The 230,686-nt window shown below is 70.8% G+C and carries 204 protein-coding genes, 8 tRNA genes and 2 pseudogenes (2 of these 214 running past the window's edge); 145 read left to right on the top strand and 69 right to left on the bottom strand.

Translation table 11 applies throughout. From position 1 onward, the window contains the following. The 4 genes from D1369_RS32760 to D1369_RS32775 all read right to left on the bottom strand — a co-directional run. On the bottom strand, nt 1-182 hold the 5' end (the start) of the coding sequence (locus tag D1369_RS32760) for a YchJ family metal-binding protein (protein ID WP_007380906.1). It extends 211 nt beyond the left edge of the window; 182 of the gene's 393 nt are visible here — the first part of the coding sequence; its start codon is at nt 180-182; its stop codon lies off the left edge, out of view. Beyond that, nucleotides 179-1,555, bottom strand: coding sequence for a M1 family metallopeptidase (locus tag D1369_RS32765; protein ID WP_037903154.1), 1,377 nt, complete (start codon nt 1,553-1,555; stop codon nt 179-181). The genes D1369_RS32760 and D1369_RS32765 overlap by 4 nt, the downstream gene beginning before the upstream one ends. A 77-nt stretch (nt 1,556-1,632) precedes the next feature. After that, nucleotides 1,633-5,499 (bottom strand): Pls/PosA family non-ribosomal peptide synthetase, encoded by a 3,867-nt coding sequence (locus tag D1369_RS32770; RefSeq protein ID WP_007380904.1) that lies wholly within the window; start codon nt 5,497-5,499, stop codon nt 1,633-1,635. A gap of 286 nt (nt 5,500-5,785) precedes the next feature. Beyond that, a tRNA-Leu gene (locus D1369_RS32775) sits at nt 5,786-5,873 on the bottom strand. Between the two features lie 197 nt (nt 5,874-6,070). Between D1369_RS32775 and D1369_RS32780 the strand changes: the two genes are divergently transcribed. From D1369_RS32780 to D1369_RS32790, 3 genes are all read left to right on the top strand, one after another. Further along, complete coding sequence (locus tag D1369_RS32780; RefSeq protein WP_007380903.1) at nt 6,071-7,396, top strand: M20/M25/M40 family metallo-hydrolase; 1,326 nt, start codon at nt 6,071-6,073, stop codon at nt 7,394-7,396. A gap of 166 nt (nt 7,397-7,562) precedes the next feature. After that, the gene (gene chpH / locus D1369_RS32785) at nt 7,563-7,796 is read left to right on the top strand and encodes a chaplin ChpH (protein ID WP_007380902.1); all 234 of its coding nucleotides are present in this window, start codon (nt 7,563-7,565) and stop codon (nt 7,794-7,796) included. 149 nt (nt 7,797-7,945) lie between these two features. Continuing rightward, nucleotides 7,946-8,770: a chaplin family protein gene (locus D1369_RS32790; protein ID WP_118082764.1), complete on the top strand. Its 825-nt coding sequence runs from the start codon at nt 7,946-7,948 to the stop codon at nt 8,768-8,770. Nucleotides 8,771-8,831: 61 nt separating this feature from the next. On the opposite strand, the gene D1369_RS32795 is transcribed toward D1369_RS32790, so the two are convergent. Then, complete coding sequence (locus D1369_RS32795; protein ID WP_007380901.1) at nt 8,832-9,020, bottom strand: DUF5703 family protein; 189 nt, start codon at nt 9,018-9,020, stop codon at nt 8,832-8,834. A 47-nt stretch (nt 9,021-9,067) separates the two neighbouring features. Here D1369_RS32795 and D1369_RS32800 point away from each other — a divergent pair, with 47 nt between their 5' ends. After that, complete coding sequence (locus D1369_RS32800; RefSeq protein WP_037899404.1) at nt 9,068-9,748, top strand: hypothetical protein; 681 nt, start codon at nt 9,068-9,070, stop codon at nt 9,746-9,748. 60 nt (nt 9,749-9,808) lie between these two features. Here the strand turns inward: D1369_RS32800 and D1369_RS32805 are convergent, their stop codons facing one another. After that, nucleotides 9,809-12,088, bottom strand: a complete 2,280-nt coding sequence (locus D1369_RS32805; RefSeq protein WP_118082765.1) for a helix-hairpin-helix domain-containing protein — start codon at nt 12,086-12,088, stop codon at nt 9,809-9,811. Beyond that, nucleotides 12,085-13,068: an aldo/keto reductase gene (locus D1369_RS32810; RefSeq protein WP_007380898.1), complete on the bottom strand. Its 984-nt coding sequence runs from the start codon at nt 13,066-13,068 to the stop codon at nt 12,085-12,087. Before D1369_RS32810 ends, D1369_RS32805 begins: the two co-directional genes overlap by 4 nt. A 174-nt stretch (nt 13,069-13,242) precedes the next feature. On the opposite strand from D1369_RS32810, the gene D1369_RS32815 reads away from it, so the two are divergent. Next, the gene (locus D1369_RS32815; RefSeq protein WP_007380897.1) at nt 13,243-14,298 is read left to right on the top strand and encodes an LLM class F420-dependent oxidoreductase; all 1,056 of its coding nucleotides are present in this window, start codon (nt 13,243-13,245) and stop codon (nt 14,296-14,298) included. Nucleotides 14,299-14,635: 337 nt separating this feature from the next. Next, nucleotides 14,636-15,424 (top strand): ferritin-like domain-containing protein, encoded by a 789-nt coding sequence (locus D1369_RS32820; RefSeq protein WP_007380896.1) that lies wholly within the window; start codon nt 14,636-14,638, stop codon nt 15,422-15,424. A 7-nt stretch (nt 15,425-15,431) separates the two neighbouring features. On the opposite strand, the gene corA is transcribed toward D1369_RS32820, so the two are convergent. Then, a complete protein-coding gene (gene corA / locus D1369_RS32825; protein ID WP_007380895.1) occupies nt 15,432-16,427 on the bottom strand; it encodes a magnesium/cobalt transporter CorA in 996 nt (331 codons plus the stop codon). Between the two features lie 62 nt (nt 16,428-16,489). On the opposite strand from corA, the gene D1369_RS32830 reads away from it, so the two are divergent. The 5 genes from D1369_RS32830 (at nt 16,490) to D1369_RS32850 (ending at nt 21,169) form a co-directional block, all read left to right on the top strand. Continuing rightward, complete coding sequence (locus D1369_RS32830) at nt 16,490-17,176, top strand: histidine phosphatase family protein (protein ID WP_037899402.1); 687 nt, start codon at nt 16,490-16,492, stop codon at nt 17,174-17,176. 104 nt (nt 17,177-17,280) lie between these two features. Continuing rightward, nucleotides 17,281-17,871 carry a DUF3090 domain-containing protein gene (locus D1369_RS32835; RefSeq protein WP_007380893.1) on the top strand — a complete coding sequence of 197 codons (591 nt, stop codon included), beginning with the start codon at nt 17,281-17,283 and terminating at the stop codon, nt 17,869-17,871. Beyond that, nucleotides 17,835-18,647, top strand: a complete 813-nt coding sequence (locus D1369_RS32840) for an SCO1664 family protein (RefSeq protein ID WP_202476948.1) — start codon at nt 17,835-17,837, stop codon at nt 18,645-18,647. The genes D1369_RS32835 and D1369_RS32840 overlap by 37 nt, the downstream gene beginning before the upstream one ends. A gap of 125 nt (nt 18,648-18,772) precedes the next feature. Further along, the gene (gene mshC, locus D1369_RS32845; protein ID WP_007380891.1) at nt 18,773-20,002 is read left to right on the top strand and encodes a cysteine--1-D-myo-inosityl 2-amino-2-deoxy-alpha-D-glucopyranoside ligase; all 1,230 of its coding nucleotides are present in this window, start codon (nt 18,773-18,775) and stop codon (nt 20,000-20,002) included. A gap of 228 nt (nt 20,003-20,230) precedes the next feature. After that, complete coding sequence (locus tag D1369_RS32850; protein ID WP_007380890.1) at nt 20,231-21,169, top strand: hypothetical protein; 939 nt, start codon at nt 20,231-20,233, stop codon at nt 21,167-21,169. A gap of 41 nt (nt 21,170-21,210) precedes the next feature. Here the strand turns inward: D1369_RS32850 and D1369_RS32855 are convergent, their stop codons facing one another. Beyond that, nucleotides 21,211-22,239, bottom strand: coding sequence for a PAC2 family protein (locus tag D1369_RS32855; protein ID WP_007380889.1), 1,029 nt, complete (start codon nt 22,237-22,239; stop codon nt 21,211-21,213). 164 nt (nt 22,240-22,403) lie between these two features. Beyond that, a complete protein-coding gene (locus D1369_RS32860; protein WP_007380888.1) occupies nt 22,404-23,075 on the bottom strand; it encodes a FadR/GntR family transcriptional regulator in 672 nt (223 codons plus the stop codon). A 172-nt stretch (nt 23,076-23,247) separates the two neighbouring features. Here D1369_RS32860 and mtnA point away from each other — a divergent pair, with 172 nt between their 5' ends. Continuing rightward, nucleotides 23,248-24,279: an S-methyl-5-thioribose-1-phosphate isomerase gene (gene mtnA / locus D1369_RS32865; protein WP_007380887.1), complete on the top strand. Its 1,032-nt coding sequence runs from the start codon at nt 23,248-23,250 to the stop codon at nt 24,277-24,279. Nucleotides 24,280-24,347: 68 nt separating this feature from the next. Here the strand turns inward: mtnA and mtnB are convergent, their stop codons facing one another. The 3 genes from mtnB to D1369_RS32880 are packed head-to-tail and all read right to left on the bottom strand — an operon-like array spanning nt 24,348 to nt 26,268. Then, nucleotides 24,348-24,956 carry a methylthioribulose 1-phosphate dehydratase gene (gene mtnB, locus D1369_RS32870; protein ID WP_007380886.1) on the bottom strand — a complete coding sequence of 203 codons (609 nt, stop codon included), beginning with the start codon at nt 24,954-24,956 and terminating at the stop codon, nt 24,348-24,350. Then, nucleotides 24,953-25,672: an acireductone synthase gene (gene mtnC, locus D1369_RS32875; protein ID WP_007380885.1), complete on the bottom strand. Its 720-nt coding sequence runs from the start codon at nt 25,670-25,672 to the stop codon at nt 24,953-24,955. The genes mtnB and mtnC overlap by 4 nt, the downstream gene beginning before the upstream one ends. Beyond that, the gene (locus D1369_RS32880) at nt 25,669-26,268 is read right to left on the bottom strand and encodes a cupin domain-containing protein (RefSeq protein ID WP_007380884.1); all 600 of its coding nucleotides are present in this window, start codon (nt 26,266-26,268) and stop codon (nt 25,669-25,671) included. Before D1369_RS32880 ends, mtnC begins: the two co-directional genes overlap by 4 nt. Nucleotides 26,269-26,788: 520 nt before the next feature. Between D1369_RS32880 and D1369_RS32885 the strand changes: the two genes are divergently transcribed. From D1369_RS32885 to mtnK, 4 genes are read left to right on the top strand one after another with little or no spacing between them, the layout of a single operon-like run. Then, nucleotides 26,789-27,886, top strand: a complete 1,098-nt coding sequence (locus D1369_RS32885; RefSeq protein WP_007380883.1) for a substrate-binding domain-containing protein — start codon at nt 26,789-26,791, stop codon at nt 27,884-27,886. Continuing rightward, complete coding sequence (locus D1369_RS32890) at nt 27,873-29,408, top strand: sugar ABC transporter ATP-binding protein (RefSeq protein WP_007380882.1); 1,536 nt, start codon at nt 27,873-27,875, stop codon at nt 29,406-29,408. Before D1369_RS32885 ends, D1369_RS32890 begins: the two co-directional genes overlap by 14 nt. Before the next feature lie 25 nt (nt 29,409-29,433). Then, entirely contained in the window at nt 29,434-30,480 is a 1,047-nt protein-coding gene (locus D1369_RS32895) for an ABC transporter permease (RefSeq protein WP_007380881.1), read from the top strand. An 11-nt stretch (nt 30,481-30,491) separates the two neighbouring features. Then, nucleotides 30,492-31,664: an S-methyl-5-thioribose kinase gene (gene mtnK / locus D1369_RS32900; RefSeq protein ID WP_007380880.1), complete on the top strand. Its 1,173-nt coding sequence runs from the start codon at nt 30,492-30,494 to the stop codon at nt 31,662-31,664. Here mtnK and D1369_RS32905 read toward each other — a convergent pair. The 5 genes from D1369_RS32905 to D1369_RS32925 form a co-directional block, all read right to left on the bottom strand. Then, nucleotides 31,636-32,151: a hypothetical protein gene (locus D1369_RS32905; protein ID WP_007380879.1), complete on the bottom strand. Its 516-nt coding sequence runs from the start codon at nt 32,149-32,151 to the stop codon at nt 31,636-31,638. The two genes, mtnK and D1369_RS32905, sit on opposite strands and share 29 nt — an antisense overlap. A 103-nt stretch (nt 32,152-32,254) precedes the next feature. After that, nucleotides 32,255-33,871: a glycerol-3-phosphate dehydrogenase/oxidase gene (locus D1369_RS32910; protein WP_007380878.1), complete on the bottom strand. Its 1,617-nt coding sequence runs from the start codon at nt 33,869-33,871 to the stop codon at nt 32,255-32,257. Between the two features lie 41 nt (nt 33,872-33,912). Further along, the gene (glpK, locus tag D1369_RS32915) at nt 33,913-35,454 is read right to left on the bottom strand and encodes a glycerol kinase GlpK (protein ID WP_007380877.1); all 1,542 of its coding nucleotides are present in this window, start codon (nt 35,452-35,454) and stop codon (nt 33,913-33,915) included. An 82-nt stretch (nt 35,455-35,536) separates the two neighbouring features. After that, nucleotides 35,537-36,337, bottom strand: coding sequence for an MIP/aquaporin family protein (locus D1369_RS32920; RefSeq protein ID WP_007380876.1), 801 nt, complete (start codon nt 36,335-36,337; stop codon nt 35,537-35,539). Between the two features lie 320 nt (nt 36,338-36,657). Beyond that, nucleotides 36,658-37,431, bottom strand: a complete 774-nt coding sequence (locus D1369_RS32925; protein ID WP_118082766.1) for an IclR family transcriptional regulator — start codon at nt 37,429-37,431, stop codon at nt 36,658-36,660. 284 nt (nt 37,432-37,715) lie between these two features. Between D1369_RS32925 and metH the strand changes: the two genes are divergently transcribed. The 4 genes from metH (at nt 37,716) to D1369_RS32945 (ending at nt 45,799) form a co-directional block, all read left to right on the top strand. Beyond that, on the top strand, nt 37,716-41,237 hold the full coding sequence (metH, locus tag D1369_RS32930; RefSeq protein WP_007380875.1) for a methionine synthase: 3,522 nt from the start codon (nt 37,716-37,718) through the stop codon (nt 41,235-41,237). 129 nt (nt 41,238-41,366) lie between these two features. Beyond that, nucleotides 41,367-42,065 (top strand): HAD family phosphatase, encoded by a 699-nt coding sequence (locus D1369_RS32935; protein WP_007380874.1) that lies wholly within the window; start codon nt 41,367-41,369, stop codon nt 42,063-42,065. Between the two features lie 435 nt (nt 42,066-42,500). Beyond that, on the top strand, nt 42,501-44,105 hold the full coding sequence (locus D1369_RS32940; RefSeq protein WP_007380873.1) for an ABC transporter substrate-binding protein: 1,605 nt from the start codon (nt 42,501-42,503) through the stop codon (nt 44,103-44,105). 113 nt (nt 44,106-44,218) lie between these two features. Continuing rightward, nucleotides 44,219-45,799 carry an ABC transporter substrate-binding protein gene (locus tag D1369_RS32945; RefSeq protein ID WP_007380872.1) on the top strand — a complete coding sequence of 527 codons (1,581 nt, stop codon included), beginning with the start codon at nt 44,219-44,221 and terminating at the stop codon, nt 45,797-45,799. Between the two features lie 111 nt (nt 45,800-45,910). On the opposite strand, the gene D1369_RS32950 is transcribed toward D1369_RS32945, so the two are convergent. Together D1369_RS32950 and D1369_RS32955 are read right to left on the bottom strand one after the other, a co-directional pair. Beyond that, nucleotides 45,911-46,582, bottom strand: coding sequence for a response regulator transcription factor (locus tag D1369_RS32950; protein WP_007380871.1), 672 nt, complete (start codon nt 46,580-46,582; stop codon nt 45,911-45,913). A gap of 14 nt (nt 46,583-46,596) precedes the next feature. Continuing rightward, entirely contained in the window at nt 46,597-47,481 is an 885-nt protein-coding gene (locus D1369_RS32955) for a RecB family exonuclease (RefSeq protein ID WP_050789868.1), read from the bottom strand. A 921-nt stretch (nt 47,482-48,402) separates the two neighbouring features. On the opposite strand from D1369_RS32955, the gene D1369_RS32960 reads away from it, so the two are divergent. The 3 genes from D1369_RS32960 (at nt 48,403) to D1369_RS32970 (ending at nt 51,710) form a co-directional block, all read left to right on the top strand. Further along, nucleotides 48,403-49,974 carry a site-2 protease family protein gene (locus D1369_RS32960; protein WP_037899401.1) on the top strand — a complete coding sequence of 524 codons (1,572 nt, stop codon included), beginning with the start codon at nt 48,403-48,405 and terminating at the stop codon, nt 49,972-49,974. 38 nt (nt 49,975-50,012) lie between these two features. Then, complete coding sequence (locus D1369_RS32965; protein WP_007380868.1) at nt 50,013-50,915, top strand: tRNA (adenine-N1)-methyltransferase; 903 nt, start codon at nt 50,013-50,015, stop codon at nt 50,913-50,915. 216 nt (nt 50,916-51,131) lie between these two features. Further along, nucleotides 51,132-51,710: a hypothetical protein gene (locus tag D1369_RS32970; RefSeq protein WP_118082767.1), complete on the top strand. Its 579-nt coding sequence runs from the start codon at nt 51,132-51,134 to the stop codon at nt 51,708-51,710. A gap of 57 nt (nt 51,711-51,767) precedes the next feature. Here the strand turns inward: D1369_RS32970 and D1369_RS32975 are convergent, their stop codons facing one another. Continuing rightward, a complete protein-coding gene (locus tag D1369_RS32975) occupies nt 51,768-52,073 on the bottom strand; it encodes a ferredoxin (protein WP_007380866.1) in 306 nt (101 codons plus the stop codon). Between the two features lie 244 nt (nt 52,074-52,317). On the opposite strand from D1369_RS32975, the gene arc reads away from it, so the two are divergent. From arc to prcA, 6 genes are all read left to right on the top strand, one after another. Further along, entirely contained in the window at nt 52,318-54,084 is a 1,767-nt protein-coding gene (gene arc / locus D1369_RS32985) for a proteasome ATPase (RefSeq protein WP_007380865.1), read from the top strand. A gap of 245 nt (nt 54,085-54,329) precedes the next feature. After that, on the top strand, nt 54,330-55,841 hold the full coding sequence (gene dop, locus D1369_RS32990) for a depupylase/deamidase Dop (RefSeq protein WP_202476947.1): 1,512 nt from the start codon (nt 54,330-54,332) through the stop codon (nt 55,839-55,841). Between the two features lie 155 nt (nt 55,842-55,996). Then, a complete protein-coding gene (locus D1369_RS32995; protein WP_007380863.1) occupies nt 55,997-56,215 on the top strand; it encodes a ubiquitin-like protein Pup in 219 nt (72 codons plus the stop codon). Between the two features lie 68 nt (nt 56,216-56,283). Further along, complete coding sequence (locus tag D1369_RS33000) at nt 56,284-56,841, top strand: endonuclease VII domain-containing protein (protein WP_342364916.1); 558 nt, start codon at nt 56,284-56,286, stop codon at nt 56,839-56,841. After that, a complete protein-coding gene (gene prcB, locus D1369_RS33005) occupies nt 56,793-57,638 on the top strand; it encodes a proteasome subunit beta (protein WP_007380861.1) in 846 nt (281 codons plus the stop codon). The genes D1369_RS33000 and prcB overlap by 49 nt, the downstream gene beginning before the upstream one ends. 60 nt (nt 57,639-57,698) lie before the next feature. Then, nucleotides 57,699-58,454 carry a proteasome subunit alpha gene (prcA, locus tag D1369_RS33010; RefSeq protein ID WP_007380860.1) on the top strand — a complete coding sequence of 252 codons (756 nt, stop codon included), beginning with the start codon at nt 57,699-57,701 and terminating at the stop codon, nt 58,452-58,454. Nucleotides 58,455-58,524: 70 nt separating this feature from the next. Here prcA and D1369_RS33015 read toward each other — a convergent pair whose 3' ends face one another. Further along, nucleotides 58,525-59,541 (bottom strand): LacI family DNA-binding transcriptional regulator, encoded by a 1,017-nt coding sequence (locus D1369_RS33015; RefSeq protein ID WP_037899399.1) that lies wholly within the window; start codon nt 59,539-59,541, stop codon nt 58,525-58,527. 88 nt (nt 59,542-59,629) lie between these two features. On the opposite strand from D1369_RS33015, the gene D1369_RS33020 reads away from it, so the two are divergent. The 12 genes from D1369_RS33020 (at nt 59,630) to D1369_RS33075 (ending at nt 71,961) form a co-directional block, all read left to right on the top strand. Continuing rightward, a complete protein-coding gene (locus D1369_RS33020) occupies nt 59,630-60,889 on the top strand; it encodes an MFS transporter (RefSeq protein ID WP_007380858.1) in 1,260 nt (419 codons plus the stop codon). Between the two features lie 9 nt (nt 60,890-60,898). Then, on the top strand, nt 60,899-62,260 hold the full coding sequence (gene pafA / locus D1369_RS33025; RefSeq protein WP_007380857.1) for a Pup--protein ligase: 1,362 nt from the start codon (nt 60,899-60,901) through the stop codon (nt 62,258-62,260). A gap of 127 nt (nt 62,261-62,387) precedes the next feature. Beyond that, nucleotides 62,388-63,392, top strand: coding sequence for an FKBP-type peptidyl-prolyl cis-trans isomerase (locus tag D1369_RS33030; RefSeq protein ID WP_007380856.1), 1,005 nt, complete (start codon nt 62,388-62,390; stop codon nt 63,390-63,392). Between the two features lie 89 nt (nt 63,393-63,481). Further along, nucleotides 63,482-63,853 carry an FKBP-type peptidyl-prolyl cis-trans isomerase gene (locus tag D1369_RS33035; RefSeq protein WP_007380855.1) on the top strand — a complete coding sequence of 124 codons (372 nt, stop codon included), beginning with the start codon at nt 63,482-63,484 and terminating at the stop codon, nt 63,851-63,853. Between the two features lie 188 nt (nt 63,854-64,041). After that, nucleotides 64,042-64,995 carry a WYL domain-containing protein gene (locus D1369_RS33040; RefSeq protein WP_007380854.1) on the top strand — a complete coding sequence of 318 codons (954 nt, stop codon included), beginning with the start codon at nt 64,042-64,044 and terminating at the stop codon, nt 64,993-64,995. Between the two features lie 19 nt (nt 64,996-65,014). Next, complete coding sequence (locus D1369_RS33045) at nt 65,015-66,091, top strand: WYL domain-containing protein (RefSeq protein WP_007380853.1); 1,077 nt, start codon at nt 65,015-65,017, stop codon at nt 66,089-66,091. Further along, a complete protein-coding gene (locus D1369_RS33050) occupies nt 66,088-66,378 on the top strand; it encodes a hypothetical protein (RefSeq protein WP_007380852.1) in 291 nt (96 codons plus the stop codon). The genes D1369_RS33045 and D1369_RS33050 overlap by 4 nt, the downstream gene beginning before the upstream one ends. Nucleotides 66,379-66,397: 19 nt before the next feature. Next, nucleotides 66,398-66,592 carry a hypothetical protein gene (locus tag D1369_RS33055; RefSeq protein ID WP_007380851.1) on the top strand — a complete coding sequence of 65 codons (195 nt, stop codon included), beginning with the start codon at nt 66,398-66,400 and terminating at the stop codon, nt 66,590-66,592. 258 nt (nt 66,593-66,850) lie between these two features. After that, a complete protein-coding gene (gene tatA / locus D1369_RS33060) occupies nt 66,851-67,138 on the top strand; it encodes a Sec-independent protein translocase subunit TatA (protein WP_007380850.1) in 288 nt (95 codons plus the stop codon). 48 nt (nt 67,139-67,186) lie between these two features. Continuing rightward, a complete protein-coding gene (gene tatC / locus D1369_RS33065; protein WP_007380849.1) occupies nt 67,187-68,137 on the top strand; it encodes a twin-arginine translocase subunit TatC in 951 nt (316 codons plus the stop codon). Nucleotides 68,138-68,168: 31 nt separating this feature from the next. Beyond that, complete coding sequence (locus tag D1369_RS33070) at nt 68,169-69,059, top strand: diacylglycerol kinase (RefSeq protein WP_118082769.1); 891 nt, start codon at nt 68,169-68,171, stop codon at nt 69,057-69,059. Nucleotides 69,060-69,099: 40 nt separating this feature from the next. Next, complete coding sequence (locus D1369_RS33075) at nt 69,100-71,961, top strand: DEAD/DEAH box helicase (protein WP_037899395.1); 2,862 nt, start codon at nt 69,100-69,102, stop codon at nt 71,959-71,961. Nucleotides 71,962-72,025: 64 nt separating this feature from the next. On the opposite strand, the gene atzF is transcribed toward D1369_RS33075, so the two are convergent. From atzF to D1369_RS33095, 4 genes are read right to left on the bottom strand one after another with little or no spacing between them, the layout of a single operon-like run. Then, complete coding sequence (atzF, locus tag D1369_RS33080; protein WP_118082770.1) at nt 72,026-73,687, bottom strand: allophanate hydrolase; 1,662 nt, start codon at nt 73,685-73,687, stop codon at nt 72,026-72,028. Nucleotides 73,688-73,734: 47 nt separating this feature from the next. Further along, entirely contained in the window at nt 73,735-77,241 is a 3,507-nt protein-coding gene (locus D1369_RS33085; protein ID WP_118082771.1) for a 5-oxoprolinase/urea amidolyase family protein, read from the bottom strand. Continuing rightward, nucleotides 77,238-77,846 carry an urea amidolyase associated protein UAAP2 gene (locus D1369_RS33090; protein ID WP_037899389.1) on the bottom strand — a complete coding sequence of 203 codons (609 nt, stop codon included), beginning with the start codon at nt 77,844-77,846 and terminating at the stop codon, nt 77,238-77,240. Before D1369_RS33090 ends, D1369_RS33085 begins: the two co-directional genes overlap by 4 nt. Further along, a complete protein-coding gene (locus D1369_RS33095) occupies nt 77,843-78,667 on the bottom strand; it encodes an urea amidolyase associated protein UAAP1 (protein WP_118082772.1) in 825 nt (274 codons plus the stop codon). The genes D1369_RS33090 and D1369_RS33095 overlap by 4 nt, the downstream gene beginning before the upstream one ends. A gap of 355 nt (nt 78,668-79,022) precedes the next feature. Between D1369_RS33095 and D1369_RS44125 the strand changes: the two are divergent. From D1369_RS44125 to D1369_RS33130, 7 genes and pseudogenes are all read left to right on the top strand, one after another. Beyond that, nucleotides 79,023-79,214: pseudogene (locus D1369_RS44125) on the top strand (heavy metal translocating P-type ATPase); the annotation flags it as partial. Nucleotides 79,215-79,282: 68 nt separating this feature from the next. Continuing rightward, nucleotides 79,283-79,948: a TetR/AcrR family transcriptional regulator gene (locus D1369_RS33105; RefSeq protein WP_118082773.1), complete on the top strand. Its 666-nt coding sequence runs from the start codon at nt 79,283-79,285 to the stop codon at nt 79,946-79,948. A 249-nt stretch (nt 79,949-80,197) separates the two neighbouring features. Next, nucleotides 80,198-81,787, top strand: coding sequence for an ATP-binding protein (locus D1369_RS33110; protein WP_202476944.1), 1,590 nt, complete (start codon nt 80,198-80,200; stop codon nt 81,785-81,787). After that, nucleotides 81,784-82,191, top strand: a complete 408-nt coding sequence (locus D1369_RS33115; RefSeq protein WP_007380839.1) for a roadblock/LC7 domain-containing protein — start codon at nt 81,784-81,786, stop codon at nt 82,189-82,191. The genes D1369_RS33110 and D1369_RS33115 overlap by 4 nt, the downstream gene beginning before the upstream one ends. After that, nucleotides 82,188-82,604 carry a DUF742 domain-containing protein gene (locus D1369_RS33120; protein WP_007380838.1) on the top strand — a complete coding sequence of 139 codons (417 nt, stop codon included), beginning with the start codon at nt 82,188-82,190 and terminating at the stop codon, nt 82,602-82,604. The genes D1369_RS33115 and D1369_RS33120 overlap by 4 nt, the downstream gene beginning before the upstream one ends. Next, nucleotides 82,585-83,205: an ATP/GTP-binding protein gene (locus D1369_RS33125; RefSeq protein ID WP_007380837.1), complete on the top strand. Its 621-nt coding sequence runs from the start codon at nt 82,585-82,587 to the stop codon at nt 83,203-83,205. The genes D1369_RS33120 and D1369_RS33125 overlap by 20 nt, the downstream gene beginning before the upstream one ends. 73 nt (nt 83,206-83,278) lie before the next feature. Further along, nucleotides 83,279-84,736 (top strand): cytochrome P450, encoded by a 1,458-nt coding sequence (locus tag D1369_RS33130; RefSeq protein ID WP_007380836.1) that lies wholly within the window; start codon nt 83,279-83,281, stop codon nt 84,734-84,736. 16 nt (nt 84,737-84,752) lie between these two features. Here D1369_RS33130 and D1369_RS33135 read toward each other — a convergent pair whose 3' ends face one another. Together D1369_RS33135 and D1369_RS33140 are read right to left on the bottom strand one after the other, a co-directional pair. Further along, a complete protein-coding gene (locus tag D1369_RS33135; protein WP_082319549.1) occupies nt 84,753-85,697 on the bottom strand; it encodes an RluA family pseudouridine synthase in 945 nt (314 codons plus the stop codon). Between the two features lie 63 nt (nt 85,698-85,760). Beyond that, nucleotides 85,761-87,038 (bottom strand): hypothetical protein, encoded by a 1,278-nt coding sequence (locus D1369_RS33140; protein WP_237557610.1) that lies wholly within the window; start codon nt 87,036-87,038, stop codon nt 85,761-85,763. Nucleotides 87,039-88,364: 1,326 nt separating this feature from the next. On the opposite strand from D1369_RS33140, the gene D1369_RS33145 reads away from it, so the two are divergent. Then, nucleotides 88,365-88,946, top strand: a complete 582-nt coding sequence (locus tag D1369_RS33145) for a GNAT family N-acetyltransferase (protein ID WP_037903146.1) — start codon at nt 88,365-88,367, stop codon at nt 88,944-88,946. 103 nt (nt 88,947-89,049) lie between these two features. Here D1369_RS33145 and D1369_RS33150 read toward each other — a convergent pair whose 3' ends face one another. Next, on the bottom strand, nt 89,050-90,582 hold the full coding sequence (locus D1369_RS33150; protein WP_007380832.1) for an amino acid permease: 1,533 nt from the start codon (nt 90,580-90,582) through the stop codon (nt 89,050-89,052). Nucleotides 90,583-90,794: 212 nt separating this feature from the next. On the opposite strand from D1369_RS33150, the gene D1369_RS33155 reads away from it, so the two are divergent. The 3 genes from D1369_RS33155 to D1369_RS33165 all read left to right on the top strand — a co-directional run bounded on the left by D1369_RS33155 (nt 90,795) and on the right by D1369_RS33165 (nt 93,439). Further along, entirely contained in the window at nt 90,795-91,493 is a 699-nt protein-coding gene (locus D1369_RS33155) for a PadR family transcriptional regulator (RefSeq protein ID WP_007380831.1), read from the top strand. Nucleotides 91,494-91,676: 183 nt separating this feature from the next. Next, a complete protein-coding gene (locus D1369_RS33160; RefSeq protein ID WP_118082774.1) occupies nt 91,677-92,666 on the top strand; it encodes an ATP-binding cassette domain-containing protein in 990 nt (329 codons plus the stop codon). After that, on the top strand, nt 92,663-93,439 hold the full coding sequence (locus D1369_RS33165; RefSeq protein WP_007380829.1) for an ABC transporter permease: 777 nt from the start codon (nt 92,663-92,665) through the stop codon (nt 93,437-93,439). The genes D1369_RS33160 and D1369_RS33165 overlap by 4 nt, the downstream gene beginning before the upstream one ends. Nucleotides 93,440-93,504: 65 nt before the next feature. On the opposite strand, the gene D1369_RS33170 is transcribed toward D1369_RS33165, so the two are convergent. After that, nucleotides 93,505-94,350, bottom strand: a complete 846-nt coding sequence (locus tag D1369_RS33170) for a siderophore-interacting protein (RefSeq protein WP_007380828.1) — start codon at nt 94,348-94,350, stop codon at nt 93,505-93,507. Nucleotides 94,351-94,443: 93 nt separating this feature from the next. Then, a complete protein-coding gene (locus D1369_RS33175; protein WP_082319371.1) occupies nt 94,444-95,388 on the bottom strand; it encodes a 5'-3' exonuclease in 945 nt (314 codons plus the stop codon). Nucleotides 95,389-95,568: 180 nt separating this feature from the next. Here D1369_RS33175 and D1369_RS33180 point away from each other — a divergent pair, with 180 nt between their 5' ends. The 4 genes from D1369_RS33180 (at nt 95,569) to D1369_RS33195 (ending at nt 100,802) form a co-directional block, all read left to right on the top strand. After that, on the top strand, nt 95,569-96,618 hold the full coding sequence (locus tag D1369_RS33180) for a betaine/proline/choline family ABC transporter ATP-binding protein (protein WP_007380826.1): 1,050 nt from the start codon (nt 95,569-95,571) through the stop codon (nt 96,616-96,618). Further along, nucleotides 96,611-99,226, top strand: a complete 2,616-nt coding sequence (locus D1369_RS33185; protein ID WP_007380825.1) for an ABC transporter permease/substrate binding protein — start codon at nt 96,611-96,613, stop codon at nt 99,224-99,226. The genes D1369_RS33180 and D1369_RS33185 overlap by 8 nt, the downstream gene beginning before the upstream one ends. A gap of 293 nt (nt 99,227-99,519) precedes the next feature. After that, entirely contained in the window at nt 99,520-100,089 is a 570-nt protein-coding gene (locus D1369_RS33190; protein ID WP_007380824.1) for an XRE family transcriptional regulator, read from the top strand. Beyond that, nucleotides 100,086-100,802 (top strand): helical backbone metal receptor, encoded by a 717-nt coding sequence (locus D1369_RS33195; protein ID WP_007380823.1) that lies wholly within the window; start codon nt 100,086-100,088, stop codon nt 100,800-100,802. Before D1369_RS33190 ends, D1369_RS33195 begins: the two co-directional genes overlap by 4 nt. On the opposite strand, the gene D1369_RS33200 is transcribed toward D1369_RS33195, so the two are convergent. Further along, complete coding sequence (locus D1369_RS33200; RefSeq protein WP_037899380.1) at nt 100,714-101,838, bottom strand: TDT family transporter; 1,125 nt, start codon at nt 101,836-101,838, stop codon at nt 100,714-100,716. The two genes, D1369_RS33195 and D1369_RS33200, sit on opposite strands and share 89 nt — an antisense overlap. A 70-nt stretch (nt 101,839-101,908) precedes the next feature. Between D1369_RS33200 and D1369_RS33205 the strand changes: the two genes are divergently transcribed. Together D1369_RS33205 and D1369_RS33210 are read left to right on the top strand one after the other, a co-directional pair. Then, nucleotides 101,909-102,835, top strand: coding sequence for a LysR family transcriptional regulator (locus tag D1369_RS33205; RefSeq protein WP_007380821.1), 927 nt, complete (start codon nt 101,909-101,911; stop codon nt 102,833-102,835). Nucleotides 102,836-102,943: 108 nt separating this feature from the next. Continuing rightward, a complete protein-coding gene (locus D1369_RS33210; protein ID WP_007380820.1) occupies nt 102,944-103,903 on the top strand; it encodes a phosphotransferase in 960 nt (319 codons plus the stop codon). Here D1369_RS33210 and D1369_RS33215 read toward each other — a convergent pair. Beyond that, nucleotides 103,881-104,573 (bottom strand): gamma-glutamyl-gamma-aminobutyrate hydrolase family protein, encoded by a 693-nt coding sequence (locus D1369_RS33215; protein ID WP_037899378.1) that lies wholly within the window; start codon nt 104,571-104,573, stop codon nt 103,881-103,883. The two genes, D1369_RS33210 and D1369_RS33215, sit on opposite strands and share 23 nt — an antisense overlap. Before the next feature lie 67 nt (nt 104,574-104,640). Then, a complete protein-coding gene (locus D1369_RS33220) occupies nt 104,641-105,378 on the bottom strand; it encodes an FCD domain-containing protein (RefSeq protein ID WP_007380818.1) in 738 nt (245 codons plus the stop codon). 95 nt (nt 105,379-105,473) lie between these two features. Between D1369_RS33220 and D1369_RS33225 the strand changes: the two genes are divergently transcribed. From D1369_RS33225 to D1369_RS33240, 4 genes are read left to right on the top strand one after another with little or no spacing between them, the layout of a single operon-like run. Beyond that, nucleotides 105,474-106,832 (top strand): glutamine synthetase family protein, encoded by a 1,359-nt coding sequence (locus D1369_RS33225; protein ID WP_007380817.1) that lies wholly within the window; start codon nt 105,474-105,476, stop codon nt 106,830-106,832. Between the two features lie 59 nt (nt 106,833-106,891). Continuing rightward, on the top strand, nt 106,892-108,265 hold the full coding sequence (locus tag D1369_RS33230) for an aldehyde dehydrogenase family protein (RefSeq protein ID WP_118082775.1): 1,374 nt from the start codon (nt 106,892-106,894) through the stop codon (nt 108,263-108,265). Further along, entirely contained in the window at nt 108,262-109,053 is a 792-nt protein-coding gene (locus D1369_RS33235) for a 3-oxoacyl-ACP reductase (RefSeq protein ID WP_007380816.1), read from the top strand. The genes D1369_RS33230 and D1369_RS33235 overlap by 4 nt, the downstream gene beginning before the upstream one ends. 21 nt (nt 109,054-109,074) lie before the next feature. After that, complete coding sequence (locus D1369_RS33240) at nt 109,075-109,833, top strand: DUF2510 domain-containing protein (protein WP_118082776.1); 759 nt, start codon at nt 109,075-109,077, stop codon at nt 109,831-109,833. A gap of 1 nt (nt 109,834) precedes the next feature. Here the strand turns inward: D1369_RS33240 and D1369_RS33245 are convergent, their stop codons facing one another. Then, a complete protein-coding gene (locus D1369_RS33245) occupies nt 109,835-111,037 on the bottom strand; it encodes an amino acid deaminase/aldolase (protein ID WP_118082777.1) in 1,203 nt (400 codons plus the stop codon). Between the two features lie 271 nt (nt 111,038-111,308). Between D1369_RS33245 and D1369_RS44130 the strand changes: the two genes are divergently transcribed. After that, nucleotides 111,309-113,573, top strand: a complete 2,265-nt coding sequence (locus D1369_RS44130; protein WP_240436112.1) for a hypothetical protein — start codon at nt 111,309-111,311, stop codon at nt 113,571-113,573. Beyond that, a complete protein-coding gene (gene mycP, locus D1369_RS33260) occupies nt 113,570-114,754 on the top strand; it encodes a type VII secretion-associated serine protease mycosin (protein ID WP_118082780.1) in 1,185 nt (394 codons plus the stop codon). Before D1369_RS44130 ends, mycP begins: the two co-directional genes overlap by 4 nt. Nucleotides 114,755-114,769: 15 nt before the next feature. Here the strand turns inward: mycP and D1369_RS33265 are convergent, their stop codons facing one another. Next, entirely contained in the window at nt 114,770-115,825 is a 1,056-nt protein-coding gene (locus tag D1369_RS33265; RefSeq protein WP_118082781.1) for a serine hydrolase, read from the bottom strand. A gap of 150 nt (nt 115,826-115,975) precedes the next feature. On the opposite strand from D1369_RS33265, the gene D1369_RS33270 reads away from it, so the two are divergent. Continuing rightward, nucleotides 115,976-116,707 (top strand): SseB family protein, encoded by a 732-nt coding sequence (locus D1369_RS33270; protein WP_118083161.1) that lies wholly within the window; start codon nt 115,976-115,978, stop codon nt 116,705-116,707. A 1-nt stretch (nt 116,708) separates the two neighbouring features. On the opposite strand, the gene D1369_RS33275 is transcribed toward D1369_RS33270, so the two are convergent. After that, nucleotides 116,709-117,083, bottom strand: coding sequence for a DUF1844 domain-containing protein (locus D1369_RS33275; RefSeq protein ID WP_007380810.1), 375 nt, complete (start codon nt 117,081-117,083; stop codon nt 116,709-116,711). Nucleotides 117,084-117,453: 370 nt separating this feature from the next. On the opposite strand from D1369_RS33275, the gene infC reads away from it, so the two are divergent. The 10 genes from infC to D1369_RS33330 all read left to right on the top strand — a co-directional run bounded on the left by infC (nt 117,454) and on the right by D1369_RS33330 (nt 128,245). Then, on the top strand, nt 117,454-118,131 hold the full coding sequence (gene infC, locus D1369_RS33285; protein WP_086023193.1) for a translation initiation factor IF-3: 678 nt from the start codon (nt 117,454-117,456) through the stop codon (nt 118,129-118,131). 109 nt (nt 118,132-118,240) lie between these two features. After that, nucleotides 118,241-118,435 carry a 50S ribosomal protein L35 gene (gene rpmI / locus D1369_RS33290; protein WP_003977225.1) on the top strand — a complete coding sequence of 65 codons (195 nt, stop codon included), beginning with the start codon at nt 118,241-118,243 and terminating at the stop codon, nt 118,433-118,435. Between the two features lie 101 nt (nt 118,436-118,536). Further along, nucleotides 118,537-118,920, top strand: a complete 384-nt coding sequence (gene rplT / locus D1369_RS33295) for a 50S ribosomal protein L20 (protein ID WP_007380809.1) — start codon at nt 118,537-118,539, stop codon at nt 118,918-118,920. Nucleotides 118,921-119,076: 156 nt separating this feature from the next. Continuing rightward, complete coding sequence (locus tag D1369_RS33300) at nt 119,077-119,922, top strand: RNA methyltransferase (RefSeq protein ID WP_037899363.1); 846 nt, start codon at nt 119,077-119,079, stop codon at nt 119,920-119,922. Nucleotides 119,923-119,971: 49 nt separating this feature from the next. Then, the gene (locus D1369_RS33305; protein WP_007380807.1) at nt 119,972-121,090 is read left to right on the top strand and encodes an ATP-binding protein; all 1,119 of its coding nucleotides are present in this window, start codon (nt 119,972-119,974) and stop codon (nt 121,088-121,090) included. A 140-nt stretch (nt 121,091-121,230) separates the two neighbouring features. Further along, the gene (gene pheS, locus D1369_RS33310) at nt 121,231-122,352 is read left to right on the top strand and encodes a phenylalanine--tRNA ligase subunit alpha (RefSeq protein ID WP_007380806.1); all 1,122 of its coding nucleotides are present in this window, start codon (nt 121,231-121,233) and stop codon (nt 122,350-122,352) included. Next, on the top strand, nt 122,352-124,850 hold the full coding sequence (gene pheT, locus D1369_RS33315) for a phenylalanine--tRNA ligase subunit beta (protein ID WP_118082782.1): 2,499 nt from the start codon (nt 122,352-122,354) through the stop codon (nt 124,848-124,850). The genes pheS and pheT overlap by 1 nt, the downstream gene beginning before the upstream one ends. 172 nt (nt 124,851-125,022) lie before the next feature. Next, the gene (locus tag D1369_RS33320; protein WP_037899362.1) at nt 125,023-126,069 is read left to right on the top strand and encodes a PP2C family protein-serine/threonine phosphatase; all 1,047 of its coding nucleotides are present in this window, start codon (nt 125,023-125,025) and stop codon (nt 126,067-126,069) included. A 220-nt stretch (nt 126,070-126,289) separates the two neighbouring features. Then, nucleotides 126,290-127,630, top strand: coding sequence for a hypothetical protein (locus D1369_RS33325; protein ID WP_007380803.1), 1,341 nt, complete (start codon nt 126,290-126,292; stop codon nt 127,628-127,630). 75 nt (nt 127,631-127,705) lie between these two features. Further along, nucleotides 127,706-128,245 carry an NUDIX hydrolase gene (locus D1369_RS33330; protein WP_007380802.1) on the top strand — a complete coding sequence of 180 codons (540 nt, stop codon included), beginning with the start codon at nt 127,706-127,708 and terminating at the stop codon, nt 128,243-128,245. Between the two features lie 57 nt (nt 128,246-128,302). Here the strand turns inward: D1369_RS33330 and D1369_RS33335 are convergent, their stop codons facing one another. Both D1369_RS33335 and D1369_RS33340 read right to left on the bottom strand, forming a co-directional pair. Next, nucleotides 128,303-128,560: a hypothetical protein gene (locus tag D1369_RS33335; RefSeq protein ID WP_037899360.1), complete on the bottom strand. Its 258-nt coding sequence runs from the start codon at nt 128,558-128,560 to the stop codon at nt 128,303-128,305. 209 nt (nt 128,561-128,769) lie between these two features. After that, nucleotides 128,770-129,645 (bottom strand): 3-hydroxybutyryl-CoA dehydrogenase, encoded by an 876-nt coding sequence (locus tag D1369_RS33340; protein WP_037903139.1) that lies wholly within the window; start codon nt 129,643-129,645, stop codon nt 128,770-128,772. 181 nt (nt 129,646-129,826) lie between these two features. Between D1369_RS33340 and D1369_RS33345 the strand changes: the two genes are divergently transcribed. Then, nucleotides 129,827-131,089 carry a family 10 glycosylhydrolase gene (locus D1369_RS33345; protein WP_037899357.1) on the top strand — a complete coding sequence of 421 codons (1,263 nt, stop codon included), beginning with the start codon at nt 129,827-129,829 and terminating at the stop codon, nt 131,087-131,089. Here D1369_RS33345 and D1369_RS33350 read toward each other — a convergent pair. Continuing rightward, a complete protein-coding gene (locus D1369_RS33350; RefSeq protein ID WP_007380798.1) occupies nt 131,058-131,258 on the bottom strand; it encodes a DUF1918 domain-containing protein in 201 nt (66 codons plus the stop codon). The genes D1369_RS33345 and D1369_RS33350 overlap by 32 nt on opposite strands. 91 nt (nt 131,259-131,349) lie before the next feature. Next, complete coding sequence (locus D1369_RS33355; protein WP_037899355.1) at nt 131,350-132,261, bottom strand: DMT family transporter; 912 nt, start codon at nt 132,259-132,261, stop codon at nt 131,350-131,352. Between D1369_RS33355 and D1369_RS33360 the strand changes: the two genes are divergently transcribed. The 5 genes and pseudogenes from D1369_RS33360 to D1369_RS33380 all read left to right on the top strand — a co-directional run bounded on the left by D1369_RS33360 (nt 132,260) and on the right by D1369_RS33380 (nt 136,753). Further along, on the top strand, nt 132,260-133,723 hold the full coding sequence (locus D1369_RS33360; protein ID WP_118082783.1) for a PLP-dependent aminotransferase family protein: 1,464 nt from the start codon (nt 132,260-132,262) through the stop codon (nt 133,721-133,723). The genes D1369_RS33355 and D1369_RS33360 overlap by 2 nt on opposite strands. A gap of 18 nt (nt 133,724-133,741) precedes the next feature. Continuing rightward, nucleotides 133,742-134,185, top strand: a complete 444-nt coding sequence (locus D1369_RS33365) for a GNAT family N-acetyltransferase (RefSeq protein ID WP_007380795.1) — start codon at nt 133,742-133,744, stop codon at nt 134,183-134,185. Nucleotides 134,186-134,258: 73 nt separating this feature from the next. After that, nucleotides 134,259-134,852 (top strand): histidine phosphatase family protein, encoded by a 594-nt coding sequence (locus D1369_RS33370; protein ID WP_007380794.1) that lies wholly within the window; start codon nt 134,259-134,261, stop codon nt 134,850-134,852. A 25-nt stretch (nt 134,853-134,877) separates the two neighbouring features. Further along, nucleotides 134,878-134,983: pseudogene (locus D1369_RS43470) on the top strand (IS5/IS1182 family transposase); the annotation flags it as partial. Nucleotides 134,984-135,328: 345 nt separating this feature from the next. Next, complete coding sequence (locus D1369_RS33380; protein WP_007380792.1) at nt 135,329-136,753, top strand: non-reducing end alpha-L-arabinofuranosidase family hydrolase; 1,425 nt, start codon at nt 135,329-135,331, stop codon at nt 136,751-136,753. 287 nt (nt 136,754-137,040) lie between these two features. On the opposite strand, the gene D1369_RS33385 is transcribed toward D1369_RS33380, so the two are convergent. Next, nucleotides 137,041-137,589 carry a DUF6314 family protein gene (locus D1369_RS33385; protein WP_240436113.1) on the bottom strand — a complete coding sequence of 183 codons (549 nt, stop codon included), beginning with the start codon at nt 137,587-137,589 and terminating at the stop codon, nt 137,041-137,043. Between the two features lie 148 nt (nt 137,590-137,737). On the opposite strand from D1369_RS33385, the gene D1369_RS33390 reads away from it, so the two are divergent. Then, nucleotides 137,738-140,215, top strand: a complete 2,478-nt coding sequence (locus tag D1369_RS33390; RefSeq protein WP_007380790.1) for an alpha-L-arabinofuranosidase C-terminal domain-containing protein — start codon at nt 137,738-137,740, stop codon at nt 140,213-140,215. On the opposite strand, the gene D1369_RS33395 is transcribed toward D1369_RS33390, so the two are convergent. Beyond that, nucleotides 140,202-140,639 (bottom strand): carboxymuconolactone decarboxylase family protein, encoded by a 438-nt coding sequence (locus tag D1369_RS33395; protein ID WP_007380789.1) that lies wholly within the window; start codon nt 140,637-140,639, stop codon nt 140,202-140,204. The genes D1369_RS33390 and D1369_RS33395 overlap by 14 nt on opposite strands. A 240-nt stretch (nt 140,640-140,879) precedes the next feature. Between D1369_RS33395 and D1369_RS33400 the strand changes: the two genes are divergently transcribed. The 6 genes from D1369_RS33400 (at nt 140,880) to D1369_RS33425 (ending at nt 148,301) form a co-directional block, all read left to right on the top strand. After that, nucleotides 140,880-143,405, top strand: a complete 2,526-nt coding sequence (locus D1369_RS33400) for a YfhO family protein (RefSeq protein ID WP_050789867.1) — start codon at nt 140,880-140,882, stop codon at nt 143,403-143,405. Nucleotides 143,406-143,470: 65 nt separating this feature from the next. Further along, on the top strand, nt 143,471-144,499 hold the full coding sequence (argC, locus tag D1369_RS33405) for an N-acetyl-gamma-glutamyl-phosphate reductase (protein ID WP_007380787.1): 1,029 nt from the start codon (nt 143,471-143,473) through the stop codon (nt 144,497-144,499). Beyond that, a complete protein-coding gene (argJ, locus tag D1369_RS33410) occupies nt 144,496-145,647 on the top strand; it encodes a bifunctional glutamate N-acetyltransferase/amino-acid acetyltransferase ArgJ (RefSeq protein WP_007380786.1) in 1,152 nt (383 codons plus the stop codon). Before argC ends, argJ begins: the two co-directional genes overlap by 4 nt. Continuing rightward, nucleotides 145,644-146,552: an acetylglutamate kinase gene (gene argB, locus D1369_RS33415; RefSeq protein ID WP_007380785.1), complete on the top strand. Its 909-nt coding sequence runs from the start codon at nt 145,644-145,646 to the stop codon at nt 146,550-146,552. The genes argJ and argB overlap by 4 nt, the downstream gene beginning before the upstream one ends. Then, nucleotides 146,549-147,736 (top strand): acetylornithine transaminase, encoded by a 1,188-nt coding sequence (locus tag D1369_RS33420; protein ID WP_007380784.1) that lies wholly within the window; start codon nt 146,549-146,551, stop codon nt 147,734-147,736. The genes argB and D1369_RS33420 overlap by 4 nt, the downstream gene beginning before the upstream one ends. 19 nt (nt 147,737-147,755) lie before the next feature. Then, nucleotides 147,756-148,301, top strand: coding sequence for an arginine repressor (locus D1369_RS33425; RefSeq protein ID WP_007380783.1), 546 nt, complete (start codon nt 147,756-147,758; stop codon nt 148,299-148,301). Nucleotides 148,302-148,391: 90 nt separating this feature from the next. On the opposite strand, the gene D1369_RS33430 is transcribed toward D1369_RS33425, so the two are convergent. From D1369_RS33430 to D1369_RS33450, 5 genes are all read right to left on the bottom strand, one after another. After that, complete coding sequence (locus D1369_RS33430; RefSeq protein ID WP_037899347.1) at nt 148,392-149,192, bottom strand: FAD:protein FMN transferase; 801 nt, start codon at nt 149,190-149,192, stop codon at nt 148,392-148,394. Continuing rightward, nucleotides 149,185-149,973: an FMN-binding protein gene (locus D1369_RS33435; RefSeq protein WP_050789681.1), complete on the bottom strand. Its 789-nt coding sequence runs from the start codon at nt 149,971-149,973 to the stop codon at nt 149,185-149,187. Before D1369_RS33435 ends, D1369_RS33430 begins: the two co-directional genes overlap by 8 nt. A 28-nt stretch (nt 149,974-150,001) precedes the next feature. Next, nucleotides 150,002-151,384: a ferredoxin reductase family protein gene (locus D1369_RS33440; protein ID WP_037899345.1), complete on the bottom strand. Its 1,383-nt coding sequence runs from the start codon at nt 151,382-151,384 to the stop codon at nt 150,002-150,004. A 77-nt stretch (nt 151,385-151,461) separates the two neighbouring features. Next, nucleotides 151,462-151,890 (bottom strand): FMN-binding protein, encoded by a 429-nt coding sequence (locus D1369_RS33445; protein WP_007380779.1) that lies wholly within the window; start codon nt 151,888-151,890, stop codon nt 151,462-151,464. 10 nt (nt 151,891-151,900) lie between these two features. Beyond that, the gene (locus D1369_RS33450; RefSeq protein WP_007380778.1) at nt 151,901-153,253 is read right to left on the bottom strand and encodes a ferric reductase-like transmembrane domain-containing protein; all 1,353 of its coding nucleotides are present in this window, start codon (nt 153,251-153,253) and stop codon (nt 151,901-151,903) included. A gap of 150 nt (nt 153,254-153,403) precedes the next feature. Here D1369_RS33450 and D1369_RS33455 point away from each other — a divergent pair, with 150 nt between their 5' ends. Together D1369_RS33455 and D1369_RS33460 are read left to right on the top strand one after the other, a co-directional pair. Then, nucleotides 153,404-154,144 carry a response regulator transcription factor gene (locus D1369_RS33455; RefSeq protein WP_007380777.1) on the top strand — a complete coding sequence of 247 codons (741 nt, stop codon included), beginning with the start codon at nt 153,404-153,406 and terminating at the stop codon, nt 154,142-154,144. Next, entirely contained in the window at nt 154,141-155,583 is a 1,443-nt protein-coding gene (locus D1369_RS33460; protein WP_118082784.1) for a HAMP domain-containing sensor histidine kinase, read from the top strand. The genes D1369_RS33455 and D1369_RS33460 overlap by 4 nt, the downstream gene beginning before the upstream one ends. Here D1369_RS33460 and D1369_RS33465 read toward each other — a convergent pair whose 3' ends face one another. Further along, a complete protein-coding gene (locus D1369_RS33465; RefSeq protein ID WP_007380774.1) occupies nt 155,584-156,171 on the bottom strand; it encodes a pyridoxamine 5'-phosphate oxidase family protein in 588 nt (195 codons plus the stop codon). Between the two features lie 152 nt (nt 156,172-156,323). Beyond that, entirely contained in the window at nt 156,324-157,226 is a 903-nt protein-coding gene (locus D1369_RS33470; RefSeq protein ID WP_007380773.1) for a hypothetical protein, read from the bottom strand. Nucleotides 157,227-157,423: 197 nt separating this feature from the next. On the opposite strand from D1369_RS33470, the gene argH reads away from it, so the two are divergent. From argH to D1369_RS33490, 4 genes are all read left to right on the top strand, one after another. Then, a complete protein-coding gene (gene argH / locus D1369_RS33475; protein ID WP_007380772.1) occupies nt 157,424-158,848 on the top strand; it encodes an argininosuccinate lyase in 1,425 nt (474 codons plus the stop codon). Nucleotides 158,849-158,978: 130 nt separating this feature from the next. Further along, nucleotides 158,979-159,950: an aldo/keto reductase gene (locus D1369_RS33480; RefSeq protein WP_037899342.1), complete on the top strand. Its 972-nt coding sequence runs from the start codon at nt 158,979-158,981 to the stop codon at nt 159,948-159,950. 81 nt (nt 159,951-160,031) lie between these two features. Then, nucleotides 160,032-160,595: a TetR/AcrR family transcriptional regulator gene (locus D1369_RS33485; protein ID WP_007380770.1), complete on the top strand. Its 564-nt coding sequence runs from the start codon at nt 160,032-160,034 to the stop codon at nt 160,593-160,595. Beyond that, nucleotides 160,592-162,115, top strand: coding sequence for an MFS transporter (locus D1369_RS33490; RefSeq protein WP_007380769.1), 1,524 nt, complete (start codon nt 160,592-160,594; stop codon nt 162,113-162,115). The genes D1369_RS33485 and D1369_RS33490 overlap by 4 nt, the downstream gene beginning before the upstream one ends. 55 nt (nt 162,116-162,170) lie before the next feature. Here D1369_RS33490 and D1369_RS33495 read toward each other — a convergent pair whose 3' ends face one another. Continuing rightward, on the bottom strand, nt 162,171-162,842 hold the full coding sequence (locus D1369_RS33495) for a lysophospholipid acyltransferase family protein (protein ID WP_037899339.1): 672 nt from the start codon (nt 162,840-162,842) through the stop codon (nt 162,171-162,173). Between the two features lie 371 nt (nt 162,843-163,213). On the opposite strand from D1369_RS33495, the gene D1369_RS33500 reads away from it, so the two are divergent. The 3 genes from D1369_RS33500 to D1369_RS33510 all read left to right on the top strand — a co-directional run bounded on the left by D1369_RS33500 (nt 163,214) and on the right by D1369_RS33510 (nt 165,506). After that, nucleotides 163,214-164,380 (top strand): glycerophosphodiester phosphodiesterase, encoded by a 1,167-nt coding sequence (locus tag D1369_RS33500; protein ID WP_007380767.1) that lies wholly within the window; start codon nt 163,214-163,216, stop codon nt 164,378-164,380. A 76-nt stretch (nt 164,381-164,456) separates the two neighbouring features. After that, nucleotides 164,457-164,963: a sigma-70 family RNA polymerase sigma factor gene (locus D1369_RS33505; RefSeq protein ID WP_007380766.1), complete on the top strand. Its 507-nt coding sequence runs from the start codon at nt 164,457-164,459 to the stop codon at nt 164,961-164,963. Between the two features lie 45 nt (nt 164,964-165,008). Beyond that, nucleotides 165,009-165,506, top strand: a complete 498-nt coding sequence (locus D1369_RS33510) for a GNAT family N-acetyltransferase (protein ID WP_007380765.1) — start codon at nt 165,009-165,011, stop codon at nt 165,504-165,506. Between the two features lie 68 nt (nt 165,507-165,574). Here D1369_RS33510 and D1369_RS33515 read toward each other — a convergent pair whose 3' ends face one another. Together D1369_RS33515 and D1369_RS33520 are read right to left on the bottom strand one after the other, a co-directional pair. Further along, nucleotides 165,575-166,009 (bottom strand): hypothetical protein, encoded by a 435-nt coding sequence (locus D1369_RS33515; protein ID WP_007380764.1) that lies wholly within the window; start codon nt 166,007-166,009, stop codon nt 165,575-165,577. Beyond that, entirely contained in the window at nt 165,990-166,349 is a 360-nt protein-coding gene (locus D1369_RS33520) for a hypothetical protein (protein ID WP_007380763.1), read from the bottom strand. The genes D1369_RS33515 and D1369_RS33520 overlap by 20 nt, the downstream gene beginning before the upstream one ends. Nucleotides 166,350-166,418: 69 nt before the next feature. Between D1369_RS33520 and D1369_RS33525 the strand changes: the two genes are divergently transcribed. The 9 genes from D1369_RS33525 to D1369_RS33565 all read left to right on the top strand — a co-directional run bounded on the left by D1369_RS33525 (nt 166,419) and on the right by D1369_RS33565 (nt 178,668). Then, nucleotides 166,419-167,108, top strand: a complete 690-nt coding sequence (locus D1369_RS33525) for an HAD family hydrolase (RefSeq protein WP_007380762.1) — start codon at nt 166,419-166,421, stop codon at nt 167,106-167,108. Between the two features lie 321 nt (nt 167,109-167,429). Then, nucleotides 167,430-168,461 carry an ATP-binding cassette domain-containing protein gene (locus D1369_RS33530; RefSeq protein ID WP_037899336.1) on the top strand — a complete coding sequence of 344 codons (1,032 nt, stop codon included), beginning with the start codon at nt 167,430-167,432 and terminating at the stop codon, nt 168,459-168,461. Next, entirely contained in the window at nt 168,458-169,183 is a 726-nt protein-coding gene (locus tag D1369_RS33535; RefSeq protein ID WP_007380760.1) for a methionine ABC transporter permease, read from the top strand. The genes D1369_RS33530 and D1369_RS33535 overlap by 4 nt, the downstream gene beginning before the upstream one ends. A 65-nt stretch (nt 169,184-169,248) precedes the next feature. Then, the gene (locus D1369_RS33540; protein ID WP_007380759.1) at nt 169,249-170,079 is read left to right on the top strand and encodes a MetQ/NlpA family ABC transporter substrate-binding protein; all 831 of its coding nucleotides are present in this window, start codon (nt 169,249-169,251) and stop codon (nt 170,077-170,079) included. A gap of 154 nt (nt 170,080-170,233) precedes the next feature. Then, on the top strand, nt 170,234-170,872 hold the full coding sequence (locus D1369_RS33545) for a GNAT family N-acetyltransferase (RefSeq protein WP_037899332.1): 639 nt from the start codon (nt 170,234-170,236) through the stop codon (nt 170,870-170,872). Between the two features lie 118 nt (nt 170,873-170,990). Next, complete coding sequence (gene cbiE, locus D1369_RS33550) at nt 170,991-172,202, top strand: precorrin-6y C5,15-methyltransferase (decarboxylating) subunit CbiE (RefSeq protein ID WP_118082785.1); 1,212 nt, start codon at nt 170,991-170,993, stop codon at nt 172,200-172,202. A gap of 379 nt (nt 172,203-172,581) precedes the next feature. After that, entirely contained in the window at nt 172,582-176,403 is a 3,822-nt protein-coding gene (gene cobT, locus D1369_RS33555; RefSeq protein ID WP_118082786.1) for a nicotinate-nucleotide--dimethylbenzimidazole phosphoribosyltransferase, read from the top strand. A 140-nt stretch (nt 176,404-176,543) separates the two neighbouring features. Further along, nucleotides 176,544-177,785, top strand: coding sequence for a uroporphyrinogen-III C-methyltransferase (cobA, locus tag D1369_RS33560; RefSeq protein ID WP_118082787.1), 1,242 nt, complete (start codon nt 176,544-176,546; stop codon nt 177,783-177,785). A gap of 64 nt (nt 177,786-177,849) precedes the next feature. Then, on the top strand, nt 177,850-178,668 hold the full coding sequence (locus D1369_RS33565) for an RNA methyltransferase (protein WP_118082788.1): 819 nt from the start codon (nt 177,850-177,852) through the stop codon (nt 178,666-178,668). 52 nt (nt 178,669-178,720) lie between these two features. Here the strand turns inward: D1369_RS33565 and D1369_RS33570 are convergent, their stop codons facing one another. Then, complete coding sequence (locus D1369_RS33570) at nt 178,721-180,142, bottom strand: serine/threonine-protein kinase (protein ID WP_205574542.1); 1,422 nt, start codon at nt 180,140-180,142, stop codon at nt 178,721-178,723. A 196-nt stretch (nt 180,143-180,338) separates the two neighbouring features. Here D1369_RS33570 and D1369_RS33575 point away from each other — a divergent pair, with 196 nt between their 5' ends. The 4 genes from D1369_RS33575 to D1369_RS33590 all read left to right on the top strand — a co-directional run bounded on the left by D1369_RS33575 (nt 180,339) and on the right by D1369_RS33590 (nt 182,952). Further along, entirely contained in the window at nt 180,339-180,614 is a 276-nt protein-coding gene (locus D1369_RS33575) for a hypothetical protein (protein WP_007380750.1), read from the top strand. Nucleotides 180,615-180,810: 196 nt separating this feature from the next. Further along, a complete protein-coding gene (locus D1369_RS33580; RefSeq protein WP_007380749.1) occupies nt 180,811-180,993 on the top strand; it encodes a hypothetical protein in 183 nt (60 codons plus the stop codon). Between the two features lie 628 nt (nt 180,994-181,621). Then, nucleotides 181,622-182,560 carry an aminoglycoside phosphotransferase family protein gene (locus tag D1369_RS33585; protein ID WP_037899329.1) on the top strand — a complete coding sequence of 313 codons (939 nt, stop codon included), beginning with the start codon at nt 181,622-181,624 and terminating at the stop codon, nt 182,558-182,560. Nucleotides 182,561-182,640: 80 nt separating this feature from the next. Continuing rightward, nucleotides 182,641-182,952 (top strand): zf-TFIIB domain-containing protein, encoded by a 312-nt coding sequence (locus D1369_RS33590; RefSeq protein ID WP_037899326.1) that lies wholly within the window; start codon nt 182,641-182,643, stop codon nt 182,950-182,952. Between the two features lie 48 nt (nt 182,953-183,000). Here the strand turns inward: D1369_RS33590 and D1369_RS33595 are convergent. The 5 genes from D1369_RS33595 to D1369_RS33615 all read right to left on the bottom strand — a co-directional run bounded on the left by D1369_RS33595 (nt 183,001) and on the right by D1369_RS33615 (nt 183,454). Beyond that, a tRNA-Val gene (locus D1369_RS33595) sits at nt 183,001-183,072 on the bottom strand. 32 nt (nt 183,073-183,104) lie between these two features. Then, nucleotides 183,105-183,176, bottom strand: a tRNA-Val gene (locus tag D1369_RS33600). A gap of 19 nt (nt 183,177-183,195) precedes the next feature. Beyond that, a tRNA-Val gene (locus D1369_RS33605) sits at nt 183,196-183,267 on the bottom strand. Nucleotide 183,268: 1 nt separating this feature from the next. Then, nucleotides 183,269-183,342: transfer RNA gene (locus D1369_RS33610), tRNA-Cys, on the bottom strand. A gap of 39 nt (nt 183,343-183,381) precedes the next feature. Next, nucleotides 183,382-183,454, bottom strand: a tRNA-Gly gene (locus tag D1369_RS33615). Between the two features lie 178 nt (nt 183,455-183,632). On the opposite strand from D1369_RS33615, the gene D1369_RS33620 reads away from it, so the two are divergent. From D1369_RS33620 to D1369_RS33630, 3 genes are read left to right on the top strand one after another with little or no spacing between them, the layout of a single operon-like run. Beyond that, the gene (locus D1369_RS33620; protein ID WP_118082790.1) at nt 183,633-184,676 is read left to right on the top strand and encodes a chorismate-binding protein; all 1,044 of its coding nucleotides are present in this window, start codon (nt 183,633-183,635) and stop codon (nt 184,674-184,676) included. Next, nucleotides 184,673-185,494: an aminodeoxychorismate lyase gene (locus D1369_RS33625; RefSeq protein ID WP_007380747.1), complete on the top strand. Its 822-nt coding sequence runs from the start codon at nt 184,673-184,675 to the stop codon at nt 185,492-185,494. Before D1369_RS33620 ends, D1369_RS33625 begins: the two co-directional genes overlap by 4 nt. A gap of 50 nt (nt 185,495-185,544) precedes the next feature. Beyond that, nucleotides 185,545-186,372 carry a GNAT family N-acetyltransferase gene (locus D1369_RS33630; RefSeq protein ID WP_007380746.1) on the top strand — a complete coding sequence of 276 codons (828 nt, stop codon included), beginning with the start codon at nt 185,545-185,547 and terminating at the stop codon, nt 186,370-186,372. A 37-nt stretch (nt 186,373-186,409) separates the two neighbouring features. Here the strand turns inward: D1369_RS33630 and D1369_RS33635 are convergent, their stop codons facing one another. Then, complete coding sequence (locus D1369_RS33635; RefSeq protein ID WP_037899324.1) at nt 186,410-186,931, bottom strand: DsbA family protein; 522 nt, start codon at nt 186,929-186,931, stop codon at nt 186,410-186,412. Between the two features lie 223 nt (nt 186,932-187,154). On the opposite strand from D1369_RS33635, the gene D1369_RS33640 reads away from it, so the two are divergent. Together D1369_RS33640 and D1369_RS43175 are read left to right on the top strand one after the other, a co-directional pair. Then, the gene (locus D1369_RS33640; protein ID WP_007380744.1) at nt 187,155-187,604 is read left to right on the top strand and encodes a hypothetical protein; all 450 of its coding nucleotides are present in this window, start codon (nt 187,155-187,157) and stop codon (nt 187,602-187,604) included. 156 nt (nt 187,605-187,760) lie between these two features. Beyond that, nucleotides 187,761-187,913, top strand: coding sequence for a hypothetical protein (locus tag D1369_RS43175; RefSeq protein WP_020117509.1), 153 nt, complete (start codon nt 187,761-187,763; stop codon nt 187,911-187,913). Nucleotides 187,914-187,974: 61 nt separating this feature from the next. Here the strand turns inward: D1369_RS43175 and D1369_RS33645 are convergent, their stop codons facing one another. Continuing rightward, entirely contained in the window at nt 187,975-188,535 is a 561-nt protein-coding gene (locus D1369_RS33645) for a CGNR zinc finger domain-containing protein (RefSeq protein ID WP_007380743.1), read from the bottom strand. A gap of 209 nt (nt 188,536-188,744) precedes the next feature. Further along, on the bottom strand, nt 188,745-189,158 hold the full coding sequence (locus D1369_RS33650; RefSeq protein WP_004002642.1) for an SsgA family sporulation/cell division regulator: 414 nt from the start codon (nt 189,156-189,158) through the stop codon (nt 188,745-188,747). Nucleotides 189,159-189,349: 191 nt separating this feature from the next. Here D1369_RS33650 and D1369_RS33655 point away from each other — a divergent pair, with 191 nt between their 5' ends. The 7 genes from D1369_RS33655 (at nt 189,350) to D1369_RS33685 (ending at nt 196,901) form a co-directional block, all read left to right on the top strand. Continuing rightward, complete coding sequence (locus D1369_RS33655; RefSeq protein WP_007380742.1) at nt 189,350-189,811, top strand: TIGR02611 family protein; 462 nt, start codon at nt 189,350-189,352, stop codon at nt 189,809-189,811. 76 nt (nt 189,812-189,887) lie between these two features. Continuing rightward, nucleotides 189,888-189,959, top strand: a tRNA-Val gene (locus D1369_RS33660). Between the two features lie 377 nt (nt 189,960-190,336). Next, on the top strand, nt 190,337-191,626 hold the full coding sequence (locus tag D1369_RS33665; RefSeq protein WP_007380741.1) for an extracellular solute-binding protein: 1,290 nt from the start codon (nt 190,337-190,339) through the stop codon (nt 191,624-191,626). Between the two features lie 14 nt (nt 191,627-191,640). Continuing rightward, on the top strand, nt 191,641-192,597 hold the full coding sequence (locus tag D1369_RS33670) for a sugar ABC transporter permease (protein ID WP_037899320.1): 957 nt from the start codon (nt 191,641-191,643) through the stop codon (nt 192,595-192,597). Then, entirely contained in the window at nt 192,594-193,466 is an 873-nt protein-coding gene (locus D1369_RS33675; protein ID WP_037899317.1) for a carbohydrate ABC transporter permease, read from the top strand. The genes D1369_RS33670 and D1369_RS33675 overlap by 4 nt, the downstream gene beginning before the upstream one ends. 10 nt (nt 193,467-193,476) lie before the next feature. Then, on the top strand, nt 193,477-194,070 hold the full coding sequence (locus D1369_RS33680) for a hypothetical protein (RefSeq protein WP_007380738.1): 594 nt from the start codon (nt 193,477-193,479) through the stop codon (nt 194,068-194,070). Nucleotides 194,071-194,165: 95 nt separating this feature from the next. Beyond that, entirely contained in the window at nt 194,166-196,901 is a 2,736-nt protein-coding gene (locus tag D1369_RS33685; protein WP_118082791.1) for a Tat pathway signal sequence domain protein, read from the top strand. A gap of 74 nt (nt 196,902-196,975) precedes the next feature. On the opposite strand, the gene D1369_RS33690 is transcribed toward D1369_RS33685, so the two are convergent. Then, nucleotides 196,976-199,360 (bottom strand): hypothetical protein, encoded by a 2,385-nt coding sequence (locus D1369_RS33690; protein ID WP_205574498.1) that lies wholly within the window; start codon nt 199,358-199,360, stop codon nt 196,976-196,978. A gap of 84 nt (nt 199,361-199,444) precedes the next feature. Between D1369_RS33690 and D1369_RS33695 the strand changes: the two genes are divergently transcribed. Beyond that, complete coding sequence (locus D1369_RS33695; protein WP_007380734.1) at nt 199,445-199,891, top strand: SRPBCC family protein; 447 nt, start codon at nt 199,445-199,447, stop codon at nt 199,889-199,891. Between the two features lie 39 nt (nt 199,892-199,930). Further along, a tRNA-Val gene (locus D1369_RS33700) sits at nt 199,931-200,002 on the top strand. A 43-nt stretch (nt 200,003-200,045) separates the two neighbouring features. Here D1369_RS33700 and D1369_RS33705 read toward each other — a convergent pair. Continuing rightward, a complete protein-coding gene (locus tag D1369_RS33705) occupies nt 200,046-200,771 on the bottom strand; it encodes a 3'-5' exonuclease (RefSeq protein WP_007380733.1) in 726 nt (241 codons plus the stop codon). Nucleotides 200,772-200,963: 192 nt separating this feature from the next. Here D1369_RS33705 and D1369_RS33710 point away from each other — a divergent pair, with 192 nt between their 5' ends. The 3 genes from D1369_RS33710 to thrS all read left to right on the top strand — a co-directional run bounded on the left by D1369_RS33710 (nt 200,964) and on the right by thrS (nt 204,844). Beyond that, nucleotides 200,964-201,530 (top strand): DUF4365 domain-containing protein, encoded by a 567-nt coding sequence (locus D1369_RS33710; protein ID WP_007380732.1) that lies wholly within the window; start codon nt 200,964-200,966, stop codon nt 201,528-201,530. Continuing rightward, the gene (locus D1369_RS33715; protein WP_007380731.1) at nt 201,527-202,777 is read left to right on the top strand and encodes a hypothetical protein; all 1,251 of its coding nucleotides are present in this window, start codon (nt 201,527-201,529) and stop codon (nt 202,775-202,777) included. Before D1369_RS33710 ends, D1369_RS33715 begins: the two co-directional genes overlap by 4 nt. 90 nt (nt 202,778-202,867) lie before the next feature. Beyond that, the gene (gene thrS / locus D1369_RS33720) at nt 202,868-204,844 is read left to right on the top strand and encodes a threonine--tRNA ligase (protein WP_007380730.1); all 1,977 of its coding nucleotides are present in this window, start codon (nt 202,868-202,870) and stop codon (nt 204,842-204,844) included. 28 nt (nt 204,845-204,872) lie between these two features. On the opposite strand, the gene D1369_RS33725 is transcribed toward thrS, so the two are convergent. After that, a complete protein-coding gene (locus tag D1369_RS33725; RefSeq protein WP_050789866.1) occupies nt 204,873-205,484 on the bottom strand; it encodes a potassium channel family protein in 612 nt (203 codons plus the stop codon). 910 nt (nt 205,485-206,394) lie between these two features. On the opposite strand from D1369_RS33725, the gene D1369_RS33730 reads away from it, so the two are divergent. Next, entirely contained in the window at nt 206,395-206,943 is a 549-nt protein-coding gene (locus D1369_RS33730; protein ID WP_237557608.1) for an HIT domain-containing protein, read from the top strand. A 44-nt stretch (nt 206,944-206,987) separates the two neighbouring features. Here the strand turns inward: D1369_RS33730 and D1369_RS33735 are convergent, their stop codons facing one another. Both D1369_RS33735 and D1369_RS33740 read right to left on the bottom strand, forming a co-directional pair. Then, entirely contained in the window at nt 206,988-208,652 is a 1,665-nt protein-coding gene (locus tag D1369_RS33735; RefSeq protein WP_007380727.1) for a hypothetical protein, read from the bottom strand. Nucleotides 208,653-208,858: 206 nt separating this feature from the next. Then, entirely contained in the window at nt 208,859-211,057 is a 2,199-nt protein-coding gene (locus D1369_RS33740) for an elongation factor G-like protein EF-G2 (RefSeq protein ID WP_007380726.1), read from the bottom strand. 215 nt (nt 211,058-211,272) lie between these two features. Here D1369_RS33740 and pgsA point away from each other — a divergent pair, with 215 nt between their 5' ends. The 15 genes from pgsA to D1369_RS33820 all read left to right on the top strand — a co-directional run bounded on the left by pgsA (nt 211,273) and on the right by D1369_RS33820 (nt 227,156). Beyond that, complete coding sequence (gene pgsA / locus D1369_RS33745; RefSeq protein WP_037899314.1) at nt 211,273-212,067, top strand: phosphatidylinositol phosphate synthase; 795 nt, start codon at nt 211,273-211,275, stop codon at nt 212,065-212,067. Further along, nucleotides 212,064-212,981, top strand: coding sequence for a phosphatidylinositol mannoside acyltransferase (locus tag D1369_RS33750; RefSeq protein WP_007380724.1), 918 nt, complete (start codon nt 212,064-212,066; stop codon nt 212,979-212,981). The genes pgsA and D1369_RS33750 overlap by 4 nt, the downstream gene beginning before the upstream one ends. Then, the gene (locus tag D1369_RS33755; protein ID WP_007380723.1) at nt 212,978-214,147 is read left to right on the top strand and encodes a glycosyltransferase family 4 protein; all 1,170 of its coding nucleotides are present in this window, start codon (nt 212,978-212,980) and stop codon (nt 214,145-214,147) included. The genes D1369_RS33750 and D1369_RS33755 overlap by 4 nt, the downstream gene beginning before the upstream one ends. 619 nt (nt 214,148-214,766) lie before the next feature. Continuing rightward, the gene (locus D1369_RS33760; RefSeq protein ID WP_037903126.1) at nt 214,767-215,309 is read left to right on the top strand and encodes a membrane protein; all 543 of its coding nucleotides are present in this window, start codon (nt 214,767-214,769) and stop codon (nt 215,307-215,309) included. 168 nt (nt 215,310-215,477) lie between these two features. Further along, nucleotides 215,478-216,383: a pyridoxal 5'-phosphate synthase lyase subunit PdxS gene (gene pdxS / locus D1369_RS33765; protein WP_007380720.1), complete on the top strand. Its 906-nt coding sequence runs from the start codon at nt 215,478-215,480 to the stop codon at nt 216,381-216,383. Nucleotides 216,384-216,389: 6 nt separating this feature from the next. Continuing rightward, a complete protein-coding gene (gene pdxT / locus D1369_RS33770) occupies nt 216,390-216,995 on the top strand; it encodes a pyridoxal 5'-phosphate synthase glutaminase subunit PdxT (RefSeq protein WP_007380719.1) in 606 nt (201 codons plus the stop codon). Between the two features lie 49 nt (nt 216,996-217,044). Then, nucleotides 217,045-217,797 carry a YebC/PmpR family DNA-binding transcriptional regulator gene (locus D1369_RS33775; protein ID WP_007380718.1) on the top strand — a complete coding sequence of 251 codons (753 nt, stop codon included), beginning with the start codon at nt 217,045-217,047 and terminating at the stop codon, nt 217,795-217,797. Nucleotides 217,798-217,911: 114 nt separating this feature from the next. Further along, entirely contained in the window at nt 217,912-218,451 is a 540-nt protein-coding gene (gene ruvC, locus D1369_RS33780) for a crossover junction endodeoxyribonuclease RuvC (protein WP_007380717.1), read from the top strand. Next, entirely contained in the window at nt 218,448-219,053 is a 606-nt protein-coding gene (gene ruvA / locus D1369_RS33785; protein ID WP_007380716.1) for a Holliday junction branch migration protein RuvA, read from the top strand. The genes ruvC and ruvA overlap by 4 nt, the downstream gene beginning before the upstream one ends. Before the next feature lie 10 nt (nt 219,054-219,063). Then, a complete protein-coding gene (gene ruvB, locus D1369_RS33790) occupies nt 219,064-220,134 on the top strand; it encodes a Holliday junction branch migration DNA helicase RuvB (RefSeq protein WP_007380715.1) in 1,071 nt (356 codons plus the stop codon). A 173-nt stretch (nt 220,135-220,307) separates the two neighbouring features. Next, complete coding sequence (yajC, locus tag D1369_RS33795) at nt 220,308-220,835, top strand: preprotein translocase subunit YajC (protein ID WP_007380714.1); 528 nt, start codon at nt 220,308-220,310, stop codon at nt 220,833-220,835. A 131-nt stretch (nt 220,836-220,966) separates the two neighbouring features. Continuing rightward, nucleotides 220,967-222,721 (top strand): protein translocase subunit SecD, encoded by a 1,755-nt coding sequence (gene secD, locus D1369_RS33800; protein WP_007380713.1) that lies wholly within the window; start codon nt 220,967-220,969, stop codon nt 222,719-222,721. A gap of 2 nt (nt 222,722-222,723) precedes the next feature. Beyond that, the gene (gene secF, locus D1369_RS33805) at nt 222,724-223,836 is read left to right on the top strand and encodes a protein translocase subunit SecF (RefSeq protein ID WP_007380712.1); all 1,113 of its coding nucleotides are present in this window, start codon (nt 222,724-222,726) and stop codon (nt 223,834-223,836) included. Then, entirely contained in the window at nt 223,833-224,381 is a 549-nt protein-coding gene (locus D1369_RS33810) for an adenine phosphoribosyltransferase (RefSeq protein WP_007380711.1), read from the top strand. The genes secF and D1369_RS33810 overlap by 4 nt, the downstream gene beginning before the upstream one ends. A 237-nt stretch (nt 224,382-224,618) precedes the next feature. After that, a complete protein-coding gene (locus tag D1369_RS33820) occupies nt 224,619-227,156 on the top strand; it encodes a bifunctional (p)ppGpp synthetase/guanosine-3',5'-bis(diphosphate) 3'-pyrophosphohydrolase (RefSeq protein WP_118082793.1) in 2,538 nt (845 codons plus the stop codon). Nucleotides 227,157-227,208: 52 nt separating this feature from the next. Here the strand turns inward: D1369_RS33820 and D1369_RS33825 are convergent, their stop codons facing one another. Both D1369_RS33825 and D1369_RS33830 read right to left on the bottom strand, forming a co-directional pair. Next, nucleotides 227,209-228,438 (bottom strand): DUF349 domain-containing protein, encoded by a 1,230-nt coding sequence (locus tag D1369_RS33825; protein ID WP_007380709.1) that lies wholly within the window; start codon nt 228,436-228,438, stop codon nt 227,209-227,211. Between the two features lie 135 nt (nt 228,439-228,573). Then, entirely contained in the window at nt 228,574-229,392 is an 819-nt protein-coding gene (locus D1369_RS33830; RefSeq protein WP_007380708.1) for a peptidylprolyl isomerase, read from the bottom strand. 180 nt (nt 229,393-229,572) lie between these two features. Here D1369_RS33830 and D1369_RS33835 point away from each other — a divergent pair, with 180 nt between their 5' ends. Together D1369_RS33835 and hisS are read left to right on the top strand one after the other, a co-directional pair. Continuing rightward, a complete protein-coding gene (locus D1369_RS33835) occupies nt 229,573-230,280 on the top strand; it encodes an MBL fold metallo-hydrolase (protein WP_007380707.1) in 708 nt (235 codons plus the stop codon). A gap of 11 nt (nt 230,281-230,291) precedes the next feature. Continuing rightward, nucleotides 230,292-230,686, top strand: the 5' end (the start) of a protein-coding gene (hisS, locus tag D1369_RS33840) for a histidine--tRNA ligase (RefSeq protein WP_007380706.1). 868 nt of this gene lie beyond the right edge of the window; the window shows 395 of its 1,263 coding nt (coding positions 1-395); it begins with the start codon at nt 230,292-230,294; its stop codon lies beyond the right edge, outside the window.

Below are 230,686 nucleotides of genomic sequence, written 5' to 3' on the forward strand. Positions count from 1 at the left end.
TGCCAGGTGCGCAGCAGGTAGTCCCGCTCCAGCCTCACGAAGGCGGCGTAGCGCGACCGCATGAGCGCTTCGGCGGTGGGCGCCGCCGAGGCACCCCGGTGGAAGCGGCCGCAGCAGTCGTCGTAGGGCTGCTGAAGACCGCAGGGGCAGCCGGGCCGTTGCCGTGCGGCACGCCGGGTCACGGCTGCACCGTGCCGGTGTTGGTCGGCGGGTGCGTCGGCCGCGCCGGGATCGCCGTCGGCAGCGCAGGCAGCGCCGCTCCGTACACCCACGCGTCGAACAGCCCGTTCAGCGGCTCGTCCGCGAACCGGTTGACGTGGGCCGTGAACGTCGAGGTGGTCACGGCCCCGCCCCGGTGCAGCCCGGCCCAGCCGCGCAGCATCCGGAAGAACGCCTCGTCGCCCATGGCGCAGCGCAGCGCGTGCACGGTGAGCCCGCCGCGTTCGTAGAGCCGGTCGTCGAACATCGACTTGCGGCCCGGGTCGGCCAGCCGCAGGTCCTGGGGGAGCGAGGACAGCAACCGGTGTGCGGCGGCGGCCAGTTGCTGGGCCGTACGACCCCCCGAGCGCTCCGACCACAGCCACTCGGCGTACTTGGCGAACCCCTCGTTCAGCCAGATGTGCCGCCAGTCCGCTATGGACACGCTGTTGCCGAACCACTGGTGCGCCAGCTCGTGCGCCACCAGCCGCTCCCAACCCCGGGCGCCGTCCACGTGGTTGGCACCGAACAGCGACAACCCCTGGGCCTCCACGGGCACATCGAGCTCCTCCTCCGTGACGACGACCGCGTACTCGTCGAACGGATACGGCCCGAACAGCTCCTGGAACAGCTCCATCATCTGCGGCTGCCGCGCGAAGTCCCGGGAGAACTCCGGCAGTAGATGCGCCGGGATGTGCCCGTGCTGCGGCACCCCGCCAGGACCCGGGTCGCCGAGCAGCACCGTCTGGTACTTGCCGATCGACAGCCCGACGAGATAGCTGGAGGTGGGCGCGGCCTGCTCGTACACCCAGGTCGTCGTGGACGCCTTGGTCGTACGGGTCAGCAGCCGCCCGCCCGCCACCACCGCGTACGCGGAGGGGGTGGTGATCGAGATCTGGTACGACGCCTTGTCCGCGGGCCGGTCGTTGCACGGATACCAGGACGGCGCCCCGATGGGCTGGCTCGCCACCAGCGCCCCGTCCTCCAGTTCCTCCCAGCCGAGCCCGCCCCACGGGCTGTGCACCGGCTTGGGATTGCCCGACCAGTGCACCTCGACCGTGAACGCGGCCCCGGACCGCACCGACTTCGCGGGCCGGACCCTGAGCTTCCCGCCCCGGTGCGTGTAATGCGCCGGCCGGCCGTCCACCCGCACCCGGCCGATCTTGAAGTCGGACAGGTTGAGCATGAACTCGGCGAGCGGTGAACGCCCCGCTATGGCGTTGATCCGGGCACTCCCGGCCAGCCGGTTCGGGGCGGGGCGGTAGTCCAGCGCGAGCTCGTAGCGGTGCACCCGGTACCGGGCGTCACCGTGGTCCGGGAAGTACGGGTCCGAACCCGCCGCCTGCTGAACTGCCACTGCCGCTTCCGCTCCCTGCGCCGCGCTGCCACTCGGATCCGCCGGTACACCGCCCATCGACTCCGAGTGGCCCGCGTTCAGGGCCGCCATGCCTCGATCGGGTTGCCGAGCCAGCGGGTGTCGTCCGGGACGGACTCCGCGGCCATGACGAGCGACGCGGGGCCCAGCGTGGTGCGGGCCCCGATCGTGCTGCCGGGCAGCACGATCCCGCCAGGGCCCAGCGTGGCGCCCTCACGGAGCACCACAGTATCCGTCCGCAAGATCCGGTCGTGGAAGAGGTGGGTCTGGAGCACACAGCCGCGGTTCACGGTCGCCGCGTCCCCCAGCGTCACCAGGTCGGTCTCCGGCAGCCAGTAGCTCTCCACCCAGACGCCTCTGCCGATCTTCGCGCCGAGCCCGCGCAGCCACGCCGTCATCACCGGCGTACCGGGCACGGCACCCGCCAGCCACGGCACCGCCAGCACCTCGACGAAGGTATCCGCGAGCTCGTTGCGCCACACGAAGCCGCTCCACAGCGGGTGCTCCCCACTGCGGTGCCGCCCCACGAGCGCCCACTTGGCGGCCATCGACACCAGCCCGGCCACCGAACCGGCCGCGAGCAGCACGACCCCGGCCAGCGGCCAGGCCCACGGCCCCAGCACGCTCAGGGCGGCGATCGTCAGCACGACCAGCCCGGCCGAGCAGAACACGGGCACGATCCGGCACAGCTCCACAAGACCGCGCGCCCACAGCAGCCCCGCCGAGGGCTCGTACGTCCGGCTCTGGTCGTTGTCGGCCGCGCTGCGCGGCAGCTTCACCGGCGGCAGCCCCAGGTACGACGTGTCCTTCTTCGCCTTCTTCGGCGTCGCCGACAGCACCCCGACAAGACCGCCGTCCGGCACGGTCCGCCCCGGCGCGGTCATCCCCGAGTTCCCGAGGAACGCCCGCCGCCCGATCTCGGCGCGCCCGATCCTGACCCAGCCGCCACCCAGCTCGTAGGGCGCGGTCAGCGTGTCGTCGGCGAGGAACGCGCCCTCACCGACCGTCGTCAGGCTCGGCAGCGCCAGCACCGTCGACACCTCGGCGCCCCGCCCGATCCGCATCCCGAGCAGCCGCAGCCACACCGGCGTGACCAGCCCGGCGTACAACGGGAACAGCGTCTCGCGCGAGCGGTCCATCAGCTGCGTGACGGTCCACGCCTGCCACCCGACCCGGCTGTGCGTCGGATACGTCCCCTCGCGCAGCCCCAGGCTCAGCAGCCGTACGGCGACCAGGAGCAGCAGCGCGTAGGCCAGCCCGAAGGCGAGCGTGGCCGGGACGAGGGCGAGGAAGGCACCCTGCAGGGGCGCGAACGCGGCGAGGAACGGCCGGGCGGCCAGGAAGGCCGCGCCGCCCGCCAGCACCGGGAGCGTGCTCATGGAGAAGCCGGTCAGGCCGTACATCACCCGCCAGTACGTCCCCCGCGCCGGCCGCTCCTTGGGCCAGTTCCGCTTGGCCTTGCCGAGCTTGACCGCGGGCGCGCCCGCCCAGCGCTGACCGGTCGGGATCTGCCCGGTGACCGCCGAACCCGGCGCCACCTCGGCCCGCTTGCCGACCCGGGCGCCCGGGAACAGGATGCTGCGCGTGCCGACGACGGCGTGTCCGCCCACCTTGACCTGGCCGATCTCCAGCCGGTCGCCGTCCAGCCACCAGCCGGACAGGTCCACCTCGGACTCCACGGCGGCGCCCCGGCCCAGCTTGAGCATGCCGGTGACCGGCGGCAGCGAGTGCAGATCCACGTCCGGACCGATCTTGGCGCCGAGCGCACGCGCGTACCGCTCCAGCCAGGAGCCGGTCAGCGAGGTCGCCCCGGTGAACTCGGCGAGCCGTTCGGCGGTCCACAGCCGCAGGTGGACGCTGCCACCGCGCTGGTAGCGGCCTGGTTGGACGCCTCGCAGCAGCAGCCGAGCCCCGCCCGCGGCGATCGCGAGGCGTCCGGGCGGGCTGTACAGCAGCAGGGCACCGGCTCCGACCAGCCACCAGGAGGCGGACGGCAGCCAGCCGTAGGAAGGCAGGAGGTTCCCGATGGCAGCCAGCGGCACCAGCCAGCGCAGCCCCATCAGCGTGAACAGGGGGACCAGGACGAGGAGTTGGATCACCTGAGCCCTGACCGGCACCGGCGCGATGACCCGCGCCGCCCCGTCGTCCTGCGCGGACTTCTCCAGGTGCCGGGCCAGCTTGCGCAGCGTGGGCTGCTGGTAGATGTCGAGGACGGCCGCGCTCGGGTAGCGGGTGCGCAGCCGGGTGGTCAACTGGGCGGCGGCCAGGCTGCTGCCGCCGATCGCGAAGAAGTCGTCGCGAGCACTGGAGACCGGGATGCCGAGGACTTCCGCCCACTGCTCGGCGAGCCAGGCCTCGGTGCCGTACAACTCCTCCGCGGGGCCGCCGGTTTCGAGCCCCTCCAGCGGCCACGGCAGCGCGTTGCGGTCCACCTTGCCGGAGGTCCGCGTCGGCAGGTCGTCGACGGGGGCGAGCAACGGCACCAGCGCGGCGGGCAGTTCGGCCCGCAGCCTGTCCACGGCCGCCGCATGGTCCCAGCCGTCCTGTGTGACCACGTACCCGACGAGGAGCTGGTTGCCACTGCGGGCCGTGCGCACGGCGGCGGCCGCTCCCGCGACCCCCGGCAACGCCTGGAGTGCCGCGTCGACCTCACCGAGCTCGATCCGCCGGCCACCGAGCTTGATCTGCTCGTCGGCCCGCCCGAGGAAGACCAGCCCCTCGGGTTCCGCCTTCACGAGGTCACCGCTGCGGTACGCCCGCTCCCAGCCCAGCGACTTCAGCGGCGCGTACTTCTCCGCGTCCTTCTCGGCGTCCAGGTACCGGGCGAGTCCGACCCCGCCGATCACCAGCTGTCCGCTCGCGCCCATCGGCACGGGATCCCCGGCCTCGTCGACGACGGCCAGCTCCCAGCCGTTCAGCGGCAGCCCGATCCGGATCGGCTCCTCGCCGCTCATCAGCGACGCACAGGCCACCACGGTCGCCTCGGTGGGCCCGTAGGTGTTCCACACCTCACGCCCCTCCGTCACCAACCGCTGCGCCAGCTCGGGCGGACAGGCCTCACCGCCGAAGATCAGCAGCCGTACGTCGTTGAGGGTCTCGGGCTCCCACAGCGCGGCCAGCGTCGGCACCGTGGAGACCACGGTGATCTCCTGCTCGACCAGCCACGGCCCGAGATCGGCCCCGCTGCGGACCTGCGAACGCGGCACCGGCACCAGACAGGCCCCGTACCGCCACGCCAGCCACATCTCCTCGCAGGACGCGTCGAAGGCGACCGACAGCCCCGCCATGACCCTGTCACCGGGGCCGATGGGGTCCTCGGTGAGGAACAGCGCGGCCTCGGCGTCCACGAACGCGGCGGCGCTGCGGTGCGAGACCGCCACGCCCTTGGGCTTGCCGGTCGAGCCGGAGGTGAAGATGATCCACGCGTCGTGCTCGATGCCGGGCCGGGCGGCGGGGACCTCGGCACGCCCGTTGACGGTCAGCTCGTGCCCGGCGCCGAGCACGGCCCGCACCTCGGCCTCCCCGAACACCAGCTCGGCCCGCTCATCGGGGTCCTCGGCGTCGACGGGAACGTAGGCGGCACCGGCGGCGAGCACGGCGAGGATCGCGACGTAGAGGTCATTGGTACCGGACGGCACCCGGACGCCCACCCGGTCGCCGAGCCCGACCCCGGCCTCGGCGAGCCGCAGCCGCAGCCGCTCGACCTCGACGGCCAGGGCACGGTAGGTGAGCCGGGCCGTCCCGTCGTCCAGGGCGAGCTCGTCGGGGTAGGACCGCACGGACGCGTCGAACACGTCGACGAGGGTGCGCGGGGAGGCCGCGGGACCCCCGGAGAAACGGGCGGTGTCACCGAACTGCGCGCGGATCTCTGCGCTGAACTCTTCGTTGAGCAGGCCGAGAGCGCTGCTCTCGTCTATGGCTGCCATCGGTCCTCGCGTCTCGATCCCGGGCCTCCGGGGCGCTGGCGGGCCCGCAGGTCTGCCTGGGGTTGTCCGGCTCCAGCTCGTAACAAGCCGGAAATTTTAGTACGACGCTAGGTTCGAACCATCGGGACAGCGACTCGGCAAGGCCGTTCGGGGGGGCGCAGTCGAGCTGCCGCACGCCTGTGACCTGGTGATCTTTACAGTGAGCGAGAGATGCCCCACATACGGCGAAGAAGGAGTCCTGCACGACAAATCCCCCCAGCCGCCAGAGCGGCCGAGGGGATTCGGCTGGTGTCCGAGGGGGGACTTGAACCCCCACGCCCGATAAAGGGCACTAGCACCTCAAGCTAGCGCGTCTGCCATTCCGCCACCCGGACAAGGTGTCTGTCGTGCGGGGTTTCCCTCGCGGCGACGAAGGAAACATTACCAGGCTTTCGAGAGGGCCCGATCACCCCCCGTCCCCTCCCGGGGCACGCGTGAACGGCGTGTGACGGGCCGGGCCCGGCTTTGGGGCCGACCGGGTCGCGGAGAGAGGATGAGGGCAACCACCAGCAGTGACAGCGGGAGGAACAGCGTGAGCGATACGGACACGGCCAGGGGCGTCACCGGCGAGGACGAGGTCGTGGACCTCTGCCGCGAGCTGATCCGGTTCGACACCAGCAACTACGGCGACCACTCCGGCCCGGGCGAGCGCAAGGCGGCCGAGTGGGTCGCGGAGAAGCTCGCCGAGGTGGGGCTCGACCCGCAGATCTTCGAGTCGCACCCGGGCCGCGCCTCCACGGTGGCCCGGATCGCGGGCGAGGATCCGTCCCGGCCCGCCCTGCTGATCCACGGCCACCTCGACGTCGTACCGGCCAACGCGCAGGACTGGACCCACGACCCGTTCTCCGGCGAGGTCGCCGACGGGTGCGTGTGGGGGCGGGGCGCGGTCGACATGAAGGACATGGACGCGATGACCCTGGCGGTCGTCCGCGACCGGCTGCGCAGCGGCCGCAGGCCGCCCCGGGACATCGTCCTCGCGTTCCTCGCCGACGAGGAGGCGGGCGGAAAGTTCGGCGCCCGGCACCTCGTCGACCACCACCCCGACCTCTTCGAGGGCGTCACCGAGGCGATCAGCGAGGTGGGCGGCTTCTCCTTCACGGTGAACGAGCAGCGCCGGCTCTACCTGATCCAGACCGCCGAGAAGGGCATGCACTGGATGAAGCTGACCGTGGCCGGCACCGCCGGGCACGGCTCGATGATCCACCGGGACAACGCGATCACCGAACTGTCGGAGGCGGTCGCGCGGCTCGGCCGGCACAAGTTCCCGGTGCGGGTCACCAAGACCACCCGGGCCTTCCTCGACGAGCTCGGCGACGCGCTCGGCACCGAGCTGGACCCGGAGGACATGGAGGGCACGCTCGCCCGGCTCGGCGGCATCGCCAAGCTCATCGGCGCGACCCTCAGCAACACCGCCAACCCCACCCAGCTCGGCGCCGGCTACAAGGTCAACGTCATCCCGGGCGAGGCGACCGCGCACGTCGACGGGCGCTTCCTGCCCGGCTTCGAGGAGGAGTTCCTCGCCGACCTCGACAAGATCCTCGGCCCCAAGGTCAGGCGCGAGGACGTGCACTCCGACAAGGCCGTCGAGACCACCTTCGACGGTGCGCTCGTGGACGCCATGCAGTCCGCGCTGGTCGCCGAGGACCCGGCCGCCAAGGCGATCCCCTACATGCTCTCCGGCGGCACCGACGCCAAGTCCTTCGACGAGCTCGGCATCCGGGGCTTCGGTTTCGCGCCGCTCAAGCTGCCCCCGGAGCTGGACTTCGCCGGAATGTTCCACGGTGTCGACGAGCGCGTGCCCGTGGACGGGCTGAAGTTCGGCGTGCGCGTTCTCGACCGGTTCATCGACGCGAGCTGACGTGAGCTGATGTGAGCTGACGCATGTTGACGTGGTTATTCGGCCGGGCGTGCGAAATTGGCCGGGAAGAGTGAATGTGCTCATAAGCTCGTATCCCCATTACTCCCTCCTCGTTACAGGTGATGCGGTCCGCTACTTGGGGTCGCATTGCCAACAAGGAGGAACAATGATCAAGAAGGTCGTCGCCGCTGCGGCTGCCACTGGTGGCCTGGTTCTCGCGGGCGCGGGCCTTGCCGTCGCCGATGCGGGTGCGCAGGGTGCCGCTGTGGGCTCCCCGGGTGTGCTGTCCGGCAATGTCGTGCAGGTTCCCGTTCACGTCCCGGTGAACGTCTGCGGCAACACGGTCTCCGTGATCGGCCTGCTGAACCCCGCCTTCGGCAACACGTGCATCAACAAGTGACGTTGTGCCTCGCCCTTAGTTAACAGGGATGAGCCCGTCGGCCCCGGAGTGCAAGCCATGCACTCCGGGGCCGACCGGCCTTTTCGAAAAGAAACAGAACCGCGATACGGCGGAATTTCGAGACAAGGTCGAAAGCAGGGATTAGGTACATGCGACAAGTCACCCGCAAGGGCCTGATGACAGTGGCGGCCGCGACCGGCGTGATCGCCGCCGCGGGCGGAGCCGCCCACGCCGACGCGGGCGCGAGCGGATCAAGCGCGAACTCTCCCGGCGTGCTGTCGGGCAACACCGTGTCGGTGCCGGTGCACGTACCGGTGAACGCGTGCGGCAACACCGTGGACGTCGTCGGGGTCCTCAACCCCGCGATGGGCAACAGCTGCGCCAACAAGGGCGGCGGCAGCGGGGCGCCCGGCGGATACGGCGGCGGCCACAGGGGGCACGGCGGCGGTCACGGGGGCCACGGCGGTCACGGGGGTGCAGGAGGCTCCGGTTCCGGAGGCTCGCACGCCGGCGGTCACACCGGTGGCTCACCCGGCGTGGGCTCGGGCAACCACGTCGAGGCGCCGATCGACGTCCCGGTGAACGCCTGCGGCAACAGCGTCGACGTCATCGGCATCGGCAACCCCGCCATGGGCAACGACTGTGCCGGCGGCTCCGGCGGCGGGCAGCACACCCCGCCCGGATCGCCGGAACAGCCCGGCACCCCGGCGCAGCCCGGCACTCCGGGCCACCCCGGTGACCCGGTGGAGCCCGGCCACCCCGGCCACCCCGGCTCCCCGGCCACCCCGCGCGGAGCGCACGCGGGACCCGGCGGCGGCAACCACCCCGGCACCCAGACGGTCACCCAGCCGCTGGGCAGCGCGCAGCTCGCACAGACCGGCAGCGACCTGCCGATCGGGCTGGCCGTCCCGGTGGGCGCCGGGGCGCTCCTGGCGGGCGCGGTGCTCTACCGCAAGGCGAGGGCCTCGGCCTAGGGCACACCAGGTGAAACGGAGCGGGCCCCGCCACGGCGGGGCCCGCTCCGTTCGTGCTGTCTCACCACGTGGCACGCACCTGGCGGATGATCCGCCGGCGCAACCGCACCCTGCGGCTGCCGTCGCGCATGAGACTCAGTCGGTCCAACTCCCAGTGTCCGTACTCGGCATGGTCCGTCAGCAGACGTGTGGCGTCCTTGCGGGAGACCCCCCGCGGTACGTACACGTCGACAAATTCGTATTCCGGCATCGCATCTATTGTGCGGGCCGGGGCCCGCTACGGATAGCGTCTGCACTATGTCTGATGCTGTGCAGCCCACCGCTGCCGAGGTACGTGCCGCCGCCGAGGCGGTCAAGACCGCGCTCGACCGCCACCTGGCCGCGGTCGAACGGAGGTCGGGGGAGGACGACCCCGCCGTATACGAGGCCTTCAACGAACTGGCCGCGGCCGCCGAGGTGTACGACGAGCTGCTCTACGACCGTTATGACGAGGTCACCCCCTTCGAGATCCCCGGCGCGGAGGACGCCCCGCCCTACACGGGCCCCGAGGAGCCGAACGCGCTGAGCGTGCTGATCCGCCGTGACTACGCCGTGGTGGAGCCGCAGCGGTTGCTGGCGCAGGCCCAGCGGGTCGAGGCGGCCGACGAGGGGCTCGGCACGGAGGCCTCCGGCACGGTGCACGGTGCGCTGGAAGTGCTGTTCGGCGAGTTCGAGCCCGACGAGATCGCCTCCCGGCACAAGGAGTTCGGTCTTGAGGAGGGCGACTCCACGCTGTGGGTGACCGCGGCGGACGAACCGGCCGAGCCGGGGGAGTGGCTGGAGACGCCGTTCGAGCAGGTCGACGTCGAGCGGGTGGTGTGCCGGTTCGATGTCAGCGCGGTGTTCGACGACGATGACGACGACCTGGACGACGCCGACACCGACGAGGCCGACGTCGAGGGCGAGGATCTGGAACCGCTGGACGTCGATCGCCGCTGAGGCGCGGGAACGCGGCCCCGGAGAACATTTCTCCGGGGCCGCGCTCCTTTTTCGGGCGGCTCAGCCGGACGTCGGCGTCTGTGCCCCGAGGAGGACGGGCAGCCGGGTCGTCCGGGGCTTGGCCGGGATCTCGGCGACCGCCCTCGGCAGGGCCTGTTCCACGCCGTGGACCACGGACAGGTGGCGCTCCGCCCTGCCGAACGCCGTGTAGACCCAGGGCCGGCTGAGGGCCTGCGCCGCGTCCCCGGGCAGCACCACCACGGCCGCGGGCCAGCGGCCGCCCACCGCCTGGTGCGCGGTCAGGGCCCAGCCGTGCCGCACGGACTGTTCCACCCGCTCCTTCGGCACGACCACGGGCTCACCGGAGCAGGTCAGGTGCAGGCCGTCCGCGTCGGCCTTCACCACCTGGCCCGGGAGCGTACGGCCCGGTGCGGGGGAGTAGGCGACGCGGTCACCGGGGTCGAATCCGCCGAACCGGCCGGGGCCGGGGTTGAGACGCTCCTTCAGGGCCGCGTTGAGCGCGCGGGTGCCGACGGCGCCGCCGTGGCCCGGGGTGATCACCTGGGTCTCCTCGGCGGGGACCCCGATCGCCCGCGGCACCGAGTCCGCGACCAGCTGCACGGTCCGGTGCACGGCCTCGCCCGCGTCCCGCACCGGCACGATCACGACCTCCTTGCCGGGGGCCTCGACCTGGTTCAGCTCACCGATGCCGATCCCGGAGACCAGCTCGCCCAGGGGGCCGGGGTCCGGCCTGCGCGAGGCGACCTGCGGACAGATCCGCGCGGCGAGCAGATCGGCGAACACCCGCCCGGGCCCCGCCGACCACAGCACCGCCGGGTCCCCGCCCAGCACCAGCCGCGCCCCGTCCGGCAAGGACTCCACGAGCAGCGCGGCCGTCTCGACGTCCAGCTGAGGCGCGTCGAGCACGACGAGCAGGTCGAGATCGAACGCTCCGTCGGCATCCCGACCGGGCCCCTCGGCGCCGGAGAGGAGTCCGGCGACGGTGGCGACCTGCCGGTCGGGGGCGTGGGGGCCGGGTGCGTGGGTGGCGGCTTCGTCGAGCAGGGCGCCGAAGCGGTCGCGGCCCAGTGGGCTGTGCGTGGCCGCCCACGCCCGCAGCCCCAGCCCGCGCGCCGCCATCAGCAGCGCCGCCGGTTCCGTCAGGGAGGCCTCGCCGCCGGTGTGCAGGACCAGGCCGCCCGCCGCGGCCGCGCGAATCAGCTCGGCGGCCGAGCCCTCGGCCGACCCCGCGGCGCGCTCCCAGTCCGCGGCCGAACCGTCCTCCTTGGGCACGGAGTTGATCAGCCGGGCCAGTCCGTCGGCGAGGCTTTCCTCCGCGAGGGCGTACCGCTCGAGGCCGACCAGGATCCGGACCGGCCGCTCCGCCCCCTCCTCGTCGTCCTCCGGCTCCGGTGCCGCCGGGTCGAGGGCGTCCTGGAAGACCAGGGCCTCGGCCTCGGCGATCGTGCTCTGCACGGCCGCGTCGGCGTCCGGCACGCCCCGCTGGGCCAGCGCGGTCACAAGGGCCGGCATCTCCAGCACCGTGTGCCCGGCCAGCGCCGCCTGCTCCAGGAGCCAGACGGTGACCGCCCGCCCCCGCCGCTCGTCGTCCGGCGCGCACTCGGCGCCGAGCAGCGCCCGCGCGAACCCGTCGGCCTGCTCGGGCCGTACGCCCGTGACCCGCAGCAACTGCCACGGATCCGCCCGCAGCTGGTCGTCGGCTCCTTCGCCGAGGACCGCGGCCACCTGTGCCGCGAGAGCCTCCGGCGCCCCGCCCTCGGCCAGCACACGCCGTACGGCCTCCACGGCCCCCGGCGCGGGTGCGCCGACCGAACCGCCGGCGCCGAGCGCCTCCGCCGACACCGGCCGGGGCCGCACCGGCTCCTGGGCGGGGCGACGCGGTGGCTCGGGCTCGCTGAAGACGGCGGCCACGGGCTTCGCCCCGCTCTCCACCGCCCGTACGGCGGCCAGCAGATCGGCCGCCTTCCCGCTGAGCTTGGCCCCGCTCGCGACGGGCCCCTGCTTCTCGGCCTTCCGCCGGGCGATCCGCTCCCGCTCGATCCGCTGCGCCGCCAACTCGGCCTCGGCCTCGGACAACCGCGCCTTCTCCACGCTGTCCGCGTCGACGCCGGTGGAGTCACCGTCCTCGCCCGCGTCGGCCCCCGGTTCCTCGCTCACGCTTTCACCAGCGCCGCCCCCGGCCGACTCCGCCGTGCCCGCTTCACCGCCCCCCGCGCCGTCCGCCTCCTGCACCGGCGCTTCCTCCGTGCCCTCCGGCTCCGGTGCGGCGCCCCGCGTCCCCGGCTCGGTCTCCTCCGTGGGCTCCGGCTCCGTGCTCACAGCGTGCTCCAGTCGTGATCGGGATAGCGGTGCACGGGCGCCGACACATCGTCGAGCGCCCGGCAGATCTCGTCAGGAAGACTAAGGGCCTCCACTGACAATGCCGCCGTGAGCTGCTGCGCGTTGCGCGCGCCGACGATCGGCGCGGTCACTCCGGGCCGGTCACGGACCCATGCGAGGGCCACCTGGAGCGGCGTCACCGCGAGTCCGTCGGCCGCCGTGGTCACCGCCTCCACGATCTGGCTCGCGGTCTCGTCGAGGTACGGCGCGACGAACGGCGCCAGATGCTCCGAGGCACCCCGCGAGTCGGCCGGGGTGGAGTTGCGGTACTTGCCCGTCAGCACACCACGGCCCAGCGGCGAGGAGGGCAGCAGCCCGATGCCCAGATCGAGCGCGGCCGGCAGCACCTCGCGCTCCACCCCGCGCTGCAGCAGCGAGTACTCCAGCTGGGTGGCGGCCAGCCGGGTCCGCGTCCCGGGCGCAGCCAGCTGCCAGGTCCCCGCCTTGGCCAGCTGCCAGCCGCAGAAGTTGGAGACCCCGGCATAGCGGGCGCGACCGCTGCTGACGGCCATGTCGAGGGCCTGGAGCGTCTCCTCCAACGGGGTGCAGGGGTCGTAGGAGTGGATGTGCCACACGTCGACGTAGTCCGTGCCGAGCCGGGCCAGGGAGTCGTCCAGCGCGGAGAGCAGATGGCCGCGCGAGCCGTCGACGCGGACGTCCGGGTCGGGCACGCTGCCCGCCTTCGTGGAGATGACCAGGTCCCGGCGCGGGACCAGGCCTTCTATCAGGCGCCCGAGCAGATATTCGGCCTCCCCGTCGCCGTACACGTCCGCCGTGTCGACCAGCGTGCCGCCCGCCTCCCAGAAGGTTTTCAGGAGGTCCGCAGCGTCGTGCTCGTCGGTGTCCCTGCCCCAGGTGAGGGTGCCGAGTCCGATGCGGGACACGCGCAGGCCGGTACGGCCGAGATGCCTCTGCTCCATGAACGCCGAGATTACTGGCCAGAACCTGTCGCGTGGGGGCCTGTGGACAACGGATTCAGACAGGTGCGCGGTCATCGCCCCCAGGTCACGGCACCGACCGCGGCCTGCCCCGGACCGCCCGGCCGCGCTATGGTCTGCGACAAGGACGTTACTGATCGGTAAGGGGAATCGGCCATGCAGCTCGGGATCAACCTCGGCTACTGGGGCGCCGGAATGGACGCGGACAATCTCGCCGTCGCCCAGGAGGCCGACCGGCTCGGATACGCCGTCTGCTGGGCCGCCGAGGCTTACGGCTCGGACGCGGCCACCGTGCTCACCTGGGTCGCCGCCCAGACCGAGCGCATCGACGTCGGCTCGGCCATCTTCCAGATCCCGGCCCGCCAGCCGGCGATGACCGCGATGACCGCCGCCACCCTCGACTCGCTCTCCCGCGGCCGTTTCCGCCTCGGCCTCGGCGTCTCTGGCCCGCAGGTCTCCGAGGGCTGGTACGGCGTCAAGTTCGACAAGCCGCTGGCACGCACGCGTGAGTACGTCGAGATCGTCCGCAAGGCCATGTCGCGCGAGCGCCTCTCCTACGAAGGCCAGCACTGGACACTGCCCCTGCCCGGCGGCCCCGGCAAGCCGATCAAGCTGACCGTGCACCCGGAGCGCGAGCACATCCCCCTGTACATCGCCGCGATCGGCCCGAAGAACCTGGAGCAGACCGGCGAGATCGCCGACGGCGCTCTCTTGATCTTCCCCTCCGCCGAGCACCTGGAGGACACCGCGATCCGGCATCTGCGTGCCGGGCGCGAGAAGGCGGGCAAGACCCTCGACGGGTTCGACATCGCCCCGACCCTCCCGCTCGCCCTCGGCGAGGACAAGGACGTCACCACGCTCGCCGACACCTTCCGCCCCTACACCGCGCTGTACGTGGGCGGTATGGGCAGCCGCAAGCAGAACTTCTACAACCAGCTCGCCCAGCGCATGGGCTTCGAGGCGGCGGCCGCCGAGATCCAGGACAAGTACCTGGCCGGCGACAAGGACGGCGCCGCGGCGGCGATCCCGCACGACCTGATCGACAAGACGACACTGCTCGGCTCCGTGGACCGCATCGCGGACCGCATGAAGGAGTACGCGGCGGCCGGCGTCACCACCCTGACCCTGGCCCCCGCCGGCTTCACCCTCGACGAGCGCCTCGCGTCGCTCCGCGCCGGTACCGAGGCCCTGGAGCGGGCGGGTCTCGCCTAGACCTGCTCCCCCGACCTGCCCTGCGGACCGGCTCCGTGGACCGCTGCACCTCGCTTGCGCGGCCACGGAGCCGGTCCGGAACGCGCGATCACAGCCAGGGCCGTACCCCGTTCGACCGCCGGAGGCTTCCGCGGCCGTGGTGGGGGCTCGGGGGTCTTCCCCGCCACGGCCGTCACGTGATTCAACGCGCCCACGCCCGCGCGGTTACGCCCCCTGGTGACCCAGGGCATCCCCCTTTTGGCGGAGTCGTCCGACACAGCTGTTGCAGCACCCCTCCCGCCGCATTTGACTCGTTCTTTGCGGATTGCCGCGGAGTCCCGCAGAGAGGTGCCCCACGATGCTTTCGGCCAAGAGCCTGTTCCAGGAGATCCTCGACCACGACGAGTCCTTCCGGCTGTTCTGTTCCATCGCGGCCAGCGGGGAGTCGCAGGGCGGCTGGGAGAACGCCCGCATCGCCGCTCTGGTGCCGCCGGACGAACGCGAACTCGCCCCCAGGATCGCCCGGCACGGCGCCGACGAGGACAAGCACGGGCGGATCTTCAACGCCCTCATCAAGAAGCGCGGTCTCGCACCCGTCCCGGTGCCGCCGGAGACGGACTACACGATGCTCCTGGAGAAGCACGGCATCGGCCTCGCCCACGAGAAGCTCAACAGCGACGAGCCGCTGACCGTGCACGACATCGTCACCTACCTCGCCCACAGCCGGGTCACCGAACAGCGGGCCTCCGAGCAGATGGAACTGCTGCGCAAGCACTTCGCCGACCACCCCGACATCGGCCGGGCAGTACGGATGATCTCCGGCGACGAGGACAACCACCTCGCCTACTGCCACGAGGAACTGCTGCGCCTCGCCCGCGCAGGCCACGGCCGTGCCATCCAGCACACGCTCAGGCAGTGCGCGCTGGCCGAGATCCGCGTCTACCGGGACGTCAGCCTCGCGGTGATGGCCCACATGGGACGCATCCTCGGCTGGTCCCGGGCCAAGTCCGCCGTCCTCGCCGCGGGCATCCACGGCGTCTACGCCTACGAACGCGCCGCGGGCTGGCGCCGCATGGTCTCCCTGAAGCAGCCGGAGCGCCGCGACGCCCTCGGCGGGCCCGCCACCTCAGCCCCCGAGTTCGCCTGAGCGCCCGCTACAGCCACCCCCGGCGCTTGAACGTCCGGTACAGCAGCACTTCCAGCACGGCCATCAGCACGATCACCGCCGGATACGCCCACACCCAGTGCAGCTCCGGCATGTGGTCGAAGTTCATGCCGTAGATCCCCGCGATCATCGTGGGGATCGCCGCCATGGCCGCCCACGCGGAGATCTTCCGCATGTCGTCGTTCTGCCGAACGCTCATCTGCGCGAGATGCGCCGACAGCACGTCCGACACCAGCCGGTCAAGGCCCTCCACCGACTCGTTCACGCGCGCGAGGTGGTCGTTGACGTCCCGGAAGAAGGGCCGTGCCTTGTCGTTCACGAACGGCACCGTCCCGCCGTACGCCCCGACGCCCGCGAGCCGGGTCAGCGGCATCGTGAGCGGGACGGTGGCCCGGCGGAACTCCAGGACCTGCCGCTTGAAGGTGTAGATCCGCGACGCGGTGCCCCGCGAACCGCCGCCGTCCGGCGAGAACACCTCCGCCTCCAGCTCCTCCAGGTCGGTCCCCAGCTCCGTCGCCACCTCCAGGTAGTGGTCCACGACGGCGTCGGCCACCGCGTACAGCACCGCGGTGGGCCCCTTGCCGAGCAGCTTCGGTTCGTGCTCCAGGCGCTCCCGCACGGCCTTCAGCGGCGAGCCCACGCCATGACGGACCGTCACCACGAAGGCGTCGCCGAGGAAGAGCATGACCTCGCCGGCGGACACCGTGTCGCTGTCCGCCTCGTACACCACCGGCTTGAGGACCACGAACAGCGAGTCGTCGTACACCTCCAGCTTGGGCCGCTGATGCGCCTTGAGGGCGTCCTCCACCGCCAGCGGATGCAGTCCGAACTCCTTCGTGACCAGCTCGAACTCGTTCTCCGACGGCTCGTGCAGCCCGATCCAGACGAACCCGCCCGCCCGCCGCGCCTGATCCAGCGCGTCCGACAGGTCCTCGGGCCCCTCCGACCGGTGTCCCTCCCGGTAGATGGCACAGTCAACGATCACGGAGCGTGTTCTCCCCTCGCTCGAAGGACGCCGCGGTCCGGCGTACGCCTACCCTGGGCCGCATGCCCACGTTGATCCTTGTCAGGCACGGACGATCCACCGCGAACACCGAGGGGCTGCTCGCCGGGTGGACGCCCGGGGTCGCCCTGGACGAGCGCGGCTCCGCGCAGGCCGCCTCGCTGCCCGGACGGCTCGAAGGGGTACCGATCTCCGAGATCGTCGCCAGTCCCCTCCAGCGCTGCCAGGAGACGATCCAGCCGCTGCTCGACGCCCGGCCCGGTCTCCGGGCGCACAGCGAGGAGCGCATCGGGGAGTGCCACTACGGCGACTGGTCCGGGCGCAAGCTCGCCGAGCTCGGTGACGAGCCGCTCATGGAGGTCGTCCAGGCGCATCCGTCGGCGGCCGCGTTCCCCGGCGGCGAGTCCATGCGGGCGATGCAGACGCGCGCGGCGGAGGCCGTACGCGAGTGGAACGCGCGCGTGGAGCGCGACCACGGAGCCGACGCCGTCTATCTGATGTGCTCGCACGGCGACATCATCAAGTCGCTCGTCGCCGACGCACTCGGACTTCATCTCGACCTCTTCCAGAGGATCTCTGTTGAACCGTGTTCCATCACCGTCATCCGTTACACACGGCTGCGGCCGTTTCTTGTCCGCCTCGGCGACACCGGCGACTTCGCCTCCCTGGTGCCGCGCGAGGAGGCCGCGGGCGGTGACGCCCCGGTGGGGGGTGGTGCGGGCGCACCGTGATCGTCGGGCGCAGTAGGGTGAAGCGGTTCACACAAGCGCGTTGACGCACGGACGATCCCGTCGTTCCCGTCGTTCCCGTACTCACGAATCCATGGAGACAGGACGTGTCCCGTCAGGTGTTCCTCTATGACCCGCCGGACCGCTTCGTGGCCGGCACGGTCGGACTGCCCGGGCGCCGTACGTTCTTCCTCCAGGCCACGGCCGGCCCCAGAGTGACCAGCGTGGCCCTGGAGAAGACGCAGGTGGCCGCCCTCGCCGAGCGGATGGACGAACTCCTCGACGAGGTCGTGCGCCGCAGCGGCGGCAGCGCTCCCGTGCCGGCCGTGCCGCCCACCGAGATCGCCGACACCGCGCCCCTCGACACCCCCGTCGAGGAGGAGTTCCGGGTCGGCACCATGGCCCTCGCCTGGGACGGCGAGGAGCAGCGCATGATCGTCGAGGCGCAGGCCCTCGTGGAGCTGGAGGCCGAATCCGAGGAGGACCTCGCCGAGGCCGAGGAGAGGCTCCTCCAGGACGAGGAGAACGGGCCCCCGATGCTGCGGGTCCGCCTCACCGGCGCGCAGGCCAGGGCCTTCGCCAAGCGCGCCCTCGACGTCGTCAACGCGGGGCGGCCGCCGTGCCCGCTGTGCAGCCTCCCGCTCGACCCGGAAGGACACGTATGTCCGCGCCAGAACGGATACCGCCGCGGAGCGTGACCACGGCAGAGGTGCTCGCCCGGGGCGAGCTGACGGTACGCGGGCAGATCCGGGACGCCTCCAACGCGGTGCTGCACTGCTCCGTCTCGTACGAGGGCCAGGAGGTCCTCTGCGTCTACAAGCCGGTCCGCGGCGAGCGCCCCCTGTGGGACTTCCCGGACGGCACCCTCGCCCAGCGCGAGGTCGCCGCGTACGAGGTGTCCGAGGCGACCGGCTGGGGCCTGGTGCCGCCCACCGTGCTGCGCGACGGGCCCTTCGGCGAGGGCATGTGCCAGCTGTGGATCGAGGGGGTGCCCGGCAGCGAACTCCTCGCCCTGGTCGACGGCGAGGAGCCCGAGCCGGGCTGGAAGGCCATCGGCTTCGCCGAGGTCGGCGAGGGGAAGACCGCGCTGCTGGTGCACGCGGACGACGAGCGGCTGCGCAGGCTGGCCGTCCTCGACGCGGTGATCAACAACGCGGACCGCAAGGGCGGCCATCTGCTGCCCGCCGAGGGCGGCCGGCTCTACGGCATCGACCACGGTGTGACCTTCAACGTCGAGAACAAGCTGCGGACCCTGCTGTGGGGCTGGGCGGGCGAGCCGCTGACGGGAGAGGCGGTCGACGTTCTGAAAGGCCTCAAGGAGGCCCTGTCGGGCGAGCTGGCCGCCCGGCTGGCCGCTCTGATCATCCCCGCCGAACTCGACGCCACACGCGCGCGTATCGACGCGCTGCTGGACTCCGGGAAGCATCCCGAGCCGAGCGGCGAGTGGCCGGCCATTCCCTGGCCGCCCGTCTAGCAGGCCACCGCACCCAGGCCCGCGGCGCACACTGCACACCGGGCCGTACCGCGCAAGAAGGCCTTACCGGCCATCCGGCCCGGTCCGGTTCGTATACGGAACATCCGTCCGGTTAGGCTCATGACATGCATGCCTGGCCCGCTTCCGAGGTCCCCGCCCTGCCTGGTCAGGGCCGCGACCTGAGGATCCACGACACCGCGACCGGTGGTCTGGTCTCCCTCGACCCCGGTCCTGTCGCCCGTCTCTACGTCTGCGGTATCACGCCGTACGACGCCACCCACATGGGGCACGCGGCGACCTACAACGCGTTCGACCTCGTGCAGCGCGTGTGGCTCGACACCAAGCGCCAGGTTCACTACGTCCAGAACGTCACCGACATCGACGACCCGCTCCTGGAGCGCGCCGAGCGGGACAGCATCGACTGGGCCGCCCTCGCCGAGAAGGAGACGGTCCTCTTCCGCGAGGACATGACCGCCCTCAGGATGCTGCCGCCGCGGCACTACATCGGTGCGGTCGAGGCGATACCCGGGATCGTGCCGCTCGTCGAGCGGCTGCGGGACGCCGGTGCCGCCTACGAGCTCGAAGGCGACACCTACTTCTCCGTCGAGTCCGACCCGAACTTCGGCAAGGTCTCGAACCTCGACGCGGCCGCCATGCGGCTGCTGTCCGCCGAGCGCGGCGGCGACCCGGACCGTCCGGGCAAGAAGAACCCCCTCGACCCGATGCTGTGGATGGCCGCCCGCGAGGGCGAGCCCAGCTGGGACGGCGCCTCCCTCGGCCGGGGACGCCCCGGCTGGCACATCGAGTGCGTGGCCATCGCCCTGGACCACCTCGGCATGACCTTCGACGTCCAGGGCGGCGGCTCCGACCTCGCCTTCCCGCACCACGAGATGGGCGCCTCGCACGCCCAGGTGCTCACCGGCGAGTTCCCCATGGCCAAGGCCTACGTCCACGCCGGCATGGTCGCCCTCGACGGCGAGAAGATGTCGAAGTCCAAGGGCAACCTGGTCTTCGTGTCGCAGCTGCGCCGCGAGGGCGTCGACCCCGCCGCCATCCGGCTGGCGCTGCTCGCCCACCACTACCGGGCCGACTGGGAGTGGACCGACCAGGTCCTCCAGGACGCCGTGGACCGGCTGGGCCGCTGGCGTGCCGCCGTCTCCCGGCCCGACGGGCCCTCCGCCGAAGAGCTCGTCGAGGAGATCCGCGAGGCCCTCGCGAACGACCTCGACGCGCCCACCGCGCTGACCGCCGTCGACCGGTGGGCCGCCCTCCAGGAAGAGCAGGGCGGCACCGACATGGGCGCCCCCGGAGTCGTGACCCGCGCGGTGGACGCACTGCTCGGCGTGGCTCTCTAGGAGGCCGAACGGAAGGGGCGTTTTCTCCCTGCGGAGGGAAGCGCCCCTTCCTGCTGCTCGGGCGGGTCAGCGGAAGTTGAATCGGGCATCGGACGCAATCCATCCGGAAACTGATGTCACGTCACAATCCGGCCGGAGCCTGTGGGGGCCGCTGTCATGTGATGGGGTGGGAGCGTTGCTTGACCGTTCGGCCGGCCCCGCGTCGGCCCCCTTGCGGAAGGACGCACCGTGGCACCCGCAGACCGTTCCTTCGCACGTCGCACACTCCTGACCACGACCGCAGCGCTCACCGGAGCGTCCCTGCTCGGCGGCACCGCGCACGCGACCGAAACCCGGCACGCCGCGTGGCCCGCGCAGTTCCCCCTGCCCGACGGCTTCCAGCCCGAGGGCATCACCATCGGCTCCGAGCCGTACGCCTGGTTCGGCTCGCTCGCGAACGGCGACATCTACCGGGCGAGCCTGGCCACCGGCCGCGGCGGGATCGTTGCGAAGGGCACCGGCCGCCCGACGGTGGGCCTGAAGATCGACCGGCACGGCCGCAGACTCTTCCTCGCCGGCGGTGACAGCGCCGAGATCCGGACCGTCGACGTCCGCTCCGGTGAGACCGAGCAGGTGTACGCCACCGGCGGCACCTTCGTGAACGACGTGGTCCTCACCCCGGGCGCCGCCTGGTTCACCGACTCCTTCAAGCCGGTGCTCTACAAGCTGGCCAAGGGCGCGGTGACGACCGTACCCCTGACCGGGGACTGGCAGCAGGGGCCCGACTTCACGGCCAACGGCATCGAGCGCACCCCCGACGGCCGAGCCCTGCTCGTGGTCAACGGCTTCGCGAACGGCGGCGGCCTCATGCGGGTCGACCCGCGCACCGGCACCGCCCGGGCCGTCGACCTCGGCACGGCGAAGCTCCCCAACGGCGACGGCCTGTTGCTGCTCGGCCGGACCCTCTACGCCGTCCAGCAGCAGCAGAACGCGATCGACGTGTTCCGGCTGAACGACTCCGGCACCCGGGGCACCGCGATCACCCGCATCACCGACCCGCGCTTCCGCATCCCGACGACGGTCGCCGCCTGGGGCAGGCGCCTGTACCTGCCCAACGCGCGGTTCGACGTGGAGCCCACGCCCACCACCGATTACGACGCGGTGGCGGTGAACCGGATCCAGAGCTGAAAGACCGGAGAGGGCGGTGCGTGTGCACCGCCCTCATCCGCTCAGTCCTCCGGCGACGAGTCCTCGTCGTCCGTCTCCGGTTCCCGGTCGGGTGCCCGTTCCGGTTCCGTCTCCGCCTCCGGCTTCGGCGGCTTGGGAGGCTTCGTACGGCCGCCGGGGCTGTCCCGCAGATAGGTTGAACTGTCGCTGCCGTCCGCGGTCGCGTGTCCGCCCGGCTGACCCGGCTGGCCGCCGTCCCGGCGCCGCAGATACCGCTCGAACTCCCGGGCGATCGCCTCGCCCGAGGCCTCCGGCAGCTCCGCGGTGTCCCGGGCCTCCTCCAGCGTCTGGACGTACTCGGCGACCTCGCTGTCCTCGGCGGCCAGTTGGTCCACGCCCACCTGCCAGGCGCGCGCGTCCTCCGCAAGCTCGCCCAGCGGGATCCGTACGTCGATCAGGTCCTCCAGCCGGTTCAGGAGGGCCAGCGTCGCCTTCGGGTTCGGCGGCTGCGACACATAGTGCGGAACGGCCGCCCACAGTGACACCGCGGGCACGCCCGCGTGGGCGCAGGCCTCCTGGAGGATGCCGACGATCCCCGTGGGACCCTCGTACTTGGTCTCCTCCAGGTCCATCCGCTGGGCCAGGTCCGCATCGGACGTGGTCCCGCTGATCGGAACCGGACGGGTGTGCGGGGTGTCACCGAGCAGCGCGCCGAGGATCACCACCAGCTCCACGCCCAGTTCGTGGGCGAAGCCCAGCAGTTCGTTGCAGAACGAGCGCCACCGCATCGACGGTTCGATACCTCGGACAAGTACGAGATCGCGCGGCTTGTCACCGCCGACGCGGACCACCGACAACCTTGTCGTCGGCCACGTGATCTTTCGCACTCCGCCGTCCAGCCACACCGTCGGGCGGTTCACCTGGAAGTCGTAGTAGTCCTCGGCGTCGAGTGCCGCGAACACCTCGCCCTTCCACTCCCTGTCCAGATGCGCGACCGCGGTGGAGGCGGCGTCGCCGGCGTCGTTCCAGCCCTCGAACGCGGCCACCATGACCGGGTCGATCAGCTCGGGAACCCCCTCGAGCTCGATCACCCAGCGCCTCCTTCCGACGTGCCCTCGCTTAACGCACCAACCTTACGGCGTCCGGCGGGGGCGCTCGCAGCCCCCTTGCACGGGGGAGTGAACGATCACTGCCCCGTTCGCCACCCGGGAACACCCCCTGTTCCGGTGCCGCTCGGAGGCTTCACACAGGCTTCTCACAGCGTGGAGCGCAACCACTGCTCCACGCTCGCGATGTGGACCGTCGCCCAGGAGCGGGCCGCCTCGGCGTCCCGGTCCCGCAGGGCCGCCAGGATCGCGCGGTGTTCGTGCAGGGTGCGGCTGACCGCGTCCTCCTGGGTCAGTCCGCGCCAGATCCGGGCCCGGGTGGTGGGACCCGACAGGCCGTCGAGGAGGGAGCAGAGCACGGAGTTGCCGGAGCTCTGCACGATCCCGCGGTGGAAGTCGAGATCGCAGGCGACCAGTTCCTCCACCGACGGGCTGCCGCCGAGCTTTTCCAACTGGGCGCTCAACGCGTCCAGTTGCTGCTCGCTGATCCGGGAGGCGGCCATCGCGGTGGCGGCCGGCTCCAGGATGCGGCGCACCGCCAGGAACTCCAGGACCGTGTCGTCGCGGTGGAAGTCCACGACGAAGCTCATCGCCTCCAGCAGGAGTTGCGGGTCCAGGCTGGTCACGTACGTGCCGTCGCCCTGTCGTACGTCCAGGATGCGGATCAGAGACAGCGCCCGCACGGCCTCGCGCAGCGAGTTGCGGGACAGCCCCAGTTCGGAGGCGAGTTCGCTCTCCTTGGGGAGCCGGTCGCCGGGGCGCAGGGCGCCGGAGACGATCATTCCCTTGATCTTCTCGATCGCCTCGTCGGTGACAGCCATGTCCGGCCTCCTTCTCGCCCTGCGGTGGGCTGAGACGTCGGATGTCTCAGGTCATTATGGACGCTGCTCAGCGTCCTGCCGTCTCGGGTATACGTTCGAATATCTCGCACTGTGGTATGTGCGGCTCATGTACGGTGAGCGAGACCCACCAGAACATCAGGAGTGCCCCGAAATGCCCCAGGAACTGCGCGCTGTCGAGTGGACGGGATCCGGTCTCGCGCTGATAGACCAGACGTTGCTCCCGCACCGCACCGAGACGGTGGTCGTCCGCGATGTGGACACGCTGGTCGGCGCGATCCAGCGCCTCGTCGTGCGCGGCGCTCCGGCCATCGGGGCGGCCGGAGCCTACGGCGTCGCGATCGCGCTGCTCCAGGGCGAGCGGGAGGACTGGAAGCAGGGACGGCTCCGCGAGGCCGTCGGCCGCATCCGGCAGGCCCGTCCCACGGCCGTCAACCTCATGGTCTGCGTCGACCGGGTCGCCGCCCGCCTGCCCGAGGGCCTCGACGCGGTCCTCGAGGAGGCTGCCGCGGTCCAGCGTGAGGACGTCGAGGGCAACCGGGCGATGGGCGCCTTCGGCGCCGACTGGCTGCTGGAGAAGGTGAGCCCGGGCCGCCCCTTGCGGATCCTCACGCACTGCAACACGGGCGCGCTGGCCACGGCCGGGTGGGGTACGGCCCTCGGTGTCATCCGCGAACTCCACGCGCGCGGCCGCCTGGAGGTCGTCTACGCCGACGAGACGCGCCCCCTGCTGCAGGGATCCCGGCTGACCGCCTGGGAGTTGGTCCAGGAGGGCATCCCGCACTATGTCCAGGCGGACGGGGCCGCCGCCGGCACCATCCTGCGCGGCGAGGTCGACGCGGCGATCGTCGGAGCCGACCGCATCGCGGCGAACGGGGACACGGCGAACAAGGTGGGCACCGTCGGCGTCGCCCTCGCCTGCGCCGACGCGGGCATCCCCTTCCTGGTGGCGGCACCGACCACGACGGTCGACCTCGCCACGAAGACGGGTGACGACATCCACATCGAACTCCGCGACGAGGCCGAGGTGCTGGAGTGGGCCGGGGTACGGACCGCTCCGGCAAGCTCGCGGGGCCACAATCCGGCGTTCGACGTGACCCCGGGACGACTGGTGACGGGCCTGGTGACCGAGCGGGGCGTGCTGGAGGTCTCGGCGGGCGAACTCCCCGGCGACCGGCTGCAGTAGACGCTCGGACACGAGAGGGGGACCCTCGCCCCTGGCATTCCCCGCCCCGGGCATCCCCTGTCGCCGTCTCAGCGGCCCGCGAGCTCCAACTCCAGCAGCCACTCGACCACTTCGGTGTGATGCCGGGCCTGGCGCGGATCGGCGCCCCACACGTACAGCCCGTGCCCGGCCACGACCACCGCCGGCATCCGCGGGTTCCGCGCCTCCTCCAGGCGGTCCCCGAGCACCTTCATGTCCTGGCTGTTGGCGATGACCGGCAGGGTCACCTCGACGTCGTGCGCGGGCTGCCCGACACCCTTCAGCATCTCCAGATCGCTGAAGACGATCCCGCCCGGCTTCCGCTTCCCCATGGCCACCGAGGCGACGGTGTGCACGTGGACCACGGCACCGGCCCCGGTGAGCGCCGCCACGCGCGCGTGCAGCTCGGCCTCCGCGGACGGCTTCCCGCCCTGTACGGCCGCCCCCTGTCCGTCCACCAGCACCACGTCCGCGGGCGTCAGTTCGCCCTTGTCGTGGCCGCTGGCGGTGACGGCGAGCCGCAGCGGCTCCCGCGAGAGCACCACGGACAGGTTGCCGGAGGTCCCCCGCATCCAGCCGAAGGAGGCGAAACGGGCGGACTCGGCGGCGAGCACGGCCCCCGCCTCTTCCAGGTCGAGTGCGCTGATGTCGGCGGTCATGTGGTGCTCCTGGAGACGGTGATCTCGTCGAACGTCCCCGCCTGCGCGTGGTCGCCGACGCCTTGCTCGAAGTAGGGCTCCCCGGGCCGCCGGATCCCGACGGTGTGCCAGCCCGCGGCACGGGCGGCGTCCAGTTCGCCGGGCCGGTCGGAGAGGAACAGCAGACGGTCCGGCGCGATGCCGGCCGCCGAGGCGATCCGGTGATACGACTCCGCCTCCTGCTTGGGCCCGGCGTTCTCGGTGTCGTAGAGCCCGGAGAGCAGCGAAGTGAGGTCGCCCTGCGGGCTGTTGGTGAACCACGCCCGCTGCGCGGCGACCGACCCGGACGAGTACACGTAGAGCCGTACGCCCGCCGAGTGCCAGGCGCGCAACTCCGGTACGACGTCGTCGTAGAAGTGCGAGACGAGGTCGCCCCGGGCGAAGCCCTCGGACCAGATGACGCCCTGGAGGGTCTTCAGCGGGGTCGCCTTGCGGTCCTCGTCGAGCCAGGTGTGCAGGGCCTTCTCGACGCGTGCGGCGTCGGCGTCCGGTTCGCCGATCTCCGCGCGCACCTGGGCCACCGCCCGCGCCACCTCCGGGTCCCCGGACCGCTCGGTCAGCAGCGCGGCGAACCGTGAGCGCGAGTACGGGTACAGCACGTCGACGACGAACCCCGTGGCGCTCGTGGTGCCCTCGATGTCGAGCACCACGGCGTCGACGTCGTAGTGCGACGTCATGCGGCGGCCCGGTCGGCCTCGTAGCCCGCCGCGATGGTGTCGTAGTCCGGGAAGCGGGCGGCGATCGTGGAGCCGGTGAAGGTGCCGATCCAGCCGTCCTCCTCGTGGAAGAAGCGGATCGCGGTGAAGGACGGGTTGGTCCCCATGTCGAACCAGTGGGTGGTGCCCCTGGGCACGCCGAGCAGGTCGCCCTTCTCGCAGAAGACCGCGTGCACCTCGCCGTTCACGTGCAGGTAGAAGATCCCGGAGCCGGAGACGAAGAAGCGGACCTCGTCATCGTCGTCGTGGGTGTGCTCCTGCAGGAACTTCTCGCGGGCCGCCTTGGCCTTCGCCGGGAACTCCGGGTCGTCGCTGGGGTGCAGACCGAGGACGTCGACCGTCGTGAAGCCCTCCTCGGCGTTCAGCTTGTCGATCTCGGGGCCGTAGGCGGCGAACACGGTCTCGCTGTCGGCGTCGAACGGGACGTCCTCGCGCACCGGCCACTGCTCGTAGCGCACCCCGAGCGGCTTGAGGGCCTCGGCGATCTCGGCGGGGTCCGAGGTGCGGCGGACCAGGGTCTCGGGGCCGGACTCGGACCAGGTGGTCAGCAGCGTCATGGGGACAACTCCAGGGCTCTGGAAGGAAAGTCCGGATACCGGGACAGGCACCGGACGGGCGGGGGAGGAAAGGGGGCGGCGAAGGGTGACCGGCAGCGGTCGGTCAGCCGCGACACAGCGCGCTGCAACAGCGGCGCATGCAGGGCATGTGCATCGCTTTCGCGCCAGGTGTCGTCATGGGGGCCTCACTGTGCCGGGTCGGGTGCCGGTCCTGTGATGGTAACTCCGGCCGTGACCAGGGCCGGGTGTGACGTAGTCGTTGTCTCACTTGATGAGAAAGCGGTTCCATATCTTTGACGTCTGGCTGAAAACGTTCCCATGATCTGCGTATGAAGACGCTGCTGCTCGTGCGGCGGCTGTACGTGGACTTGCTCCGGTCGACCACAGCCAGCTGTCGCTGACCCCTTCCGGAGCCCCGGCCTGCCTGCCCCCCTTCCGTGCGGTGGCGCATTCCTTTCTTCCTGCTCCGGGCCAAGCACCCCCTTCATCCCTTCGCGCCACCCCGTACCTGGAGCCCCTCATGTCCCGTATCCGTCTTCCCCTCGCCGCGCTCTCCCTCGCGTCCGTCTCCGCCCTCGTGCTCTCGGGCTGCTCGCAGTCCACGGACGCGTCCAAGAACACCGGCGACGCCGCCGCCTCCGCCTCGGCCGCCACCGGCAAGAAGCCCGCCCCCTTCAGCGCGGGCGCGGTCAAGGTGGCCCTGGTCCGGCAGAGCGGCGCCGGCGACTACTTCGAGCAGTGGGGCAACGGCGCCAAGGCCCAGGCCAAGGCCCTCGGTATCGACCTGACGGTCTACGACGCCCAGGCCGATAATGCCAAGCAGGCCACCGACCTCTCCTCCGCGATCAACTCCGGCGCCAAGGCGATCATCATCGATCACGGCTTCCCGGCGACGATCCAGCCGGAGATCGACAAGGCGGTGAAGAAGGGCATCAAGGTCGTGGTCTACGACGTGGAGACCTCCACGAAGGGAGTGGTCAGCACCGAGCAGGACGACGCCAGCATGGCCCAGGCCGTCCTCGACGTGATGGCCAAGGATCTCGGCAAGAACGCCGAGGTCGGCTACGTCAACGTCGCCGGCTACGCGGCCCTCGACAAGCGGAACACCGTCTGGGCGAAGGAGGTCGCCGCCCAGGGCTGGAAGCAGCAGTTCAAGGTCGGCAAGGTCACCGACTCCACGGCCACCGACAACGTCCCCCTGGTCTCCGCCGCGCTCACCCAGCACGCGGGGGTGAGCGGCGTCTTCGCCCCCTATGACGAACTCGCCAAGGGCACCGTCCTCGCCGTCCAGAACAAGAAGCTCCAGGACAAGGTGAAGGTCTTCGGCGCGGACGTCTCCAACGCCGACATCCAGCAGATGACCGCCGCCGACAGCCCGTGGGTGGCCACGGCCGGCACCGACCCGTCCGCCGTCGGCGCGGCCGTCGTCCGTACGACCGCCCTGGAGCTGGCCGGTCAGCTGAACAAGACCTCGGTGGAGTTCCCGGCCGTCGCCATCACCCAGGACTTCCTGCGCGCGAAGAAGATCGAGAACATGGACCAGCTGCGTCAGGCGCTGCCCGCACTGAACCTGTCGCAGGTGTCGACCGCGGACTGGATCGCGAATGTCGCCCACTGAGACGCCTGCGGTCGGTCTCACCGACGTCAGCATGGCCTTCGGCGGCAAGACCGTGCTCGCCTCGGTCACCCTCGACATCGCCCCGGGCAGCGTGGTCGCGCTGCTCGGCGCGAACGGGGCCGGCAAGTCCACGCTGATCAAGATCCTGTCGGGCGTGCACACCGACCACGGGGGAGAGGTGCGGGTCGCCGGGGAGCCCGCCGCTCTCCAGTCCCCGCTCGCCGCCCGCCAGTTGGGCGTCCAGACCGTGCACCAGCGCATCGGCGAGGGCATCGTGCCGGGGCTCTCGGTCGCGGAGAACCTGGTCTTCGAGGAGCTGGCGCAGGCACGCGGCAACCCGTTCCTGAACGGGCGCCGGGTACTGGCGCGCGCCCGGGAGATCCAGGCCGGCCTCGATCTCGGCTGGAGTGATGCCCTGCTCCGGCGGGATGTCATCGAACTCGGCATCTCCGACCGCCAGTTGCTGATCCTCGCCCGCGCCCTGGCCACCCGCCCCCGGCTGCTCATCCTCGACGAACCGACCTCGGCCCTGTCCGCCGCCGAGGCCGAACGCCTCTTCGCGCTCGTCGAGAGGATGCGCGACGACGGCATCGCGGTCCTCTACGTCTCCCACCGCCTCGGCGAGATCGACGCGCTCGCCGACCGCCTGGTCGTCCTGCGAGACGGCCGTCTCACCGAGGACCAGGCCAAGCCCTTCGACTGGGACGCGGCCCTGCGCGCGATGCTGCAACAACGGCCGGCCCGGCAGGCGCGGGAGGCGACCACGGCACGACCGGTCCGGGAAGGCGCCGAAGGCGAGGTCGCCCTCTCGCTGCGGGGCGTGCGGCTCTTCGAGGGCCGCGATCCCCTCGACCTCGACCTGCGCACCGGCGAAGTCACCGGCATCGTGGGCCTGTTGGGTGCCGGCAAGACCGAGCTGGCCCGCGGCCTGTTCGGCGCCGAGCCCTTCACCACCGGTTCCGTCGCACTGGACGGCAGGCCGTACCGGCCCAAGCGGCCCTCCGACGCGATCCGGGCCGGCGTCCACCTGGTCCCGGAGGACCGGCATGCCGACGCGCTCGTCCCCGGCTGGTCGCTGGCCCGGAACGTCTCGCTGCCGTTCCTGAGATCGCTGTCCCGGACGGGACTGATGAACACGGCCAAGGAGGACGCCCTCGGCCGCGACACCATCGAGAACCTCGGTGTCGTCGCCCGCGACGAACACAGCACCGTGGAGGAGCTGTCCGGCGGCAACCAGCAGAAGGTCGTCGTCGGCCGCTGGCTCGCCGAGACACCCCGCGTCCTCATTCTGGACGAGCCGTTCCGAGGCGTGGACATCGGCGCCCGCCGTGACATCGGCCGCCGCGCCCGGTCCCTCGCCGCCGAGGGCGCCGCCGTGCTCGTCCTGTCCGCCGACGTCGACGAAATCCTGGAGATCGCCGACCGGGTCGTCGTGCTCGCCGCCGGTGAGATCCACCTCGACGCCTACGGCGAGGACGCGGAACGCGACCGTGTCATCCAGACCATCTCGGCGTCCGTGTGACCCCGGCTCCCTGAGGAACTACGCCATGACCACCACCCAGAGCACGGAAGTCCCCACGAAGGCGGCGCTCCCGCCCGCCACCAGCACCGCCGTACGGGTCCAGAACGCCGTCATCAAGTACGGCTTCATCTTCGTCACGGTCGCGCTGTTCCTGTACTTCGCGCTGAGCGAGGGCTCCTTCCGCGAGTCGGCGACCCTCCTCGACACCCTCCGCTACGTCTCCGTCGCCGCGATCCTCGGCCTCGGCGTCACCCTCACCATGGCCGTCGGCGGGATGGACATGTCCGTCGGCGCGGTCGCGGGCCTCGGCGTCTCGGTCGCCGCCCAGACGATGGTCGTCTTCAACCAGGTCGGCACGGTCGCGATCATCGCGGTGCTCGCGGCGGGCGCCCTCGCGGGCCTGCTCAACGCGCTGCTGATCGTCGTACTGAAGATCCCCGACATGCTCGCCACCCTCGGCACCATGTTCGTGATCCAGGGCAGCAAGCTCATCCTGGTCGACGGGCAGTCCATCACCCCCGGCATGACGATGGACGACGGCTCGACCGCGCCCGGCAGGTTCACCGCGGGCTTCCTGAAGATCGACCGCGGGACGGTCCTCGGCATCCCGATCTCGGTGCTCGTCTTCGGCGGCCTGACCATCGCCGCCTGGGTCTTCCTCGCCCGCACCCGCTGGGGCCGGGTGCTCTACGCGATCGGCGCCAACCCCGAGGCCTCCCGCCTGGCCGGCATCCGGGTGGGCGCGTACCGGGCCCTCGCCTACGTCCTCTCCGGCGTCCTCGCCTCGATCGGCGGGTTGATCCTGGCGTCGCGCATCGGCCAGGGCGATGTCTCCGCCGGTACCTCGCAGCTTCTGGAGGCGGTGGCCGTGGCGCTGGTCGGCACGTCCGTCCTCGGCCGGGGCCGCCCCAACGTCTGGGGCACGGCCCTCGGCGCGGTGCTCATCGGCATCATCACCACCGGCCTGACCATCAAGGGACTGCCCTACTACACCCAGGACGTGGTCGAGGGCGCGGTCCTCATCCTCGCCCTGGTCTTCAGCTTCACCTTGTCCAAGCGCCGCACCGCATAGGGGAGTTCACGATGGGTTACCGCATCCTGGAGACCGGCGACATCCCGGCGTACCTGCGTGAGCGCGGCCACTGGGAGGACCTGGACGACATCGCCGTACGGGAGGTCTCCGACGGCAACGTCAACCGGGTCTTCCTCGCCTCCGACGCCGCCGGGACCCGCAGCGTAGCCCTCAAGCAGGCGCTGCCCTGGGTGCGGGTCGCGGGTCCCTCCTGGCCGCTGAGCCCCGACCGGGCGAACGCCGAGGCCCGCGCCTACGAGCAGCTCGCCAAGGTCGCCCCCGACGAGATCCCGGCGATCCACGGCTACGACCCCGAGAACTACGCCCTCGTCATGGAGGACCTCTCCGACCTGGAGGTCCTGCGCACGGTCCTCAACGCGGGCGCCTCCTACGGCCCCCACACCTCGTCGCAGATCGGCCGCCTGGTGGCCCGACTCGCCTTCTCCACCAGCGACTTCGGCATGCCGTCCGCCGAGCGCAAGGCGCTGATCGCGGCCTCGGTCAACCCGGAGCTCTGCAAGATCACCGAGGACGTGGTCCTCTCCGAGCCGTACATCGAGCACGAGCACAACCACTGGCACGAGGGAGTGGCCGACCTGGCGGCGCAGTTCCGCGCCGACGTGCGGCTGCGCACCGAGGTCGCCGACCTCCGCCACGTCTTCATGACCAGCGCCCAGTCCCTTCTCCACGGCGACCTCCACTCGGGCAGCGTCATGGTCGGCACCCGCGAAGGCGCCCCGGTCGTCCGCGTTTTCGACCCCGAGTTCTCCTTCGTGGGCCCGATCGGCTTCGACCTCGGCCTGTACTGGGCCAACGCCCTGGTCTCGGAGGAACGAGCGCGCACCTTGGGCCGCTTGACGGACCACGCCGACCAACTCCGCCTGTCCTGGGAGGCGTTCGAGTCGGAGTTCCGTGCCCTGTGGCCCACGAGGGTCGACACCTTCTTCGACGACGCCTACCTGGACCGCTTCCTGCGCAAGGTCTGGACGGAATCCCTGGGCTTCGCGGGCACGGAGATCATCCGCAGAATCATCGGCTACGCCCACCTGACGGACCTGACCACACTCGAGGACCCGGTGGAGGCATCCCGCAGGGCCTTGCTGATCGGCCGTGAACTGATCGTGCGCCGCGCGGAGTTGGCGACGCCGGACGACGTCAGGGCAGTAGTCGCGACGGACAGATGACGATGGTGCTGACCGTCCCGTTGCCCCACAGGGTGGTGTTCATCAGCAGCCGGCCGTCGAGGCTCATCACGGTGAACTCCGGGACGAACCTTCGGCCCATGTAGAACCGCATCCACAGGGGCAGCGGACCGTCGTCACCACCGCCCAGTTCCCACTCGTCGAGAAGCCGCACGCGGGCCCACGCCCACTCGCTGTCGACGTCCTCGGGGTCCGAGTAGTCGACGCCGAGCAGGAACTCGCGACCGTCGTCGAGGAGTCCGTACTCGACGGCCATGTCATGCCAGCCGGCCCGCACCTTGGCCGGCAGATCCGGATCGTCGATGTCCACCGGCGCAGAGTCGATCCGTCCGTGCTCGCGCAGACAGCTCGCCGCTCCCCGGTCGGGCGGCGTCGGGACGGGCGGGACCTCGTCGTCGGCCAGGCGGCGCAGGAAGCGGAAGCCCCCGGGGGCGAGCAGGGCGGCCATCTCGGCGTCGGTGATCGTCACAGCCGTACCGTAGACAGGGCACGGACCCGCGTGCCCGCCCTTTTCCCGGCACGCGACCGGGGCGGCCCCTCGGTGAGGAGCCGCCCCGGTCCTGGCGTACGGGCTACTTCTTGTCGAGCAGGTCCTGGACCTTCGCGCGGACCTCGTCCGTGGCCAGGCCCCGGATCGTCAGCGTCGTCCGGCGGCGCAGCACGTCGTCCGGCGTCTCGGCCCACTCGTGGTCCCGGGCGTACACGACCTGCGCCCAGATCTCCGGGGCGTCGGGGTGGACCCGCTCGCCCAGCTCCGGGTTCTCGTTGGCCAGGCGCGCGATGTCGAAGGCGAGCGAGCCGTAGTGGGTCGCCAGGTGCTTCGCCGTGTCGGCGGCCATGCGCGGACCCGGTGCCGGGTTGTCCACCAGCAGGCGGTGTGCGACCGCGCGCGGGTTGGCGACACCGGGAAGCGGGAGCCTCTTCGGCAGGGCGGAGATCGGCTCGAAGTCGTCACCGAGCGGGGCGCCCGGCAGCGCCTCCAGCTTCTGCATGACCGTACGGCCGATGTGCCGGAAGGTCGTCCACTTGCCGCCCGCGACCGACAGCATGCCGCCACGGCCCTCCGTCACCACGGTCTCGCGCTTGGCCTTGGCCGTGTCACCGGGACCGCCCGGCAGCACCCGCAGACCCGCGAAGGAGTACGTGATCAGGTCCCTGGAGAGCTGCTGGTCACGGACGGAGAACGCGGCCTCGTCGAGTATCTGGGCCGTGTCCTTCTCCGTGACCGCGACGTCCGCCGGGTCGCCCTCGAATTCCTCGTCCGTGGTGCCGAGCAGGAGCATGTCCTCCCAGGGCAGCGCGAAGGTGATCCGGTACTTGTCGATCGGGGTGGCCAGCGCGGCCTTCCACGGCGAGGTCCGCTTCAGGACGAGGTGGGCGCCCTTGGACAGGCGGATGGACGGCGCCGCGTTCGGGTCCTCCATCTTGCGCAGGTGGTCGACCCACGGCCCGGTCGCGTTCAGCACGAGCCGGGCGTTCACGCCGAACTCGTCGCCGGACTGCCGGTCGCGCAGGTCCGCGCCGGTCACCCGGCCCCTGGTGAACCGGAGCCCGGTCACCTCGGCGTGGTTCAGCACGACCGCGCCCGCCTCGACGGCCGCGCGGACCGTCATCAGCGCCATGCGCGCGTCGTTCATCTGGTCGTCGCCGTACACGGCCACGGCCTTGAGGTTCTCGGTCCGCAGCTCGGGCACGTCCTGCGCCGCCCTGGAGGGGGACAGGAGGTGTCCGACGCCGTCACCGAACGCCGAGAGCGCGGAGTAGGCGAAGACGCCCGCCCCGAGCTTCGCGGCGCCGTGCGGCCCGCCCTTGTACACGGGGAGGTAGAAGGTGAGCGGGTTCGCCAGGTGGGGGGCCACCTGGCGGGAGACCGCACGGCGCTCGAAGTGGTTCTCCGCCACCAGCCTCACCGCGCCGGTCTGCAGATAGCGCAGACCGCCGTGGAGCAGCTTGGAGGAGGCGGAGGAGGTGGCGCCGGCGAAGTCGCCGGCGTCGACCAGTGCCACCCTGAGGCCGGACTGCGCGGCGTGCCAGGCGGTGGAGATGCCCAGGATGCCGCCGCCGATCACGAGGAGGTCGTACGACGCCTTGGAGAGCTGCTCCCGGGTCTCGGCGCGGCTCGGGTGGGAGCCGGAGGCCGGGTGCGTACCGAGGGCAGGCACGGACTGCAGGGTGGACTGACTGGTCATGTGGGGTTCTTACTCCTCGTCAGAGCTGTTGAGGGTGGTGCTCAGCTCTCGTCGTCCTCGAGCCAGCCCATGGTCCGCTCGACGGCCTTGAGCCAGCTCTTGTACTCACGGTCGCGCTTCTCCGCGGCCATGTTGGGGGTCCACTCGGCGGCCCGGCGCCAGTTGGCGCGCAGGTCGTCGGTGCTGGTCCAGAAGCCGACGGCGAGACCGGCGGCGTAGGCGGCACCGAGGCAGGTGGTCTCGGCGACCATCGGACGCACCACGGGGGCGTCGAGGAAGTCCGAGAGCGTCTGCATCAGCAGGTTGTTGGAGGTCATGCCGCCGTCGACCTTGAGGGCCGCGAGTTCGACGCCGGAGTCCTTGGTCATGGCGTCGCTGATCTCACGGGTCTGCCAGGCGGTGGCCTCCAGGACGGCGCGCGCGATGTGCGCCTTGGTGACGTACCGGGTGAGGCCGGCGATCACACCGCGGGCGTCCGGGCGCCAGTAGGGGGCGAAGAGTCCGGAGAAGGCGGGCACGAAGTACGCGCCGCCGTTGTCCTCGACCGAGAGCGCGAGCGTCTCGATCTCGGCGGCGGTGGAGATCAGGCCCATCTGGTCGCGCATCCACTGCACCAGCGAACCGGTGACGGCGATCGAGCCCTCCAGGGCGTAGACCGGCGCCTCGTCGCCGATGCGGTAGCCGACGGTCGTCAGCAGCCCCGAGTACGAGTTGATGATCTTGTCACCGGTGTTCATCAGCATGAACGTGCCGGTGCCGTACGTCGACTTGGCCTCGCCCTCGGCGAAACAGGTCTGGCCGAACAGGGCCGCCTGCTGGTCGCCGAGCGCCGAGGCGACCGGGATGCCGCCGAGCAGGTCGCCCAGCTTGCCGCCGCTGACCTCGCCGTAGACCTCGGCGGAGGAGCGGATCTCCGGGAGCATCGACAGCGGCACGCCGATGGACTCGGCGATCTTCTCGTCCCACTCCAGCGTGCGGAGGTTCATCAGCATGGTGCGGGAGGCGTTGGTGACGTCGGTGTAGTGCTTGCCGCCGTCGACACCACCGGTCAGGTTCCAGATGACCCAGCTGTCCATGGTGCCGAAGAGGATGTCGCCGCGCTCGGCGCGCTCGCGCAGGCCCTCGACGTTGTCGAGCAGCCAGCGGGCCTTCGGGCCGGCGAAGTAGGAGGCGAGCGGCAGGCCCGTCTCGCGGCGGAAGCGGTCCTGGCCGACGTTGCGACCGAGCTCCCGGCACAGCGCGTCGGTGCGGGTGTCCTGCCAGACGATGGCGTTGTGGACGGGCTCACCGGTGTTCTTGTCCCACAGCAGCGTGGTCTCGCGCTGGTTGGTGATGCCGATGGCCTTGATGTCGTCGCGGGTGATGCCGGCCTTCTGGACGGCTCCGGCGACGACTTCCTGGACGTTGGTCCAGATCTCGGTGGCGTTGTGCTCGACCCAGCCCGGCTTCGGGAAGATCTGCTCGTGCTCCTTCTGGTCGACGGAGACGATACGTCCGTCCCGGTCGAAGACGATGCAGCGGCTGGAGGTGGTGCCCTGGTCGATGGCGGCGATGAAGGGGCCGGCGGTGTGGGCGTCGGTCACTGTGTGCTCCTGGGGTTCCGTGAGTGAGGGACGGTCTACGACTGCTCTACGACTGCTTTGCTGTACGACCGCTTGAGATGTTCTAAGCGAAAGCGATGTTGTAGATGCCTGCGGCGATCGCCGCGCCGATCAGCGGACCGGCGATCGGGACCCAGGCGTAGGCCCAGTCGGAGCCACCCTTGTTGGGCAGGGGCAGGAGGGCGTGCACGATGCGCGGACCGAGGTCACGGGCCGGGTTGATCGCGTAGCCGGTCGGGCCACCGAGGGACAGACCGATCGAGACCACCACGAACGCGGTGATCAGGGCGCCCAGGGTGCCCAGGCCCTTGCCGTCGCCGTTGAGACCCTGCGTCAGGACGGCCAGCACGAGCACGATCGTGCCGATGACCTCCGTGGCGACGTTCTGCCAGGCGACCCGGACCTCGGGGCCGGTGGAGAAGATGCCGAGCACCGGGCCCGCGCCCTTCTCCTGTGCCTCGACGGCCTTGGCGGTCGTGGCCTGCGCGCCCGGAGCGCCGACGATCTCCTTGTCGGTCAGGTGCGCGTGGAACTGGCCGTAGTAGGCCACCCAGACCAGCGCCGCACCGATCATGGCGCCGAGCAGCTGCCCGCCCCAGTAGATCGGGACGTCGCTCCAGGAGATGCCGTCCTTCTTGAGCGCGAGCGCCAGGGTCACGGCCGGGTTGAGGTGGGCGCCCGAGAGCGGCGCCGAGGTGTAGACAGCCGTCAGAACGGCGAAACCCCACCCGAAGGTGATGGCGAGCCAGCCGGCGTTGCGGGCCTTGGAGGCCTTCAGCGTGACGGCGGCGCACACGCCACCGCCGAGCAGGATGAGTATGGCGGTACCGATGGTCTCGCCGATGAAGATGTCGGAGCTGGACACCCGCGACTCCTTTGTCCTTCGTCCAGGGGACCGAACCCCGGGTCCCTCCGGAGGTTCGAGCTGCTCTCGGGGTGAGAGCGATGCCGGCCCTTGGCGTTGTCACACTCTAGCGCGTATTGCCGGTAGGTGTTCGACAATGCCGACCGATGGACGGGAGTCTTGCTCCGGGGTTACGCGCACGTCAAGAGTTCTGTTGTCGAAAACACGATCGTTATTGACGGCCGTGAGTCAACGATCTTGTTCCGCCGATTTATGCCGTTGTGTCTGGGTACGACGAAGGGCCGGCACGTCACCGACGTACCAGCCCTGACCTGCGGTCCTCAGAACCGCCCGGCGCCCAGGTCCCGCGAGACCGCGCGGGCGCAGTCCCGCACCGCCGCGATCAGCTCGGGGCGCAGCGCGCCGTCCTCGTCGGGCCGGCACAGCCGCTCCACGGCGCCCGTGATGCCGACCGCGCCGACCGGCATCCGCCGCCGGTCGTGGATGGGCGCCGCGATGGACGCCACGCCCTCCCAGGTCTCCTCGACGTCCGCCGCGTACCCACGCGCGCGTGTGACGTCCAGGAGCTGCTCGAAGTCCTCCAGGTCGCACACGGTCCGTTCGGTGAACGCCTTGCGGTCGCTCTCCAGCGCCTCGCTGTGCGCGACCGGGTCGTACGCCGAGAGCACCTTGCCGAGCGCCGTGCAGTGCAGGGGCTGCATGGCCCCGATCTCCAGCACCTGCCGGCTGTCGTCGGGCCGGAAGACGTGGTGCACGATCAGCACGCCCTGCTGGTGCAGCACACCCAGATGGACGCTCTCGCCGCTGGAACGGGCCAGGTCGTCGGTCCACACGAGCGCACGCGCGCGCAACTCGTGCACGTCCAGGTAGGTGGTCCCCAGGCGCAGCAGCTCGGCGCCCAGCTGGTACCGCCCGGAGGCCTCGTCCTGCTCCACGAACCCCTCCGCCTGGAGGGTGCGCAGGATGCCGTGCGCGGTGCCCTTGGCCAGGTCCAGGGACGAGGCGATGTCCGACAGGCCGAGTCTCCGCTCGCCGCCCGCGAGGAGCCGCAGCATCGCGGCCGCCCGTTCGAGCGACTGGATGTTCCGTGCCATCGCCGTGCTGCCTCCGTCCCCTTCGACTGCCGAGTGTTACGGCGTCGCTGCCGCTGTTCGGCAATGCCGAACACTACCGGTCCATGCCGATCTCCCGCTAATGGTCGGTCGAGATCTGTTGCGTCACTGGTATCCCGCCGGTGACCTGCCCGCCACCTTCGTCCGTCCCGTGGACGTGCCGACCATCCTCGCGACGACCCGGCTACCCTGGCGTGGTGCGCCCGGCGTCGGACGACGCGCGGGCGCCTGAAGCCGACAGCCGTCGCAACTGAGGGAGCCCCTTCATGGCCTCGTCGCCACCGACCCCTTCCGCCGACAGCCGGACCCGTGTGTCCGCGCTCCGCGAGGCGCTCGCCACCAGAGTGGTGGTCGCCGACGGAGCGATGGGCACCATGCTGCAGGCGCAGGACCCCACCCTCGAGGACTTCGAGAACCTCGAAGGCTGCAACGAGATCCTCAACGTGACGCGCCCGGACATCGTCCGTTCCGTCCACGACGCGTACTTCGCGGTGGGCGTCGACTGCGTCGAGACCAACACCTTCGGGTCCAACCACACGGCGGCGTCGGAGTACGACATCGCCGACCGCGTGCACGAACTGTCCGAGGCGGGCGCCCGGATCGCCCGTGAGGCGGCCGACGATCACACCGCCCGCGACGGCCGCCCGCGCTGGGTCCTGGGCTCCGTAGGCCCCGGCACCAAGCTGCCCACCCTCGGCCACATCGACTACGCCACGATCCGCGACGGCTACCAGGCCAACGTCGAGGGACTGCTCGCGGGCGGCGCCGACGCCCTGATCGTCGAGACCACGCAGGACCTCCTCCAGACGAAGGCCTCCGTACTGGGCGCCCGCCGCGCGCTGGAGGCCACCGGCGCGGATGTGCCGCTGGTCGTCTCGATGGCGTTCGAGACCACCGGCACCATGCTGCTCGGCTCCGAGATCGGCGCCGCGCTGACCGCGCTGGAGCCGCTCGGCATCGACATGATCGGCCTGAACTGCTCGACCGGCCCCGCCGAGATGAGCGAGCACCTGCGCTACCTCGCCCGGCACTCCCGCATCCCGCTGCTGTGCATGCCGAACGCGGGCCTGCCGATCCTCACCAAGGACGGCGCGCACTTCCCGCTCGACCCCGAGGGCCTGGCCGACGCCCAGGAGAACTTCGTCCGCGACTACGGCCTCTCCCTGATCGGCGGCTGCTGCGGCACCACCCCCGAGCACCTGCGCCAGGTCGTCGAGCGGGTCCGCGAGCTCACCCCCGCCGAGCGCAACCCGCAGCCCGAGCCCGGCGCCGCCTCCCTGTACCAGACGGTCCCCTTCCGCCAGGACACCTCCTACCTGGCGATCGGTGAGCGCACCAACGCCAACGGCTCGAAGAAGTTCCGCGAGGCCATGCTGGAGGCCCGCTGGGACGACTGTGTGGAGATGGCCCGCGAGCAGATCCGCGAGGGCGCCCACATGCTGGACCTCTGCGTGGACTACGTGGGCCGTGACGGCGTGGCGGACATGAAGGAACTCGCCGGCCGCTTCGCCACCGCCTCCACCCTGCCGATCGTCCTGGACTCCACCGAGGTCCCCGTCATCCAGGCCGGTCTGGAGAAGCTCGGCGGGCGCGCGGTCATCAACTCCGTCAACTACGAGGACGGCGACGGCCCCGAGTCCCGCTTCGCGAAGGTCACCAAGCTTGCCCAGGAGCACGGCGCCGCGCTGATCGCGCTGACCATCGACGAGGAGGGTCAGGCCCGCACCCCGGAGAAGAAGGTCGAGATCGCCGAACGGCTCATCGACGACCTGACCGGCAACTGGGGCATCCACGAGTCGGACATCCTCATCGACACCCTGACCTTCACCATCTGCACCGGTCAGGAGGAGTCCCGCAAGGACGGCGTCGCCACCATCGAGGCGATCCGCGAACTCAAGCGCCGCCACCCGGACGTCCAGACCACGCTGGGCCTGTCCAACATCTCCTTCGGCCTCAACCCGGCCGCCCGCGTCCTGCTCAACTCGGTCTTCCTCGACGAGTGCACCAAGGCGGGCCTGGACTCGGCGATCGTGCACGCGTCGAAGATCCTGCCCATCGCCCGCTTCACCGAGGAGGAGGTCCAGACCGCCCTGGACCTCATCTACGACCGCCGCGCCGAGGGCTACGACCCCCTCCAGAAGCTGATGGCCCTGTTCGAGGGCGCCACCACCAAGTCCCTGAAGGCGGGCCGGGCCGAGGAACTGGCCGCCCTGCCGCTGGACGAGCGCCTCAAGCGCCGCATCATCGACGGCGAGAAGAACGGCCTGGAGGCCGACCTCGACGAGGCCCTGACGGACCGCCCCGCCCTCGACATCGTCAACGACACCCTCCTGGACGGCATGAAGGTCGTCGGCGAACTCTTCGGCTCCGGCCAGATGCAGCTGCCGTTCGTCCTCCAGTCCGCCGAGGTCATGAAGACCGCCGTCGCCTACCTCGAACCGCACATGGAGAAGGTCGAGGGCGACGAGGCCGGCAAGGGCACCATCGTGCTCGCCACCGTCCGCGGCGACGTCCACGACATCGGCAAGAACCTCGTCGACATCATCCTGTCCAACAACGGCTACAACGTGGTCAACCTCGGCATCAAGCAGCCCGTCTCCGCGATCCTGGACGCCGCCGCCGAGCACCGCGCCGACGTCATCGGCATGTCCGGCCTCCTGGTCAAGTCCACGGTGATCATGAAGGAGAACCTGGAGGAGCTCAACCAGCGCGGCCTCGCCGCCGACTTCCCGGTCATCCTGGGCGGAGCCGCGCTGACGCGGGCGTACGTCGAACAGGACCTGCACGAGATCTACGAGGGCGAAGTCCGCTACGCCCGCGACGCGTTCGAGGGACTGCGCCTCATGGACGCCCTCATCGGCGTCAAGCGGGGCGTGCCCGGCGCCAAGCTGCCCGAGCTCAAGCAGCGCCGGGTGCGCGCCAGCGCCGTACAGGTGGAGGAGGAGCGGCCCGAAGAGGGGCATGTCCGCTCCGACGTGGCCACCGACAACCCGGTGCCCACCCCGCCGTTCTGGGACACCCGCGTCATCAAGGGCATCCAGCTCAAGGAGTACGCCTCCTGGCTCGACGAGGGCGCCCTCTTCAAGGGCCAGTGGGGGCTCAAGCAGGCCCGCACCGGCGAGGGACCCACGTACGAGGAGCTCGTCGAGACCGAGGGCAGGCCCCGGCTGCGCGGACTGCTGGACCGGCTCCAGACCGAGAACCTCCTCGAAGCCGCCGTCGTCTACGGCTACTTCCCCTGCGTGTCCAAGGACGACGACCTGATCATCCTGGACGAGCAGGGCAACGAGCGCACCCGCTTCACCTTCCCGCGCCAGCGCCGCGGCCGCCGGCTCTGCCTCGCCGACTTCTTCCGCCCCGAGGAGTCGGGGGAGACCGACGTGGTCGGCCTCCAGGTCGTCACCGTCGGCTCCCGGATCGGCGAGCAGACCGCCAAGCTCTTCGAGGCCAACGCCTACCGCGACTACCTCGAACTGCACGGCCTGTCCGTCCAGTTGGCCGAGGCGCTCGCCGAGTACTGGCACGCGCGCGTGCGTTCCGAGCTCGGCTTCGCCGGCGAGGACCCGGCCGACGTCGAGGACATGTTCGCCCTGAAGTACCGGGGCGCCCGCTTCTCCCTCGGCTACGGCGCCTGCCCGAACCTGGAGGACCGCGCCAAGATCGCCGACCTGCTCCGGCCCGAGCGCATCGGCGTCCAGCTGAGCGAGGAGTTCCAGCTCCACCCCGAGCAGTCCACGGACGCGATCGTCATCCACCACCCGGAGGCGAAGTACTTCAACGCCCGCTGAGACGGCCGAGCCCGGCTCGTTCCGGTTCGGCGAGCACACTGATCGGATAAGTCGTACACTGGTCGGTCCACCGCAGGCCGGTTCCCTTCGTGGGAACCGGCCTGCTCGTCCCCCCAAGGAGGTACGTGGATGACCAGTACGGTCCCCGCGCCGATCACCCGTACGGCAGACGGCTCCGCCCTCCAGGCCGTCCTCCTCGACATGGACGGCACCCTGGTGGACACCGAGGGCTTCTGGTGGGACGTCGAGGTGGAGGTCTTCGCCCGCCTCGGCCACACCCTCGACGACTCCTGGCGCCATGTCGTGGTCGGCGGCCCCATGACCCGCAGCGCCGGTTTCCTGATCGAGGCCACCGGCGCCGACATCACCCTCCCCGAGCTCAGCGTCCTGCTCAACCAGGGCTTCGAGGAACGGATCGGCCACGCCCTGCCCCTGATGCCCGGCGCCACCCGCCTGCTGGCCGAGCTGTCCGCGCACCGGATCCCCACCGCCCTGGTCTCCGCCTCGCACCGGCGCATCATCGACCGGGTCCTCGACGCCCTCGGCCACCGGCACTTCGCCCTCACGGTCGCCGGCGACGAGGTGCCGCGCACCAAGCCGCACCCGGACCCGTATCTGTTCGCCGCCGCCGGTCTCGACGCGGACCCCGCCCGATGCGCGGTCGTCGAGGACACCGCGACCGGTGTCGCCGCAGCCGAGGCGGCCGGCTGCCAGGTCGTGGCCGTGCCCTCCGTGGCACCCATCCCCCCGGCCCCCGGACGCACGGTCGTCGGGTCGCTCGAAGACGTCGACCTGACATTTCTGCGGAGCTTGATCGCTCTTCGATGACGGAAATGCCTCGGCTGTTCACCCAGCGTGCAGCGCGGATAGCGGGGTAATTCCCCAGGGCCCTGTCGCAAGAATTCGAAGCGCGCCGGACGGCCGAATTCCGACCTGTCGGCGCCCCCCTTACGGGTGTGAGGTTCTTCACTCGACAGGCTCTCGACAGGTGCCCCGGGCTGTGCCGAACGCCCCGCTTCGAGGGGCGCGGACGCGCCCATGTGTCCCGATTGATGAAACCCTGCACCAATCCTTCCCCCGGCGGGCCTTCGGTGCGTCCACACCCGGTTTCGCTGTGTGATGGAAGCCCAACTCCCGTGACTGCGAACCCTCCTGCAGGTGCGGACTAATCTCCTGGTGAGAACATCGCCCTAACCCCGTGATCGGCCGCACCACCCCTGCATGCCGGGTACACGGACTGAACAGCTGTGGAGAAACTCGAGCATGAACCGCAAGACTTTGGTGCTGCCGGCCGTCATTGGTCTGCTCGCGCCGGTGCTCGCCGCCTGCGGCGGTTCCGACAGCGGCAGCGGCGGGGGCGACGCGATCGGGGTCGGCACCACGGACCGGTTCACCGCGACGAAGGACGCTCCGGCGCCCCTCGACCCGGCCTTCGCCTACGACGTCGGCACCTGGAACGTCCTGCGCCAGACCGTGCAGACCCTGATGATCCAGCCCAAGGGCGACGGCGACCCCGTGCCCGAGGCGGCCCAGTCCTGCGGCTTCAGCGACAGCGGCAACGAACGCTATGTCTGCACCCTGCGCGACGGCCTGAAGTTCGCCAACGGCGACGCCGTCACCGCGGCCGACGTGAAGTACTCCATCGACCGCGCCCGCGCCATCAAGGCCGACTCCGGCGTCTTCGCCCTGCTCTCCACCATCGACACCGTCGAGACCAAGGGCGACCGCGAGGTCATCTTCCACCTCAAGACCGCCGACGCCACCTTCCCGTACAAGCTGTCGACCCCGGTCGCCGGCATCGTCAACCCCGACGACTACGCGAAGAACAAGCTCCGCGACGGCTTCGACGTCGACGGCTCCGGCCCGTACACCATGAAGGCCGACGTCAAGAACAACGTGCTCGTCAACGCCGTGTTCACCAAGAACCCCAACTACAAGGGGGCGTTGACGGTGAACAACGACAAGGTCGAACTGCGCTCCTACGAGGACGCCGACGACATGGGCACCGCCCTCGAAAAGGGCGACATCGACCTCATCACCCGCACCCTGTCGCCCCAGCAGATCCAGAAGATGTCCAACGAGTCCGGCGGGAACGTCGACCTCGTCGAGATGGCCGGCCTGGAGATCCGCTACCTCGCCTTCAACACCAACGCGCCGACCGTGAAGTCCCGTGCCGTGCGCCAGGCGATGGCCCAGCTCATCAACCGCAGCGAACTCGTCTCCAAGGTCTACGGCACCCAGGCCGAGCCGCTGTTCTCGCTGGTCCCGGCCACCATCACCGGCCACTCCAACTCCTTCTTCAACCGGTACGGCGACCCGAGCGTCACCAAGGCCAAGGCCCTGCTGGCCCAGGCCGACATCACCACTCCGGTGAAGCTGACCCTCCACTACACGACCGACCACTACGGGCCGGGCACCAAGGAGGAGTTCGAGGACCTGCAGAGGCAGCTCAACGCCAGCGGGCTCTTCGACGTCACCATCAAGGGCGAACTCTGGGACACCTTCCGCCCGGCCGAGCAGAAGGGCAAGTACGACGTCTACGGCATGGGCTGGTTCCCGGACTTCCCCGACGCGGACAACTACCTCGCCCCCTTCCTCGACAAGGACAACTTCCTCGGCTCGCCCTACAGCAACGGCCAGATCCGCAACACCCTGATCCCGGACTCCCGTCGCGAGGCCGACCGTCTCGCCGCGTCCGGAAGCCTCACCGAGATCCAGGACATCGTCGCCAAGGACGTCCCGGTGCTGCCGCTGTGGCAGGGCAAGCAGTACGTCGCCGCGCGCGACGACGTCACGGGCACCGCCTACGCGCTCAACTCCTCCTCGACGCTGCAGCTGTGGGAACTCGGCAAGGGCGTGAGCGGCTGACCGGCCGTTCGACACAGGCGTGAGCGGCTGACCACCGGCCCACGCCTCCTTCGCCCCGGGTCCAGGCGGACGGGCCCGGGATTCCACAAGAACCGACGACAAGGCACTCGCTCGTGAACAAGCGCATCCAGTGGCAGGTCCTGCCGATCATGGCGGGGCTGGCCTCCGGTCTGCTGACCGGCTGCGGCACGGAGTCGGGGGACTCCGGGTCCGGCGGCTCCTCCGTGGTCATGGGGATGTCCGACGACGTCCTCGCCACCGACCCGGCCTCCGGCTACGACCCCGGCTCCTGGCTGTTGTTCAACAACGTCTTCCAGTCGCTGCTCAGCTTCCCCAAGGGCGGCACGGAACCGGAGCCGGACGCAGCGAAGAGCTGCGAGTTCACCGACACCAGGACCCGGGTGTACGAGTGCACGCTCAAGGACGGCCTCAAGTTCAGCAACGGTGACCCGCTCACCTCCGAGGACGTCAAGTTCTCCTTCGACCGCACTCTGAAGATCAACGACGACGCCGGCCCCGCGATCATGTTCCCGATGCTCGACAAGGTCGAGACCCCGGACGAGAAGACCGTCGTCTTCCGGCTGAACACGCCCGACGCGACCTTCCCCAGCAAGATCGCCTCCGGTGCCGGCTCCATCGTCGACCACACGCAGTACGACGCCGACGGCCTCCGCGAGGACGGCAAGGCGTTCGGCTCCGGCCCCTACCAGCTGGACTCGTTCGACGACGACCAGGCCGTCTTCTCCGTCAACGAGAACTACAAGGGCACCGCCGAGCCCCAGAACTCCGGCGTCACCCTGAAGTTCTTCCACGGCGACCAGGCCGCCCTGAAGACCGCCCTCACCGACGACAAGGTCGACCTCGCCTACCGCGGTCTGAGCGCGGGCGACATCGCCGACATCGAGAAGGCCTCACCCGACTCCGGTGTCGAGGTCGTCGAGGGCACCAGCGCCGAGGTCCAGCACCTCGTCTTCAACATGAACGACCCGGTCACGGGCCGGCTCGGCGTCCGCAAGGCGATGGCCTACCTGCTCGACCGCGAGGCCCTCATCCACGACGTCTACCAGGGCACCGCGACCCCGCTCTACTCGATCATCCCGGCCGGTATCGCGGGCCACAACACGGCCTTCTTCGACACCTACGGCGCCCAGCCCTCCCGGTCCAAGGCCGCCGCCGCCCTCGCCGACGAGGGCATCACCGGCAAGGTGAAGCTGACCCTGTGGTCGACCCCGTCGCGCTACGGCCCGGCCACCGACCAGGAACTCAAGACGATCGCCCGGCAGCTCAACGCCAGCGGCCTGTTCGACGCCGACGTGAAGTCCGTGGCCTACGACCAGTACGAGAAGGACATCGCCGCCGGCAAGTACGGCGTGTACGTCAAGGGCTGGGTACCGGACTACCCGGACGCCGACAACTTCACGGCCCCCTTCTTCGGCAAGGGCAACGTGCTGGAGAACAACTACAACAACAACAAGATCACCGGCTCGCTCATCCCCGAGACCGCCGCCCAGCCCGACCGCGCCGCGACGGACGAACACTTCGGCACGCTCCAGGACCTCGTCGCCAAGGACGTCCCCGTCCTGCCGGTCTGGCAGGCCAAGCAGTACGCCGTCGTCCGGGACGACGTCTACGGCCTCGAGTACTGCCTCGACGCCTCCACGGTGTTCCGCTTCTGGGAGCTCAGCAAGGCCTGATCCGACGGGCCGACAGCAAGCGCTGTTCCGGCGGCCGCACGCACGAAGAGGGCGCCCCCCGTCAGGTGGGGGACGCCCTCTTCGCTCTCGTACCGCTGCTGCCGCGCCCGGCTACTGCGCGCCGGGACGCACCAGACCGCTCTCGTACGCGTACACCGCGGCCTGCACCCGGTCCCGCAGCCCGAGCTTGGTCAGCACATGACCGACATGCGTCTTCACGGTGGTCTCGCTGACGAACAGATCCGCGGCGATCTCCGCGTTCGACAGTCCGCGCGCCACCAGCTTCAGCACCTCGACCTCGCGGTCGGTCAGCGTGTGCAGAGTGTCCGGCACCGGCTCGTCACCGGACGGCAGGTGCGTGGCGTACTTGTCGAGCAGCCGGCGGGTGATGCTCGGCGCGAGCATCGCCTCGCCCGCGGCCACCACCCGGATCGCCTGCACGAGCTCGTTGGCCGGGGCGTCCTTGAGCAGGAACCCGCTGGCCCCCGCCCGCAGCGCCTCCACCACGTACTCGTCGAGGTCGAAGGTGGTCAGCACCAGCACCTTGGCCGGACCGTCCCGCCCGGGACCGGTGATCTGCCGGGTCGCCTCGACACCGTCCATCCGCGGCATACGGATGTCCATCAGGACCACGTCGGGCTGCAGCGCCCGCACCTGATCGATGGCCTGAAGGCCGTCTCCGGCCTCGCCCACCACCGCGAGATCCTGCTCGGCCTCCAGAATCATCCGGAACCCGGTACGCAGCAGCGGCTGGTCGTCGACCAGTAGGACGCGGATGGCCACGTGAGTCTCCTTCGCTAGTCCGGCCCCATTCTGCCCTGCTCACCGATCGCGGACGTCACCGGTAGTGGGTAGGGCGGGGGAGTGCCGCCGAACTCCGGGCAGTGCTCCTGGTGGTCGCACCAGCCGCACAGCTTCGTCGGACGCGGCCGCCAGTCGCCCGACTGCGTGGCCTGCCGGATCGCCTCCCACAGCGCCAGCAGCTTGCGCTCGACACGCTCCAGGTCGGCGAGGACCGGGTCGTACGTCAGGACGTCGCCGCTGCCGAGATAGACGAGCTGGAGCCGGCGCGGGATCACGTTCTTCAGCCGCCACACCACCAGGGCGTAGAACTTCATCTGGAACAGCGCGCCCTCGGCGTACTCCGGCCGGGGCGCCTTGCCGGTCTTGTAGTCGACGATCCGCACCTCGCCGGTCGGCGCCACGTCGACCCGGTCGATGATTCCGCGCAGCCGCAGCCCCGAGTCCAGCTCCGCCTCCACGAACAGCTCCCGCTCGGCGGGCTCCAGGCGCGTCGGGTCCTCCAGCGTGAACCACCGCTCGACGAGTCGCTCCGCCTCTCCGAGCCACTGCGCGAGCCGCTCGCCGTCCGGATCGTCGGCGAACAGCTCCACCACCTCCGGCCGGCTCTCCCGCAGCCGGTCCCACTGACCGGGGATCAGCGACTTGGCCACGGGCGCGGTCCGCTCCCCGGCCGGCGCGTCGAACAGCCGCTCCAGCACCGAGTGCACCAGCGTCCCCCGGGTCGCCGCCGCGCTCGGCTTCTCCGGCAGCCGGTCGATCACCCGGAACCGGTACAACAGCGGGCACTGCATGAAGTCATTGGCACGGGAGGGGGACAGGGAGGCGGGCGCGACGGCCGCCGCCACGGAGGGCCCGGACACCGATCCGCCCCCAGGCATCCCCGCCACCTCGTCCGCGATCGCCACAGGAGCGGTCTCGGATCCGGCCGGGTCCGGTGTCTCCACCATGGCGCGCTGTGCCGCGACCGCCGCTTCGACCGTCTCCGGGTCCGCGTCGGCGGGGGACCCGCCGGGATGACCGGCTACGCCCATCGGCGGTGTGGTCCTGGGGTTGGCCGGGTCCGGCGCCTTCACCGTCGCGGACCCCGCCGCCGTTTCCGGGCCCGCCTCGCCCGGGTTCCCTCCCTGCTCACCGACCGTGATCGCAGTCGGGGTGGTTCCTGGTTCGGCCGGATCCGGCGCGTCACTGGTCGCGGACTGCGCTGCGACCGGCGCCTGCCCTGCTCCCGGGTCCTCGTGGGCCGTGCCCGCGCCGCGCTGACCCGCTGTGACTGCCGTCGGGGTGGTTGCGTCCGCCGCGTCCCCCGTCCCGGGCTGCGCCGCGACAGCCGTCGCCGGGGCTCCGTCGGCCGTGCCCGCGTGACCGTCCGCGATTGTCGTCGGGGCGCTGCCGGGTCCGGTCGGAGTCGGTGCGTCGCCCGTCGTGGGTCGTGCCGCGACCGCCGCTTCGGCCGCTGCCGGGTCCTCGTCCTCCGGGTCCGCGCCCTGCTGACCATCTGCGACCGTCGTCGGCGCGGTCCCGGGCCCGGTCGCCTCCGCCGCCCCGGCCTGCGCGGCGGTCACCGCCTCCGCCGCCCCCGCGTCGTCGGCGGCGGCCTCGGTCACGCCCTCCGTGCTCGTCTCCATGACCACAGACCATACGGCCCGCCACTGACAGTGACCCATTCGCGGCTGTGACCGCCGTGGTCCCTGAGGAAACACGGGGGGTGCCGGGGCGGAACGCGCAGCGACCGCCGCATACCATCGACCCGAGACCTTCCGCACGGCAGGCGCGGAAGACGCTTCGAACGAGGGGACATCGTGGACGAGAGCGGCGGGAGCGGGCAGCCGCGGTCCGGCACGGACCGGCCGACCAAGCCCCACGCAGGGCCCACGGCCCAGACCACCGACCCCACGATCCCCGACCCGCACGAGGACGGGAACCCGGCCGCCGCCCCGTCCACCGACGGCGCCACCGACTCCGTACGACAGCCGGCCGCGGACGACAACGCGGCCCAGGACCCGTCGACCTCCGACAACACCCCCGCACCCGCCGAGACCCCGGCCCCCGGGAGCGAGACCGGTACCGGAGAGGTCGAGCCTCCGCCCGCCCCCGAGGCCGACACCGGCGAGCGCGCCGGCCTGCCCCGACCCGAAGAGCCCCGCGAACCCCACACCGCCGACGAACACCGCACCCTCGCCCACTCCGGCGCCCCCAAGAACCCGCCGCCCCAGTCCCCCCAGCCGCGCGGCGGGCTTCTGATGGGCCGTCCCTTCGGCGTGCCCGTCTACGTCGCCCCGAGCTGGTTCCTCGTCGCCGCCCTCATCACCTGGGTGTTCGGCGGCCAACTGGACCGCGTGCTCCCGGAACTCGGCGCCGCCCGCTACCTCGTCTCCCTCTTCTTCGCGGTCGCCTTCTACGCCTCGGTCCTCGTCCACGAGCTGGCCCACACCGTCGCGGCCCTGCGCTTCAAGCTCCCCGTCCGCCGCATCCAGCTCCAGTTCTTCGGCGGCGTCTCCGAGATCGAGAAGGAAGCCGAGACCCCCGGCCGGGAGTTCGTGCTGGCCTTCGTCGGCCCGCTGCTCTCCCTGATCCTCGCCGGCCTCTTCTACGTCGCCATGCAGCCCGTAGAACCCGGCACGGTTCCCGGCGTCCTGCTCGCCGGCCTGATGGTCTCCAACCTCATCGTGGCCGCCTTCAACCTCCTGCCCGGCCTCCCCCTCGACGGCGGCCGCATGCTCCGCGCCGTCGTCTGGAAGATCACCGGCAAGCCCATGAGCGGTACCATCGCCGCCGCCTGGGTCGGCCGCGCCCTCGCCGTCTGCGTCCTCATCGGCCTCCCGCTGCTCACCCAGACCGGAGCCCTCGGTTCCTCCGCCGAGGACAACGTCGGCATGGACACCGTGATGGACGCCCTGCTCGCCGCGATCCTCGCCGCGATCATCTGGACCGGCGCCGGCAACAGCCTGCGCATGGCCCGCCTGCGCGAACACCTCCCCGACCTGCGCGCCCGCACCCTCACCCGCCGCGCGGTCCCCGTCGAGACCGACACCCCCCTCTCGGAGGCCCTGCGCCGCGCCAACGACGCCGGCGCCCGCGCCCTGGTCGTCGTCGACGCCGAGGGCACCCCGCTCTCCCTCGTCCGCGAGGCCGCCATCGTCGGCGTACCGGAACACCGCCGCCCCTGGGTCGCCGTCAGCGGCCTCGCCCAGGACATCACCGACGGCATGCGCGTCTCCGCCGAGCTCGCGGGGGAGGACCTGCTGGACACCCTCCGCGCGACCCCCGCCACCGAATACCTCGTCGTCGAGGAGACCGGCGAGATCTACGGCGTCCTGTCCGCGGCCGACGTGGAGCGCGCCTTCGTGAAGGCCATGGCCAGACCGTCCTAGTGGTCGGCGGCCCCTCCGCGGACCGGTAGGCTGTTCACATGTCCGAACCGACCGGTGCCGCCCGCAGGCGCGGGCCCTTCAAGGTCGGGGACCAGGTTCAGCTGACCGACCCCAAGGGCCGCCACTACACGTTCACGCTCGAAGAGGGAAAGAACTTCCACACCCACAAGGGTTCCTTCCCGCACGACGAGCTGATCGGCGCACCCGAGGGCAGCGTTGTCCGCACCACCGGTAACGTCGCCTACCTCGCGCTGCGCCCCCTGCTCCCCGACTACGTCCTGTCCATGCCCCGCGGCGCCGCCGTGGTCTACCCCAAGGACGCGGGGCAGATCCTCGCCTTCGCCGACATCTTCCCCGGCGCCCGCGTCGTGGAGGCCGGGGTCGGCTCCGGCTCGCTCAGCAGCTTCCTGCTGCGTGCCATCGGCGACCAGGGCATGCTGCACAGCTACGAGCGCCGCGAGGACTTCGCCGAGATCGCCCAGCAGAACGTGGAGCGCTACTTCGGCGGCCCGCACCCCGCCTGGCAGCTCACCGTCGGCGACCTCCAGGACAACCTGTCCGACACCGACGTGGACCGCGTCATCCTCGACATGCTCGCCCCCTGGGAGTGCCTGGAGGCCGTCTCCAAGGCACTCGTGCCCGGTGGCATCCTGTGCTGCTACGTCGCCACCACCACCCAGCTCGCCCGGACCGTGGAGTCCATCCGCGAGATCGGCTCCTTCAACGAGCCGACGTCCTGGGAGACGATGATCCGCAACTGGCACGTGGAAGGCCTGGCCGTCCGCCCGGACCACCGCATGATCGGCCACACCGGCTTCCTGCTCACCGCCCGTCGCCTCGCCGACGGCGTCGAGCCGCCCATGCGCCGCCGCCGCCCCGCCAAGGGCGCCTACGGCGAGGACTACACCGGCCCCAACGCCGACGGAGGCACCGGCCGCTGAGCCGGCCCCGTGCCGCAATCAACGAACAGGCGTCGGGGTGGAGTTCCCGCAGACCAGAGGAACTCCACCCCGACGCCTTCGTGTTGAGGGAACGGCAGAAAACGCCCCCAGGGCAACCAGGACAAGTACCCACCCCGCCGTTCCCCCCCACCTGTGACGTGTGGCACCATGCTGGCCACCCCCCCACCGGCACAGCCCTCACAGGAGACGCTCCGAGTGCAGCAATCCGCCGTCCCGGAACTGGCACACACGCACACCCGCCCGATCCACTGGGTCGCCACCGCCACCGCCGTCGCGGGGGTCGTGGCCCTCTCCTCGATCCTGCAACCCAACGCCGCGACGGCAGCCCAGGCAGCCGGCCCCGAGGGCAGACCCGCCCCGGTGGCCACGACGGCGCCCGACCCCGCGGCCGTCCACTTCCCGATCGACTGCGGCCCGGTCAAGGCGAAGGTGCAGAAGCGGGTCTCCGGAGACCTCGACGGCGACGGACGGCCGGAAACAGTCGTCGTGGTGCACTGCGACGCCCCCATGGGCACCCCGCCTGACGCCGTCTACGTCATCACACACGCGAAGGGCACCGGTGAACCCCGTGTCGTCGCCACCCTGCTGAGCCCGAAGACCCGCAACACCGTCACCGACTTCACGCTGAGCGACGGCGCCGTCCTCGCGACCCTGCTCGGCTACTCCACGTCCGACGTCCCCAGTTGCTGTCCGGACGTGAAGGACAAGGCGAAGTGGCAGTGGAAGGACGGCGCGTTCGTCCGTTCGACCCCCGCGGGCACGCACACCGTCTGACCCAGGCGCTCACATCTGTGAGAAATCAGACAGTGGTCACGCAGGGTGGCTTTCCGGTCACTCTGCGTCCGGTCCGTAGATCTCGACCCTGTCCGAAACTCGCCGTACGTGGATGCAGTCGCCCGGACACTCCTTCGCGGAGTCGACCACATCGGTGAGAAGCGGCAGCGGTACGGGCGTTGTGGCGCCCTTGTCCTGCAGAAGCTCGTCGTCCGAGCCCTTCACGTAGGCCAGGCCGTCGATGTCCAGCTCGAACACCTCCGGCGCGTACTGGGCACAGATGCCGTCACCGGTACAGAGGTCCTGATCGATCCAGACCTCCAGGGTCTCGCCGCCGGCCCCGACCTCCTGCTGCACTCTCATCTCTCCTGCCGTTTATGCGTCGAACCGAACGGGAATCCGGCCAGCTCTGACGGGTGTTGAACACTTCGACCCTACCTCCGGCAGCTTTCCAATCTTGTTCGGTGGGTATTCCCCTGGCGTGAGGGAGAGCGCAAGGGTGAAGATCGGACACACCTCGACAGTCTTTGTGATCTAGGGGTTTCAATCGACACCCACCCAGGTAGGGTCTGGAAGCGTCCAGCTCCCCTTGGAGGAGGTGAGGACCGTGGCAGCCCACGACGACGACATGAACCGCGGCATCCGCCCGGGACGAGGGTCCGACGACCCGTCCGGGCAGATTGCCTACCTTGAGCAGGAGATCGCCGTCCTGCGACGCAAGCTCGCCGACTCTCCGCGACACACGAGGATTCTCGAAGAGCGGATCGTCGAGCTGCAGACCAACCTGGCCGGCGTGTCCGCCCAGAACGAGCGACTCGCCAACACGCTCCGTGAGGCCCGCGACCAGATCGTGGCCCTCAAGGAGGAGGTCGACCGGCTCGCACAGCCGCCGGCCGGCTTCGGCGTCTTCCTCGAAGCGAACGAGGACGGCACCGCCGACATCTTCACCGGCGGCCGCAAACTGCGGGTGAACGTCAGCCCCAGCGTCGAACTCGAAGAGCTCCGGCGCGGCCAGGAAGTGATGCTCAACGAAGCCCTCAACGTGGTCGAGGCCATGGAGTTCGAGAGCGTCGGCGACATCGTCACCCTCAAGGAGGTCCTTGAGGACGGCGAGCGCGCCCTCGTGCAGGGGCACACCGACGAGGAACGGGTGGTACGGCTCGCCGAGCCGCTGCTGGACATCACCATCCGCCCCGGCGACGCCCTGCTTCTCGAACCCCGATCCGGCTACGTCTACGAGGTCGTCCCCAAGAGCGAGGTCGAGGAACTCGTCCTCGAAGAGGTCCCCGACATCGGCTACGAGCAGATCGGCGGACTCGGAGGCCAGATCGAGGCCATCCGGGACGCCGTAGAGCTCCCCTACCTTTACCCGGACCTGTTCAAGGAGCACGAACTGCGCCCGCCCAAGGGCGTCCTGCTCTACGGGCCCCCCGGATGCGGCAAGACGCTCATCGCCAAGGCCGTCGCCAACTCGCTGGCCAAGAAGGTCGCCGAGGTCACCGGCCAGGCCACCGGCAAGAGCTTCTTCCTCAACATCAAGGGCCCCGAGCTCCTCAACAAGTACGTCGGCGAGACCGAGCGGCAGATCCGCCTCGTCTTCCAGCGTGCCCGTGAGAAGGCCAGCGAGGGCACCCCCGTCATCGTCTTCTTCGACGAGATGGAATCCCTCTTCCGCACCCGCGGCTCCGGCGTCAGCTCCGACGTCGAGAACACCATCGTCCCGCAGCTCCTCGCCGAGATCGACGGCGTCGAAGGCCTGCAGAACGTGGTCGTCATCGGTGCCTCCAACCGCGAGGACATGATCGACCCCGCCATCCTGCGCCCCGGCCGCCTCGACGTGAAGATCAAGATCGAGCGGCCGGACGCCGAAGCCGCCAAGGACATCTTCGGCAAGTACCTCACCGAGCGCCTCCCGCTGCACTCCGACGACCTCGGAGAGCACGGCGGCAGCCGGTCCACCACTGTCCAGAGCATGATCCAGACGGCCGTGGAACACATGTACGCCGAATCCGAGGAAAACCGCTTCCTGGAGGTCACCTACGCCAACGGGGACAAGGAAGTCCTCTACTTCAAGGACTTCAACTCCGGCGCCATGATCGAGAACATCGTCGGCCGCGCCAAGAAGATGGCGATCAAGGACTTCCTCGACCACAACTCCAAGGGCCTTCGGGTCTCCCACCTCCTCCAGGCCTGCGTGGACGAGTTCAAGGAGAACGAGGACCTGCCCAACACCACCAACCCGGACGACTGGGCCCGCATCTCCGGAAAGAAGGGCGAGCGGATCGTCTACATCCGCACCCTCATCACCGGAAAGCAGGGCGCCGACACCGGACGCTCCATCGACACGGTGGCGAACACCGGTCAGTACCTGTAAAGACAGGGCGGCTGCGGGTGCCCTCACCGGGGTACCCGCAGCCGACTGTTTTTCAGGCAACCAACCGGATCAAAGGCGAGCAAGGCAATGACGCAAATGATCTCCCCACCAGCGCAGAGCCGTTCTAGGCTCTTCGGTACCGCCGAGTCGCGCAGTGCGGGGACGGGCACCGCACACGCACCGGAGCGCCAGCGGTACTTGAGCGCCGCCCCCGACCGAGGGCGCCGCCGGGCAAGGAGGGCCGCATGACCGTACGGCGAGTAATGGGCATCGAGACGGAGTACGGGATCTCCGTCCCCGGCCACCCCAACGCCAATGCCATGCTCACCTCATCCCAGATCGTCAACGCCTACGCGGCGGCGATGCACCGGGCCCGCCGGGCCCGCTGGGACTTCGAGGAGGAGAACCCGCTGCGGGACGCGCGGGGCTTCGACCTCGCCCGCGAAGCCGCCGACTCCAGCCAGCTCACCGACGAGGACATCGGCCTCGCCAACGTCATCCTCACCAACGGCGCACGGCTCTACGTCGACCACGCACACCCCGAATACAGCTCCCCCGAGGTCACCAACCCCCGCGACGCCGTCCTCTGGGACAAGGCCGGCGAACGCATCATGGCCGAAGCCGCCGAACGGGCCGCCCAGCTCCCCGGCGCCCAGCCCATCCACCTCTACAAGAACAACACCGACAACAAAGGCGCCTCGTACGGCACGCACGAGAACTACCTGATGAAGCGGGAAACCCCCTTCTCGGACATCGTGCGCCACCTCACGCCCTTCTTCGTCTCCCGCCAGGTCGTCACCGGCGCCGGCCGCGTCGGCATCGGCCAGGACGGCCACGAACACGGCTTCCAGCTCAGCCAGCGCGCCGACTACTTCGAGGTCGAGGTCGGCCTGGAGACCACCCTCAAACGCCCCATCATCAACACCCGCGACGAGCCCCACGCCGACGCCGAGAAGTACCGCCGCCTCCACGTGATCATCGGCGACGCCAACCTCTCGGAGATCTCGACCTACCTCAAGCTCGGCACCACGGCGCTGGTCCTGTCGATGATCGAGGACGGCTTCATCGCCGTCGACCTCGCCGTCGACCAGCCGGTCCGCACACTCCACCAGGTCTCCCACGACCCGACGCTCCAGCGCCTGGTCACCCTCCGCAGCGGCCGCACACTCACCGCGGTCCAGCTCCAGATGGAGTACTACGAGCTCGCCCGCAAGTACGTCGAAGAACGCTTCGGCGCCGACGCGGACGACCAGACCAAGGACGTCCTCTCCCGCTGGGAGGACACCCTCAATCGCCTGGAACACGACCCCATGAGCCTCGCCGGCGAGCTCGACTGGGTCGCCAAGCGGGAACTCATGGAGGGCTACCGGCGCCGCGACGACCTCGACTGGGACGCCGCCAAGCTGCACCTCCTCGACCTCCAGTACGCCGACGTACGGGCCGACAAGGGCCTCTACAACCGTCTCGCGGCCCGCGGCCGCATCAAGCGCCTCCTCGACGAGAACGAGGTCGAGCGAGCCCGCACCAAGCCCCCGGAGGACACCCGCGCGTACTTCCGCGGCCGCTGCCTGGAGCAGTACGCCGACGACGTCGCCGCTGCCTCCTGGGACTCGGTGATCTTCGACCTCCCGGGCCGGGACTCGCTCCAGCGGGTTCCAACCCTCGAACCGCTTCGCGGAACGCGAAATCACGTCAAGGAGCTCCTGGACCGCTGCCGCACGGCAGAAGACCTGGTCAGGGTGTTGTCGGGCAACTGAACGGATACCCGGGCCGGGTCGCCCCGCAGGGTGGAAAACCCGGCCAGAGGGAATCATCGAGATGGCCCCCGTACGTTGTAGAAACTGCGGGGCCGATGTCAGACCCTGCTTGTAGGGTCTGATCAAGAACGTCGAACCGAGCGGGGTGAGGGGTTATGGCGACCAAGGACACCGGCGGCGGACAGCAGAAGGCCACACGCAACACCGAGGAGGTCGAGGAGCAGACCGCGGAGACGCAGGGTTCCGAGGACCTCAAGGAGCGCCAGGAGAAGCTGAGCGACGACGTGGATTCCGTCCTGGACGAGATTGACGATGTCCTAGAGGAGAACGCCGAGGACTTCGTTCGAAGCTTCGTTCAGAAGGGCGGCGAGTAGCCTTCGAATTGAAGGCGTCGGGGGATGCGCGAGCTGGCAATCGAAGATGACGCGAGACGCTGTTCGCGGTGCAAGCAGCACAGCCGCGAGCAGCGTTCGCGAAGAACAAGTCGATGCGTGATGGCCTGCAGGCCTACTGCCGGGAGTGCGCGGCCGCGTACCACCAGCAGAGGCAGGTGGCCAAGGGGTGCAACGTCCGGCCCAGAGTAGAGGTGCCCGAAGGGCACAAGTACTGCCGCACCTGTGGCGAGATCAAGCCGCACAGCGAGTGGCAGCGGAACCGTAGCGCCTCGGACGGTCTGGCGACGCTCTGCAAGTCGTGCAAAGCGGTGAAAGGTCGTGCGGGACACCTGAAGCGTCACTACGGCCTCACGGAAGCCGAGCGTGACGAGATGGTCGCCTCTCAGATGGGGCTCTGCGTGATCTGTCTGAAGGCTCCGGCCGTGCATGTGGATCATTGCCACAAGACGGGTAGGGTCCGAGGCGTACTGTGCTTCAACTGCAATTCGGCCATCGGCAAGTTGGGAGACGATCCCGACGCCGTCCGTCGGGCCGCCGCTTACCTGGAAGGAATCGCGTGGAAGCCAACACTCGTAGCACCGGGCGTCTACCAGCTGCCTTCCTGACGCCTGGGTCGTCGTCCTTCATGGACTTCCTGTCCGAGCACCAGCCGGAGATGCTGCCGGGCAACCGGCAACTGCCGCCCATGCAGGGTGTGATCGAGGCGCCGCACGGCACCACGATCGTGGCGGTGACCTTCCCCGGTGGTGTCGTGCTCGCCGGTGACCGTCGCGCCACGATGGGCAACGTCATCGCCCAGCGGGACATCGAGAAGGTGTTCCCGGCCGACGAGTACTCGGCCGTCGGGATCGCCGGCACCGCCGGTCTCGCCGTGGAGATGGTGAAGCTGTTCCAGCTGGAGCTGGAGCACTTCGAGAAGGTCGAGGGCGCCCAGCTGTCGCTGGAGGGCAAGGCGAACCGGCTGTCCACCATGATCCGTTCCAACCTCGGCATGGCGATGCAGGGGCTGGCCGTGGTGCCGCTGTTCGCGGGGTACGACGTGGACCGGGAGAGGGGGCGGATCTTCTCCTACGACGTCACCGGCGGCCGTTCCGAGGAGCACAACTTCGCCGCGACCGGCTCGGGCTCGGTCTTCGCGCGCGGTGCCATGAAGAAGCTCTACCGTGGCGACCTGACCGAGGAGCAGGCCACCACGCTCGTGGTGCAGGCCCTGTACGACGCGGCTGACGACGACTCGGCGACCGGTGGTCCCGATGTCGCCCGCCGGATCTACCCGATCGTCACCGTGATCACCGAGGACGGCTTCCGTCGGCTCACCGACGACGAGTCCTCCGAGATCGCCCGTTCGATTCTCGAGCGGCGCCTTGAGCAGCCCGACGGCCCGCGGGCCGCGCTGCTGTAGGCGGTTCTCGTCTTGTTCAAGGTGATCGCAGTGACTTCCACAGAAAGGGACGGATAACCGGTGTCGACGCCGTTCTATGTCTCCCCCCAGCAGGCGATGGCCGACCGGGCGGAGTACGCCCGCAAGGGCATCGCCCGTGGTCGCAGCCTGGTCGTGCTGCAGTATGCCGACGGCATCGTGTTCGTCGGCGAGAATCCGTCCCGCGCGCTGCACAAGTTCAGCGAGATCTACGACCGGATCGGCTTCGCTGCCGCCGGCAAGTACAACGAGTACGAGAACCTGCGGATCGGCGGCGTGCGCTACGCCGACATGCGTGGTTACACCTACGACCGTGCCGACGTGACCGCCCGCGGTCTCGCCAACGTGTACGCCCAGACGCTGGGCACCATCTTCTCCTCGGCCGGTGAGAAGCCGTACGAGGTGGAGCTGGTCGTGGCCGAGGTCGGTGAGACGCCGGACGGGGACCAGATCTACCGGCTGCCGCACGACGGTTCCATCGTGGACGAGCACGGCTCGGTCGCGGTGGGCGGCAACGCCGAGACGATCAGCAGCTATCTGGATCAGCGTCATCAGGACGGTATGAGCCTGGCGGAGGCGCTGAAGCTGGCCGTGCAGGCGTTGTCCCGTGACACGAACGGCAGTGAGCGGGAGATCCCGGCGGAGCGGCTGGAGGTCGCGGTGCTGGACCGTACGCGTCCGCAGCAGCGCAAGTTCAAGCGCATCGTGGGGCGTCAGCTCGGTCGGTTGCTGGAGGCCGGCGGTGCGTCCACCGAGGCGGAGAGCTCGGACGAGGCGGAGGGCTCCGAGGAGGAGTAGCCCTCTCCGTTCCGCTTGACCGTTTCCCTTTCTGTGCCCCGGCCGATCACCAGGCCGGGGCACAGGGCGTTCATGAGGTGCTGGGCGGGGCCGTGGAGCCTCGTACGACCAGTTCGACGGGGATGTCGCCGGCCTGCGGTGTGCGGCCCTCCAGGACGGCCAGGAGGGCTTGCATGCCGCGTTCGCCGAACAGTTCGGCGTCCAGTCGTACGGTCGTCAGCTCGGGGTCCAGGGCGGTGGCGAGGGCGAGGTCGTCCAGGCCGGTGACGGAGATGTCGTCCGGGATGCGCAGGCCGAGTCGTCGTACGGCCTTGTAGGCGCCTGCGGCGAGCTTGTCGTCGTCGCAGACGAGGGCGGTGGGGCGGGGGCCGGGGGCGGCGAGGGCGGTTTCGGCGGCGGTCAGGGCGCCGTCGATCGAGATGGGCGCGTGGGCGGTGCGGACGGAGGTGCCGGGGACCGCGGCCAGCCGTGCGGCCAGTTCACGCGCGCGTACCTCGAAGGTCCAGGAGGGCACGTCGGCGGCGAGGTGCAGGAAGCGGCGGTGGCCGAGACCCAGGAGGTGGGCGGCGACCTGGCGGACGCCGTCGGCGATGTCCAGGTTGACGGTGGCGGCGCCGAGGCTGCCCGAGGGGTCGCTGTCGAGCATGACCAGGGGGAGCTGGTCGCCGCGGATGGCGGTGAGGGCGTCGGCGGCCATGGAGGAGGCGATGACACCGTCGAGGGCTGCCTGGGCGGAGGCGAAGGGGTCGCGGGCGGGGCCGATGCCCTCGGGGGAGGGGTACAGGACGACGCCGAAGCCGTGGTCGGCGGCGACGCGCGCGGCGCCGGTGTAGACGCCGGCGAAGAACTCGGTGGTGAGGGCGGGGACGACGAGGAGGACGGTGCGGGTGTGGCCGAGGCGGAGGTTGCGGGCGGCGAGGTTGGGCCGGTAGCCGAGGTCGCGGGCGGCTTCCCGGACCCGTTCGGCGGTGGCTTCGGAGACCCGGCCGCGCCATTTGTCGCCGAGGACGAGGGAGACGGCGGCCTGGGACACGCCGGCCGCCTGTGCGACGTCGCGGCTGGTCGGTCGCGTGCTGCTGCGTGCCACCGTGGGTCCGCTCCTTCGTCTGGACGTCCGAACAGCGCACATGGTACGTATGGGAGCCGAAGTTATACGTATTACTTGGAGGCGGGACATGGCCGCGGGATACCTGGAGATCCTCAGGGCGAGGCATGCGGCGCGCCTGCTGACGGGGACGCTGGTGGGCCGGCTGCCCAACGCCACCGCGGCGATCGCGATCGTGCTGTTCGTCCGGGCGCAGGGCGGTACGTACAGCCTCGCGGGGGCTCTGGCGGCCGTCTACGGGGTCGCCAACGCCGTGGGGCAGCCGGTGCTCGGGCGCCTCGTCGACCTGCACGGCCAGCCTCGTGTGCAGCTCCCGTCCGCCGTGCTGTCGGCCCTCGCGATGGCTGTGTTCGCCTTCAACGGCACCGAGCCGCTGCCGCTCGCCTACGCGGCTGTGGCGGCCGCGGGGCTCTTCACGCCGCCGCTGGAGGGCGGCCTGCGCGCGCTGTGGCCGAGCGTGCTGCGCCGCGAGGACCAGGTGCACACGGCGTACGCCATGGACGCGGTGGCGCAGGAAGTCATGTTCACCGTGGGGCCGTTGCTGGTGACGCTGTGCGTGTCGCTCTGGTCGGCGCAGGCGGCGCTGGTGGTGCTGAACGTCATCGGGGTCCTCGGGGCGCTCTCGGTCGTCGTGTCGCCGCCCTCGCGCGCGTGGCGTTCAGGGCCGCGTGAGGCGCACTGGCTCGGTGCGCTGCGCTCGCCGGGACTCCTGGCGCTGCTCGGCGCGTTCCTGTTCGTCGGGATCGCGCTCGGGTCCATCACGGTCGCCTCCGTGCCGTACGCGGACGAGCACGGCGGGGACGCGGTGTACGGCTGGCTGATGGCCGGGATCGGTCTCGGGGCCCTGGTGGGCGGCACGGTGTACGGGGCGCGGCAGTGGGCCGGTGAGCCCGCGCGGCGACTGCAGGTCCTGGTGGGCTTTCTGGCGGTGTGTTACCTGCCGCTGACGCTGATGCCGGGCGCGGTCGCCATGACGCTGCTGATGGTTCTCGCGGGTGTGTTCCTGGCGCCCGTGATCGCCTGCGCCTTCGTGCTGGTCGACCGGCACGCGCCGGCCGGGACGGTGACCGAGGCCTTCTCCTGGATCGTGACGACGTTCACGGTGGGCGCCTCGGTCGGAACGGGGCTCGCGGGCCCGGTCGTCGAGGGTGGAGGGGCCCTGTGGGGCTTCGCCGTACCGGGTGTCGCGGGAGGTGTGTCCCTGGTGGTCCTGCTGGCCACCGGGCGGGTCCTCGCAGCTCCCGCCGGACGGGCGGTGGTTGCGGCTTCATCGGAAAATGATCCAAACCGTGCGGCCGAACCCCGTTTCAGCTCGGGGGATCGGGCGTAATGTTCAGTCATGGACCGCCGCATTTTCGGGCTGGAGAACGAGTACGGCGTCACGTGTACGTTCAGGGGACAGCGACGCCTGTCTCCCGACGAGGTGGCGCGGTACCTCTTCCGCCGTGTCGTGTCATGGGGCCGCAGCAGCAATGTCTTTCTGCGAAACGGCGCACGCCTCTATCTCGACGTGGGCTCACATCCGGAATACGCGACACCCGAATGTGACAACGTGACCGAACTGGTCACCCACGACAAAGCGGGCGAGCGCATTCTCGAAGGACTCCTGGTGGACGCCGAACGACGCCTGCACGAGGAAGGAATCGCGGGCGACGTCTACCTCTTCAAGAACAACACGGACTCGGCCGGCAACTCCTACGGCTGCCACGAGAACTATCTCGTCGCCCGCCACGGGGAGTTCTCCCGGCTCGCGGACATTCTCATTCCGTTCCTCGTCACCAGGCAGCTTCTCTGCGGTGCCGGCAAGGTGCTGCAGACCCCGCGGGGCGCGGTGTACTGCGTCAGTCAGCGAGCCGAGCACATCTGGGAGGGCGTCTCCTCGGCGACGACCCGTTCCCGGCCGATCATCAACACCCGGGACGAACCGCACGCCGACGCCGAGCGCTACCGCCGCCTGCACGTCATCGTGGGCGACTCGAACATGTCCGAGACGACCATGCTGCTGAAGGTCGGCGCGACCGACCTGGTGCTGCGCATGATCGAGGCGGGCACCGTGATGCGTGACCTGACCCTGGAGAACCCGATCCGGGCGATCCGCGAGGTCAGCCACGACATCACCGGCCGGCGCAAGGTGCGTCTGGCCAGCGGTCGCGAGGCCTCCGCGCTGGAGGTGCAGCGCGAGTACTACGACAAGGCCGTGGACTTCGTCGAGCGGCGCGGGATCCGCACCGGCACCGTCGACCAGGTCCTGGAGCTGTGGGGCCGCACGCTGGACGCGATCGAGGCGGAGGACCTCGACCGGATCGGCACCGAGATCGACTGGGTCATGAAGTACAAGCTCATCGAGCGGTACCGGGCCAAGCACAACATGACCATGTCCCACCCGCGGGTCGCGCAGATAGACCTCGCGTATCACGACATTCACCGCCGTCGTGGGCTCTACTACCTTCTGGAGAGGAAGGGTCAAGCCGCCCGTATCTGCAACGACTTGAAGATCTTCGAGGGCAAGTCCGTTCCGCCGCAGACCACTCGGGCGCGGCTGCGCGGTGACTTCATCCGCAGGGCCCAGGAACAGCGCCGGGACTTCACCGTCGACTGGGTCCATCTCAAGCTCAACGACCAGGCACAGCGCACGGTGTTGTGCAAGGACCCGTTCCGATCGGTCGACGACCGGGTCGAGAAACTGATCGCCGGAATGTGAGCAAAGCGTTCCGGATCAGCGCCGGAACGCAACACGGGCGCCGTACGTTTCCCGTACGGCGCCCTTCTCACGCCGTAGAGTTGCGCGCACGCCATCAACAAGATCGACCGATTACGAGGCTTTCACCGTGCGCCGACGCTCCCTTCTCATCGCCGTTCCCGCAGGACTGGCCACACTCGCCGCATGCGGTGACGACAAGTCCGACTCGAGCAAGGCGAGCGACAGCGCGTCACCCTCGCCGTCGTCCTCGGCCTCCCCGGCGCCGCCGCCGAAGATCGTCGCCGGTCCGCTGCCGGCGGTCACGGCGGGCACGAAGTTCGGTGAGAAGCCGACGGTCGCCAAGGGCAGCGGCGACCCTTCGAAGGATCTCGCGGTCAAGACGCTCATCGCGGGCGGCGGCACCACCATCGCCGAGGGCGACTACATCCAGGCCCACTACCTGGGGCAGATCTGGAACACGGCCAAGGTCTTCGACAACTCCTACGACCGTAAGACGGCGCTGGTCATCCAGCTCGCGCAGAACAGCATCATCGACGGCTGGCGGTACGCCCTGACGGGCAAGAAGGCCGGCAGCCGCGTCCAGTTCTCCGTCCCGCCCACCTGGGGGTACGGCAAGCAGGGCAATGCGCAGGCGGGCATCAAGGGCACCGACACGCTGGTCTTCGTCGTCGATGTGCAGGACACGTTCAACGCGAAGAGCTCCGCCAAGGGCAAGACCGTCGCGCAGGGCGACGCCAAGCTGCCCAAGGTCGGCACCAACACCGACGGCAAGGCCCCCTCCATCGAGATCCCCAAGGCGGACGCGCCCACCAAGCTGGTGTCGGAGTACGTCATCGAGGGCGACGGCGACGAGGTCGCGGCCGACAGCACGCTGCTCGTGCAGTACAAGGGCGTGGTGTGGGACTCCGGCAAGGAGTTCGACTCGACGTACAGCCGCAAGCAGCTGGCGTCGTTCTCGCTCCAGCAGGTCGTCAAGGGCTGGGCGCAGGGCCTGACCGGCAAGAAGGTCGGCAGCCGGGTGCTGATCTCCATCCCGCCGAAGCTGGGCTACGGCGACAACCCGCCGGCCGGCAGCGGTATCGAGAAGGACTCCACGCTGGTCTTCACCGTGGACATCCTCGCGAAGATGTGACGCACGGGGGGACATGCGCGCGGGTCTCCGTGACCGGGATGTAAGACTGGACCCTGTTGCCTTTCCGTGAACAAGCAGGAGCGAGTGACGTGAGCATCGACAAGCCCGAGATCGACTTCCCTGAGGGCGCGCCCCCGGCGGACCTGGAGATCAAGGACATCTGGGAGGGCGACGGCGAGGTTGCGCAGGCCGGCCAGACCGTCACCGTCCACTACGTGGGCGTCTCCTTCAGCACCGGCGAGGAGTTCGACGCCAGCTGGAACCGTGGCCAGCCGTTCCGCTTCCCGCTGGGTGGCGGCCGGGTCATCAAGGGCTGGGACCAGGGCGTGCAGGGCATGAAGGTCGGCGGCCGTCGCCAGCTGACCATCCCGGCCCACCTCGCCTACGGCAACCAGAGCCCGACTCCGGCGATCAAGCCCGGTGAGACCCTGATCTTCGTGGTCGACCTCCTCGGCGTCTGATCGTCGTACCGGTGTCACCGGAGCAGCCGTAAAAGATCGCGTCGCGGCCGGATCGCCGTACGACATCCGACCGGACCTGATCGACCAGGGCCCATGCCTGTCCGGGCATGGGCCCTCGGCTTTTGCCTTGCTCCTTCGGGGCGGTACGGTCAACGTCCGTAAGCACCATAGGGAGGCGAAGGGCGTCGATGGCCATTGCCAAGGCCGAGCGGCTGATGAACCTGGCGCTGTGTCTGCTCGGGACGCGACGGCCGCTGAGCAAGCGTGAGCTCAGGGAGTCCATCGAGGCCTACCTGGAAGCCAATTCCGACGACTCCTTCAACCGGATGTTCGAGCGCGACAAGGACGATCTGCGCGAACTCGGGCTCGTGATCGAGACCGTGGAGAACCTCGACGGCGAAGTCGGCTATCTCGCCCGCCGGGACAGCAACCGGCTGCCGCCCATCACGCTCGACGCCGAGGAGGCCGCCGCCCTGGGCCTGGCCGCCAAGGTGTGGCAGCAGGCCCGGCTCGCCGGCGCGGCCAGCGGCGCGCTGCAGAAACTGCGCGCGGCGGGGCTGCCCGAGGACGTCGACCCGTACGAGGCGCACGGCGCCCTGGAGCCGCGCATCCCGGTGCACGAGGCCTCCTTCGAGCCGCTGATGCTCGCCTGCCGCGACCGCCGTCCGGTCGTCTTCGACTACCGCAAGGCCACCGCCGCCCGCCCCGAGCCGCGCCATGTCGAGCCGTGGGCGCTGGAGTGCTGGCGCGGCCACTGGTACCTGGCCGGATTCGACCGGGACCGGGGCGCCGAGCGGGTGTTCCGGCTCTCCCGGATCACTGGCAAGGTGCGCTCGCGCGGCACCCGGTTCACGGCCCCGGTCCCCGATGTCGTCACCGTCCGCGAGACCGTGGCCAGCTGGGCGGGGGAGACCGCGGACCGCAGCGCCCGGATCCGGCTGCGCACCGACGCCGGGTACCCCTTGCGGGCGAAGGCCACCTCGGTGCGGGAACTGGGCGACGGCTGGGACGAGTTGGAGATTCCGTACGGCCACGGCCTGGACGCCTGGCTGGTGGAGTTCGGTCCCGACGTGGTGGTCCTGGAGCCCGCCGAGTTGCGGGCCGACGTGGTGGACCGGCTGCGTGCCGTGGCCAAGGGCTGAGGGGGAGCGGAAGAGAACTGTGGCAGGCAAACCGGTCAGGCCCACGAACGCCATCGACCAGACCCGGCGGATGCTCTCGCTGGTGACCTATCTGAAGGAGCGCCCCGGAGCACGGGTCGAGGACGTGGCCCGCGCCTTCGGGATCACCGAGGACGAGCTGGTCTCCGACCTCGATGTGCTGCCCATGTGCGGCACCAGCTTCCGCGGCGGCGATCTGCTCGACATCGACACCGACGGCGAGCGGATCTGGTGGCACAACCCCGCCGCCCTCGGCGAGGAGACGGCCGAGCCGCTCCGGCTCGCCGCCGACGAGGCGACCGCGCTGCTGGTGGCCGCCCGCGCGGTCTCCACGCTGCCCGGCCTCAGGGAGAGCGACCGGCAGGCGCTGCTGCGAGCCACCGCCAAGGTGGAGACCGCGGCCGGTGAGACGGCAGGTGCCAGCGCCCGGCTCTCGGTGACCTTCGAGTCGGAGGGCGGTGTCTTCGCGGACGTCGACCGGGCCATCTCCGAGCGCCGGAGGCTGTGGATCCGCTACTACTCGCCCGCCCGTGACGAGCTCACCGAGCGTGAGATCGACCCGATCCGCCTGGTCAGCGTCGGCCACACCTATGTCGAGGCCTGGTGCCGCCGCTCCGAGGCGCGGCGCACCTTCCGGCTCGACCGGGTCGCCGAGATCAAGATCCTCGACGAGCCGTCCGCGCCGCCCGAGGTCGAGCTCAGGGACCTGTCGGAGGGGCTGGTGCAGCCCGCGGCCGAGGACCCCGAGGTGGTCGTCGAGGTCGGTCCCGGCGGCCGGTGGGTAGCCGAGTACTACCCGCACGACAGTGCGGATGAGCTTTCCGACGGCGGGCTGCGTATTACCCTCCGCACCCCCGACCCGGCATCGCTGCGCAGGCTGGCCCTCCGGCTCGGCCGCGACGGCCGCATCGTCTCGCCGCGCGGCCTCGCCGACAGCGCCCGCGAGGCGGCCCGCGAGGCACTGGCGGCCTACGACGGGGTCGAGGCGCAGGGCGCGCAGACGGCGGACGCGGGGCGCGACGGTCAGTACGACGGGCAGGGCGACGGTCAGCAGGACAGGCAGGAGCAGGGGCTTTGAGCGAGTCGGCGACGTCCGGTGCGGGTATCTCGGTGGCTGCCGCCTTCGCGGGAATGAGAAGCGCGGCTCCGGTGACCTTCAAGGCCGGCTGCCCGGATTGCCGGGAGCGGTTCGAGCTGGCCGCCAGCGCTTTCCGCCTCGCCATCGGCGCGACCAGCCGCACCACCTTCTACTCCTTCACCTGCCCCGGGTGTGGCGCGGCCGTCCGCAAGCCCGCCGGCGAGCGGATCGTGGAGCTGCTGACCGGCGGCGGGGTGCGGACGCTGCGGCTGCACTCCACCCTCTAGACCCTCTAGGCTCGGTGTCATGTTCTGGCCGATGTTCGCGGTAGCTGTGGGTTTCGTGGGTCTCGCCGTACTCGGTGTGCTCGCCGTCCGGGTCTTCCTGGAGGCCCAGCGTCTCGGGCGCCAGGTCGCGGACTCCGCGCAGCGCATCAACAGGGCCGCGGAGGATCTGGAGCGCGCGGCGGTCAGTACGGCCCGTTCTGTCGACTCACTGTGAGTACGGCTGAGAGTTGGGTGTGAGTCGAGCGGCGCATGCGTTTTGGGACACTTCGCCCTGTCACCCTGGCGGGGTCGGCAGGTACGCTGCTGGTCGCGGTCCGGATAACGAGGCTCGGCCGCGAACCGGGAGTACGCACGGGGATTGCCAGGCGTTCACCCCTGAGCGTTACGATCGCTGTCAGCACGACTGATCGGACACATGTCCGACCGGTCGGACAGCACCCCACAAGCCGCCTCGGTGAGAAGGTAAAGACTTATGTTCGGAAGGCTCGGCGCCCCCGAGATCATTCTCATCCTCGTCGTCATCATCCTGCTGTTCGGCGCGAAGAAGCTTCCCGACATGGCGCGCTCGCTCGGCAAGTCCGCTCGCATCCTCAAGAGCGAGGCCAAGGCGATGAAGGAAGAGGGCAGCGGCACGGCGACCCCGGCCGGCCCGCCCAACACCGACGAGCAGAACCCGGCTCAGCGCACCATCCAGGCCGCCCCCGGCGACGTGACGAGCTCGCGCCCGGTCACCGAGCCGACGGACACGACCAAGCGCTGACGCGGGGCCGGTGATCACCGGCCCGCCCGCACGAGATGGGAACGTGGGTTGCTCAAGTCTGCCCGCAAAGAGGAGAGGGATCCCGAGGGGCGGATGCCTCTCGCGGATCACCTTCGTGAGCTCCGCAACCGGCTCGCGAAGGCGATGCTGGCCATCGTCATCGTCACGGTCGTCGCCGCCTTCTTCTACAACGACATCATCAACTTGATCACCAAGCCGATCCTCGACTCGGTCGGCTGTGACAAGTCCTTCGCGGAGCTGGCCAAGTCGACGCAGTCGACCAAGCCGTGCGCCGAGATCACGATCAACGGCCTCCTGGCGCCCTTCACGCTGGCCCTGAAGGTGTCGCTGATGGCCGGCGTCGTCGCGGCCTCGCCGGTCTGGCTCTACCAGCTGTGGGCCTTCGTCGCCCCCGGCCTGCACCGCCACGAGAAGAAGTACGCGTACGCGTTCGTCGGCACGGGCGCTCCGCTCTTCCTCATCGGAGCCTACTTCGCCTACACGGTCCTGCCGACCACGGCGCAGGTGCTGATCGGCTTCACCCCGGGCGGCACCTCCAACCTGCTGCCGCTGGACGACCTGCTCGACCTCGTCCTGCGCATGGTGCTGGTCTTCGGCCTCTCCTTCGAGCTGCCCCTGCTGCTGGTCTTCCTCAACCTCACCGGGTTGATCACCGGCAAGCGGATGCTCGGCTGGTGGCGCGGCATGATCATGGCCATCACCGTGTTCGCGGCCGTCGCCACACCGAGCACCGACCCGCTCACCATGCTGGCGCTCGCCGCCCCGATCTGGGTCCTGTACTTCGCGGCGACCGCCTTCTCCCTGCTCAACGACCGGCGCAGGCGCCGTCGCGAGGCCGAGGGACCCGACGACGACGAGGCCTCCGACCTGGACCTCACCCCTGAGGACATCGGCGAGGTCGAGACCGTCTCCGCCAGCCGGGCGCTGCCCGAGCAGTCGGCCACGGACCGGGTCAACGGTTATGACGACGTGACCTGACGACCGGGAAGCGGCTCGTAAGGTCACTTCCGTGACCAGCGAGATCACCCTCTTCGTCAACCCCACCGCGGGCCGCGGCCGGGGCGCCCACGCGGCGCAGCCGGCCGCTTCCGCGTTGCGGGCCGCGGGCTTCGCCGTGCGGACCGTACTGGGCGTGGACGCCGCCGACGCCCTCGCACGCGCGCGTGCCGCCGTCGCCGGCGGCACCGGCGCTCTGATCGCGGTCGGCGGCGACGGCATGGCCAACCTCGCCCTCCAGGCCGTGGCCGGCACCCGTACCCCCTTCGGCCTGGTCGCCGCCGGCACCGGTAACGACTTCGCCCGCGCTCTCGGGCTGCCGGTGCGGGACCCCGCCGCCGCGGGCCGGCTCATCGCCGAGGCCCTCAAGGAGGGCCGCGTCCACGACACCGACCTGGGGCAGGCCGGTGACCACTGGTTCGGCACCGTCCTCGCCTCCGGCTTCGACTCCCGCGTCAACGACCGCGGCAACCGGATGAGATGGCCCACCGGCCGCCTCAAGTACGACCTCGCGATGCTCGCCGAACTGGCCGCCTTCCGGCCCCTCCGGTACCGGATCACGCTCGACGAGGGCCGGGTCCACGAGGTCGAGGCGACCCTGGTGGCCGTCGGCAACGGATCGTCGTACGGCGGCGGCATGCGCATCTGCCCGGGCGCGGACCTCACCGACGGGCTGTTCGACATCACCGTGGTCGGCGACTGCAGCCGTACGACCCTGCTGCGGGTGTTCCCGCGCGTGTACCGGGGTACCCACGTCGACCATCCCAAGGTCACCGTGCTGAAGGCGGCGAAGGTCGAGATCACCGCCGAGGGTGTCACGGGGTACGCGGACGGCGAGCCGCTCGGGCCCCTGCCGCTGAGCGCGCGCTGTGTCCGCGGGGCGGTGCCCGTGGTGGGCCCTTGAACTGCGTGAAGGGCAGGTTTCGCGCACTCCGATCCGGATAATGATCGTCCTGTTGTCAGTGGTGCCGGGTACGCTCGAAAGCACGATGACAGAGGACCTCTCACCGGCCGAGCGGTACGCGGCAGCCCGCCTGCGGGCAGCCGAGCAGGCCACCGCGCTCGCGGACTTCCGCGAGATGTACGACTTCGGTCTCGACCCCTTCCAGATCGAGGCCTGCAAGGCTCTCGAGGCCGGCAAGGGCGTGCTGGTGGCCGCCCCCACCGGCTCCGGCAAGACGATCGTCGGCGAGTTCGCCGTCCACCTCGCCCTCCAGCAGGGCAAGAAGTGCTTCTACACGACCCCCATCAAGGCGCTGTCCAACCAGAAGTACGCGGACCTGAGCCGCCGTTACGGCGCGGACAAGGTCGGCCTGCTCACCGGCGACAACAGCGTCAACTCCGACGCCCCCGTGGTCGTGATGACCACCGAGGTGCTGCGCAACATGCTGTATGCGGGCTCGCAGACCCTCCTCGGCCTCGGATACGTGGTCATGGACGAGGTGCACTACCTCTCCGACCGCTTCCGGGGCGCCGTATGGGAAGAGGTGATCATCCACCTCCCCGAGTCGGTGACCCTGGTGTCGCTCTCGGCCACCGTGTCCAACGCCGAGGAGTTCGGCGACTGGCTCGACACCGTCCGCGGCGACACCCAGGTGATCGTCTCCGAGCACCGGCCCGTGCCGCTGTTCCAGCACGTGCTCGCCGGGCGACGGATGTACGACCTGTTCGAGGAGGGCGAGGGCAACAAGAAGGCCGTCAACCCCGATCTCGCGCGGCTGGCCCGGATGGAGGCCCAGCGGCCGTCGTACCAGGACCGCAGGCGCGGCCGGGCGATGCGCGAGGCCGACCGGGAGCGCGAGCGGCGGCAGCGGTCGAAGGTGTGGACGCCGAGCCGGCCCGAGGTCATCGAGCGCCTCGACGCCGAGGGCCTGCTGCCCGCCATCACGTTCATCTTCAGCCGCGCCGCGTGCGAGGCGGCCGTACAGCAGTGCCTGTACGCCGGTCTGCGGCTCAACGACGACGAGGCGCGGGGCCGGGTGCGCGCCCTCGTCGAGGAGCGCACCGCGTCCATCCCGCACGAGGACCTGCACGTCCTCGGGTACTACGAGTGGCTGGAAGGCCTGGAGCGCGGTATCGCCGCCCACCACGCGGGCATGCTGCCGACGTTCAAGGAGGTCGTCGAGGAGCTGTTCGTACGCGGCCTGGTCAAGGCGGTGTTCGCGACCGAGACGCTCGCGCTGGGCATCAACATGCCCGCGCGCTCGGTGGTGCTGGAGAAGCTCGTCAAGTGGAACGGCGAACAGCACGCCGACATCACGCCCGGCGAGTACACCCAGCTGACGGGGCGTGCGGGCCGGCGCGGCATCGACGTCGAGGGCCACGCGGTGGTGCTGTGGCAGCGCGGGAGCAGCCCCGAGCACCTGGCGGGACTGGCCGGCACGCGCACGTACCCGCTGCGCTCCAGCTTCAAGCCGTCGTACAACATGGCGGTCAATCTCGTGGAGCAGTTCGGGCGGCACCGCTCGCGCGAGCTCCTGGAGACGTCGTTCGCGCAGTTCCAGGCCGACAAGTCGGTCGTCGGCATCTCCCGGCAGGTGCAGCGCAACGAGGAGGGGCTGGACGGCTACAAGGCCTCTATGACCTGCCACCTCGGCGACTTCGAGGAGTACGCACAGCTGCGCCGCGAGCTCAAGGACCGGGAGACGGAGCTGGCCCGGCAGGGCGTCTCCCAGCGGCGGGCCGAGGCGGCCGTGGCCCTGGAGAAGCTCAAGCCGGGCGACGTCATCCACGTGCCGACGGGCAAGTACGCGGGCCTCGCACTGGTACTCGACCCGGGCCTGCCCGCCGGGCGGTCCAACGGCCACCGGGGCTTCGAGCACCACGACGGCCCCCGGCCCCTGGTGCTGACCGCCGAGCGGCAGGTCAAGCGGCTCGCCTCGATGGACTTCCCCGTGCCGGTCGAGGCGCTGGAGCGGATGCGGATCCCCAAGTCCTTCAACCCCCGCTCGCCGCAGTCCCGTCGGGACCTGGCCTCCGCGCTGCGCACCAAGGCCGGGCACATTCCGCCGGAGCGGGCCCGCAAGAAGCGGGCGCAGGCGGCCGACGACCGTGAGATCGCGCGGCTGCGGACGGCGATCCGGGCGCATCCCTGCCACGGGTGCAACGACCGCGAGGACCACGCCCGTTGGGCCGAGCGCTATCACCGGCTGCTGCGCGACACCTCGCAGCTGGAGCGGCGCATCGAAGGGCGCACGAACACCATCGCGCGGACCTTCGACCGGATCGTGGCCCTGCTCACCGAGCTGGACTACCTGCGCGCCGACGAGGTCACCGAGCACGGCAAGCGGCTGGCCCGGTTGTACGGCGAGCTCGATCTGCTGGCCAGCGAGTGCCTGCGGGAAGGCGTCTGGGAGGGGCTCGGCCCCGCCGAACTGGCCGCGTGCGTGTCGGCGTTGGTGTACGAGTCCCGCGTGGGCGACGACGCCATGGCGCCCAAAGTGCCGTCCGGCAAGGCCAAGGCCGCGCTCGGCGAGATGGTGCGGATCTGGGGACGGCTGGACGCCCTCGAGGAGGACTTCCGCATCAACCAGACCGAGGGAGTGGGCCAGCGTGAGCCCGACCTCGGGTTCGCCTGGGCTGCCTACATGTGGGCTTCCGGCAAGGGGCTGGACGAGGTGCTGCGGGAGGCGGAGATGCCGGCCGGGGACTTCGTGCGGTGGTGCAAGCAGGTGATCGACGTGCTGGGGCAGATCTCGGCGGCGGCACCGGTTTCCGGGGGCGAGGGGTCCACCGTCGCGAAGAACGCGCGGAAGGCCGTTGATCTGTTGCTGCGGGGGGTTGTGGCCTACTCGTCGGTGGGGTGACGGGTTCGGGGGCGGGTGCGGGTGCGGGTGCGTGGGGAGCTGGTCGCGCAGTTCCCCGCGCCCCTTAAAAACCTTGGCTCGGCCTGTGCTGCAGAAAGCCGCGCCATCCTCCGTATGACGTGACGTCCTCAGCGTCCTCCAGTGCGCTTGGTTCGCACAGGAAGCCGGGGATCCTGGTGCCGTCCGTCAGTTCTACGCTTCCCAAGGCCATGGGGCGGGGGAGTGTCGCCAGGAGGCGACCCAGGCCCTCCGCCGGGAGGCGCCAGACCTCTGCTTCGATCGCGGCGCCACCCTCGCCCACGTGGACCAGGCCCGGCTTCGGCGGGACCGTCCGCAGGGCGTGCAGGCGGTACACCGGGGCCGTGGTCGTCGTACGGTCGTAGCGGGCGCCCAGGGACAGCAGTTGGGGGTTGAGCGGCTGGCCCGTCAGGTGCGCGCCGACCACCGCGAGCCGGGTCTCCGGCTGGAGCAGGCGCGCGATGCTCGCCAGGCGCTCGTCGGTGTGCGCCGGGCCGATCAGCATCACGCCGAACGGGAGACCGTTCACCTCGCCCGCCGGAACGGCTGCCGCGGCCAGGTCGAAGAGGTTCGTGGAGTTGGTGAAGCGGCCCAGGCGGGCGTTGGCGCCGAGGGGGTCGGCGGCGACCTCGGCGAGGGTGGGGTGACCGGGGGTGGTGGGCAGGAGAAGGGCGTCCGCGTCGGCCAGCTCGGCCAGGGCCCGGGTGCGGAGCGTGGCCAGGCGGTCCAGGTCGGCGTAGAGCTGGTGGGCCGGGAGGTCGCGGGCCCCGGTGATGATGGCGGCGACCGTGGGGTCGAGGGAGTCGTCGTGTGCCGCTGCCGCCTTGTCGACGAAGGCACCCACCGCCGTGTAGCGCTCGGCCACGAACGCGCCCTCGTAGAGCATCGCCGCCGCCTCCGTGAAGGGCGCGAGGTCGAGCTCGCGTACCGACGCGCCGGCCGTGATCAGCTGCTCCACCGCCTGTTCGTACGCCTCGGCCCAGCCCTCGTCCAGTTCGCCGAGCTGCTCGCGCGGCGGGACCGCGATGCGCCAGGGGCCGGGCCGGCGTCCGGGGAGGGCCGGGGCGGTGCCGGTCGTCATGTGGGACAGCGCCTGTTCGGCCTCCGGGAGGGTGCGGGCGAAGACCGTCACGCAGTCGATCGAGGCGCAGGCCGGGACGACCCCGGCCGTGGGGACCAGGCCGCGGGTGGGCTTGAGCCCGACGATGCCGTTGAAGGCGGCCGGGACCCGGCACGAGCCCGCCGTGTCGGTGCCGAGCGCGAAGTCGACGATGCCCAGCGCCACGGCGACCGCCGAACCGGAGCTGGAACCGCCGCTCACCCTCGCCGGGTCGTACGCGTTGCGGACCGCGCCGTACGGAGAGCGGGTGCCGACCAGGCCCGTCGCGAACTGGTCCAGGTTCGTGGTGCCGAGCACGATCGCGCCCGCCGCGCGGAGCCGGGCGACCACCGGGGCATCGGCGCCGGGACGGTAGGCGTACGACGGGCAGCCCGCGGTGGTGGGCAGGCCGGCCACGTCGATGTTGCCCTTGACGGCGAACAGGCGGCCCGCGAGGGGGAGTCGCTCGCCTCGCGCGAGCCGTTCGTCGATCGCCCGGGCCTCCTCCTCGACCTCCTCCCGCGGACGCAGATCGATCCAGATCTCCGGGCGGTCCACGGCCTCGACGCGGTCGTGGGCGGCACGGACCCGGGTGACGGTGCTGGACATGGCGCGCTCCTCTTTCACTGTGCGGGCTCTGCGGCCTGTGCGGGCGTTCACTGTGCGGGCGGGGCCAGGACGAGCAGTGCCGTCCCCGCCTCCACCTGGTCGCCCGGCCTGGCCAGGATCTCCGCGACCACGCCGGCCGCCGGCGCGTGCACCCTGGACTCCATCTTCATCGCCTCCAGGGCCAGGAGCGGCTGCCCGGCCGCCACCTCGTCACCCGGCTCGACGTTCAACTGCCATACGGACGCGGCGAATTCGGCCTCGATCAGACGGCCGCCCGGGGGGACCGCGATGTCGACGGGGGCGACGGCCGGCGTGGCCGCCGACTCGGCCCGCGCGAACTCGCCCGCCGCCTCCCACGCATCCCGCTCCGCGGAGAAGGCCGCCTGCTGGCGCTCCCTGAACTCCGCTATGGGCTCGGCGTGTTCGGTGAGGAAGGCCTGGTACTCGGCGAGCGAGAAGGTGCCCTCCTCGATGCGGGGCACGAAGCGGCCGGACGTGATGTCGGCGCGCAGCTCCAGCAGCTCGTCCGCCTCCACCGGATACCACTTGATGCGGTCGAAGAAGCGCAGCAGCCAGGGCGAGCCCGGCTCGAACGCGCCGCGCTGCCGCCAGGGCGACCACACCTGGGTCGTACGGCCCACGAACTGGTAGCCGCCGGGGCCCTCCATGCCGTAGATGCACAGATACGCCCCGCCGATGCCGACGGAGTTCTCCGCCGTCCAGGTGCGTGCCGGGTTGTACTTCGTGGTCACCAGGCGGTGGCGCGGGTCGAGAGGCGTGGCCACCGGGGCTCCGAGATAGACATCGCCCAGGCCCAGGACCAGGTACTCCGCGTCGAAGACCGTACGGTAGACGTCGTTCACCGAGTCCAGGCCGTTGACGCGGCGGATGAACTCGATGTTCCACGGGCACCAGGGCGCGTCGTCGCGCACGCCCGCCATGTAGCGGGCGATGGCCTCGCGGGTCGCCGGATCGTCCCAGGAGAGCGGGAGATGAACCGTGCGGGAGGGGACGACCAGTTGGTCGGAGGGCGGGAGCGACCCGGTGATCTCCCTTACGGTGGCGAGCAGTTCGTGCTGGGGCAGCCGGTTCGGGTCCGTCCGGATCTGGAGGGAACGGATGCCGGGGGTGAGGTCGGTGATGCCGTCCGGGCCCTGTTCGGCGACCGCCTCCATCAGCGCGTGGACGCGCATGCGCAGCGCCAGGTCCAACTGCATGGGGCCGAATTCGACCAGCAGGTTGTCGTCGCCGCTGCGGCGGTACGTCACGTCGCCGTCGCGGGCGAGGATGCCGCCGTCCACGATCGCCGGGCGCGCGGAGCCGTCCGTGTGCACCGGGACGAAGCGGACCGTGTCACCGGGGCGCAGCTGGCCCAGCTTCCAGCGCTCGGTGCTGATGACGGTAGCCGGGCATACGAACCCGCCGAGCGAGGGCCCGTCCGGGCCCAGCAGCACCGGCATGTCGCCCGTGTAGTCGACCGCGCCGACCGAGTACGGGGTGTCATGGATGTTGGACGGGTGCAGGCCGGCCTCGCCGCCGTCGGTGCGGGCCCAGCGGGGCTTGGGGCCGACCAGGCGGACGCCGGTGCGGGCCGAGTTGAAGTGGACCTTCCAGTCGGCGGCGTAGAAGTCGCGGATGTCGTCCTCGGTGAAGAACTCCGGGGCGGCGTGCGGGCCTTCGGCGGCGGCGATGTGCCAGGTGGAGGTGAAAGAGGGGCGCTCCCCGACGGGCGTGCCGTCGGCCTGGGCTCCGCCGTGCAGTACGTCACCCGTCCGCAGCGCCCGTCCGCCGTGTCCGCCGAAGCGGCCCAGTGTGAACGTGCTCGCGCTCCCGAGGAAGGCCGGGACGTCGAGGCCGCCCGCGCACAGGACGTACGTCCGCAGGCCGTGTTCGGCGGGTGCGCCGACTTCCAGGACTCCGCCCGCGGGCACGGTCACCGGTTCCCACTGCGGCACCGGGGTGCCGTCGAGGGTGACCGGGGCCGGAGCGCCCGTCACACAGACGGTGGTGGGGTGGGTGAACCTCAACGACGGTCCCTGCAAGGTGCATTCGAGGCCCGGGGCGCCTTCCGGGTTGCCCAGCGCCCTGTTGCCGAGCCGGAACGAACGGTCGTCCATCGGGCCGCTCGGCGGAACGCCGACCTGCCAGTAGCCGGTGCGGCCCGGCCAGTCCTGGACCGTGGTGAGGGTGCCGGCGGCCACGACCTCGATGCGCGGGGTCGGGTCCTGGACCCCGGACAGGGTCGCCGTGGAGTGGGCGGCCGCCTTGAAGTCGCTGTCGGCCAGTGCCGCCCGGACCAGGCCCAGGTTGGTCTCGATGCCGTCGACACGGGTGCGTGCCAGGGCCTGGTCCAGCCGCTGGAGCGCGTGGGCGCGGTCCGGGCCGTACGCGATGACCTTCGCGAGCATCGGATCGTACGACGTCGTCACCTCGGTGCCGGTCTCCACCCAGCCGTCGACGCGGACCCCGGTGGGGAACTCGACCCGCGTCAACAGGCCGGCGCTGGGCCGGTGTTCGCGACAGGGGTCCTCGGCGTAGACGCGGGCCTCCACGGCGTGGCCGCGCGGGGGGCCCGGCTCGCTCACGACGTCCCGCTCGCCCCGGGCCAGGCGGAGCATCCAGGCGACCAGGTCGACACCGTAGATCTCCTCGGTGACCGGATGCTCCACCTGGAGACGGGTGTTGACCTCCAGGAAGTAGACCTCCTCGCGGGCGGCGTCGTAGACGAACTCGACGGTTCCCGCGGAGCGGTAGCCGACGGAGGCGCACAAGTCGCGGGCGCTGTCCGTGAGTTGTGCGCGGACGTGAGCGGGGAGACCGGGCGCGGGAGCCTCCTCCACGACCTTCTGGTTGCGGCGCTGGAGGGAGCAGTCGCGGTCGCCGAAGGTGACGACCGTGCCGTCGCCGTCGCCGAAGACCTGCACCTCGACATGGCGGGCCCGCTCGACGAGCCGTTCCAGGAAGACGCCGGCGGAGGAGAAGGAGGCGGCGGCGACGCGCTGCACCCGGTCCCAGGCGTCGGTCAGTTCGTCGGCGGAGCGGCAGGCCGACATGCCGATGCCGCCGCCCCCGCCGGTGGCCTTGAGCATGACGGGATAGCCGATGGCGCCGGCCGCTTCGAGGGCTTCGTCGAGGGAGGGCAGCAGGCCCGTGCCCGGCGCCAGCGGCACCCCCGCCGCCTGCGCCGCGGCCCGTGCGGTGTGCTTCGCGCCGAACAGCTCCAGCTGCTCGGGCGTCGGGCCCACGAACACGATCCCGGCGTCCTCGCAGCGGCGCGCGAACGCGGCGTCCTCGGACAGGAAACCGTAGCCGGGGTGGATCGCGCCCGCGCCCGAGTCCTTGGCCGCCTTGAGCACCAGGTCGGCGTCGAGGTACGACTCCTTCGCGGGCGCCGGGCCGAGGCGTACGGCCTGGTCGGCGAGCCGGACGTGGGGGGCGGACCGGTCGGCGTCGGAGTACACCGCGACGGTCCGTAGGCCCAGTTCGCGGGCGCTGCGGATGATCCGGACCGCTATCTCGCCCCGGTTGGCGACGAGGAGGGTGTCGAAGCTCATTCCGCGACCACCTCTGCGGCGTCGATCGTCATCTCCACGGGTGTCGGGTCGAAGCCGTTGCAGGGGTTGTTGATCTGGGGGCAGTTGGAGACGAGGACGAGGACGTCCCGTTCGGCGCGCAGGGTCAGGGAGAGGCCCGGGGCGGACATGCCGTCGACGATGCCGAGGGTGCCGTCCTTCTCGACCGGCACGTTCATGTACCAGTTGATGTTGGAGACGAGATCGCGCTTTCCGAGGCCGTGCTTCGAGCCCTCGGCGAGGAAGTTGTCCACGCACGCGTGCTGCGACCAGGTGTGATGGCCGTAGCGCAGGGTGTTCGACTCCTTGGAGCAGGCGCCGCCGACCGTGTCGTGGCGGCCCACGTCGTCGGCGGTGACCGTCATCAGCGGGGTGTGCTCGTCGGACATCAGCACGCTGCCCGTGGTGAGGAAGATGCCGCCCTGCGCCTGAATGGTGTCGGGGGCGCTGTAGCGGACCGCCGTGTCGTGGGCGTCGTAGACGAGGAAGTCGACGGCCTGGTTGCCGTGCAGGTCGGTGATGGTGAGCGTCTCGCCCTCGCGGATGACGGAGGACCAGGCGGTGCGGGCCGGAACCACGGTCTTCATGCGCGTCCCTTCGAGGCCAGGAATTCGGCGGTGTTCAGGAAGGCGCGGCGGCCTTCGGGGGTGGCGTCCCAGAGGGGGTCGCCGGCGCGGGTGGGCTCGGCGCGCCAGGCGAGGACCTCCAGCGGAGTGCTGACGTAGGCGGGCCGGGGGTCGGCGGGGTGCGGGACGTTCGCGATCAGGACCGTCACGTCCTGTTCGGCGCGGAGGGTGACGCTGCCGCCGGGGCCCGCCGAGCCGGTGAAGTCGAGGCTGCCGTCCTCGCGGATCCGCACGCCCTGGAAGAAGGAGAGGGAGGGCGGGAGGTCGCGGGGTTCGAGGCCGTTCTTCGCGGCTGCCAGCTTGAAGAGCTCGCGGCCGGCGGGGGAGGGGCTCTGGGGCGTGCCGTCACCGTAGCGCGCGGTGTTGCGGACCAGGGTGGAGGTGCCGCACAGGGCGTCGTGGCGGCCGGAGCTGTCGGCGACGACGCTCGCTAGGACACGGCCCTGGTCGGACAGGAGCAGTTGGCCCTCACCGAGGTAGGCGTTCCACTGGACCTTCACCGTGTCGGCGACGTTCAGCCGCTCCCAGGGGCGGCCCTCCGCGTACAGGATGAGGTGGGCGCAGGCGTCCCCGTGGAGGTCGGTGAGGCGCAGTTCGGTGCCGCGGGCGAGGACGCGGTGGGTGTAGTTGCCGCCCGCGACGGTCTCCGCCCACACCAGGGGGCCCGCTGCGGGGGGCGGGTCGGGCCAGTCGCCGGCCGGGACGACGGGCATGGCCTCGGTACGGGTGCCCTCCTGTGCACGGGCGTGGTCTCGGGCTCCGTATGTGGTCTCTGTGGCCATGGCGGACCTCCGGTTCCGGGGCGGGGGTTGGGTGGGGTGGGGGTGGGGCGTGGTGAGGGTGGGGCGGGGTGAAGTGTTTCTGTCGCTTGACAGAAATTAGGGGCCGGGTAGGTCGGGGGAGTTGCCCGGGTGTTGCCGGGTGGTTACCGGCGGCTCACCGGGGGGTGGGGGAGGGGGGCTGATGGCGCGCGGCGATCCTCGGTGGGTGTTCCCGGCGTGGGTACTCGCGGGCTGCGCCCTGGCGGGTGGCGAGACCGTCGATGGGGCGCGGTCGTGGTTGCGGGCTCCGGTCTCGCGGTCGTGGTTGCGGGCTCCGGTCTCGTGGTCGTGGTGCGGGCTCCGAGTTCGCGGTCGCCGTGCGGGCTCCGACCTGGCGCTGGAGACCGCGGACGTGGTGGTCGTACCGGACGGGCGCGCGACCGTTCCGGCGGTCGTGCGGCTGTCCCGGGCCGCCCGCCGACCGGTCCTCCAGAACCTGGCGGTCGCGGGTGCCTTCATCGCCGGGCTCGTCCTGTGGGGCCGCCTCGGCCATCTCGCGCTGTCGCTGTCCCGGGGTGCCCGAAGGTCGCCGTCGCCAGGAGAGCGCCGCGCGCCCTGTGTGCGAGGATCGAACGCATGGGTACGACAGGTGGGGCGGCGGAGTCCGGGCGGCGGGTCGGCAGGCCGCGGGCCGATCGGCGGCCGGACAGCGGGCTGGCTCCGCGTGAGGAACTCCTGGTCGCCGCAGCCGAGTTGTTCACCTCGCTTGGCTATGCCGCCACCAGCACCCGGGCCGTCGCCGAGCGCGCGGGCATGCGGCAGGCGTCCATGTACCACTACGTCTCCGGCAAGGAGGAGCTCCTCGCCGAGCTACTGGAGTCCACCGTCACGCCTTCACTGACGTACGCGCGTGAGCTGCTCGCCGACGACACGGCACCGGCCGAGAACCGGCTGTGGGAGCTGTGCCGTGCGGACGTCGAGGTGCTGTGCGGCGGTCCGCACAACCTCGGAGGCCTCTACCTGCTGCCCGAGGTGCGCGCCGAGCGGTTCGCCGGCTTCCATGCCGTGCGCGCCGAACTCAAGGATGCCTACCGGCAGTTGCTCGCCGCGACGGCCGCGGGTGGCGCCCTCGCCAAGAGTGAGCTCGATCTCCGCACGGACCTGCTCTTCGGCCTGATCGAGGGCGTGATCCTCGTCCACCGCTCCGACCCCGAGCGACCCGCCTCCGCCTTCGCGGAGGCGACCGCGGACGCCGCCCTGCGCATCGCCGGAGTCCGGCTCCGGCACCCGGCCGGAGGCTGATCCTCACTCGCCGCGGTGAGGGGTTTTCGCGCGCCCGTACGTCATGACTCGACGTGTTCGGGTGATGTCGGAGCGTATAAATGGGCCGAGGGTACTCCAGTCGCAATGCCCGTTTCAGGCGCTTGCTGAATATGACACGGCGATGATCCGGTCGGACTAAGCTCGCCCGCAGCGCACCGAGTTGATGTGTATTCGTGCGCTTGTTCCCTATATGTGCGACTCCCCGTCGATACGTCTCAGAGGGCCCACATGGTGAGTGTTCAATCCCCCCCAGGACGCCGTGAACTGCCGTATGCGCGCGTGCTGTTGCTCCCCGCCATAGTCATGGCCGCAGTGACCGGGGCCGGTGTCGCGCTGGTGCAGCAGCCCGCCAGGGCCGCGGTCGGCTGGTGCGGAGCCGTCGCCACGCTGCTGGTGATCGCGGTGGCGGCCGAAGCCGTCCGGCGCGGTCGTGAACTGCGCGAGCAGCGACTCGAGCACGTCCGTCACACGGCTCATCTGAAGCAGCGCATCGCCGATCACGACCAGGACCTGATCCGGTTCGCCAAGGAGATCGCGCCGACCGCGCTGGACTGGCTGCGCCGCGGAAGTTCGCCCGGAGAGGTGATTCGCCAACTCGGCGAGTTCGACCCCGCGTGGGCGGACCTGCCCGAGCCGCAGATCCGGCTCCTCAAGACGGTGCTCACCATCGTCGACACCGAGGAGATCATGCGCGACGCCGCGCAGCGCTCCTTCGTGAACATCGCCCGACGCGTGCAGGCCATCGTCCATCAGCAGGCCAACGAACTGCGGGAGATGGAGGAGGACCACGGCCGCAACCCCGAGGTCTTCGACGACCTGCTGCGCATCGACCACGGCACCGCGCTGATCGGCCGGCTCGCCGACTCCATCTCCGTCCTCGGCGGCGGCCGCCCCGGCCGGCAGTGGCCCGAGCCCGTCGCTCTGTACAGCGTGCTGCGCGGCGCCATGTCCCGGATCCTGGAGTACCGGCGCATCGACCTCTCCTCGATCGCCAAGGTCAACGTCAAGGGCACCGCCGTCGAGCCGGTCATCCACGCCGCGGCCGAACTCCTCGACAACGCCACCCGGTACTCGCCGCCCCAGAGCAAGGTGCACGTCACCGCGACCGAGGTGCAGACCGGCGTCTGCATCGAGATCGAGGACGCCGGCGTCAGCCTCAGCGAGGAGGCCCGGCTGCGGGCCGAGGGCATGCTGGAGCGGGCCAAGGCCGGCGTGGACTTCCAGGACCTCGGTGAGTCGCCGCGCCTCGGCCTCGCCGTCGTGGGCCGGCTCTGCCAGGCGTACGACATGCAGGTCTCCCTGCGGGCCTCCGCGTACGGCGGCGTCCGCGCCATCCTCGTCGTGCCCAGCGACATGCTCACCGACGAGCCCGGCGTCGGACTCGCCCACGGCATCGGCGCCACCGCCGTCCCCAAGGCCGAACTCGGCGCGCTGCCCGGACCCAAGCGCACGATCAAGAAGCGCCGCCCCACCAGCCCCAAGTTCACGACACCGGTGTCGATGGAGGACGACGTCCCCGAGGTCACCGAGTGGACGGCCAACGGGCTGCCGCAGCGCCGCAGCCGGGTCAAGACCTCCCTCACCCAGCGCTACGCCGAGCAGGCCGAGATCGAACGCGCCGAGCGGGAAGGCCGCCCGACCATCTGGTCGACGGCCGGCCGCGGACCCGAGCCCGAGCAGAAGCCGGACGACACCCCGCCGGGCCTGTGGGTCCAGGCGTTCATGGACGGCCTCAAGCGCCCCACCGCTTCCACCGCCAGTCAGCCGACCGACGAACCGGCCCGTACCGAGGCCGAAGACGAGGGGAACCTCAAGTGATCCAGCAGCGAGGCAACTTCGACTGGATGCTCCAGGACCTCGCCAAAGGCGTACCGGGCATCCAGATGATCGTGGTGCTCTCCGCCGACGGCCTGCGCATCGCCCGCCACGGCGGCGACCCGGACACCGCCGACCGCGTCGCCGCGGCCTGTGCGGGCCTGCAGAGCCTGGCGGGCGCCGTGGCCGGGGAGATCCCCGGCAGCGACGGCAAGATGAAGATGGTCCTCATCGAGATCCACGGGGGCTACTTCTACCTGATGGCCGCCGGCCCCAACGCGTATCTCGCGGTGCTCTCCGACATCATCACCGAACCCGGCCACATGAGCGCCCGCATGAGCGATCTGGTCGTCCGCATCGGCGCGCACCTCACCAGTCCGCCCCGCCGCAACGGGCAGACCGTATGACTCCTCCACAACGCCGACGGCGATTCCCCAAGGCCAGTCCGGAACCGCAACCCCCGCAGGAGGGCCAGGACCCACCCGAGGGACCGAAGAAGAACCCCGAGCGGCTGTACGTCATCACCGGCCCCGACGGAGCCGAGCGCTCGGAACTCGACCTGGTCACCTTAATCGTGGCGCACGCCGACCCCCCGCCCTCCGCCACGCCCGAGCAGGCGGCGCTGCTCAGGCTCTGCACGGCCCCGCTGTCCGTGGCCGAGCTGTCCGCCTATCTCAGCCTGCCGTTCAGCGTGGTGACCGTCCTGCTCACCGAGCTGCTGACGGCCGAACTGGTGACGGCGCGCGCCCCGGTGATCCGCCAGGCGCTGGCCGACCGTTCCCTCCTCGAAGCGGTGATGCATGGACTTCAAAGGCTCTGACACCATCCCAGGTCCGCGAACAGAGGACCACCTCCCCCAAACCGCCCAGGCCGCGGTGAAGATCGTCATCGTCGGCGGCTTCGGCGTCGGCAAGACGACCATGGTCGGCTCGGTCAGCGAGATCAAACCGCTGACCACCGAGGAGACCATGACCCAGGCCGGCATCGGGGTCGACGACAACTACGGCTCCGAGACCAAGACGGCCACCACGGTGGCCATGGACTTCGGCCGCATCAGCATCACCGAGCAACTGGTGCTCTACCTCTTCGGAACCCCCGGCCAGGAACGCTTCTGGTTCCTGTGGAACGGCCTGTTCGAAGGAGCGCTCGGCGCGGTGGTCCTGGTGGACACCCGACGCCTCGAAGTCAGCTTCGACGTCATGGACCGCCTGGAGGAACGGGGCGTGCCCTTCGTCGTCGCCGTCAACACCTTCCCCGACGGCCCCCGCCACGCCATCGAGGACCTGCGCAGCGCGCTCGACCTCAGCGCGGACATCCCCATCGTCGAGTGCGACGCGCGTCGGCGGGCGTCGAGTCGGGATGTGCTGATGACCTTGATGCGGTTTCTGCATTCGCTGGCGGTGGAGAGGGCTCCGGTGTGAGCCGAGGCCCGGCAGAGCCGTCAGACCATGACTTTTTTCAGACCAGATCGACCTCAGCTCCGGAGCGACCATCGTGACGCCTGAACCCTTTTCCCCGGCCGGTACGGATCACTCGACAGCCGCCCCGCCCCCGGGCTGCCCCGCGCACGGCATCGGCGTCGGCGGACTGCGTCGGTTGTACGGCCCCGAGGCGCAGGACCTCGGAGCCGTGTACGAGACGCTCCGCGCCGAACACGGAACCGTGGCTCCAGCGCTGCTCCATGATGACGTGCCGATCTGGGTCGTGCTGGGCCACACCGAGAACATGCACATGCTCCGCACCCCCTCGCACTTCAGCCGTGACACCCGCCTGTGGGGCCCCATGCAGGACGGTACGGTCAAGCCGACTCACCCGATGATGCCGCATCTCGCCTGGCAGCCTCTCTGCTCCCATGCCGAGGGCGAGGAGCACCTGCGACTGCGCGGAGCGGTCAACGGTGCCATCTCGACCATCGACCACCGGGGCGTCCGCCGTCACATCAACCGTGCGACCCAGCACCTCGTCAACAGGTTCTGCGAGCGGGGCAGCGCCGATCTGGTCAGCCAGTTCGCCGAGCGCCTGCCGATGATGGTGATGTGCGAGATCTTCGGCATGCCCGACGAGTACAACGACCGGATCGTGGAGGCCGCCCGCGACCTGCCCAAGGGCACCGCGACGGCCATCGAGAGCAACGCTTACATCATGGACGTCCTCACACGGCTCACCGCCCGTCGCAGGGCCGCACCCGAGGACGACTTCACGAGCCACCTCATCAACCACCCGACGCGGCTCACCGACGAGGAGGTCAGCCAGCACCTGCGCCTGATCCTGATCGTCGCGTACGAGAGCACTGCCAACCTCCTTGCCAACGTACTGCGGGTGGTGCTCACCGATCCGCGGTTCCGCGCCCAGCTCAACGGAGGCCAGATGACGGTGCCCCAGGCGGTGGAGCAGTCCATGTGGGACGAGCCGCCGTTCAGCGCCGTTCTGGGGTACTTCGCCAAGCAGGACGCCGAGTTGGGCGGTCAGCGCATCCGCAAGGGTGACGGTCTGATCCTGGGCATCGCGCCGGGCAACGTCGATCCCCGCGTCCGTCCCGACACCAAGGCCAACATGCAGGGCAACCGCTCCCACCTGGCTTTCAGCGGCGGTCCCCACGAATGCCCGGGTCAGGATATCGGCCGTGCCATCGCCGATGTCGGTGTCGACGCGCTGCTGACCAGGCTTCCGGACGCGGAACTCGCCTGCGACGAGGACGATCTGGAGTGGGAGGAGACCCTTTCCAACCGGCATCTGGTGGCCCTGCCGGTGAAGTTCGCGCCCAGGCCCCAGCAAGACGTCATGGCGCGCCCCGCGCACCCGGCTCCGTCCCAGCGCCGCACCGACTGGCAGGTCAGCACGCCGCAGCGGGAGCCGGTGGCGCCGGAGCCCGTCGCTCCGGCACCGGTGCCCGAACCGGTCGTACGGCTCGGGGCGTTCCAGCGTCTGCTGCGCTGGTGGCGTGGCGAGTGAGCCGAGGGCGTTGGAGTCACCCGGCCGCCCACTCCTCGTAGGACGACCAGGCCCGCAGCACGCGCGGGCTGACGAACCGATGCTCGTGTCCCGTAACCGGATCGGTGAACTCCAGGACTCGCGCCAGCAGTTGGAGCGGACGTCGGAAGTCGCCGGGCGCCACGGGGGCGGTGACCACCGGATAGAGGGGGTCGCCGAGGATCGGCACTCCGAGGGCGCTCATGTGCACCCTGAGCTGGTGCGTCTGCCCGGTGCCCGGTGTGAGCCGGTACCGGGCGCGCTCGCCCCGGTGCTCCAGCAACTCGACCCGGCTGACGGCATTGGGCTCACCGTCGACCTCCTGAGCGGCCAGGACTCCACGCTCCTTGACGATGCGGCTGCGCACGGTGTGGGGGAGAGGCAGCGTCGGGTCGTACCGGGCGACGGCCTCGTACTCCTTGGCCACCCGTCTGTCCCGGAACAGCGACTGGTAGGCGCCGCGTTCCTCGGGCCGCACGGTGAACATCACCAGGCCGGCCGTCAGCCTGTCCAGGCGGTGCGCGGCGCCCAGCGCAGGGATGTCCAGTTGCCGGCGTAGCCGTGCCAGGGCCGTCTCGGCGACATGGCTGCCGCGCGGGGTGGTGGCGAGGAAGTGGGGCTTGTCGGCCACCACCAGGTGTTCGTCGCGGTAGATGACGTCGATCGGGAACGGGACCCGCTCCTCGTCGGGCAGTTCCCGGTGGAACCACACGGACATCCCCGGCGCGTACGCCATGTCGCGCGGCACCGGATGTCCGGCGGCGTCCACGATCTGGCCCGTCTCCAGCATCCCGTCGATCACCTCGGCGTCGGCCGCGAGCCGCGCCACGAGATGATCCCGCACGGTCGCCCAGGCGTCACCGGGCGGCAACCGCACCCGCACCGGATCGACCCCGTCGCGCTGCGGCAGGGGAGGGGGCGGGGGCGGAGTGCGGCGTCTCATCACGATCAAGCCTACGACCGGGCATGGAGGGAGAGGGTCGTGCCGCGGACCGACCCTCAGGGCTCATGGGATGGCTTCTGCTCCGTTTCGGCCGGAGAACAGCGTGCTCCTGGTCCGTACGGCCGATGCGCACGCGAGGGCCAGCCGTTGGAGATCTGTCACGTCGAAGTACGCGTCCCAGCGATCACGCAGCCAGCCACGCACGATCGTCGAACTGTCGGCGTAGAGCCTGTCGAGTGCCGGCCCGATGTCGACCGGGCCGGCCTGGTCGGTGCAGGTGCATCGGCCCCGGGAGAAGTACTCGGCCAGCCGGGGCGCGTACGTCCACTCCACACTCGGGCGAAGCTTCTTGCGCACGAGCGTCTCGGTGCCGTCATCCACCCGTTCCCGGCCACCTCGTGCGTACAGGCACGTGCCCACCACGAAACCTGCGACGACACGTTGCCACTGCGCTCCCCCTGCGGCGCAGGTGTGGCTCAGACAGACTTCCAGGATGTCCCACAGCTGATCGCTGTCGGCCAGCCGCAGCGCCAGATTGTTGCGGTTGCCGTTCTCGGTGTCACGCCCCTGGTCGATCAGGTCATGAGCGAGCACGGCCACCATCGTGGTTTCATCGACGATCTCCCGGAAACGTTCCGAGCGGTCGTCCTGGACGGTGTAGATGTGCACTCCGATGTCCGCGCCCCGGATCCGGATGTACTCCTCGGGCGTGAAGAGATCGGGCAGCTGCAGGATTCCGGTCAAGTTGTCGACGAGTTGAACGGCCCCGCACTCCACTTGTGCGGCAACCACCAGTTCGCCTTCGCGCCCGTGCAGCCGTACGCATTGCCGGGAAGCGGTCACCGCATCCCGTGCGAGCCTGCCGATCTCTTGCACCTGTGGGACGGTTCCCGCGTAGTACTCGCTGATTCCCGCCAGAATGCCCCACAGGAACGTGGCCCTGGCTTCGAGCGCGGCGCTCGACTCGGGTGCGGTGCACAGTGCGGTGAAAAGACCCGACATCTCCATGGCGAAGGAGTAGGGAGCCGTGTGGCCCACGGCTCGTTGGCACCACTGCTGGGCTCGGTCGACGGAGAGATCCCCCCGTAAGTCGATCAGTGGCGGACCGTCCGAGCTGCGCATCAGCCGGTCGCAGGCTGCGGCCAACAGCCCGCCCGTGTCCCTGCCGAGCAGGGTTTGCCAGTTCACCTGCCGCTGATCACGGCGCAGCAGGGTACGCACGGCCCGCAGGCCGGGGGACCGGACCGCATCGAGATGCGAGCTGGGCGACCTCAGCACGGAGCGACTGCCGTTGGCGGTCTCCGCGTCGATCGCATGGCAAAGTATTCCGGACAATGCCATGGCATGAGGGTCGGAAAGGAGAGAGTCAACCGAATTCCGCCACTGTGCGGGTTCCAGGCTCGGTATCACCTGACCAGGAGTTCCGGGACTCAGGGCGCCCGTCAGACCCATCAGGTCACTCACCTGGCGCTCCCTCTGCTCGGAGCCCGCGTCCCCTGATGCGCCTGTGTTTGGGAATCGCCTGGTGTGACGAAAGGCTGGAAAATGGCCCCGTGCTGTACGTCCACGCGTAAGATACCGAGGACGAGGTAATACTCATCGTGCTGATCTCCCGTCGCGTATTCAAGACCTGGAATGGCCAGTCCTTCTCAGGTCCTTCGGCTTGGGTAGAACACGGAATTGACAGGCGTTCCGGGGGTACTGGTACTCGGGACGCTAGAGGGCGGGGGTCACGGCCAGAGTGACGCGCGCCTGGCGGCGAGTGCGTGCCCGATCAGTGGAACGGCCCGGGCGACTCGCCTGGAGCAGAGCCATTCATGATGCCTCCGGTGGCGGAGTCGACGAAGTCCATGAACTACGCGTTGTGTTCCGTACGCTGCGCCGGCAGCGTGGCTGAACTCGTGCACTGAGCCGGCCTCGTCAACTGCGCGCCCTGCGGCCGTGGTCTTCGCGGCGGCAGCCGGACGGTACGGAGAATCAGTGGCCACCACCGCCAGGACAGCGTTGTCGGAGGCGAGGTCGTGGATCATCCCTACCTTCCAGCGCCACCATGCGTTTCGTCAACTGTGCGGGGCTAGTTGACGCTGGTGTCAGGCGCCTCGGAGGACGCCTGCGAGGGGCGCTTCGGACGGAGGCCGGTCGGATGTGCTCGGCGACATTCCGGGCAGCCCGGTCGCTAAGAGGGGAGCACTCGACCCGGGTGGATTCGCACTGGTACACGAACGTGCCGACCGTGCGGAGCACATCGGAGTCTCGCGCGGAACACCTTCCCGAGACCCCCCGCCGACCATCGCAGCCATCCGGCCACCACCCTCACCGGCCCGGGTGTGAGGCCGCTCATGCCTGCACTTCACCCTGACAGCCCACCACTTCGCACCATGCGACGATTTTCGGCCGCGGGCTAGGGGGCGCAGCCCCGGCGCACGGAGCGGATCGCCTGGCCGCCGGATGCACGGCCGCGCATTCCAGGCCGTTGATGCGCCGCGGGTACCACCCCCGTTTGCGGCTGTTGGGAAGCAAGTTCGTCGCGGGGACGGCACATCCGTCCAGGGCGGCCGGGACGCGGACACCGGTCCCTCCGGGGGTGGAACACGGGGTTCCTGCCTTCCTCTCGTCAAGAGGAAAACCCGTTGGGACGGGCATCGTCCGGTTGGCAGGATGCGGGTCATGCCGTACCTCACCGGACCGGTGCTCACACCCGGCACCCTCTCCCGCACCCCTCAGCCCACCCTCCCCACCGGCGACGGCCTGCTCCTGCGTCCCTGGCGGCCCGAGGACGCGCCGGCGGTGCACGCCGCGTTCCAGGATCCGGTGATGCACCAGTGGCACGCCCGTGCCGCCGACTCCGTGGACGAGGTCGGCGGCTGGATCGAGGAGTGGCGAAAGGCATGGGGCGAGGAGAGGACCGCTCAGTGGGCCGTGGTGGACGTGGACACCGATCTGCTGCTCGGCCGGGTGGCCCTGCGCGAGATCCGTCTCGACGACGGGCAGGCCGAGATGGCGTACTGGACGACCACGGGGGCTCGGGGGAGGGGGGTCGCGGCGCGTGCCACGGTCGTCCTGTCCCGCTGGGCTCTCGACGCCGTCGGGTTCCACCGTCTCGAGCTCATGCACGCCGTCCGCAACGAGGCGTCGTGCCGGGTCGCGACCAAGACGGGCTTCGTTCTGGAAGGGACCAAGCGGAGTGCGGTGCTGCATCCCGACGGTTGGCACGACATGCATCTGCACGCGCGGGTGCGGGGTGACTGACGGACTGTCGAGTTGCCACGGGTGGACGGCGGCCGCCCGTGGAGGTGCGGCCGCCCGTGGAGACGCGGCCGCCCGACGTGAGGCGGCCGCCGCGCTCCGTCCGCTATCCCGCCGACGTAGGCCGGCGCAGCGCACGCCACGCCACGCCCACTGCCAGGGTCGCGGCCAGGAACAGCACCGTGAACCACTGGAAGTACCAGTGCCCACCCGCCGGGTCGTACACCTCGGCCCGGGGCCAGGCCAGGTTGACGGTCATCAGGAGGCCGTAGAGGAGGGCCAGGGCGTTGACCGGGATGCCCCAGCGGCCCAGGGAGAACAGTCGGCCGCCTTCCTCGTCGGTGCCTGACGAGGTGAACTCGCCCCGGATGCGGCGGATCAGCAACGGGCCCGTGACCATCGCGTACGCCAGGTACAGCATCACGATGCAGGTCGTGCCGATCGCCAGGAACGCCTCCGGTGAGGCGAAGTTGAGCAGGAGCAGGGCGGCGGCCAGGATGCCGACGACCAGAGCGGGGGCGGTGGGCATGCCGGTACGGGGGTTCACGCGCGCGAGGCGGCCCGCGAAGGGCAGCTGGCCGTCGCGGGCCATGGAGAAGAGCATGCGGCAGGCTGCTGTCTGGATGGCGAGGGTGGCCACCGTGATCGCGATGACCACGTCGGCCAGCAGGGCCTTGCCGACACCGTCGCCGAGGCTGCTGGTGAGGACGTAGCTGAGGCCGTCGACCGACAAATGCCCGTCGGTGAGGCTGGGGGCGGCGAGCAGGCCGCCCAGGACGATCAGGCCGCCGAGCGCGCCGGCCGAGCCGAGCGCCGTCAGGATCGTACGGGGCGCGACGCGCCGGGGGTTGCGGGTCTCCTCGCTCATCTCGCCCGCGCTGTCGAAGCCGATCATCACGTACGCCGCCGTGAACGAGCCCACCAGCAGTGCCCCGAACAGGCCGCTCTGCGCGGCGCCCGTGGTGTGGAAGGTGATGCTCGGTGTGCGCTCGGAGTGGGTCAGCAGAAGCACGATGATCAGCACCGCGCCGATGATCTCGGCGGTGACGCCGACCCGGTTGACCAGGGACAGGACACGGTTGTCGAGGACGTTCACGACGGTCGTCAGGACCAGCAGGATCACGCCGAGGACGGCCGCGTTGGCGGCCCCGTCCGCCGAGGTCGGCGCCGGGTCGGTGCCGACCAGCTGGAAGCCCGACCAGATCGCCGGGAGCACCATCTGCAGGGCCAGTGCCGCCGCGGCGACCACGACGATCTGCCCGATCACCATGATCCAGCCGGCGAACCAGCCGAAGGTCGCGTTGGAGAGGCGGGACGACCACTGGTAGATCGCGCCCGAAAGGGGGTAGCGGGCCGCCAGTTCCGCGAAGCAGGCGGCCACCAGCAGCTGGCCGACCAGGACCGCCGGCCAGGCCCAGAAGAAGACGGGGCCGCCGAACGCGTACCCGAAGGCGAAGAACTGGAAGACGGTCGTCAGGACCGAGATGAAGGAGAACCCGGCCGCGAAGGACGCGTACCGGCCCAGGCTGCGGTGCAGTTCCTGGGGATAGCCGAACTCGGCGAGGGACCGGTCGTCGGGGGAGGGGGTGGAGGAGTGCGGGGGATCGGGGCGGACGTCGGAGGGGCTGGTCGTCGTCACGGCGGCACCTGCCTTAGGCGGCGAATTCCTGTCGGGCGACAGAAATTAGGGAGGTGCTGTTTCCGGTGCATGACGGGGCCGTGTCGTGGCTGGGCCCAAGTTCTCACGCCCTTGCGGCCGGGCGTCAAACACGATACATCGTGTCCATTGACGGATCGTCGTGGATCGCGATATGTTCGGCACCGGATATTCGGAGGCGAGGTGAATCGGACATGCGGCGTCGGAAGCTCCGCAACCCCCTGGCGCTCGCCGTGCTGACGACGCTCTGGCAGAAGCCGATGCATCCCTACGAGATCGCCCAGACCCTGCGCCGTCAGGGCAAGGACTCCAGCACGAAGATCAACTACGGCTCGCTCTACACGGTCGTGCAGAACCTCGAGAAACATGGATTCGTCGAGGTCACGGACGTGGAGCGGCAGGGCAACCGGCCGGAGCGGACCGTCTACGGCATCACCGCGGCCGGCCGCCAGGAGACCACCGAGTGGATGTCGGACCTGGTCGCCTTCCCGGTCAAGGAGTACCCGATCTTCGAGACCGCGCTCTCCCTGCTCGGTGTGCTGCACCCCGACGAGGTGGTGCCGCTGCTGAAGGAGCGGCTCGACGCACTGGAGGTGCAGATCGCGAGCGGCCGAGGCGCGCTGGAGAAGCTGTACGAGACGCTGCCCCGGCTCTTCCTCGTGGAGAACGAGTACCAGCTCCACATGGTCGAGGCGGAGGCGGAGTGGGTCCGCGGCTTCCTCGACGAGCTCACCAAGGGCGCGCTCCCCGGCATCGAGGAGTGGAAGGCGTTCCACGAGCCAGGCCCTGAACGAGAGCCAGGCCCTGAACGAGAAACAGGACCCGTACAAGAAACAGGACCCGTACAAGAAACAGGACCCGTACAAGAAACAGAACCCGTACGAGAACCATGACCTGAACAAGAACTGGCCCCGGCACGGCTGTTGCAGCAGCCCGCCGGGGCCTCGAACCCCGAACTGAATCCGCCCTGAGGCACATCCAGGCGATCGAGGTGCGGCACACCCAGGATAGCCCGGTGCTCCTCACGCGGATCAGTTGTCATCCGCTCGGCCAGGAGACCCAGGAGAGCACCTGCCATGAACACCCGTGCGCCCGCGATCGAGGCGCGTCAACTGATCAAGACCTACGGCGGTCAGGTCACCGCCCTCAACGGCATCGACCTCGTCGTCGAGCGGGGCAGCGTCTTCGGCCTGCTCGGCCCGAACGGCGCCGGCAAGTCCACCACCGTCAAGATCCTCACCACCCTGGCCCGCCCCGACTCCGGCTCGGCCACCGTCGCCGGCCATGACGTGCTGCGCCACCCGGACCGGGTCCGGCGGGCCATCGGGGTGGTCGCCCAGGGCTCCGGCGCCGACCCGGTCGCCACCGGCCGCGAGAACCTCCGACTCCAGGGCAGGCTCTACGGCCTGAAGGGCGCCGCCCTCGACCAGCGGGTGGACGAGCTCCTCGACCGCTTCGCGCTCACCGAGGCGGCCCGGCGTCCGGTCAAGGGCTACTCCGGCGGCATGCGACGCCGGCTCGACGTCGCCCTCGGCCTGGTGCACCGCCCCGAGGTGCTCTTCCTCGACGAGCCCACCACCGGCCTCGACCCCGAGGCCCGCAGCGCGATGTGGGACGAGATCGGGCGGCTCGCGGCGGAGGAGGGGCTGACGATCCTGCTCACCACGCACTACCTCGAAGAGGCCGACCGGCTCGCCGAGCGCGTCGCTGTCGTCGACCGCGGCCGGATCGTCGTCGAGGGCACCCCGGACGCGCTCAAGGGCGAACTCCGCGGCGACGCCGTGCATGTGGAGCTGCGCGAGCCGCTCGGCGACGCGGGGCGCACCCTGCTGACCGGCGCCCTGCGCGACGTGCCGGGCGTGCACGAGGTGCTGGCCGACGGAGACCGCGTCAGCGTCCGCGCCGACGACGGGGCCGCCGCCGTACCCGCCCTCCTCGCCGCTCTGGAGCGGGCCGGGGTCAAGGTCGCCACCGCGACCGTCGCCCGCCCGTCCCTCGACGACGTCTACCTGCGCTACGCGGGCCGCCGTTACTCCGACGCCGAAGACCTGGTGGGTGCCCGATGAGCACGGCCGTCTCCCAGACCTGGTACATGACGCAGCGTCAACTCATGGTGTTCGTACGGCAGCCCGCGTACGCGATCATCACCCTGATCCAGCCGGTGATCTGGCTGTTCCTGTTCGGCAGCCTCTTCAGGAAGGTCGTCGAGCTCGGCGGCTTCGGGACCACCTCGTATCTCGACTACCTCGTCCCGGGCGTGGTCGTGATGAGCGCGCTCGGCTCCAACATGTGGGCCGGCATGGGCACGTTGGAGGAGATCCAGCGCGGGACCCTGGACCGCTTCCTGACCACCCCGGTCAGCCGGGCCGCGCTGATGAACGGCAACGTCGTCAACAACGGCCTGGTCACCGCCTTCCAGTCGGTGGTCATCGTCCTGCTCGGGCTCCTCGGGGGCGCCGACTACCCGGGCGGCATCGTGGGGATCGCCGTCCTGGTGCTCGCCTCGGTCCTGCTGGGCACCGTTTTCGGGGCGCTGTCCAACGCGCTCGGCATGCTGGTGCGGGAGCGGGAGTCGATCATCGGGATCAACACCTTCCTGCTGCTCCCGCTCACCTTCCTGTCCAGCGCCTTCATGGCGCCCTCGCAGATGCCCTCCTGGATGCGGCACGTCGCCGACTTCAACCCGCTGAACTGGGCGATGGTGGCGGGCCGTTCGGCCCTGTCCGCCGATCCCGACTGGGGCGTCGTGGCCAGCCGCGGGGGAGCGCTGCTCGGGCTGGCGGTCGTGGCGGTGTGGCTGTCGATCCGCACGTTCCGGTCGTACCAACGGTCGGTGTGACCGCTCCCGGACACGACGAAAGGGGCGGCACCCTTGAAGGTGCCGCCCCTTTCAGGGACGTAGGCCTAAGCGGCGGGCGCCGCCCCCTCCTGCTCCGCCTCGATGCGCGCGTTCCAGTCCCGCTTGGAGGCCTGCCAGCCGTCCTCGTTGTGACCCAGGCGCCAGTAGCCGGAGATCGACAGGTCCTCGCGCGGGATCGCGCGCTCGACCCGCAGCAGGTGGCGCAGCTGCTTCACGAAGTGCGCCTCGCCGTGCACGAACGCGCACAGCCGGCCCTCCGGGAACTCCAGCGCGCGGACGGCCTCCACCAGGGCCTCGCCGACGGGGCGGGAGCCGCGGTGCAGCCAGACGACCTCCACGTCGGAGTCGATCTTCTGCTCCTCCTCGGGCCCGGAGACCTCGATGAAGGCGTGCGCCCGGGTGCCGTCGGGCAATGACTCCAGGGAGCGGGCGATCGCGGGCAGCGCGCTCTCGTCGCCGACGAGCAGATGCCAGTCGGCGTCCTGGTTCGGGGCGTAGGCGCCGCCCGGGCCCGTGAAGCGCACGGTCTCGCCTGGCTGGACCCGTACCGCCCAGGGGCCGGCCAGGCCCTCGTCGCCGTGGATCACGAAGTCCAGGGTGAGCTCGCGGTGTTCGGCGTCCCAGTGGCGGACGGTGTACGTGCGGGTCACGGGCCACTGCTCGCGGGGGAACTCCTCGCGGATCCGCTGCATGTCGAAGGGCTCGGGGTAGGTCGCGCCCTCGGCCGGGAACAGGATCTTGACGTAGTGGTCGGTGCAGGTGTCCGCCGCGAACTCGGCGAGTCCGTCGCCGCCGAGCACCACGCGCTGCATGTGCGGGGTGAGGCGTTCGGTGCGCAGTACCTGTGCGGAATGGGGCTTCCGCGGCTTGCGTCCCGGTCCTTCTGCCATGGCGGCCTCCCAGTTCCCTACGCTTAGGCTTACCTAAGTTAGCATCAGCCTCGCTGGCGACGGCATGCCACTCGTGGAAAGCGAGGGCAATTTTTACGCGCCGAGCGTCGCCACCAGTCGCTGCAGCGATCCGCCGAGCCCCCACCGCTCCGCCAGCTTCTCCAGTGCCGCGGGATCGCGCGGGGTGCGCGGAACCGCGGTGTCCACCCGCGGCAGCGGGACATCCCCAGCCACCTTCACGACCTTCGGCGCCACGGCCACGTACGGCCGCGACTCGTCCAGCCGCTTGCGCTGCGACGGTGTGAGCTTCGCCTTCGGGTCGTCGACCGCGGCCATGATCCCGGCCAGGTCGCCGAACTGGTCGAGCAGCTTGGCCGCCGTCTTCTCGCCGATGCCCGGCACGCCCGGCAGCCCGTCGCTCGGGTCGCCGCGCAGCAGCGCCAGATCCACGTACCCACGGCCGTCGACCCCATACTTCTCGCGCAGCCACGCCTCGTCGGTCAGCTGGAGCGTGCCGACGCCCTTGAGGGGATACAGCACCCGCACCTGGCGCTCGTCGTCGACCAGCTGGTACAGGTCGCGGTCGCCCGTGACGATGTCGACCGGGCCCGTCGCCTGCGCGGTGAAGGTGCCGATCACGTCGTCCGCCTCGTATCCGGCCACCCCCACGCGCGCGATGCCGAGCGCGTCCAGGACGGCCTCGATGACCGGCACCTGCGGCGACAGGGTGTCCGGCACCTCCTCCTCGTCCGGGCCGCTCTCGTGCTCCTCGGCGACGCGGTGCGCCTTGTAGGAGGGGATGAGGTCGACCCGCCACTGGGGGCGCCAGTCGGCGTCCATGCAGGCCACCAGCAGGTCGGGGTGGTGGTCCTTGACCAGGCGGTCGATGAATTCGAGGAGGCCGCGCACGGCGTTCACCGGCGTGCCGTCGGGTGCCTTCACCGACTCCGGCACACCGAAGTAGGCACGGAAGTAGAGCGAGGCGGTGTCGAGGAGCATCAGTCGTCCGGTCACGTCTCGCATCATGCCGTACGGCACCGACAGCGGCCGCCGTCGCTCGACCCGTTCGGCGGTGTGCGCGTCCTGTGAACCAGGACACCCGCGTGTTTGGCCGAAAGGCTTATGGGCAGGCGCCGCCTCGGAGCGAGGCAGGTTGCACTTTCAACTGTTCGCGGCCCTTCGTCTCCCCCCCAGTGGTCGAAGAGACGAGAGGCACGCGTGTCATCAAGGCTTGAGGCAGAGCAGCTGTACAAGGTCTTCGGAAGACGGCCGGACGACGCGGTCGAGAGACTTCGCGAGGGCGCGGACCGGGAGGGACTGCGCGCCGAGGGCACCACCGCGGCGGTGATCGACGCGTCCTTCACGGTGGACCCGGGCCAGATCTTCGTCGTCATGGGCCTGTCGGGTTCCGGCAAGTCCACGCTGCTGCGCATGCTCAACGGCCTCCTGGAGCCGACCGCGGGCCATGTCCGCTTCGACGGCCAGGACCTCACCGCGCTCACCGACCGCGAGCTGCGGGCCGTACGCGCCCAGAAGATCAGCATGGTCTTCCAGCACTTCGCGCTCTTCCCGCACCGCAGCGTCCTGGAGAACGCCGCCTACGGTCTCGCCGTCCAGGGCGTCCCCAAGGCCGAGCGCATCGAGCGGGCGACGAAGGCCCTGGAGCTGTGCGGCCTGGGGGGCTGGGAGAAGTCCTGGCCCGACGAGCTGTCCGGCGGTATGCAGCAGCGCGTGGGCCTGGCGCGGGCCCTCGCCACCGACGCCGACCTGCTCCTCATGGACGAGTCCTTCAGCGCGCTCGACCCGCTGATCCGACGGGACATGCAGGACCAGCTCCTCCAGCTCCAGAAGACCCTGAAGAAGACCATTGTCTTCATCACCCACGACCTCAACGAGGCCATGCGGCTCGGCGACCGGATCGCCGTGATGCGCGACGGCCGGATCGTCCAGATCGGCAGCGCGGAGGACATCCTCGTGCGGCCCGCCGACGACTATGTCGCCTCCTTCACCAAGGACGTCGACCGCTCCCGGGTCCTGACCGCGTCCGCCGTCATGGACACGGACGTGCGCGGCGACGAGGTCGCGGACGACTGCCGGACAGCGACGCCCGACACGCCGTTCACCGAACTCTGCGCGATGAGCGCCCGTTCCGGCCGCCCGGTCAAGGTGCTCGACGACGAGCGCAAGCTCGTCGGCGTGGTCCGGCAGGAGCGCCTGATCGCCTTCATGGGCGACGCGGAATCCCCCCAGGAGGCCGCTCATGCCTAGGATCCCGCTCGGCGACTGGGTCAACGACACCGTCGACTGGCTGCTCGACCACGTGTCCTGGCTCTTCGACTTCCTGAAGACCGTCTTCACCGGCACCTACGACGGCATCGACGCCGTCCTCCAGGCGCCCCAGCCCCTGCTCCTCGCGGGCATCCTCGCCGTGATCGCCTTCTGGCTGCGCGGCACCCTCGCCGGTCTCCTCACGTTCGCGGGATTCGCCTTCATCGACTCCCTCGAACTGTGGGAGGACGCGATGACGACCCTCTCCCTGGTCCTCGTCGCCACGATCATCGCGCTGGTGATAGCCGTCCCCGTGGGCATCTGGGCGGCCCGCTCGAGCCGGGTCAGCGGCATCGTCCGCCCCGTCCTGGACTTCATGCAGACGCTGCCCGCGATGATCTACCTCATCCCGGCGATCCTGTTCTTCGGCACCGGCGCCTCCGCGGGCATCGTCGCCACCCTGATCTTCGCGCTGGCCCCCGGTGTCCGCATGACCGAGCTCGGCATCCGCCAGGTGGACAAGGAGCTCGTCGAGGCCGCCGAGGCGTTCGGCACCACCCCTCGCGACACCCTCCTGCGCGTTCAGCTCCCCCTGGCGCTGCCCACCGTGATGGCCGGCGTCAACCAGGTCATCATGCTGGGCCTGTCCATGGCCGCGATCGCCGGCATGGTCGGCACCGGCGGCCTCGGCGGTGACGTCAACGAGGCCATCGGCCAGCTCAACGTGGGCCTCGGTTCCGAGGCCGGTGTCGCCATCGTGATCCTCGCGATCTACCTGGACCGCATGACCAGCGCGCTCGGCACCCAGGTCTCCCCGCTGGGCCGCCGCGCCGCCGCCAAGGCCCGCGCGTCCCAACGCGGGCTGAAGATCTGGTCCTACCGTCCCAGCCCCCAGATCGCCGTCATCGGCGTCGTCGTCCTCGCCCTCGTCGCGGGCGGCATGGGGATCTTCGGCGGCACCTCGGGCGAGGCCACGGCCGTCTCCGGCGGCAAGGACGTCGGCCAGGGCAAGAAGATCAGCATCGGCTACGTCCCCTGGGACGACGGAGTCGCCTCCACGTTCCTGTGGAAGGAGATCCTGGAGGAACGCGGCTACCAGGTGGACGCCAAGCAGTTCGACGCCGGGCCGCTCTACACCTCCCTCGCCTCCGGCAACGCCGACTTCATGACCGGCGCCTGGCTGCCGACGACCCACGAGCAGTACTGGAAGAAGTACGGCGGCAAGCTCGACGACCTCGGCGCCTGGTACGACAAGACGTCTCTGGAGCTGAGCGTCCCGTCGTACATGAAGGACATCAACTCCCTGGCCGACCTCAAGGGCAAGGCCGCGCGGTTCGGCGGGAAGATCACCGGCATCGAGTCCAGCGCCGGTGAGATGGCCCTGCTCAAGAGCAAGGTCCTGGGGGCGTACGGCCTCGACAAGGAGTACGAGGTCGTCGACAGCTCCACGCCCGCCATGCTGGCCGAGCTCAAGCGGGCGTACGCCAAGAAGGCCCCGATCGCGGTCACGCTCTGGTCGCCGCACTGGGCGTACAACGACTACGACCTGAAGAAGCTCAAGGACCCCAAGGGCGCCTGGGGCTCGGGTGACGGCATCCACACGGTGGCCCGCAAGGGCTTCGCCGACGACAACCCGGTCGTCGGAGGGTGGCTGAAGAACTTCAAGCTGGACGAGAAGCAGCTCACCAGCCTGGAGGCCGAGATCAACAAGGCCGGCAAGGGCGAACAGCAGGACGCCGTGCGCACCTGGCTCAAGCAGCACCCGGGCCTGGTCGACAAGCTGGCCCCCGTCAAGGACAGCGGCACTCCGGCCGAGGCGAAGCGGCCGGTCAACGTGGCCTGGTTCCCCTGGGACGAGGACATCGCCGTCACGTATCTGTGGAAGAACGTCCTGGAGAGGCGCGGTTACAAGCTCAACCTCAAGCAGATGGACGTCGGCCCGGTCTACACCGGCCTCGCCTCCGGCGACCTGGACCTCAACTTCGACGCCTGGCTGCCGTACGCCCAGAAGAACTACTGGGACAAGAGCAAGGACAGCCTCGCCGACCTCGGCACCTGGTACCGGCCGACGTCGCTGGAGGTCGCCGTGCCGTCGTACGTCAAGGGGGTGAAGACGTACGAGGACCTCAAGGGCAAGGCGTCCCTCTTCGACGGGAAGATCATCGGCATCGAGCCCGGCACCGGCGAGATGAACCTCCTCAAGAACAAGGTCCTGCCGGGCTACGGCCTCGACAAGGAGTACGAGGTCGTCGACGGCTCCACGCCCGCGATGCTGGCCGAGCTCAAACGCGCCTACGCCAGGAAGCAGCCGGTGGCCGTGGTCCTGTGGTCCCCGCACTGGGCGTACAGCCAGTACGACCTGACCAAGCTGAAGGACGACAGGAAGCTCTTCGGCGAGGGCAACACGATCCGCACCATCGCCAATGAGAAGTTCCCCGGGCAGTACCCCCGGCTCACCAAGTGGATCAAGGGATTCCATATGAGCGAGGACGAGCTCGGTACCCTGGAGAGCGAGATCAACAAGTACGGCCAGGGTCACGAGGAGCAGGCGGTCACCGCCTGGCTGAAGGAGCACCCGGAGATGGTCGGGCGGATGACGCCGTCATAACCGCTCCGTGTGCACGGTAAGGATCCGGCCAACCACATAGAGCTATGCCATCGCCCGAACTCCGATGCCGACAAGGGGACTTGGGCGGCGCACGACGGACGGGTGACCGAAACCCGGCCCCCTGGCAGCCTCCAGGGGGCCGTTCGGCTGGCGCGAAAGGTGAGGTACGGTCGCACGCCGTATGGCATCGATGTGACGGCCGCGTGAAACGGTTTGCCGAACATGCGTAGGGTGCAGACAACTCATCAGGGGACGGGTCACAGGACCGACGAGCCAAGGAGGGAGCCGGAGCCATGGGCGACCACAAAGAACAGCCCCTTCGGGTCGGCGCCGCCGTGCGCCGCAGGCGCCGCGCGCTGGAGCTCACCCTCGCCGTCGTCGCCGAGCGCAGCGGCCTCTCGGTCCCCTTCCTGAGCCAGATCGAGAACGAACGCGCCCGCCCCAGCCGCAGCTCCCTGGAGAAGGTGGCCGACGCCCTGCGCACCACGGCAGTGGAACTCCTCGCGGCCGCCGACCCGGCGTGCAGCGTCGACGTCGTGCACGCCGAGGGCCCGGAGCCGGGCTGTGAACCCCGGATGCGCTCCCTGGTGCGCGGTCACCACCAGATGCACGCCCAGGAGTTCACCGGCGACCATGACGCGGGCCGTGAATTCCAGTACCGCAACGACCAGTTGATGTACGTGGCCGACGGCGCGGTGGACGTCGAGGCCGAGGGGCGCGCCTACCGGCTGGGCCGTGGCGACACCCTGTACCTGACCGGCGGGGTGCGGCACCGCTGGCGGGCGACCGTGGCCGACACCCGCGTGATCGTCGTGGCCGTGGCCGAACACATCGAGGCGCTCCAGGACCGGCCCCGGCAGTGAGGGTCGTCTCCCTGGTCCCCTCGCTCACCGAGGCGATCGCCCGCTCCGCACCCGGCGCCCTGGTCGGCGCCACCGACTGGTGCACGCACCCGGCGGACCTCGACGTCCCCAGGATCGGCGGCACCAAGAACCCGAAGGTCGACCGGATCGTCGCCCTCGCCCCCGACCTGGTGATCGCCAACGAGGAGGAGAACCGCGAGCCGGATCTGGACGCCCTGCGCGCGGCCGGCCTGGAGGTCCTGCTCACCGAGGTCCGGGACGTGTCGCAGGCCTTCGGGGAGCTGGCCCGGGTCGTCGAGGCGTGCGGCGTCGTACGGCCGCGCTGGCTGGACGAGGCCGAGGAGGCCTGGTCGGCCCTTCCCGCGCGGGAGCACCGGGTGACGGCGGTCGTGCCCATCTGGCGCCGGCCGTGGATGGTGCTGGGCCGGGACACCTTCGCCGGCGACGTGCTGTCCCGCCTGGGGGTTGACCATGTGCACGCCGGCCACGCCGACCGCTATCCGCGCATCCCGCTGGAGGAGCTGCGGGCGGCCGCCCCGGACGTGGTCGTCCTCCCGGACGAGCCGTACCGCTTCACCCCGGACGACGGCCCGGAGGCCTTCCCCGGGCTGCCCTGCGCACTCGTCAGCGGACGGCACCTGACGTGGTACGGGCCGTCGCTGGCCGAAGCACCACGGGCACTGGACGAGGCCCTGCGAGCAGCGCTCCGCTGACGACCCCGCGCGCGGTGTGCACGGCGGCCGTGGCCCAGGCGGCGACAAGAGCGACGTACAGCCCGGTGGCGAGCCAGTCGTAGACGACGAGCCCGGTGTGCCGGGCCAGCGACTCGGCGCCCGTGACACAGGTGCCGACCGGGAAGGTGAACGCCCACCAGGTCATCGAGAACCGCATCCCGTGCCGACGGGCCCGGACCACGTGCGCGGTGGCGAGCCCCAGCCACAGCAGCGCGAACCCCATCACGGGCACGCCGTACAGGACCGCGAGGACGCCGAAGCCCTGGCTGTAGGGGGCCGGTACGACACCGGGGGCCACGTCCGCGAACTTGCCGACGGCGGTGGTGGACTGGCCGAGCGGGCCGAGGACCAGGAAGAGAGCCGGGGTGAGGGCGAGGGGGAGCGGCCCGCCGGTGACGATCCGGGCGAAGACCAGCGGCAGCATCACCAGCGTCGCGAGAAGGCTGAGCCCGAACATCGCGAAGCAGGCCAGCAGGAGGGTCTCGCGCGGCTGGCCCGCGGGGAGATACGGCACGAGGAGCGGGCCGAGAGCGGCGGACACCATGGGCGCGACGAGGGGCAGCAGCCACACGGGCGTGGCCTGCCGCGGCTCGGCGTGCTGCCGTACGGCCATGAGGTACGGCACGGCGACGGCGGCCGCGAGCCCCACGGCCGTACCGGCGGTGAACAGCACGGTGTCCAGAGCGACCGCGGCCGTCGTCCCGATCCAGTACCGGCCGACGGTGAGGGCGCCGCCGCCCACGGCCAGCAAGGCCATGGCGAGGCAGCCGTAGAAGGGGGCCGCGCCGGGGTCCAGGAGGTGGGCGCGGGCCTGGTCGGCGTGGTGGTGCCAGTGCAGGGCGCGGGCGCAGAGGAGAACGAGCAGCAGGGCCAGGGACAGCAGCCAGACGCCGGCGCAGATCGTGCGCAGGCCGGGGAGGTGCACGGGGAGCGCGACGCCCGCGGTGGCGACGATCGCGGTGCCCATGACGGAGGCGTACCAGTGGGGTCCGAGGTGACGGACGGCGGTGACCATGTCTCCACGGTGCCGTGCGGGGAGGGCCGCTACCAGGGAGTATGACTCTATGAGGGCATAAGCTGTCTTTATGAGCGGTGTGGAGGAGCGGGAGCCGACGGTGGGCGGGGGACTGTCCCACCGGGTGCCGGATCTGGGCGCGCTGGAGCTGCTGCTGGCCGTGGCGCGGCTGGGGAGCCTGGGCGGGGCGGCGCGGGAGGTGGGCATCACCCAGCCTGCGGCGAGCAGCCGGATCCGCTCCATGGAACGGCAGTTGGGGGTGGCCCTGGTCGACCGCTCGCCCCGCGGCTCCCGGCTCACGGACGCCGGTGCGCTGGTCACGGACTGGGCGCGGCGGATCGTGGAGGCGGCGGAGGCCTTCGACGCCGGGGCGCAGGCGCTGCGGGACCGCCGGGACTCCCGACTGCGGGTGGTGGCGAGCATGACGATCGCGGAGTACCTGCTGCCGGGGTGGCTCCTCGCCCTGCGCGCGGGCCGCCCGGACACGGCGGTGTCGCTGCACGCGGGGAACTCGGCGACGGTCGCGGAGCGACTGCTGTCGGACGAGGCCGACCTGGGCTTCGTCGAGGGCCTGACGGTCCCGTCCGGCCTGGACTCGGTGGTGATAGCCCACGATCACCTGATCGTGGTGACGGCCCCGGGACATGTCTGGGCCCGCCGCAGCCGCCCCCTGGAAGCCGCCGAACTGGCCGCGACGCCGCTGATCCTCCGGGAGAAGGGCTCGGGCACCCGCCAGGTCCTGGACGCGGCTCTGGGCGGCCTGGCCCGCCCCCTGATCGAGCTCTCGTCCACCACGGCCGTCAAGGCGGCGGCGGTGAGCGGGGCGGGCCCGGCGGTCCTGAGCGAACTGGCCGTCGGCGAGGAACTCGCGCTGCGCCGACTGGTGCGGGTCCCGGTGGCCGGCGTGTCACTGGCCCGGGACCTGCGGGCGGTGTGGCCCACGGGCCACCGGCCGGTGGGCCCGGCGAGGGACCTGCTGTCGCTGACCCGGTCGTAGGGTGCGAGGACCCTCGGCGCGCAGGCGCGCTGGTGCCGAAACCCTGGGCGCGTCGGCGCGCGAAAAACCCTTGGCGCGGCGACGCGGCGGACCCGCACCATGAACCGCATGACCGCGACCGCCCCACCCGCCACCGGCGTCCGCACCCCCTGGGAGGACCTCCCCGAGGCCGTACGCAACGCCGTCGCGGACGTGCTCGGCGAGCCGGTCGCCCACGCCGTCACCCAACCCGGCGGATTCTCCCCGGGCGCCGCCACCCGCGTGCGCACCACCGACGGGCGCCGCGTCTTCGTCAAGGCCGTCAGCGGGGACACCAACCCCGACAGCCCGGCACTGCACCGCACCGAGGCCCGCAACGCCGCCGCGCTGCCGGCCGCCGTCCCGGCACCCCGCCTCCTCGGCACCCACGACGACGGCACCTGGGTGGCGCTCGTCTACGAGGACGTCCAGGGCCGCCAGCCCCACGTCCCGTGGCACACGGCCGAACTGAAGCGCGTCCTGGACGCCGTGGCGGACCTGGGCCGCACCCTCACCCCCTCGCCCCTGGACGCCCCACCCGCCGCCACGGCCCTCGACCGCACCTTCAGCGGCTGGCAGCGGCTCCTGCACGGTGAGCACGAGGACCTCACGGCACGCCTCGACCCCTGGGTCGCCGGCCACCTGCTCCTTCTCGCGGAACTCGCCGCCCCCTGGCCCGAGGCCGTCACCGGTGACACCCTCGCCCACGGCGACCTGCGGGCCGACAACATCCTGCTGACCGACGACGGCCGTACCGTCTTCGTCGACTGGCCGCACGCTTTGCGCGCCGCCGTCTGGTTCGACCTGCTGGTGATGCTGCCGTGCGTCCGCGCCCAGGGCGGCCCGGATCCGGAGGACCTGTTCACGGCACATCCGCTGGGCGCGAGCGCCGACCCCGACGCCGTCACCACCGCCCTCGCCGCCCTGACCGGCTACTTCCTGTACCACTGCCTGCTGCCCCCACCGCCGGGCATCCCGACCGTCCGGGCCTTCCAACGGGCTCAGGGCGACGCGGCCCTGGCCTGGCTCAGGCGCCGGCTGCGGCGTTGACGAGGGCCTGTGTCACCCGCAGGTCCTCGCCCATCTCCGGATGCCACTGCACCCCCAACACCCAGTGCGGGCCGGGGAGTTCGATTGCCTCCACGGTGCCGTCCGCCGCGTGGGCCGAGGCCAGCAGGCCCTCCCCGAGGCGGTCCACCGCCTGGTGGTGGTAGGCCGGTACGGAGGTCTCCTCCGGGGCGAGGTCGCCGTACAGCGTGCCCGGTACGGGTTTGACCGGGTGGTGGCCGAAGACGCCCACGGTCTCCGCGTGGCCGTCGACGTGCTGGTTGAGGGTGCCGCCCAGGGCCACGTTCAGGAGCTGCATGCCCCGGCAGATGCCGAGCAGGGGGAGGCCTGCCGTCAACGCCGCCTTGATCAGGGCCAGTTCCCAGACGTCACGGGCGCGGGCGGGCGGACCGGTGCGGGGGTCGGGCGTGGCGCCGTAGTGGACCGGCTCCACGTCCGGGCCGCCCGCGATCACCAGGCCGTCCAGGCGGGCCACCGTCGCCGCCGCGTGCTCCGGGGCGTCCGGCGGGAGCATCGCGGCCAGACCGCCCGCCCGCTGCACCAGACGCGGATAGCCGACCGGCAGCAGCGCCGCCTCCAGCTCCCAGACGCGCCAGCGCGCCCCGGCCTCCAGATACGTGCTGATGCCGATCAGCGGTCGTACGGTCGTCACTCGGCCCTCCCAGCCTTGCAATGGCCCACAGGTATACCTTTGCCTCCCGGGACGCCCACCCGCAAGGTCAGGCCAGAAATCCCCGCAGCAGGGCCGCCGTCCCCGCGCAGTGCTCCCGCATCATCTCCCGCGCCCCGTCCGCGTCCCCGTCGAGCACCGCCTCGACCAGCGCCGCGTGCTGCCGCTGCGAGTGCTCCAGGTTGCGGACCAGGAGCGGGATGCAGTCCAGGAGATCGTTCACCGAGGCCCGCACGGCCGCGTACTGCGCGGTCAGGGTCGGTGAGCCGCACAGCTCGGCGATCGTCAGGTGCAGCAGGGTGTCCAGGCGCCGGTAGTCCCCCAGCGGTGCCTCCTGGGTGGCCGCCAGTGCCGCGCGCAGCCGCTGCGCCTGCTCGTCCGTGAGGCCGTGTGCCGCGCACAGCCCCGCCGCGCCCACCTCCAGGACCTCCCGGAAGCGCAGCACGTCCTCGATGTCCGCCTCGGCGATCCGGCGCCGCAGCTCCTCCTCGCCCACCGCGTCCGGCGTACGGGGCAGCACGAACGTGCCGCCGTACCGCCCGCGCCGCGACTCCACCAGCCCCTGGTCCTGGAGCACCTTCAGCACCTCGCGCAGCGTCACCCGGCTGATCCCGAGCCGCTCCGCGAGCTCCCGCTCGGCCGGCAGCCGCTCGCCCCCCGGCACCAGCCCGAGCCGCACGACCTGGAGGATCTGCTCCAGCGCCTCCTCGAAGCCGTTGCCCGCCCTGACCGGCCGCAACACCGGAGTCAACCGGTCGGCCGCGCCGCCGTCAGTGTCCACCGACATATGGCCGAGCCCCCTTCCCAAGCAATGGTTCAGAGCAATACCTTATGGCTCCCGGCCCGGTCGGAAAAACGCGCAGCAGCCGAAGGAGCTCTCCCGTGGCAGACCGCACACCCCCGCTCAGCGTCGAGGAGCTGCACGCCCTCGTCGCGAGCGGCGAGATCGACACTGTCGTCCTGGCCTTCCCCGACATGCAGGGGCGGCTCCAGGGCAAGAGGTTCGCCGCCCGCTTCTTCCTCGACGAGGTACTCCACCACGGCACCGAGGGCTGCAACTACCTCCTCGCCGTCGATATCGAGATGAACACCGTCGACGGCTACGCGATGTCGTCGTGGGACCGCGGCTACGGCGACTTCGCCATGCACCCGGACCTGAGCACCCTGCGCCGCGTGCCCTGGAACGCCGGTACGGCCATGCTGATCGCCGACCTCGCGTGGAACGACGGCTCGCCGGTCGTCGCCGCGCCCCGCCAGATCCTGCGCCGCCAGCTGGAGCGGCTCGCCGAACTCGGCTACACCGCCCAGGTCGGCACCGAGCTGGAGTTCATCGTCTTCAAGGACACCTACGAGCAGGCCTGGGACGCCCGGTACCGGGGGCTGACACCGGCGAACCAGTACAACATCGACTACTCGGTGCTGGGGACCGGCCGTATCGAACCGCTGCTGCGCCGGATCCGCAACGACATGACGGCCGCCGGTCTCACCGTCGAGTCCGCCAAGGGGGAGTGCAACCCCGGCCAGCACGAGATCGTGTTCAAGTACGACGAGGCCCTGGTCACCTGCGACCAGCACGCGATCTACAAGACCGGTGCCAAGGAGATCGCCGCCCAGGAGGGCGTGTCGCTCACCTTCATGGCCAAGTACGACGAACGCGAGGGCAACTCCTGCCACATCCATCTCTCGCTCGCCGACGCCGACGGCACCAACGCGATGGCCGGCCCCGACGGGATGTCGGACGTGATGAAGTACTTCCTCGCGGGGCAGCTCGCGGCCCTCAGGGACTTCTCGCTCCTCTACGCCCCCAACATCAACTCCTACAAGCGGTTCCAGCCCGGCTCCTTCGCCCCCACGGCCGTCGCGTGGGGCCACGACAACCGCACCTGCGCGCTGCGGGTCGTGGGCCACGGCCGCTCCCTGCGCTTCGAGAACCGGCTGCCCGGCGGGGACGTCAACCCGCACCTCGCGGTCGCCGGTCTGGTCGCCGCCGGGCTCTACGGCATCGAGCAGAAGCTGGAGCTGCCGGAGGTGTGCACCGGCAACGCCTACACCGCCGAGTACGCGCAGGTCCCCACCACCCTGCGCGAGGCCGCCGAGCTCTGGGAGAACAGCCCGATCGCCAAGGCCGCCTTCGGCGACGAGGTCGTCGCGCACTACCGCAACATGGCCCGCGTCGAACTCCAGGCCTTCGACGCGGCGATCACCGACTGGGAGCTGCGCCGCTCCTTCGAACGTCTGTGATGCCGAACTTCTGCGATGTCGAACTTCTGTGATGTCGGACGTCTGTGAGAGGTACTTCGTTGTCGTACGAGCATGAACTGACCGTCCTCAACCCGGCCACCGAGGAGGTCGTCGCCACCGTCCCCGCCGCCACCGCGGCCGACGTGGACGCGGCCGTCGCCCGCGCGTCGAAGGCGCAGGACCGCTGGGCGTCCGTCGCCCCCGCCGACCGGGCGCGGCTGCTGCGCCGGTTCGCCGACGTGGTCGACCAGCACGTCGAGGAACTGGCCCGGTTGGAGGTCCGGGAAGCCGGTCACCTCCTCGGCAACGCCCGCTGGGAGGCCGGCAACGTCCGTGACCTGCTCGCCTATGCGGCGGGCGGGGTGGAGCGGCTGAACGGCCGCCAGATCCCGGTGCCCGGCGGCCTCGACGTCACCCTCCTCGAACCCCTCGGCGTGGTCGGCGTCATCGCGCCCTGGAACTTCCCCATGCCGATCGCCGCCTGGGGCACGGCACCCGCGCTCGCCGCCGGCAACGCGGTCGTCCTCAAGCCCGCCGAGACGACCCCGCTGACCGCCCTCCGCCTCGCCGAACTCGCCCTGGACGCGGGGCTTCCGGAGGGCCTGTTCCAGGTGCTGCCCGGACACGGCCCGGTCGCCGGCACCGCCCTCGTCGAGCACCCCGGCGTCGCGAAGATCGTCTTCACCGGCTCCACCCGCACCGGCCGTGACGTCATGGAGCGCTGCGCGCGCCAGGTCAAGCCGGTCACCCTCGAACTGGGCGGCAAGAGCCCCAACATCGTCTTCGCGGACGCGGACCTCGCCCAGGCCGTCGACCCCTTCTCCTTCCTCGACAACTCCGGCCAGGACTGCTGCGCCCGCACCCGGATCCTGGTCCAGGAGTCGGTGTACGACGATGTCCGTGACCTGCTCGCCGACGCCGTCGCGTCCGTGATCGTGGGCGACCCGGCCGACGAGAAGACCCAGATGGGCCCGTTGATCTCCCGTCAGCAACTGGACCGCGTACGGGCGTTGGTCCCCGAGGGCGCCCCCGGCCTGCGCGGCAGCGCCCCCGACGGGCCCGGCTTCTGGTTCGCTCCGACCGTCCTGACCGGCGAGGCGCCCGACTCCGAGGCCGCCCGCGAGGAGATCTTCGGCCCGGTCGCCGTCCTGCTGCCCTTCACCGACGAACAGGACGCGATCCGGCTCGCCAACGACACCCCGTACGGCCTCTCCGGCTCCCTGTGGACCCGCGACATCGGCCGCGCGCTGCGCCTGTCCCGGGCCGTCAAGGCGGGCAACCTGTCCGTCAACTCCCACTCCAGCGTCCGCTACTGGACCCCCTTCGGCGGCTACAAGCAGTCCGGACTCGGCCGGGAACTCGGCCCGGACGCCCTGACCGCATTCACCGAGACCAAGAACGTCTTCATCAGCACGGAAGGCCCCGCCCAGTGACCTCTTCGACCGATCAGATCGTGTGCCGTCGCCTCGTCGGCCGTACGGCCGTCATCACCGGAGCCGGCAGCGGCATCGGTCTCGCGACCGCCCGCAGGCTCGCCTCCGAGGGCGCCCACGTCGTGTGCGCCGACGTCGACGAACCCCGCGGCAAGGCCGCCGCCGACGAGGTCGGCGGGCTCTTCGTCAAGGTCGACGTCACCGACCCCGAGCAGGTCGAGGCGCTGTTCAAGACGGCGTACGACACCTACGGCAGCGTCGACATCGCCTTCAACAACGCGGGCATCTCGCCGCCGGACGACGACTCCATCCTGGAGACGGGCCTTGAGGCATGGAAGCGCGTCCAGGAGGTCAACCTGACCTCCGTCTACCTGTGCTGCAAGGCCGCGATCCCCTACATGCGGCGGCAGGGCAGGGGGTCCATCATCAACACCGCGTCCTTCGTGGCGAGGATGGGCGCGGCCACCTCTCAGATCTCCTACACCGCCTCCAAGGGCGGCGTGCTCGCCATGTCCCGTGAACTGGGCGTGCAGTTCGCGCGCGAGGGCATCCGCGTGAACGCCCTGTGCCCGGGCCCGGTCAACACCCCGCTGCTCCAGGAACTGTTCGCCAAGGACCCCGAGCGGGCCGCGCGACGTCTGGTGCACATTCCGGTCGGCCGGTTCGCCGAGGCCGAGGAGATCGCCGCCGCCGTCGCCTTCCTGGCCAGCGACGACTCCTCCTTCGTCAACGCCAGCGACTTCCTGGTGGACGGCGGGATCTCGGGGGCGTACGTCACACCGCTGTAGGGATCGTCCTACAGTGCATCGATGAGCAGGACGCTCCCGCCCGGCTGGTACCCGGACCCCGACGCTCCGCTGCTGGAGCGCTGGTGGAACGGGACCGCCTGGACGGACCACCGGCGCGCCCCCGAGGCCCCCGGCCCGCCACGGGCGGCCGGCCGGGCCGCGGGGCGCGCCAGGGCCGTCGCCCTCACGGCCTGTGGGACCGCCCTCGTCGCCGCGATCGTCAGCGGGGCGTTCGCCCTCGCCCGGGGCGACGGGGACGACGTGGTGGCGGACACGGCACCGACGGTCGCGAGCCCGACGCCCACCACCGCCTCCCCGGCCCCGTCCCGCCTGGTCGACGAACTCGACGGCATCAGCCTGCCGTTGCCGGACGGCTGGGCCCCTTCGAAATACGTCACCCGCGACAACGTCGTGATGACCACCGACGGCGGCAGGGTCTCCACCCGCACCCTGCCCGCCGACTCCGGGCGAGCCCCGGCGGCCCTCGCCCAGCAGGACATCCCGCAGGCCGCCGGCACGTCCTACGGTCGCATCCGCAGCCACCGGGTCGTCAGGTCGGAGCGCGTCGCCGTCGCCGGAGGCGCCGGATACCTGGTGCGCTGGCGCGTGAAGACAGCCCAGGGGCCCGGTGCCTACGTCCAGTCGCTGGCCCTCGCCCCGGACCGCGGCGGCCCCGCCGACACCGTCGTCGTCCGCTTCGCCTTCGACGCGGGTCCGGACGGGCCGCCGCTCACCGACATGGACCGGATCACCGGGGGGATCCGGCCCGTGGAGCGTTGACCTAGAGGAACGTGTGGCCCTCGCCGCGGTACGTCGGCACGGTCGCCGTCACCGCGTCCCCCTCGATCAGATGCAGCCTCTCGAACCGTTCGCACAGCTCACCGGCCTTGGCGTGCCGGAACCACACCTTGTCGCCGAGCAGCAGGTCGTCGGCGGGGGCGCCGAGCAGCGGGGTCTGCACCTCGCCGGGTCCCTCCTGCGGGTCGTACTTCAGCCCCTCCGGCAGATAGGGCACCGGCAGCCGGTCGGGTCCGGCCGCGCCGGACGCCGGGTAGCCGCCGCCGAGCACGGTCACCACGCCCACCCCGGGCCTGCGCACCACGGGCATGGCGAACAGGGCGGCCGGACGCCCGCTGAAGGACGTGTAGTTGTCGAACAGCCTCGGCACGTACAGCCCCGACCCCGCGCCGATCTCCGTGACGGCGTCCTCCGCGGCGGTGTGCTGCACGCTGCCCGTGCCGCCGCCGTTGACGAACTCCAGGTCCGGTACGACGGCCCGCACCGCGCGCACCACGGCGGCGCGGCGCTCGGCCAGTTCCCGGCGGGCGGTGGCCTGCATCAGCCGTACGGCCCGGGAACGCAGCGGCCGTCCGGCGACGGAGTCCCCGACACCGGCGATGTGCCCCTCGTAGGCCATGATCCCCACGACCTGGAACCCGGGACGCCGGGCCACCGCGCGGGCCATCTCGGCGACCTGGGCGGGGGAGTGCAGCGGTGAACGCCGGGCACCGACCCGGACCCGGCCGCCGAGGAGCTTCAGCGAGGTGTCCAACTCCAGGCAGACCCGGATCACTTCGGTGCCGCCCGCGCGGGCACCGTCGATGAAGGCGAGCTGCGCGGGGTCGTCGACCATCACCGTCACGGCGGCGGCGAGCTTGGGATCGGCGGCGAGTTCGGCGTACCCGGCGCGGTCGGCGGAGGGGTAGGCGAGCAGGATGTCGTCGAAACCGCTCCGGGCCAGCCACAGGGACTCGGCGAGGGTGAACGACATGATGCCCGCGAAGCCGTCCTTCGCCAGGACACGTTCCAGCAGGGCCCGGCACCGCACGGACTTGCTGGCGACACGGATGGGTTTGCCCGCCGCCCGGCGTACGAGATCGTCCGCGTTGGCGTCGAAGGCGTCCAGATCCACGATCGCGACGGGGGCGTCGAGATGGGCGGTGGCCCGGTCGTAACGGGCCCGGTCGGCGGCGGGTGCAGTCATGAACGAAGCCTGCCAGACAGGATTACCGCAGGGTAGGGGGACGTTCCGGGCAGATGCCCCCCGGCCTGGCGGACTGGTTCCCGTTCGCCCAGGAACAACCCGTAGAGTGACGCGCACGCACGCAGGGCTGTTCGCCCCCCGTCGCCGCCGCGCCGGGATGCCGGCTCCTCCGTGCGGGTATGCGTGCCCGGACGGAGGTCTTCCACACCGACGACTCCGGCGAGGGCCCGCTCACGACCGAACGGCCCGGACATGAGGAAACGGGGGGTGCATGAGCACCGAAGCACGCCGCGCCTCGATTCCTCCACGCCCGACGACCCCACCGCGGCCGGCCCAGCCGCCGGCGACGGGCGAGGGCGGGATCGGCTCCGAGTCGTCCGGGGAGCCGGGACGACGGGAGACCGGTGAGCCGGTCGAGCGAGCGATGGTCGACCCGGACGGACGGATGAACGACGGCGGCTCCGACTGGCAGGCGTTCGGCGAGCGGAACCGACGGGGCCCAGGGACGGCGGCACGGCCGACGTTCGGCGGGTTCGACTGGCAGGACCCGCGCGAGACGGACGGCCCTGTGCCGGGCCCCGCGCAGGGGCGCGAGTCCGCGGAGGCCGGCCGGGAGACGCGGCAAGGGGTCGGCGACTCCGGCCGCACGTTCTTCGGGAGTGCCGGTGCGGGCCGACAGGACGTCGGCGGTACGGCACCCCGCGGGCTCGGCGACATGAGCGCGGGACGGCCGCCCATACGCACGACGCACGGCACCGACCCGGCTTCGACGCCGGCCCGCGACAAGGCACACGGCACGTCGGACTCCGGTAGGACCGACGGGGACGGTCCCGGCAACCGGGCCACCTCGACGCCTGCGGGCACCTCCGGCGCAGCGGCCCAGCCCCGTATCGGCTCGGGCTCCGGCCCCCAGGAGCCTCCCCGCCCGAGAGCGCCGTACCCCGGCAGCATCCCGCCCCCACCCCCGGCCTCGGCCCGCTTCCCCGACACCCCACCGGCCTCCGGCGGCGCGGAGTCCAGCACGGACGCAGGCCGCCGTGGAGGGCCCGCAGGCAGCCCCACGCCGGGTGACAGGACATCGCGGCCCGGCCCTGTGACGCCCGTGCCGTCGTCCAGGCCCGAGACCGACACGTCCCCGCCGCCCCCCACCCCCCGCCGGCCCGCCCCCGGTCCGATGCCGCCCGCTGCGAGCGCCGGGAACCGCGCTCCGGGTGCTCGGCCGCGTCCGGCGAGCCGGACTCCGGAGTCCTACGGGCCGAGCGCCGGCGGCACTTCCGCGTCGCCCGCCACGAACCCGGGCATGGCCGCCCCCGGCCCGATGCCGCCCGCTTCCGGTGCCCGGTCGCGCGGGACGGACACCGGGAGTGCGTCCGTGCCGCCCCGGCCGAGGACTCGGCCCACCGTCCCTCCGCGTCGTACCGGCGCCCCCGCCGAGGCCGCCTCGGAACCGACCTTCCGGATGCGACCCGCTCCGACGGCCGGGGACGGCCGTACGGGGGCGGCGTCCGCGGCCCGGGAGGGGTCCGGCGGCACCGCCGTACCGCCCATGCCCGACGCCCGCCCCGGATTCCCGCCGCGCCCCACGCGTGAGGCGCCGGTCTCCGGTGCCCCGGGTACGCCTCCGCGGCCCACGACACCGCCGCGGACCGCCTCCTTCACCCCCGACCCCGCTCTCTCCTGGAGCGCCGCCCTGCCCCCGCATGACGGAACTCCCGCCAACGGGCGGCCTGTTGTGTCGTTCGGTGAGCCCGAGGTCGGTTACAAGGAGCGGTCGTGGGGGGTGCGGATTCCTCCCCGGATCGTCGCCGTGGCCGCGTGCGTCGTGCTCGGACTCGGGCTCATCGGCGGTGCCGTGACCGGGAGCTGGCTGATCGGGGGCTCCGGGGACGAGGGCGGTGGCGACACCTTCACCCAGGCCGGCGAGCTGTGGCACAGCGTGCCCGTCGACCGGCTGTTCCCGCCGACCGTGGACGGCCAGGGCGCCGGGCCCGGCGGGGCGGACCGCACCTGGACGCGGATCGCCGTCGCCCCGGACAGCGGCTGCAAGGACGCCTTCGACCCCCTGCTGCGCAAGGCCCTCGCCCCCGTCGGCTGCGAACGGCTCCTGCGCGCCACCTACACGGACGCCACCCAGAGCTACGTCACCACCGTCGGCCTCCTCTTCACCGACGCCGACGCCACCGCCATGCGCGACCTCGACACCCGCTTCACCCGGGAGGGCCTGGCCTCCCGCACCGACCTGATGCCCCTCCCGTACGCCGCGAAGAACACCCTCGCGGCAGGGTTCGGCGCCGGGCAGCGGGCCTCCTGGACGATCTCCGTCCTCACCGACGCCCCCGTCGTCGCCTACGCCGTCTCCGGCTGGGCGGACGGCCGTACGGTCGACACCCCGGAACCCGCCGAGAAGGCCATGGAGTCCGGCGACACCACCCCCGCCGCCCAGGCCGGCCTCGGCAACGAGGCACAGGGCCTGGCCGACCGCGTCGAACGGGCCCTGCGCAAGACGGTCACCTCGCCCCCGGAGCAGTCCTCATGAGCGTCAGCACCCGCAGGGCAGGTCTCCTGAGCGTCCTCCTCGCCGCCTCCGTCGCCCTCGTCCCGCCCACCGCCGCGCACGCCGACGGCATCCGCGCCAAACAGTGGGCCCTGGACGCCATGCACACCCAGCAGGCCTGGCAGACCACCAAGGGTGCCGGCGTCACCGTCGCCGTCCTGGACACCGGCGTCGAGAACGACCACCCCGACCTCGTCGGCAACGTCCTCACCGGCAAGGACATGATCGGCTTCGGCGCCACCCGCGGTGACCGCTCCTGGGCCCGGCACGGCACCGCCATGGCCGGCATCATCGCCGGTCACGGACACGGCGTCGGCAACGGCGACGGGGTCATGGGCATCGCCCCCGAGGCGAAGATCCTCCCCGTCCGCGTGATCCTCGAGGACGGCGACCCGGCCCGCGCCAAGGCCCGCAACACCCGCGGCAACGCCCTCGCGGAGGGCATCCGCTGGGCCGCCGACCACGGCGCCGACGTCATCAACCTCTCCCTCGGCGACGACTCCGCCTCCGCGCACCCCGAGGCCGGCGAGGACGACGCCGTCCAGTACGCCCTCAGGAAGGGCTCAGTCGTCGTCGCCTCGGCGGGCAACGGCGGCGAGAAGGGCGACCACATCTCCTACCCGGCCGCCTACCCGGGCGTCATCGCCGCGACCGCCGTCGACAAGTTCGGCACCCGTGCCTCCTTCTCCACCCGACGCTGGTACGCCACGGTCGCGGCCCCCGGCGACGACGTGGTCATCGCCGACCCCGACCACAAGTACTACGAGGGGTGGGGGACCAGCGCCGCCTCCGCGTTCGTCTCGGGCGCGGCCGCCCTCGTCAAGGCCGCCCACCCCGACCTGACGCCCGCGCAGATCAAGCGCCTCCTGGAGGACACGGCCCGCAACGCCCCCGCGGGCGGCCGCGACGACTCCCGGGGCTTCGGCTTCATCGACCCCGCGGCGGCGCTGAAGGCGGCGGACCGGCTGAAGCCGCAGGGCCTGCAGCCGGCCTCCTACGGCGAGAAGTACTTCGGCCCGGGACCGGACACCGCCAAGTCGGAGGAGCACATGGCGAGTTGGGTGGCCCCGCTGGCGGGCGGCCTGGGTGTGGCCCTGCTGATCGCCGCGGTGTTCCTGTGGCGCGGCCGCCGCGGGCCCCGTCGGTCCTACGAGGGCTTCTGAGGCGGATCCGAAGCCTCAGCGAGCCGCCGCACTCGTGGCGTTCGCCGAGGCCGAGGCCGACGCGTCTCCGGCCGTGAACACCGACACCGCCGCCTTCGCCGCCGCCTCCACCAGCGAAATCCCCTTCGCCTGAGTGGAGTTGCCGTTCGACAGCACGGCCACCAGATACGCGCGGCCGTCCACCGACACCCGTCCGATGCTGTTGACGTCCCACAGCCCGGTCGTACTGCGCGGCAGCCACCCGTTCTTCAGCGCCCAGCCGGACCCGTCGGCCGCCGCCGACACCCCCCACTGCTGATCGGCCTCTATCCGCCCCATCAGTCCCTGAACGTACGACCGCGAGGCCTCGCTCAGCTTCGAGTCGTCCCCGAACACCTGCTGGAGCAAGATGAGTTGGTCGGCGGCCGTGGTCAAGGTCAGCCCCCACAACGCCCCGTCGCCGCCCTCCGTACCGGTCAGCCCGAACGTCTCGTTGGCGGCGTCGAGCCCCGCGGCCCTCCCGATGGCGTCCCACAGCGCGGACGCCGAGGCGTTGTCGCTGTTCTCGATCATCGTCGTCGCGTACGCCTTCTCCCGCGCGCTCAACCGCGTGCCCGCCTCCTGGTGCCGCAGCAGCAGCGCCGCCAGGATGTCGACCTTCACGATGCTCGCCGTGTCGAAGGCGCCGTCGCCGTGGACCGCGCTGTCGCCCGACTCCAGGTCGAGCACCGCCGTCGAGACCTTCTGCTCGCCCGTCACGCCCACCGACGTCATGGCGTCGGCCAGCCGCTCGTCGAGATCCACCACGGGTTCCGCCATGGCCGCCTCCTCAGTCGTGGTCGCCGACGAGGACGAGACCGCCGGCGTCGCCGCCGACGAGGACGAGACCGCCGGCGTCGCCGCCGACGAGGACGAGACCGCCGGCGTCGCCGCCGACGATACGACGGTGCTCCCGGAGTGCGCCCGCGCCTTCACGTACACCGTCCCGCCGGCCGTGGCACCGACGACGGTGACGCAGGCCAGCGCGGTGTACATCAACGGCCGTCGCGGGAACCTGCGGGCGCGGCGTCTGGCGGCTCTGGAGGACTCCATGGCGCCGATCGTCGGGCCGTCGACTGTGCGGGCCGTTAGACGGACGTTAGAGCTGTGTCAGCGAACTCTGAGAAACCCGTGAAAGCCGTCACGGGCACGTTTCCGGGCCCGCACAACCGCAACAGCAAGCCCCCTATAGGGTCGGTGACCGTGGCGAACAAGAACATTCCCGACCCTGGCTTCTCCGACGACGACGGCTCCGCCGATCCCCGGCTGAGCGCGGCGCTCGCCGCCTGGGCCGAGGACCGCGCCGCCGTGGGCCCCGTCCTGGAGGCCCTTGAGGGAGCCCGGCTGCTCGTGCCCGTGGTGGCCGTGCTCGGCGAGGTCGAGGAGGACGAGAACGGGCTGCGCCGCGAGAAGACCAGTGACATGGCCGTCCCCACCCTCAAGGCCGGATCGCGGACCGCCCTGCCGGCCTTCACCTCCACCGACTCGCTGGCCCGCTGGGACCCCGAGGCCCGCCCCGTCGCCGTACCCCTGCACCAGGCGCTGCAGGCCGCCGCGCACGAGAAGGCCGACACGGTCGTCCTGGACCTGGCGGGCCCGGTGCCCTTCGAGCTGACCGGTCCCGCGCTGCTCGCGCTAGCCGAGGGCCGTGTGAGCGCCGACCCGCTGGCCGACCCGGCCGTGATCGGGGCCGTACGGGACGCCGTGGCCGCCGAGCCCGCCGTGCTCCGCGCCCATCTCGGGCCGGGGCAGGCCGACGGCACCCTGGCCCTCGTGCTGGAGCCGTCCGCGACGCCCGCGGACGCCGCACGGGCCGTCGCCGAGCGCCTCGCCGCCGACGAGACACTGAGGGCCCGCCTGGTGCGCGGCCTCGACCTGGCAGTCCTGCCGGCCGGGGCCACGCCGCCGGGCGAGCCCTTGTACGTACGGGGATGACCTAGCCGTAGATCGGCCCGGTGTACTTCTCGCCGGGGCCCTGGCCCGGCTCGTCCGGGACCAGGGACGCCTCGCGGAAGGCCAGCTGGAGGGATTTCAGGCCGTCCCGCAGCGGGGCCGCGTGGAAGGAGCTGATCTCCGTCGCGCTCCCGTCCAGCAGGCCGGCGAGGGCGTGGATCAGCTTGCGGGCCTCGTCCAGGTCCTTGTACTTGTCGCCCTCCTCGGTCAGACCGAGCTTCACGGCGGCGGCGCTCATCAGGTTGACCGCGACCGTCACGATCACCTCGACGGCGGGGACCTCGGCGATGTCGCGGGTCATCTCGTCGAAGTCGGGGGAGCCGGGGGCGTCGGCAGACGGGGGAGGGGTGTCACTCATGGCCCCCACGATAGGGCCCGGTGCAGGCCGGTTCGCACCACCCCCTCGATGCTGCTAACCTTGTGTGACGACCGGCCGGACACGCCTGTGTGTAAGTGTGACCGGCCCACAAGTGGAGGCTCCGATCTCCCACCCGACCGCCCTCCGGGACGGCGGGTCACCCCGGTCAGGCGGCCCCCATCGTTCCGTACGGACGATGGAGTCGCCCGAAAGCGCGCCCCGCGGCATCGCGGCGGTGCTCCGGCAGTGTTTGGAGCCCCGTCTGTGATCGTCCGGGGCATTTTTTGTGCTTCGGCGCGGTTAGGTCTGACGAAAATGACATACGCGGCTGTCCGCCAGACCGCCGTGTGGTGCTAACCGAGGAGGATCCATCAGCGCCGAGCCCCGCATCAACGACCGGATTCGCGTTCCAGAGGTGCGACTTGTCGGTCCCAGTGGCGAGCAGGTGGGCATCGTCCCCCTGGCCAAGGCACTGGAGCTTGCGCAGGAGTACGACCTGGACCTGGTCGAGGTGGCGGCAACCGCCCGTCCGCCTGTGTGCAAGCTCATGGACTACGGGAAGTTCAAGTACGAGTCGGCCATGAAGGCCCGTGAGGCGCGCAAGAACCAGGCGCACACGGTCATCAAGGAGATGAAGCTCCGGCCGAAGATCGACCCGCACGACTATGACACCAAGAAGGGTCACGTCGTCCGGTTCCTCAAGCAGGGCGACAAGGTCAAGATCACGATCATGTTCCGTGGTCGCGAGCAGTCCCGGCCCGAGCTGGGCTACCGACTGCTGCAGCGTCTCGCGGAGGACGTCCAGGACCTCGGGTTCATCGAGTCGAACCCGAAGCAGGACGGCCGAAACATGATCATGGTTCTCGGTCCGCACAAGAAGAAGACCGAGGCGATGGCCGAGGCCCGCCAGGCGCAGGAAGCCCGCAAGGCAGACGCGAAGGCCAACCCCGGCAAGTCGCAGAACGCCGCGGAGTCCGACGAGGACGAGGCCGGCATCGAGACCGACGTCGAGGTCGAGACCCCGGCAGAGGCTTCCGCCGAGGCGTGATCCCGGGGGACGCGAGTCCCCAGGACCCAACCGATACAAGAGCGACGCTCACAGTGCCCGGTTTCAGGACCGGGCACCGGAGCGCCACCGACGAGGAGAGAACGGCGCTATGCCGAAGAACAAGTCGCACAGCGGTGCCAGCAAGCGCTTCAAGATCACCGGCTCCGGCAAGGTGCTGCGCGAGCGCGCCGGCAAGCGCCACCTGCTCGAGCACAAGTCGTCCCGCGTGACGCGTCGCCTCACCGGCAACGCCGAGATGGCCCCGGGCGACGCCGCGAAGATCAAGAAGCTTCTCGGCAAGTGACGTACGCGGCGCCCTGCCTGAGCGCCGCACGTCTGGACCGGGACCCAATCGATACCGGGCCGTGTGAGTCCAACCACGGCCCCGCTACAAGGAGTTAACAAGTGGCACGCGTCAAGCGGGCAGTCAACGCCCACAAGAAGCGCCGGGCGATCCTCGAGGCGGCCTCCGGCTACCGCGGTCAGCGTTCGCGCCTGTACCGCAAGGCCAAGGAGCAGGTCACCCACTCGCTGGTCTACAACTACAACGACCGCAAGAAGCGCAAGGGCGACTTCCGTCAGCTGTGGATCCAGCGCATCAACGCCGCTGCCCGCGCCAACGGCATCACGTACAACCGCTTCATCCAGGGTCTGAAGGCCGCGAACATCGAGGTCGACCGCAAGATCCTGGCCGAGCTGGCCGTCAACGACGCGACCGCCTTCGCGGCGCTCGTCGAGGTCGCCCAGAAGGCGCTGCCGGCGGACGTGAACGCCCCCAAGGCCGCGTGACGCCGCGCTGGCTCTAGGCCGACGTGACTTGATGGACCCGTGGGCCCTGTGCCTGCGGGTCCGTTGCGTTGAGTGGCGGGGTGGGTGCGGCACCGCCGGCTTCCGCCCTCGTGGTTGATCGCCGTTGCGGCGGAAAGTTGGTTGAAAGTGAGCGCGATGCCCCCGGTTGCCCCCGAGCTGATCTCCCCCCGTTCCCCCCGCGTCTCCGCCGCCCGGCGGCTCGCCAAGCGGAACTTCCGGGGGAAGGAGCGGCTGTTCCTGGCCGAGGGACCGCAGGCCGTGCGGGAGGCCGCCGGGCACGGGCTGGTCGAGCTGTTCGCCACCGTGGAGGCGGCCGAACGCTACGCCGACATCATCGGAGAGGCCCGGGCCGTGCAGGCCCGCGTGCACCTCGCCGCCGAGGACGTCATCGCCGACATCTCGACGACCGTCACCCCGCAGGGGCTCGTCGGGATCTGCCGGTTCCTCGACACCCCCTTCGAGGAGATCCTCGCCGCCCGGCCGAAGCTCGTCGCCGTGCTCGCGAACGTACGGGACCCCGGGAACGCCGGCACCGTCCTGCGCTGCGCCGACGCCGCCGGAGCCGAGGCGGTCGTCCTGACCGACGCGTCCGTCGATCTCTACAACCCCAAGGCCGTACGGGCGTCGGTGGGCTCCCTCTTCCACCTGCCGGTCGCCGTGGGCGTGCCCGTGGAGGAGGCCGTCGAGGGGCTCAGGCGGGCCGGTGTGCGCATTCTCGCCGCGGACGGGGCCGGCACCGACGACCTCGACGCCGAGCTCGACAAGGGCACGATGGGCGGGCCGACCGCCTGGGTGTTCGGCAACGAGGCCTGGGGGCTCCCGGAGGAGACCCGCGCACTCGCGGACGCCGTGGTGCGCGTCCCGATCCACGGGAAGGCCGAGAGCCTGAACCTCGCCACCGCCGCCGCCGTATGTCTCTATGCGTCAGCCCGTGCACAGCGCGCCTCCGGAGGGTGCCGCTCCGTCACCGAGAACCAGTAAGGTGACCAGCTCGGGGGCCCCTCAGACGCCTGAGAGGTGGGGTGCGGGGATGAGTGTCGGCACGAGGAGCGCGCGTGGCGTGTCCGAGGCCTGTGCCGGTGGTCCCGCCGAGCTCGGCATCGATCCCGACCAGCTGCCCGACGGCCTCGTCGTCGCGGACGAGCAGGGCCGCGTGATCTGCTTCAACGCCGCCGCTGCCCGGATCACCGCCCTGAGCGCCGAGGACGCCCTCGGACAGCGGCTGGAGAAGGCCCTTCCGTTAGAGGACCTGGAGGGGCGGCGCTGGTGGCAGCTGACCGATCCCTACGGCGGTCTCGCGATCCGCAGGCGACAGCCCGAGCGGAACCTGCTGCTGCCGGGCGGCCGTGAGGTCCTGGTCTCCGCGCAGTACGTGCGCACCGAGCCCACCGGACCCGTCCACCGTGTCGTGGTCGGTCTGCGCGACACCGAGGCCCGTCGCCGCACCGAGCGCAGCCACGCCGAGCTGATCGCCACCGTCGCCCACGAGCTGCGCTCCCCGCTCACCTCCGTCAAGGGCTTCACCGCGACCCTCCTCGCCAAGTGGGAGAGGTTCACCGACGACCAGAAACGGCTGATGCTGGAGACCGTCGACGCGGACGCCGACCGGGTCACCCGCCTCATCGCCGAGCTGCTCGACATCTCCCGCATCGACTCCGGACGCCTTGAGGTGCGCCGCCAGCCCGTCGACATCGGCGCCGCCGTCGGACGACACATCCAGGCCTACGTCGCCGCCGGCCTCGCCGCCGACCGGTTCCTGCTGCGCCTGGAGCAGCCGCTGCCCATGCTGTGGGCCGACCCCGACAAGATCGACCAGGTGCTCAGCAACCTGCTCGAAAATGCGGTGCGGCACGGCGAGGGAACCGTCACCATTGCCATCACGCCCACGGCGTCCCCCCGCGAGGACGAGGACACCGGCACGTCGGTCACGGTGAGCGACGAGGGTCCCGGCATCCCGGAGGAGTCCATGAACCGCGTCTTCACCCGCTTCTGGCGGGGCAGCAAGCGCGGTGGCACCGGCCTCGGGCTCTACATCGTCAAGGGCATCGTCGAGGCCCACGGCGGCACCATCACGGTCGGCCGCGGCCCCCAGGGCGGCGCCGAGTTCCGATTTACGTTGCCCGTGAGCGCTCCGGCCTATCTGACCTGAGCCGCCCGCGGGCGCATGCGTACATCCCCGCCCCGTTAGACTCGGCCTTTGGCACCCATGTGTCCCATGGACGGCCCTCTGACCTCTGAGTGAGTCGGTGACGGGGACCTTCAGCCAGCCAATCGGAAGCACGGGAAGAGATGTCGGCACCGAACAAGTCGTACGACCCTGTAGAGGTCGAGGCCCTGAAACCGGAAGAGATCGAGCGCATGCGGGAAGAGGCGCTCGCCGCCTTCGCCGCAGCGGGCTCCCTCGACGCGCTCCAGGAGGCCAAGGTCGCCCACACCGGGGGCGCCTCCCCGCTGGCCCTCGCCAACCGCGAGATCGGCGCCCTGCCCCCGCACGCCAAGGCCGCCGCCGGCAAGCTGGTCGGTCAGGCCCGCGGCGCGGTGAACAAGGCCCTCGCCGCCCGCCAGGCGGAGCTGGAGGCCGAGCGTGACCAGCGGGTGCTGGTCGAGGAGGCGGTGGACGTCACACTGCCGTACGACCGCGTACCGGCCGGCGCCCGCCACCCGCTCACCACGCTCTCCGAGCGCATCGAGGACGTCTTCGTGGCCATGGGCTACGAGGTCGCTGAAGGCCCCCAGGTCGAGGCCGAGTGGTTCAACTTCGACGCGCTCAACATCGGCCCGGACCACCCGGCCCGCGGTGAGCAGGACACCTTCTTCGTCGAGGGCCCGGAAGGCGGCACCGAGTCCGGTGTCGTGCTGCGCACCCACACCTCGCCCGTGCAGATCCGCTCGCTGCTCAGCCGTGAGCTGCCGGTCTACGTGATCTGCCCCGGTGTCGTCTACCGCACCGACGAGCTGGACGCCACGCACACCCCGGTCTTCCGCCAGGTCGAGCTGCTTGCCGTCGACGAGGGCCTGACCATGGCCGACCTCAAGGGCACCATGGACCACATGGTCCAGGCCCTGTTCGGCGAGGGCATGAAGACCCGGCTGCGCCCGAACTTCTTCCCCTTCACCGAGCCGTCCGCCGAGATGGACATGGTGTGCTACGTCTGCCGCGGCGAGTCCGTCGGCAACCCCGACCGTCCCTGCCGTACCTGCTCCTCGGAGGGCTGGATCGAGCTGGGCGGCTGCGGGATGGTCAACCCCAAGGTGCTGACCGCCTGTGGCGTGGACCCGCAGAAGTACAGCGGCTTCGCCTTCGGGTTCGGCATCGAGCGGATGCTGATGTTCCGCCACAACGTCGAGGACATGCGAGACATGGTCGAGGGTGACGTCCGGTTCACCCGGCCGTTCGGGATGGAGATCTGATGCGGGTCCCGCTTTCTTGGCTGCGGGAGTACGTCGACCTGCCGGCGACCGAAACCGGCCGTGACGTCCAGGCCAAGCTCGTTTCCGCAGGGCTTGAGGTCGAGACCGTCGAGCACCTCGGCGCCGACCTCAAGGGCCCCCTGGTCGTCGGCCAGGTGCTGACCATCGAGGAGCTGGAGGGCTTCAAGAAGCCGATCCGCTTCTGCACGGTCGACGTCGGCCAGGCCAACGGCACCGGCGAGCCCCAGGAGATCGTCTGCGGCGCCCGGAACTTCGCCGTCGGAGACAAGGTCGTGGTCGTGCTCCCGGGCGCCACGCTGCCCGGCGGCTTCTCGATCTCCGCCCGCAAGACCTACGGCAAGACCTCGCACGGCATGATCTGCTCCGGCGACGAGCTGGGCATGGGCGACGACGGCAGCCACGGCATCATCGTGCTGCCGCCCGAGACCGAGGTCGGCAAGGACGCCATCGAGCTCCTGGAACTGGTCGACGAGGTCCTGGACATCGCCGTCACCGCCAACCGCGGCGACTGCCTGTCCATCCGCGGTGTGGCCCGCGAGGCCGCCATCGCCTACGGCCTCCCGCTGCGCGACCCCGCGCTCCTCGACGTCCCGGGCCCGAACGCCTTCGGCTACCCGGTCCAGGTCTCCGACCCGTTCGGCTGCGATCGCTTCACCGCGCGCACCGTCACCGGTCTGAGCCCCGAGGCCCGCTCCCCGCTGTGGCTGCAGCGCCGGCTCCAGAAGGTCGGCATGCGCCCGATCTCGCTCGCCGTCGACGTCACCAACTACGTGATGATGGAGCTCGGCCAGCCGCTGCACGCCTACGACCGCTCCCTGGTCCAGGGCACCATCGGGGTGCGCCGGGCCGAGGAGGGCGAGCGGATCAAGACCCTCGACGGCGTCGAGCGCAAGCTGCACGCCGAGGACCTGGTCATCACGGACGAACGCGGCCCGATCGGTCTCGCGGGTGTCATGGGCGGCGCCAACACCGAGATCGCCGACCACGCCGAGGGTGAAGGCACCACCGACGTCGTCATCGAGGCGGCCCACTTCGACGCGGTCTCCATCGCGCGTACGGCCCGCCGCCACAAGCTGTCCTCCGAGGCGTCCCGGCGCTTCGAGCGCGGTGTCGACCCGCAGGCCGCCGCCGCTGCCGCGCAGCGCACGGTCGACCTGCTGGTGCTGCTCGCGGGCGGCACCGCCGAGGCCGGTGTCACCGAGGTCACCGCTCCGTCGGCCCCGCACACCATCAGCGTCCCGGCGGACCACCCCGACAAGGTCGCCGGTGTCTCCTACGGCCGCGAGACCGTCGTACGGCGTCTCCAGGAGGTCGGCTGCGACGTGTACGGGCAGGACGAGCTGATCGTCACCGTGCCGTCCTGGCGTCCCGACCTCCAGGAGATCAACGACCTGGCCGAAGAGGTCATCCGTCTGGAGGGCTACGAGAACCTGCCCTCCACGCTGCCCAGGCCGCCGGCCGGGCGTGGCCTGACCCACCGCCAGCGGCTGCACCGCCGGGCCGGGCGGGTGCTGGCCGGTGCCGGGTACGTCGAGGCGCCGAACTACCCCTTCGTGAGCGAGCAGGTCTTCGACCAGCTCGGCCTGGAGGCCGACGACCCGGCCCGCCGGGTCGTCAGGCTGACGAACCCGCTCAACGACGAGGAGCCCGCGCTGCGGACCTCGCTGCTGCCGGGTCTCCTCGGGGCGCTGCGGCGCAACGACGGGCGGGGCTCCCACGACCTGGCGCTGTTCGAGACCGGGCTGGTCTTCCTGCCGCGCTCGGAGCAGCGGGTCGCCGCGGTGCTGCCGGTCGACCGGCGTCCCACGGACGCCGAGATCGCCGAACTGGACGCCGCTCTGCCGGAGCAGCCGCGGCACGTGGCCGTGGTGCTCGCCGGGGCGCGCGAGCAGGCCGGCTGGTGGGGCAGGGGCCGTCCGGCCGACTGGGCCGACGCGGTCGAGGCCGGTCGCCTGGTCGCGCGTGAGGCCGGGGTCGAACTGGTCGTGCGGGGCGGTCAGTACGGGCCGTGGCACCCCGGGCGCTGTGCCGAGTTCGTGGTCGGCGACACCGTCGTCGGTCATGCCGGTGAGCTGCATCCGCGCGTCGTGAAGGCCTTCGGGCTGCCCGCCCGCACCTGCGCGATGGAGCTGGACCTGGACGTCCTGGAGGCGGCCGGCGACGACACCCCGCAGGCGCCGAACATCTCCACGTTTCCGGTGGCCACGCAGGATGTCGCCCTGGTCGTCGACAAGTTCGTGCCGCACGCCGAGGTCGAGGCCGCGCTGCGTGAGGGTGCGGGCGAACTCCTCGAGGGCATCCGGCTGTTCGACGTGTACGAGAACGAGGAGCAGCTGGGTGACGGGCGGAAGTCGCTGGCGTACGCATTGCGCTTCCGTGCGGGTGACCGGACGCTGACGGTCGACGAGGCTTCTGCGGCTCGGGACGCGGCGGTCGCCCTTGCGGGCGAGCGGACCGGGGCGGTGCTGAGGGCCTAGTCGCCGGGGGGCTGCGGGCTGCGCCCGCATGCCCCATATCCGGTCACCTCACTCGATAGGGTGAGTTCTCCCGGCGATCTGGCCCTTTTGGTCCATGCGCTCGACAGAATCGGACCGGCCTTTCGAGGCCGGTCCGATTGCGTGTGCAGGGCCTAGTTGGGGGGCCATCGGCATGATGTCCATCAAGGCTGCGGTTCCCCGGGCGGGGTCGCTGCGCCGTGTCCTCTCGATGGGGCTCCCCACCATGTGGGGTGCCGTGGCCGTCACGTACAAGCTGACCTGTCCGCTCGCGCAGCAGAACGGCCTGGGCGCGCGGGTCGCCACCAGTGCCGTGTTCTTCGCGGTGGGCACCGGACTGATCGTCCATGTCAGGCGCGCTCTGCTGCGGGAACTCCGGCAGGCCCGTCACGTCGCGGGCGCCGCCCAGGGCGTGCTGCTGCGGCCGTTGCCTCCGCGGATCGACGGGCTCAGCGTGGCCGCGGCCCAGATGTCCGCCGACCGGGGCGCCACCATCGGCGGGGACCTGTACGAGGCCGTCGCCACCGAACACGGCGTACGGGTGGTCATGGGCGACGTCCGGGGCCACGGCCTCGCCGCCATCGGTACGGCCGCGGCGGTTCTCGGCAGCTTCCGCGAGGCCGTCCACGACGAGCCCGAACTCGGGGGAGTGCTGCGCAGACTGGACCGTGCGCTCGCCCGGCACCTGCGCGAGCGCGCCGAACGGGACGGCACGGCCGCGGAGGAGTTCGTGACCGTGCTGCTCCTGGAGATAGGCGAGGACGGCGAGCTGCGCGCACTGAACTGCGGTCACCCGTGGCCGTACTTGCTCAGTGGCTCAGCGGTCGAGCCACTGTCCTGCGAGGAACCGCTGCCGCCGCTCGGGCCGTTCCCGCTGCCGGGCGACTTGACCGGGTCACAGTGCGGCCACCTGTTGCCGAGCGACACCCTGGTCCTGCACACGGACGGCGCCGAAGACGCCAGGGACGCTCATGGCCGGTTCTTTTCTCTGGCCGAATCCCTGCAGGGGGCCGCGGAAGCCCCACCTCAGGCGGTATTGGGCAGGGTCTTCACGGCGTTACTGGACCACACGGGCGGCACACCGAAGGACGACGTGGCCTTACTGGTCCTTCGGAACGACCGCCAGCACAAACGCCCTTCAGGGGCGCGGGGAACCGCGCGGCCGACCACCACGAACCCGCAGCCGACAACGCACCTCTAGCGGCACCCCGGATGTCGCCCCCGTCAAGCCGCCGGCCAGGCCACCGCACTGTACGAGGGGGAGCCGGCGGCCCGGCCGTCCTCTTGCGAGGCATTTCAGTCAACCGGGTGGAAACTCTCCGCAACAGTGCGCGCACGCTGCGGATTCGAGCACTCCGTTCACACCCCGTGTGAAGGCGGACCCACTAATCTGACGGCACCGAGCCACCCGGGGGGCACAGATGCAGCCCAACACTCTGCTCGACGCGATCCTTGACGAAGCCGGGATCTCGCATGCCGGGCTTGCCGCACATGTGAACCAGGCCGGGAGGGCGCGCGGTCTCGCGCTCAGGTACGAACACACCGCCGTGGCGCGGTGGTTGAAGGGCCAGCGCCCGCGCGGCCAGGTGCCCGACCTGATCTGCGAGGTGCTCGCGCGCCGGCTCCAGCGTCCCGTGACCCTCGACGACATCGGCCTCGGCGTGCCCGGCGAACCGTCCGCCCCGCACGGCACCTCCCTGTCCGGCTTCGTCGAGCGGGCCACCGCCCTGTGGCGCTCCGACGAACAGCAGCGCCCGCACATCCTGGGCGCCCCAGCGGTCACCGGCACACCCGCCGTCATGCCCGTCTGGGAGTGGGAGAACCCGCCCGAGGACGTCGACGTCTCCCGCGGTGGCCGGCACCGGGTCACCCGCGCCGACATCGAGATGCTCCGCGCCGCCCGCACCCACTACGAGCAGATGTACCGCAAGGCCGGCGGCATCGCGACCCGCACCCGGATCGTCGGATTCCTCAACGCCGAGGCCGCCCCGCTGCTGCGCGGCAGCTACACCGACGAGACGGGCCGCCAACTGCACCGCGCCACCGGCGGCCTGGTCGCGGTCGCCGGGATCTGCGCCTACGACTCCGACGCGCACGGTCTCGCCCAGCGCTACTTCCACCAGGCCCTCAGGCTCGCCAAGGCCAGCGGCGACCGGGGTCTCGGCGCGTACGTCATCGCGCTGCTGGTCAACCAGTCCCTGTTCATGCGGGAGTACCGCCAGGCCGTCGCCTTCGCCGAGGCCGCGCTGCGGGCCGCGGGCAAGCACATCACCCCGGCGCTCGCCTGCGATCTCTACGCGATGCAGGCCAAGGCGTACGCCCACCTCGGCGACGGCACGACCGCGCTGTCCTGCATCCGGCGGGCCGAGCAGGCCGCCGAACGCATCCGGCGCGGACACGAGCCGGACGAGACCGGCTATGTCCAGCCGGGCCTCGTCAACGTCCAGGTGGCGGAGGCGCTTCTCAGTCTCGGCGAACTCGCGGCAGCGGCCGCGCACGCGGCGGCCGCCGTCGACAACCCGGCCCACGACCGGGGCCGGGTGCACCGGCTCGCCATGCTCAGCACGATCGAACTGCGTCAGGGGAACACCGACAAAGCGGTGGCCACCGCCGTGCAGATGGCGGAACAGGCCCGGGGAATGGAGTCCCAGCGCCTGCGCGACAGGCTCAGAGCGGTGCGCGAACACCTGGTCCGGAGCGGCTGCGCGGGCACGTCCGAGGCAGCCGAACTGATCGACGGCGCACTGCGCGTGCCCCTGTAGGCCGGCACACGGACGCCGACACCCCACAGTCCCTGCTGCGATATTGCCACTTACTCGACGGAAGGTGGCAGAACCGTGCAGTGGGCAAAACAGAACGAACAAACTGTGTATGAAAACCGCTGGTTCAGCGTCAATCTCGCCGATGTCGAGCTGCCGGACGGCCGGCATCTCGACCACTTCCTGATACGGCTGCGGCCCGTCGCCGTCGCCACGGTGGTGAACGAGGCCAACGAGGTCCTGCTGCTGTGGCGCCACCGCTTCATCACCGACAGCTGGGGCTGGGAACTCGCCGCGGGTGTGGTCGAGGACGGCGAGGACATCGCCGTCGCGGCCGCCAGGGAACTCGAGGAAGAGACCGGCTGGCGACCGGGGCCGCTCCAGCACCTCATGAGCGTGGAGCCCTCCAACGGGCTCACCGACGCCCGGCACCACATCTACTGGGCCGACGAGGGCGAGTACATCGGGCACCCCGTGGACGACTTCGAGTCCGACCGCCGGGAATGGGTCCCCCTGAAACTCGTTCCCGACATGGTCGCCCGTGGGGAGGTCCCGGCCGCCAACATGGCGGCCGCGTTACTCCTGTTGCATCATCTGAGGCTCGGTCAGGACACCTAGGGCCTGATCCACCGGACAGGCCCCTGCCCTGATCCCCCACCCGGGTGTCCCGAAGCCTCAGCGACCGAGGGCCTGCCAGATCGCCACGACGAGCGCGCCCGCGGCGGTGATCGCCGAGATCGCGGGAAGTGGCCAGCGGGCGTGCTCCAGGGCGATGATCCGTGCGCTCAGATCGTCGATCTCCTTGTCCGTCTCCTCCGTACGGTGACTGAGCAGAGCGAGACCTCCCTCGACACGTGCGTACGCGACATCGAGGCGGCGTCGTAACTCTGCGAGTTCTCCATGGACCACGGGATGCTCCGGGTCGGCGGTCACGGGTCCGCTCCTTTCCGTAGTCGTCACATCCCTTGCATGCGCATGAAGAGTCAACTCGCCTGGTGGGTGCGTGGGGAGAGTGTGCGACAGGCATATGCGGGCCCGGCGCGCACACGGTGTGTGAATGACATGGGCCCGGCACTCCCAGAGTGCCGGGCCCATGTTCGTAGCACTGTGTAATCAGCACCCTGGAACGGACAGGGTGCGGGTCAGCCGTAGGTGTAGAACCCCGAGCCGGACTTGCGGCCCAGCCGGCCCGCGTCGACCATGCGCTGGAGCAGCGGGGGAGCGGCGTACAGCGGTTCCTTGTACTCCTCGTACATCGAGAAGGCGACCGAGGCGACGGTGTCCAGTCCGATCAGGTCGGACAGCTTCAGGGGGCCCATCGGGTGGGCACAGCCCAGCTCCATGCCGTTGTCGATGTCCTCGCGGCTCGCGATGCCCGACTCGAACATCCGGATCGCGGACAGGAGATACGGGATCAGCAGCGCGTTGACCACGAAGCCGGAGCGGTCCTGGGCGCGGATCGCGTGCTTGCCGAGGAGCTTCTCGGCGAACTGCTGGGCGCGGGCCAGGGTGTCCTCGGAGGTGGTGAGCGCCGGGATCAGCTCGACGAGCTTCTGCACCGGGGCCGGGTTGAAGAAGTGGATGCCGACGACCTGGTCGGGCCGCGAGGTGGCGACCGCCAGCCTGACCAGCGGGATGGAGGAGGTGTTGGAGGCCAGGATCGCGTCCGGGCGGGTCACCACCTGGTCGAGCACCTGGAAGATCTCGGTCTTCACCTGCTCGTTCTCCACGACGGCCTCGATGACCAGATCGCGGTCCGCGAACTCGCCGAGGTCGGTGGTGAAGGAGAGCCGGGCCTGCGTGGCCGCCAGCTCCTCCGCGCTGATCTTGCCGCGTTCGGCGGCCTTGGTCAGGGAGTTGAACAGCCGGGTACGGCCGATCTCCAGGGCCTCGCCGGTGGTCTCGGCGACCTTCACGTCCAGACCGGCGCGGGCGCACACCTCGGCGATGCCCGCCCCCATCTGGCCGCAGCCCACCACTCCGACACGTGCGATGTCTCCGGCCGGGAAGTCCGTCACTTCGTCCCTTTCGCTGATCTTCACCTGGTGGCAGGCCGGCGGTGGCCGGATCCTGCTCCGTTCGAGCACGTTACTCCCAAGTATCGATGATCGATCGTCTGGGTCCGGCATCGTTCGGGCATTCTGGGGCGCGGAGACGATCCGTGACCGAGCGGATCCGTGGTGTAGGGGGAGTGTGCACATGGGACGTCTGTCGCGCCGGGCCTTCGCGCTGGCCGCGCTGTCCACCCTGACGACGGCCTCGGGAGCGGCCGCCGCGCCGGGCCGCCCGAGGAGGCGGGGCGCGACCGGGATGCGGGGCGTGTGGCTGGCCACCGTGTCCAACCGGGACTGGCCGTCGAAGCCCGGGCTGACCGCCGCACAGCAGCGCGCTGAGCTGATCGCCCACCTCGACCGGGTGGCCGCGGACCGGCTGAACGCGGTGATGTTCCAGGTACGGCCCACCGCCGACGCCCTGTGGCCCTCGCCGTACGAGCCGTGGTCGCAGTACCTCACCGGGACGCAGGGCAAGAACCCCGGCTGGGACCCGCTCGGCACCGCCGTCGCCGAGGCACACCGGCGGGGCCTGCAACTGCACGCCTGGTTCAACCCGTACCGCATCGCCAACCATGCCGACCCGACGAGGCTGGTCGCCTCGCACCCCGCGCGCATCCACCCGGACTGGGTGGTGCCGTACGGCGGGAAGCTCTACTACAACCCCGGACTGCCCGAGGTCCGCGCCTTCGTCCAGGACGCGATCCTCGACGCGGTGCACAAGTACCCGGTGGACGCGGTCCACTTCGACGACTACTTCTACCCGTATCCGGTGGCCGGCCAGACCTTCGACGACGACGCGGCCTACGACGCGTACGGCGGCGACTTCCCGAACCGGGCCGACTGGCGGCGGGACAACATCGACAAGCTGGTCCTGGAGACCGCGGCCCGCATCAAGCGGGTCCGGCCCACCGCACAGTTCGGCATCAGCCCCTTCGGCGTGTGGCGCAACGCGGCCACCGACCCGCTCGGCTCGGACACGCGCGCGGGGGTGCAGTCGTACGACGACAACTTCGCGGACACCCGCAAGTGGGTGCGCGAGGGCTGGATCGACTACCTCGTGCCGCAGCTGTACTGGAACATCGGCTTCGCCGCCGCCGACTACGCCGAACTGGTGCCCTGGTGGGCGGAGCAGGCGCGGGGGAGCAGGACCGAGCTGTACCTCGGCGAGGCGCTCTACAAGGCGGGGGACCCCGCGCAGCCCGCGGCCTGGCAGGACCCCGCGGAGCTGTCCCGGCATCTCACGTTCGCACGCGAGTACGCGCAGGTGCGCGGGCATGTCTTCTTCGCGGCGAAGGAGCTCGCCTCCGACCGGATCGGGGCGATGGCGCGGGTGGTCGCCGACCACTACCGGGAGCCGGCGGGTCCCCCGCGCCGGGTCACCGGCCGGTCTGCTGGAAGCGGTGCCTGATCTCGGTGTCGGGGCCGGGTGAGCACACGCCTTCGTGCCCGTCCTCGAAGCGGACGCGGTACGGAGGGGTGCCCTCCTGACCCATCACCTCGACGATCTCGCCGACCTTGTCCTGCTGTCCGACCACCCTGCCGTGCTGGACAAGCTGGTCGCCCACGGTTGCACGCATCGTCTGGGGCCTCCTCACCAAGTGCGGGAGCAGCGGTCCGTGGCCCGATTTTACGGCGCGGGGCCCGTTGGGACCGGCGCGTGCGCGTCGGTCAGCCCCGCGCCCGCTGGGTGACCGCGATGCACACCAGCACCGCCGCGGCCGTCAGCGGGGCGGCCACCGTCAGGTGCTCGCCGAGCAGCAGCACCGACCACACCAGTGTGAGCAGGGGCTGGGCCAACTGCAACTGGCTGGCCTTGGGGATGCCGATCGCCGCCATGCCCCGGTACCAGACGACCAGGCCGACGAACTGTGAGCCCGCCGCCACCCACAGCAGCCCGGCGACACTGTGCGCGGTGAGGTGCACGGGCTCATACGACAGCGCGAGAGCCGCCGCGGGCACGCTGAACGGCAGACACAGCACCAGTGCCCAGGCGATGACCTGCCAGCCGGGCATCACCCCGGCCAGCCGGCCGCCCTCGGTGTAGCCGGCCGCGCACACCAGCAGCGCGGCGAACAGATACAGGTCGGCGGTGGTCAGGGCGCCACCACTCTGCTGGACGGTGAAGGCGACCACCGCGGCGGCCCCCGCGAGCGCCGCCGCCCAGAAGGTGCGCGAGGGGCGGGTGCCCATGCGCAGGGCGGAGAGCAGCGCGGTCGTCAGGGGGAGCAGACCCACCACGACGGCGGCGTGCGCGGTGGTCGACGTCCGCAGCGCGAGCGTGGTCAGCAGCGGGAACCCGACAACGACCCCGGCGGCGACGACCGCGAGCCCCGGCCAGTGACGACGGCTCGGGACCGGGACGCGCAGCGCGAGCAGACATCCGCCCGCGACGAGTGCCGCGAGGACGCTGCGCACGGCGACCAGCGACCAGGGCCCGAAGCCCTCGAGACCCCACGCCGTGGCGGGGAAGGTGAGGGAGAAGGCGGCGACACCGAGCGCGGCCTGGAGGGTGCCGAAGGTCTTCGTCGGGGCCGAAACCGCTATCCCGGTCGGTGCGGTAGCGCTACTCTGTACTCTCATGCAAGAGCGTAGCAGCGTCACCGACCTGGCAGAACGGCTGCGGCAAGAGCTCGACCGCTACTCTCCTGGCGGAAAGCTCCCGTCGAGTCGGGCCCTCGTCGACCGGTTCCGGGTCAGCCCGGTGACCGTCTCCCGTGCCCTTGCCCAGCTCGCCGCCGAGGGGCTGGTGGTCACCCGGCCCGGCGCCGGCGCCTTCCGCGCACAGGCGCGCACCACGGCCGCCGCGGCCGGGGACACCTCCTGGCAGGAGGTCGCGCTGAGCGCGGACGGCGCCGCCGACCTCGTACCGCGCTCGGTGGACGCGTCCGGTGTCCTGGTCTCGCTGGCCGCACCGGCGCCCGGGGTGGTCGAGTTCAACGGCGGCTATCTGCACCCCACCCTCCAGCCGGAGCGCGCGATGTCCGCGGCCCTGGCCCGCGCGGGCCGCCGCCCTGGAGCCTGGGGGCGGCCACCGACGGAAGGGCTGCCGGAACTGCGCGAGTGGTTCGCGCGGAACATCGGCGGCGCGGTGACGGCCGCGGAGGTGCTGATCACCGCGGGCGGCCAGTCGGCGCTCACGACCGCGCTGCGTGCGCTGGCCCCGCCCGGCGCACCCGTGCTCGTCGAGTCGCCCACCTATCCCGGCATGCTGGCGATCGCCCGCTCGGCGGGCCTGCGCCCCGTGCCCGTCCCGGTGGACGCGGACGGGGTGCGGCCCGCCCTGCTCGCCGACGCGTTCCGGGCGACCGGCGCCCGGGTGTTCGTGTGCCAGCCGCTGTTCCAGAACCCGACCGGGGCGGTGCTGGCCCCCGAGCGCCGGGGCGAGGTGCTGCGGATCGCCCGCGAGGCCGGTGCGTTCGTCGTCGAGGACGACTTCGTACGACGGCTCGTGCACGAGGACGCGGGCCCTCTGCCGCGCCCGCTGGCCGCCGACGACACCGACGGAGTCGTCGTCCACGTCAGCTCGCTGACCAAGGCGACCTCGCCGAGCTTCCGGGTGAGCGCGCTCGCCGCACGCGGCCCGGTGCTGGAGCGGCTGCGCGCGATCCAGATCGTCGACACGTTCTTCGTCCCCCGCCCCCTCCAGGAGGCGGCCCTGGAACTGGTCGGTTCCCCGGCCTGGCCCCGTCATCTGCGCACGATCTCGGCGGAGTTGAAGACCCGCCGGGACACCATGACCACCGCCCTCCGCCTCGGCCTGCCCGAACTCGCCCTCCCGCACATCCCCTCGGGCGGCTACCACCTCTGGCTCCGCCTCCCGGACGGCACGGACGAGACCGCCCTGACCGCCGCGGCCCTGCGCGCGGGGGTCGCGATCACCCCGGGCCGCCCGTACTTCAGCGCGGAACCCCCCGCGGGACACCTGCGGTTGAGCTTCGCGGCGGTGGCCGGAGCGGGGGAGATCGCGGAAGGGGTACGACGGTTGCGGACCGCCTGCGACGAGGTGCTCCCGGCGAAAAGCGCTCGACTCCGGCCCACCTGAGCTGTCAACGTCCCGCCCATGACCGACAACACCCCGCCCCTCGCCGAGGGCTACGAGATCTCCACCGACCCCGAGCGCATCGACGCCGGGCGCGTGCACCACTGGCTGTCGACCGATGCGTACTGGGCGATCGGACGGCCGCGGGAGAAGCAGGACCGGGCGATCGCCGGATCGCTGAACTTCGGGGTGTACGCGGTGGAATCGGGGGATCAGGTGGCCTATGCCCGGGTAGTCACCGACCTGGCCGATTTCGCCTGGCTGTGCGATGTGTACGTGGACCGGTCGGTACGGGGCGAGGGCATCGGCACGGCATTGGTCGGGGCCGTGCGCGAGCACCTGCGGCCCTACGGCCTGAGGCGCATTCTGCTCGCCACCCACGACGCCCACGGGGTGTACGAGAAGCTGGGGTTCGCGCCGCTCGCCGAGCCCGATCGGTGGATGGCGCTGGTCCCCGGGCAGTGAGCCCCGGGACGCCCTCGGTAACTCCCCGGTAACGCCTCTTGACCTGCGCACTTTCGCGGCTCACGATCGCCGCATGCAACTTCGGGTCACGTTCGTCGCCGCCGCGCGCAGTTCCTCGCTGCTCGCCGAGCGGTTCGAGGACGACCGTCCGCTCGACCAGGCCGGCTGGGACGAGGTGCTGGGCGTGGCGCACGAGCTGCTGCCCTTGGCGGCGGCCGAGCTGCGGTACTGCTCACCCGCGCCCCGCAGTCGCGCCACCGGGGACGCCCTCGGGTACTCCCCGCTGGTCCAACTCGGCCTGCGTGACTGTGACATGGGGCGCTGGCGGGGGCTGACGCTCGGCGAGGCGATGGCCCGCGAGCCGGAGTCCGTGGACGCCTGGCTCGCCGACCCGCGGGCGACCCCGCACGGCGGTGAGTCACTGCTGACCTTCATCTCGCGGGTGGGGGAATGGCTCGACACCCGGCCGGTCGAGGACGGTGGCCGGGTCGTCGCCGTCGCGGAACCCGCCGTGATCCGGGCCGCGCTGGTCTACGCGCTGAAGGCCCCGCCGTCGACCTACTGGAACATCGACGTACGCCCCCTGTCGGCGACCACCGTGACCGGCAGGTCCGGCCGCTGGAACCTACGTTTCGAGGGGGTCCCGACGCAGCCTGCGCGGGCGTAGAGCATGTCTCTTTGATGGGTTGGTCATGCCGGCCGATCCGGCCCGTGGGCGACGGTGGGCTGACCACAGCCGGACCCTTGAGGCTGTTTGGGTGGAAGTACCGCACCTGCTCACCCCGGCGCGACCTGCCCAGCACTGCGGGTGTGGACGCCGACGATCCCCCCGTGGTGCTGGTCGGTGGTGTGGTGCCGGTCGGCGAGTAATGATCACCAAGCCCGCGTCCGCACCGCTACCTGCCCTTCACGCCAAAGACCCGTACCACCACGGGACTTGAAGCCGCCTGGTTTCAGCCTGCGAACGTTTCTGCCCGCGAATATCGCGCGAGGTATTGACGCTGATCACCGGAACCCTATTATCCAGTTCGCTCGACACTTCGACCGACGTTCGATATGTCGAACACTCCAGGCCGCACCACGCCGCCGGACAGCCCCTGACGGGCCCACCGGAGGCGCTTGCTCAAGGATGACGAGGTCCTTATGCGCAGACGTATTTTCAGCCGCAGACGCCCCTCCGCGGTGCTCGCCGCCGCGGTCGCGGCCCTGGCCGCGTTGGCGGCGCTGCTCGTCGCCGGCCCGGCTCAGGCGGCCACCACCAGCGACGTGCGCGGTGTTGATTCCGGCCGGTGTCTCGATGTGTCGGGCTTCAGTCAGACCGACGGCGCGAACGTACAGATCTGGGACTGCCACGGTGGAATCAACCAGAAGTGGACGTTGACGGACAGCGCCCAGCTGACCGTGTACGGCAACAAGTGCCTGGATGCCCGGAACGGCGGCACCACGGCCGGGACCCCGGTGCAGATCTGGACGTGCACCGGCACCGAGAACCAGCAGTGGCGGGTGAACCCCGACGGCACGATCGTCGGCGTGCGGTCCGGGCTGTGCCTGGAGGTCTCGGGCTGGGGCAAGGCCAACGGCACAGAGGTGCGGCTCTGGTCGTGCACCGGCGGCGCCAACCAGAAGTGGACCGGCCTGTCCGGAGTGACCAACGCGTGTGCTCTTCCGTCGACGTACCGGTGGACCTCGACGGGTCCGCTGGCGGAGCCGGCGAACGGGCAGGTCGCGCTGAAGGACTTCGCCACCACCACGTACAACGGCAAGCACCTGGTCTACGCGACCACCTCCGACGGAGACAAGTGGCACTCGACGGGGTTCAGTCCCTTCACGAACTGGTCGGACATGGGGGCGGCCACCCAGAACAAGACGAACCGGGACGCGGTGGCGCCCGACCTGTTCTACCTCTCGACCAAGAACATCTGGGTGATGGTGTACCAGTGGCCGTCGTTCGTCTACAGCACGTCCAGCGACCCCACCAACCCCAACGGCTGGTCCGACCCGCAGCCGCTGTTCACCGGCAGCCTCCCCCCGAACCCCGATCCGGAGAAGCACGACGCCCCGCTCGACGCGACCATGATCGCCGACAACCAGAACATGTACCTGTTCTTCGCCGGTGACAACGGCAAGATCTATCGGGCGAGCATGCCGCTCGCGAACTTCCCCAGCAGCTTCGGCTCCTCGTACACGACGGTCATGAGCGACACCGAGAACAACCTGTTCGAGGCGCCGGAGGTCTACAAGGTCCAGGGCCGGGACCAGTACCTCATGATCGTTGAGGCGAAGGGTACGAACCGCTTCTTCCGCTCGTTCACCGCCCCCAGCCTGGACGGTCCGTGGACCGTCCAGGCCGGCACCGAAAGCAACCCCTTCGCGGGCCAGGCCAACAGCGGTTCCACCTGGGCCCAGGGCGTCAGCCACGGTGACCTGATCCGCAACAACCCCGACCAGACCATGACCATCGATCCCTGCAACCTGCAGTTCCTCTACCAGGGCCTCAAAGACTTCACGGGAAACCCCCCCTACCCGGCCCTGCCGTACCGGCCGGGCCTGCTCACCCTGCAGCGCTGACGCGCCTGATCCACGGTGATCGCGATGGGGTGCGGTCCGCCGACGCTTAGACGAGCTGTCTACGGCGTGGGCAACTCCACCCGCTGACCGATACTCACCACCTTGAGGAACCCCAGCCGCGTGTCGGCCGGGGTTCCTCCCGTTCGTGGACTCTCGTCGTGGGTGCGCTTCACTGATCGGACCCGTCAAAGAGACACGCCCCAGGGGGACTCGCCGACGGTTGCGTGCGGGTGGCTGCCCGCGGTCTCACACGCGGCGGGTCGTCGGCCGTCTCGTGCCCGCGGCTGTCAGCCGTTCCCTGTGTCCGGGTGCCGGGTGCCGGGTGCCGGGTGCCGGGTGCCGGGTGCCGGGTGCCGGGCCTCGCCGGTCGGCCCGGCTGCGTCGTCCGCGCCCGTGGTCCCGCGTGTGTAGCCGGTCGTCAGGAGCAGGTCCTTCGCCGGGCCGCCCACCCGCCACACCGTGCGCCAGTGGTTCGCGTCCAGGACGGTGAACTCGCCGCGGTAGAGGTCCGCCGCGCAGGGGTGGTCGGCGACATGGTGGCCGGACGTCAGGTCGAGATCGTGGAAGGGGCGCCCGTCCGAGAAGTGGATGTGCGCGGTGCCCGATGTCCCGCCCGGCAGGAAGCGGAGGGTCCGTTCCGCGGGGCGCGGGACGCCCTGCCAGACGAAGACGCCCGATTCCTGGGACAGCAGCCCGCCGCCCTCCAGTCGGCCGAAAGCGGTCGTACCGGAGAACCGCCCCTCGCCCCCGCTCGCCAGATCCCGCACGGTTCGCTCGGTCCGCCAGCTCCCGGCCAGATACCCCAGCACATCCGTCACTGGCCAGAACTCGCCCATCCGCCCCGCCCCTCCGATCCCTTCCGACACTTTCGAAGCCGCGCGACCCGTTGACGCTCCGGATCACCCTCCCTATCTTGCCGTTCGAAGTGCTGATCATCGTTTGATATTTCGAACGTCACCTTCGACAGAGAGCCGCGGAGCATCCATGTCACGCACCCGCTGGAGACTCGGTCTCGGCGCCACCGCCTTCCTGGTGGCCGCCGGCCTGGTCCCCGCCCCCGCCCATGCCGAGGACGTCACCGACTACACGATCACCGTTGACCCGGCCGCTAAGGGCGCGAAGATCGACGACACGATGTACGGCGTCTTCTTCGAGGACATCAACCGGGCCGCCGACGGCGGTCTGTACGCCGAGCTCGTGCAGAACCGGTCCTTCGAGTACTCGACCGCCGACAACTCCTCGTACACCCCGCTGACCTCGTGGACGGTGCAGGGCACCGCCCAGGCGCTGAACGACGGCGGGCGCCTCAACGAGCGCAACCGCACCTACCTCTCCCTGGCCGCCGGTTCGTCCGTCACGAACGCCGGATACAACACCGGCATCCACGTGGACGAGGGCAAGAAGTACGACTTCTCGGTGTGGGCCCGCGCGGACGCCGGTACGACTCTCACGATCTCCTTGCAGGACGCCGACGGCACGCTCGCCACAGCCCGCAAGGTCGCCGTGACGAAGAGCGGCTGGGCCCAGTACAAGGCCACCTTCACCGTGGCAAGGACCAGCAGCAACGGCCGTCTGACCGTGGCCTCCTCCGCCGCGGCCGCCCTCGACATGGTCTCCCTCTTCCCGCGCGACACCTACCGCGGTGAGCCCAACGGCCTGCGCAAGGACCTCGCCGAGAAGATCGCCGCCCTGCACCCGGGCTTCGTGCGCTTCCCGGGCGGCTGCCTGGTCAACACGGGGTCCATGGAGGATTACAGCCAGGCCTCCGGCTGGCAGCGCAAGCGCTCGTACCAGTGGAAGGACACCGTCGGCCCGGTCGAGCAGCGGGCGACCAACGCCAACTTCTGGGGCTACAACCAGAGTTACGGCATCGGCTACTACGAGTACTTCCGCCTCTCCGAGGACATCGGCGCCATGCCACTGCCCGTCGTCCCCGCCCTGGTGACCGGCTGCGGCCAGAACAAGGCCGTCGTCGACGAGGCTCTGCTCAGGCGGCACATCCAGGACACCCTCGACCTCATCGAGTTCGCCAACGGCCCGGCGAGCTCCAAGTGGGGCAAGGTGCGGGCGAGGATGGGCCACGCCAAGCCCTTCCATCTCACCCACATCGAGGTCGGCAACGAGGAGAACCTGCCCGACGAGTTCTTCGCCCGGTTCAAGGAGTTCCGCGCCGCCATCCAGGCGAAGTACCCGGACATCCAGGTGATCTCCAACTCCGGCCCGGACGACTCCGGTACGACCTTCGACACGGCCTGGCAGCTCAACAAGGACGCCAAGGTCGACATGGTCGACGAGCACTACTACAACAGCGCGCGGTGGTTCCTCCAGAACAACGACCGCTACGACTCCTACGACCGCAGCGGCCCGAAGGTCTTCCTCGGCGAGTACGCCTCCCAGGGCAACACCTTCAAGAACGGCCTCACCGAGGCCGCGTTCATGACCGGCCTGGAACGCAACGCCGACGTCGTCAAACTCGCCTCCTACGCCCCGCTGTTCGCCAACGAGGACTACGTCCAGTGGCGCCCGGACCTCATCTGGTTCAACAACCACGCCTCCTGGAGCTCCGCCAACTACGAGGTCCAGAAGCTGTTCATGAACAACGTCGGCGACCGCGTGGTGCCCTCGACAGCCACCGGAACGCCCTCGCTGCTCGCCCCGATCACCGGCGCCGTGGGCCTGTCGACGTGGGCGACGACGGCGGCGTACGACGACGTGAGGGTCACGGATGCCGACGGCCGGGCGCTGCTCACCGATGACTTCTCCTCCGGCGCCTCGCAGTGGACCCACACCGGCGGCGGCAGCTGGAGCGTCCAGGACGGGCAGTACGTGCAGACCGACGTGAACGCCGAGAACACCATGGTCTCGGCCGGCGACCCGTCCTGGCACGACTACGACCTGAAGGTGAAGGCCACCAAGAAGGCCGGCAAGGAGGGCTTCCTCGTCGCCTTCGGCGTGAAGGACACGGGCAACTACTACTGGTGGAACATCGGCGGCTGGAACAACACCCAGACCGCCGTCGAACAGGCCGTGGACGGCGGCAAGTCGACGCTGATCTCGAAGCCCGGGTCGGTCGAGACCGGCCGGGCCTACGACATCGACGTCAAGGTGCGCGGCCGCCAGGTGACCCTCTACCTTGACGGACAGGAGTGGGGCAGCTTCACCGACGACAAGCCGGCCGAGCCGTTCCGCCAGGTCGTGACCAGGGACCAGAAGACCGGTGACCTGATCGTCAAGGTCGTCAACGCCCAGGACGCGGCGGCCCGTACGGCGATCGACCTGGGCCGTGCCAAGGTCGCGTCCCGAGCCCGGGTGACCACCCTGGCGGCCGCCCCGGACGCCGTGAACAGCGAGACGTCTACCGCGGTCGCCCCGGTGACGTCCACCTTCGACGGGGTCGCCGGGAAGTTCTCGTACACCTTCCCGGCGAACTCGGTCACCTTCCTGAGGATCAGGCAGAGGTAGCCGACGGGTCGGCGGGCTGCTGTCCGACGGGCAGCAGCCCCCGCTCGCCGAAGACCTTCTTCGCCACGGCCATGGCGTTCAGAGCCCTGGGGAAGCCGCAGTACCCGGCCGACTGCAACAGCGCCTCGACGATCTGCTCGGGGGTCAGGCCCACGTTCAGGGCCGTGTTGATGTGCACCTCCAGCTGGGTCTCACAGCCGCCGAGCGCGGTGAGCATGCCCAGTGTGACCAACTGGCGGTCCCGTGGAGCGAGCCCGGGCCGTGAGTAGATCTCGCCGAACCCCCAGGCGATGATCTGGTGGCTCATCTCCGGGCTGATGTCGGCGAGCGAGTCGACGACCCGCTGTCCCACCTCGGGGTTGACGCTGCCCAGCAGCTCCAGGCCCCGCGCGAAGCGCTCCTCGCGGGTGGTGCTCTCGCTCATGTCGGCTCCCTCTGCCCGTACGTCCCCCTCGGCCGTGGTTGGCCTCCGGGTCGTCCGAAGTTCACTTCACCGCCATCGACGGTCGGACAACCAACCGTAAGCACCCATGGTCTAAATCGGCGCAGTGACAACGCACGGGGTGAACACCCCGGACGGGGGCCTGAATTGACCAGTCAACAGGGCGTGCGACCGACCGTCCCGCCCGAACCGAAAACAGCCGACGACCTCACGGGGGAGCGACTGCGGCCCGGACCGGGGCAGGCCGCCCTGCTCGCGGCGGCCGTCACCGTCGTCGTGCTCTGCGCGGCCGACGCCGTCGCCCGCAGCTACCCCTTCGGGCCGCGCACCAGGAACGTCAACGACCTGGGCAACCAGTACGTGCCCTTCCACGCGCACCTGTGGGACCTGCTGCACGGGCGGGCCACCGGCGGGCTGCTGGTCAACTGGCAGTCGGGGTTCGGCACCAGTTTCCTGCCCGACCTCGGCACCTACCTCACCAGCCCGTTCGCGCTGCTCGTGGCGGTGTTCCCGCGGGACGAGATCGATCTCGCGGTGTACGTGATCACTGTGCTGAAGATCGCGTGCGCCGGTGCCGCCATGGCCTGGCTGCTGCTGAGGCTGCGGCCCGGGGGCTGGTGGGCGGCGGGCCTGCTGGGCGCGTCCTACGCGCTGTGCGGCTGGACCGTGGCGACCGCCTCGTACAACCTCATGTGGCTCGACGGGCTGATCGCCCTGCCGCTGCTGTGCCTGGTCGGCGAGTGGGTCCTGAGCGGCCGGCGTCCGTTCCTCGGGGTGCTGGTGGTGACGGCCGCCTGGGTCGCCAACTTCTACACGGCCTACATGGCCACCCTCGCCGCCGCTCTGGTGTTCCTGCTGCGGCTGTGGCTGGCCGACCTGCCGCGCCGCCGCAGGCTCACCGCGGCGGGCCGGGCCGCCTTGACCTTCGCCCTCGGCATCGGCCTGGCCGCACCCCTGGTGACGGTCGTCTACTTCGGCAGCGCGCACGCCTCCGAGGGCCGGTTCACGCGGTTCGCGCCGGTGGGCACGCAGGACCTGCTGGCCCGGCTGCTGCCGACGACGTACAGCTTCGGCTCCCCTGCGCTCTTCGTGGGCACCACGGCACTGCTGCTCGCCCTCGCCCTGCCCTTCCACCGGGCGGCTCCGCCCCGGGTGCGCGCCGGGTGGACGCTGCTGGTGGTCGTCGTGACCCTGTCGATGCAGTGGGGTCCGACCCATCTGATGTGGCACGCCTTCGCCGAGCCGCAGGGCAGCTCCTACCGCCAGACCTTCGTGGTGTGCGCCCTGCTGGTGATCGCGGCCTGGCACGCGCTCTCCTACGGCCCCCTCGACCGGCGGGCACTGGGCGCGGCGGCCGGACTGCTCGCGCTGATCGCCCTCGTCGCGAGCGGCAGCCGGCTGGTCCGTTCGTTCACGTGGCCGGTGCTCCTGACGGCGGCCGTGGGTGCGCTGCTCGGGCTGGTCCTGCTCGGCCGGGCGCGGCCCGTGCTGCGCATGGCCCCGGCCGCGCTGGCCGCCGTACTGCTCGTAGGAGCGCAGCTGGGCGAGGCCACCGCCACCTCCGCCGTGGCCACCCGGATGCGGTTCGGGCACATGGACGACTACGCCCCCTGGGGCCGGCGGCAGCAGGACCAGGCAGACGCGATCGCGCAGGCCGACGGCTGGCCCCGCTACCGCACCGACCCGGGCCGCGAGCAGACCGTCGGCAACGACCCGCTGGAGGTCGGCGGGCAGGGCGCCCAGTACTACAGCAGCCACACCTCGGCCGTGCTCAGCAGCACGCTCACCGCCCTCGGCGGCGGCTGGACGTCCGGCGGCCGCAGCCTCCAGAGCCTGGACAACGCGGTCACGGACGCGATCTTCTCCGTCGGCGCCCGGGTGCACTCCCCGCCGGACCCGCACCAGAACTGGTTCCCGCAGGACGGCACCGGGGAGACCGTGACCCGCGAGGACGTCCCGCCCCTGGTGACGGTACGGCCGTCCGCCGCGACCGGTGGCTTCGGCCCTTCGCCGTACCGCAACCAGGAGCTGCTGCTGGGTGCCCGTGTCTACACCCTGCCGCGCATCACCGTGCTCAACGCAGCCGGGAAGGACGCGGACCGCAGCACCGACCGGCGCCAGGGCGTGCGGGTGGGAGGAAAGGCGACGATCAGCGCCCGGTGCCGGGCGGGCAGCGAGGTCTACCTCTGGGCTCCGCACTTCGCGGGCACCGCACGGCTCTCCGGGCCCTCCGCCCGCGGCCTGACGGGACGGTTCCGGGCCGACTGGCGGCCCCTCACCAAGATCGCCGCGATGGAGCGGCTCGGCACGGTCCCGGACTCCGGGCGCCTCACGATCGAGCTGTCCGCGAGCCGGCTGGGCGTCGTGCCGGACCAGGCGGTCGGCTGCCTGGACACCGGGCGCCTGCACGCCGTCGTGCGGCGGCTCAAGGCCTCCGGTGCCACGAAGGTGACCGTCTCCGGCTCCGGCGGCACGATCAGGGCCGAGCTTCCGGCGGCCAGCAGGGGTGTCGCCGTCGTGGCCGCGCCCCGGATCGCCGGCTGGCGCTGCGCCGCCGGTGACGCGGCCGCCGTACCCGCGAAGGAGTACCACGGCCTGGTCGCCGTGCCGCTCGACGGCACCTCTACCCGAGTCACCTGCGTTTTCCATCCACCCGGGCTGCGATTGGGCACGGCGGCCGGGGGCGGTTCGCTCGTGGCTCTCGCCGGGTTCGGTGTGTTCAGGGCTGTGCGCAGGAGGGGGGCGTGAGTATGCATTCGGTTGCATAAACGTGCAGCGAAACGTATAGTCATGCCATCCAGGAGGAGGATGACATGGCGGTACGTGCGGCGGTGGCCGGAGCGAGCGGATACGCGGGCGGTGAGGTCCTGCGACTGCTCCTCGCGCACCCCGAGGTCGAGGTCGGCGCGCTGACCGGCAACTCCAACGCCGGGCAGAAGCTCGGCGCGCTCCAGCCCCACCTGCTGCCGCTGGCCGACCGGGTGCTCCAGGAGACCACGGCCGACGTCCTCGCCGGACACGACGTCGTCTTCCTCGCCCTGCCCCACGGACAGTCCGCCGCCGTCGCCGAACAGCTCGGCCCGGACGTCCTCGTCGTCGACATGGGCGCCGACTTCCGGCTGAAGGACGCGGCCGACTGGGAGAAGTTCTACGGCTCCGCGCACGCCGGCACCTGGCCCTACGGCCTCCCGGAACTGCCCGGTGCCCGCGCCGCGCTGGAGGGGACCAGGCGGATCGCGGTGCCCGGGTGCTACCCGACCGCCGTCACGCTCGCCCTCTTCCCTGCCTACACCGCAGGCCTCGCCGAGAACGAGGCCGTGATCGTCGCCGCCTCCGGCACCTCCGGCGCGGGCAAGGCGCCCAAGCCGAACCTGCTGGGCAGCGAGGTCATGGGCTCCATGTCGCCGTACGGCGTCGGCGGCGGGCACCGGCACACGCCCGAGATGATCCAGAACCTCAGCGCGGCGGCCGGTGCGAAGGTGAACGTCTCCTTCACCCCGACCCTCGCGCCGATGCCCCGCGGCATCCTCGCCACGTGCAGCGCCTCCGCGAAGCCCGGCGTCACCGCCGAGTCCGTCCGCGCCGCCTACGAGAAGGCCTTCGCCGACGAGCCCTTCGTGCACCTGCTCCCCGAGGGCCAGTGGCCCGCCACGGCGTCCGTCTACGGTTCGAACGGCGTTCAGGTGCAGGTCGCCCTCGACGAGTCCGTGGGCCGCATCATCGCGATCAGCGCCATCGACAACCTGGCCAAGGGCACCGCGGGCGGTGCCGTCCAGAGCATGAACATCGCCCTCGGTCTCCCCGAGGAGCTCGGTCTTTCCACGATCGGAGTCGCACCGTGAGCGTCACGGCAGCCAAGGGATTCCAGGCGGCGGGCATCGCCGCCGGAATCAAGGAGAACGGCAACCCGGACCTGGCCCTCGTGGTCAACACCGGGCCCCGCCGCGCCGCCGCAGGCGTCTTCACCTCCAACCGTGTGAAGGCCGCGCCGGTGCTGTGGTCCGAGCAGGTCCTCAAGAGCGGCGAGCTGACCGCAGTCGTACTGAACTCCGGTGGCGCCAACGCCTGTACGGGCCCCAAGGGATTCCAGGACACGCACGCGACGGCCGAGAAGGTCGCCGAGGTGCTGGAGATCGGCGCGGGTGAGGTGGCCGTCGCCTCCACCGGGCTCATCGGCCTGCTCCTCCCGATGGACAAGCTCCTGCCGGGAGTCGAGGCCGCCGCGGCTCAGCTGTCCGAGCACGGCGGTGAGAAGGCCGCCATCGCCATCAAGACCACCGACACCGTCCACAAGACGTCCGTCGTCACTCAGGACGGCTGGACCGTCGGCGGCATGGCCAAGGGCGCGGGCATGCTCGCCCCCGGCCTCGCCACCATGCTGGTCGTCCTCACCACCGACGCCGACCTGCCGAGTGACGTACTGGACCAGGCGCTTCGGGCCGCCACGCGTACGACCTTCGACCGGGTCGACTCCGACGGCTGCATGTCCACCAACGACACCGTGCTGCTCCTCGCCTCGGGCGCCTCCGAAGTCACCCCGGAGTACGCGGAGTTCGCCGAGGCCGTACGGACCGTCTGTGACGACCTGGGCCAGCAGCTCATCCGGGACGCCGAGGGCGCCAGCAAGGACATCAAGATCGAGGTGGTGGGCGCCGCCAGCGAGGACGACGCCGTCGAGGTCGGGCGTTCCATCGCCCGCAACAACCTCCTCAAGTGCGCGATCCACGGCGAGGACCCCAACTGGGGCCGCGTGCTCTCCGCGATCGGCACCACGAAGGCGGCCTTCGAGCCGGACCAGCTGAACGTCGCCATCAACGGCGTCTGGGTCTGCAAGAACGGCGGCGTCGGCGAGGACCGCGACAAGGTCGACATGCGCTACCGCGAGGTGCACATCGTCGCCGACCTCGCCGCCGGGTCCGAGACCGCCACGATCTGGACCAACGACCTCACCGCCGACTACGTCCACGAGAACAGCGCCTACTCGTCATGAGCACCACGCGAAAGCACACCGCGCTCCCCAAGGCCCAGATCCTCATCGAGGCGCTGCCCTGGCTGGTCCGCCACAACGGCAAGACCGTCGTCATCAAGTTCGGCGGCAACGCCATGATCGACGAGGACCTGAAGGCCGCCTTCGCCCAGGACGTCGTCTTCCTGCACCACGCGGGACTCAAGCCGGTCGTCGTGCACGGCGGCGGCCCGCAGATCAGCGCGGCCCTCGACAAGCACGGCATCGTCAGCGAGTTCAAGGCCGGCCTGCGCGTCACCACCGAGGACGCCATGGACGTCGTACGGATGGTGCTCGCCGGGCAGGTGCAGCGCGAGCTGGTCAACCTGCTCAACCAGCACGGGCCCCTCGCCGTCGGGTTGACCGGCGAGGACGCGCACACCATCAGCGCCACCAAGCACCAGCCCGAGATCGACGGCGAGTTGGTCGACATCGGGCGGGTCGGCGAGATCACCGCGATCGACACGGGCGCGATCCAGGCGCTGCTCGCCGACGGCCGGATCCCGGTCGTCTCCTCGATCGCCCGGAGCCAGGACGACGGACATGTCTACAACGTCAATGCTGATACGGCGGCTGCGGCACTCGCTGCTGCTCTGGACGCCGAAACCCTCATGGTCCTCACGGACGTCGAGGGCCTCTACGAGGACTGGCCCCACAGCGACGAGGTGATCAGCCGCCTCACGGCTTCCCAACTGGAGAAGCTGCTGCCGGAGCTGAGCTCCGGCATGGTCCCGAAGATGGAGGGCTGTCTGCACGCCGTGCGCAACGGCGTGACCACGGCCCGGGTCATCGACGGGCGGGTCCAGCACTCGATCCTGCTGGAGATCTTCACCGACGAGGGCATCGGCACGATGGTCGTGCCGGACGCGCAAGAGGGGGATGCCGTATGACCGACAATCAGGAGCTCACCCAGCGCTGGCAGGGCTCGCTCATGAACAACTACGGCACCCCCCGGCTCCCTCTCGTCCGTGGCGAGGGACTCAAGGTGTGGGACAGCGAGGGCAGGCAGTACCTCGACTTCGTCGGCGGCATCGCGACCAACGCGCTCGGCCACGCCCACCCGGCGATCGTCGAGGCCGTGAGCAAGCAGATCGCCTCCCTCGGCCACATCTCCAACTTCTTCATGGCGGAGCCCACCGTCGCCCTCGCCGAGCGGCTGCTCCAGCTCTTCGGCCGGGACGGCAAGGTCTTCTTCTGCAACTCCGGCGCCGAGTCCGTCGAGGCCGCCTTCAAGATCGGCCGGCTGACCGGGCGCACCCACATGGTGGCCACCGAGGGCGGCTTCCACGGCCGGACCATGGGCGCCCTCGCGCTCACCGGCCAGCCCGCCAAGAAGACCCCCTTCCTGCCGCTGCCCGCCGACGTCACGCATGTGCCGTACGGCGACGCGCAGGCGCTGGCCGCCGCGGTCACCGAGGACACCGCGCTCGTCGTCATCGAGCCCATCCAGGGCGAGAACGGTGTCGTGGTGCCTCCGGCCGGCTACCTCAAGGCGGCCCGGGCGATCACGGCGGCCAAGGGCGCGCTGCTGGTCCTCGACGAGGTGCAGACCGGCATCGGCCGTACCGGACACTGGTTCGAGTACCAGGCCCACGAAGGCGTGCTGCCGGACGTGGTCACCCTCGCCAAGCAGCTCGGCGGCGGACTTCCGCTCGGCGCGACCGTCGCCTTCGGGCGGGCCGCGGAGCTGCTCCAGCCGGGGCAGCACGGGACGACCTTCGGCGGGAACCCGGTCGCGTGCGCCGCGGGACTCGCCGTTCTCGACACCATCGAGAACGACGGGTTGCTGGAGAACGTCAAGCGGCAGAGCGAGAAGCTGCGGGACGGAATCGAGTCACTGGGGCACCCGCTGGTCGACCATGTCCGGGGTGCGGGACTCCTCCTGGGTATCGTGCTCACCGAGCCGCTCGCACCGCAGGTGCAGAAGGCGGCTCAGGACGCCGGTTTCCTGGTGAACGCGCCCGCCCCCGATGTCGTACGACTGATGCCGCCGCTGAACCTCGGCGACGACGAAGTGGACGCGCTTCTTCAGGCTCTCCCCGGCATCCTGGGTGCCGCCGAGGGAGACGGATGATCCGGAGAATGAGACGACGATGAGCCATGCGCAGGAGCACGAGCACAACGGGGTCGCGGGGCCCGCGGTGCCGCAGACGCGTACCGCGCGCCACCGGCGGATCGTGGACATCCTCAACCGGCAACCGGTGCGGTCGCAGAGCCAGTTGGCGAAGCTGCTGTCCGACGACGGGCTGAGCGTCACTCAGGCGACGCTGTCCCGGGACCTCGACGAGCTGAACGCGGTGAAGATCCGTAACAACGACGGGGATCTCATCTACGCGGTGCCGAGCGAGGGGGGTTTCCGGACCCCTCGTGCTCCGCTGGGGGAGTCGGCGAAGGAGGAGCGGATGCGGCGGCTCTCCCAGGAGCTGCTGATCTCCGCGGAGGCTTCGGCGAACCTTGTGGTCCTGCGGACTCCTCCGGGGGCCGCGCAGTTCTTGGCGTCGGCGATTGATCAGGCCGAGCTGCATGACATCTTGGGGACGATTGCCGGTGACGACACGTTGATGTTGATCAGTCGGAACCCTACGGGTGGGCAGGCGCTGGCCGAGCATTTGTTGCGGTTGGCTCAGAACGGGCACTGACGGTTGTTCGTCGGGCGCGGGTGAGTGGGGGCTTGTCGCGCCCGCGCGGCGGAGCCGCAAATCGACACAGCCCCGCGCCCCTAAAGGCCTTCACCCCAACCTAGCTGCCAGGCCCCCCGTGATCAGCACCTCGTCGCCCGCCGTGATCAGCAGGGCCTCCACATCCGGTAGCGCCTCCAGCCAGGCCAGGCCCTCCCGTGAACCCATCGCGAAGGCCGCTGTCGCCCAGCAGTCCGCCCAAGTGATCGTCGGGGCCACGACCGTCACCGCCAGCAGGTCAGTGACCGCCGAGCGGCCCGTGCGCGGGTCGACTATGTGGGCGCCGCGTTCGGCCGTGCCGGAAGTCGCCACCGCCAGTTCCGTCGCGCCAGCCGCCGAGACCACGGCGGCCAGACCGCCCGGGCGGAGCGGGTCCGAGACGCCTACGCGCCAAGGGCGTTCGGGGCCCGGTACGCCCAACAGCTGTACGTCTCCGCCGCCGTTGACGCTGACGCCCGTCGCGCCCGACTCGGCCACACGACGGGCCGCGCGTTCCACCGCCCAGCCCTTGACGATGCCGGTGGGGTCGAGCCGGCCCTCGTACCGCGTGCTGAACCAGCCGTCGCTCAACCGCTCGGCCTCGGCGCCGAGTTCGAGGACCTCGGCGACCTCGGGATCGCAGTCGTCGACCGTCAGCTCACCGCGGGCCAGGCGGGAGACCTGGCTGTCGTCGCGGTAGGTGCTGAACACCTCGTTCACGCGGTGCAGTCCTGCCACCGCCTCCCGCAGTGCCGCCTGCACGGCAAGCGGTTCCCCGCCGCGGACGTCGAAGGAGAAGACCGTCCCCATGACCTCCTCCGCGTGACGCACCGCGGCGGGAGCTTGTGCCGACTCGGCCACCGTGTCAGCCACCGGCCTGGTCCAGCGCGGACTGCAGCGACTTCTTGTAGCCCTCGCTGGTGTAGGTGGCACCGGACACCGAGTCGATGTCCGCGCTGCCGGCCGCCACGGCCTCCTGGTTGAGCTTCGGGACGGACAGCGCCGTCTTCTGGTCGCTGGTCCCGCCCTTCGGCGCCTGCACGGCCTCGGCCTTGGTGATCTTGCCGCCGCTGACCGTGATCCGGACCTGGACCGGGCCGTACTGGGTCTGGGAGACGGCTCCGGTGACCGTCTTCGCCGCCGCCCCGGCGCTGCCGCCGGCCGGCTGGGAGGGCTGGGCCGACGGCTGGGCGGGGGCGGCCGCGTTCGCCTTGTCGATCGCCGACTGGAGCGACTTCTTGTAGCCCTCGCTCGTGTAGGTCGCCCCGGACACCGTGTCGACCTGCGGGCTCTGCTTGGCGACCACGGCCTGGTTGAGCTTCGGGACGGACAGCGCCGTCTTCTGGTCGCTGGTGCCGCCCTTGGGCGCCTGGACCGCCTCGGCCTTGGTGATCTTGCTTCCGCTGACGGTGATACGGACCTGGACGGGACCGTACTGGGTCTGGACCACGTCGCCGGTGAACGCTCCGCCCGCGGCCGCCCCGGTGCCGCCCTGGGCCGACTCCTGCGCCGCCGCGGTCTGCTGCGGGATCGTTCCGCCGGCCTGGGCGGACGCCGGGTCCGAGGACGGCTTCAGCGACAGCAGCAGCACGACACCGGAGACGGTGGCGGCGGTCGCGAGCACGACTCGACGGACGGGGTGAGACTTCCTCATCGCTTCAACAGCTCCTGAATTCCCGTCGTCACATCTCGAACGACTCGTGATGGATGCGGCGGGCGGGCACACCCGCGCCGCGCAGTGCTTCGTACACGGCCTGCGCGAAACCGTTCGGCCCGCACATGAACACGTCGTGCTTGTCGATGTCGGGGAGCTTGCGCTGGAGGGACTCGGCGGAGATGTCCGGGCGCTCCCCGTCCGGACTGTTCACCGCGTACATCAGGCGGGCGCCGCGCTCGTCGGCGATGGCGGAGAGCTCGTCCCACAGGGCCAGGTCCTGGGTGGTGTTGGCCCGGTACAGGAGGGTGATGTCACCGGCCGCGCCCGGCAGTGTCTCGAACAGGGCCCGCATCGGCGTGATGCCGACACCGCCGGCCACCAGCAGCACCTTGCCGCGGCTGCGGCGCTGGGCGGTCAGGGCGCCGTACGGTCCCTCGGCCCACACCTTGGTGCCGGGCTCCAGCTCGCGCAGCCGTTCGCTGTGGTCGCCGATCGCCTTCACCGTGATCCGCAGCATGCCCGGTCGGGGCGCGGCGGACAGCGAGTACGGGTGGGAGCTGAACCGCATGCCCGGGGCGAGGAACCGCCAGCGGAAGAACTGGCCCGCCTCCGCGCCCATCCGGTGCAGCTTGCGCCCGCCGATCAGCACCGAGACCACGCCCGGCGTCTCCTCGACGACCGCCTCGACGTACATGCGGTGCCGCAGGTTCAGCCGGATCGGCGTGAGGATCCGGTACCAGACCACCAGCGCGGTGACCGAGCCGTACAGCCCGTACCAGACGGTCTTGGCGACCGGCTCGACCGCGAAGTCGTTGCCGGTGGTCAGCTGGTGCCAGAAGGTCAGGAAGACCGCCGCGTACGTCAGCAGGTGCACGTGGTACCAGGTGTCGTACGGGATCCTGCGGCGCACCCCGCCGATGGACATCAGCCCGATCACGAACAGCAGCCCGGTGCCGATGGCCGCCTTGCCCATGTCCGGGAGCTGGTTGATGGAGTCCATCGTCTGCTGGACGATGTCGCCGAGCCCCTTGCCGGCCTGCAGGGCGTAGCCCCACATGATCAGGAAGACGTGGGCGACGACCAGGCAGAGCGTGTAGCGGCCGGTCATCGCGTGCCAGCGGGCGACCCGGTCGGAGCCCACCCGGCGTTCCAGCGCGGGCACCCGGGCCATCTGCAGCACCACGAGCGCCATCAGATAGCCGGCCAGCAGACCGGTGATCCGGCCCGCGTTGAGGATCTTGCTGTTGTCGTCGGCCACGGACGGCGTGTTGTGCCACCACAGCCACAGCACACCGGCCGCGCCCGCCCATACGGCGAGCAGCAGGACGGTCGCCGGGGAACGGCGCGGGCGGATGCGGCGCATCGTCTGGCGGCGGGCGGCGCGGCCGCCTGCGAGCGTCGTGGTCACGTTTCCTCCGGGGACGGGGGCAAGGGGGGTGGGCGTGGTCCCTTGGTCCTCAGATACGTGCGGTGACGCCGGTGTGTTCAGCTGCCCGCGGAGTCCAGTGCGGACTGGAGTGACTGGCGGTAACCGTCGCTCGTGTAGGTGGCCCCCGAGACCGTGTCGATCTCCGCGCTCTGGGCTTGCAGCGCTTCGGTCCGCAGCCGCGGGATCGCGTAGCTGTTGATCTCCTGGTCCCGGGGGTTGTCCGAGGGGTAGACGACGGCGGTGACGTCGGTGAGCTTGCCGTTCTTCACGGTGACCCGGACCTGTACGGGCCCCCAGCGGGTCTGGACGGAATCGCCGGTGACGGTTCGGGTTCCCGTGACCGCGGGGGCCGTCGACCCGGACGTCACCGCCAGGGCCGGCGAGGTGTGCGGCTTCAGCGACAGCAGCATCACCATGCCGGAGACGGTGGCGGCGCTCGCCAGCACGATCCTGCGCAGCGGACTGTTCTTCTTCAACGCGTGCACGTGTGAGGCCTCACAGCTCGAAGGATTCGTGGTGGATACGGCGGTCCGGCACCCCGGCGGCGCGCAGCTCCTCGTACAGCTCCCGGGCGAACCCGTGCGGGCCGCAGAGGTAGACGTCGTGAGCGGCCAGGTCGGGGACGGCCGCCCGCAGCGACTCGGCGGTGATACGCGGCCGTTGCCCCTGCGGCCCGTTGAGCAGGTAGTGCACCTGTGCCCCGCGCCACCGCGCGACGGCCTCCAACTCCCCGCCCAGCGCCAGGTCTTCGACCGTGCGCGCCCGGTACAGGAGCGTGACCTCGCCCGGCAGTGTCTCGAACAGGGCCCGCAGCGGGGTGATCCCGACCCCGCCCCCGATCAGCAGCGCCTTGGAGGAGGTCCGCCGGTCCCCGGTGAGCGATCCGTACGGCCCCTCCGCCCATACCCGCGTGCCCGGCCGCAGCGACGCCACGGCCGTACTGTGGTCGCCGAGCGCCTTGACGGTGATCCGCATGCGGTCGGGGCGGGGCGGCGCCGACAGGGAGTACGGCGTCGACGTCCACCGCAGGCCGTCGGCGAGGAACCGCCAGCGGAAGAACTGCCCGGCCTGCGCGCCCAGCCGGTCCAGCTCCCGCCCGTGCACGACGACGGACCACACGCCCGGCGCCTCCTGGTGCACCGACTCCACCCGCAGCCTGTGCCGCAGGTTCAGCCGCACCGGGGCGAGGACCCGGAACCACAGCATCAGGGCGGCCACGCCCAGGTACAGCGCGTACCAGGCGGCCGTGGCCACGGCGTTCCCGCTCAGGTCGTTGCCGAGGGCCAGTTGGTGCCCGAAGGCGAGGAACACGGCCGCGTACGTGAGGAGATGGACGTAGTACCAGAACTCGTGGCCGGTCCGGCGGCGTACCGCTCGCGCCGAGGTGACGCCGACCGCGAGGAGGATCACCGTGCCGGCGCTCGCCTTGAGCATCTCCGGGTAGTCCAGGACCACGGTGACGCTCTCGTGCCACAGCGAGGCGCCGTCCTGCGCGGCGTACCCGGCGAGGATCAGTGCGATGTGCGCGAGCAGCAGACAGACGGTGTAGCGGCCGGCCATCGCGTGCCAGCGGGCCACCCGGTCCGAGCCGATCCGCCGCTCCAGCAGCGGGACCCGCGCCATCAGGCCCACCAGCACCGCGCAGGCGTACCCGCACAGCAGTCCGGCGATCCGCCCGGCCCCGGTCAGCCAGGCCGCCGTACCGACCACCGCACCGGTGTCCGCCCACCAGAGCCCGATCACGGCCGCCGCACCGGCCCACAGCAGGGCCAGCACGGCACCCGCGGGGGAGCGTCGCGCGGGCGGCGCCGCGGCCGGTGCCGCCCTCCGCTCGTAGACCGTGGTCATAGGGGTGTCCTTTCGCCTGTCCGGGACACCACTGTGCGAGGTGAACCTCTCAGGACCCTCTGAACGGGCAGCCGACTGAGCGGACTCAGAGGAAACTCAGAGCTTCCCGGGACGGCCGCGGCCCAGGCGAGGGGCGATCCTGGAAGAGCGATGAACACCACCCGCTCCGGCCGCCCCGCCCTCACCCGCCCCGACGGCACCCCGCTGCGCGTCCTCGTGGTCGACGACGACCCCGATCTCGCCGAGGTCCTGTCCGGCGCCCTGCGCTACGAGGGCTGGCAGATCCGCACGGCCGGCGACGGCGCCTCGGCGGTGGCCGCCGCCCGGGAACTGCTGCCCGACGCCGTCGTCCTGGACGTGATGCTCCCGGACACCGACGGCTTCGCCGTGCTGCGCGCCCTGCACAGCGTGAAGGCCGACGTGTGCGTGCTCTTCCTGACCGCCAGGGACACCGTCGAGGACCGCATCAAGGGCATCACGGCGGGCGGCGACGACTACGTGACCAAGCCGTTCAGCCTGGAGGAGGTCGTCGCCCGGCTGCGCGGACTGCTGCGCCGCGCGGGCCTGGCCCGGCAGCTCGACGAGGGCCCCCGGCTGACCGTCGGCGACCTGGTCATGGACGAGGACGCCCGCGAGGTCACCCGCGGCGGCGAGCTGATCGAACTGTCCCCGACCGAGTTCGAGCTGCTGCGCTTCCTCATGCGCAACCCGCGCCGCGTGCTCAGCAAGGCGCAGATCCTCGACCGGGTCTGGTCCTACGACTTCGGGGGCCGCGCCCATGTCGTCGAGCTGTACATCTCCTACCTGCGCAAGAAGGTGGACGCCGGCCGCGAGCCGCTGATCCACACCGTGCGCGGGGCAGGGTACGTGATCAAGCCGGTGACGCCGTGAGGGACCTGCGGCCGCACACGCTGCGGGCCCGGCTGACCCTCGGCCTGGTGGTGCTGCTGGCGGTGAGCTGCGCCGCGGTCGGTGTCGCCGCGGTTCTCGGGCTGAAGGGCTTCCTCACCAGTCGCCTCGACGAGCAGCTCACCGAGGCCGGGAACCGTTTCGCGGTCAGTCTGGAACACAAGGGCCAACCGCAGAAGGACGATCACGACGGCGACGAGCACGCCGACACCCGCCGACAGGCCGCCGGCACCTTCGGCGCCCGGCTGGTGGACGGCACGGTCACCGATGCGGCGGTGGTCCGCTCCACCGGCACCCTGAAGGTCGACCTCACCGCCGCCGACCGGAGACGGCTCGCGACTGTCCCGGTCGACGGCCGGGGCCACAGCGTCGACCTCTCCGCCCTGGACGACTACCGGGTGCTGGCCACCCGGGAACTGGACGGGGACGTCCTGGTCACCGGGCTGCCCCTGGAGCCCGTCGAGGTCACCGTCCACCGCCTGGAACTGGTCGCCGGGATCGTCTTCGGCGCCGCCCTCACGGCCGCCGGCATCGCGGGCGCCCTGTGGGTGCGCTGGTCCCTGCGCCCGCTCAGCCGGGTCGCCGCGACCGCCGCCCGGGTCAGCGAACTCCCGCTGGCCAGCGGGGAGGTGGCCCTCCCGCCGCGCGCCCCGGAAGCCGACCCGCGCAGTGAGGTGGGCCGGGTCGCCGGCGCCTTCAACCGCATGCTCGGCCACGTCGAGGACGCCTTCACCAAACGCCACGCCAGCGAGGAGAGGCTGCGCAGCTTCGCCGCCGACGCCAGCCACGAACTGCGCACCCCCGTCGCCTCGGTACGCGGTCACGCCGAACTCGCCCTGCTGCACCCCGGCCCGCTGCCGCCGGAGATCACCCGGGCCCTGGAACGCATCGCCGCCGAGTCGACCCGCATGGGTGCCATGGTCGACGACCTGCTCCTGCTGGCCCGCCTGGACGCGGGCCGCCCGCTGGAGTCCCGGCCCGTCGACCTGACCCGCCTGGTCCTGGACGCGGTGACGGACGCACGGGTCGCAGGACCCGAGCACCGTTGGTCTCTGGACCTCCCCGAGGAGCCCGTGACGGTGACGGGCGACGAACACGGTCTCCACCAGGTCCTGGCCAACCTGCTGTCCAACGCCCGCCTGCACACCCCGGCCGGCACCAAGGTGACGGTGACCCTGGAGGCCGAGGCCCCCACGGCACTGCTGAAGGTCCACGACGACGGCCCCGGCATCCCCGAGGAGATCCAGTCGGGCGTCTTCGAACGCTTCACCCGCGCCGACCGCAGCACCAAGGCGCAGACCGGTGGCGCGGGCCTCGGCCTGTCCATAGTGGCGGCCGTGGTGGAGGCGCACGGGGGAAGCGTGACGCTGGAGAGCCGGCCCGGCTCGACGACCTTCACCGTCCGGTTCGGCAACCGTTGATCAGACCGTGGACGGCGGCAGCGGCAACGGCAGCCCCGGCAGCCCGTCCAGGCTCGTGGCGATGTGCTCCTTCTTGGCGAAGTACGCGCTGAGCGAGGCGTCGTCCTCGCGCGAGAACCGCTTGCCGTGCAGCTCGCGGTCGCCCTCGTACGCCATGTACGGCACCGCGTAACCGCAGGAGTCGCGGACCAGTTCGGCCGTCACGACGACGATCGCCCGCAGTCCGTGCGCGGCGGGGTCGATGTCCGGGAAGTGCGAGAGCAGCTCCCGGAAGCGCGGGTCGTCCCGGAAGACGGGCTCACCGCGCCCGTGCACCCGGACGATGTTCGGCGGCCCCTGGAACGCGCACCACATGAGGGTGATCCGGCCGTTCTCCCGCAGATGCGCGACCGTCTCGGCGGTGGAACCGGCGAAGTCGAGGTAGGCCACGGTGAGTTCGTCGAGGACCGCGAAGCAGCCCCGCAGACCCTTGGGGGAGAGGTTGACCGTTCCGTCGCCGGAGAGGGGAGCGGTCGCGGTGAAGAAGAGGGGCTGCGCCTCGATGAAGGAGCGGAGCCGGCCGTCTATGCGCTCATAGGTCTTTCCCATGTCTAACGATTATGGGTGCAAGTTGTTCGACTGTCTAAGGAATTCGGGCGTCCACTTGAGTAATTCGGGCGTCCATTTGAGTAAAGAGCCCAGCAGACGGCCGTGGCCGCCCCGGCCGGCGCTCACACGGGGCGGCCACAGCGCCTGTCACGTCACTTGGTGAGCGTGCAGGCGGCCAGGGAGTCGAGACCCTGCGGCTTCTCCGCGGTCCGGCCGATGGAGATGGCGATGCGGTCGATGGTCGACTTCCGCTTGTCGGCCAGCGGGCCGAGGATCGCGTTCTGGACGAAGTTCGGTCCGCCCTGGCCGACGGTGTCGACCAGCCGCTTGTTCGCCTCGGCGATCTGCGTGTCGAGCAGCGCCAGGTTGCGGTCCACCTCGGCCTGCGCGGTGGCCGGGATCGCGGGCAGCTGCGAGGCCACGTCCGGGCAGGAGATGGCGCCCGCGCCTGCGGCCTCACCCGTGTCTCCCGCGTTCCCCGCGTTCCCGGTCTCCTCGGCACCGGCCGCCTCGCTCGGTGTGGCCTCGGCCCCCGCACCGGCTCCGGCCTCCTCGCCCGCGCCCGCCTCCTCGCCCGCACCCGCCTGCGCACCGGTGTCGGCGGCGCCGCCCGCGTTGAGGGCGCAGGGGGCCAGCGCGTCCAGGCCCTGCGGCTTCTCCGCCGTACGGCCGATGGCGGTGGCGATGCGGTTGACCGTGGCGATCCGCTTGTCCTCCAGCGGGCCCAGGATGGCGTTCTGGACGAAGTTCGGTCCGCCCTGGCCGACCGTGTCGACGAGCCGCTTGTTGGCCTCGTCGATCTGGGTCTGGAGCAGGGTCAGGTTGCGGTCGACCTCGGCCTGCGCGGTGGCCGGGATCGCCGGCAGCTGCGAGGCCACGTCCGGGCACGTGATGGTGCCGGGGTCGGCCAGCGTGCGGGCGGTGGCGGTGCCGCTCTTGGAGGTCTCCCCGGCGAGGGCGGTACCGGCGACGATCGCCCCGGTCAGTGCCACGGCGGCGGCGCCGCCGATGATCGCCACGCGGCGCTTGTTGTACTTCGGAAGAGCCCTGGACATGCGGATGCCTCACTCGGGTCGGGAGTGGTCTGTGTTCACAACGCGGCGCCTGCGTTCGGCGTGGAATACGGGCAAGCGGTTTCCGGTGTTCAAAGGGACCGCAAATTCTCCGCCGCCCCGAGCCCGAATTGACGAATCATGCAGAGCTCTGCATAATCATGCAGGACGTTGGAGTGCAGCGGTGAGGAGCAACGCAAGTGAGCAGCAACAGCGGTGACGTCCGGCTCTGGGGCGGTCGTTTCGCCGACGGTCCCGCCGAGGCGCTGGCGAAGCTGTCCGCGTCCGTCCACTTCGACTGGCGCCTCGCGCCGTACGACATCGCCGGTTCCCGTGCCCACGCGCGCGTGCTGCACAAGGCGGGCCTCCTGAGCGAGGACGAGCTCCAGCGCATGCTCGCCGGGCTCGACCAGCTGGAGGCCGACGTGGCCGACGGCTCCTTCGTGGGCACGATCGCCGACGAGGACTGCCACACCGCCCTGGAGCGGGGCCTGCTGGAGCGGGTCGGCCCCGACCTCGGCGGCAAGCTGCGCGCCGGCCGCTCCCGCAACGACCAGATCGCGACCCTCTTCCGCATGTACCTGCGGGACCACGCCCGGATCATCGGCGGTCTGATCGCCGAGCTCCAGGACGCCCTGATCGGCCTGGCGGAGGCCCACCCGGACGTGGCGATGCCCGGCCGCACCCACCTCCAGCACGCCCAGCCGGTGCTGTTCGCCCACCACGTCCTGGCCCACGTCCAGTCGCTGTCCCGGGACGCGGAGCGGCTGCGCCAGTGGGACGAGCGCACGGCCGTCTCGCCGTACGGCTCGGGTGCCCTGGCCGGTTCCTCCCTGGGCCTGGATCCGGAGGCGGTCGCGAAGGACCTCGGCTTCGAGCACGGCAGCGTCGGCAACTCCATCGACGGCACGGCCTCCCGTGACTTCGTCGCCGAGTTCGCCTTCATCACCGCGATGATCGGCGTCAACCTCTCCCGGATCGCCGAGGAGATCATCATCTGGAACACGAAGGAGTTCTCCTTCGTGACCCTGCACGACGCGTTCTCCACGGGCTCGTCGATCATGCCGCAGAAGAAGAACCCGGACATCGCGGAGCTGGCGCGCGGCAAGAGCGGCCGTCTGATCGGCAACCTGACGGGTCTGATGGCGACCCTGAAGGCCCTCCCGCTCGCCTACAACCGCGACCTCCAGGAGGACAAGGAGCCGGTCTTCGACTCCTGCGACCAGCTGGAGGTCCTGCTCCCCGCCTTCACCGGCATGATGGCGACCCTCACGGTCAACCGCGAGCGCATGGAGGAACTGGCCCCGGCCGGCTTCTCCCTCGCCACCGACATCGCCGAGTGGCTGGTCAGGCAGGGCGTGCCCTTCCGTGTGGCCCACGAGGTCGCCGGCGAGTGCGTCAAGGCGGCGGAGGCCGAGGGCAAGGAGCTGAACGACCTGACGGACGACCAGTTCGCCAAGATCTCCAGCCATCTGACCCCCGAGGTGCGGACCGTCCTCAACGTCCGGGGCGCGCTCGCGTCCCGCAACGGCCGGGGTGGCACGGCCCCGAGCGCGGTGGCGGTCCAGCTGACAGAGGTGAAGGCGAACGTGGCAGCTCAACACCAGTGGGCCAAGCGCCTTTAGGGGCGCGGGGCTGTATCGATGTGCGGCTCCGCCGCGTGGGCGCGAGCAACCACAACTGCTCCCGCACCCGCCGAAGCACCGCACACCCCGCCTCCTGAGGCGAAAGGGCATCCCGAGTTACGTTGTCGGTATGCCCTTCGCCCGCCTCGCCTCCGCCACCACCCCCACCTGCCACATCGGCCTCGGCCTCGCCGCAGTGGGCCGCCCCGGCTACATCAACCTCGGCCGGGACGAAGACCTGGGAGCCGACCGGAGTGTCGAGAGGCTCCGCACCCGTACCCACGAACTCCTCGACGCCGCCTACTTCCAGGGTGTCCGCTACTTCGACGTGGCCCGCTCCTACGGCCGCTCCGAGGAGTTCCTCGCGGACTGGCTCGACAAGAACCCCAGCCGAGACGACGTGGTCGTCGGCAGCAAGTGGGGCTACACCTACACCGCCGACTGGACCACCGACGCCGAGAAGCACGAGGTCAAGGACCACGGCGTCCGGACCTACGACCGTCAGCGCGCCGAGACCGCCGAGCTCCTCGGTGACCGCCTGGACCTCTACCAGATCCACTCGGTGACCCCGGACAGCCCGGCCCTCACCGACAAGGAACTCCACGCGAGGCTCGCGGAGGCGGCCGCCCAGGGCACCACGATCGGCTTCTCGACCAGCGGTCCCGCCCAGGCGGACGCCATCCGTGCCGCCCTCGCCGTGACGGTCGACGCTGAGCCTCTCTTCCGTACCGTCCAGTCGACGTACAACGCCCTGGAGACCTCGGCCGGCCCCGCCCTGGCCGAGGCCCACGACGCCGGTCTCACGGTGATCGTCAAGGAGGGCATGGCCAACGGCAGGCTCGCCGCGCCGCACGCCCCGGACGCTCTGCGGGCGGTGGCCGAGGAGATGTCCCTGGGCTGTGACGCCGTGGCCCTCGCACTCGTGCTGCGTCAGCCCTGGGCCGGAGTCGTTCTCTCGGGAGCCGCCACCACCGTCCAGCTCGCGTCCAACCTGCACGCTGCCGTCGTGGACCTGGACGACGCACAGCTGTCCCGGCTCGCGGAACTGGTGGAGGAGCCGCAGGAGTACTGGGAGCGGCGCGGGCAGCTGCCCTGGCACTGAGAAAAGCCACCTCGACGAACGTAGTGAGACGCCCGCACCTCGTGTGAGACAAAAATGTCTCACACGAGGTATTCTCGTCTCATGGCTGTCGATCGTGACCACGTGCTGCGCAGTGCCGCGGCCCTGCTGACCCGCAAATCCACCGCGACCATGGACGAGGTCGCCAAGGCCGCGGGGATCAGCCGGGCCACGCTGCACCGCCACTTCGCGGGACGGGACGCGCTCGTCCGGGCGCTGGAGGAGCACGGCATCGCCGAGTGCGAGGCGGCGCTCGACGCGGCGCGCCTCGACGAGGGGCTCGCGAGCGACGCCGTACGCAGGCTCGTGCGGGAGATCGAACCCGTCGCCGGGCTGCTGGCCTTCCTCTACGGCGAGAACGAGCTGTGGGAGGACGGCGGAGGCGACTCCTGGTCACGACTGGACCTCCGGATCGCCTCGGTGTTCGTGCGCGGCCAGCAGAACGGCGAGTTCCGTATCGACCTCAGCCCGGTCTGGCTCACCGAAGCGCTCTACGGACTGGTCGCCTCGTGCGCCTGGGCCGCTCAGGCGGGCCGCGTGGCTCCCAAGGACTTCACCCACATGATCACCGAGCTGCTGCTCGGTGGCGCACTACGTCATTCCGCACGACCGAGAGAGGAATCATGACCAGCACCCTGCAGCCGGCGACCACGACCGAGGCGGTGAAGCGTCCCGGCCGTTGGCTCGCGCTGTCCGTCCTGGTGCTCGCCGTGCTGCTGGTGGCCGTCGACGCGACCGTCCTCGGCCTCGCGACCCCGTACATCAGCGAGGACCTGAGGCCCACCGGGACCCAGCTCCTGTGGATCGGTGACGTCTACTCGTTCGTCATCGCGGGCCTGCTGGTGTCGATGGGCAGCCTCGGCGACCGCATCGGCCGCAAGCGGATCCTGCTGCTGGGCGCGACGGCGTTCGGCGCGCTGTCGGTCCTCAACGCCTACGCGACGACACCGGAGTTGCTGATCCTGGCCCGGGCGCTGCTCGGCGTCGCCGGCGCGACGCTGATGCCTGCCACCCTGGCCCTGATCCGCAACCTCTTCCACGACCCGCGCGAACGCAGCCTCGCCGTCGGCGTCTGGGGCGCGACCGCCTCGGCCGGTACGGCGATCGGCCCGATCGTCGGCGGCTTCCTCCTCGAACACTTCTGGTGGGGTTCGGTCTTCCTGATCAACCTGCCGGTGATGGCGGTCCTGGTCCTCGTCGGCGTCAAACTGCTGCCGGAGTCCCGCAATCCGAACCCGGGTCCCTGGGACATGGCCAGCGTGGCACTGTCCCTGGTCGGCATGATCGGCGTGGTCTACGCGGTCAAGGAGTTCGCCGCGCACGGCGTCACCTGGGAGCCGCTGGCCGCGGGCGCCCTGGGCGCGGCAGCGCTCTACGCCTTCGTCCGCCGCCAGTTGACCCTCCCGGCCCCCCTCCTGGACATGCGCCTCTTTCGCAACCACGGCTTCAGCGGCGCCGTGCTGGCCGACCTGCTCACCATCCTCGGCCTGTCCGGCCTGGTCTTCTTCCTCTCCCAGTACCTGCAACTCGTGCAGGGTATGGGCCCGTTGAAGGCGGGCCTGGCGGAACTCCCGGCCGCGGTGGGCGCGGTGGCGGCGGGCCTGGTGGCCGGTACGGTCGCCCGCAGGTACTCGGTACGCGCGGTGGTCTCCGGCGGCCTCGCGGCCATAGGGCTGGCCCTGGCGTCCCTGACGCTGCTCGACCAGTCCACGGGCTACCCGATCCTGGGCGCGGCCCTGCTGGTGGTCGGCGTGGGCGCGGGCTTCTCGTTCACCGTGACGGCGGACGTGATCCTGTCGAGCGTCCCGAAGGAACAGGCGGGCGCGGCGTCGGCGGTCTCGGAGACGGCGTACGAGCTGGGTGCTGCTCTGGGCATCGCCGTACTGGGCTCGATCGTGACGGGCGTGTACCGGGGCTTCAGCGGTCCGACGGGTACACCGGCCGGAGCGCACGAGTCACTGGGCGGCGCAGTGGAGGCGGCGTCCGGGCTGCCGTCGAACACGGCTCAGGAGTTGCTGTCGTCAGCCCGAGAAGCCTTTGTGGACGGCCTCACCATCGCCGCCGGAGCAGGAGCAGCAGTCCTCCTGGCGACAGCGGCGACAGCGTGGGTCATGCTGAGGAACCAACGGCTGGACAGGGGTATTTAGGGGCGCGGGGAACTGCGCGAGAAGCCCCACTAACCCGCGCCCGACGACGAACCGGCTACGCGGCCTTCGCCTTCGTCGCATACATGTCCACGTACTCCTGCCCGGACAGTCGCATGACCTCGGTCATCACGGAGTCCGTCACGGCCCGCAGCACATAGCGGTCCCGGTCCATCCCGTCGTAGCGGGAGAACTCCATCGCCTCACCGAACCGAACCGTCACACGCCCCGGACGCGGCATCCCCGCACCCCCCGGCTGCAACTTGTCCGTGCCGATCATCGCGAAGGGGACCACCGGCGCACCCGTCATCAGCGTCAGACGGGCGATACCCGTACGCCCCCGGTACAGCCGGCCGTCGGGGGAGCGGGTCCCCTCGGGGTAGATCCCGAAGACCTTCCCCTCCTCAAGGACCCGTCGACCGGTCATCAGCGCGGCCACGCCCCCGCGGCCGCCGTCGCGGTCCACCGGGATCATGCCGACACCGGTGAAGAACCAGGCCATGAACCGGCCCTTGAGGGACGTGCCGGTGACGTACTCGTCCTTGCCGATGAAGAACACCTGCCGGTCGCAGACCAGGGGAAGGATCATCGAGTCGATGAAGGTGAGGTGATTGCCGGCCAGGATGACCGGACCGTCGCCCGGGATGTGCTCCGCGCCCTCCACCTGTGGGCGGAACATCAGGCGCATGATCGGTCCGAGCACTGCCTTGATGAGCGCGAAGCGGGACAACGGGCCCTCCGGTGTCAAGAGAACGACCAGGGAAACTGTATGAGTCTGTGCAGGTGAGGACATTACTCGCGGCTCGGGGGGTCGTGCACATCGGGCACCCGGGGTTCACCGAGGTCTTACGCACTGTTGACACTCGTTTACCTGCGGTTGAACCCCGTTGCCTCCCGGAAACCCGGGCGGAACGATGTGACGGAGGTCGCCCCGGTCGACGCGTACCCCGCCGCTCCGCCCTGAAGCCGACGAACCATCAGACATCTGTTCCCGTACGACATCCCGCGTCACCCGCGTGTTCCGCCGGAGGTCTCCCGCCCGTCACGGACCCGGACCTACGATCGGCCCGCATCGAAGAGGCGACGGCAGGAGGGGTCCCCATGGGATCGCAGGACGAGCACACGGACGGCACCGGACGACGGGCACTTCTCGGGGCCGCGATGTTCGGCGCCGGGGGAGCCGTCCTCGGTCTCTCCGGTACGGCGAGAGCCGCGACCGCCGGATCCGCCGGGCACGGCGGCGGGCTGAAGAGCCTGCCCGTGCCGACGATCATCGGCCATCGGGGTGCCAGCGGCTACCGCCCCGAGCACACCTTCGGCTCCTACCAGCTCGCCCTCGACCTGGGCGCCGACATCGTCGAGGCCGGCGACCTCGTCCCCACCAGAGACGGTCACCTCGTCTGCCGCCACGAACCGGAGATCGGCGGCACGACCGACGTCGCCGACCACAAGGAGTTCGCCGACCGCAAGAAGACCAAGGTCCTCGACGGCGTCTCCACCACCGGCTGGTTCACCGAGGACTTCACGCTCGCCGAGCTCAAGACGCTCCGCGCGATCGAGCGCATCCCGGCCAACCGCCCGCACAACACGCTCTACAACGGCCGCTGGGAGATCCCCACCTTCGAGGAAGTCCTCAAGTGGCAGGACGAGCAGACCCGCAGGCGCGGCAAGCAGGTCTGGATCTACCCCGAGACCAAGCACCCCACCTACTTCCGGGGGCTCGGCCTGGGCCTGGAGGAGCGGGTCGCGAAGCTTCTGCACAAGCACGGCAAGGCCAGGCGCAACTCCCCGGTCATCCTCCAGTCCTTCGAGCCGACCAGCATCCAGCGCCTGAACAAGCTCGTCGACAACCCCCTGGTCGTCCTCCTGTCCGCCGCGAACACCCGCCCCTGGGACTTCGTCGCCACGGGCGACCCGCGCACGGTCGCCGACCTGATCACCCCCAAGGGCCTCAGGGAGATCGCGGGCTACGCCCAGGGCATCGGCCCGACCCTCGACCTGGTCATCACCAAGAAGGCCGACGGCAGCCTCGACACGGAGACCACCCTGGTCACCGACGCGCACAAGGTCGGGCTGATCCTGCACCCCTACACCATGCGCAACGAGAACCCCTTCCTGCCGGCGGAGTACCGCAAGGGCACGGACGCGGACGCCTACGGAGACGCCTTCGGCGCGTTCAAGCGGTACTTCGCCACCGGTATCGACGGCGTCTTCACCGACAACGCGGACACCGGAGTCCTGGCGCGTGAGGACTTCGTCAACGGCTGAGCCGACGGCCCCCCGATGGGGGTGACTTACGGCCGCCCGGGCAACCCACGACCCGGGCGGCCGGGTCGTACCGCATATGACGCACGACTTGGTCACCACCCTGCGCCCGCTGCTCACCGCCGAGGCCTCGGCGGAGGCACATGCCTCCGGTACGGAACCCGCCGATCTGGAACAGGCGGTCTGGCTCCGCCTCCTGGAGCACCTGGAGACCCAGGGCCCGCCCCTCGACCCGCCCGGCTGGCTCCGCCGCGCCGTCCGCTCCGAGTCCCGCCGCAGCCGTCGTACGACCCGCCTCGAACGGCCCTACGACACCGAGCCCGCGGCCGACGCCGACCGCACCCCCGAGCAGCTCACCCTCGCCGCGGCCCGGCGCAGGGCCCTGCACGACGCGGTGCGCCGACTGCCCGGCCGCTGCCCCTCGCTGATGGCGGCCCTCCTGTCCCCGAGGGACCTCACCTACCGGGAGATCGCGGGGGAGTTGGGTATCTCACAGGGCAGTCTCGGTCCGGAACGTTCCAGATGCCTGGGATGTCTGCGACGACTGCTTGCACCGGAGGTTGCGACACGCCGAACACGGGGATAGGAGTGGGGGACGACAGGCGATCAGGTGAGCGGGAGGCGTGCGCACATGGGCATGAGCGTGACCATCTCTGCGGCGGCCGAGCAGGACGCGGAGCAGATCTTCAGGCTGCAGTACCTGTGCTTCCAGAGTGAGGCGGCGCTGTACGGCAACTACCGCATCGATCCGCTCGTCCAGACCCTGGACTCGGTCCGTGCCGAGGTGGCCTCGGACTGTGTCTTCGTGGCCCGCCTGGGAGATGAGGTGGTCGGCTCGGTCCGCGGCCGCGTCACCGAGGACGGCTCGGCCGCCATCGGCAAACTCTGCGTCCACCCCCGCCTCCAGGGCCACGGCATCGGCGCCCGTCTCCTCCGGGCGGCCGAATCCGCCCTCGCGGACGACCGCGGCGCCACCAGCTTCCGCCTCTTCACCGGCCACCGCAGCGAGGGCAACCTCCGCCTCTACCGCAAGGTCGGCTACCAGACGGTGGGCACGTCGGAGGGTGAGGACGGGGTCCCGATGATCGTCCTGGAGAAGCCGGCGGGGACGTATGCAGCTACGGCCTGATATGTGCCTTTAAGGGGCGCGGGGAACTGCGCGACCAGCCACGACGGACCGGATGCCGCCACTCGACCTCAGGTGGCATCCCCGTCCCGCGCACCCTTCCGCAACCAATAGATGGCCGAAAGCGGCAGCAGCACGGGAATGAACAGATACCCGATCCCGAAGTCCGACCACACGGTCGCGTCAGGAAACGCGGACGGCTCGACCAACGTCCAGGTCCCCACCGTCAGCACACCCAACAGCTCCACGACACAGCACACCAGCGCCGCCCTGCGAGCCGTCTCCCCACCCCGCACCAACGAGTACGTGATGAACCCGTAGACGACACCGGCGACGGCGGACAGCGAATAGGCAAGCGGCGCCCGGTCGAACTCCGTGGAGATCTGCACGGCCGAACGCGAAACCGCTCCGACCACCATCACCCCGTACAGCCATACCAGCAGCGTCCCCGGCCCACTGGTCAGCCGCCGCCGGCCGCCGCTCACGTCAGCCTCCCCAGATGTCATAGAGCCGCACCTCCAGAACGGCCAGCACCACACCGCCGGCGGCAACCGTCACCGATCCCCACCGCGTCCGCTCCGCGAGCGACATGAACCCCGCCGCCGGCACACACGCGAACGCCCCCAGCAGATAGGCGACGAAGATCGTCGTCCCCTGCTCCGGCTTCTCGCCCCGTGCCAGCTGCACGATCCCGACCACCAGCTGAACCAGCGCCAGCACCGACACGACGGCCATCCCGATGAAGTGCCAGTCCTTGGTCGGCTCGTCACGGTAGGCGGCCCAGCCGCACCAGGCGGCCAGCAGCAGCGCGGCGACGCCGGTCACCAGCGTCAGGACATCAAACATGCGGCGAGCCTATTACGGCGCAAAAGGCCTGATGCGGCCGCCCCCGCCCGGCACCGTAGGGTCGACGGCATGAAGATCCAGGCCGAAGCCCTCCTGTTCGACAACGACGGAACCCTCGTCTCCTCCCTCGAATCCGTCCACCGCTGCTGGACGCGCTGGGCGGCGGAGTTCGGCATCACCGCGGAGGCGTTCGCACAGGTCGAACTGCACGGGCGCCCGGCCGTCGAGATAGCAGCGGACCTGCTCCCCGCCGACGTCGTGCCACGGGCCCTCGCGCGGATCGAGGAGTTGGAGGTGGAGGACGTACCCAACGGCGGTGTTCATCTGCTGCCCGGGACCGCGGCCTTCCTGGACTCGCTGTCCTCCCCCAACTTCTCGGCTACGCTCGAAGCCCGGGGGACCCCCATCCGCTGGGCCGTCGTCACCTCCGCCACCCGCCGTCTCGCCGAGGCCCGGCTCGACGCCGTCGGCATCCTGCCCAAGACCCTGGTCGCCGCCGACGACGTCACCCGCGGCAAGCCCGACCCCGAGCCCTATCTGCTCGCCGCCCGCGAACTCGGCGTCGACCCGTCCCGCTGTGTCGTCTTCGAGGACGCCCCCGCGGGCCTGCGCGCAGGCCGCGCCGCCGGTATGACCACCGTGGCCTTGACCACAACCCACCAGGCCCATGAGCTCGACGCCGACCTGGTGGTGGAGAACCTGTCGGCCTTGTCGGCTCTGGTCACCGCCAAGAACGTGGAGATCTCCGTCCGCTCCTGACGCCTGTCCACCGCTGTCCACCATGCGGACAACGGGTTCTTGGCCGCCCCCATACGTCTGCTTTACTGATCGCATGACCACGACGAGCTCCCGCACCCTTGCGACCGAGGCGACCCTGACGCCCGGTGCTCGTTGTATGTGTCGAATGTGCGCCTGTTAGAGGGCCCCCGCACCACCCCCTTGAGTCTCGCGCCCCGAAGCGAGCCGCCCCGGCACGTCCGTACGCCGTGAACGCCGTACGTGACCCATGTGCCCGCGCACGACTTCTCTCCCGTACCAGGGCACACCCACGCCCGGGTACTCGACAGTGACGGAAACCCAGTGATCACGACAACAGGCCTGACCAAGGTCTACCGCTCGCGCGGCCGTGAGGTCACCGCCCTGGACGGCGTCGATCTCCATGTCCGCGAAGGCGAGGTGTACGGCGTCATCGGCCAGTCCGGCGCCGGCAAGTCCTCGCTCATCCGCTGCGTCAACCTGCTGGAGCGCCCCACCGCCGGCACCGTGACCGTCGCCGGACAGGACCTCACCGCCCTCGCGGGCCGCGGTCAGCGCGCCGGCAAGGAGCTGCGGCAGGCGCGCAGCCGTATCGGCATGGTCTTCCAGCACTTCAACCTGCTGTCCACCCGGACGGTCCGGGACAACGTCGAACTACCGCTGGAGATCCTCGGCAAGTCCGGCAAGGAGCGCTCCCGCAAGGCACTTGAGCTCCTGGAGCTCGTCGGACTCGCCGACCAGGCGGGCGCCTACCCGGCCCAGCTCTCCGGCGGCCAGAAGCAGCGCGTCGGCATCGCCCGCGCCCTGGCCGGCGACCCCAAGGTGCTGCTGTCCGACGAGGCCACCAGCGCCCTCGACCCCGAGACCACGCGCTCGATCCTCCAGCTGCTGCGCGACCTGAACCGGCAGTTGGGCCTCACCGTCCTGCTCATCACCCACGAGATGGACGTCGTGAAGTCGGTCTGCGACTCGGCGGCCCTGATGGAGAACGGTCGCATCGTGGAGTCCGGCACGGTCAGTGAACTGCTCGGGACTCCCGGCTCCGAGCTGGCCTCCGCTCTCTTCCCCGTCGGCGGCGCCGCCACCGGCGAGGACCGGACCGTCATCGACGTGACCTTCCAGGGGGAGGCGGCCACCCGGCCCGTCATCTCCCAGCTCTCGCGCACCTACAACATCGACATATCGATCCTCGGGGCCGCCATCGACACCGTCGGCGGCCTCCAGGTCGGCCGGATGCGCATCGAACTGCCCGGCCGCTACGAGGACAACGTGGTGCCGGTGGGCTTCCTGCGCGAACAGGGCCTGCAGATCGACATCGTCGGTGAGCCCCAGCTGGCGAAGGAAGGTGCCAAGTGACCTGGTCCGAGATGCAGCCCCTGCTGGAGCAGGCGTGTTGGGACACCCTCTACATGGTCGGCTGGTCCACCGTCATCGCCGTCGTGGGCGGTCTGCCGCTCGGTGTCCTGCTCGTCCTCACCGACCGGGGCGGGCTCCTCCAGAACGTCGTCGCGAACAAGGTCATCGGGCAGGTCGTGAACGTCGCCCGCTCGATGCCGTTCATCATCCTCATGGTCGCGCTCATGGGCTTCACCCGCTCGATCACCGGCACGACCATCGGCCGCGAGGCCGCCATCGTGCCGCTCGCCATCGGCGCGATCCCGTTCTTCGCACGCCTCGTCGAGACGGCTGTCCGCGAAGTGGACGGCGGGCTGGTCGAGGCCGTGCAGTCGATGGGCGGCAACACCTGGACGATCGTCCGCAAGGTCCTCGTGCCGGAAGCGCTGCCCTCGCTCATCGCCAGCACCACCACCACGATCGTCGCGCTCATCGGCTACTCCGCGATGGCCGGCACCGTCGGCGCCGGCGGTCTCGGCGACATCGCCATCCGCTACGGCTACCAGCGCTTCGAGACCCAGCTGATGTGGATCACCGTCGCGATCCTCGCCGTCGTCATCTCGCTCATCCAGTTCGCCGGCGACTTCGCGGCCCGCTCGCTGCACCGCCGCGGCGGTCGCTCCGGCCCGGCGCCGAAGCTGCGGCTGCTGAAGGCCTCGACGGCGGACACCAAGACCGTCTGACGACACCCGAACGTCCCGTGCACCCCATCGCGGGATCACTGCACCCAAAAGGAAAGGCACTTTTCGTGCGTAACACCGTAAAGTTCTCCACCGCCGTCCTCGCCGCCGGAGCCCTCACCTTCGGGCTCAGCGCCTGCGGTTCGTCGGACTCGGACTCCGCCTCCGACACCAGCGGACCGCTGGTCGTCGCCGCGAGCCCCACCCCGCACGCCGAGATCCTGAACTACATCAAGGAGAACCTGGCGAAGAAGGCGGGCCTCGACCTGGAGGTCAAGGAGTTCCAGGACTACATCGTGCCGAACACGGCGACCGAGGACGGCTCGGTGGACGCCAACTACTTCCAGAACCAGCCCTACCTCGACGACTTCAACAAGAAGCGCGGCACGCACATCGTGCCCGTCGTCACGGTGCATCTGGAGCCGCTCGGCCTCTACTCCCACAAGGTGAAGAGCGTCGACGCCCTGAAGAGCGGTGCGACCGTCGCGGTCCCGAACGACGCCGTCAACGAGGCCCGCTCCCTGAAGCTGCTCGCCGCCAACGGGCTGATCACGCTCAAGGACGGCGTCGGCAGCGAGGCGACCCCGCAGGACATCGCCAAGAACCCGAAGAACCTCAAGTTCAAGGAGGTCGAGGCGGCCCAGACCGTGCGCTCCCTCGACGACGTGGACGCGGCGGTGGTCAACGGCAACTACGCCATCTCCGCCGACCTCAAGCCGGCCAAGGACGCCCTCGTCCTGGAGTCCGCGAAGAACAGCCCCTACGGCAACTTCCTCGCGGTGAAGGACGGCAACCAGGACGACCCGCGCGTGAAGAAGCTCGCCAAGCTCCTCACCTCCCCCGAGGTCAAGAAGTTCATCGAGGACAAGTACGCCGGTTCGGTCATCCCCTCCTTCTGAACGGCGTAGCCAGGGCGCGTATACGACGTATCGCCACGCACGGGGTCCACTCGCTCACCATGTGTGGGCCCCGTGATGCGGTTCGGTGCTTTCATGCTGCATGCTGGGCAGTTCAGCAGGCCTCGCAGGTTTTCCGACGGTTACGGAGTGGCGCATGACTGGCACCTTCCCCAACATCTCCATCAGCACGGAGCGGTTGGTGCTGCGCCCCCTGGACGAGGACGACGTGCCCGCGCTGGCCGAGATGATGAACGACGAGCAGGTGGGGGCCTGGACCGACGTGCCCCAGCCCTACAGCGAGGACCAGGCGCGCGGCTGGATCACGCAGTACGCGCCGGCCGAGCGGGAGTCCGGTCGTGGCATCAACTTCGCCGTCACCGAGTTCCTCACCCAGCGCCTGGTCGGCGTCGTCCAGCTCGCGAAGACCAACTGGCACGTCCGTTCCACGGAGTTGTCGTACATCATCGCCCCCTGGGCCCGCGGCGAGGGCTACGCCTCCGAGGCCGCGCTCGCCACCGCCCAGTGGCTGTTCACCGACCAGAAGTTCGAGCGGATCGAGCTGCGCACGGCGGCCGACAACACCGCCTCCCAGCAGGTCGCGCAGAAGATCGGCTGTATCAGCGAAGGTGTCCTGCGAGGCGCCTGTATAGCGCACGTCCGCGCCGACGACGGCACCTGGAGCGACGTCCGCACCGACTTCATCGTGTGGAGCCTGCTGCCCGAGGACCTCGACGGAGCGGGCGACCGGCTGGCCGACACGGACGGCTTCACGACCTACTCCGACTGGAACTGACCGGATCCGGACCCGGGCCGGCGAAAGCGCTTCAGTGGCGCAGCGGGTACCCTCACGGAGCCGCCCGCGGGCTGCCCACCGACGACAACCCGCGCACACCCCTGGAGACTGAGAGACGATGGCCGACCGGGTCACGGTGATCGGCTGGGACGGCTCGCCGCTGACCGCCGCGGCACGCTCCGCCCTCGGCGCCGCCACGCTGGTCGCGGGCGCCGCCCACCACCTCGCACTGCCCGAGGTCCCCCCCGCCGCCGAACGCATCCGCCTCGGCAGCGTGGCCCTCGCCGCCCGCCGTATCACCGGCCACCGCGGCACCGCGGTCGTGCTAGCGGACGGCGATCCCGGATTCTTCGGAGTCGTACGGACCCTGCGCGCACCCGAGTTCGGTTTGGAGGTCGAGGTCGTCCCCGGCGTGTCCTCGGTCGCCGCCGCCTTCGCGCGGGCCGGTATGCCCTGGGACGACGCCCAGGTGGTCGTCGCCCACCGGCGCACCCTGCGCCGCGCGGTGAACGTGTGCCGGGCCCACCCCAAGGTCGCCGTCCTCACCTCGCCCGGCGCCGGACCCGCCGAACTCGGCCTGCTGATGGAGGGCGTCCACCGCACCTTCGTCATCTGCGAGGAACTGGGCACCGACCGCGAACAGGTCACCGTCGTCACCTCCGACAAGGCCGCCGACCACACCTGGCGCGACCCCAACCTCGTCATCGTCATCGGCGGCACGGCCGCCGTCACGGAGGACGGCGGCTGGATCGCGGGCCGCGACCCGGCCGCCGCGCCCCGCGGCTGGACCCTGCCTGCCGAGGCCTACGGCGGCCTCATGGGCGAAGGGGAACTGGAGCCGCTCCGCGCGGCCCAACTCGCCCGACTGGGACCGCGCGTCGGTGACCTCGTGTGGGACATCGGCTGCGGCAGCGGCGCCTTCGCCACCGAGGCCGCCCGGGCCGGGGCCGCCGTCATCGCCGTCGACCGCGACCTGAGAGCCTGCGAGCGCACCGAGGCCAACGCCCGCGCTTTCGGACTCCAGGTCCAGATCGTCCCCGGCATCGCCCCGCACGTCCTGGAGAACCTGCCCGAACCGGATGTCGTCCGCGTCGGCGGCGGGGGAGTGGCCGTCGTCTCCGCGGTCGCCGACCGGCGTCCGCAGCGCATCGTCGCCCACGCGGCCACCCGCGACGAGGCCGAACTCGTCGGCCGGGACCTCACCGAGCACGGCTACCGCGTCGAGTGCGCCCTCCTCCAGTCCGTCGAACTCGACACCCGGGCCTGGACGGAGACGGAACGGAGTGTCGCGTTCCTGCTCAGCGGGGTCCTGCCGGACCGCACGGCCTGACGACGCTCGCGGTGCGTTCGCCGTCCCCGTGATCCTGTTGTCGTACTGCGCGCGGTAGGCTGGCCGACCGTTGTACCGCTCCCGGCCGACCGGCATTCGTTCGTCAATGTCCGGAAAGCGCGCCCGTTTTGGGATGGGGTGCGGTACGGCAGAACCGGAGGACGCGCAACGTGGCGCAGTCCACAGTGGGCTGTCGCGGATCAACCTGTCGCGACGGGAGAACGGCCGGGACAATGCCAGTTAATGGCTTTGTCGTCTTTCTCGGCGGGCCGTTCGTGCCGCTGGGCACGCACGCTCGTTCTTCACTACGGGGGCGGTCGGTGCGCCGTCCCCCGGTGAGCTGGTCGTAGAAGCACTAACCGATGGGCGAGGGGTACGCATGACCGACACCGGCCAGGTTCCGGGCGAGGGACTGCCGGAGAACGCAGGCATGGTGGAACAGCCCGGCGTTCCCGCGCCGGCTGCGTACGCCTACCTCTCCGAGACCACCGCCGAGGACGAAGACCTGTTGCTGCTGCCGGGCGCCCAGAGCCCCTGGGGCAACGAGGTCGCCCCGCCCGCCCCGGAGCCGGTCGTCGAGACCGTCCACGAGCCGGGCCCGCACGAGATGTCCGGCCGCGACAGCGGAGCGCACGATCTGAGCGCGGTCCGTACACCCCAGGTGCAGGCGCCTACGGTGCCGATCCCGCCCATCACGCCCCGCCGGCCGCTGCACCTCGGGCCGCCGATCCCCGACGCCTCCGCGAGCCCGGTCCGCTCCCTCGCCGACCGCGGCCCCGCGGGCGCGCCGGTACGGCAGCCGGCCGCGCCCGGCCCCGGCCCCGAGTACTACGAAGCCCCGCAGCCGCAGGGCGCGGTCCCGTGGGGTGCTCCGGCCCAGGCCGCCGTTCAGATGCCGGTGAGTACGGTGACCCCGGCTGCCGAAACGGTTGTTCCGGCGCCGGAACCGGAACCGGTGGGCGGGGAGTCGGAAGGCGCTGAGTACGAGGCTGCGGTGGCTCCGGTGCCGGATGCCGGGCCGGTCGCCGAGGCCGCGTACGCGCCGGAGCCGTCGCAGGCTCCGGTGGCGGAAGCGGGCCAGGTCCTGGCCGACGGTTCCGGGGCGGACGGAGCTCAGTCACAGGTGCCGGGAGACGGTTCCCTGCCCGACGAGGTTCAGCCCGGTCCCGTTGCCGGCGCGGACGCTGCGGTCACCACGGAGGACGCGGTCGCCCCCCATGAGGCCGCTTCGGTGATCGACGAGGCCCAGGCGGCCGAGCAGGCGCCCGTGCCCGAGGCCGTGCCCGTCGTGGAGGCCCCCGCTGCGGCGGTTGAGACCGAGGCCACCATGCCGGTCGCCGAGGCCGTCGTGTCTGAGCCCGTGGTGTCCGAGCCCGTCCTGGCCGAGACGGAGATCGCCGGAGCCGAGCAGGCAGCGGAGGAACAGGAGGCGGTGGCCGCTGTTGCCCCGCCGGAAGCAGTCGTCCCGGAAGCGGTCGCCCCGGAAATGGTGACGGCCGAGGACCTGCCCCAGGAACCGGTGGTCGCTCCCGACGCGGCCCAGGAAGCCGTCGCCGTGGCCACCCCGGACGACCCCGAAACCGTACCCCTCGAGGTACCGGCGGAGGCGGAACCGGCCCCGCAGCACGCGGACGCCGTCACCGCACCGACCGAAGACCTCCCCGCACTCGCGGAGGACGACTCGGCCGCCGAGACTTTCGAGCCGCTCCCCGCGGACGCTTCCGAACCGCTCCCCGCCGAGGCCTACGAGCCCCTCCCCGTCGAGGAGGCGGTGCCCGTCGAGCAGGCGGCACCGGCGCCCGAGCAGGCCCAGGAGGCCGTCCCCGCCGCCCAGGCCGCGTCCACCGGGGAGCCGCAGCCGCCCCACGTCGCACCCGCCGCCCCGGACCTCGTCCAGAGCGTCCCGCAGGACCCCGCCCAGGACCCCGCCCCGCAGGACCCCGTCCAGGAAGCGCCGGAGCCCGTCGCGGCGGACGCGGCCGACACCGACGTACAGCCGGTGGACCCGACGGTTGCGGCGGACGGAGTCCAGCAGTCGGAGCCCGCCGCGCCGGCGGAGTTCCCGCCCACCCCGGACCAGGCGCCGCAGGGCCCGGCGACCCAGCCGTTCGCGGCCGGACTCCCCGACGCGCAGCACCAGTTCGCGGCCCCCGGTACCGCCGAGGCGGACGTCGTCCTGCCCGCGGGAGTTCCCCTGGAACCCCAACCGGGTCAGCCCCTCGGTGAGTTCGTGCCGGTGGAGGGAACGGTGCCGACCACCCCGCACCTCGCGCCGACCCCGCCCCACCCCCTGTCACTCCCCACGGACGACACCCCGCAAGCCGCGGTCCCGGCCCCGCGCGACGCGGTCGTCGGCCCCCAACTCGCCCAGCAGGCGGACGACCTGGACACCCGGGCGGCCGATCAGGAAGACCAGCAAGACCAGGAAGTGAGCACGGCCCCCGTGGCAGAAGCACGACAGTCCACGGGCCCCGCCGCGCCCGCCTACGACGACGCCGAGCGCGAGGCCGTCCTCAAGGTCATGCGGGAGCGCCGCGACATCCGCAACGGCTTCCGCAGCGACCCGATCCCGCACGAGGTGCTGCTCCGCGTCCTGGAGGCCGCCCACACCGCGCCCTCCGTCGGCCACTCGCAGCCGTGGGACTTCGTCGTCATCCGCTCCGCCGAGACGCGCGCGGCGATGCAGGACCTGGCCCAGCGTCAGCGCGAGGCGTACGCCAAGTCGCTGCCCAAGGGCCGCGCCAAGCAGTTCAAGGAACTGAAGATCGAGGCCATCCTCGAGACCCCGGTGAACATCGTCGTCACCGCCGACCCCACCCGCGGCGGCCGCCACACCCTCGGCCGGCACACCCAGCCGCAGATGGCCCCGTACTCCGCCGCGCTCGCCGTGGAGAACCTGTGGCTCGCCGCCCGCGCCGAGGGCCTCGGCGTCGGGTGGGTCAGCTTCTTCGACGAGCGCGAGATGGTCCGTGCGCTGGGACTCCCGGAGCACCTGGAGGTCATCGCCTACCTGTGCGTGGGGTACGTCGACGAGTTCCCGGACGAGCCCGAGCTGATGCAGGCCGGCTGGTCCAAGCGCCGCCCGCTGTCCTGGGTCGTGCACGAGGAGACGTACGGCCGTCGCGCCCTGCCCGGCGAGGAGCCGCACGACCTGCTCGGCGAGACCGTCGCCCAGATCCGCCCGCTGGACGCCAAGGCGCTCGGCGAGGCCTGGGAGCGGCAGAAGCGGATGACCAAGCCGGCCGGTGCGCTCGGCATGCTGGAGATCATCTCCGCCCAGCTGTCCGGGCTGTCCCGGCAGTGCCCGCCGCCGATCCCGGAGCCCGCGGCCGTCGCGATCTTCGCCGGTGACCACGGCGTGCACGCCCAGGGCGTCACCCCCTGGCCGCAGGAGGTGACGGCCCAGATGGTCGCCAACTTCCTCGGCGGCGGCGCGGTCTGCAACGCCTTCGCCGGCCAGGTCGGCGCCGAGGTGTGCGTGGTCGACGTCGGCGTGGCATCCGAACTCCCGGCCACCCCCGGCCTGTTGCCCCGCAAGATCCGGGCCGGCACGTCCGACATGACCACCGGCCCCGCGATGACCCGCGAGGAGGCCAAGCAGGCCATCGAGGTCGGCATCGAGACCGCGCGCGACCTGGTCGCGGCCGGCAACAAGGCGCTCCTCACCGGTGAGATGGGCATCGCGAACACCACCGCGTCCGCCGCCCTCATCTCGGTCTTCACGGGCACCGACCCCGCCGAGGTCACCGGCCGCGGCACCGGCATCAACGACGAGACCCTGGCCCGCAAGACCGAGGTCGTGCGCCGCGCGATCGAAGTCCACCAGCCGGACCCCGCCGACCCGATCGGCGTCCTGGCGGCGATCGGCGGCTTCGAACACGCGGCGATGGTGGGCCTGCTGCTCGGCGGGGCCTCCCTGCGCACGCCGGTCATCCTCGACGGCGTCAGCGCGGGCGCAGCCGCCCTGGTGGCCCGCGCGATCGCCCCGGAGGTCCTCGCGGCCTGCATCGCGGGCCACCGCAGCGCCGAACCGGGCCACGTGGCCGCCCTGAACAAGCTCGGCCTGCGCCCCCTGGTCGACCTCGACCTGCGTCTCGGCGAGGGCACGGGCGCCCTGCTGGCCCTGCCGCTGGTCCAGAGCACGGCGCGGGCCATGCACGAGGTCGCCACGTTCGACTCGGCGGGTGTCACCGAGAAGTGACCCCGCGACCGGGGTGGGGTACGCGCTCCTGCGTGCACCCCACCCCGGCCGTACGCTGAACCCATCTCTAAAATCTGCACGTCAGGGCTGCTCCAGCGCCGTAGCACCCATCGCCTTGCCAGGACGAGGAGCCGCACCTCATGGCCGAACACCCCGCCTACCCCGTAGGCCTCCGCCTCACCGGCCGCAGGGTCGTCGTCCTCGGCGGCGGCCAGGTCGCCCAGCGCCGGCTGCCCGCTCTCATCGCGGCGGGCGCGGACGTCCTGCTGGTGTCCCCCGAGGCCACCCCCTCGGTGGAGGCGATGGCCGACGCGGGCGAGATCGCCTGGGAGAAGCGCACCTACCACGAGGGCGACCTCGCGGACGCCTGGTACGCCCTCATCGCCACCAGTGACACGGAAGCCAACACGCGGGCCTCCGCCGAAGGCGAGCGCCACCGCGTCTGGTGCGTCCGCTCCGACGACGCCGACGCCGCCACCGCCTGGACCCCGGCGACGGGACACAGCGAGGGCGTCACGGTCGCCGTGCTCACGACCAACGCGAAGGGACGCGACCCCCGCCACACGGCGGCCGTCCGGGACGCGGTCGTCGAGGGCCTGCGCGACGGCACCCTCGTCGCCCCCCACCACCGCACCCGCACCCCCGGCGTCGCCCTCGTCGGCGGCGGCCCCGGCGACCCCGACCTGATCACGGTCCGCGGCCGCCGCCTCCTCGCCGAGGCCGACGTCGTGATCGCCGACCGCCTCGGGCCCCGCGACCTCCTCGCCGAACTCCCGCCGCACGTCGAGGTGATCGACGCGGCGAAGATCCCGTACGGCCGTTTCATGGCTCAGGAGGCCATCAACAACGCCCTGATCGAGCACGCCAAGCAGGGCAGGTCGGTCGTACGGCTCAAGGGCGGGGACCCCTACGTCTTCGGCCGCGGCATGGAGGAGCTGCACGCCCTCGCCGAGGCCGGCATCCCCTGCACGGTCGTGCCCGGCATCTCCAGCTCGATCTCGGTCCCGGGCGCGGCCGGCATCCCGGTCACCCACCGGGGTGTGGCCCACGAGTTCACGGTGGTCAGCGGCCATGTGGCGCCGGACGACGAACGCTCCCTGGTCGACTGGCCCTCGCTCGCCAAGCTCACCGGCACCCTGGTGATCCTCATGGGCGTCGACAAGATCGGCCGGATCGCCGAGACCCTGGTCGCCCACGGCAAGTCGCCCGACACCCCGGTCGCCCTGGTCCAGGAGGGCACGACGGCCGCCCAGCGCCGGGTCGACGCCACCCTGGCGACGGTCGGCGAGGTGGTCGTCGCCGAGGACGTGAAGCCCCCGGCCGTCATCGTCGTCGGCGAGGTCGTCGCCGTAGGACCGCGGGTGTCGGAGCCCTCGGAGTAACCCGGGGTAACACAACCCGCTCCCAGCCGTTGGCACCGCTCCCAGGACAAGGCAGTATCACCCTGTGGCCGATCTCATCACCGTCGAGGATCCCGACGACCCGCGCCTGCACGACTACACGGGCCTGACCGACGTCGAACTGCGTCGCAAACGCGAGCCGGCCGAGGGCCTGTTCATCGCCGAGGGCGAGAAGGTCATCCGCCGGGCGAAGGACGCCGGCTACGAGATGCGCTCCATGCTGCTGTCCGCCAAGTGGGTCGACGTCATGCGCGACGTCATCGACGAACTCCCCGCCCCGGTGTACGCCGTCAGCCCGGAGCTCGCCGAGCAGGTCACCGGCTACCACGTGCACCGCGGCGCGCTCGCCTCCATGCAGCGCAAACCGCTGCCCACGGCGGCCGAGTTGCTCCAGACCGCCCGGCGCGTGGTGATCATGGAGTCGGTCAACGACCACACCAACATCGGCGCGATCTTCCGCTCCGCGGCGGCGCTCGGCATGGACGCGGTGCTGCTGTCGCCCGACTGCGCCGACCCCCTCTACCGCCGCAGCGTCAAGGTCTCGATGGGCGCGGTCTTCTCCGTCCCCTACGCCCGCCTCGACACCTGGCCCAAGAGCCTGGACTCGGTCCGCGAGGCCGGCTTCACCCTCCTCGCCCTCACCCCGGACGCCAAGGCCAAGACCCTCGACGAGGCCGCCCCGCACCGGATGGACCGGGTCGCACTGATGCTCGGCGCCGAGGGCGACGGCCTGACGACCCAGGCCCTGGTCGCCGCCGACGAATGGGTCCGCATCCCGATGGCCCACGGCGTCGACTCCCTCAACGTGGGCGCGGCGGCCGCGGTCGCCTTCTACGCGGTGGCGACGGGGCGGCCGCAGGCCTGACCAGCGGTTTCTCTTGCCCCGGGCATCGCCTACGGCGGTCCCGGCGGCCTGTTCAGTCCGTGCCGACCCCGGCCGGCCACTGCGGCGGTACCTGGTCCGGCGACGCGTGCACCTGTCCCTGCCGTTGCTCCCGTACGGCACCGTCGCCGTCGCCGCCGAGTCCGCGCGGCGGCCCCTGGCAGCCCTGGGCCGCGGCGATGCCGAGCGCCACGAGCAGGGTCACGACGACGAACACGAACAGCCGCTGGCGCAGCAGGCGCGGGTTCGCGGGGCGCAGCCCCGTCCTGGTGTTCCTGGAGGTCGGGCGGCCGGTACCGCTGCGCGGCGCGGGTCGGCTGCCGCTGCCGGAGCGGGTCGTGTTCCGCGAGGAGGAGGGCGGGGTGGGCCGGGAACCGGGACGGGACGAGGGCACGCCGTTGCCGCGCGGGGTGCTGCCGCCGCGTGACGGGGCGCCGCCTCGCGCGGGGGCCTGGCCCCGGGCCTGTCCGGAACCGCGGGCCGGAGGAGCGCCTTGGGAGCCGGACGTGCCCGGCTGTCCCTGGGGGCGTCGCTGGCCGGCCCGCTCCGGGTAGGTGTCGGCGATGCGTCCGGTGGGCCGGTCCGCCTCTCCGGCGCGCGGGGCGGGCGGGCGCAGATCGGGCAGGCCCTGTGCCTCGCGGGCCGCGATCTCCTTGAGTCGCAGCGAGAGTTGGAGGGTGCTCGGCCGCTCCTCGGGGTCCTTCGCCAGACAGGCGCGGATGAGGGGGGCGACCGCGTCGGGCACGCCGTGCAGCTGCGCCTCCTCGTGCACCACGCGGTACAGCATCACCTCGGAACTGCCGTGCCCGAAGGGCGAGTCGCCCATCGAGGCGTATGCCAGGGTCGCGCCCAGGGAGAACACGTCCGTGGCCGGCGTCACCGCGGCGCCGCGTACCTGCTCGGGCGCGAGGAAACCGGGGGAGCCGACGGCGGTGCCGACATGGGTGAGGGTGGAGGCTCCGGTCGCCCAGGCGATGCCGAAGTCGATGATCCGGGGACCCTTGGGGGAGAGGAGGATGTTCGACGGCTTGAGATCGCGGTGCACCACCCCCGCCTCGTGCACGGCGACGAGCCCCTCCGACAGGGCGGCCCCGATGGAGGCGACCTCGGCGGCGCCGAGGGAACCCTCGTCGGCGACCTTGTCGTGGAGGGAGGGACCGGGCACGTACTGGGTGGCGAACCACGGACGGTCCGCTTCCAGATCGGCCGCGACCAGCCGGGCGGTGCAGCCGCCGCGGATCCGCCGGGCCGCGGAGACCTCGCGTGCGAACCGTGACCGGAACTCCTGGTCCTCGGCCAGATCCGGCCGGATGACCTTCAGCGCGACCCGCTGCCCCTTGCGGTCGGAGCCCAGGTAGACGACTCCCATTCCCCCGGCGCCGAGCCGTCTGTGAAGCCTGAACGAGCCGACGACGCGCGGGTCCTCGCGCCTCAGGCGCATCATCGCCATGTTCATCCCCGCTGCCCGGTCCGTGTGACGAGCCACAGCTTACGTTTCCGCGGGCCGCCGCGCGCAGAGGCCGCGCCCTCTCGTCCCGATGGATTGTCAGTGCCGGGTGGGAGAATTGAAGGGTGGTCAGGGAGCCGGAGGGCGGGCGGACTTCGCTTCGGATGTGATCCCAACCACCTGTCGCAGAAGGGGGATTGAACCCGTGAAGGGTGATCGCGTGGAGATAGTCGTGGACGCAGGGGACACGACGCGCACCTACGAGGTGGTGGCGAGCAGGGCGGGCCGCCGGGTGGAGACGGCGGTACGGCGAGGTGTCGTGGAAGTGAGCGAAGTCACGCGGAACGGATCGGTGGTGCGGACGGCCCGGTTCATGGCGACCCGGGTGCTGGCTCTGGTGGAGCAGCCGGTGCCGCGCGAGGACAGCTCGGAGAAAGCGGGGCAGACCGGGCGACCCCTCCGGGAAGACCCGGAGACCTAGGCCCTCGTCTCCACCCACGGGAGTACTCCGCTGGTCATGGCTCATCCTCGGGGAGGCCCGGCAATCGGTACGAGGGCATGACGTGCGGGGAGCCCATGACGCCTAGATTTGAGGTCAAGCGGCGGGTGCAGCACTCGTCCCCCGAGGTCAGACACCCGCCGCTGCCAACGACAACAGAACGGTCAGGAGAGGGACCATGGCTCTTACGGCACCGCGGACACTGGCCCGCACACGTCAGCCCCGCCGTACGGGCCGTCGTCACCCGCTGGTGGCGACGCTGATGGCCCTTCCTCTGGCGGTCCTGCTCCTCGTCGTCTTCGACGGCTGGGAGACAGTGGCCACACAGGCGTCGTCCGTGGGAGTGATGCTGGGGCGCTGAGCGGCGACCCCAGGCCCGGAAGAGCGGTCCGGGCGGGGACATCAACCCATGAAACCCCGTGGGGACGGGGGTGCGGCGGACGGCAAAATGCCGGCGCAGCTGGGGAGCTGCGCCGGCATTGCGTTTCCCTCCGGGGGGTGGGCGGTGTCTTGTCCGGGTGCGGGTTCGGTGGGGGCGGGTGTTTGTGCGCAGTTCCCCGCGCCCCTGATGCCTGCGGCGGCCTGCGCGGCCCCGGTGGGGGCGGGTGTAGCGCGTGCGGGTGTGTTGTGGGTCGGGGCCGGAGTGGGGGGTATCCGTCCTCGGTCCGGCGGTTGCTGCTGCTTCAGCTGTGCTCGGTGCCGGACGCCGGCCGCTGCGGGCGGACACCCCCCACCCCGTCCCCTTCCCGCCGTACGCGGCTACCGGCCGGCCGTGGCGCGCGGTTCGTCGCGGCGGGGAGGGTGACGAACGGCCCGTCCTGGCGCAGGTGACTGCACCCACCTAGGGGCGCGGGGAACTGCGCGACCAGCCCCCACGCACCCGCACCCGCCCGACAACCGAACCCGGCCCCCCATAGGCGCCCCGCCCAAGCCCATCGCAGCTGCCCGCACATACTGAGTGCGCCAGACCCCGCCGCCCAGGGAGCCCCGTGACCACCCACCCCCTGCTCACCGAGCTCACCCTCAGAGCGAGAAGCGAGGCTCACTCCGGGAAGCAGAAGGCGTGCGCCTGCGATGCGAGCACCCTCGCCGACCGCCCCGACGCCACCGTCGTCCGGCACGCCGACACCGTCGCGAAGGCGCACGCCCCCGGCACGGTCCCCGCGGACCTGGCCCCCCGCCTCGCCATGGCCGCCCGCCTCCCCGGCATCCTCCTGCCCCCACTCGGCGAGACCCCGGTCGACCTGCACGGCAGGCTCGTCACCTTCTGGCCGTACGGTGCACCCGTGGACCCGGAGAACCCCGGCGCCGCCCCCTGGGAACAGGCCGCCACTCTCCTCGCCCACCTGCACCGCACTCCCGCCCCGCCAGGTCTGCCCCCCATGCGCGGCCCGGTCAAAGCGGCCCTCGCCGTTGCCCGTCTGCTCGCCACCACCCGCCGGGGGCACGCCGTTCCCGTGCTGCGGGCTTGGCTCACCCTGCCGGCCTGGGCTCGTGCCGAGACCCCCATGTCCGACACCGAGACCCTCTGTCACGGCGACCTGCACCTCGGCCAGCTCGTGCGCCACCCCGCTCCCGACGGTCCCTGGCGTCTCATCGACGTCGACGACCTCGGCGTGGGTGAACCCGCCTGGGACCTCGCCCGCCCCGCTGCCTGGTACGCCTGCGGCCTGCTGTCGCCCGACGACTGGTCCCGCTTCCTCGGTGCCTACCGGGCGGCCGGCGGCCCCGCTGTTCCGGTCGGCGGCGACCCCTGGGCGGCCCTGGACGTCCCCGCCCGCGCCCTCACCGTGCAGACCGCGGCCCGGGCGGTCGTCAAGGCGATCGAGGCGGACCGCGCGCTGGACGACGTGGAGCAGGCGGTCGTCGAGGCCTGTGACCGAATGGGTTCCGCCCCGCCGCAGTTGGCGGACGGTTTCGCGAAGTAGGGTGCAACCGACCAGAGCCGGACAGAGTCTGTCCTGGCGTAACGCTAAGCAGGATCAACCGGCGAGGAGTTGAGCCGACGATGCAGTGTCCGAAGTGCCACGCCCCCATGCACACGTACAACCGCAACGGTGTCCAGATCGAGCAGTGCAGCGGCTGCCGAGGGATCTTTCTCGACTACGGCGAGCTGGAGGCGCTGACCCGTCTGGAGGGCCAGTGGGGCGGCGGCCCCGCCGTTCCGCCACCGCCCGCCGCTCCGCAGTACCCGGCTCAGCCCGGCGCACCGGCCTGGGGCGCCCCGCAGCACGGCGGTGGCCACTACGGCGGCCACGGCGGACATCACGGCGGCCACCACCGCAACCGCGGCTTCGGCCACATGCTGTTCTCCAGCTGACCAGGAGACGAAGAAGCCCCCGGCCGCAGGGCCGGGGGCTTCGGTGTGTGCGCGATACTGGGATTGAACCAGTGACCTCTTCCGTGTCAGGGAAGCGCTCTCCCGCTGAGCTAATCGCGCGGGAAACCACGATCGGGATCGTGTCTACTGCGTGCGCGATACTGGGATTGAACCAGTGACCTCTTCCGTGTCAGGGAAGCGCTCTCCCGCTGAGCTAATCGCGCGGAGGATCCGAGGATCCAGTGGACGATACTGGGATTGAACCAGTGACCTCTTCCGTGTCAGGGAAGCGCTCTCCCGCTGAGCTAATCGTCCTTGGAGGTGGAGACGGGATTTGAACCCGTGTAGACGGCTTTGCAGGCCGTTGCCTCGCCTCTCGGCCACTCCACCAGGAGTGCAGGGGCTCGGGAAGATCCCCTGGTTCCATCGAGCGGACGACGAGGCTCGAACTCGCGACCTCAACCTTGGCAAGGTTGCGCTCTACCAACTGAGCTACGTCCGCTTGTCGTTTCGGTCCGCTCTCGCGGCCCGGCGACGAGTTGAACTCTAGCGGATTCCGGGGCCAGTACAAAAACGCGTTTGCGCAGCGTGCTGCGGTGCGTATGTCGACGTACGTGGTCAGGGGGGCCGGAAGGACATGGCCAGGTCACCCGCAGGACACCCGCCATAGACTCGACAGCGTGCTCGACCTCGCTCCTCTCGCCCGCTTCGGCGACCGCGTCGCCACCGGTCTCCTCGATGTCACCAGCGATCCCGCGGCCCTGGACTCCAGCGGCTTCTGGGCCGTCGCGGCCGACTTCGAGGGCGGCCTGACCTGCGCCCGCTTCGCCGACGTACGCCGGACACCGGTGCCGGCTCCGGTACCGGGAGCCTGGCGGGGGCCCGCAGCCGGTGACTGGACGTCGTCGCTGGATCGCGCCGCGTACACGGAGGGCGTACGACGGATTCGCGCGCACATCGCCGCCGGCGAGGTCTACCAGGCCAACCTCTGCCGTGTCCTGACCGCGCCCCTCGCACCCGGCGCCGACGTGGACGCGCTGACCGCGTTGCTGGCCCGCGGCAACCCGGCACCGTATGCAGGAACGATCCGGCTGCCCGGACACGGGGTGGAGATCGCCACCGCGAGCCCTGAGCTGTTCCTGCGCCGGGCGGGGCGGGGCGTGGAGTCGGGGCCGATCAAGGGCACCGGGCGGACCGAGGACGACCTGCTGGCCAAGGACTACGCCGAGAACGTGATGATCGTGGACCTGGTGCGCAACGACCTGGGGCGGGTGTGCGCCACGGGCAGCGTCACCGTTCCCGACCTGTGCGCCGTGGAGAAACACCCCGGCCTCGTCCACCTCGTGTCGAGTGTGCGGGGCGAGCTGCGCGAGGGCGCGGGCTGGGCCGAGCTGTTCGGCGCCGCCTTCCCGCCCGGATCGGTCACCGGCGCGCCCAAGTCCAGCGCCCTGCGGATCATCGAGGACCTGGAGACTGCGCCCCGGGGGCCGTACTGCGGCGGGATCGGGTGGGTCGACGCCGACCGGGGCACCGGGGAGGTGGCCGTCGGCATCCGCACCTTCTGGATCGACCGGGGCGAGGGAGTGCTGCGCTTCGGCACCGGCGCCGGGATCACCTGGGGCTCCGACCCCGAGGGGGAGTGGCGGGAGACCGAGCTGAAGGCCTCCCGGCTGCTCGCGGTAGCGTCGGGGACGTACGAGGTGAGTGGAGGGACCCTTACGTGAAGATCTGGCTCGACGGCGGGCTGCAGGACACCGAGACCGCCCGCGTCTCCGTCTTCGACCACGGGCTGACCGTGGGCGACGGCATCTTCGAGACCGTGAAGGCCGTGGACGGCCGCCTCTTCGCCCTCACCCGGCATCTCGACAGGCTGACCCTGTCGGCGCGGGGCCTCGGGCTGCCCGACCCCGATCACGACGAGGTCCGCCGCGCCTGCGCCGCCGTACTCGAGGCGAATCCGATGCCGCTGGGGCGCCTGCGCATCACCTACACCGGTGGTCACGGCCCCCTCGGGTCCGACCGGGGCGAGCACGGGCCGACCCTGGTGGTCGCCCTCGGCGAGTCCTCCCCGCGCCCCGACTCCACGGCCGTGATCACGGTGCCGTGGACCCGCAACGAGCGCGGCGCGCTCACCGGGCTCAAGACCACTTCGTACGCCGAGAACGTCGTCGCACTCGCACGCGCGCGTGCGGACGACGCTTCCGAGGCGCTGTTCGCGAACACGGTCGGGCAGCTGTGCGAGGGCACCGGGTCGAACGTCTTCGTCGTGCTCGACGGCGAGATCCACACCCCGCCGCTCGCCTCCGGCTGCCTCGCGGGCATCACGCGCGCGTTGACCGTCGAATGGACCGGGGCCAAGGAGACCGACCTGCCGCTGGACGTCCTGGAGCGGGCCGACGAGATCTTCCTCACCTCCACCCTGCGGGACGTCCAGGCCGTCCATCGCGTCGACGCGCGCGAACTGCCGGCGGCGCCCGGCCCGGTAACCGCCAAGGCCATGCGGATCTTCCAGGAGCGGGCCGGGGACGACCTCGATCCGTAAAGGCCCGGGATATTGAGCTGCTCCGGCGTGCCGCAGAGGGTAGAACTCCGGTGATGACCACCACCCTGCGGCCGACCGAGCCGCTCCAGCGCGGTGCCGAGGGGGCGCTGTCCCGCCACTTCACGGTGTGCGTGAACAGCCGTCCCGTCGGAGCGATACACCTGGCGACCCACCCGTCCTTCGGTGCGGCCGTCGCCCAGATCCGGGACCTGCGGATCGATGAGCCGGACCGCAGGCGCGGCCGCGGCACCGTCGCCGCGCTCGCCGCCGAGGAGGTGGCGCGGGGCTGGGGCTGCGGGCAGCTGGAGATCAGGGTCCCCGCCGACGCCGAGCCCGCGCTGCGGCTCGCCACCATGCTCGGCTACGTCCACCGCAACCGCGGCATGGAGAAGCCACTCGGCACCGACGCGCCGGAACTGCCCGCGGGCAGCCGGGGCAGGCCCATGACGGAAGCCGAGTTCTGGCCGTGGGCGGAGCGTGGCATCACGGAGTACGCAGGCGACTGGAGCACCCGCGGGGTGCCCGAGGCCGAGGCCATGGCGCGGTCGCGCAAGGACCACGAAAAGCTGGTGCAGCGGGGTCTCGCGACGCCGGAGGCGCTGTACAGCGTCCTGGAGCACGACGGTGTCCGGGTCGGGGTCCTGTGGGTGGAGTTCGTCGGCGCCAAGGCCATGGTCTACGACGTCGAGACCGAGGAGGCATTCCGCGGCCGCGGACACGGCCGTTCCCTGATGCTGCTGGCCGAGGCCCAAGCGATCGCCGCCGGCCGACGGGTCCTGGGCCTCAACGTCTTCGCGGGCAACACACCGGCCGAGCGGCTGTACGAGTCGCTGGGGTACGTGACGGTGGGTTACTCGATGTACAAGAGCCTGCTCTGAGCCCGGCTCACTCCTGCCGGGCCCGGTCCTGCCCGGCTCAGTCCTGCCCGGCGAGCAGTCGGTCCGCGATCTCCTCGATCCGCGCGCGCAGCCCGTCCTGGCTCTTGCCGCCGTCGAGGCGCTCGCCGTCGATGACGTACGTCGGTGTGCCGCTCACGCCGATCGCCTTGCCCTCGGCCTGGTCGGCGTCCACGACCAGGATGTGCCGGCCGTCGATCAGCGCGGTGTCGAACTCCTCGGCGTCGAGCCCCAGTTCACGGGCGACCTCGACCAGGAAGGGTTCTCCCTTACGGTCCAGCTCCTCGACGCGCCCGAGCACGGCCTCGACGTACTCCCAGCCCCTGCCCTGCTCCAGCGCCTCCTCGGCGGCCTGCGCGGCGGCGAAGGAGTGCTTGTGCTTCTCCAACGGGAAGTGCCGCAGCCGGAGTTCCAGACGGTCGCCGTAACGGGCACGCAGGGCCCGGACGTCGTCCAGCGCGTCACGGCAGTCCGGGCACTGGAGCTCGCACCAGACATCGAGAACGGGCGCGGCGGCACGGGCGGGGGAGGGGTCGCTCATGGGCCCAGTCTCCCAGCTCGGGTCCACCCGGACGAATCGCCCCCGCCTGTCCACGACGGCTCCGTCCGTGTCACCGGTGCGAGCCCGACCGGCACCTGCGGAGGAGGTGACCCGGAGATGTCCCTGATGTCCTGCCCAGGCATGGCCCGGTGGGGGTCGGGAGGTGCAGGATGGACAGGGACGAAGCGGTACGTTGCCGATCGAGCCCCGCCTGGAGGACCGGATGATTGCCGAGACCGTCTGTTCCGCCGTCGCCGCGGCCGGCCTGGGCATCGCGGCGGTCACCGCGTACCGGAAGCGTTTCCTCGCGGCCACCCGCCTCGCCGCCTACTCCCTCGTCCCGCTCGGTCTGGTGATGACCGGCGTCGTCGACTGGCTGGCGGACACCGCCTTCAGCCCGACCGCCTGGGCGGGCTTCGGTGTGCTCGGCCTGTCGTGGGTGCTGTTCTCGACCACGCGCGCGGTGGAGCGCCGCCGCGGCGGCACCCGCAAGGAGCGCAGGGCGGCCCGTGGTGCCCAGCAGGAGGCGGTGGCCCCCACGGCCTCGGCACCCTCCCTCGGCCCGGCCGTGCGTACCCAGACGACCCGGCCCGCGGGCAAGTCCCGGGCCACCGAGTCCGCCGGGGAGGACTTCAGCGACATCGAGGCCATCCTGAAGAAGCACGGCATATGAAGGTCGCGCGGTGAACTGAAACGTTCGCAGTGGCACCCGCGTCGGTCCGTAAGTGATCACGACTCGAAACGGGCATCACGGAATCCGGCGAACTACCGGTCATTCCGGGCGTGTTGATCGCGTCGGGGGCGCCGACTGCGCCATCATCGCCGCGAGATGCTGGACACGAAACAGAGCGATACCGCGCCGCCGCAGGACGAGCCGCGTGGATGCCTCTTCGCCCTTTCCCAGCCACCGCTGATGATCTTCCTTGCGGTGATCGGGTCTCTCCTGCTCATGGCTGCGCTGCACGACCTGCTGCTGCTCTGAGCCGTACCCGTGGTCCCCGGCGTCACCCGTCGGGGACCACGACGACACCCCCGCCCGGGTCTCAGCCCGCGGCCTCCTTGCGCCGCGCCCGGTAGGCGGCTACATGCAGACGGTTTCCGCAGGTCCGGCTGTCGCAGTAGCGCCGCGAGCGATTGCGGGACAGGTCGACGAAGGCCCGGCGGCAGTCGGGCGCCTCGCAGCGCCGCAGCCGCTCCTGCTCACCGGCCACCACGAAGAACGCCAGCGCCATCCCGCAGTCGGCCGCCAGGTGGTCGGCGACGGAGGCGCCGGGCGCGAAGTAGTGCACATGCCACTCGTAACCGTCGTGATCGGTGAGCCGGGGAGTGGTGCCCGCGGCCGCGACCAGATCGTTGATCACGGCGGCGGCGGCCCGGGCGTCCGGGGCGGCGAAGACCGAGGCGAACCGGCCGCGGATCCTGCGCACCGCCGACAGGTCGAGCTCCGAGAGCACTCCGACATCGCTGATCTCGTGGTTTCGTACGAAATCCGCGAGCGCCGCGACATCCGGCAGCGCGTCCGGCGACGCTTCGTCCTCCGGTGCGGTGTTCACCAGATCGACCACGGTGTCGAGGGCGCACCGGGTGTCGTGGGTGATCAGCACGATTCGCTCCCTGGCCTGGGGGTCGGGCGGACGCCCGCCGATGCTGGCCGATGGTAGTGGCTCGCCGGTGCTGAGTGGCGGGCCGCACGACAGGCGCCGTGGCTGCGGAGCGCTCCGCAGCCACGGCGCCTGTCCTTCCTTATGCGGTTGTACCAGCCCGAGCCGTCTCCCCGAGTGGACGGCGCCGGGCGGCTCTGTGCGGCCTCGCCCTAGCTTTCCGCCAGGATGTGCGAGAGCTCCTGATCCAGATCGAAGTGACGGTGCTCCGTGCCCGGGGGCACGGCGGCGTCGGTCCGCTTCAGAAACGACTCCAGGGCCCGCGCCGGGGCCTCGAGCAGTGCCTCCCCCTCCGGGGAGCTCAGGGCGATGCAGACGACGCCCTGACCGTGGCTACGCGACGGCCAGACTCGGACGTCGCCGGTTCCGGTGGGCCGGTGGAGGCCCTCCGCGAGAAGGTCGCGGGCGAACACCCACTCGACGGTCTCCTCGGCTCCGGTGTGGAAGGTGGCGTGCACGGCGTAGGGGTCGGCCGTGTCGTACCGCAGGCCTGCGGGGACAGGCAGGGAGGACTCGCTCGACACAACGAGGCGCAGGTGCAGCTCGCAGCTGACCGTGGTGTTCATAAGCGCCAGGGCCTTTCGCTCAGTGTGCGCTCGGGGATTCGCACGTCGGCGAAATCGACATGCCACCTACGGTGCCGTTGTAAACCCCTCTGAGTGTTTTGCGTGCCTTTACGTAACTCTTCCGGCCGAGGCCCCCTTGCGGAGGTACGACCATTCCGGTGACCGGTTTCTCTCCGGTAGGGTTGGGCTGTATGAATACGGGGAGTGACGAGCCGCGCGAGGTCGCCGTGGCACCTGATGAGCAGAGCGGCGAGAAGTCGGACAAGGCGCACGACGAGCAGGGGCTCGGTTCCAAGGCGCCGGAATTCATCAAGTCGCGGCGGCTGCTGCACCTGAGCTGGCAGGTTCTGGTCTTCGTCATCGGCCTCGCGGTCGTGGTGGCCGGCATCATCATGCTGCCGTTGCCCGGGCCCGGCTGGGTCGTGATCTTCGGCGGTATGGCGATCTGGGCGACCGAGTTCGTCTGGGCCCAGCTCGTGCTGCGCTGGACCAAACGCAAGGTGACCGAGGCGGCCCAGCGCGCCCTCGATCCCAGGGTGCGCCGGCGCAACATCATCCTGACCTCGATCGGCCTGGTGATCATCGGCGCGATCCTCGGGGTCTACCTCTGGAAGTTCGGTTTCGAGATGCCCTGGAACATCAAGGACCAGTGAGTCGCGCGGGGGTGCCGTGCCTGTCACCGCTGGTCACAGGCACCCCCTGACATGGGGTAATGTACTTCCTGCGCCCGGGCGATTAGCTCAGTGGGAGAGCGCTTCGTTCACACCGAAGAGGTCACTGGTTCGAACCCAGTATCGCCCACCCGGACCGACGGCCCGTCTGCGAGATCGCGGACGGGCCGTCGGCGTGTGCACGGACCAGTGCGAAGGCCGCCGGCTCCGCTGCGCGTGACGGTCCGCGGCGAGGCGTCCTGGCCGGCCGTCATTTTTCGGCCGCCCGACGCTCCTCCGGCGCAGCCCGCGTGCTGTTCGACCGGTCGATCCCGCGCCTCTCACCTGGGGCATCGTCAGTTCCCCTGTCCCGCGCGCCCGTTGAAGGCGCTCCGGCCTCTCACCACACTCTCAATAAATTCCTGTCCGAATCATTGACGCACCTCCGAGGCCTCCGTAGCTTGTGCCAGCAAGCGCTTACTTGAAACGATTCATGCAGGCGGCGACGCTGCGGGGAGGGGCTCGACTGTGGGAACCAGCAGGAATGTCGAGAGGCGAACGATCCTGAAGGCGGCCGGGGCTACAGCGGCGACGCTGGGACTGGCCGCGACGACGGGTTGCGGTGGTGACAGTGACAGTTCCGCCGACGGAACGGTGACACTGCGTTACGCCTGGTGGGGTGGCGAGCCGCGCACCATCGCCATCAAGAAGACCATCGCGCTCTTCGAGAAGAAGTACCCGAAGATCAAGATCAAGCCTGAATTCACCGACTACGAGGCGTTCTGGGAGAAGTTCCAGACCCAGGCTTCCGGTGGAAATCCGCCGGATGTTTTCCAGAACGCGGTCGGTTTCCTGCGCAAGTACGACAAGCGCGGTGTTCTGCTGGATCTCAAGACCCAGGCGGACGCCGGGAATCTGAGCCTGGACAACTTCCGCAACGGCGTTCTGGCGAACGGTCAGGTCGACGGCAAGCAGATCGGCATCCCCGTCGGTGCCAACACCATGGCACTGGTCATCGACCTCAAGGCCTTCAAGAAGGCGGGCGTCGAGGCGAAGTTCGGCTGGACCTGGGACGAGTACTTCGAAGCGCTCCAGACGATCCAGGACAAGCTGAAGATCGCCGGTGACACCGGCTACTTCGCCATCATGTACCTCTACGACCTGTACCTGCGCCAGAACGGCAAGGCCTTCTTCACCGACTCCGATCTCGGCTTCACCGAGGACGACCTGACGCAGTGGTGGACGGACGGCTACAAGCGCGTAAAGTCCGGGCTGGTCGCCGACCCCAAGAAGATCGAGCAGGTCAAGCCCAAGTCCGGTCTCTCGGCGGGCCTCGCCGCGTCCGAGTTCACCTGGGACAACTTCTCCATCCGCTACGAGGGCGAGGGCGAGTCGGACTACGGCCTCGCGCCGATCCCCACCACGGACGGCAAGGACACCGGCCAGTACCTCGGTTCGCTGATGCTCAGCGCCTTCGCCGGGACCAAGCATCCCAAGGAGGCGGCGCAGTTCATCTCCTTCATGGTCCACGACCCCGAGGTCGGCAAGATCATGGGCTACGACCGCGGCATCCTCGCCACCACCGAGCAGTACGACGCGTTCAAGCCCGCCGACGCCAACAACAAGGGTGTCGCGGCTTATGAGAACGAGGTCGCCAAGGCCGGTGTGCTCGGGAAGATCACTCCGCACCCGTCCGGCGCCGACGTCATCGAGGCGGCGTTCCTGCGTCTGGGCGGTGAGGTGGCCCAGGGCAAGTCCAAGCCGGCCGACGCCGCCAAGGCGCTGTTCAGCGAGGCCAAGGCCGCGTTCGCGGGCTGAGGGGACGTACCACCATGACGCTCGTCAAGGAAGCGCCCGTGCGCCCGGCGAAGAAGCGGTCCGCCGCTCCTGTCGCCGGGCGGCGCGGGCGGCGCCGCGAGAACCTCGCCGGCTATCTCTTCATGTCGCCGTGGATCGCGGGATTCCTGCTGCTCACGGCGGGGCCGATGATCGCTTCGCTGTACTACGCGTTCACCCGTTACAACCTCTTCACTCCGCCGGAGTGGGTGGGCTTCGACAACTTCACGACCATGTTCCAGGACCCGCGCTGGCAGAAGTCGGTGGAGGTCACGCTCAAGTACGTCGTCGTGGCCACCCCGCTGAAGCTGCTGCTCGCGCTCGGCGTCGCGTTGTTGTTGGCGCAGAAGCGGCGCGGGCAGGGTCTGTACCGGGCCGCGTTCTACATGCCCTCGCTCATCGGCGCCAGCGTCTCCGTCGGCTTCGTGTGGCGGGCGCTGTTCTCCGACGACGCGATCGTGGACCGTACCCAGAAGATCTTCGGTGTCGACGTGGGCGGCTGGATCGGCAACCCGGACTACGTCCTGTACTCCCTGGTCGCCCTGAGTATCTGGCAGTTCGGCGCGCCGATGGTCATCTTCCTGGCCGGTCTCAAGCAGGTCCCCCAGGAGCTGTACGAGGCCGCGGAGATGGACGGGGCCGGTCCCCTCCGCAGGTTCTGGAACATCACGCTGCCGATGATCTCCCCGGTGCTGTTCTTCAACGTGCTGCTGGAGTCCATCCACGCGTTCCAGGTGTTCGGTTCCGCCTACGTCGTCTCCGACACCCGCTGCGGGCCCGCCGACGCCACCCTCGTCTACACCTGTTACCTCTACCAGAAGGGCTTCAAGGAGGCCCAGATGGGCTTCGCCTCCGCGATGGCCTGGTCGCTCGTGGTCGCGGTGGCGCTGGTCACGGCGGTCCTGTTCTGGTCGCAGAAGAAGTGGGTGCACTACGAGGAGGCCGCCAAGTGACCACTGTCAGCACCCCCGCGATGCGCACCGCGAACGAGAGGCGGCGCGCCGGATCGATCGCCTGGCACGTGGGCGCGCTCGCCGTCCTCGCGGTCGTCCTGTACCCCGTGATCTGGGTCCTCGGTGCCTCGTTCAAGCCGAGCAAGGACATCATCGCCAGCATCGACCTGCTGCCGTCCAAGCCGGTCTGGGCGAACTTCTCCGGCCTCGCCGACGGCATCTCCGGCATCTCCATCGGCAGCTTCTTCCTGAACTCGCTGACCTACGCGGGCCTGGCCGTGGCCGGTGTCGTGATCTCCAGCTCGCTGACCGCGTACGCCTTCGCCAAGATCCGCTTCGCCGGGCGGAACCTGCTGTTCACGCTCATGATCGGCACCCTGCTGCTGCCGTATCACGTGCTGCTCATCCCGCAGTACGTGATGTTCCGCAAGCTGGAACTCGTCGACACGCTGGTGCCGCTGGTGGCCGGCAAGTTCCTGGCGACGGAGGCGTTCTTCGTCTTCCTGATGGTGCAGTTCATGCGCGGGCTGCCGCGCGAGCTGGACGAGGCCGCCAAGCTCGACGGCTGCGGGCACCTGAGGACCTACTGGTCGATCGTGCTGCCGCTGTGCCGCCCCGCCCTCATCACCAGCGCGATCTTCACCTTCATCAACGCGTGGAACGACTTCATGGGGCCGTTGATCTACCTCAACACCCCCGAGAAGTACACCGTCTCGCTCGGCCTGATGATGTTCCGCGACCAGGAGGGCATCTCCAACTACGGCAGCATGATCGCGATGTCGCTGGTGGCGCTGGTGCCGGTCATCGCCTTCTTCATGGCCTTCCAGCGCTATCTGATCGACGGCATGGCGACGTCCGGACTGAAGTGAGGCGGTCAGCATGGCGCAAGTGCGTGTGAAGGCCCGCAGGGCGTCCGTGTTCGGCGGCGAGCGCTTCGCTCTCTTCGCCGAGACCCTGCTCACCGGCGTGTGGATCGCCGTGGCCTGCCTCGGGCTCGTCACCTATCCGGCGGCCTTCGCCGCCGGGGCACGCCACCTGCGGCGTCGTACAAGCCATGAGGGCGGCGGCCGACGGGAGTTCGTCGCGGACTTCCGTACGGCCGTGCGCCGCGGGTGGCTCGTCGGGGTCGCCGGGTGGGTGGCCGCGGCCGCGGTCTGGGTGGACGTGCAGGCCGCGCGGGCCGGGATCCCCGGCGGCCCGCTGGTCGGGGCCGTCGGACTGTTCGCGCTGATCGGCCTCGTGGTGGCCGGGCTGCGCGCGGCGGCGGTCTGGGCTCCGGGCGCCTCCTGGCGCGCGCTGCTCGCCGACGCCGTACGCCGGACCCTGCGCGACCCTGCCGGGTCCTTCCTGATCGTCGCCGGCCTGGCCGTCGTGGCCCTGTCCGCGGGGTTCGTCGCGCCGCTGGCGGTCCCGGTCCTCGGGGCTGTCGCGGCGGCGGCCGTGGCCGTGGAGGAGCGCTACCGGCGCCGCTGACGAGCGGTGCTCTTGTCAGCACAGGGTCGGCGCCTCGGCGTCGAACCTCTCTCTGTCATGCCCCTGACCAGCCTGTTCCATGGAAAGGAATGGCCATGTCCCCCATCCCCCGCAGGTCCATCCTCAAAGCCGCCGCCGTGGCCGGCGCCGCCGCGCAGTTCAGCTGGGCGCTGGGAGCCAAGGACGCGCAGGCCGCGCCCAGAGCCGCCGAGGCCGACGACTCTCCCGTGACCCTGGACTGGCTGGAGGACGGCGGCCTCGGCGCCGCCCCCGGCTCCACCGTCGGTGTCCCCTGGCCCAAGGGCACCTATCAGCAGGACCAGAAGTTCGCGGTCACGGACGCCGACGGCAAGGCCGTGCCCGTCCAGTCCTGGCCGATCGCCTACTGGCCCGACGGCTCCCTCAAGTGGACCGCGCACGCGGTCAGTTCGGGCACGGGCAAGCTGTCGCTGAGCGCGGGTGACGCCGCCGTACCCGAGAAGAAGGTCACCGTCGACAAGAGCGGCGGCACCATCACCGTCTCCACCGGTGTCATCACCGCCAAGATCGGCAAGTCGGGCGCCACCCTCATCAAGTCGGTCACCCGCGGCTCGACGGAGATCGCCAAGAACGGGCGGCTCGTGCTGATCCGCCAGCCCGAGATCGAGGACGAGGATCAGGGGACGGTCAAGACCGAGCGCTTCGAGGGGGCCGTCTCCGAGGTCACCGTCGAGCAGTCGGGCCCGGTCCGCGCGGTCGTCAAGATCGACGGCAAGCACCGCAAGGGCAAACGGAGTTGGCTGCCCTTCTCGATCCGCCTCTACTTCTACGCGGGCGCCGACTCCTTCCGCATGGTGCACACCATCACCTACGACGGCACCCAGGAACCCGGCAAGGCCAGCGGCGACTTCATCCGCGGCCTCGGCGTCCGCTTCACCGTGCCGATGCGCGACCAGGCGTACGACCGCCACATCCGTATCGGCGGCGAGGGCACCGGCCTGCTGCGGGAGGCCGTCAAGGGCATCACCGGGCTGCGCCGTGACCCCGGCATCGCCGTGCAGGAGGCCCAGTACGCGGGCAGGAAGCTGCCCGACCCCGCCACCTGGGACCAGCGGGTCACCACCCGGCTCCAGTACATCCCCGAGTGGGGCGACTACACCCTCTCCCAGCTCTCCGCCGACGGCTTCACCCTGCGCAAGCGCACCAAGAAGGGACACGGCTGGGTCGGCGCCGGCGGCGGCAGGCGGGCCTCCGGCTTCGGCTACGTCGGTGGCGCGAGCGGCGGATTCTCCTTCGGCCTGCGGGACTTCTGGGAGAAGCACCCCTCCCAGCTCGACATCCGCGACGCCCAGACCGACGAGGCCGAGGTCACTCTCTGGCTCTGGTCGCCCGAGGCCCAGCCCATGGACCTGCGCTTCTACCACGACGGCATGGGCCAGGACACCTTCGCCGAACAGCTCGAGGGCCTCAACATCACCTACGAGGACTACGAGCCGGAGTTCGGCACCCCCTACGGCATCGCCCGCACCTCGGAACTGCTGTTCTGGGCCAACGAGTCGACGCCGTCCCCGGAGACTCTCGCCCAACAGGTCGAGGCGGTACGGGTGTTGCCACAGCTCGCCGCCCCGCCCAAGCAGCTCATCGAGGCGAAGGTCTTCGGACCCGGCCTCTACTCCGAGCCCGACCGGTCCACGCCCGCCAAGGCGAAGATCGAGGACCACCTCGACTTCCTCTTCACCTACTACAAGGACCAGGTGGAGCAGCGCCGCTGGTACGGCTTCTGGGACTACGGCGACATCATGCACACCTATGACACCGTCAGGCACCAGTGGCGGTACGACATCGGCGGCTACGCCTGGGACAACTCCGAGCTTTCACCGGACCTGTGGCTGTGGTTCGCGTACATCCGCAGCGGCCGCGCGGACATCTTCCGGTTCGCCGAGGCGATGACCCGGCACACCGGCGAGGTCGACGTGTACCACCTGGGCCAGTGGGCCGGACTCGGCACCCGGCACGGGGTGCAGCACTACGCCGACAGCGCCAAGCAGCAGCGCATCGCCAACACGACGTACCGCCGCTACTACTACTTCCTCACCGCGGACGAGCGGGTCGGCGACCTCATGCACGCCAACGTCGACTCCGACGAGACGTTCCTCGTACTGGACCCCCTGCGCAAGGTACGCACCGACCCGTACACGCCCGACCGGCACGCCCTGTCGGTCGGCTTCGGCACGGACTGGAGCGGGCTCGTCTCTGCCTGGCTGACCGAGTGGGAGCGCAAGGGGCCCAAGTGGGAGAAGGCCAAGGCGCGCGTCCTGTCGACGATGGAGGGCATCGCCGCCCAGCCCAACGGATTCGTACAGGGCAGTGGCCTGTACGACCTCGACACCGGCAAGTTCGCGGTGGCCTCGGCGCCGGTCGTCGGGGTCTCGCACCTGTCCGCGGTGTTCGGGCTCAACGAGCTGTGCGCCGAGCTCATCGACCTCGTCGACATGCCCAAGTTCAACGAGGCGTACTTCGACTACTGCCGCTACTTCAACGCGACCAAGGCCGAGCAGGCGGCGCGGTACGGGTCCAACTTCGGGACCCTGCTGCTCTTCCAGGGCCACTCCCGGCTGGACGCCTACGCGGCCGTGAAGACCGGGGACGCCAAGCTGGCCACGCGCGCGTGGGACAAGTTCTACAACTCCGACGGGTACAAGGAGTCGGCGCCCTGGAAGACGGAGGCGTTGAGCGGTCCGGTCTCGTTGGTGGCGGGCAGTGAGGCGGCCTGGGTGTCGACGAACGACACCGCGTTGTACGGGCTGGCCGCCATCGAGAACCTGGCGCTGCTGGGAGACAAGATGCCGTAGGGGCTTGGCTTGTGTGGCGGGGAACTGCCGGCTCGTCGTGGCGGTCGCGCAGTTCCCCGCGCCCCTGGGCGTGTTCAGTGCATGCTGGTCAAGAAGTGGCGCATCCTTCTGGCATCCCTGAGGCGGTGTTCGTAGGTGGCGCCCAGTGCGAGCAGGAGCAGGCCGACCAGGGCCGGGGGCACCCAGCGGGGGAGGGCGTCGGTCACCTGGACGATGTACGGGGCCAGTTCGTGCAGGGCGTCCAGGAGCAGGACCGCGCCGCCCAGCAGGAGTGGGGCCTGGAGGTGGTGGCGGGCGCCCGCCAGGGTGACCAGCAGGGCGGCCAGGCCGAGCAGCAGGGGACGGGTCCAGTGGGGGTCGCCCCACGCCGCGAAGAGGCTCGGGACGAGTGTGGCGGTCAGACCGGGGGCGTACGCCGTCCAGGACGAGGTCCGCGGGTCACGGCGGTGGCGCAGGGCTCCGACCAGCAGCGCGGGGATCGTGACCGGGAGCGTGTACGCCTCCGGGGTGCTCACGTCCCAGGCCGCCAGACGGACCCAGATGGCCAGGACGAACAGGGCGGCGGCCGCGTAGCCGACGGGGCGGCGGTCCGCACGGATGGCCGTGCCCGCCGCGATCACTCCGCACAGGGCCAGGACCGTGGCGAGCAGGGGCAGGTCGGTCGCCGCCAGCGCGATGGCGAGGACAGCGGCCGCGGCTCCGGCCACCTCGACGGGCACGGTGGCCCTCGAGTCGCCGAGACGCCAGGCGAGAAGGGCCGCGATCACGGGGACCACCAGGACAAGCAGGCCGGTGTGCGCCGGTGACCAGCCCGCGGCGGCGCCGATCGCGCAGGCCAGTGCGGCGCCGTGGACGAGGGCGGTCGGGGCCGTGACGGGGGCGAGGCGCCAGGAGGCCGCCGCGAACACCGCGATCAGGCCGCAGAGCACGACGAGGGTCTCCGTCTGGGAGGCGAGCGCCACGAGAGCGAGGCTTGCGGAGGTGACGAGTGCGAGGAGGAGCGCGGTGAGTTGCTGCCGTAGGAACACCGCTGCCGTCAGGACCAGGACGGTTGCGGCGCCCTGGATCAACAAGCCTGCGAAGTAAGGCAGTTCCAGCACGGCCGGAACAACGAGGGTGGTGGCCCAGGCCAGGCCCAGCGCCCCTGCCAGCGCGCGAGGACGCCAGGTCGTGTTCCGTACGGCCAGGGCGAGTACGGCCGCGACACCGGCCAGGACGACCGGCACCGCCTCCGCGTGCGGCGGCCAGGCCACGTCCACGGTCACCGCGGCGCGGGCGTCCGCCGGGGCGCCGGTCCATGCCCGCGAGACCCAGGCGAGCGGGCCCAGCACGACGACACCGAGGACGGGCAGGGCCCACAGCAGGGACAGCGCCTGTACGGCCCCGGAGGCCCAGGCCAGACCTTGCCGCACCGAGCCGGGCAGTCGGTCGAGCCCGAGTGCCGCCAACAGAGCGATCCCGAAGGCCAGATGAGCCGGAACGGTCCACGACTCGGGCAGCAGGGAACGTGCCGTGCCACCGAGCGCGGCCACCGCGAGCAGGCCGGAGGCGACACCCAGACCGACGGACCGACCGTCGGCGGGCGTGGACCGGCCGGTGCCGGCGCTCTGCCACGCGGCGCTCAGCGCGATCGCGCTCGCGAGGAGAAGGAGCGCCGCCGCACGGGTGGCGGCGCTCGGGCCGGAGGCTGTCCAGGTCAGCCAGCCGGCGGCCAGTACGCCCCAGGCCCCCACCCCGTACGCGCCGATCGCGGCGACCACACGGAGGGACCTGGACGTCATCCGGAGCGCCACGACCGTGTCGAGGCCGGCCGTCACCAGGAGCGCGGCCGTGAGCCCGTACGAGCCCGCGTCGGCCGCGATCGCCCAGAAGAACAGCGGGAGTTGGGCCGCGACCAGGGCGAACGGGTGAGGCAGGCGCAGCTCGGACATGCGCGGCAGGAGGCCGTACGCCGCCCAGAGTCCGGCCAGCAGGGCCGAGGCGACCGCCGTGTACAGCGCCCCGGCACTCTGCGGGAACACGGCGCCGTGCAGCGCGACCGCGTCCAGGACCGTCAGCGCCAGACCCAGGCCCGCCACCGACTCGGCCGTCGAGCGCAGCCCGCGCTTCAGCAGCGGAAGCGGGGCGGTGAGCGTGGCCGCCGTCACGGCGCCCAGGACCAGGGCCCGGCCGGTGATCCCCAGGTGACCCCAGCTGACCAGGGTGAACACCATCGCCGCGACGGTGAGCAGGACACCGCCGAGCACCAGGAGCACGTTCTGCACGCTCGGTGCGCTCGCCTCGGGGCGAGGAGGTGCGGCGGGCGCCGGGCCGGTCGGCTGCGGCGCCTGCCACTTCGGCTGGAGCGCGGCGACCAGCCAGGCCCGGCGGGCCAGCAACTGGGCCCGGCGGGCGTCCAGTTGCCACAGCTCGGCGTCGAGGAGGCGCAGCTCCTCGGCCGGGGGCGGGATGTGTGTCATGCCCTGAAGTGTGGGCTGGGTCACGCGGCGCGACATGAGTACGGGTACTCAAAACGTACTCGGATCCGATGCCAGACTCTCCCCATGGACTGGACCCGATACCGCTTCCGCAGCCTGTGGTCCCTGCCCGCGAAGCCCGCCGTCGTCTACGACGTGCTGGAGCGTGCCGAGGAGTATCCGCGCTGGTGGCCCCAGGTGCGCGAGGTGCGACGGCTCGACGACACCAGCGGCCTCATCACGATCCGCGCCGTGCTGCCGTACGACCTGGTCTTCACCGCGCGCGAGGTGCGGCGCGACCCGGCGGCCGGGGTGCTGGAGCTCGCGATGGACGGTGACCTCGACGGCTGGGCGCGCTGGACGATCACCGCGGACGGCGACGGCAGCCTCGCCCACTACGACCAGGTCACCGAGGTGAACAAGCCGCTGCTCCGGCGCTTCGCCGTGCCCGGACGGCCGGTCTTCCTGGCCAACCACCGGCTGATGATGCGCGCCGGACGGCGAGGGCTCGTCGCCTACTTGGAAGCGGTTTGAAGGAAACCCGCGGGGACCTGTATTGTTCAGTGCGTTCCCGGGCGATTAGCTCAGTGGGAGAGCGCTTCGTTCACACCGAAGAGGTCACTGGTTCGAACCCAGTATCGCCCACCCGGAAAAGGACCGGTCTGCACTCGCAGACCGGTTTTTTGCGTCACGCCGCCGCGGGCAGGTCCGGGCGCAGCGGCCATGCCGGGTCCACCGACTCCTCCGAGCCGCTGCGCGCGAACCAGGCCTGCAGGCCCCGCGCCTGGGCCGCGTGCCACACCGCCTGGAGGCTGTGCAGCTCGGGTGGTTCCAGCCGCTCCAGCCGGGTGGCGAACCGGCGCCCGACCGCTCGTACGACATCCAGCGCCGCCTGCGCGTCGGCCGCCGCGTCGTGCGCGCCGTCCAGAGTGACACCGTAGTGCTCGCACAGGTCGGTCAGGGTGCGACGGCCCTTGCGGTAGCGGTCCAGGTGCTTGTCGAGGACCCGCGGATCCAGCACCAGCAGCGGCGAGGAATCCAGCCAGCGATCCAGCGACGAGGCCCGATGGCGGCGCAACTCCCGGTCCAGGACGGTCAGATCGAACGGCGCGTTCATCACGACCAGCGGACGGCCCGCGGCCGCCTGCTCCGCCAGCGTCTCGGCTATCTCGAACATCACCGGCGCCGGCCAGCGGCCGTTGCGCTGGAGATGCTCCTCCGTCAGCCCGTGCACCGCCGTCGCCCCGGCGGGCACCGGCACACCCGGATTGACCAGCCACCGGCTCACCCGTGGCCGGGTGCCCGCCGCGTCCTGGACGACGACGGCGGCCGACACGATCCGGTCGGTCTCGACGTCCACGCCGGTGGTCTCGGTGTCGAAAGCGGCCAGGGGCCCTTCGTACCAGCACGTCATACCAACTCAACCCCTCGTTCACCCACGGCAGCTGACGCACCGTCTTCTGCCCCGTTTGGTGATACCCGGGCTGTTTGCGACGTACGCCGGAAGGACACAACAGGAGTGCGGGTCTTTGCAGTTCAGCGGCCCGGCGTGGGATTCATGTGGCCCTTGTGAGGGCATGTCACTTGGCTTGGAAGGCTGTTGGTCATGGCGATAGCGCAGCCCGAGCGGGGCGGGCTGCTGCCCGAACGAGCGGGCCCCCTTCGCGGCACGCTCGCCACCACCGCCTGCATGGAGACACTGCAGGTGGGCTATCTGCACGCGGTCGCGGCGGCGGCCGGCTGCTCGTTGTCCCAACCCTTTCCGGACAACGGCATCGACTGGCACGTCAGCCACGGCTCACCCGGACACACCGTCGACGACGAGGTCACCATCAAGGTGCAGCTCAAGTGCACCTACCAGGTGGCCCCCAACCCGCCGGGCCGCTTCTTCTCCTTCACGCTCGACAACGACCATCTGCGCAAACTCGCCCGCACCCCGGTCTCGGTGCACAAGATCCTCGTGGTCATGCTCGTGCCGAGAGCCCAGGACGACTGGCTGCGCGCCGGCCACGACCGCCTGGACCTCAGGCACTGCTGCTACTGGGTCAACCTGGCCGGCCACCCCATCACCGGCCGGACCCGGACCACCGTGCGGATCCCCACCAACCGCATCTTCGACGACCGGGCGCTGTGCGAGATCATGACGCGGGTCGGGACGGGAGGCAGACCATGACCCACCGCCCGCTTCAGGAGCCACTGCGCGCGGTACGCCCCCACCCGGAGGCCCACTGGGACCGTCCGCCCACCCCCGACGAGGTCGACCCCGCCGTCCTGAGCGCCCTGCTGCACCGGCACGGCTGGCAGCGGCGGGGCGGCGCCCCCGGTCGCTACGGCCGCTGGACCCCGCCGGGGCCGGGCGGCGGCGGAACCAGCCTGCTGGTGCCCGAGAGCCGCGCCTTCCCCGACAGCGAGGACCTCCTCGGCGAGGCCCTCGTCGCCCTGTCCCGCAGTGGCACGCCCGCCGCGCGCGAGGTGCTCCTCGGGCTCGCCGTGCCCAGCGACGAGATCCGCTGGTGGCGGGACGTCCCGACCGGCCCCGCCGACGCCACGGCCTGGACCGTCGAGGAGCAACTGCGCGCCGCCGCCCGCCAGACCCTGCTCGCCGGCGCGCTCGCCACACGCGCGCGTGCCGGCTACTACGGCGCCCGTTACCGCCGTACGGCGGCCGCGTCCCTCGACACCGTCCTGGTCGGCTCCGCCGCCGGTGGCCGCCGCCTCACCGCCTTCGTTCCCGTCGACACCGGCCGCCCGCTCGCCGTCCGCCTGCACCAGGCTCTGTGCGCCACCCGCGAGGCCATCGACTACCAGCGGGCCACCGGCGGCATGGACGCCTTCGACGGCGCCGTGGAGGCCGGGGTCAGCCGCGAGCTCACCGAGGCGCTGATCGCCCTCGTCCGCGGGACGGAAGGCGCGCGGATCGCCGTCGAGTGGGCACCCGCCGCCGGGGTCCCCGCAGGGTGCGCGGCGTCCTCGGAGGCCGTCGAGTTCTCGCCCGGCGACCTGTCCGTGCTGCGCGAGGCCGGGGCCCGCTTCCTGCGCGAGGAGCCCTCCGTCGCGGTGCGGCTCACCGGGACGGTGGTGCGGATGCGCAGGTCGGGGCCGCGCGGGGACGGGTCGGTACGGCTGCGGGTGCTCGCCGGCGCCGAGATCCCGCACGTCCGGCTGACCCTGGACGAGGAGGCGTACCGCATCGCCGGGCACGCCCACCTGGTCGGGCTCCCGGTCCGGGTGCACGGCAGGCTGGAGAGCCGCGGCGGCTTCCGCAGGCTCACCGGGGCCACGGGCGTCGTGCCCGTGCAGGTCGACGAGGCCGAGCGGGACCGGCTGATGAAGTCCCTCCAGGAGAATCTCGACTTCTTCGAGGAGGCCTGCGAAGGGTCGGGCGAGGAGCCCTTCGAGGAGTCCCGCGCTGGGGACTGATTTCGCGCTGGTGGGTGCCGGGTCGGTACGATCCCCTATTGCGCGCGCTCCCGGTATGGCGCCGCACCCACCTTCAGTCAGGAGAGACCGGTGTCAGACGTCCGTGTGATCATCCATCGCGATTCCGAGCGGGAAGAGCGCGTGGTGACGACGGGCACTACGGCCGCCGAGCTCTTCGCCGGCGAGCGCTCGATCGTCGCCGCGCGCGTGGGAGGCGAGCTCAAGGACCTCGCGTACGTCCTGTCCGAGGGCGAGGAGGTCGAGGGCGTCGAGATCTCCTCCGAGGACGGTCTCAACATCCTGCGCCACTCCACCGCGCACGTGATGGCGCAGGCCGTGCAGGAGCTCTTCCCCGAGGCCAAGCTGGGCATCGGCCCGCCGGTCAAGGACGGCTTCTACTACGACTTCGACGTCGAGAAGCCGTTCACGCCCGAGGATCTCAAGGCCATCGAGAAGAAGATGCAGGAGATCCAGAAGCGGGGACAGAAGTTCTCCCGCCGCGTGGTGACCGACGAGGCGGCTCGCGAGGAGCTGTCGGACGAGCCGTACAAGCTCGAACTGATCGGCCTCAAGGGCTCGGCCTCCTCGGACGACGGCGCGGACGTCGAGGTCGGCTCCGGTGAGCTGACCATCTACGACAACCTCGACGCCAAGACCGGCGACCTGTGCTGGAAGGACCTCTGCCGCGGCCCCCACCTGCCGTCGACCCGCGCGATTCCGGCCTTCAAGTTGATGCGCAACGCGGCCGCCTACTGGCGCGGCAGCGAGAAGAACCCGATGCTCCAGCGCATCTACGGCACCGCGTGGCCGACCAAGGACGAGCTGAAGGCGCACCTCGACTTCCTCGCCGAGGCCGAGAAGCGCGACCACCGCAAGCTGGGCTCCGAGCTCGACCTGTTCTCCATCCCGGAGCAGATCGGCTCCGGACTCGCCGTCTTCCACCCCAAGGGCGGCATCATCCGCCGGGTGATGGAGGACTACTCGCGCCGCCGCCACGAGGAGGAGGGCTACGAGTTCGTCTACACCCCGCACGCGACGAAGGGGAAGCTCTTCGAGCAGTCCGGGCACCTGGACTGGTACGCCGACGGCATGTACCCGCCCATGCAGCTCGACGAGGGCGTGGACTACTACCTCAAGCCCATGAACTGCCCGATGCACAACCTGATCTTCGATGCGCGCGGCCGCTCCTACCGCGAACTGCCGCTGCGCCTCTTCGAGTTCGGGACCGTGTACCGGTACGAGAAGTCGGGCGTCGTGCACGGCCTCACGCGTGCGCGTGGCTTCACGCAGGACGACGCGCACATCTACTGCACCCGTGAGCAGATGTCGGAGGAGCTCGACAAGACGCTCACCTTCGTCCTCGGCCTGCTGCGCGACTACGGCCTGACCGACTTCTACCTGGAGCTGTCCACCAAGGACCCGGAGAAGTTCGTCGGCTCGGACGAGGTCTGGGAAGAGGCCACGGAGACGCTGCGCCAGGTCGCCGAGAAGCAGGGCCTGCCGCTCGTGCCCGACCCCGGTGGCGCCGCCTTCTACGGCCCGAAGATCTCCGTCCAGACCAAGGACGCCATCGGCCGTACCTGGCAGATGTCCACGATCCAGCTGGACTTCAACCTGCCGGAGCGCTTCGAGCTGGAGTACACCTCGCCCGACGGCTCCAAGCAGCGTCCGGTCATGATCCACCGCGCGCTGTTCGGTTCCATCGAGCGGTTCTTCGCGGTGCTCCTGGAGCACTACGCGGGCGCCTTCCCGGCGTGGCTGGCCCCGGTCCAGGCGCTCGGCATCCCGATCGGCGACGCGCACGTCGAGTACCTGGAGAAGTTCGCGGCCGCGGCCAAGAAGCAGGGCCTGCGCGTCGAGGTCGACTCCTCGTCCGACCGCATGCAGAAGAAGATCCGCAACGCCCAGAAGCAGAAGGTGCCCTTCATGGTCATCGCGGGCGACGAGGACATGGCGGGCGGCTCGGTCTCCTTCCGCTACCGCGACGGCTCGCAGGAGAACGGCATCCCGTTCGACGAGGCCATCGCGAAGATCGCGAAGGTCGTGGAGGAGCGGGCGCAGGTCTGATGCCCGTACGGCGGGGCCCTCGGGGAGTTCAGCTTCCCGGGGGCCTTTCGTCGTCCTCCCGCGAGAACACCTGGAGCAGCCAGGAGGCGAAGGTGCCGGTCACCGCGGCGAGCAGGGCCATCCCGATCATCATCACGCCGACCGCGATCAGACGCCCCAGTGGGGTGACCGGGGTGACGTCGCCGTAGCCGACGGTGGTCAGGGTGGCGCAGGCCCACCAGACGGCGTCGCCGAAGGTGGGCATGGTGGTGCCGGGGGCGTCGCGCTCCTGCTGGTACACGGCGAGGGCACCGGCGAAGCCCAGCAGCAGGGTCGAGAGACCGGAGTACGCGATCACGCGCGCGTGCAGGGCGAGTCGGGGTTCGCCGCGGCGGCGCAGGACGGCCTCGTACACCTTCACGACCCTGAGCGGCCGCAGCAGTGGCAGGAGCAGGACCACGGTGTCCAGCACGTGCTTCCGTACGAAGTGCAGCCGCTGCCCGCTGAGACGCCAGCGCACCGCGTAGTCGACGGCGAACAGTGCCCAGGCGGCCAGCGTCACCGCCAGGCAGAGGTCGAGTGCGGCTTCCGGGAGACCGCGGGCCAGGACCCGGAGCGCGTAGCCGGCGAGGAAGACCAGGGAGGCGACGGCGAGGGGGATCTCGGCGTGCTGCTCCCAGCGGGCCTGGCGGTGGGCGGCCTCGGGGCTGCGGTGGGTTCCGGAGGTGTTCGTGGTGTGGGTGCGGCGGTGGGTGGGGCCGGCGCGGGGCGGACGGCCCGGTGTGTCGTGGGTCTCGTCATCCGGGGTGCTGTGGATGTCGGCTTCGTGGGTGTCGCGGGCCTCGTCGCCTGCTGGGCCGTGGCCTTCTCGCTTGCCGGGGGCGTGGGGTTCGGGAGCGTTGTGGTCGGAGGGCTGCCGCGGGTGTGTGTCCGAGCCCTGAGGTTGGTGCGCGTCTGTGCCGTCGGGTTCGTGCCCGTCGTTGCCGTCGCTCTCAGGAGCGTGGTTGCCGGAGGACTGCCGCGGGTCGTTGCGCTGAGGCTCGTGCGCGTCCGAGTCCTGAGCCTGGTGCGCGTCGGTGTCCTGAGGCTGGCGCGCGCCTGTGCCGTCGGGTTCGTGCCGGTTGCGGCTGGGGCGGGTGCGGTTGTCTTCGGCTCCCTGCCCGTCGCTGTCCGGGCGCGCGTCAGTGTGGTCGGTTCCCTGTTCGTTGCCACCGCGGCGGGTGCGGTTGTCTTCGGCTCCCTGCCGGTTGCCGCCGGGGCGCGCGTCGGTGTCGTCGGTCCCCCGTTCGTTGCCGGAGGGGCGGGTGCGGTTGTCGTCGGCTCCCTGCCGGTTGCCGCCGGGGCGATCGTCGGTGTCGTCGGTTCCCTGTTCGTTGCCACCGGGGCGCGTGCGGCTGTCGTCGGCTCGCTGGCCGTCGCTGTCCGGGCGCGTGCCGCTGTCGTCGGCTCCCTGCCTGTCGCCGCCGGGGCGTGTGCCGCTGTCGTCGTCCACCCGCCCAGCTTGGCCCGGGCTGCTTTTCCCACAACCCCGCCGACACGGCGCGAACGGGCGAAGTCATATGCTGCTTTGCATGACGAGTGAGCCGGAGCAGCAGTTGGGAGTGGGGACGCAGGACGCGTTCCAGCGTCTGTGGACACCCCACCGGATGGCCTACATCCAGGGCGAGAACAAGCCGACCGGCCCGGGTGCCGACGACGGCTGCCCCTTCTGCTCGATTCCGGCCAAGTCCGACGAGGACGGTCTGGTCGTCCGGCGTGGCCGGCTGGTGTACGCGGTGCTCAACCTCTACCCCTACACCGGCGGCCATCTCATGGTCGTGCCCTACCGTCATGTGGCCGACTACACCGACCTCACCGAGCCGGAGACCGCTGAGCTGGCAGCGCTGACCAAGCAGGCGATGACGGCCCTGCGGGCGGCCTCCGGGGCGCACGGCTTCAACATCGGCATGAACCAGGGGACGGTCGCCGGCGCCGGTATCGCCGCCCACCTCCATCAGCACATCGTCCCGCGCTGGGGCGGCGACACGAACTTCATGCCGGTCGTCGGCCACACGAAGGTGCTGCCGCAGCTCCTTGGCGACACCCGCAAGATGCTGGCGGAGGCCTGGCCGAGCGAGTGAGGCAGGGGGCCGGCCATTCCGGCCCCCACCCCTACGCGTCACCCCTACGCGTCGTAGACGTCCGCCTTCCGGGGCGACACCTCCTGCACCTGCGTGCTCAGGAAGCCCGCCCGCGTGCCGAACTTCTCGGTGTCCACGCCGTTCTCCCGGAGGACCCGGATCGCCGCCGAGTGCACGACCCTCAGTACCGGGGTCGCGGCGCGCAGCGCGTCGTCGGCCATGAAGCGGTGCCGCCACGGCTTGTCCGCCCAGGCGTGCCGCAGACCGAACGGCTCGGGCAGGGCGAGCGAGCCGCCGAGCCAGTTCAGCAGCGGCGGATACCGGGTCAGGGGCGCCCGCGCGGTGAGGCGGACCACCTCGTCCGTGTCGACCAGCGGAAGTTTGATCTTCTTGGTCTCCCAGAACTTGACCTGCTTGGCGACTTCCTTCTCCTTGGCCGCCGGCTTCGAGGTGAACAGGCCGTGCACCGGCCCCAGTGCGTGCCCGGTGACCTCGATGCGCAGCGTCTCGTGCAGCACGGTCACCGTGATCAGCATGGTGAGGACCAGCTGCCCCTCCCAGAGGGTCCACTGGACGCCCAGGTAGTGCCGGTCGCCGCCGCCGAACTGCTGCTTGTTGCAGATGTCCTGTATCGCGTGGGTCTTGACCTGGTACGCGTCCACGTCCGTGCCTCCGGGCCGGGACACCTCCTTCGAGCCCTCCGCGATCGGGGTGACGACCCAGTGGCGTACGGACGGCTTCGGGAAGCCGCCTGTGTTGATCGTGTTGCGTTCCAGCATGCGGAGTTGGTCGTGGATGGAACGGATGACGTCCCAGCTGCGGAAGGGGTGGATCTCCCGGGTGGGGTCGGCGGACACCAGGTCCTCCGCGAGCTGCCAGCTGCCCCACCGGGTGCCCATGCCGAGTATGCCCTTGGGACCGGCGTAGAAGACCGAGTTGGACTGCTGCTCGGCGCTGAGCGTGGCCAAGGACTGGCGCAGTTGCTCGGCCGCTGTCTCGCCGGGGTTGCTCGGCACCGCCTCGGGCACCTTGGCGCCCACGCTGCTGCCGGCCAGCAGACTGGCCCAGCGGTCCCGCAGATCCCTGGCGGTGCGCTCGCAGATCTGCTTGGCCCAGAACCAGCCGACCACGGGCAGGACGACGCACGCGCGTGCGTACAGACCCCAGAATCCGCTGAACGGCATCTTGAGGAGGAAGAGCACGGCGAGGGCGCCCATCGCGACGAGCAGCGCGGTGGCGAGCGCGCCCGCCTGCTTGTTGTCCTCACGCTTGGCGATGTTGGTGCGCAGCGTGAAGACCAGCAGCCAGACGAGGAGCCCCGGCAGGAAGAGCACCCCGCACAGCACCATCACGGCGGTCAGCCAGTTGTCCCGGTCCCGGCGGATGTTGTTCGCAGCGAGACAGTGCTCGACCACGACCTGCGGCTCGGCTCCGAAGGACTGGATGAGCGGCTTGCGGCCCGCGCCGAGCATGCGGGTGACCACGGCCGTGGAGAACGCCTCGCCCAGGTTGGGGCGGAAGATCTTCGCCCACTTGCGGCCGCCCTTGACGGCCGACTCGTGCCACTCGTTGTTGGCCTTGAGGATCTCCTCCACCGGACTGTCCCGATAGGCCGCCGAGGCCAGGGCGAACGTCGCCGTCTGCGCCTCGTCGCCCGTGCGCGGCACCTGCGGACCGAAGATGTCCGCGTAACCGCCGTCAACGGTCATTCCCGCCCCCGATCGCCGCCGGACTCACCCACTGCGGCCTTCCCGACTTCCGTGCTTCGCACACCTGTTGATCAGGTCATCAGCGTATCGGTACGCGCTGACAATAATCGGCGGACGGCCGAAGCCGCCCGCCGATTCGGAGGGGAGCGTTCCACAAACGTCACCCGAGGGGCTCCGGACGTCACTTGTGCGGTGTCCGGACCCAACTACGAGGCGGCACGCGCCTCTTCACGGATCCTCTCGGCGATCTGCGGCGGCATGGGCTCGTGGCGGGCATAGGAGCGGCTGAAGCGCGCGGTGCCGTGCGACAGGGACCTGAGGTCCACCGCGTACCGCCCGATCTCGATCTCGGGCACCTCGGCCTTGATGAGCGTGCGACCGCCGTTGGTCTGCTCGGTGCCGAGCACCCGGCCGCGCCGCCCGGACAGGTCGCTCATCACGGCGCCCACGTAGTCGTCGCCGACCAGCACGGACACCTCGGAGACCGGCTCCAGCAGATGGATCCTCGCCTCCGCCGCCGCCTCCCTGAGTGCCAGTGCCCCGGCCGTCTGGAACGCGGCGTCCGAGGAGTCCACGGAGTGCGCCTTGCCGTCCAGCAGCGTCACGCGGACGTCGATGAGCTGGTGGCCGGTGGCCACTCCCTTGGCCGCCTGCGCCCGTACGCCCTTCTCGACGGACGGGATGAACTGCCGCGGCACGGCACCGCCGACGACCTTGTCCACGAACTCGATGCCCGAGCCGCCGGGCAGCGGCTCCACCTCGATCTCGCAGATGGCGTACTGCCCGTGGCCGCCGGACTGCTTCACATGCCGCCCGCGCCCGGCCGACTTGTCCGCGAACGTCTCCCGCAGGGACACCCGGTGCGGTACGACGTCCACCTGCACGCCGTAGCGGCTGCGCAGCCGTTCGAGCGCCACGTCGGCGTGCGCCTCGCCCAGGCACCACAGGACGACCTGGTGGGTGTCCTGGTTCTGTTCGAGCCGCATGGTCGGATCCTCGGCGACCAGTCGGGCGAGGCCCTGCGAGAGCTTGTCCTCGTCCGCCTTGCTGTGCGCCTGGATGGCGAGCGGCAACAGCGGGTCCGGCATCTCCCACGGCTCCATGAGCAGCGGGTCGTCCTTGGCCGAGAGGGTGTCGCCGGTCTCCGCGCGGCTGAGTTTGGCCACGCACGCGAGGTCGCCCGCGATGCAGTGCGAGAGCTGGCGCTGCTGCTTGCCGAAGGGGGCGGACAGGGCACCGATGCGCTCGTCGACGTCGTGGTCCTCGTGCCCGCGGTCGGCGAGCCCGTGCCCGGAGACATGGACCGTCTCGTCGGGGCGCAAGGTGCCCGAGAAGACCCGCACCAGCGAGATCCGGCCGACATAGGGATCGGACGCCGTCTTCACGACCTCCGCGACCAGCGGCCCCTCGGTGTCGCACGCCTTGATCTCGCGCGGCTTGCCGTCGATGGTCGTGACGCCCGGCGTGGGGTGCTCGAACGGTGTCGGGAACCCGCCTGTGATCAGCTCCATCAGCTCGACCGTGCCGAGCCCCTGCCGGGCACCGTCGGCCGCGGGGGCGGCCGCCAGGACCGGATGGAACACCCCGCGCGCGACGGCCCGCTCCAGGTCCTCCACGAGCGTCTTGAAGTCGATCTCCTCGCCGCCCAGATAGCGGTCCATGAGGGTCTCGTCCTCGCTCTCCGAGATGATCCCCTCGATCAGCCGGTTGCGGGCCTCCTCGATCCCCGGCAGCAGGTCCTCGCCCGGCTCGGACTCCTTGCGCTCCCCGGACGAGTAGTCGAACAGCTTCTGCGACAGCAGTCCGGTCAGGCCGGTCACGGGCGCGTGCCCGTCGGGCCCCTGCGGCCCGCGCAGCGGCAGATAGAGCGGGAGCACGGCGTCGGGGTCGTCGCCGCCGAAGGTCTCCGCGCAGATCCGCGTCATCTCCTCGAAGTCCGCCCGCGCGGCCTCCAGATGCGTGATCACAATCGCGCGGGGCATCCCGACGGCCGCGCACTCCTCCCACACCATCCGCGTGGAGCCGTCCACCCCGTCCGAGGCCGAGACGACGAAAAGGGCCGCGTCAGCCGCTCGCAGACCGGCCCTGAGTTCTCCGACGAAGTCGGCGTATCCGGGGGTGTCCAGAAGGTTGATCTTGTACCCGTCCCATTCGACGGGCACCAGGGAGAGCTGTACCGAGCGTTGCTGCCGGTGCTCGATCTCGTCGTAGTCCGAGACGGTGCCGCCGTCCTCCACGCGGCCCGCCCGGTTCACTGCCCCCGCGGTGAGTGCGAGAGCTTCCACCAATGTCGTCTTGCCCGATCCGGAGTGGCCGACCAGCACCACATTCCGTACGGACGCGGGGTGGTCGGCCGCTGTTGCCCTGCCGGCGGCTCCGGGGTGTGCGTTCGCCTTGTCGCCCATGGCCTTGCCTCCCGTGCACGGTGAGGTCTCTGTGGGCGCGGACATGCGGACCCGCGTGCGGTGCGGCTCCGGTGACGCCCGCGGTCCTTCGAGCTTTCCACTCTCGTCACGGTGCGTCCATACGACGGACGCGATCGCGCCGTGACCTGGACGCGTCGAGCCCGTGACACGGGGTCCGGGTGCCCGGCCGTCGCCCACGCGCGCGCGTGGCTACGATGGGCCAGCCGGTGGCCAGCAGGGGCCGCGCGGCCACACCGACCCTCGGGAAGGCCATGCTGAACAAGTACGCGCGTGCTTTCTTCACGCGTGTTCTCACGCCGTTCGCCTCGTTCCTGATCAGAAGGGGCGTCAGCCCCGACACGGTCACCCTCCTCGGCACTGCCGGAGTGGTCGCGGGCGCGCTGGTCTTCTATCCCATGGGCGAGTTCTTCTGGGGCACGGTCGTGATCACGCTGTTCGTGTTCTCCGACCTCGTCGACGGCAACATGGCCCGTCAGCTCGGCCGCTCCAGCCGCTGGGGGGCCTTCCTGGACTCCACGCTCGACCGGGTCGCGGACGGCGCGATCTTCGGCGGCTTCGCCCTCTGGTACGCGGGCGGGGGCGACGACATCGCCCTGTGCGCGGTCTCCATCTTCTGCCTGGCCAGCGGTCAGGTGGTGTCGTACACGAAGGCCCGTGGCGAGTCGATCGGGCTGCCGGTCGCCGTCAACGGCCTCGTCGAGCGCGCCGAGCGGCTGGTGATCGCCCTGACCCTGGCGGGCCTCGCGGGCCTGCACAAGTTCGGCGTGCCGGGCATCCAGTACCTGCTGCCGATCGCCCTGTGGGTCGTGGCCGTCGGCAGCCTGATCACGCTGATCCAGCGGGTCGTCACGGTCCGCCGGGAGTCCGCTGAGGCCGAGCAGGCCGCGGAGGCCGTGCAGGCTGCGGACGAGCCCTCCGCGGACGAGCCCTCCGCCACCGGTCCGGCGGCCGGGGAGTCCCGGGAGCAGGGGAGCGAGGCCGCGAAGTGAGCGCCCAGGACCGGCTGACGGACTCGCTGTACGGCCTCGGCTGGGGCGTGGTGAAGAAGCTCCCCGAGCCGGTCGCGGTGCGCCTCGGCCGGAGCATCGCCGACCTGGCCTGGAAGCAGCGCGGCAAGGGTGTGCTGCGGCTGGAGAGCAACTACGCGCGCGTGGTGCCCGACGCGAGCCCCGAGCGCCTCGCCGAGCTCTCGCGCGCGGGCATGCGGTCGTATCTGCGCTACTGGATGGAGTCCTTCCGGCTGCCCGCCTGGAGCAAGGACCGCATCAAGGCCGGCTTCGACCCCAAGGGCCTCCACCACCTCACCGACGGACTCGCCGCAGGCAAGGGCGTCATCCTCGCGCTGCCGCACATGGCCAACTGGGATCTCGCCGGCGCCTGGGTCACCACCAAGCTGGAGACGCCGTTCACCACGGTCGCCGAACGGCTCAAGCCGGAGACTCTGTACGACCGTTTCGTCGCCTATCGCGAGGGCCTGGGCATGGAGGTGCTCCCGCACAGCGGCGGCAGCGCCTTCGGCACGCTGGCCCGACGGCTGCGGGACGGCGGTCTGGTCTGCCTGGTCGCCGAGCGCGACCTGTCCTCCTCCGGGGTCGAGGTGCGGTTCTTCGGCGAGGCGACCCGCATCCCCGCGGGCCCGGCCCTGCTGGCCCAGCAGACAGGCGCGCTGCTGCTGCCGGTGACACTCTGGTACGACGACTCGCCCGTCATGCGGGGAAGGGTGCATCCCCCGGTCGGGGTGCCCGAGACAGGTACGCGGGCCGAAAAGACGTCTGTCATGGCACAGGCGCTGGCCGATGCCTTCGCCACAGGGATCGCCGACCATCCGGAGGACTGGCACATGCTGCAGCGTTTGTGGCTGAAGGACCTCGAACCACGAGCCTCGGACGGGGCCCGCCCGTGAGAATCGGCATCGTCTGCCCGTACTCCTGGGACGTGCCGGGTGGCGTCCAGTTCCACATCCGCGATCTCGCCGAGTACTTCATCCGTCTCGGCCACGAGGTGTCCGTCCTCGCCCCGGCCGACGACGACACCCCGCTGCCGCCGTACGTCGTCTCGGCCGGCCGCGCGGTCCCGGTGCCGTACAACGGCTCGGTGGCGCGGCTGAGCTTCGGCTTCCTGTCGGCGGCCCGGGTCCGGCGCTGGCTGCACGACGGCGAGTTCGACGTGGTCCACATCCACGAGCCGTCCTCGCCGTCGCTCGGCCTGCTGACCTGCTGGGCCGCGCAGGGCCCGATCGTCGCCACCTTCCACACCTCGAACCCGCGCTCCCGCGTCATGCTCGCCGCGTACTCGATCCTCCAGGCCGCCCTGGAGAAGATCAGTGCCCGGATCGCGGTGAGCGAGTACGCCCGCCGCACACTCGTCGAGCACCTCGGCGGCGACGCGGTGGTGATCCCGAACGGCGTGGACGTCGACTTCTTCGCCAAGGCCGAGCCCAAGCCCGAGTGGCAGGGCGACACGATCGGCTTCATGGGCCGCATCGACGAGCCCCGCAAGGGCCTGCCGGTGCTGATGAAGGCCCTGCCGAAGATCCTCGCCGAGCGTCCGCAGACCCGGCTGCTGGTCGCCGGGCGCGGCGACGAGGAGGAGGCGGTGGACTCGCTTCCCGAGGAGTTGCGCGCGCGCGTGGAGTTCCTCGGCATGGTCAGCGACCGGGACAAGGCCCGTTTCCTGCGCAGCGTCGACCTGTACGTCGCCCCCAACACCGGCGGCGAGAGCTTCGGGATCATCCTGGTCGAGGCCATGTCCGCGGGCGCCCCGGTGCTCGCCTCCGACCTCGACGCCTTCGCCCAGGTCCTCGACCACGGCGCGGCGGGCGAGCTCTTCGCCAACGAGGACGCGGACGCGCTGGCCGATGCGGCGGTACGGCTGCTCGGCGACCCGGCGAGACTGGCCGAACTCCGCGAGCGCGGCAGCGCACACGTCCGCCGCTTCGACTGGTCGACCGTCGGGGCGGACATCCTGTCGGTCTACGAAACGGTGACGTCGGGCACGGCAGCGGTGGCGGCGACGGACGACGACCGGGGGCCGGGCTTGCGGGCGCGCCTGGGCCTGGCCCGGGACTGAGCCACCGGGCGGATGACGGGGCGGCGTCACGGGGTGGGTGGGGCTGGGTTGCGCGGCGGGGGACGATCGTCGTGCGGACGATTGCGCGCCCTCGCGGGGGCGAAGCGTGGGCGCCACCACGCCCGACAGGGAACTGGCTGGACCTGCTCCGCGCTCGGATGCCCGGGCAGGGGCTGCCACCTGTCTGGGACTCGCTCGGGCCTGATCGCCGCGCCGACGGCTGGGCGGCGTCGCGGCGCTGCGGGGTGGCTGGGGCTGGAGCCGCTGAGCGAGTCATGGGCGCCTGCACGGCCGACAGGGTCTGGTTGTCTCGTCCCGCGCCCGGTCACCCGGTGAGGCCGCCGATTCGGCCGGGACTCCTCACCGACCGGGCGACCGCGCCGACGACTGGGCGGCCCCGAGGGACGGGCGGCCGCCCGACACGGCACCGGCCGACCCGCCCGCGCTCGGACGCCGGCGCTCAGGCGCCCGGGAAGGACTGCCGACGCGGACCTCCCGGTTCGCCGGTGGCAGCCTCGTGGCGGTCGGACACCCCCCGGCAGGTCCTCGTCCCACCCGCAGACGTCCACCCCGTGCCTGGCACACCCGGCCCCCACCCGCCCCGATAGCCTTGCTGCCCGTGACTGCCACCCTCATCTGGATCCTCGTCGCGCTCGTCGCGATCGGCCTTTATCTGAGCTGGACCGCGGGCCGTCTCGACCGGCTGCACGCCAGGATCGACGCCACGCGCGCGGGCCTGGACGCGCAGTTGCTCCGGCGGGCCTCCGTCGCCCAGGAGTTGGCCACCTCGGGCGTGCTCGACCCGGCCGCGTCGATCGTCCTGTACGAGGCCGCGCACGCCGCCCGGCAGGCCGAGGAGGAGCAGCGGGAGGTGGCAGAGAGCGAGCTGAGCCAGGCACTGCGGGCCGTGTTCGCGGAGCCGGCCCAGGTGGAGGCCGTTCACGAGGTGCCCGGGGGAGAGTCGGCCGCCCACGAGCTCACCGAGGCGGTACGCCGGGTCCCGATGGCCCGTCGCTTCCACAACGACGCCGTCGGCGCCGCCCGCCGGCTCCGCCAGCACCGCAAGGTCCGCTGGTTCCGCCTGGCCGGGCACGCCCCCTTCCCGATGGCCTTCGAGATGGACGACGAGCCGCCCGCGGCCCTGGTGGACCGGGCAGCGTAGACCGGCACCGGGGGCCGACCTGACCGCCCGCCGCAGCGCGGCACCCCGGCGCGGTACCCCGGCGCGGCAAAACGATCCACCGGCTCTCCATTGGCCCTTGCTGTGGACTGGTCCGGTGACGTTTCCTCGGTGCTGCAGCAGTCCCTTTCACTTCAGCGAGGTCAACCCGTGTCCAGCACCGAGAACCAGGCTCCCGAGACCGGCACCGCGCGCGTGAAGCGCGGCATGGCGGAGCAGCTCAAGGGCGGCGTGATCATGGACGTCGTCACGCCGGAGCAGGCGAAGATCGCGGAGGACGCGGGCGCCGTAGCCGTCATGGCCCTGGAGCGGGTCCCGGCCGACATCCGCAAGGACGGCGGCGTGGCCCGTATGTCCGACCCGGACATGATCGAGGGCATCATCGAGGCCGTCTCGATCCCGGTCATGGCCAAGTCCCGCATCGGCCACTTCGTCGAGGCCCAGGTCCTGCAGTCGCTCGGCGTCGACTACATCGACGAGTCCGAGGTCCTCACCCCGGCCGACGAGGTCAACCACTCCGACAAGTGGGCCTTCACCACCCCCTTCGTCTGCGGTGCCACCAACCTGGGCGAGGCCCTGCGCCGCATCGCCGAGGGCGCGGCCATGATCCGCTCCAAGGGTGAGGCCGGCACCGGCAACGTCGTCGAGGCCGTCCGCCACCTGCGCCAGATCAAGAACGAGATCGCCCGCCTGCGCGGCTACGACAACAACGAGCTGTACGCCGCCGCCAAGGAGCTGCGCGCCCCGTACGAGCTCGTCAGGGAGGTCGCCGAGCTCGGCAAGCTTCCCGTGGTGCTGTTCTCCGCCGGTGGTGTCGCGACCCCGGCCGACGCCGCTCTGATGCGCCAGCTCGGTGCGGAGGGCGTCTTCGTCGGCTCCGGCATCTTCAAGTCCGGCGACCCGGCCAAGCGCGCCGCCGCCATCGTGAAGGCCACCACCTTCTACGACGACCCGAAGATCATCGCGGACGCGTCCCGCAACCTCGGCGAGGCCATGGTCGGCATCAACTGCGACACCCTCCCCGAGACCGAGCGCTACGCCAACCGCGGCTGGTAACCACTCATGAGCACTCCTGTCATAGGCGTCCTGGCCCTGCAGGGCGACGTCCGGGAGCACCTCGTGGCCCTGGCCGCGGCCGACGCCGTGGCCAGGCCGGTACGGCGCCCCGACGAACTCGCCGAGGTGGACGGCCTCGTCCTCCCCGGCGGCGAGTCCACCACGATCTCCAAGCTGGCGGTCCTGTTCGGCGTGATGGAGCCGCTCCGGGCGCGTGTGCGGGACGGCATGCCCGTCTACGGCACCTGCGCGGGGCTGATCATGCTGGCCGACAAGATCCTCGACCCGCGCTCGGGCCAGGAGACGATCGGCGGCATCGACATGATCGTGCGCCGCAACGCCTTCGGACGTCAGAACGAGTCCTTCGAGGCCGCGGTCGATGTCAAGGGCGTTCCGGGCGAGCCTGTGGAGGGCGTCTTCATCCGCGCCCCCTGGGTGGAGTCCGTCGGCGCCCAGGCCGAGGTGCTCGCCGAGCACGACGGTCACATCGTCGCGGTCCGTCAGGGCAACGCGCTCGCCACGTCGTTCCACCCGGAACTGACCGGCGACCACCGCGTGCACTCTCTCTTTGTCGACATGGTGCGCGCGTACCGGACGCGGGAGTCCTTGTAGGATCTCAGGCGTTGGTTGCAGAGATGGGTTACGCGAAGGAGACAGGCAGATGTCCGGCCACTCTAAATGGGCCACGACGAAGCACAAGAAGGCCGTGATCGACGCCAAGCGCGGCAAGCTCTTCGCGAAGCTGATCAAGAACATCGAGGTCGCGGCGCGCATGGGCGGCGTGGACCTGGACGGCAACCCGACGCTGTACGACGCCGTGCAGAAGGCGAAGAAGTCGTCTGTTCCCAACAAGAACATCGACTCCGCCATCAAGCGTGGCGGCGGCCTCGAGGCCGGCGGCGCCGACTACGAGACGATCATGTACGAGGGCTACGGCCCGAACGGCGTCGCGGTGCTCATCGAGTGCCTCACCGACAACCGCAACCGCGCCGCCTCCGACGTGCGGGTCGCCATGACCCGCAACGGCGGCAACATGGCCGACCCCGGCTCGGTGTCGTACCTCTTCAACCGCAAGGGCGTCGTCATCGTCCCCAAGGGCGAGCTCACCGAGGACGACGTGCTCGGTGCCGTCCTGGACGCGGGCGCCGAGGAGGTCAACGACCTGGGCGAGTCCTTCGAGATCCTCAGCGAGGCCACCGACCTGGTCGCGGTCCGCACCGCCCTCCAGGAAGCCGGGATCGACTACGACTCCGCCGACGCCAACTTCGTCCCGACCATGCAGGTCGAGCTGGACGAGGAGGGCGCCAGGAAGATCTTCAGGCTGATCGACGCCCTGGAGGACAGCGACGACGTCCAGAACGTCTTCGCCAACTTCGACGTCAGCGACGAGGTCATGGAGAAGGTCGACGCGTAGCGCTGCGAACTGAGCGGATCCGGCGGGCCGGTGGGACACACCCCACCGGCCCGCCGCCGTTGTCGGTGGCAGCAGATAGCCTGCACAAACAGGAGATCGAGAGGGAGGGGCACGGTGCGCGTACTCGGGGTGGACCCCGGACTCACACGCTGCGGTGTGGGCGTCGTCGAGGGGGTGGCGGGCCGACCCCTGACCATGCTCGGCGTCGGAGTCGTGCGCACGCCCTCGGACGCCGAGTTGGGACAGCGGCTCGTCGCCGTCGAGCAGGGCATCGAGCAGTGGCTGGACCAGCACCGGCCCGAATTCGTCGCCGTGGAGCGGGTGTTCAGCCAGCACAACGTCCGTACGGTGATGGGCACCGCCCAGGCCAGCGCCGTCGCCATGCTGTGCGCCGCCCGCCGCGGCATCCCCGTCGCCCTGCACACCCCGAGCGAGGTCAAGGCCGCCGTCACCGGCAGCGGCCGCGCCGACAAGGCGCAGGTCGGCGCCATGGTCACCCGCCTGCTGCGGCTGGACGCACCCCCGAAACCGGCCGACGCCGCCGACGCTCTCGCACTCGCCATCTGCCACATCTGGCGCGCGCCCGCCCAGAACCGACTCCAGCAGGCCGTCGCCCTGCACACAGCCACAGCACGGAAAGGCCGTACGGCATGATCGCCTTCGTGAGCGGCACCATCGCCGCACTCGCTCCCGACACCGCGGTGGTCGAGGTCGGCGGTGTCGGCATGGCGGTGCAGTGCACGCCGAACACGCTGTCGACCCTTCGCCTCGGTCAGCCGGCCAAGCTCGCCACCTCCCTGGTCGTACGCGAGGACTCCCTCACCCTCTACGGTTTCGTCGACGACGACGAGCGCCAGATCTTCGAACTGCTCCAGACCGCCAGCGGAGTCGGCCCGCGCCTCGCCCAGGCCATGCTGGCCGTGCACGCCCCGGACGCGTTGCGCCGAGCGGTGGCCACAGGTGACGAGAAAGCGCTCATCGCGGTGCCCGGCATCGGCAAGAAGGGCGCTCAGAAGCTGCTCCTGGAGCTCAAGGACCGGCTGGGCGAGCCGATCGGTGCCCCCGCGATCGGCGCTCCCGTCACCCAGGGCTGGCGCGACCAGCTGCACGCCGCCCTGATCGGCCTCGGGTACGCCACGCGCGAGGCCGACGAGGCCGTCACCGCCGTGACCCCGCAGGCAGAGGCGTCCGAGGGCACGCCTCAGGTCGGCCAGCTGCTGAAGGCCGCCCTGCAGACCTTGAACCGCGCCCGCTAGGAGAACGTCAGTGAACTGGGACGACACCACCGACGAGACCGCCGCCGAGCGGCTCGTCGGTGCGTCCGCCGACCGTGAGGACCAGGCCGTCGAGGCCGCCCTGCGCCCCAAGGACCTGGACGAGTTCATCGGCCAGGAGAAGGTCCGCGAACAGCTCGACCTGGTCCTGCGGGCCGCCCGCGCGCGAGGCGCCACCGCCGACCATGTGCTGCTCTCCGGTGCCCCCGGCCTCGGCAAGACCACCCTCTCGATGATCATCGCGGCCGAGATGGGCGCTCCCATCCGCATCACCTCAGGCCCCGCCATCCAGCACGCCGGCGACCTCGCCGCGATCCTCTCCTCCCTCCAGGAGGGCGAGGTCCTCTTCCTCGACGAGATCCACCGCATGTCGCGGCCCGCCGAGGAGATGCTGTACATGGCGATGGAGGACTTCCGCGTCGACGTCATCGTCGGCAAGGGCCCCGGCGCCACCGCCATCCCGCTGGAGCTGCCCCCGTTCACCCTGGTCGGCGCCACCACGCGCGCCGGCCTGCTGCCGCCCCCGCTGCGCGACCGCTTCGGCTTCACCGCCCACATGGAGTTCTACGAGCCCGCCGAGCTGGAGCGTGTCATCCACCGCTCGGCCCACCTGCTCGACGTCGAGATCGGCTCCGAAGGCGCCGCCGAGATCGCGGGCCGCTCCCGCGGCACGCCCCGTATCGCCAACCGTCTGCTGCGCCGGGTCCGGGACTACGCCCAGGTCAAGGCCGACGGGATCATCACCCGCGACATCGCCGCGGCCGCGCTCAAGGTCTACGAGGTCGACGCCCGCGGCCTCGACCGGCTCGACCGCGGAGTCCTGGAGGCCCTGCTCAAGCTCTTCGGCGGCGGCCCGGTCGGCCTGTCCACGCTCGCGGTCGCGGTGGGGGAGGAGCGCGAGACCGTCGAAGAAGTGGCCGAGCCCTTCCTCGTACGGGAGGGCCTGCTCGCCCGCACTCCGCGCGGACGGGTCGCCACACCCGCCGCATGGGCACATCTCGGCCTCACCCCGCCCCGCTCGGCGTCCACAGGAAACGGACAACAGGACCTGTTCGGGACGTGATGCCTTTGTGACGGCGAAGCATTGGCCGGGTCCGGAACCCAGGTGCGATGCTGAGCGTTGTTCCCTGCGCGCGGACTCGCTTAGACTCCGCCGATGCCGCCTTTGTCGGCGGCAGATATACCCCCAACCATCAGGCCGCTCACTTCGCGGTCGCGTGAAGGAAGTACCGACCCGTGAGTCTCGTGACCCTCCTCCCGTTCATCGTGCTCATCGGGGCCATGTTCCTGATGACCCGCTCGGCCAAGAAGAAGCAGCAGCAGGCCGCGAGCATGCGGAACGACATGCAGCCCGGCAGCGGCGTCCGCACCATCGGGGGCATGTACGCCACGGTCAAGGAGGTCAACGAGGACACGGTCCTCCTCGACGCCGGTCCCGGCGTCGATCTTCTCTTCGCGAAGAACGCCATCGGTGCCGTCCTGACCGACGACGAGTACAACCGCATCGTGCACGGCATCGAGCACGACCTGAAGTCCGACTCCGACGTCGTCCCGGACGACGCCTCCTCCCTCACCGAGACCGACGAGTCCGCCGACGAAGCTGCCGCCGCCTCCGACGAGAAGTCCGTCGACCTCGGTAAGAAGGACACGGCCGGGGAGCCCGCCGACGACGCGCCCGCCAAGGCCGACGCGGGGACCGAGGCCGCCGAGGCGAAGTCGGACGACGAGCCGAAGAAGACCGACGGCGACTCCGACGCGAAGTAGTCGCACTCCGGGGCGCGCGGAACAGCTCCGCGCGCCCCGGACCTGCGCGGCTCGCACGGGATCCCGACACCAGTCATGGCCGCCCGCCCGCCGATCCGGCGCGAGAGCGGCCCGAGAGGGAGTACGAGAAGGTGGCAGCACCCAAAAGGGGCCGGAGCTCGAGTGCCCAGAGCAAGCCAGGGCGCACGCTGGCCCTGATCCTGATCGCCATCGTGGCGCTCACCGGTGGAATGTTCCTCTCCGGACACACCACCCCGCGTCTCGGCATCGACCTTGCCGGAGGCACCAGCATCACGCTGGAGGCCAAGGCCGAGCAGGGGTCCGCGATCAACAAGGCCAACATGAACACCGCGGTCGACATCATGAACCGCCGTGTCAACGGCCTGGGCGTCTCCGAGGCGGAGGTGCAGACCCAGGGTGATCGCAACATCATCGTGAACATCCCCAAGGGCACCAACTCCAAGGAGGCCCGCGACCAGGTCGGCACCACCGCGAAGCTGTACTTCCGTCCGGTCCTCGCGCAGGATGCCACCGGCCCCGCCGCGGCCACCTCGCCGAGCCCGTCCGCCAGCGGCTCCTCGAATGCCTCGCCGAGCCCCTCCGCGAGCAAGTCCGGCACCGGCGAGAAGGCGACCTCGTCGTCCTCCCCGTCGGCCTCCGCCACCTCGCAGGGCCGCGCCGTCACCGACGCGCTGAAGGCCGACGCCACCCCGTCGGCGTCCGCCGGCGCGTCGAGTTCCGCGTCCCCGTCGGCCCCCGCGAGCACCGCTCCGTCCGCCGCCCAGGCCAAGCTCCAGGCCCAGTACACCGCCCTGGACTGCTCGAAGAAGGCGCAGCGCACCAAGGCGGGCGAGGGCGCCAAGCCGGGCGACACCACCGTGGGCTGCGGCGAGTACTCCGGCGTCTGGTACAAGTACCTGCTCGGCCCGGCCGCCGTCGCCGGCACCGAGGTCAAGAAGGCCCAGGCGGTCTTCGACACCCAGAACGCCGCCGGCTGGCAGGTCACCATGACCTTCAACAGCAAGGGCGCCAAGAAGTTCGCGGACATCACGGGCCAGCTCGCGAAGAACACCCAGCCGCAGAACGAGTTCGGCATCGTCCTCGACGGCCAGGTCGTCTCCAGCCCCACCGTGAGCTCCTCGATCACCGGCGGCAGCGCCCAGATCTCCGGCAGCTTCACACAGGACGAGGCCCAGAACCTCGCCAACATGCTGTCGTACGGCGCCCTCCCGCTCTCCTTCAAGGAGCAGAGCGTGACCACGGTGACCGCGGCGCTCGGCGGTGACCAGCTGCACGCCGGTCTCCTCGCCGGTGCCATCGGCCTCTTCCTGGTCGTCATCTACCTGGTGGCCTACTACCGCGGTCTGTCGCTCGTCGCGATGGCCTCGCTGCTCGTCTCCGGCATCCTCACCTACGTGCTCATGGCGCTGCTCGGCCCGGCCATCGGGTTCGCACTGAACCTGCCGGCCGTGTGCGGTGCCATCGTCGCGATCGGTATCACCGCGGACTCGTTCATCGTGTACTTCGAACGCATAAGGGACGAGATCCGCGAGGGCCGCTCGCTGCGCCCCGCCGTCGAGCGGGCCTGGCCGCGTGCCCGGCGCACCATCCTGGTCTCCGACTTCGTGTCGTTCCTCGCCGCCGCGGTGCTGTTCATCGTGACGGTCGGCAAGGTCCAGGGCTTCGCGTTCACGCTCGGTCTGACCACCGTGCTCGACGTGGTCGTGGTCTTCTTCTTCACCAAGCCGCTGATGACGCTGCTGGCCCGCCGGAAGTTCTTCGCGAGCGGCAGCAAGTGGTCCGGCCTCGACCCGAAGAGCCTGGGCGCCAAGCCACCGCTGCGCCGCACCCGCCGCCCCGCCCCCGCCCACACGAAGGAGGCGTGAGCATGTCGAAACTCGGCAACCTCGGCGCCCGACTGCACCGTGGCGAGATCAGCTACGACTTCATCGGTCACCGCAAGCTCTGGTACAGCATCTCGATCCTGATCACCATCACGGCGATCCTGGGCCTCGCGGTCCGCGGCCTGAACATGGGCATCGACTTCCAGGGCGGCGCGGTCTTCACCACCGGGAAGACCAGCGTCTCGGTCTCCCAGGCCGAGGAGTACGCGAAGGAAGCCTCCGGCCACGACGCCGTCGTGCAGAAGCTCGGCAACGGCACGCTGCGCATCCAGATCGCCGGCATGGACACCCAGCAGTCCGACCGGATCAAGACGGACCTGGCCAAGGACTTCAAGGTCGACCCGGAGAGCATCGCCGCCGACCTGGTCGGTCCCAGCTGGGGTGACCAGATCGCCAACAAGGCCTGGCAGGGTCTGGCGATCTTCATGGTCCTCGTCGTGATCTATCTGGCGATCGCCTTCGAGTGGCGCATGGCCATCGCGGCGCTCGTCGCCCTGATCCACGACATCACCATCACCGTCGGCATCTACGCCCTCGTCGGCTTCGAGGTCACGCCGGGCACGGTGATCGGTCTGCTGACCATCCTCGGTTACTCGCTCTACGACACGGTGGTCGTCTTCGACTCCCTCAAGGAGCAGACCAAGGACATCACCAAGCAGAACCGCTGGACGTACAGCGACATCGCCAACCGCTCGATCAACGGCACCCTGGTCCGCTCGATCAACACCACGGTGGTCGCGCTGCTTCCGGTGGCGGGCCTGCTGTTCATCGGTGGCGGCTTCCTCGGCGCGGGCACGCTCAACGACATCTCGCTGTCGCTGTTCGTCGGTCTCGCCGCCGGTGCGTACTCCTCGATCTTCATCGCCACCCCGCTCGTCGCCGACCTGAAGGAGCGCGAGCCGGCCATGAAGGCCCTGAAGAAGCGGGTGCTGGCCAAGCGCTCGCAGGCCACCCCCGAGGAGGAACTCGCGGAAGTCCGCGGCGACTTCGTGGACGACGGTGAGCCGGAGGACTCCGCGCACGCGGTCGTCGGTCCGCGCACCCAGCCCACCTCCCGCGGCCGGGGCCGTGGCCGTCCGTCGGGCAAGCGCCGATGACCGGACTCGTGGACATCACGCCATTGCTGCTCAGCCGTATCCGCGATGTGGCCGACTACCCGGAGCCGGGGGTGATGTTCAAGGACATCACCCCGCTCCTGGCGGACCCGGCGGCGTTCACGGCGCTCACCGACGCGCTGGCCACGGTCGCCGCGAACACCGGTGCCACGAAGGTCGTCGGTCTGGAGGCCCGGGGCTTCATCCTCGGCGCCCCGGTCGCCGTCCGCGCGGGACTGGGCTTCATCCCCGTGCGCAAGGCGGGCAAGCTCCCCGGCGCGACCCTCAGCCAGGCGTACGACCTGGAGTACGGCTCGGCGGAGATCGAGGTGCACGCGGAGGACCTGTCCGCCGACGACCGCATCCTGATCGTCGACGACGTGCTGGCCACGGGCGGCACCGCCGAGGCGTCCATCGAGCTGATCCGCCGCGCGGGCGCCGAGGTGGCTGGTCTCGCGGTGCTGATGGAACTGGGCTTCCTCGGCGGGCGGGCCCGTCTGGAGCCAGCCCTTGCGGGCGCCCCGCTGGAAGCGCTGCTGGTGGTCTGATCGCCGACAGCACCCCGCACTCACTGCGTGACGGCCGTTCCGGAAGACCGGGACGGCCGTTTCGCATGAGGGAGCGAGGCGCCCCGCCCGATCCGGCGGAATTCCGGCGGCAGTCCCTCGTGTTCCACAGGTTGACGACCCTCACATCGGCCTGAAGGCGATCCCGGGGCGCAGGATCGCTACCATGGGTTCTCCGGAGCCTGACCGGGGGATTCGGATCGCGCACGAGGAGTCCTCTTGCCAGACGAGGCCCAGCCACTGACCGCCGCCAAGCCCGAGCCCGCCTCGGCGCCCGCGGCGAAGCCCGCGCCGGACGCGAAGACCGCGACGAACGACGCCCGCGGGCCGGTCGAGCACGCCCAGTCCGCGCCCGTCGACAAGCCGGCCGAGCCGCCCCGGCCCAAGCCCGCCTCGCCCGAGTCCGCCACCTCGCCGACTCCGGCGGCCCGCGCGAACACGGGCCAGCCCGCCCGCACCGGCTCCTCCAACCGCGTCCGCGCCCGTCTCGCCCGTCTCGGCGTCCAGCGCTCCAACCCGTACAACCCGGTCCTGGAGCCCCTGCTGCGGATAGTGCGCAGCAACGACCCGAAGATCGAGACCGCGACCCTGCGCCAGATCGAGCAGGCGTACCAGGTCGCCGAGCGCTGGCATCGCGGCCAGAAGCGCAAGAGCGGCGACCCGTACATCACCCACCCGCTCGCGGTGACCACGATCCTCGCCGAGCTCGGCATGGACCCGGCGACCCTGATGGCCGGGCTGCTGCACGACACCGTCGAGGACACCGAGTACGGCCTCGACCAGCTTCGCCGCGACTTCGGCGACTCGGTCGCCCTGCTCGTCGACGGCGTCACCAAGCTGGACAAGGTCAAGTTCGGCGAGGCCGCGCAGGCCGAGACCGTGCGCAAGATGGTCGTGGCCATGGCCAAGGACCCGCGCGTCCTGGTCATCAAGCTCGCCGACCGGCTGCACAACATGCGCACCATGCGCTACCTCAAGCGCGAGAAGCAGGAGAAGAAGGCGCGCGAGACGCTGGAGATCTACGCGCCGCTCGCCCACCGCCTCGGCATGAACACCATCAAGTGGGAACTGGAGGACCTCGCCTTCGCGATCCTCTATCCCAAGATGTACGACGAGATCGTACGGCTGGTGGCCGAGCGGGCACCGAAGCGTGACGAGTACCTGGCCGTAGTGACCGACGAGGTGCAGTCCGACCTGCGCGCGGCCCGGATCAAGGCCACCGTCACCGGCCGCCCGAAGCACTACTACAGCGTCTACCAGAAGATGATCGTCCGCGGTCGCGACTTCGCGGAGATCTACGACCTGGTCGGCATCCGCGTCCTCGTCGACACCGTCCGCGACTGCTACGCCGCCCTCGGCACCGTGCACGCGCGATGGAACCCGGTCCCCGGCCGGTTCAAGGACTACATCGCGATGCCCAAGTTCAACATGTACCAGTCGCTCCACACGACGGTCATCGGGCCGAACGGCAAGCCGGTCGAACTGCAGATCCGCACCTTCGACATGCACCGCCGCGCCGAGTACGGCATCGCCGCGCACTGGAAGTACAAGCAGGAGGCCGTCGCCGGCACCTCCAAGGTCCGCTCGGACCAGCCGAGGACCACCGGCAAGGACGACCACCTCAACGACATGGCGTGGCTGCGTCAGCTCCTCGACTGGCAGAAGGAGACCGAGGACCCCGGCGAGTTCCTGGAGTCGTTGCGCTTCGACCTCTCGCGCAACGAGGTCTTCGTCTTCACCCCCAAGGGCGACGTCATAGCGCTGCCGGCCGGTGCCACCCCGGTGGACTTCTCGTACGCGGTGCACACCGAGGTGGGCCACCGCACCATAGGAGCCCGCGTCAACGGCCGTCTCGTACCGCTGGAGTCGACCCTGGACAACGGCGACCTCGTCGAGGTCTTCACGTCCAAGGCGCCCGGGGCCGGGCCCTCCCGGGACTGGCTGAACTTCGTGAAGTCGCCTCGGGCCCGCAACAAGATCCGTGCCTGGTTCTCCAAGGAGCGCCGCGACGAGGCGATCGAGCAGGGCAAGGACTCCATCGTCCGCGCGATGCGCAAGCAGAACCTGCCGATCCAGCGCATCCTCACGGGTGACTCCCTCGTCACGCTCGCGCACGAGATGCGGTACTCGGACATCTCCGCGCTGTACGCGGCGATCGGTGAGGGCCATGTCTCCGCGCAGAGCATCGTGCAGAAGCTGGTCCAGGCGCTCGGCGGCGAGGAGGCGGCCACCGAGGAGATCGACGAATCGGTCCCGCCGTCCCACGGCCGCGGGCGCAAGCGGCGTACCAACGCCGACCCCGGTGTCGTCGTCAAGGGCGTCGAGGACGTGTGGGTCAAGCTGGCCCGCTGCTGTACCCCCGTCCCCGGCGACCCGATCATCGGCTTCGTCACCCGGGGTAGTGGCGTATCGGTTCACCGCAGCGACTGCGTCAACGTGGAGTCACTGTCCCGGGAGCCCGAGCGCATCCTCGAGGTCGAGTGGGCGCCCACCCAGTCCTCGGTCTTCCTGGTCGCTATCCAGGTCGAGGCCCTGGACCGCTCCCGGCTGCTCTCGGACGTCACCCGTGTCCTGTCCGACCAGCACGTCAACATCCTCTCCGCGGCCGTCCAGACCTCCCGCGACCGCGTCGCCACCTCCCGCTTCACCTTCGAGATGGGCGATCCGAAGCACCTCGGTCACGTCCTGAAGGCGGTCAGGGGAGTCGAGGGCGTGTACGACGTGTACCGCGTGACGTCGGCGCGGAACCGGACGTAGGACGCACGAAAGGGCCCCGGGAAACCGGGGCCCTTTCGCAGCTGCGGCCTTGTCAGCCGCCGAACTCCTCAAGACCCTTGAGGGCCTGGTCCAGGAGTGCCTGGCGGCCCTCCAGCTCACGCTCCAGCTTGTCGGCCTTGGCGTTGTTGCCCTGGGCGCGGGCCTGGTCGATCTGGCCCCGGAGCTTGTCCACGGCGGCCTGGAGCTGGCCGGTCAGACCCGCGGCACGCGCGCGTGCCTCCGGGTTGGTCCGGCGCCACTCGGTCTCCTCGGCCTCCTGGAGGGCGCGCTCGACCGCGTGCATCCGGCCCTCGACCTTCGGCCGGGCGTCCCGCGGGACGTGGCCGATGGCCTCCCACCGCTCGTTGATCGCGCGGAAGGCGGCGCGGGCGCTCTTCAGGTCGCCGATCGGCAGGAGCTTCTCGGCCTCCTCGGCCAGCTCCTCCTTCAGCTTGAGGTTCTCGGTCTGCTCGGCGTCCCGCTCGGCGAACACCGAACTGCGGGCGGCGAAGAACACGTCCTGGGCGCCGCGGAAGCGGTTCCACAGGTCGTCCTCGTGCTCGCGCTGGGCGCGGCCCGCGGCCTTCCACTCGGCCATCAGCTCGCGGTAGCGCGCGGCCGTCGGACCCCAGTCCGTCGACCCGGACAGCGCCTCGGCCTCGCCGACCAGCCGCTCCTTGGTCCTGCGGGCCTCCTCGCGCTGCGCGTCCAGCGACGCGAAGTGGGCCTTGCGGCGCTTGGAGAAGGCCGAGCGGGCGTGCGAGAAGCGGTGCCACAGCTCGTCGTCGGACTTGCGGTCCAGGCGCGGCAGGCCCTTCCAGGTGTCCACCAGCGCGCGCAGCCGCTCACCGGCGGCCCGCCACTGGTCGGACTGGGCCAGCTCCTCCGCCTCGACGACCAGCGCCTCCTTGGCGTGCCGGGCCTCGTCGGACTGCTTCGCACGCTGCTGCTTGCGCTCCTCGCGGCGCTTGTCGACGGTCTCCACGAGCTTGTCCAACCGCACCTTGAGCGCTTCCAGGTCGCCGACCGCGTGATGCGCGTCGACCTGCTCGCGGATGTGGTCGATGGCCGCAGAAGCGTCCTTCGCCGAGAGGTCGGTGGTCTTCACCCGCTTCTCGAGGAGGCCGATCTCGACAACCAGGCCCTCGTACTTGCGCTCGAAGTAGGCCAGGGCTTCCTCGGGGGAGCCGGCCTGCCAGGAACCGACGACCTGCTCGCCGTCGGCCGTACGCACGTACACGGTCCCCGTCTCGTCGACGCGGCCCCACGGGTCGCTGCTCACAGCGCCTCCTCCACATGATGCCTGCGGGAGGCTTCCCAGCCCCCGGGCATCGTCCACAGTTTCGTCACGGCCAACATAGGCGACCAGCGGGTTGCCTGTCCGCATCCCGCGCGACCGAAATTTCGCACTTGACGGTCAGGATTTGGTGACGGTCGCCTTGTTGATCACGACGGTCGCGTTCGGCGCGCCGTCGCCCGCGCCGGTGCTCTCACCGGCCGCGGCGATCTTCTTCAGCACCTTCATACCGGATTCCGAGATGGTCCCGAACGGGGTGTAGCTCGGGGGCAGCTGGCTGTCCTGGTAGACCAGGAAGAACTGGCTGCCTCCAGTGTGCGCCTGCCCGGTGTTCGCCATCGCGACGGTGCCCGCCGGGTAGACGTTGGACTTGAGGCTCTTGTCCTTCAGGTTCTCGTCCGGGATGGTGTAGCCCGGCCCGCCGCTGCCGGAGCCCGTGGGGTCGCCGCACTGCAGGACGTAGATGCCGTTCGTGGTGAGCCGGTGGCACTTGGTGTGGTCGAAGAAGCCCTTGTTCGCGAGGAAGTCGAACGAGTTCACGGTGTGCGGGGCCGCCGACGTCTTCAGCGCGATGTCGATCTTCCCGCACGTCGTCGCGAGGTCGAGCGTGTACTTCGCCGACTTGTCGACGGACATCGCCGGCTCCTTCTTCCAGCTCTGCGTCTCGACCTTGCCGGCGGCGGGCTTCTCGCACGGGTCCGGCGCCTTGCTGGTCGCCGCCGCGCTGGGGCTCGTCTCGGAGCTCGCGTTGGCCTTGTCGTCGTCCTTCATGACCCCGGACGTGTAGAGCGCCACGCTGCCCACCAGGATCACGCCGAGCACCGACGCGATCACAGAGTTGCGTGCACGGGCCTTACGGCGCGCGGCCGTGCGCCGCTGCTGCTGCCGCAAGAACTTCTCCCGCGCGAGCTGCCGCTTCCGCTGTTCCTGGGTGACCACGGGGTTCTCTCCTCATGCGTCTCGTACGCCGACCGGTACGCATGCGTCCTATGAACCGACCGCCTGCGTGTGCCCCGTACCGTATATGGGTTCGCTGAGGAATCGGCAGCGCCGGTAGGCTCTGAGCACTGGGGCAGCCGCCCGGAAGACCGCCCGTACCGACACAAAACGAGGACGATCGTGCTCATTGCCGGGTTCCCCGCCGGGGCCTGGGGGACGAACTGTTATCTCGTCGCCCCCGCCGCCGGCGAGGAGTGCGTGATCATCGACCCCGGCCACCAGGCCACCGAAGGCGTCGAGGAAGCACTGAAGAAGCATCGGCTCAAGCCCGTCGCCGTCGTCCTCACCCACGGCCACATCGACCACGTGGCCTCGGTCGTCCCGGTGTGCGGAGCGCACGGAGTACCGGCGTGGATCCACCCCGAGGACCGCTACATGATGAAGGACCCGTCGATGGGGCTCGGGCGTTCCATCGGGATGCCGCTCATGGGCGAGATCACCGTGGGAGAGCCGGACGACGTCAAGGAGCTGACCGACGGCGCGAAGCTGGAGCTCGCGGGCCTGGAGCTGTCCGTCGCGCACGCGCCGGGCCATACCAAGGGGTCGGTGACCTTCCGGATGCCCGAGACCGCGGAGATCCCTTCCGTGTTCTTCTCCGGGGATCTGCTCTTCGCCGGCTCCATCGGACGCACCGACCTGCCCGGCGGTGACATGGCCGAGATGCTCGACTCGCTGGCCCGCGTGTGCCTGCCGCTCGACGACTCGACCGTGGTGCTGTCCGGCCACGGCCCCCAGACGACCATCGGCCAGGAGCGCGCCACCAACCCGTATCTGCGGGACGTGGCCGCCGGCCAGGGAGCCACCGAGGCTCCCCGACGAGGAATGTGACGAGAGACTTCGTGAGCACCTTTCAGGCCCCCAAGGGCACGTACGACCTGATCCCGCCGGACAGCGCCAAGTTCCTGGCCGTCCGGGAGGCGATCGCCGCTCCGCTGCGCACGTCGGGCTACGGCTACATCGAGACGCCCGGCTTCGAGAGCGTCGAGCTGTTCGCGCGCGGGGTCGGCGAGTCCACCGACATCGTGACCAAGGAGATGTACGCCTTCGAGACCAAGGGCGGCGACAAGCTGGCCCTGCGCCCCGAGGGCACGGCCTCCGTGCTGCGCGCGGCGCTGGAGGCCAACCTGCACAAGCTCGGCAACCTGCCGGTCAAGCTCTGGTACTCCGGCTCGTACTACCGCTACGAGCGCCCTCAGAAGGGCCGTTACCGCCACTTCTCCCAGGTCGGTGCCGA

It is taken from the genome of Streptomyces sp. CC0208 (assembly GCF_003443735.1).
Taxonomy (GTDB): domain Bacteria; phylum Actinomycetota; class Actinomycetes; order Streptomycetales; family Streptomycetaceae; genus Streptomyces; species Streptomyces sviceus.

Coding starts and splice junctions, on each gene's coding strand:
- D1369_RS33345 (WP_037899357.1), top strand. CDS start 129,827: ATGGGACGTCTGTCGCGCCGGGCCTTCGCGCTGGCCGCGCTGTCCACC.
- pgsA (WP_037899314.1), top strand. CDS start 211,273: ATGGGCCAGCCGGTGGCCAGCAGGGGCCGCGCGGCCACACCGACCCTC.
- D1369_RS33710 (WP_007380732.1), top strand. CDS start 200,964: ATGGCGATAGCGCAGCCCGAGCGGGGCGGGCTGCTGCCCGAACGAGCG.
- D1369_RS33640 (WP_007380744.1), top strand. CDS start 187,155: ATGATTGCCGAGACCGTCTGTTCCGCCGTCGCCGCGGCCGGCCTGGGC.
- D1369_RS33300 (WP_037899363.1), top strand. CDS start 119,077: ATGCCCCCGGTTGCCCCCGAGCTGATCTCCCCCCGTTCCCCCCGCGTC.
- pafA (WP_007380857.1), top strand. CDS start 60,899: ATGGACCGCCGCATTTTCGGGCTGGAGAACGAGTACGGCGTCACGTGT.
- D1369_RS32800 (WP_037899404.1), top strand. CDS start 9,068: ATGTCTGATGCTGTGCAGCCCACCGCTGCCGAGGTACGTGCCGCCGCC.
- D1369_RS33695 (WP_007380734.1), top strand. CDS start 199,445: ATGGACTGGACCCGATACCGCTTCCGCAGCCTGTGGTCCCTGCCCGCG.
- rpmI (WP_003977225.1), top strand. CDS start 118,241: ATGCCGAAGAACAAGTCGCACAGCGGTGCCAGCAAGCGCTTCAAGATC.
- D1369_RS33385 (WP_240436113.1), bottom strand. CDS start 137,589: ATGGGCGAGTTCTGGCCAGTGACGGATGTGCTGGGGTATCTGGCCGGG.
- D1369_RS44130 (WP_240436112.1), top strand. CDS start 111,309: ATGAGCACCGAAGCACGCCGCGCCTCGATTCCTCCACGCCCGACGACC.
- metH (WP_007380875.1), top strand. CDS start 37,716: ATGGCCTCGTCGCCACCGACCCCTTCCGCCGACAGCCGGACCCGTGTG.
- D1369_RS32795 (WP_007380901.1), bottom strand. CDS start 9,020: ATGCCGGAATACGAATTTGTCGACGTGTACGTACCGCGGGGGGTCTCC.
- D1369_RS33055 (WP_007380851.1), top strand. CDS start 66,398: ATGTTCTGGCCGATGTTCGCGGTAGCTGTGGGTTTCGTGGGTCTCGCC.
- D1369_RS33110 (WP_202476944.1), top strand. CDS start 80,198: ATGGTGAGTGTTCAATCCCCCCCAGGACGCCGTGAACTGCCGTATGCG.
- D1369_RS33545 (WP_037899332.1), top strand. CDS start 170,234: ATGACTGGCACCTTCCCCAACATCTCCATCAGCACGGAGCGGTTGGTG.
- D1369_RS33020 (WP_007380858.1), top strand. CDS start 59,630: ATGGCCGCGGGATACCTGGAGATCCTCAGGGCGAGGCATGCGGCGCGC.
- D1369_RS32885 (WP_007380883.1), top strand. CDS start 26,789: ATGTCCCGTATCCGTCTTCCCCTCGCCGCGCTCTCCCTCGCGTCCGTC.
- D1369_RS33775 (WP_007380718.1), top strand. CDS start 217,045: ATGTCCGGCCACTCTAAATGGGCCACGACGAAGCACAAGAAGGCCGTG.
- D1369_RS32940 (WP_007380873.1), top strand. CDS start 42,501: ATGAACCGCAAGACTTTGGTGCTGCCGGCCGTCATTGGTCTGCTCGCG.
- D1369_RS33275 (WP_007380810.1), bottom strand. CDS start 117,083: ATGAGTGACACCCCTCCCCCGTCTGCCGACGCCCCCGGCTCCCCCGAC.
- D1369_RS33350 (WP_007380798.1), bottom strand. CDS start 131,258: ATGCGTGCAACCGTGGGCGACCAGCTTGTCCAGCACGGCAGGGTGGTC.
- D1369_RS33185 (WP_007380825.1), top strand. CDS start 96,611: ATGCCTAGGATCCCGCTCGGCGACTGGGTCAACGACACCGTCGACTGG.
- D1369_RS33465 (WP_007380774.1), bottom strand. CDS start 156,171: ATGGGAAAGACCTATGAGCGCATAGACGGCCGGCTCCGCTCCTTCATC.
- D1369_RS33505 (WP_007380766.1), top strand. CDS start 164,457: ATGACGCACGACTTGGTCACCACCCTGCGCCCGCTGCTCACCGCCGAG.
- D1369_RS33655 (WP_007380742.1), top strand. CDS start 189,350: ATGAATACGGGGAGTGACGAGCCGCGCGAGGTCGCCGTGGCACCTGAT.
- D1369_RS32820 (WP_007380896.1), top strand. CDS start 14,636: ATGCTTTCGGCCAAGAGCCTGTTCCAGGAGATCCTCGACCACGACGAG.
- ruvA (WP_007380716.1), top strand. CDS start 218,448: ATGATCGCCTTCGTGAGCGGCACCATCGCCGCACTCGCTCCCGACACC.
- D1369_RS33425 (WP_007380783.1), top strand. CDS start 147,756: ATGAGCCATGCGCAGGAGCACGAGCACAACGGGGTCGCGGGGCCCGCG.
- cbiE (WP_118082785.1), top strand. CDS start 170,991: ATGGCCGACCGGGTCACGGTGATCGGCTGGGACGGCTCGCCGCTGACC.
- D1369_RS33370 (WP_007380794.1), top strand. CDS start 134,259: ATGCAACTTCGGGTCACGTTCGTCGCCGCCGCGCGCAGTTCCTCGCTG.
- D1369_RS33650 (WP_004002642.1), bottom strand. CDS start 189,158: ATGAACACCACGGTCAGCTGCGAGCTGCACCTGCGCCTCGTTGTGTCG.
- D1369_RS33205 (WP_007380821.1), top strand. CDS start 101,909: ATGAGCGGTGTGGAGGAGCGGGAGCCGACGGTGGGCGGGGGACTGTCC.
- D1369_RS33390 (WP_007380790.1), top strand. CDS start 137,738: ATGTCACGCACCCGCTGGAGACTCGGTCTCGGCGCCACCGCCTTCCTG.
- D1369_RS33135 (WP_082319549.1), bottom strand. CDS start 85,697: ATGAGACGCCGCACTCCGCCCCCGCCCCCTCCCCTGCCGCAGCGCGAC.
- D1369_RS32965 (WP_007380868.1), top strand. CDS start 50,013: ATGTCCGAACCGACCGGTGCCGCCCGCAGGCGCGGGCCCTTCAAGGTC.
- D1369_RS33735 (WP_007380727.1), bottom strand. CDS start 208,652: ATGACCGTTGACGGCGGTTACGCGGACATCTTCGGTCCGCAGGTGCCG.
- D1369_RS32790 (WP_118082764.1), top strand. CDS start 7,946: ATGCGACAAGTCACCCGCAAGGGCCTGATGACAGTGGCGGCCGCGACC.
- pdxT (WP_007380719.1), top strand. CDS start 216,390: ATGAGCACTCCTGTCATAGGCGTCCTGGCCCTGCAGGGCGACGTCCGG.
- D1369_RS32840 (WP_202476948.1), top strand. CDS start 17,835: ATGTCCGCGCCAGAACGGATACCGCCGCGGAGCGTGACCACGGCAGAG.
- D1369_RS33220 (WP_007380818.1), bottom strand. CDS start 105,378: ATGTCGGTGGACACTGACGGCGGCGCGGCCGACCGGTTGACTCCGGTG.
- pheS (WP_007380806.1), top strand. CDS start 121,231: ATGTCGGCACCGAACAAGTCGTACGACCCTGTAGAGGTCGAGGCCCTG.
- D1369_RS33520 (WP_007380763.1), bottom strand. CDS start 166,349: ATGTTTGATGTCCTGACGCTGGTGACCGGCGTCGCCGCGCTGCTGCTG.
- D1369_RS33140 (WP_237557610.1), bottom strand. CDS start 87,038: ATGGCATTGTCCGGAATACTTTGCCATGCGATCGACGCGGAGACCGCC.
- D1369_RS32910 (WP_007380878.1), bottom strand. CDS start 33,871: ATGACCAGTCAGTCCACCCTGCAGTCCGTGCCTGCCCTCGGTACGCAC.
- D1369_RS33635 (WP_037899324.1), bottom strand. CDS start 186,931: ATGAGCGACCCCTCCCCCGCCCGTGCCGCCGCGCCCGTTCTCGATGTC.
- cobT (WP_118082786.1), top strand. CDS start 172,582: ATGACCGACACCGGCCAGGTTCCGGGCGAGGGACTGCCGGAGAACGCA.
- D1369_RS33120 (WP_007380838.1), top strand. CDS start 82,188: ATGACTCCTCCACAACGCCGACGGCGATTCCCCAAGGCCAGTCCGGAA.
- D1369_RS32860 (WP_007380888.1), bottom strand. CDS start 23,075: ATGGCTGTCACCGACGAGGCGATCGAGAAGATCAAGGGAATGATCGTC.
- D1369_RS33685 (WP_118082791.1), top strand. CDS start 194,166: ATGTCCCCCATCCCCCGCAGGTCCATCCTCAAAGCCGCCGCCGTGGCC.
- mtnK (WP_007380880.1), top strand. CDS start 30,492: ATGGGTTACCGCATCCTGGAGACCGGCGACATCCCGGCGTACCTGCGT.
- D1369_RS33740 (WP_007380726.1), bottom strand. CDS start 211,057: ATGGGCGACAAGGCGAACGCACACCCCGGAGCCGCCGGCAGGGCAACA.
- atzF (WP_118082770.1), bottom strand. CDS start 73,687: ATGTCCAGCACCGTCACCCGGGTCCGTGCCGCCCACGACCGCGTCGAG.
- D1369_RS32995 (WP_007380863.1), top strand. CDS start 55,997: ATGGCGACCAAGGACACCGGCGGCGGACAGCAGAAGGCCACACGCAAC.
- D1369_RS33200 (WP_037899380.1), bottom strand. CDS start 101,838: ATGGTCACCGCCGTCCGTCACCTCGGACCCCACTGGTACGCCTCCGTC.
- D1369_RS33570 (WP_205574542.1), bottom strand. CDS start 180,142: ATGAACATGGCGATGATGCGCCTGAGGCGCGAGGACCCGCGCGTCGTC.
- D1369_RS33125 (WP_007380837.1), top strand. CDS start 82,585: ATGGACTTCAAAGGCTCTGACACCATCCCAGGTCCGCGAACAGAGGAC.
- D1369_RS32890 (WP_007380882.1), top strand. CDS start 27,873: ATGTCGCCCACTGAGACGCCTGCGGTCGGTCTCACCGACGTCAGCATG.
- D1369_RS32830 (WP_037899402.1), top strand. CDS start 16,490: ATGCCCACGTTGATCCTTGTCAGGCACGGACGATCCACCGCGAACACC.
- dop (WP_202476947.1), top strand. CDS start 54,330: ATGACCGTACGGCGAGTAATGGGCATCGAGACGGAGTACGGGATCTCC.
- D1369_RS32975 (WP_007380866.1), bottom strand. CDS start 52,073: ATGAGAGTGCAGCAGGAGGTCGGGGCCGGCGGCGAGACCCTGGAGGTC.
- D1369_RS33485 (WP_007380770.1), top strand. CDS start 160,032: ATGGCTGTCGATCGTGACCACGTGCTGCGCAGTGCCGCGGCCCTGCTG.
- D1369_RS33690 (WP_205574498.1), bottom strand. CDS start 199,360: ATGACACACATCCCGCCCCCGGCCGAGGAGCTGCGCCTCCTCGACGCC.
- D1369_RS33730 (WP_237557608.1), top strand. CDS start 206,395: ATGACGAGTGAGCCGGAGCAGCAGTTGGGAGTGGGGACGCAGGACGCG.
- mtnC (WP_007380885.1), bottom strand. CDS start 25,672: ATGACGTCGCACTACGACGTCGACGCCGTGGTGCTCGACATCGAGGGC.
- D1369_RS32810 (WP_007380898.1), bottom strand. CDS start 13,068: ATGGAGCAGAGGCATCTCGGCCGTACCGGCCTGCGCGTGTCCCGCATC.
- D1369_RS33525 (WP_007380762.1), top strand. CDS start 166,419: ATGAAGATCCAGGCCGAAGCCCTCCTGTTCGACAACGACGGAACCCTC.
- D1369_RS32935 (WP_007380874.1), top strand. CDS start 41,367: ATGACCAGTACGGTCCCCGCGCCGATCACCCGTACGGCAGACGGCTCC.
- D1369_RS33355 (WP_037899355.1), bottom strand. CDS start 132,261: ATGAGAGTACAGAGTAGCGCTACCGCACCGACCGGGATAGCGGTTTCG.
- D1369_RS32815 (WP_007380897.1), top strand. CDS start 13,243: ATGCAGCTCGGGATCAACCTCGGCTACTGGGGCGCCGGAATGGACGCG.
- D1369_RS33245 (WP_118082777.1), bottom strand. CDS start 111,037: ATGACTGCACCCGCCGCCGACCGGGCCCGTTACGACCGGGCCACCGCC.
- argB (WP_007380785.1), top strand. CDS start 145,644: ATGAGCACCACGCGAAAGCACACCGCGCTCCCCAAGGCCCAGATCCTC.
- D1369_RS33515 (WP_007380764.1), bottom strand. CDS start 166,009: ATGACATCTGGGGAGGCTGACGTGAGCGGCGGCCGGCGGCGGCTGACC.
- D1369_RS33670 (WP_037899320.1), top strand. CDS start 191,641: ATGACGCTCGTCAAGGAAGCGCCCGTGCGCCCGGCGAAGAAGCGGTCC.
- D1369_RS33190 (WP_007380824.1), top strand. CDS start 99,520: ATGGGCGACCACAAAGAACAGCCCCTTCGGGTCGGCGCCGCCGTGCGC.
- D1369_RS33095 (WP_118082772.1), bottom strand. CDS start 78,667: ATGGCCACAGAGACCACATACGGAGCCCGAGACCACGCCCGTGCACAG.
- argC (WP_007380787.1), top strand. CDS start 143,471: ATGGCGGTACGTGCGGCGGTGGCCGGAGCGAGCGGATACGCGGGCGGT.
- D1369_RS32880 (WP_007380884.1), bottom strand. CDS start 26,268: ATGACGCTGCTGACCACCTGGTCCGAGTCCGGCCCCGAGACCCTGGTC.
- D1369_RS33715 (WP_007380731.1), top strand. CDS start 201,527: ATGACCCACCGCCCGCTTCAGGAGCCACTGCGCGCGGTACGCCCCCAC.
- D1369_RS33480 (WP_037899342.1), top strand. CDS start 158,979: ATGCCCTTCGCCCGCCTCGCCTCCGCCACCACCCCCACCTGCCACATC.
- D1369_RS33420 (WP_007380784.1), top strand. CDS start 146,549: ATGACCGACAATCAGGAGCTCACCCAGCGCTGGCAGGGCTCGCTCATG.
- D1369_RS33455 (WP_007380777.1), top strand. CDS start 153,404: ATGAACACCACCCGCTCCGGCCGCCCCGCCCTCACCCGCCCCGACGGC.
- D1369_RS43175 (WP_020117509.1), top strand. CDS start 187,761: ATGCTGGACACGAAACAGAGCGATACCGCGCCGCCGCAGGACGAGCCG.
- D1369_RS33165 (WP_007380829.1), top strand. CDS start 92,663: ATGAGCACGGCCGTCTCCCAGACCTGGTACATGACGCAGCGTCAACTC.
- D1369_RS33500 (WP_007380767.1), top strand. CDS start 163,214: ATGGGATCGCAGGACGAGCACACGGACGGCACCGGACGACGGGCACTT.
- D1369_RS32770 (WP_007380904.1), bottom strand. CDS start 5,499: ATGGCAGCCATAGACGAGAGCAGCGCTCTCGGCCTGCTCAACGAAGAG.
- mtnA (WP_007380887.1), top strand. CDS start 23,248: ATGCCCCAGGAACTGCGCGCTGTCGAGTGGACGGGATCCGGTCTCGCG.
- D1369_RS33085 (WP_118082771.1), bottom strand. CDS start 77,241: ATGAGCTTCGACACCCTCCTCGTCGCCAACCGGGGCGAGATAGCGGTC.
- D1369_RS33490 (WP_007380769.1), top strand. CDS start 160,592: ATGACCAGCACCCTGCAGCCGGCGACCACGACCGAGGCGGTGAAGCGT.
- mtnB (WP_007380886.1), bottom strand. CDS start 24,956: ATGACCGCCGACATCAGCGCACTCGACCTGGAAGAGGCGGGGGCCGTG.
- D1369_RS33090 (WP_037899389.1), bottom strand. CDS start 77,846: ATGAAGACCGTGGTTCCGGCCCGCACCGCCTGGTCCTCCGTCATCCGC.
- D1369_RS33365 (WP_007380795.1), top strand. CDS start 133,742: ATGACCGACAACACCCCGCCCCTCGCCGAGGGCTACGAGATCTCCACC.
- cobA (WP_118082787.1), top strand. CDS start 176,544: ATGGCCGAACACCCCGCCTACCCCGTAGGCCTCCGCCTCACCGGCCGC.
- D1369_RS33580 (WP_007380749.1), top strand. CDS start 180,811: ATGGCTCTTACGGCACCGCGGACACTGGCCCGCACACGTCAGCCCCGC.
- D1369_RS33145 (WP_037903146.1), top strand. CDS start 88,365: ATGCCGTACCTCACCGGACCGGTGCTCACACCCGGCACCCTCTCCCGC.
- D1369_RS33325 (WP_007380803.1), top strand. CDS start 126,290: ATGCAGCCCAACACTCTGCTCGACGCGATCCTTGACGAAGCCGGGATC.
- D1369_RS33450 (WP_007380778.1), bottom strand. CDS start 153,253: ATGACCACGGTCTACGAGCGGAGGGCGGCACCGGCCGCGGCGCCGCCC.
- D1369_RS32895 (WP_007380881.1), top strand. CDS start 29,434: ATGACCACCACCCAGAGCACGGAAGTCCCCACGAAGGCGGCGCTCCCG.
- chpH (WP_007380902.1), top strand. CDS start 7,563: ATGATCAAGAAGGTCGTCGCCGCTGCGGCTGCCACTGGTGGCCTGGTT.
- D1369_RS33240 (WP_118082776.1), top strand. CDS start 109,075: ATGAGCAGGACGCTCCCGCCCGGCTGGTACCCGGACCCCGACGCTCCG.
- D1369_RS33435 (WP_050789681.1), bottom strand. CDS start 149,973: ATGAGGAAGTCTCACCCCGTCCGTCGAGTCGTGCTCGCGACCGCCGCC.
- D1369_RS33075 (WP_037899395.1), top strand. CDS start 69,100: ATGATCGTCCTGTTGTCAGTGGTGCCGGGTACGCTCGAAAGCACGATG.
- D1369_RS33155 (WP_007380831.1), top strand. CDS start 90,795: ATGCGGCGTCGGAAGCTCCGCAACCCCCTGGCGCTCGCCGTGCTGACG.
- D1369_RS33380 (WP_007380792.1), top strand. CDS start 135,329: ATGCGCAGACGTATTTTCAGCCGCAGACGCCCCTCCGCGGTGCTCGCC.
- D1369_RS33705 (WP_007380733.1), bottom strand. CDS start 200,771: ATGACGTGCTGGTACGAAGGGCCCCTGGCCGCTTTCGACACCGAGACC.
- D1369_RS32925 (WP_118082766.1), bottom strand. CDS start 37,431: ATGGCACGGAACATCCAGTCGCTCGAACGGGCGGCCGCGATGCTGCGG.
- D1369_RS33320 (WP_037899362.1), top strand. CDS start 125,023: ATGATGTCCATCAAGGCTGCGGTTCCCCGGGCGGGGTCGCTGCGCCGT.
- D1369_RS33305 (WP_007380807.1), top strand. CDS start 119,972: ATGAGTGTCGGCACGAGGAGCGCGCGTGGCGTGTCCGAGGCCTGTGCC.
- D1369_RS33360 (WP_118082783.1), top strand. CDS start 132,260: ATGCAAGAGCGTAGCAGCGTCACCGACCTGGCAGAACGGCTGCGGCAA.
- D1369_RS33680 (WP_007380738.1), top strand. CDS start 193,477: ATGGCGCAAGTGCGTGTGAAGGCCCGCAGGGCGTCCGTGTTCGGCGGC.
- D1369_RS33265 (WP_118082781.1), bottom strand. CDS start 115,825: ATGGAGTCCTCCAGAGCCGCCAGACGCCGCGCCCGCAGGTTCCCGCGA.
- D1369_RS32955 (WP_050789868.1), bottom strand. CDS start 47,481: ATGCCTGGGGGCGGATCGGTGTCCGGGCCCTCCGTGGCGGCGGCCGTC.
- D1369_RS33590 (WP_037899326.1), top strand. CDS start 182,641: ATGCAGTGTCCGAAGTGCCACGCCCCCATGCACACGTACAACCGCAAC.
- mshC (WP_007380891.1), top strand. CDS start 18,773: ATGCATGCCTGGCCCGCTTCCGAGGTCCCCGCCCTGCCTGGTCAGGGC.
- D1369_RS33210 (WP_007380820.1), top strand. CDS start 102,944: ATGACCGCGACCGCCCCACCCGCCACCGGCGTCCGCACCCCCTGGGAG.
- pheT (WP_118082782.1), top strand. CDS start 122,352: ATGCGGGTCCCGCTTTCTTGGCTGCGGGAGTACGTCGACCTGCCGGCG.
- D1369_RS33160 (WP_118082774.1), top strand. CDS start 91,677: ATGAACACCCGTGCGCCCGCGATCGAGGCGCGTCAACTGATCAAGACC.
- secF (WP_007380712.1), top strand. CDS start 222,724: ATGTCGAAACTCGGCAACCTCGGCGCCCGACTGCACCGTGGCGAGATC.
- D1369_RS33170 (WP_007380828.1), bottom strand. CDS start 94,350: ATGGCAGAAGGACCGGGACGCAAGCCGCGGAAGCCCCATTCCGCACAG.
- D1369_RS33510 (WP_007380765.1), top strand. CDS start 165,009: ATGGGCATGAGCGTGACCATCTCTGCGGCGGCCGAGCAGGACGCGGAG.
- D1369_RS33040 (WP_007380854.1), top strand. CDS start 64,042: ATGGCCATTGCCAAGGCCGAGCGGCTGATGAACCTGGCGCTGTGTCTG.
- D1369_RS33470 (WP_007380773.1), bottom strand. CDS start 157,226: ATGTCCAGGGCTCTTCCGAAGTACAACAAGCGCCGCGTGGCGATCATC.
- tatA (WP_007380850.1), top strand. CDS start 66,851: ATGTTCGGAAGGCTCGGCGCCCCCGAGATCATTCTCATCCTCGTCGTC.
- D1369_RS33395 (WP_007380789.1), bottom strand. CDS start 140,639: ATGAGCGAGAGCACCACCCGCGAGGAGCGCTTCGCGCGGGGCCTGGAG.
- D1369_RS33105 (WP_118082773.1), top strand. CDS start 79,283: ATGGGTACGACAGGTGGGGCGGCGGAGTCCGGGCGGCGGGTCGGCAGG.
- mycP (WP_118082780.1), top strand. CDS start 113,570: ATGAGCGTCAGCACCCGCAGGGCAGGTCTCCTGAGCGTCCTCCTCGCC.
- D1369_RS33810 (WP_007380711.1), top strand. CDS start 223,833: ATGACCGGACTCGTGGACATCACGCCATTGCTGCTCAGCCGTATCCGC.